Raw genomic sequence first — 230,686 nt, 5'->3', positions numbered from 1 at the left:
ATATTGCCAGAGAAAGTAATTCGGTAAACGATTCGAAAATACATTCTTTTGGCAAAAAGCAATTTCACTAGATTCGGAATCATTTTTGAACTTTTGAATGGATACCCTTACTTCAGAATTTATATGGAATCCACTTTGTGTGCGATAAAATCTCCCAGACGTTTAATAGGCAAAACCAAAATAGATTACTTTGTCTCAATTCGACGGCCTACCCAAAAAAAAGCCATAATCCGATGGCTTGGTCTCTATTTGTCTCATCCAAAATTATGTCGAATTTTTTACGATTTTTTAGCGAAAATATATTCGCCTTTAAGCCGACTGGCTTCCTATAAAGGGCATTGTGTCGAGCATAGGGAACAACCATTCTGGATTTGGGGACTGGTTATTGGAAAAACTCATACCAATGTCCTATGTAGTAAATCATAAATTTTGTCTACGGGAAATAGATTTTAGAACTGTCCAAAAGAGAAAAAAAAAGAGGCATCAATAAAAAATACGGATCAGGCCAATAGAGGGAATTTTTTCCTATATTGGCAAATAATTCACCTCTTTTAAAAAAATCCAGATCAAGTCTCTGAACTATGAAAGAGAATGAATAAAATCTCAAGTTAGTGATAAAATTTTGTAGACCAAAACAGTGCATATACACTAAATAAGCAGCACGGTTAAATTCAAGATGAAATATTCGCAAAATGAGATAAAACGAATCGGACTCTCCTGCTTGAATATCAACTTGAGAAAAACCAGTAGACTGATTACCAATTATTATGACTCGATGCTCAAGCCATGTGGACTTCGTATTACTCAATTTACGGTTCTTGCTAGTATTGCCTACGAGGAAAATCAGAGTATAACCGATCTCTCGCGAGTAACAGATATCGATAGGACAACTTTACAGAGAAGTTTGGAAATATTAAAAAGAGATGGATTGATTTTGATGGAAAAAAAAATCTCAGGCAATGTCAGCTGTCTATCTCTTACGAAAAAAGGAGAACAGCTTTTAACAAAAGGGATAGAGCTGTGGAGAAAAGCTCAAGATGGAATCACTGAACTCATGGGTAAAACTGAATTCAAGCAGGTACTTAAAATGCTGTCAGATGTTAGAAAATTACCGAACTTACAAGAAGAGAATTAGGTTCTATTTCAATCTTTAGGTTGAGCCGCGTATAAATAGTGTATATGCACTATAATTTAGGGTTGCAACTTTCTGTGAAGAGAGGAAAATTAGTTATTATGAGGTTTATCAAATGAAGAATTTATTTTTGGTTTTTTTAATTGGATTTTCGATCAGCATATCTGCCGCAGATTTCCAAGTCACGAGTCCTACAATCAGTGAAGGTGGAACACTAAACAACAAACACGTATTCGATCAGTTTGGATGCAAAGGAGAGAACCTATCTCCATCACTTAAATGGACCAATGCGCCTCTCGGAACGAAAAGCTTTGCGGTTACTGTCTTTGATCTAGATGCACCAACGGGCAGCGGATGGTGGCATTGGACACTTGTAAATATTCCAGCAAACATTACTGAATTAAAAGAAGGAGCAAACAAGAAAAATCTTCCAAAAGGCGTTGTGGAAGGAAGGACAGATTTTGGTAAACCAGGGTTTGGTGGACCCTGCCCTCCCGCAGGAGACAAGCCGCACAGATATGTCTTCACAGTTTATGCATTAAAAACTGCTAAGTTAGATATTAATTCGGATTCTTCAGGCGCCTTAGTTGGATACAATATTGGTTTTACTTCACTAGCCAAGGCTAGCATTACCATCAATTACGGTCGCGTAATCGAAAAATAAGCGAGAAGGCGCAATATATGGTGAATTTCGAGCCTGACTCACTTGCTGATTTTAATATGGAGAGTTTTCATTTCGACGGTATTACAAAAAATGTATATATTTCGGGTGAGGGTCCAGCAGTCATTGTCATGCCCGAAATGCCAGGGATTAGTCCAGATGTTCTCCGTTTTGCGAGATGGGTTAGGGAAGCTGGATTCAGTGTATTTATACCTTCCCTGTTTGGAAAGGATGGAGCTGTGCCACTAGTTCGCGAAGGAATCGTTGTTTTTAAAAAAGCTTGCGTAAGTGCTGAGTTTCGAACTCTCGCATCCAGTGAATTTAGTCCGATTGTAGACTGGTTAAGGTCCCTAGCAAAATTTGCTCATCAGAGATCAGGTGGTTTGGGTGTAGGAGCAGTAGGGATGTGTTTTACTGGAAATTTTGCTTTGTCAATGATGCTTGAACCATCGATGTTAGCGCCGGTTATGTGCCAACCTTCTCTACCTCTAGATGATCCGTCTGGAATCAATTCAAGTTTTGAAGAGTTATTAAGAATAAGAGAAAGGTTAAACAAGGAAAATTTATCTGTTCTAGGTTACAGATTTGCTGGAGATTTTCACTGTAGAGCTGAAAGATTTTGTTCCTATAAAAGGGAATTGGGTGAACATTTTATTGACAGAGTTTTACCTGACACGGCGGCAAATCCATCTCCTCCGCCATTTTTTGAAAAGGTGATAGGCTCACCACATAGTGTAGTGACTGCGCATCTCATTGACGAGGCGGGTCAACCGACAATTAAAGCAAGAGATGAAATTTTGGAATTTTTGAGATCTAGATTAAAACAGGAAAGCTGATCAGGAATTTTGGTACGAGATGAAAATTACAGATTCATATTTTACTCTGATTCCAAATTAGTAGGAAACCAAGGAGCATTCCTATGAAAAAAACAATCCCGATTGCAGTCAAGGCTGATCAAATGCCACCACGTGTCAGAGCAACAAACTACCCAGAGCCATTCGCTTCACGGATGATAGGAAGGGAAAAAATACCATTAGGTGATCTGTTCGAATTAAGTAATTTTGGAGTAAACCTAACTCGTCTTGCACCGAACGGAATGTCAGCTCTGCGTCACTCACACAGCAAACAAGATGAGTTTATCTTTGTCTTTCAAGGATCACCTACCCTAATCACCGATGAGGGTCGTACATTGCTACTACCTGGTATGTGCGCGGGATTTAAAGCCGGAAACGGAAATGGTCATCATTTAATCAACGAAACATCGGAAGATGTAATTTATTTGGAAATCGGCGATAGGACACCAGGAGATGAAGGACATTATCCAGATGATGATCTCAAAGCCATGCTAGTAGACGGGCAATGGAAGTTTGTTCATAAAGATGGTTCCCCTTATTGAGGAAATTTATGATGTATGTGTTGATTGTTCATGAGGTCGCGTCCTATCCTGCTTGGAAACGAGTATTTGATGGAGCTTATGATATAAGGAAAAGGGCTGGAGAGATCAGCTATCAGTTGCTTCATGATGACCTTGACAGTAATAAAATTGTGCATATTTCGCAATGGTCTTCCCTCGAGAAGGCTAGGAATTTTTTCGAGTCACCGGAACTTAGTGATATAAGAAAGAGCGCCGGTGTCATTGCTCCAGAATTTCATTATTTGCATCAAATCGAAGCTAGAAGTTTATAATCTTTAAATTCCATTTTGCGATTAGATCAATTAGGAATACCCGAGAATTAGGAGAATCTAATGGAGATTTTTAGAATTGATGCGAAAAAACTAACTCCAAATCAATTTCCCGAATAGAGAAAAGGCTACGAGCAGTTCGTCTTCGGGAATCAGAATATAAGGCACTCTGGCAAAAACATTTTAATAATTTTATTGCCACTTACCCCGAAGGATTCGAATCCAAAATATATTCGCCTTTAAGCCGACTGGCTTCCTATAATGGGCATTGTGTCGCACATAGGGAACAACCATTCTGGATTTGGGGACTGGTTATTGGAAAAACTCATACCAATGTCCTATGTAGTCAAGATTTTTTAGGTCACGTTCATTCTCACCGACAGTAGAAAGTTCATACTGACCACAAGAGAAAAATAAGAAAATGAAAAAGATCACATTTTTTTTCAATATCATTTGATACTCCAACTAGCAACACAAAGTTGTGTTTATCCCCAGAGGATCACATGACCCTTCTGCAAAATTTAACTCAAATCAATAATTGATTTCGCAAAGATTTATTTCTCCACTTGTAAGAGAATTTTCAAGAAAGATAACTTTCTTTAATTTACAAAAGCGATCTACAAAGTCTTGGAATGCAATCGATAGTTCAGTTTGATTTTTGACTGAGAATCGATTTGCTAGCAAAGCTCCCAGACATACCTGGAAGTCCTTTTTTTTATAATTTATTTTTCGGTCACATCGCTCACTAGGTTCAAAGCTAATTGGATAAGGTATTGCATCGTTTGGAAAGGATTCAAGACTTTTTAAAATAAAGATCCTAGAATAATCCCGATCAGCATCCCTTTGTGAAACTAAATCGCTACCCTTTAATTCTTCATTCTTAACACAGCCAATGAATAAACTTCCAAACGTATACAATAGAAGGAAGAAATTGATAATATGAAATACGATTCTTCTAAGATTCTTCATTACAGTTAATATCCACGGAGTCACCTGATTACGTTTTAGCAGACACTTTTCTAATTCATTTTAAATTCAAATTTTTCAGGACTCACATAACGTAGAAAAGGAGGAGATCTCTGTCGAATATAAAATAGCTAAATCTAATCAAAGAGGATGTTTTTTTGCGTCCTTTAGATTTTGAGAATCATTGAACTCGATTTCTCTTTTTAAGAGGGAAAAAAAGGTTCGGAAACTTCTTATTTTGTAAATTTGCATGATATGTCTCGCGTCGAGGATTGTTCTTTAATCGTGGTTACGTATTCCATTCCTCTGCTCATTTGCAAAAAAGGTGTCCGTTTTTATGCAATCAGGCGAACATACTTGGGGATAGCTATCATTATTTCAATAAACAAGTATCCGTTTAATTATTGTTTCGCATTGATCTATTCTCATCGTTATAACTGCCTTAATAAAGGTAATCATTCATCTGCCTCGTTAGTATAAAATTATTGCTAGAGGTTGACAGAAGAAAAAATAAGGAAGTGATTCTCTCTTTTTTCTTTATTGCATTTTCATATTCATTCAGAGTTACAAATTCACTTTGATAACATAAGGTTATCAAAGTGAGTTCTTGGACGAAATATTGATTCAGCGTCGTTTTTGATCCCCTTGGGCACCAGATTGTTTGGAATTGATTTCTTTTTTCGATTTCAACCCCTCTAATAAATATTTCCAAGGCATCACTTTTGTTACCCATGCCAATCCGAATAGAGAGGCAATGAGATATTTAATATTGGAAAATAAAATCGGCAAAAGAGAACCGAAACCGACAGATCCTGTTTCTGGATTGAACTTGAGATGGATCTCTTCTCCTGGGTACTTGTCTTTTCCAATCCCTCGAAGGGAATGCTCCATTCTTTCCCCGGTTGTCGGATGGGAGAAACGATAGATATATAGATATTCCTTTTCATGATCCAACTTGGTGTCTGAGTAGATTGCAGAAGATGTTTGGTAATCAGCAATGATATCGATCCCATTTTTTAATTCATAATACTCAGAAACTACAAGATACCATGGGCCTACTACCCAGATAAAATGAACTACAATAAGAAAGATCCATGCGAAAATTGAAACTGCATAGTGATACCATTTCCATTGGTTCTGTGTTTTTGCCATTTTTAGCTCCAAGTCGCGCAGATTAAAATGTTTGTAACCTTAAAAAAGTTTACAAGTATCTTAATTCGGTATCGTTTTTTTCTTTTTAAAACAATTCCTGTTAAGAGAGACTGCTTGCACTATCTGGGAATCCAATAAGCCTATAGCTGACATTAATTTTAGCCTATTCAAAAATCGCTACCGAATGAGCTCTGAATTTAGCTAGTGCGATTTGAAGGCAAAGGATAAGGAAATAATTTTTGGTTCAAGGACAGATTCGTCCTCCAAAAAGAATCCTTACCCCAATCAAAAGGTTTATGCGGTTAGCTTCAGACCTATAACTGAGCCAACCAATGTAACCAAAAAAAAGATTCTCATCACGCTTGCTGGTTCTTTAAAAAACAATATTCCAATGAAAACCGTGCCCACAGCACCAATTCCTGTCCAAATGGCATAAGCTGTGCCAATCGGAATCTTTTCTATAGATTTTTCTAGAAAATAGAAGCTAAGAGTTATGCTAATGATAAAAATTATGGAAGGCCACAGTTTAGTAAAATTGTTAGATAATTTAAGTGTTGTAGCAAATCCTATCTCAAATATTCCAGCTAACATCAAGTATATCCAACTCATATATGTTTCTTCTTTTTTGTAGGATTGCTATCTGATAGTTTTTTTACTAAGGTTTCAAGCGGACCAGATTGAAATTTTTTGGACCAAAGTAGAGAATAAATACTAAGAATGAAAAAAGCACAAATGGTATATATCCACATGAACTCTATCGATTCTGTTCCATATACACTATAGAACTCCTCTTCCGTTGGTATTCCTCGAATGAGTATGTAAAGGATGATCCCAAAATAAATATGAAACAAATAAATTGTATGGGAATACGTTCCAATTTTAGCGATGCTGTTTACTACTGTTGATGACTGATATCTATCCCCAACGGAATTCATAATGATGATGATCAAGTTTGCAAAACAGATCGACATAAAAAAGTACAAGGGGAGTGGAGGAAGTTGATTCACAGTAAAAATATTACTCTTTGCGTATGAACCATTCAATACGACAGGATTTAGAATTTTTAGAAGATCAGAATTTAAAGAGAGTAAAAATAAAACCAGTAAAAGGACTCCGGAGATCCAAAATACTTTTTTTTGATTTTGATTCTCTTCGATAAGATAAACACCAAGATACATCCCCCAAAAAAACAATCCGATCCAAGGAAAAATTGGATTCCAGCCATTGAAAAATAAACTTTTTAGGAAACCAGGAATTGTCCAAAAACCAATATAAGAATACTTCGTAAAGTTCCAATCTTTCGAAAAATCAAATAGGATAAAAAGTAAAGTGAAAACAAAAATAGAAAATAAAGAGGCGAATAGATAATGATTCTTCTTCCAATGTAAACAAAATGCTCCAATAAAAAAGAATACGCCGTAAGATCTTAGGATATCAGCCGGCCAATAAATCGAGTCAATTGTTCCTATCACAAACAATAAAAGACTTCGAATGAGTATTGTTCGACGTGAATTTAATACTAGGTCTTTATCAGTAGGATTGGACCTAGTTTTTTTTTGCAAATAGAATGAGTCCCATTCCTGCTAATATGACAAAGGTTGCCGATGCTCTTCCATTGAAGAAATTTGCAATCTCTAATAGTATCTTATTACCCTGAAAGGCCCCAAATCCAAAATGGTAATTTACTACCATCATTCCAAAGATACTGAAAACTCTTGCTAAATCTAAACCGATTAATCTATGATTCATGATTGCCTTATGAATCATACATAGTAAGGCGAAAGCAAAAACTTGATCATGAGAAAGTTTCTACATTGATCTAGATCAAACTCTTTTTTTCAGGCCTATCAAAGTCTCTAGAGTGATTCCCAAATACGAGGTAATCTGTCCAATGGGAATTTTATCTAACAGATGTGACTCTCGATGTTAGAACCACAAGAAACTTACTTTTGCGGTTTTAAAATGTAGAGAATGTAATCGATCTTCCAATTTCAGAATCTGGTATTCAAGATTTGAGAATTAAGGCATATTTGCAAACCTCGACAATATTTAAAAGATAGGATTTTTTTGGATCATACGCCCACTCTAGAATACGGGACAAAAGTTCAAATACTTCATCTGGAATTCTCGCCTGAAATTCATCTATCCTACGAATCTATTTTTTGCAAATATCCTTGATATCATATCTCGACCAAATTAGAAATTCATAATAGTTATATCACTGCCAAGGTCTCACATCCAGAATCGTATCACGTTCTCCGGGACAGATTATCTATTACTTGCACTGAGCATGTCGGAGTGAGGGAATCGAATAGGCTTAAAGGTGACTATAATTTTTATCAAAATGACATTTTAAAAGTGTTTTCCAACGGAAGTATTTATAAAGCTCATCCAGAACAATTGTCCGAAGAGCGACAAATAAAGGACTATATTTTGAATATTCCTTTAACTTTAAAAGTAAAGTATCTGGTGCAAATGAATGGAGAAAGGAAGTTAGATACTCTTTGTATTCTGCCAAGTCTCAATTATAAGGGTAAAGGATTTTTAAATATCTTTCAAAAAGAATTGTCAAAGATATTTAACTTTGAGTTAATTGGTTGAAAAATTGAATATTTTAAAGCTGATGTTGGAATTTTATGAAAAGTCTACCATATTTATTACTTGTCCTACTGGTTAATACAAACTGTATCCTCTCTTCATTATTTGATCAAAAGATAAAATCTAGTGGAAATAGTGTTTCCAGTATGATGCTTCTGGCACTTGGCGGTGTGAGTAGCAATACTAATGGCAATGTGTCAACGGCAACAGTGTCTGTATCTGGTGGTACTTTGATGTCGACTGATGGGAGTTTTTCCCTTGATATACCTGCTGGTGCACTTAGTGAAACCCGACAAATTACAGTGACAGTCGATGCCTCACCGATTGGTAGCATTCCTCAGGGATATGCAAAAGTTACGAAGATTTTAAAATTTGAACCAGAAGGACTCGTGTTTTCAAAACCAGCTACCCTAACAATTAACTACGAACAAGGTGAGATGGCTGAGGCGGGGTTGGAGGAAAGAAGTATTGCGTTCTATTATATCAAAGACGATTCCACGCTTGAAAAGATGAAAATGGTCTCTATTGATTATACTCAAAATAAAATCAGACTGGAAGTGGAGCACTTTTCCTTTGGAGTTGGATTAACTATCCAGGTTTGGCTCGTCAATAATGGCATTCTTACAAATCCAGTTCCCGTTTTAAACATTGCAAATAACGTAATCGCCGAACTTTCAAGTTTTGCTTCCGAAGGTTATGGGAGTGTTAGTGCGTATTTTCAAGCACAGTCAACCATACTCGGTCCATTTTTGAATAAATTAGTTACCTACCTCGGCTATGATCCGATCAGTGCGGCTTTTCCCAATGAAGACTTTAACGGCAATGGCATTCCAAATAGTGAAGATCCATTCGTTGCCTCGACAGGACCAGTTGTAAGTTTGGTTTCCTCTGGCTCCATATCTGTGAGTAATAATGCGGGAGCGATAAACACCACTCAGTTTGTTTGGCAGTCCACGAAATCCGGAAACTTTACTATTCGATCCGGTGCGACAAATTGTACCAATGGTATTGTTGTTACATCAGGTTCCGTTACCGCAGGTGCCAACCAAACATTTGGGCCATTGAATGCCTCGGCCATGAGTCTCGGGACCACCTCCTATCGTGTCTGTGTTATCAATGCGGGCGTTACAGGTGCCATGGTGCATTCAATTACTCGCGATGATACAATCCCAACGGTTTCTGTTAATCCAGCCTCTGGAAGTTATGGAAGTGTGCAGAATGTTGCTCTTAACTGCGGTGATACGGGAGGAGCTGGCTGTGCTGCTGTTGCTTATACCACAAATGGAAATACCCCTGTATTCTCATCCGCTTGTGCGGTTACGACTGGTTCATTGTATATAACACCGATTGCGACACCAGACTCTAGCGTCACAACGATAAAATACAAATCTTGCGACAAAGCCGGAAATGTTTCAACACTGTACAGTCAAGTGTACACAGTTGACTCTGTCCTCCCGTCCATCACAATCAACTCAGTTTCTCCAGGAACGATCATTAAAGCTGTTAATGCTGTAGTCAATTGGACTTCGGATAAATCAGGAAGTTATAGCGTTGTAATAGGATCTAGTTGTGGTTCAGGAACCCTTGCGTCAGGTTCCAATGTCAGCGGTAGTGCGACTGGTGGGGTGGCCGTCGCAACGACAATTACTGCGGGTACGCAGTTAAGTGATGGATCCAAAAAAATCAATGTCTGTGTGAACAATTTGGTCGGCAATGTGGGGACTTCCTCGACGACCCTTACTATAGACAGTGTTGCGCCAAGTCTTTCTCTAACTCCCGCTCCTGGCACATATGCGACACCACAATTAGTAACTGCTAACTGCAGTGATGTTACGACTACCTGCCAAAAAGTGGCCTATACGATTGACGGAACTGATCCTGCATTTGACGGTTCGGGATCGATAACTAACGGGAGTTTGTATTCCGGGAGTTTAACTTCGCCAAATGATGCGATTACCACATATAAGTTTATTGCAAGAGATGTAGCGGGCAATGTTTCTGGAATCAGTTCTGCAATGTACACTGTTGGTAACACGACTGTGGCACTTCCAAGCTTCTCTCCCGCGGCAGGTTTTTATAATACACCACAATATATTACGATTTCCACGACCACCAGTGGGGCGACAATCTATTTCACTACAGATGGAACAACACCAACGACAAGTTCCAATGTCTATTCAGCTCCAATACATATCTGGAGTCTGGCTGGTAAAACGGTGAAGGCCTTTGCAAAGAAAGCTGGCCTATCGGATAGTTCGGTTGCTACTTTAAGCGGGGTTTACAGTTATCCCCCTTTGAAAAGTGGTGCGGGAGCAATTGGGGGATACACATTAATCTCAGGCGAAGATGGACTAACGCAAATCGGTGTAGCGAGAAGCTATACAGGACCTACGGCACACGCGACGTATACTTCCGATTATACCACAACAGACAATGCAACAGGTCTTGTTTGGAAAACATGCACACAAGGACTCAGTGGAGCAAATTGCGGAACTGGAACAGCAGTGAGCTTAACATGGGCAAATGCAAGTAATGACACAACATCTGGGTGTTTAGCTTTAAACTCTGCCAATAGTGGAAACGGCTATGCGGGAATCAAAACATGGCGAGTACCGAGTAGACAGGAATTGGAAACCTTACCTGATTTTGGCTCATTTAATCCAGCTATAAACAGGACAGCATTTCCTGGGGACTCTGCTGCTTCTTGGACGTCAACAGCATACGCACCATTTCCTGCCGCTGTGTATTATCTCGCTTTCATTTCTGGTTCCATGCCTTACGCCAGTCAAAATACCGCCCTATCTGTGCGTTGCGTCTCTGGAAACTCGAAAATATACAATAGCAATTTTACAGATAACAATGATGGGACAGTCAAGGACAATACGACTGGGCTTGTTTGGCAGAAATGTTTTCTTGGTAGAAACAATGACGCAACTTGCTCCGATAATCCCAGTGTTTCCGATACTGCAACATGGGCAAATGCAATCACGTATTGTAATGAACTCAGTTTTTCTTCTAAGACTTGGCGGTTGCCGCAAATCAACGAGTTAAAAACAATTGTCGATACTGCAACAACTACAACACCAGTAATTGACAAAACATCTTTTCCATCTACAGGTACCCAGAGTTTTTGGTCATCTACTACAGTAAATGGTTATTCTGCTGCGTGGTACGTCAATTTTTTGGATGGATATCTTTTTAATATTGCTAAGACTGAACTCAATAGCGTCCGCTGTGTGTCGGGACCGTAGGCGAAAAATAGATACACCTTTCCCAAATCTGGTTACTTTGCCCTTATAAAACTGAACTAAATTTGGGATTTCGGGAGAGACTTGTACTTATCATTCTTTTCGAATGACAATTAAAACCAAAACTTCCTTTTGATTTATTGGTGTTGGTCCAAGAGAAATACATACCTCAGCCAGTGGTGTGAGTACAGCAAATAAATCAGGTATATCGACAGCGTTGAGAGACCCCCACATTTTCTCCCTACCTCTTGATTTGTATAAAAATATTGTTTAAAAAAACACAAGTATGCGGGTTTATTGATAAACCAAATCTCACGATGCGATATCTCCTCTTTCTTTGCCTGCTTACCTGTATCTCTTCCTGCAAATTGGATCTTGACCAGGCCTACGATACCCGAAGAGCAGAGTATTTTAGAACGCAGTTGGAGATATGCATTGTCCAACAATTTAGAAATTGTGCGATACCCGGAAATACAACCGCTCCTTCTAATTTGAGTTATGTGGGAAATCCGTTTGTGTTCACTAAAAACGTGACCATCACTCCTGTTAATCCAGTTATCAATGGTGAGGGCCTTACTTATTCCGTTAACCCTTCCTTGCCATCAGGTCTTTCTATCAATAGCGCAACAGGTCAATTGTCTGGAACTCCACTAGCCGTAGCAAACCAAACAAATTATACTGTGACTGCTTCCAATGCAAATGGCAGTACAAACTTTGACCTAACAATTACTGTAAATTTTAACCCCGCCACGGTACCTGGATTAAAGTTCTGGGTTCGTGCAGAAGACCTTGCACTTCCAAATAGTAGCAGTGTTAATAGTTGGGCTGACTTGAGCGGGACAGGAAATACAGTCATACTTGGGAATGCTCCTACCTACTTTTCTTCCGCAAACACAATCAATGGAAGGCCTGTCGTTCGATTTGTCCATAATACAAATAATCTAATCAATACTGCACCTATTGGCGTTAGTTCTTCTGATTCTGCGAGCATCTTTTTTGTCTTGAGATCCGTGACCAACAACAATCACAATGTTCTCTTCATTGGACCTCCAGCATCTGGAGGTAGGCAAATTCAAATCGTAATTACTACAGGTGTTTTAGAGATTAATAAATCGAACGCTGCTGTCGCCGCATCTGTCGCCGCAAGTTGGACAGTAGGCGTGATCAAACAAGCCGCCATTCTTCAAAATGCTTCGACAAACATCACTTTTCGGCTAAATGGAATTCAGGTCGGAAGTTTAACTCCTAATCCTGGCGCGTCCGGTTATACAGCTGGAAATTTAGGCATTGGTATCAATGGAGCCGGAATTGATCTCGCAGAACTTCTCTATTATGACAACCGGATCGCGGACAAGGATGTGATCGATATTGATTGTTATCTGGGAACCCGTTATGGGACGAGCACTTGCCCATAAATGCAGAATTTTGATATTTGGAGTCTGCTCAATAGAGAAACCCAATGGAGCACGCATAATGGTCGGGAGTTTTCTTTGGAAACAATTGGGACCTGGCCTAACAATACAAGGCGATGTCATGCTTAATCTATTTACCAAGGACAAATCTTTAGGCAATAAACATACCGCAGGAGACTTACTCGACCACCACATAGGAATTTCCTAAGAGTTTTCCTCAATCAAATCCCGATATCCTGAATCACTTTAAGTCTCCGGAACAGATTGATCATTTCTTGCACTGAGCATTTTGGAGAGAGGGAATCGAATAAGCTTATTGGTGAGATTGTTTATTTGCGAAATTCGAAAAAAATGAAGGTGTATTTCTTTTTCAGCTCCCTCTCTTTTCTGGATACCTAGAAAGAATAGATAACCTTCGAAATCATTCCGTTTATGTAAACGGGACAGGCAAGTGGATCCTTTATAGCAAACGAAGATTTGATGGCTTCGGCTCACGTCGATTTCGACGCGATACAATCAATTTTGATTTTTCTTGCAGATCAAATGAATATCCTTTAATAACCTACTGACTTTTCGTGTTTGTTGGAATCCACCTTTTGAATTTATGTTAACTTTAGGGATTGTTTCAATTGGTGCGCAATCGTTAAAAAGAATGAGTAAAAATATTGCAATCGTAAATCTCATTCTCTTTTTCGATAATCATTTTGATTTAAGATTTTTAATCAAATGTATCCGTCGGCTATTGAAATTTTGTGAGTATCCTATCGATACCTATCAGCTGCCGATCCAAAATATCTTGACGGGAATACCGAATCGATTTTCCGGTGATTGAATCTTCGACATACTCAATCTCTGATATCTTCCCAGCAGATATTTCCGCCTTTGTCTCCAAAGCTCTTTTTCGATAGTTTTCCAAAAATGGCTTACACTTGGCAGAACATGCTTTTTCTGCCTGTTGAATTACCTGAAGATTTTCCGAAAACAATACAATTCTTGAGTAATTCATAATATTGAGTAATTCAATGACTAGCGATGGCTCATTGAAGCCAATTAAACTTTTATACGCATTAAACCAGGCAGTACTTTTACTTAAGGCTACTTTCGTAAGAATCTTTGTCGTACTAGGAGTAGGTAGAAACAGACCAAGTGATTTAGCGGCAGCTTCTGCTGGATTTGGAATGTCAAATGATTGTGATGCGACTAACTTCTCTAAAATCGGCCGAGTCTGAATTAGCCCCAGTTCACCTGCTAAGGATGCACCTAAATATCGCATCGAAAGTTCTTTGTGTTTGAGAGCCCAAAGAACAGGTGGATTTTTATAAGCACGAGAAACAACTACTAAGAATTTTCCAATCGGTCCATCGCCCCGAAAACTATAGGACCAAATCGGTTCCTCAAAAGGTGCCTCGGATTCATGCTTCATATGCTCCTTACTCTTGAATTCGAAAGAAAGTAGAGGGGTTCTAGTCAATGAAAATGGTATAGTTTTTTTGCTCCCCGCAATTTGAAAAGTAATGTCTCCATCAATTTGAGTGCCAGTATAACGAGTTAGGTAATCTGTTCCGGAACCGTACAATTTGTAATTATACGGTAGTCCTTTCCCTCTCCAATCGACAGATATCTGGAAACTCGATTCGGAATTCTCTTTCAAACCAGATGCAGAGAGAATGGTTCGCAAAGCTTTTCCCAGTCCTGGATCGGGAGTTTTTTCAGGTAGTAACTTATTTTCGATCAACTGAAAAGTTGTCTGATTTTGCATTAGAATTATGAAGTCATCTGGTTCCTGAGATTGCTTTTTCATTCGAGAAGAGCAATTGATAAAAGAAATTAAGATCAGTACGTTGAAGATATTGGTTTTCGCCCGAAAGGAATGAATCATAAAAAATATACACTCTCTCACTAATTTAGATGAAATTAGAAGAATTTATTTCTACTGTCCAGATATATTTTAACCAAGTACATAGGAACTTCCTAAGAGTTTTTTCTACAACCATATCCTTTATCCAGAAATGACACCAGTTAGGTGGGACAGATTGTCTATTATGGGAATCGAATAAGCTTATCGGCGAGTATTCTTTTTGCGAAAAATCGAATCGTTTGCTTCTATTTTCCCGACTCGACTCTACTCGGAAAATCGTTCGGTTTGTTTACTCTTGCTTTACGGAATTTTGGAACCGTGACAACAAACTTATGGAGTGAAGAAAACAATCGATGCATTAGCGGGACTTTGCATAACGGATCACTCCAGATTGATTTTCTATTATCTTGGTGATTCTCACACATGTTCCTTAGAGATCCTGTGCTTAAATAGAAAGGCAATTGCGCAGATTAAAATGCCATTTAACAAAATAGCAAAGAAGAAAGTTGCCGCCGGAACGAAAGTTCCGGAAATATAGGCTGTAGCTTTGCTGTCCAAATCCAGATGGACTGTATAATTGCCTGGAGTCCATGCCACAAACGAGCTGATCGGTACAAAAACCGTATCGCCGAGTTCGTTTGCGTGATTGCCATCCTTTACTATGCCACATTTGCCAAGATCCCTTGCTTTGGCGTATCGCGCTGGCGCATATACGCAATAACGATCAGGTATCCATACGAATATTCGATTTGTATTCAACGGTTCCAGTCTGGCCGTACTCAATGCTGTAAATGTCGCCAATACTGTCGCAGCCAGAATAAGGACAAATTTTGACAATGTAAGCTCATTCAAGAAGAATTTCATTAGAGTTTTATCATCGCCAAGTTGTTGTATGCTGAATCTAAACCTTGGCTACAGGATAAATTGATCAATATAGAATTCCATTTGAAGCGATAGGCGACTACTTTTTTTTGCGAAAAATCGAAACGTCTGTTTCTATTTTCCCGACTCGACCACACTTGGAAAATCGTTCGAACCCCAGCAAACGTTTGTTTATTGAGATTATTTTGTGAAGATCTAGAATAATTTTTGGAGACGCTGGGATTCGGTCTCCGGTGCCTTCCCATCCGGGTCATGCAACCTCCGACCCGTCCCACTCGAGGCCTCAGGCATCCTGCCTTCGGCAGAAACAGCTTCACGCTTCCTATGGGTCGCAACTGTTTCTGACTCTCGTGGTCGTTCGAACCCCAGCAAACGTTTGTTTATTGAGATTCGTTTGTGAAGATTTAGGATAATTTTTGGAGACGCTGGGATTCGAACCCAGGTCCTATCGTCCTCAAATGCGGCGTCTACACGTTTATGTTGTATATAAGGTTAAGAAGGACTGGACCTACAACCGGGGGACTCCTTCCGAGCCTACTTGGTGTTCTCTGCCGCTAAAAGTAGACAATTAGCTGGCAAAGTCCTTTGAGAGGTGTCGGTTCCTTAGCCACCAAAGGAAACAGCCAGAGGAACCGTAGAGCTTAAAATTAAGCTGCTAGAGCAAATTCGTTATTTGCAGTTATTGTTTTGAAGGTTTTTAAGCAGGACCCCCACCTCTACGTGCAACCGAATCCAAGACAACGACAGTCGAAACCAATGTCGCCCCCGATTCATTAACTTAGACGATAGTTTCCGTACGGAAATAAAAGGGAAAACAAAAAAAGTATGGAATGAACTTAGTAAACTGCGATTTTTGAATAATCTCCAATGAAACCAGTGATTTGTTCCGCCCAGTCTATCTTAGTCTCTATACTTTTTCTCGTTGGCTCTTTTCATTGCAAAAAATCTGAGCTCCCATCCGAACAGGTCATGAGGGAAGGTCTCTGGGGTAAAGATAGCGAAAAACCTTTGCGTATCCTTGGATCGAAACAAATCAATTTAGATGAAGACCCGTCACTAGAAATTTTGGTTCTTAGCCAATCAGGCCAAAGTGAGGCTATCTCCGCTTATAAAAAGTTAGAAGGTGAATGGAAGTTTCTTTGGAAACAAGAGTTTAATCTCATGAGTATGGGAGAAAACCACTACGAGCTATCATCACTGAATTGGAAAAGTGGCCAGGCACCAGGAAGAGAACGCAAAAGTCTAGAAGGAGACTGTATCAAAAGGATAGTTGTATCGGAATTACCAGGAGATGGATTTAATTCAGTATTCATGGAGGTCCTTGTAGATGAGCCACCGATAGGACTTTTTTCAGTACCATTTGTATACCGCAAGGGATCCAAAGTTTTGGATGGCTTTCAATTGAAAGAGCACCCAGAACTTGTTCGTACAAAAAGAATCGACTTTGATTACAATGAAAAGGAGAAAAGCTTCCGTATCTTTCCAACAAATCCGAATTATGCGCAAGAATTTGTGTTCAACGGTTTTGAGTTTATCCCTAATGTGCCTATGCAACCAGTTCCTTCTTTAGTGTCGGTTTCCGTTGAACCAAAATTTGAACTTGGTAAAGAATCAAAAGTAATTCTCTATTTTAAAAACAGAGGCAATTTTACTTCCGTGACCTACCTTTCACTCAGCTTTCCCGAGGGAGGAAAGTTTAGATTTTCAGAAACGTCTCAAGGAGTGAAAATCTACCAAATCGGTCAAAGTGTCTACAATACGGTTTTGAGAAAGTTAGTTCCTGCAGAAAAGCCATTATTGGAAGCTACGAAAGAATCTTGGAGTACTGGTTTCAAATATGGAGTCAGTTTTTATTTTATTCCTGAATCAAAAGAAGAATTGAAGGTTTTATTGAGAACATCCTATCGTTTAAATCGTGATGTGTTTACTATTCCCAACCGAGATAGTATTTTTAAAACGGAAATAGACCAACAAGGATTTCCTTCCTATCCATTGGTGATCAAATAAATGAGTAAAGTTTTGAGTCCTGAGCTTAGAAGTGCACGTACTGAAATCGTAAGAGTTCAAATCGAACGATTTCATTTATATTACTCTGAATATTTTAACCAGAGTGAAACGATTAAAATGGCAGAATATTTTTTTGAAACGGTTTATAATTTGGAAGGCAAAGAAGAATGGGAAGCTTTAGCACTAAGCACATATGATAAAGTAAAACATATGATGAAAGAATCCAGCAGAGAAAATATCGAAAGGTTAATTTTCTTAAATCAAATCACAGACGAGCTCGATCTTCGTATGGGTCAATTACTCTTAGATAAGAACTGGAAACAAGGGACAAAGATATCCCAAGATGAATACTTTACCTTGTACCAGGAGCTTGGTTATGCTGACCAAAGAAAGAAGCAATTAGAAGTTGTGTTATTCAATCTGCGAAAGTTCTATGATCTGGCACAAAAACCAATCGCTGGATATGTGATCAAACCTGCCGCAGCTGTTGCAAAAATGTTAGGTGTATATCCTTTATTTGAAAAAGTAGAGCAAGGTTATTATGCAACCATTCCCGTTAAAAAATCCACATTTGAAGCGTTCTTTAAAGAAGTAGAAAAGAGAGAGTGGGAGTTTTTGATGAGGGCATTTCCAGAACTAAACTAAATGATCAGAAGAAGAAGATTCCCAAAATCAAGTATCGAAAGTGAAGAACTGCATAGCCAAGAGCGATGGCTTCTTACATATGCAGACATGATTACCTTATTGCTCGGATTATTTATCATTCTCTATGCCATCAGCAAAGTAGATACAAAGAGACTCTCTGAAGTTGCAAGCGACATCAAGAAAGGATTTGGACTCAATGTGTCTTCTTTAGGTCTCATCGTTGAAGGCGGTAGTGGTGTTTTAGAAGATGATCTATTGCAAGAGAAGTCAGCAATTTATAGACTCTGGGAAAGAATTGGATATTCATTGAAGGCTTTGAAAGAGAAGGCAAAACTCAAATTAGGATTAGCCGAGACAGAAGAACTCAAATTAACATTTATTACCTCTGACCTATCCAAGGGAGATATCTTAGGAGATGATCCAGACTTGCAGTTTGTTTTCCAAAAATTGGCTGAGCTTTCGCAAGGAATGGATATAGATATCATAGTGAGAGTGCAGATTCCATACGAGGCAAAAGTCGATAAATCAAACTTCCAAAATTCTTGGGATTTCCATTCCCATCGAGCATCTTTAATTGCAGAAAAGATGGTTTCGCAATATGGAATTCCGAAAGAACAGATTTCCGTCCAAGGTTTTGCCGTATTTCAAAAGTCGAATGATGGTGAAACACCAGAAAAAAAAGCAAAAGATGAAAGGATTGAAATTTTGATTCGGAAACGAGAGGCTGTTGAAAAATGAAAACCTTCACAAGATTGAACATAGTTTTGATGTTTGTCTTTGTTTTTTCCTTTGCAGATTGCAAAAAAAAAGCCGGTATAGATTCGATCGAATGGAAAGATGAATCTCTAAAGTTGACTGCGGAGATTTGTGAAAAGTATAGAAAATGTTCTGAAAAGAATTGGTCAGAGCTACCTGAAAAAACAAGAGAATTGGCAAAATCTCGATTGGACGAAGCCAATTGCCAAAAAGAATTTCGACAAAGCAATCTCTATCGCCTGGCAGGTGACGACATACCCAAGACCATGGATGCGTATCGAAATTGTCACAAAGAGATTATCAAATCCAATTGTGAAGATTTACAAGCTGGACTGGTTGATATAAATGTAGATTGTAAACTTGTGAAAAAGTTTCAAATAGACTAAACAATGTTACGTGGATTAAGACGACTCAATCGGTATGAAAAGAGAATTCTAGACCTCGTCCGATTGGGTGGTGATTTAGTAAGAATTAAACAACTGGGTTTTTCGAGTAAAACTCAGGAAGGGTTCCGATTTCCGATTCATATGTTGGAGATTGGAAAAGAGAAAGCCATTAAAAAAAATCCTGTTGGAATGGTTGCTGGTGTTCATGGTCTCGAGACAGTTGGAATTCGTATATTACTTGATTTTTTAGAGTACATTTTGTACAAAAAAAGCCCAGGATATGTTTCTGAAATCGCCAATGGCAAAATCGGCTTAGTAGTAATTCCTATCGTAAATCCTGGAGGAGTTGCTTTAAAATCTAGATCCAATCCCTCGGGCGTAGATCTAATGCGCAACTCTGGAGTGGAAGCAGAAAGCGCACCTATTCTTTTTGGAGGGCAAAATTGGACCTCGAAATTGCCCTATTACCGAGGAAAGACTTTAGAACCTGAATCAAGGGCAGTCTTTCGCTATATCAACCAATACTTCTATCATGTAAAAGATTCTATATTACCTGTGATTGATATCCATTCCGGTTTCGGGACGATCGACCATGTGTGGTGGCCGTATGCAAGAACAAAAAAGGAATGTGTAGATACAGCTCTCTTTGAAAAAATCGCAAGTTATATGGTGGAATTGCGTAGGCATAAACGGTATAAGTTTGGACCACAAAGTGAAACATATACGACGCATGGAGATCTATGGGATCGTTTTTATGACCATTTCCAAGAGAAGTTTTCCCATACAGGCTCTCGCTTTTTGCCATTTACTTTAGAAGTGGGTACCTGGTCAGATATCAAAGAAAATCCAAGCAAACTGTTTCGTAAAAGGGGGATTTTTAACCCTGCCAAAGAAAATAAATTTGAAACAATCGTTACCTATCGAGATTTCTTGCGAGACTTTTTATTCCTCTCAGGTACAAAGTTAAAGGACTGGAAGTAATTTTAGCAAAACAACTGCTAAACTAGCTCCACACAAAGGAGCAAGAATTGGAATCCAAGAATATTTCCAATTGGAGGGCCCTTTGTTTGGAATCGGCAATATAGTGTGCAATAGTCTTGGGCCTAAATCACGAGCAGGATTGATCGCATAGCCGGTAGTTCCACCCATCGATAGACCTATTGCCCAAACAAGTGCTCCTACCATTAAAACACCTAACATGCCATTAAGTGGTTCATGGTAAGCATGGAAGATCACATGTATGCCAAAGATCAACATAAGTGTTCCTAACATCTCGCTTAAGAAGTTTCCGATGGGATGGTCGATAGCTGGATCTGTGGAATGGATCGCTAAAATTAAGCCAGAGTCTTTTGTTTCTTTCCAATGCGGCAAATGGTGTAAATAAACAAGAAAGGAACCGAAAGAAGCCCCCAGTATTTGTGAAATAGAATAAGGAATCAATTTGGTAAAATCACCGTTTTGCAAGCATACCGATAGGGTGACAGCTGGATTTAAGTGTGCTCCACTGCTACCAAATGTTTTTGCTGTTAGGATTCCAAAGACAACACCCAAAGCCCAACCTGTTGTAATGGAAATCCATCCACTGGCTTTCGCTTTGGAACGTTCCAGAAGTGCACCAGCTACCACACCATTTCCAAAATAAATCAATACACAAGTACCTAAAAACTCACCAAGACAGGTTTGCCACATGCGATCATCCTTTTTCCATCTGAAATCCTATGGGACATAGAGACTGGATCGCAATCATATTCTCCTTTTTTTTCGCAGATTTTATTCTAGGATTTTCTTAACTAAGGAAAAATCTGGAAAAATAGACCATGAAACACAAGGCCCTAGAGTACCATTCACGTTTCCCTAAAGGGAAAACGAAAATTGTTCCCACAAAACCGACTGAAAATAGCGAAGATCTATCCCTCGCGTATTCTCCGGGTGTTGCCTATCCTTGCCTTGAAATTGAAAAAGAGCCTTCTTTGGTCTATGAATACACAAACAAAGGCAATTTGGTCGGCATCATCACCAATGGTACAGCGGTTCTCGGGCTTGGTAACATTGGAGCAGCAGCTGGAAAACCAGTAATGGAAGGGAAAGCAGTTCTCTTTAAAAAATTTGCTGGGATTGATGTGTTTGATATAGAAATCAATGAAACAGATCCAGAGCGCTTTATCCAAATTGTGAAATCCTTAGAACCAACTTTTGGTGGAATCAACTTAGAAGACATCCGAGCACCAGAGTGTTTTCATATCGAGAGAACTCTCGATGCCAATATGGCAATTCCCGTATTTCACGATGACCAACATGGAACTGCAATTATTTGTACGGCTGCCTTGCTCAACTCCTTAGAATTGATAGGGAAAAAGGCTGAAAATCTTAAAGTGGTGATCAATGGTGCAGGTGCTGCGGCCATTTCCATTGCTGAAATGCTCACTAGAATTGGTGTTTCGCATAATAACATTTATATGGTGGATTCGAGAGGTGTGATCAACGAGAGAAGGACTGGATTGCACGAATCTAAACTTCCCTTTGTTCGCAAAACAGATGCCAACACTCTCGAAGAAATTTTTCCGGGGACTGACCTCTTCATTGGAGTCTCAGTTGCCAATGTTGTGAGTCCGCAAATGTTAAAGACAATGGCAAAAAATCCAATTGTCTTTGCTCTTGCCAACCCAGATCCAGAGATCTCGTATGATTTGGCTGTGAGCACACGTGATGACTTGATTATGGCAACAGGTCGCAGTGACTTCCCCAACCAGGTAAACAATGTCCTTGGCTTTCCTTTCATCTTTCGCGGAGCCATGGATGTCCGAGCAAAGATAGTAAATATGGAAATGAAACTAGCAGCGGCTTACGCTCTGGCGGAACTAACGAAAGAACCTGTACCTAATGAAGTAGCAGAGGCATATGGACTCTCAAAAATTGAATTCAACAAAGAATACATCATTCCAAAGCCATTGGATGCACGAGTTCTCTACCATGTTGCGCCAGCCGTCGCAGAGGCAGCTGTAGCCACAGGTGTCGCCCAAGCGGCATACCCTGGCAGAGAAGCCTATCGTGACATTCTAGCCAATATCATGGCACACCAACGTGAAAAGCTAATCGGTGCCCATTCTTAAAAAAAATCCGTTTAACTCCTAAAAAAGTACTTTACAGAAATTGTGCATCGCACAAGATTGGATTGTGCAATGCACAATAGGTGAAAACAACCAGGAGCAAAACAATGGAAAAACAAATCATGGACATCCTTAATGCCGGAATCGGTATCTTCAATTCTGGAAAAGAAGGCTTAGACAAAGCAAAAGTTCAGTTAGAGCAAACTTACAATGAATTGGTCTCTAAAGGAGCATCTGACAATTCTGAGCAATCCGTTAAGGTCCGCCAAAGTGTTGATAAAATCCTAACAGACATTAAAGAATTCTCTAGTGTTGCTGGAAAAAATTACGAAGAAACTCGCACTAAGATTGTAGAAAACTACAATAAGATTTCTGAAGAAATCAAAGCAAGAATGCCAGAAGGAAAGATTGAGTCTGTAAAAGCAAAGATCAACGAAGTTGCTGAATCTATTAAAAAATCAGGTGCATCTAGCGCGAAAGCGTAAGCACTTGACACAAGAAAATTTTTCAAGGCTGGCTTAGACCAGCCTTTTTTATTTATACGCATTGACATTGTTATCTTTTTCACTCAGATGGAATTAGATGAAAGCATTACGGAACTTAGCATATTTTTCGATTCTTACCATACTTTGCTCATGTAAACTTGCAGATCTCAGACCGAAGGAATTAGCCCAAACCGGGATCAATCCCGACTTAAAACAAAAAGGCTTAACCATTATTACAAATCCAATTGAGCCAGCGATGAAACCAGATGATTGGAAACGCTACAAACAAATCCAATTTACATTGAAAGATGTATGGCATTCGAAAGCAGTCCGGTTTTTCACACCCATCAAAGAAAATGAACAACGAATGAAAGTGTTTTTAGATTTTGAAAAAGACTCAATGGAGATCGAGTTATTAAACGGAGTCAACAAAGGGATCTACTATGGATTGGTAAAGAAGGACGTTTACCAAATTTCGCCAGATACTGGAAAGGTGTTTACCGGCGATGATGAAGTCAGGGTTTACCTTGAATCACTTCGTTTGTATTTATTGATGGTTTGGAATCTAAAAAATTATGAGATCATTCAGTATGCTGGTGATATTCAATTATTAGGAAAAACTTATGAACGAGTCTATTTGACAAATGTTCAGGTGGATGCAAATCCAGATGTTGACCAATACCTTGCTTATTTCGAAAAGGAAACTGGTGCTTTGGAGTGGGTGGAGTTCACCTATCGAGAACTATTTTCTTGGTACAAAGGTACACTTAAGTTTGGCTATTATGAAAATTGGGAAGGAAAGCAGTTCCCGAGAAGAATATCCATCCTAGATAAATTTGATGATCCAGACTTTGTGCATGAAATTCGCATTGAGAGGATAGAGGTGCCAACAAAACCCCTTACTGAGGAAAAAGCCATCCAGGAACAGAACTGAATGGCTTTGTTTTTTAGTTTAGCGTAAATCGAATCGGAACCAAAACTTTTACAGTGATGGCCTTACCTTCCAAAATAGAAGGGGAGAAACGTTTCCTCTTGTAGGTAGCAATGGCTGCCTGTTCCAAACCAGCACCCAAAGTCTTTCCGACTGAGCGCACTCGGAGCACTTCGCCCGTATCTGCGATCACCACTTCCAAAGTGAGCGTTCCTGTGATCCCTTGTGACTTTGCTTCGTCCGTATACTCTGGCCGGACATTCGGTGTTAAGTCAACTGGTGAAGTAGCACCAGAAACAATCGGATCAGAGGCACCGGCTACACGAGGATCCTCTTTTTTCTCTTCTTTCTCTTTGTCCGTTAGGTCGAAGTCTCCATCAGTCGGTTTTGATTCCGAAACCGGCTCAGTAATCTGAACATTGTCGATGAAGGCAACTTCTTCGATAAGATCATCAAGACTATTGCTTTCAAAACTTGGAGTGTACCAAAAAAAGAGAACAAGTAACTGTATAGTAACGGAAAGTGCAAGGCCGACTTCCATTCGGTATCGGTCAATGAACCGATGCACCATCTGTCGTTTCGAGCGTCTTGGTAAAGCGATGGTATTCACACTATTTTCCTGTTAATCCACCACCCTGGGTGGTCTTGGTAACCAAAGAAACTTTTAGAGCACCAACTTCTTTCAAGAGTTCGAAGGTGTTATCGATTTCATTGTAAGTCAAATTTTGATCTGCGTGAATCAAAATCTTTAAGTCTGGATTGGTGCTGAGTTTTGCTCTGATGTTGTTGATTGCCTCGTTCATCGGCATTTGGATCGAATTGAAATAAACAGTTCGATTTGCATCAGCGCTTAGATAGAGATTTGCTATTTTTTTGTTTAATTGTTCTCCACCAGGAACATCTGGAAGATCAATAGGAAGATCTGGGTCAGAATCAAGAACAGATGTTACCATAAAGAAGACAAGAAGCAAAAAAGCAATGTCAGCCATCGAGCTAACAGGCACACTTGGTGAAACTCTTTTTCTCTTTAACATTATTGTTTCTTCCTTACGGAGATTTTTTCAAATCCTCTTAACTGAACGGCAGATAGAGCATCCAACATCTTACCATACTTTGTATCACCAGTTGTTACAATCAGAGCAAGTTTGTTCGGAAGATCAGGAATTTCCATTGCGTTCAATTCTTTTCTGAATTCTTTAAGGTCACTGAATTCTTTCGTCCCGAAAGAAGAGTTTCTCATCTTAAACTTGTCTTGTGTTACGAGAATCTCGTAGACGTTCTTTCTTAAGAAAGGTTGCGGCTCCGATTGTTTTCTCGGAAGGCTGATATTCAATCCTTCCTTAACAAAGAATACTGCCGTGACCATAAAAAATACCAAAAGTAAGAAAGCGATATCCGACATTGACGCTGCCGATATCTCTTCTAACTCCTGTTTCTTTTTTAACTTAATCATATGAGGTGCCTATTAAGCTTTTTTGCCGGCTTTTACTTTTAGGTATTCTTTATAAATTTTATTTGCTGCTTCTTCTACTTCTGAGGTGAAGAAGGAGACGCGACCTTGTAGATATTGGTAAAATGTCATTGCAGGAATGGCAACTATCAAACCAGCAGCTGTGGTAATGAGAGCTTCTTTGATACCACCAGCAACAACTTTCGCGTTTACTTGGTCAGCATTTGCGATCGCATCGAAAGCATTGATCATACCAGATACAGTTCCCAAGAAACCTACTAGAGGAGCAATCGTTGATACTGCCGCCAATACCGTAAGACCTTTTTCTAATAGAGTGATAACCTCTCCAGCTTCTCTTTCAATCCCAGATGCAAAAATTTCAGGATCATTTTGCGATACTTCCATTCCATTTTTGAGAACCTCAGTGATCCTTTGTCCTTCGTTAGCACTGAGGAATTGAGATACACCGGTTAGACCATTGGAATCGATTGCATCTTGGAGGTCCTGGTTGAATCCTTTTCGAACTAATTTTGCCGTGAAGAAGAAATAGATTCTTTCGAAGATCACTCCCAAAGCCACAAAGGAAGATAGTAGTAGGGGCCACATGGACCACCCACCAGTTTTGAATAATTTAACTAAACCAATTTCTGATTCTTTTTCAACAACAGGTGCTTCCGCTTTTTTTTCCGTTTCAAGACTAGGCGGAGGAGTATCCGTTGGCGGTGTGTCTTGTGCGCTGAGTTGAGATATGGTAAGTGCAGAAAAGAGAAGTGATAATACCAATAAAGAGTTCATTTTCTTGTATGGTAGCTTGAAGAGAAAAGTCATGGAGTTCTCCAGATCAGATTATTGTCAAAAGCTTAGAATTTTTCTGTTACAAAATGATTACAAACAGATGACAAAGCTACTATTTCCTGTGCGAAGATTCCCGAGTCTCGGACGCTTCGGCTAAGGATAAAGTTTGGATCGGATTTCTGAGATAATTTCCCTTAGTTTCGGAATCCCATCCGTAAACAGCGCAGGACCCGGCTGGAGGATGATGCTTGGGTCCATCTCAAAGATTGTATCCTTTTGGACGGCAGTGGTACTTTGCCATTCTGGGTGGTTTCTCACCCAATCCCAATCCATAGGTTTTCCACACCAGCAACCTATAATGCCATCGGGATTTGTATCTGCTACGGATTTGGCAGTAATAATTCTATCCTTTGCTGCCTTCTCCTCACCTAACTTTGGAAAGACATCCTCACCACCAGCCAATTGGATGGCTTCACTTACCCATTGTATACCTGAAATGATAGGATCGTCCCATTCTTGGAAGAAGACTTTGGGGCGCTGAGTTTGGTTTCGACTCTCCTCTTCATAGGTCTGAAGATTTATCTTCCAATCATTGATGAGTGAAGTTACTTCTTTTTCTTTACCTACAATCGTGCCGATCAGAAACATAGAATTTAGGATTTCAGCAATGGATCGTTGGTTTGTGATGAGTACATTTAAACCCAAAGAAATCAGATCCTTTGCTAAATTGGCTTGAATATCAGAAAATCCGATCACCAAATCAGGGTTTAATGATTGGATCTTTTTTAAATTTCCTTTGATAAAAGCGGAAACTTTAGGTTTCTCTTTTTTTGCTCTATCTGGCCTTACTGTGTAAGCGGATATGCCAACGATACGGTCTTCTTCACCTAAAAGATAAAGTAGCTCTGTACTCTCTTCTGTTAAACAAATGATTCTTTCTGGGAATGACAAATTAACCTTCCAAAAATTTGGTAAGAGAGGTTTGAGATGCAAAAAGCACTAGGACATCATTCTCTCTGAGAGTCATATTTCCTTTTGGAATACCCAATACTTTCTCTTGTTTAACATCCGAAGCTCTTTTATTTTCTTTTGCTTCTTGGGGGCGTTTGATTGTGATGATGTTGATCTCATAGGTATGCCGAATGTCAGCCTCTGCTATCGTTTTTCCTACGTAGCGTTTTGGAACATTTACTTCCACAACATGGTATTCTTCCGAGACTTGAAAATTAGCACGCATACTAGAATAACCCACGATCTCAGCCATAGATTTGGCGGCCTTTTCTTCCGGATTGAAAAGATTTTTGACACCTAATAGGCTTAGTACTCTTTGTTGTAATTCTGTTTGGTAACGAGCATAGATGCTGACTGCACCGCATTTTTTTAAAAGATCTGCGCAGATAACAGAAGTTTGAAAATCATCTGCAAGAGCTATCACTACAATATCCATTTCATCTATTGCTTGTGATCTCAGTGCATTTTCATCTGTTGCATCCAAACAAACTGAAACTGTTGAAAAATCTTTTACAGCATCAACCAAATCTTCTTGGAGGTCAATCGCTAGTACCTCATGACCTTCTTCAAATAGATATTTGGTAAGCATAGTACCAAAACTTCCCAAACCGATAACTGCTATCTTTTTCCGTTCCATTTCATCCTACCACAACGTACTCTACAGGATATTTATAAGCATAATTCTTTGTCTGTCTAGTAATTGCGATCAATAAGGTTAAAATACCTACTCTACCTACGAACATAACAAAGCATAAAATAATCTTACCCGATGAGGAGAGAACGGGTGTTAAGCCTCGCGTTAATCCTACAGTACCAAAAGCAGACACAACTTCAAAGCAAATGTCGACAAAAGGTGCCGATTCACAGAGCAACAGACTTAAGATAGCTGAGAATATAACAAATAATGATAAAACTATGGACGCACTAGCTCTTGCAATCGTACTTGGGGCTATGGAGCGATGAAAGATTTCTAATCTTTCCTTCCCACGTATCTGATCAACAATATTCAAAAATGAAATCGCGATTGTTGTTGTTTTGACTCCACCACCAGTCGAGATGGGAGACGCCCCAACCCACATCAGGAAAAAACTAATGAATGTTATGGGTAGGCCCATTTGTGCAATATCCAAGGTATTAAATCCAGCAGTTCTTGTTGTAATGGAATAAAAAAGCGAATGTAAGATTTGCTCACCTAGACTCTTATTCTTTAAAGTAAACTCCTGTTCCAAATAAAAATAAGATACAGCTCCGAAGCCTATCAGAGAGAGAGTACTGATCAAAACAAGTTTAGAGGTAACGGAAAATTTTTTATGGTGGTTTGATCGAAAAGAAATAAGCATATACAATTGGTTTACGACGGGAAATCCAAGTCCACCGAGTACGATTAAGAACATAATAGAGGACAAAAAGGAGACATTTGAGGAAAAATTTGGATCTGAGAAGTTAGATGGCATCAGACTAAAACCCGCATTGCAAAATGCAGATATGGAATGAAAAACGGAGTAGTAGATTTTTTCGGCGGTACCCAAGCCAGTTTCTTTGGGAAATTGCAGAAATAATAAAATTGAACCGATCAGCTCAATCCAAAAGGTTAGAAATGCGATTTGGGTTAGTAAACTTTTTACCCTTCCAATGGATTCTTCAGATAAAAGGTCTTTAATCATTAGTTTATCATTCACCGTTGATTGGCCGGCTAAGATGAATGAGAAAAAGGAAGACAATGTCATCAATCCCAATCCACCAATTTGAATCATAAGAAGGATGATGAGTTGTCCTGTTAGGGTAAACTGTTCTGATATATTGATGGTGCTCAAACCAGTTACACAGGTCGCAGATACTGCAGTAAAGATGATATCTATGCTTTTTACATTTTGGTATGAGGCCTTTGGAAAGTGTAGGAAAAGACTTCCTAAAAAAATGATGAATGCAAAAGAAGATATAAAGATAAAAGAAGGGTTTAACTTTTTTGCTTTTGAAAATTTTGAAATTCTATAAAAGTGAGCTAAGTTTGCAAAGGTAAAGAGTATCTGATTTGTAGAGAGAAAAATTAAAGTAGAGTCTGATCCTGTAACATGGTACTGATTTAAGAGATTCAGAATGTTTTCTTCAAATAAACTTTCGAGTAATATGAGAACTATAATGACAACTTGTATTTTATGTGTTTTTAAGTAATGTTTAGGATCTTCATGGCTAAATAGGAAAGACAGTATCTCATAAAAGAGAAAGTAATATACCAAAGAAGAGACAAGAAACTTGACATAAGGTATCCAATTTGTTGGATAATAAAATCCATATTCGAAAATCAAAATAAAGAAAGATACAATCCCTGAAAGAATGTAAAACGATCTACCGAATGTTTGTAAATGGTCTAGATAAAACTTTCGGATGTTTAGGCGAAGGACATCCAACTCTCGAATAAAATAGGCTATCTTTGCCTTTTTGTAGGTTTGTTTCACTCTTCTCGTTGTTTTTCTTTTTTATTTTTTCTATGCTCTTCTAATCGTTGTTGGTCGAGATATACATTCGTACCAGAAAGCCCGATGGAACCACTCAGCATAATAAAACTTCCAATGGCTGTTTTTGCTTGGAGTAGAGATGCTGCAAGAGCTGCGGAAGCACCCAAAGCAAATGGAAAGGTTAGAAAAAATATAATATAACCGCGTCTAAACTTCGTTTCCTCATAAACTGCTTCCTCATCAAACTCCTCACGAAGCTTCTTTTGTATTTCTTTTTTGTTTCTACTTCGGTTATTTTGGTTTTGGAGGGCTTGGGGGTTGATTTCCCCTGTCAGAGGGTTTATTGGTGAGCGGGTGAGAGCAGAATTCGTATACGGATTTTGTGAGCTGGTAGTTTGGGTTTGAGAGGGTAGAAGAGCACCTGCACCTGGGATGGAAGCGATGGGATCATATTTTGTGCGAACGTCCTTTGGGCTGGCCAAACTTGGTTTGCTGATACTTGGAGGCTGTTCTACATCTCGTAACACTTCCGCTTCAGGATCGTAACCAGGGAGGTTTCTGAGGTCGTAGTTGTTGGTGTCGTAGAAGCCATCCTTAGTTTGCGACATAAGTTCGCCCACGCCCATAATAGAAAACAATGAGCCAAACAAAGCCAAACTGGCAGCGAACGATTTCATAGGATAGGATCTAGGCTGATCCGCCTATGTAGATTGGTCAAGGATTTCCCTTCCAGATAAAATAGGGGAGGTGTATTGGAAGGAGAGCTTTCGAATCGCTTCCAATTCTTCCGGAAATACTCCTGCTTCGTTTGCTCTTTCATACTCTATCTTTAAATCACTATCAAATAATCCAGGATCATCCGAGCCGATGGTTACTCGCAAACCACTGTTCAGAAATCTTCGCAAAGGATGGTCTTTGATTTGCTCTAACATTCCAATGTAAAGATTTGAAGTTGGGCAACATTCGATCACGGCCTTGGTCTTGGCAATCATTGCCATCGCATAATTTTGAAAGGTTTCTAAATACTTTGTCTTTTTAGAATCCATCATAACTAAGACATGATCCGAGAAAGGCTTAGAGAGTATCTCCTTTAAAGAATCTTCTAATTCTTGCTTCGGAAAGAAATTTCCAAATTGAGCAATGGTTTCATAATTTTCAATTTCATATTTGAGTTGATCTATCCTTTCCGCAATTGATTCTACTCTTTCCTCACCTTTAAAGAAATCCGGATCTATCCCCAAAGCAAGTGCATGTCCCAGGCGATGAGCACCGTATTGGGCTGATTCTAAAACCCACCTAACGGCTGAAAAAGGAGTTTTGTCTCGAAAGCTTTCTCCCACATGATATAAAATACTCAGCGCAGTAGAAGTCTCCGCTCGATTATCCGATAAAACTTGTTGGAAAAAAGATTGTTTGTGTTTAGGAGAATGGCCTTCTTCTATATGGCAGAAATCGATACCGACTAATTTGTCTTTGATGGTCTTTTCCTTTTCCATCCAGTTTTTCATCCAATCATACTGTCTTTCGAAATTTAGGTCTCTATGTAAAGACATTGCTAAATTTGCGCGAATGGGAAAACCTTCTTTTTTGGCTACTTCTTCACCTAGAATCATTCCTTCGCAAGCGGAGATCAACTTTCTAAAAAAACTATCTCTCGGCTCATCTTTAGGAAACATTAGCCTGTATTCTACATAACTCACGTTTGATTGTGCATGAGATAGAATGACGTCACGAGAAACTTCCTTTATTTCTTTCTCATGAAATTCAATGAGTGCTATGATGAGATTGAACTTTGCTTGAAAGTGCAAAAATGGAGCTTTTTCTTTGAAATGATATAATTGTTTAAAAGAATCTATATCTTTAAAGTCCTCAAAAAAGCTCGAAGTGTAGATCCTCTTACCGTACGCTTTTTCGTAAGAATCAAGGTAGATGTGCCACCTAGGGTTTGGATTATTTTTTCCTATCCGATATAATGTTTCTGCAGGTAAACAGCCATAAAGGTGGTTGTGAAGATCGCAATACATTAAAAAATGTCCTTATAATGTTCCATAAAATAAGACGGGTCTTCCACCTCTCTCGACTCAATCAAAAGATATTAAATATGGCAATTCCAGTCTTTTTTGGGATGATCAGCTATACTGCGATTATGATTTCTGATACTGCCATGGTAGGAAAACTCGGAGAGATTCCTCTTGCCGCAACAGGATTTGGTGGGATGGTTTACTTTGCTGTATTTGCTTTTTTAATGGGTGGATCGATGGCAGTTCAGATCATCGTAGCAAGGCGGTTCGGTGAGAAAAATGAAGCGGGAGTTGGAAATACTCTAGTCAATGCTATCTATGTATCCTTTTTACTAGGATCTATTCTCTCCATTTTTGGATTTTATGCCGCTCCTACCATTATGAACGCATTAGGTGATGATCCCGCTGTGATTGAAATGTCTGGCGAATTCCTAGCCTATCGTTTCCTCGGAACTTTACTTTTTTTCTTAGGGTTTGCGATCAGAGGATTTTTTGATGGGATTGGAGTCGTGAAGGCAGGGATGTTATCCTCCATTAGTGCGGCACTTTCGAATATCTTTATGAATTGGATTCTAATTTTTGGAAATCTGGGATTTCCCGCTATGGGAGTCAAGGGAGCAGCGATCGCATCTTCCTTATCGTCGATACCAGCACTTCTCATTATGTTTTTCTTTTTCTTCCGAGAAGACATATTAGTCTTTTTTAAACATAAAGTTTGGGGACCCGATTTTATTCTCATTAAAGAGTTGTTAGTTGTTGGATTTGCTCCTGCAATTGAAGGAGCAATGACAAACCTCTCTTTTGCTGGATTCTACAAGATTGCTGGATTGATCAGTACGACCACATTGGCTGCATCTAGTGTAGTCATTTCCTGCATGAGTTTGTCCTTTATGCCTGGAGTTGCATTTGGCGTGGCTGCCACTACGATACTAGGCCAAGCCATGGGTCAGGGAAAGATACGACTAGCCTATGAGGGAACAATGAGATCTGCTACTTTTTCTGCCCTTGTTATGGGAAGTATGGGTATCGTTTTCATCGTTTTTGGAAAACCTTTGCTTGGTTTTTTTACGGATGTTCGAGCCGTCATTTCCGAAGCTTACCCGGCTCTTGTGATTGTTTCTTTCATCCAAGTAGGAGATGCCTACCATATGGTTGTTGGCTCTGCATTGCGAAGTGCTGGTCTTATGTACTGGGTGATGTTTGCCTATATCGTCATTTCTTTTTTGGTCATGTTGCCTTTGGCATATTTATTCGGGATCGTACTAAAGGGAGGATCTATCGGTATATGGATCGCTTTTTTTATCTGGATTTTGGCACTTGCTTTGTCATTTATTCGAAAATTTCGTAAGAAGGAATGGATAAACATACGACTTTAATATAGAGTCAATACATGAAGCGCAGTGAACAAGAAAGGCAGGCGATTTTAAAATTCCTAAAAACTGTAGAGCTGTTTAAAAAATTGCCTCCACAGGTGATTGGAAGGATCGCCAACAATATTGAGGAAAGACTGATCCGTAGCCACGAGGCTTTGTACTACAAAGGTGAGGCTTCAGAGCATATTTACATAATCCGGTATGGAGAAATCCTTCTTGAAGAAGTTGCCAACCAAGGTCCTGTCTACATCGGAAGTGGTCAGGTATTAGCAGAAAATTCACTCATATCAAGTTCCAATCATTCTACTTCTGCGATTGCCGTAATTGATACTCTTGTCTATGTTTTGGATGGAAAATTATTCCTGCAGTTAGCCGCGCAGGAAAAATCATTAGCTCAAAATATTATTTATATGATGGGCTCGCGAATGAGAGAGCACATGGACAAAAGTTTCACCAAAGCACAGTTCGGTGGACTCAGAAGGCTCTGTGTCCATATTCCCCTAGAACCAGAGTATGATTTTGGAAAGAAGATCGTTTCCTTTCTAAATAACTATAGTGAGAAAACCAAATCAATGTCCACGGCGATTCCCATTTCAACATTTATGGGGATGGATACGACAAAGATATCAGAATATCTAACAGACATTCGTAAAAAAACTCCTTTAGTTCATCTCTATTTTGATGAGAAAGTAACAAGAACCGATCTTTCCTTTCTGGTGGTTCAATCAGATTTTTTAGTATTTTGGGAAAAAGATCCAGAAAGATTTTTTAAAGAAAAAGAAGAGATTTTACAATTTTGGAAAGGTCGGATACGGAATTTCCAAGGCCGTGCACTTCGTTTAATGGAGGAAGGTGTTGTCAAAAGTTATATCACCTCCGAAGAGAATCTGCGGAATTTTTACCAGGAAGACACTCTTGCTCGTTTTCTTGTTTCGAACACACGTGGATTGACTTTAGGAGGAGGTGGAGCACGTGCACTTGCTCACGTTGGTCTATTAAAGGTCTTACATAGAGAAGGAATCAATTTTGATTTTATTTCTGGCGCCTCCATGGGTGCCGTGATTGCTGCTCTATATGCAAGGAAAGAGCCACCCGATAGAATCGAAGAGTTAATCAAACAGTTCTTTGGTGGACTAGAGAGCGCATTTGATCCAACTTTGCCTGTGGTTGCCTTTTTTAAAGGGAAGAGGATGAGGCGCATGTTGAAGGAAGCTTTTCGTGACCAGAGGATAGAAGAGTTACCTTTGCCATTTGCTACATCGGCTGTAGATTTACAAACAGGTAAAGAACATATCTTTGATCAAGGCCCGATCACTGAGGCACTCACGAGTGCTATGAGTTTACCAGGAGCATTTCCTCCATATAGATTGGGAGAAAAGATCTTAGTGGATGGGGGAATGATCAACAATGTGCCTGAAAGTTTGATTCGATCTAAGGGCGCAGATGTTGTATTAGGTGTAAATGTCTCTCCTTTGCAGGAGATCGTACCCGTAAAATTGTTTGAAGATAGAAATAGTACTGAAAAAGGATTCTTTCGCTATATTTGGGATACATTAAAATATCCGCCCATTCTGCAAATCATGACTCGTACGATTACGCTCGAAGGAAGGGAAATCACTCGATTGAAACGACCGAGATTGGATTTATTTGTACACTTTCATTTGGAGGAATTTCAATTGTTTGATTTTGTGCGATACCAAGAGATTATTGATAAAGGTGAGAAGGAAGCAGAACAAAACCTACCAGAAATAAAAAAACTCTTTCTTTGAAAGAGTTTACATACTTAATTTTTTTGCCCATCTAAAACTCAGGATAGCGATTCCAAAAGCAATCATAGGAATTAGAAATAACCAAGTCTCAAAGTCCTCGGCTTGGTTTGCATAGTCTATACTCGCCACAATTGTTAAGAATACTCCAAAGATAGAAAACATAATTGTGATCGAATAGAGTAAAGTTCTCATCAATTTCTGCAAAAGGGAATTGGGATCATTATTCTCGACAATGGGCTTCGGTAAAAAGCTATCATTTGGAAAGAGGATTATGTGATCTTTTTCCAAGGATGCTTTCGTATACCACCTAACTATAAATAATGGGCTCAATACAAAAACTGGAGCTAAGTAAAGCGAAACGGATTCAAATTGGAGTACAAAATCAAAACCACCGTGCAGAAAAGAGCTTATACCAACACCTACAAGAAGAGCCTTCCAGGGTGAAAGATTCTCCATTTTCTCTTTCGCAATCCAATGGCCTACAATGGCACCCCATAAAATATGACCAGGAACGGATAAAAAAGCACGCAAAACACCCACCGCAAAGCCATGGTCCAAAACATAAAAGATATTTTCGAAGGTAGCAAAGCCTCCGCCTACACAAGCACCATACACAATTCCATCAAAATGTTCGTTGAATGCATCGTTCTTGTATGAATAAAATCGAATGGCTAGGTACTTTGCTAACTCTTCTGAAAGTGCGATCACAATGAAGTTATGAATCGCAATTTCAGTTATGGACTCTGATTCTCCCATAGGAATCAATGATTCAAAAATACCAACCGGTATGACTAAAGCTGCACCCCAAAAAAAAGAACGTAAGATAACTACAATTGGTTCTTTTTGGAGATGGTCTTTTGCATAGTACCTTTGAACTACAATGAAACCTGGCAATATAGCCAGTGTTAGGAGAGCCATTGTTGTCATAAGGAAGAAAGGATCTCCTTTTTCTTGGCTTCAAATTCTTCATTGCTGATTAGGCCTTGGTCTAAAAGCCCTTTTAACTTTGCTATCCTTGCTGCTGGATCACCGCTTGCGTTTGTATTTCCTTGGGGATTTTGGTTCATCATATTGCCCATCATCTGTCCCATGTTCATTCCCATACCCATGCCCATTCCAGTGCCCAATGCACCACCACCTTGGCCTTGGTTTTCCGCGGCCGCTTGGCCAATATCAAACATCTTCTTTTGTTGGTATTTATCACCTAACATATCTATCTCAAATTTGTCAGTGATGATTTTTTGGATCCTTTGGTAATTTGGATCGGCCTGGTCAAAATTCACCGATGCAAGATTGAATTCAGTGAGTTCTAAACCATATTTGTCAAACTCTGGGGTCAGTTTCACTCTTCCAGCTGTAGAGCTTTCATCCCTAAATTTATTGATTTCAACTACTGAGGTATTGTTATTGAGAATGACCTCTGATAAAAAATCCCCAATGCTTCGAACTATATTTGGTTTTAAAAATTCATCGATTGCTTCATTGGTAGTGCGATTCCCTGCTTTAACCACATGGATTAGAAAAGACCTTGGATCTTTCACCCGAAATTTATAATCCCCAAAAGCACGGATATTCAAAACGATTTTGTACTTAGGATCTTCAAGCGGAATAGGGCTAGGAGTCCCCCATTTCATAGCAAAGATGCCTTTGTTAATGTAGAAGACTTCAGCAGTGAACGGTGTCTTTCCTCCGAAAGGAAGGTTGACCAAAGCTTCTAAGATAGGAATGTTTCCGGTCTTTAAGGTATGTGTACCTGGACCGAATGTATCTAGAGCTTTACCTTCTTTGAAAAAAATAGCTTCTAAACCTTCATCAACAACCAATTGTCCTGCGGTGCTGATCTCATCAGAGGGATATCGCCAAACGATGTCATTTGGTCCACCTTCAAATTTAATTCTATCTATTAATGCCATGCACTCTCTCCTATTTATTTTTTCAGAAAAATATTCTTTCTTTCTTCAAACTCTTTTTCTATTTTTTCAATGCTTGCAACGACATTGGAAATGGCGGATTCAGGATTTTCTGCAAACCAAGTATTTAACTTTTGGGTAATTTCAAGTTCTAAGCTACTTAATTTTTCTAATATTCCAAAATCATGGTTCAGTAATTTTTCTATTTCTTCTGCGCTGGCTTTGAATCCTGTACCAAGTCCATTTAATCCATACCCTGCCGCTGTGATCTTATTGATCACTCTTTCTAATGTTTGTAAAGCTGGGTTTGTCTTTCCAATGTTTTGGATTTGTGCCTTTGCAACAAAACCCTCTTCTAGTTTTAAGAGCGAGTCTTTTAAGGGAGTTAATTTTTTTGCAATTTCTTGCCTAACCAATGCATCTGTCTTGTCAAACTCCTGGTTTGCAAAGGCCTCTGCAAATAGACTTGCTTCTTTTAAAAATTTTCTAACAGGACCTTCCTCCGATCGGAATCGTTCCAACGTTGCATTTAACCAATTTTGATCCATTTGTATCTTCTCCTATTCCGAAGTGGGTGGTTCTATACTAGTTAAAGTGTCACAGGTAATGTAATTAAAGATAACACTTTTTTCAGCTTTGTATTCCTTTCCTGGTACGAAATGTTTCCACTTTGTTTGTTCAAATTCACAATCATGCTTTTCACCGCGGGTCTCACCACTTGATTCAATAAAATGTACGGTATATACTTCTTTTCTTTGGCCCAGTCGTTCGCAGCCTATACTTTGTCCACAGTCATTAAATGTTGGGCTAGGCCAGAAAGGCTCTGGATCAATACCATCACCGCTACTTTTACTATTTCTTTCAAAGGTCCAACGATCGACAGTGAAATAACATTTGTCATCGTATTCTGGTTCACTTCTATATTTTGTGCTACAGCTTTCACTTTCAGAATAGGTTCCATCACCGCGGTCAGAGCGAACTGTGTGACATTCTTCTCCATCTGCAACTTGACGGTAACTTCTCACTTCCGATCGTCGGCTAACACTGTATGCATCCATTGGCATAGAGTCACACCAGGAGGAATCAGAAACGGGTTTGAACCTTTCAATCTCTATCGTCCTCTCCCAATTTTGTTGGCTCACCTGCAATGAAACAACCTCAGTCCAAAGAACCCCCAATAAAAAAAATCCAATACCTCCGACGAGAGTGGAGAGTAAGGTCCACTTCACCCAAGTGGGTGTCTTTGCATGAGGTTTGATCCATTTTGAATCAGGAAAGGCAAGGTCTTGTTTCTCTTCTGCATTTTGCGATTTTTGTTGTTCAAAATCTGTTTTGGCAGCTTGGACAGAATCATTCGCCTGCCCAACAATCTGATCCGAACGCCTTGTTACTTCTTTTGCTCCATCCAAATCACCTCCACAATTTCCACAAAACTTTGCATTTGCAGAATTTGGAGTTTGGCAAAATGGGCAGACCCGATCGGCACCATAATAGATATGATCTACAACCGCTACTTTTTCCGATTCCGATGGAAAGTAACGCCTAGTGGGATCTTGTGCGGCTCCGCAATTGGGACAATGCCTATGAGTTTTTCCGAGTAGCTTTTTGGAGCCACAGAACTCACAATCCCAAAGCATCTCATAAATTTTCTCTGAAGACATCGAACGAAGTTTTATTCGATAAATTCTGAATTTTGCAAGAAAAATATTTTAATTAATAGAATTCATGTGTATGATTCTGGTCTATGTCGCGAATCCATTTCCTATTTATGACAATGATTGTTTGCATTGCATCATTCTTGTACATATACCAATCACCGACAGATGCCAAAGTTTCCGAGCATCCTATTGACCAGATCTATAAAAAATACAGTGCTATTAGCCAGCCAGTAACTGATAGTATCGCCTTGCGAAGGTTAGCTTTACATACAAAAGGTACCTTACCTTCCCTTGAGGAAGTCACTGATTTTGAAAAGGATAAATCAAATGATAAGATTCAAACTTATGCAGTCCGCTATTTGAAAGAAGCTAACTTTGCTGAATATTGGGCTATTAAGTTTACAGCATTGTTTCGAGATCGTGCTAAAGGTAGAAAACTCCAAACAGGAGCATTTTTTCGCTATATTGCAAATTCATTACATGAAAATAAACCATATCACTTATTAGTGAAAGAGATGCTAACAGCAGATGGCAATTTAGCAAACAATCCTGCCGTAGGCTTTTATTTGCGTGATGCTGCTGATCCTTTACAGATCGCTGAGTATGTTGGTCGATTATTTTATGCACAGCGGGTTGCTTGTGCGAGGTGCCATGATCATCCATATATCCAAGATTACACTCGAAGAGACTACTATGCATTGGCATCATTTTTTAGCCAAATGTATTACCGGGATGGCTCCTGGGACAAAGATAGATACAAAGGTGAAGAGATAGTTTATGTGCCACGTGAGATTGAGGAGCATTTGCCAACAGAGGATGCAAAAAAACTAAAAGATAGAAATAATGAATGGTCCAACGAGAATTGGAACCAGTGGTCTGCAGACCAACGAAAGGAATTCCAAAAGAAACATGAATTAGAACATGCCACCATCTTCTATGAACCAAAAATTGGATTGCGGTTTCCTCATTCTGATGATGCACCAGGAGGTGATTTAGTTCGAGCAAAGTTTCCAGATGGAAAGGAAGCCAAATTTAAGTTTGGCGATGACAAACGCAAGGTATTTGCGGAATGGTTAACACATCCTGAGAATTCTCGGTTCCGAAAAGTGATCATCAATAGGATTTGGACTCATTTGATGGGTTGGAGTTTTTTCACTCCTTTGGATGATTGGAATGAAGATACAAAACTACAAGGAGAAGAAATCCTAAATCATCTCGACACTTACTTCAAAAACAATGGATACCGGATCAAAGATCTGATTCTATATATTGTTACTTCAAAAGCCTATATAAGATCGGCACCAGGACAATCCAAAGATACACAGCCTATGAAGTTTTTTTATGCGCAACGATTGGATGCAGATCAGCTTTTGAATTCTTTACTCAAAGCTTCTCAAACTTTAACAATTGGCAATTTACGTGAACGCCGACTTCCGAATCTTCAGCTTGGTTCTCAAATAGATTTAAAAGGAATAGGAAACATACGATTTCCAAAAGACAATCCCTCTGAAGTTTCGAGTGCCGCAGAAGTGGAACATCCTGCACCCTACCATAATTTTCTCTCTGTTTTTGGATCCGGTCCACGAGTTGATATTGCTGATGACTTTAATGAAATCACCATAGAACAAGTATTAACACTTATGAATGGACGAGTTACTGGAAAATTGACATGGGATTTTGGTGGAAATGAGTCGTCCATTAAAAAGAAATTTGACGAAACAAAGTCTATGCTCAAGACCATTGACCATGTTTACCTTAGTCTATTGGGTAGACATCCAAGCCAAAGAGAATCCGAATACTATAAATCTAAATTTATAAAAACGGAGACTACCTATGATCGAGAATTTTTACAGGATTTGAGCTGGGCAATTATGAACAGCCAGGAGTTTTTACATGTTAATTGATTCAGATCGTTTCGACAGAAAGAAATTTCTTTTCGCAAGTTTAGCAACTCTAGGCCTACCTTACATCTTCTCCACCGATAATGGCTTATTTGCAAAAGAAGAAGAAGGGGAAAACGCAGAAGATATCAACGTTGATCCAAAAATTAAATCTGTTGTTTTTATAAATATGGAAGGAGGGATGAGCCATGTTGATACACTTGATCCAAAAGCAAATAGTGTTTTTTCAACAGTCTCTTCATCTATCAGCAATATCCAAGTACTAGAGCCATTTGTCAAAACTGCTGCTCAACTCAAACATATCGGCATCATCCGAAGCACTTGGAGTGAAGATGGTGACCATGGTTTTGGCCAGTATTTGCTCAATACGGGTTATCGTTCTACGGAGGGCATGGGTTTTCCTGACATCCCGCATATTGGCTCTGTCATTGCCTTTGCAAAAAGGAAAAAAGTACAAAAAACATATTTTCCAAGTTATGTGACAATGGGCGGACGTAGTGGACGCATAGGTAACTCTGGTTTTCTGGGTATTCCATATGCTGGGTTTCATATCGGAAATTTGGACCAGCCTGTGAACCATCTAAATCCATCCTATGGAAAGTTTAAAGAGGAGCGACTGGTGCGTAGAAAGGATATGCTTAATTTTCTAAATGAAGAGTTCGGAAAAACCAACCAATCTTCGCAAATCAAACTTTGGGCAAAAATGGTACATGCTGCGGAGGAATTTCGAAACTCGGATGAGCTATCGAGCTTTGATCTTAAAAAAGAATCTGAAGCAAATCAAATGCGATATGGGAAATCTTGGCAAGGGAAGGCATGTCTCTTAGCAAAACGTTTGGTTGAGAGAGAAACACCTTTCATACAAATTACCATAGGTGGCTGGGATACACATGGAAACAACAAAGCGCAAATTGCAAAGATCATGTCAGAGACCGATGCAGGTTTAGCGGCATTGATTGAAGACTTAGCTGTTTCTGGACTACTGAACCAAACCATCTTCTTTTTAAGTTCAGAGTTTGGCAGAACACCAGATGTTGGAAGTCGTGATGGGAGAGATCATTACCCTAAAGTGTGGACATCTTTGTTAGGCGGTGGAAATTTACCCCGAGGCTTTGTTTTAGGAGAATCTGACAAAAAAGGAGAGTCCCCTCTGAAAGGATCAAATGCGTATCACCTCAGGGATTTGATCGCAACTCTGTATCTAGCATCTGGAGTGGATGCGGAAGCTTCACTGACAAACTCTTTTGGAAGACCATTTCTTTTGGTTTCTAAGCAAGCCAAGCCTCTCGATGAACTGATGAAATGAGAATAATTTTTAGCTTCATTCCTACAATTTTCCTTTTCGAAATTGTCTCTCGGCTCATTTTGTTCCTTACAATATGAAAAAAGCGCTCATCACTGGAATCACAGGCCAAGATGGCTCCTATTTAGCCGAATTGTTGCTTGGAAAAGGCTACCAAGTTCACGGGATCGTCCGAAGAACGAGTCTTTTCAATCGTGGTCGGATTGAACACCTACACGAAGATCCAAATCTTTTCCTTCATTACGGAGATATGACAGATTCTTCTAATTTAAATCGAATTTTGGAAAAGATAGAACCAGATGAGATTTATAACCTAGCCGCACAATCACATGTTCAGGTTTCTTTTGAGGTTCCCGAGTATACGGCAGAGGTGGATGCTGTTGGAACACTCAGAATTTTAGATGCAATTAAACAAACAGGAGTCAATTCCAGATTCTACCAAGCCTCAACTTCTGAATTATATGGATTAGTCCAAGAAGTCCCACAAACTGAAAAAACACCATTCTATCCCAGGTCTCCGTACGCCGTTGCAAAGTTATATGCGTATTGGGCCGTTGTTAATTACCGTGAAGCATATCAAATTCATGCCTCCAACGGCATTCTTTTCAACCATGAATCCCCAAGACGGGGGGAAACTTTCGTCACAAGAAAGGTCACATTGGGCGTATCAGCTATCAAAGCAGGCAAACAATCTGCCCTCATCATGGGAAACATTGACTCAAAACGAGACTGGGGCTATGCTCCTGATTATGTTGAGATGATGTGGATGATGTTACAAAAAGACACGCCTGATGACTATGTTGTTGCAACCAACGAAACCCATACCGTTCGAGAATTCATTGAAGAGTCCTTTCGGATCGCTGGGCATGAGATTGTGTGGGAAGGAAAAGCGGAAGCCGAAGTAGGCAAAGACAAAAAGTCTGGCAAAGTCCTCGTCAAAATTGACCCTAAATACTACCGTCCCACAGAAGTAGAACTTTTGATTGGAAACCCTGCCAAAGCCAAACGTCAGCTAGGCTGGGAACCAAAAGTAAAATTCAAAGAATTAGTAAGGATCATGACAGAGGCTGACCTTGCGAGCCACGGCTTAAAACCGGAGGCTTAAGGTCACTCCGGTTTAAAGACCGAAAAACTGGTCTAACATCAACTTCTTAAGAGTCTCTTTTAATTTGTCCTGGATATTGATGATCTTTACGGTCATCCTTTTTTCATCTGCCTTGTTCTTAAACGATAGCAGTCGTGAGATTCCCAAAGAGCTAACAATGACTACCTTCTCCATATCGAGAAGGACTTCTGTGGCAGATTTTTCCAGAGTATTTGCCAAGGTCTCACGTAGCTCAGCCGAGTTACCGTCCAAGATTTGGTCCATAAACTTGATATGGATGGTATTGCCCTTTTCTTCGATTTGTATTTTTTCGTTCATTCTAGTTCACACAATAAGACAGGCTATTCGATAGAAAACGCAAGAAGAAATTATTTCAATTTCTTAAGTTTGTTCTCCATACTCGCCTTTTTATGGTAGAATTGGACGAGTTTTTCTAACTCTGCCATGTCGGAACATACGATTTTTCCCATGTCCAGGCGAATAAATTTGTTTTGTTTCATAATGTCTGCAATGAGTAGTTCGTCTTTCGGATCAGTAAGACCCACCATTTTAAGTAGATCCTTAGTACCTATCTCAAAGTTGTATGCCTGTTTGGGGGCAATCTTGACTCTATTTTTTTCGCTCAATGTGAGGAGTGTGTCCACAATCCTAGCTTGGGAGTCTTTTAACATAAGATTGGCTAATTGTTTGTAAGCTGTCCAAATTCGCTCGGAGAGAAGGGTAATCAAACGAGTCGCAAGTTGAGGCTGAGCCTTTACCATCCCCTCGAAGTTTGCTTTGTTAATGGCTAACAATTCCACATCTCCAGAGGCAATCGCGGACGCAGATCGAGGCTTATTATCCAAAATAGCCATCTCTCCAAAAATGTCGCCCGCTTGTAATACAGCTAACATCACTTCGTTTTGGTTAACGATTTTGGAGATTTTGACCTTTCCGGCCTGTAAAATGAACAATTCCTTTCCAGGCTCATGTTCACAAAAGATCATTTCATTGTCTTTGTAGGTACGATTGAATTTTGTATAATCGATCACCGCGCCTTGGAAAGGCTGGTTCATGGTTTGTAAGCGAAGTTTGGCCTGCGGTACAAACTGACCGCTGGGTAAGTGTTTCAAATAACTTTGGTAAGCAAAAGTCGCATGAGACATATTTTGCTGTTGGAAATAGTACTCACCGATTTTGAACAATTCGTTCGGATCTTCCTCAACGGCATTACGAAAGGAAAGTCGAGTGATGGTAGTATCGAACTGACGGAGCTTCATCGAAAAAAATCGAATGATGTTCATCGCAACCGCTGTCGACTTTTGGATGAGGGTTCCAAATTGGTCGTAGCTGACAGAGATTAAAGATACATTGGTAAGCGATGTGGCGGATTCGATTTGAGCATGTTGGCTCATGGCTGCGACAACACCAAAAAAGTCTCCCGGTCCAAGAACCTGGTTAGGATCCTCTCCGACAACTGCTGTTTCTCTTGTAATACGTACCTTCCCTTCGCGAATGATATAAAAATTATTCGCATCTTTCTTTCCCTCTACAATGATGTAGGAGTTTGCTGGGAAGGTAACCATTTGAAAAAATGACATTGTTAGCTTTTCTCTACGTAACCGTTGACTACTTTATTATCGGAGATCATAGAGGCAATATTTTCCTAAAAATTACTTATTTTTGGATTCTTTTAAAATTTCTAATTGGGAAAGTTCCAGTTCCGCTTCTTGCGCAATTTTCGACGAATAGGTATTTTTCGTTATATCCAACAGAATATTTTGTGCTTTTTCTTCCTTTCCAAGACGGATCCAAGCACGTGCTGATTCGAGATATGCATCGAGACCCTCCTCAGTATTCGGATAATCTTTGTACATTTGTAGCTCATTTTCTGCCAAAGCTAAGAGATCGCCCCTCTTTTTGTGAGTCCTAGAGAGCAATTTCCTCGCTTCCCACTCTTTTGGGTGCCGGAGGTAGAGAACCAGAAATAGCTTTAGCTCCTCTAAAGCCTTTGTATAGTTTCGATCTTCAAAGCTTTCTAGCGCTCGTTTGTAATGGAGTTCCCCTGCTTTTCTTTCCTCTTCTTTGAAAACTTGCCCTACCTTTTGGTTCGTTTGGGAAAAGAGAGCTTGGTTAGAGCAAAATAGGCTAATCGAGAATACTATGGCCAGCAACTTCATACTTATTATGTCGGTTTAAGGCTGAAAGTTCTGTAAAAGATTTAACTCCGATTTTGCCATGCGGGAAGGAATCCCATGCATATCCCAAAGTTCCATTTGCGCAAGCGAATCGATCGATTTTGCTAAATGTAAGACAATTTTCCCACTACCTTTGGATTCAGACAAGGATTGCACTTCTAATTGGATTAAATCCGAAGGAGGGATTTGGTTTAGGACACTTTTCTTTTCTCTCGGAAAGACCATCAACTTCGCCAAGTATTCTTGGTGCGAAAGAATTCCTTCATATTCGTATCTTACAATGTACGAATTTGATTCAGAATAGGGTAAAATGCTTACAATTTTGATTTTAGGTTCACTAGGTTTGGGCGAACTAACAACGGTTTCTATTTTTACCTTTGCCTGCTCAAAACTTTGGAAGGCTATCGCTATGTCCTCCCTTTCTCGAATCGAAAAATAAGATCCATTGCCCGCAAGACTTAGGGAACGCATTTCATCTTCAGATCTGGCATCCAATGAGATTCCTAAGACATGGAGTTTGAATTTTTTTCCGCGCACCTTAATGCGTTGCAAGCTTGCAATCGGGTCTCCATCACAGCTTTCGATTCCGTCTGAGATCAAAAGGATCTGGGTTTCCTCTCTCTCATTGAGTAGATGTTCTCCCACAATATCGATCGTAGAGGCAATGGGAGTAGAGCCAGCCGGTATTAAGTTTCCTAGTTTGCCCATTACGGAAAAACTACTTCCTCTACGTATCGGATGGTAAAGACGAGCGGAGTCGCAGCCAGGTATTCGGTTGCCATAGGCAACTAAGCCAACTTCAGCATCATAGGGAAGTTTACTTAGAAATCGTTGAAGTTGTTCCTTTGCCAAGGCCATACGAGAGATACCGTCTAACTTTTCGGCCATTGAACCACTCGCATCTAATATTATCACATATCTTTTATTAGGCGTATTTGGCTGGATCATCCAAATCGGCAAACAGATGAAAAGTAAAAAGATAAAATATCTGAATGGAGGAAGTGAATGGATCACACTATGAATGTCGGCCGATTCAAAAACTTACCTTAGTTTCTTGGGGGGCGGAAAAAGGGAGGAGTATTGAGATTTGGCTTCACGAGATTTGGCTCACGTTGGAAGGAGGCATAATGTCTTAGGAATCGGAGAATCAATTCACATGTGGCCCCCCAAAGCAATCCTTCATCTAGATCAAAATAGTAAGCCGTATTTTCTGGCCCACGGTTGGGGATTTGAATTTGGTAAAAGGGAGCATTCCAAAGACTTTTGATTGGAAGGAGAATCACCTTTTCTACTTCATCTCTATTATAGGAAAATTGGAAATCACCGGAATAGATCCCCAAAAAAGGAGTAATATGAAATCCTGTTCTGGTTAGCAGATGTTCATGCTTTCCTATGATTTCGATTTGAGTGCGAGAGACTCCCATCTCTTCCTCCCATTCTCTCAGGGCACAAGACAAAAGATCTGAATCTTCGGGATCCTTGACTCCACCTGGAAAAGAAATCTGTCCCGGATGAGATTTGAGGTGTTGGGAACGCTGGGTTAAGATAAATCCATGTTCGCCTTCTTGGGTATGGAAGATTGGCACAACCACAGAAGAAACGATTTCTGTTGTATTTGGCAGCTCATTCCATCCTTGGTTTAGTTCAGAGCGGATGCGTCCTAAGTCGAGATTCATCCTTCTGCTTGCTGTTTGGCTTGCTTTTTTTTTCTTTTTGCGATGAAGGCTTCTTTGGAACGAATCGGTGTGAGTTTTTGGAGAAGACTATCATAATTGGAACCACTTAAAGCGGCAATCAGGGAAGGTCCATAATTTTCAACTTTCCAGTCAGAAAAGATTTTTAAACCCCTGAGCTCTTCTACATTTTGTGGGTTTGCTTTTAGAATAGCGATGAGCTGTTTGTTAGACGGAAGTAATGAATGTTCCATCCTTCGAATCCTCATGATGCGCAGTCGCCATTTCTTAGCCAATTGGAATTTTTTATCTTCTTCTTCATTTAGATCTTCACCATGTCGTTTGGTAAGCTCGGAAGCTTCGATAGGATCATTGTATTCACTGATCAAAAGTTTATAAATCTCTGCTCCATCTTTCTTTCCAAACCATTCCATACATTTTTCTTCGTTGGGTTCTTCTTTTACAGATTGTGCGAGTTTATCATTTCCAAAGACTCGAAAGCTGGCTTTGTTTATCCGCTTTGCTTTTTCATCGCGGTAGCGCAAAAGCTCCAAGATCTTTCTCCTTTCAAGGGGAGTAAAATTTAAGATATCGGGAAACTTTGCGAGGGAAAATCCCTCTCCTTCCTTTGCCACATAGGCTTCCTGCGCTGTGAATGCAAATTCTGACTTTGCTTCGTCTAGCAGATTTCGTTTTTTCAATTCCTCTTCCATCTTCAGCCAAATCGATTCCAGATAAGCTGTATCCGAAGCCGCATACCTAAGCTGTTGTTTTTGTAGAGGTCTCGTCTCCCAATTGGATTTTTGTTCAACTTTGGAAAGAGTAACTTTGTGGTAGTATTCAACTAAGTACGATAAGGAGCTTTGTTCCATGGATAGGAGCCTAGAGCTAATCATTGTGTCCGCAACATTGACAAACTCATAGGAAAAATCTCTTTTGAGAGCTTTGATATCGTCTTGGGCCGAGTGAAAAATCTTGAGAATCTCTGGGTCAAGAAAGAGAGGCCCGAGAGATGACAAATTCGAGATCCGAAGCGGGTCGATTAGGTAGTTTTTTCCCCGAGAATTGATCTGTATAAGGCAAACACGTGGATAATATGTGTAATATCCGGAAGATTCGGTGTCAATTGACAAAACTTTTGACTGCCTGAGATTGAGCAAGGCTAGTTCTAAAGCTTTCGGCGTATCAACAAGAATATAGTTGGAATTGGTTTGCATCTAATGGTGATTTTAGAAATACTGCAATTGTCATTCTAACAATGATTCTTCAATCTGACAAACCAAAAGAAGAATGTGCCATTTTCGGCATCTACAATAGCAAGGAAGCGGCTAATTTCACGTATCTCGGATTGTACTCCATGCAACACCGTGGTCAGGAATCCAGTGGGATTGTTTCCACCGATGGAGCGCACCTCTACCGATATGCGAACATGGGTCTGGTTGCCAATATATTTACCCAACCTAAAATAAGAGAACTCATCGGCGAGGCAGCCATAGGACACAATCGTTATTCCACAACAGGTGCTAGTTTTCTCCGGAATGCGCAACCTGTGAGAGTCGAATCTCACCTAGGTCCAATCGCCCTTGCGCACAATGGAAACTTAGTCAATTCTTGGGACATCCGAAATCGATTGGAAAGAGATGGCTCCATTTTCCAAACCACTATCGATTCAGAAGTCATCGTACATTTAATGGCAAAAAGCCACAAGACAGACCTCTTAGAGGCGCTCTGTGAATCTTTATCACAGGTTAGAGGAGCCTACTCACTTTTGGTATTAACCCCTCGCTATTTGGTTGCGGTTCGTGACCCAAATGGCTTTCGCCCTTTAGTGATGGGAAAACGATCAGATGGTGCGATTGTGTTCGCTTCCGAAACTTGTGCTTTTGATATCACCGAAACCGAATATGTGCGCGATGTAGAACCGGGTGAAATGATTGTCATAGACCATACAGGTATGCGATCACTCTATCCATTTCCAAAAGCAAAACCAAGTCTTTGTATTTTTGAATACATATACTTCGCAAGACCAGACTCTTACATTTTTGAAGAGTCTGTCTATAAGGTCAGAAAATCTCTCGGTAGGCAGTTAGCGCGTGTTATGCCAGTCGAGGCAGATGTGATTATACCTGTTCCAGATTCTGCTAACATCGCAGCTTTAGGATATTCGGAAGAATCTGGGATTCCTTACCAGAGTGGTTTGATTCGTTCCCATTACATCGGTAGGACCTTTATTGAGCCGGACCAAAAGATTCGGGACTTCGGCGCAAAAATCAAATACAATGTGGTAAAAGAGGTCGTTGATGGAAAGCGCGTCGTCGTTATCGATGATTCCGTGATGCGTGGAACCACAAGCCGAAAAATTATTAAAATGATCCGTATGGCTGGCGCAAAAGAGATTCATTTTCGAGTTTCTGCTCCACCAACTGTTTCTCCTTGTTATTACGGCATTGATATTCCGACCCATAAAGAATTGATTGCAGCTACTCATTCTATTGAGGAGATCCGTAAATACCTACGTGTAGATACGCTTGCATACCTTACTTTGGATGGGATGCATGATGCCGTTGCTGGTCATAAAGGCGGTGGATTCTGTGATGCTTGTTTTACATCCAATTACCCAGTCGAATTTCAAAACCACGTAGGAAACCAAAAGTCTCTTTTCACAGAATACTCTACGGAAGAGTGATGATGGAAGAGATCGAGCTCGAAAAGACATTTGGTTTTGAAGCGGCCCATTATTTGCCGAATGTTCCAGAAGGCCATAAATGTAGAAGGATGCATGGCCACAGTTTCCGATTTTCTGTGTGTTTGAAAGGCCAAATCGATTCACATACTGGTTGGTTGATGGATTTTGCTGATCTCAAATCTGTTGTAAAACCTATCATCGAAAAAGATTTAGATCATTATGTGTTAAACGAGGTGAAGGGTTTAGAAAACCCAACGAGTGAAAAATTGGCTGTATGGCTTTGGAATCGCTTAAAACCTGAACTCCCATTACTTTACAAGATAACTGTTTTTGAAACATGTACTAGCTCATGTGTCTATTACGGTCCCAAACAGCCATGAAAGATACAAATGGCGCGGTTGTACTTTTATCAGGAGGATTGGATTCAACAACTTGTCTTTATCTAGCTGCACATGACTTCGGTTATCCGAAACAGAAAAAGCTTCCCATATTAGCACTTTCCTTTCTCTACTCACAAAAACATAAAATCGAAATAGCGAAAAGTAAATTGATCGCTGAAAAATTAGGAGTAAAGCATCTGGTCCAAAAATTGGATCCAGAGTTTTTTTTAGGAAGTTCTCTGACAGAAGAACGTTTGAAAGTTAGAAAAAATGTTCAGTTGAACCAATTGCAAAAGGACAAGGAGATTCCAAATACATATGTCCCTGGGAGAAATACTTTGTTTTTGTCTTTTGCTTTATCCTTAGCGGAAGGCCACGGATATGATTCCATTTATATTGGTGTAAATGCACTCGATTATTCCGGATATCCTGACTGTAGACCCGAGTTCATCCAAGCGTTTCAGACTGTAGCAGACTTAGGAACAAAAACGGGCGTTAGTGGAAGAAAAAAAATACAGATCAAAACTCCCTTGCTCAAACTGAACAAGAAGGAGATCGTTTTACTCGCAAATCGTTACCATGTGCCTTTCGAGTTAACTCACTCTTGCTATGATCCTGTGAAAGGAAAGCCGTGTGGAAAATGTGATTCCTGTTTGCTTCGAAAAAAAGGTTTCGAGGAAGCAGGTATCTTAGACCCTACTGCATAAGACAAATCATTGCGATTTTTATCCTCGATTCTCATTATATCACTCCTTGTACATTGTAGCCAGAAATACAATACTTACGTTGCTTCAAAACCATCAAAACCCAAGTTCTATTTAGAAAAGACAAAAGTTGGAATCGATATATACTTTCTTCGTTCCATTAGCTCGCAGATCGCAGAAGGCGAAGCAAAAACAAAATTGATCCAAAAGATAATGGATAACCATGCAAACTGGTTTGATGTTAGGCTAAGGCGATATCTCCTGGCGAACGGGGTGCACCTTGTAAACGAAAGAGAAAAAGCAGATTTGGTATTGGAAACAACTATCTTAGATATGGGGGAGGTAAGACCTAAAATATTCATCCAAGGGCTTTCGGTGGGTTTGGTTTTTGGATTTATCATAGGCGAGGCGACGGGAGAGCCAGAGGTAGGACTTGCGGTTTTTATCTGGGAAGTAATTGAAGAAATCATCATTATCTATCTGTTGAAATCATTTTTTATGATTACAACAATTGAGATGAAGGTGAGTACTCCCTCCAATGAAGTGCTGATGGAAAAGGAGTTTACCTCGTATTCAAATGAAGAATTTGAAGAGACATTGCCAGATTTTGCGAAAAAGCTTCGAGAAAATAGGGTCCGAGGGAGTTTAGAAAGCAATGCCCGAGATATTGCGGACTATTTAAAGAAGTAAACCCAAGGAAAAATTGTTTTCCAAAAAGACGAAAGATTCCATAACTACTTCAAGCCTATGGAAATATTTGTAACTGCAGTCACGATCTTCGTTTTAGCAATCTTCGTCGGATTTGAAATCATCACTAAAATTCCTCCCATCCTTCACACACCACTTATGTCGGGTTCCAACGCAATCTCTGGCATCACTCTGATCGGTGCTCTGTATGCAGCCGGGATCCAAGAAAGTAACCTCACAAAAATCTTAGGATTTTTGTCCGTGATCTTTGCAACCATAAACGTTGTGGGCGGATTTTTGGTGACGCACCGTATGCTTGGAATGTTTAAGAAAAAGGACTAAAAGCAAACATGCAACTCAGCCACTTCTTAAATCTTTCTTATCTTTTGGCCTCTGTTCTCTTCATCGTTGGATTAAAACAGTTAGGCACCCCAAAAACGGCAACCAGAGGAAACTTATTGGGAGCTATCGGGATGTTGATTGCCGTACTCGTAACCCTTCTGGACCAAAAAATCCTAAGCTATGATTGGATCATTCTCGGGATCTTGATTGGTTCTGCAATTGGTGTTGTCTTAGCCATCAAAATCCAAATGACCGCAATGCCACAACTTGTAGCTATCCTAAATGGATTTGGTGGGATCGCCTCGGTCATGGTTGCTGGTGCCGCTTTAGAACTTTCGATACCTACTTATACCTATGTCGTAAATTACCAAGAGATCATCTCCATTGTCTTCTCTGCTATCGTCGGCGGGGTGACTTTCAGTGGAAGTTTTATAGCCTTTGGTAAATTACAAGGCTTTATCACAGAGAAAGCAGTTCGTTATTCAGGAGACCAAGTTGTCAAAATCATATTCGGGCTTATCATTCTTGGTCTAGGAGTTTTCCACGTCATCAATCCAACTGATGAAGTACTCTATTGGGTACTAAGTGCAATCAGTTTGCTTTTAGGAATTTTATTGGTAATGCCTATTGGTGGAGCTGATATGCCTGTTGTGATATCACTTCTCAACTCCTATTCAGGGATAGCGGCATCTGCTACTGGTTTTGTTTTAAATAACAATGTTCTGATCATTTCTGGCTCCCTTGTTGGTGCTTCTGGAATTATTTTAACTCAAATCATGTGTAAAGCTATGAACCGTAGCTTGGCAAACGTTCTATTTGGTGGATTTGGTGCCATCGCAGAAGAGTCCAAACAAGATGGAGATTTCTATACAGGAAAAACCAAAGCAACAAGTCCTGAAGAAGTGGCAATGTTACTAGATATTGCAAGAACTGTAGTGATAGTTCCTGGGTACGGAATGGCCGTTGCACAAGCACAACATGCGGTTAGGGATTTGTATCAACTATTGACTGCGAAGGGTATTGATGTAAGCTTTGCAATCCATCCTGTCGCTGGACGTATGCCGGGTCATATGAATGTCCTTCTAGCAGAAGCAGACATTCCGTATGACCGATTAAAGGAAATGGATGAAATCAATAGTACATTTGAAAATGTTGACGTGGTGATCGTCAATGGAGCAAATGATGTTACGAATCCTTTGGCAAAGACCGATCCGAAATCACCAATTGCGGGAATGCCTATCTTAGATGTAGATAAGGCAAAAACTGTAGTGGTCATTAAACGGTCGTTAAGTCCTGGTTTTGCTGGAGTTCCTAATCCATTATTCATCGCAGACAACTGTTTGATGTTATTTGGTGATGGAAAGAAAGCAACTCAAGAGATGATCAACGCTCTCAAAGAATCGTAAATGGATTGTTAAATGAAGAAGCAGGTTTATATCGTAGACGACCACCCACTAGTTGTGGATGCTCTGCAAAATTTAATTTCTCAGTCGGAAGACTTAGATTGTATCGGGTCCTCAGACAACATAGAGAATGCATTCTTAGAAATTGAGAAACTAAAACCTGCTTTGGTCTTGGTTGATATCCAATTGAAACAGAATCAAAGTGGATTGCAACTACTCAAGAAATTGCGCACTGCTTTCCCCGAAATTGCTGTGATCATCATCAGTATGTTGACTGACGATACATTTGTAGACCGGGCATTTAAATTGGGAGCTATGGGCTATGTATTCAAAGAAGATACCACAACGCAAATAGTTGAGGCGATCCAGACAGTTTTGAAAGGTGACTATTTTGTGAGCTCTTCGCAAGCAACAAGGCTTTTAGGTCACCTATACAAAAACTCCCAAAAAGAAGAAAAGGATCCAATTGACCGACTTTCCAACCGTGAGTTGGAAGTCTTTCTAATGATAGGCGAGGGAATGCCAGTAAAAGAAATCGCAGCCAATATGGGTCTTGCACCGTCTACAATTGAAACTCTCAGATCCCGGATTAAAACAAAATTGAGTATCTCAGAAAATGAGAAGTTAATCCGAGTGGCCGTAGAGTGGAAGTATACACAAGCAAAACAAGACCAATCTGCTACTTAGTATCTCAGTTTGAAATAATGGTAGAGTAGGGTTTTCCCTTCTCTACTAGATAGTAACATTTTATAAGTGTCCGTGACATTTGAATTGTTGCGGTCTTGTTTTCTTGTAAAATGGAAAAAGTCATTTGCTTTCTCTTCCAAACCCAAGTTCAATAAAAGGTTTAGATAAAAACTCTGGTCAAATTCATCTGCAAAGGGGGAGTATGCTATGGTTCGAAACAAGGCTTCTGATTCTCTCCACTTGCGAATTTCGAAGTAGCAGCGTGCATAAATTCTCTTTTCCCGCCAGCCTAGAATTTTATCATTCTTAAGATATGATAATGCCTTTTTGGGATCACGGTCCATTTCATAAATTGCACGACCATATAGATTCGAAGCGACTTGGTTTTTTGGTTCGATTTCTAAAATAGACTCTAGTTCATTTTTTGCATTTAAAAGTTCACCTAATTCGAGATATGTTTTTGCAAGAATAATCTTTGCTTCAAGGTAGTTCGGTTTGTACTCTAAGGATTTGGATAAAGATTCAATCGCTTTATCATATTCCGCAAGAATATAATAGGATAATCCTAAATTGTAATGATAAAATGGATTGTAAGGGGAAATTTCAATCGTCTTTACCCAGACTTGTTTTGCCTGTTTCCAATTGTCTGCCTGAGCAAAAATCATTCCGAGCAAAAAGCTAGATGCCTCATGACTAGGTTCGAGTGATAGTGATTTCTGGAGAAATTCTTTAGCATCTTGCCAATCTAAACGAGAGTACATCAAAGCACCTGCTAGATAATAGTATTCTGCTTCAGTTTTAAATTCTTCAGCTTGGATTCGTTTCCATTCTTGGTCAGCAAGCGCAAATTTACCAAAGCGTAATGCATTGATGATATTTCTCCCTGTCTTTTCTAATTCGATTTTTCTTTGGATGAGAGCAATATCCTCTGTCGCTAGCGTCTCTTGTGCCGATTGAGTTTGGAAGGAGAGAATGCTTAGGAGAAGGAATGATAGTATATGTCGTAAACTTTGTTTCATAAACCTGCTAGCCATCTGATTATTTTTTCTTGGGCAGTGATTTCAATCTTTATGTTTGGATTGCGTTCATTTAGCATTTGCCTTTCGAAATTTAAATGTTCTACATTTCCAAGATAAGGGACTGCATATTGTTTAGAGAAAAAAATACCTAAACGGTCATGCACAGGGCCAATGCCATATAAAAGGGTTCTTTTTTTCAAGAAGAGTGATTCTAACATTCCTATTCCATAATAGGTTATAAAAAGAGAGGCTGAATTGAGATACTCATAAAATACACTTTTTTCAATTCTTGGATAGTACAGAATTTCAGAGGCTTTCGGTTGGGCTCCTCCTATTCGGATTATGGCTGCTTCTTTTGAGAGTGGTAAAACTCTTTCGATAACAAACTTGTCCAACAATAGAGATTGATCTTGTGCTAATGAACCAGCATAAACTAGAATATGATTATTTTGTTCCTTCATTGATTGAAAAGTATAGAGCAATGGAGAGGTATAAAATGATATTGTATCGTTTGGCATTTCTCTTAGTTCAGGGTGTGGTAAAAAGAAAACCTTTTCCACATCTGCATCTAACTTACCTAAGTGATCGATAGCCAAAGCTGGCTTTTTTGGGATATCGCACTCTCTTGCATCATATATATAAGCATCAAATTCACTCTCTTCCAAAGAATTGCAAAAGATTAAATAACCTTTCATCTGCAACTCAATTGACAAAGACTTACATCGCTCGAAATGACCTGTCCCATACGTAAGTGGATCTCCGTATGAAATATGGATTCTTTTTTGATTTGGTTTGGCTTTAGGCAAATGGAATTGTATTTGTTGTACATTTCGATTCACCCTTGTTATTTCCGGATGATCTTTGTGAAATTGAAGAACCTCGGTTGCTCCAAAAAATGGATGCGTATTTTTAAAGTGTTTCCATAAAGACCGAATGAATTGCAAATCTAAGATTTCATCAACTGTGACTCGAATTTCATTGGATATTTCTTGTTGATGAAGGGAAAGATGTGGTGGAACCAATCGATAGATTTTATTGACTTCTAAATTTTCTTTTATGTGTAGACTAACATGTTCTTGGTGGCGTTCTTCATTCCATTCTAAGTTTTGATAGCTAAGTGATTCAAAGGAAAAACATTCACAACCCATACCAAGTGGAAGTGAGTTCATGGATAGATTATAGAACCGAGTGGGTAGGTGAAAAAGAGCCTCCTTCATCAATTCAATACTCGTTAGATCAACGAAAGGGTTATCAGCAGTGAATCGAAATATATCCTTAGCATTTACAGTTTTGGCCGCTTGAATGAAACGATCTCTTACGTTTTCAAGAGATCCTTGCAAAAATGGAATCTCCTTTTCTGACAAAAAATCTGCTAAAAGTTTTTCTTCATTTGGTATCAGGAAAAAGATTCGGTTTGCGGGAAAAACTTTACTTAATCTAGAAAAAAGATGTGCGATGATAGATTCATTTGAATCCTCATCGATACTCATCAATACCTTTTGGTTTAACCGAGAAGAGCTAAGTCTTGCTTGGATAAATGCAAAAGGATCAGGCGTTGAACGTATACCACTCATCACAGTTTAAGCATGGTGCCGGTATCGATTCATGTTTTCCAATCAATGAGTTGTGAAAATGAGCATCGCCTCGTTCCCAAATTTCACCAAACGAATCATGGATTAAGTTGCCAAGCTGGTGTTTCCACTCTTGTTTACAAAGATTTACATTCCCTCTCACATCAATGGAGAGATCTCTATTTAAATGCCAACAAAATTCTCTGTGAATAGGAGTTAAATCGCTGACACGCCGCTCTTTTAGTTTATGAGCAAATGTATTGTATTTCTGAAGGATGACATTGATTTGTTGTTTTTCAAAAAAGGTAAAGTATGAATCTACTTCATCGCCTACCTCAACCATCTTTATCATTTGCACATACAAAGAATCTTTAGGAACAAGATCTTTAAGCTTTAGCAGATTGCCTAGGACAGTGTCATATAAATCTTTTCCATATAAAGATGCATAAACTTCTTTATTTAAGGTACTAAGATTCACTATAAAGGACAGCTTTTTCTTTTTCTCTTCGCTAAGAGATCCTAACCATTGGAATAATGACTCAACATTTTTATACAGAGCAGTCTCTATCATCAATTCATTCAGTTGACTTGATTCTAGGATTTCATTCGTTATCTCAAAAAGTTGAGGGTGGAGGAGTGGTTCACCATTTCCTCCCAAACAAATGCTAAAGGAAGTGTGGATGTTTTGGTTTAATTTGGAGACAATTAGTTTTGCTTCATTTACGCTTATGTGCTGGTTATCAGAGTCTTTTTCTATCAATTGCCTTGGACAAAATGTACAATTCAATTCACACCCGCGATATATTTCCCATTCGATAAACGAAGGAGCAATCCTAAATATCTTCGGATTTTCTTTGATTTTGGGAAGAATATCACGATAGGAAAGATTTTGATCTACCGATAGAAGGGACTGTATGATTTGAAAGTTCCGCTGCTGATTCACCCGAAAATCTAGTCGAAATTGTCGGAGATCAGGTGCTACAAAAAATATATCTACATCGTATTGGTTTATATTCTTTAAGAAAAAAGAATGCACATCACTAGAAACTGCCTCAGGCAAACTCGAGAGAAACTCTCTAGTAATGATAGTGGGAATGATTCCTTCCGGAAGATTCTCACTATAAGAATATTGGCTAAAGAATTTTTTATGTCGAGAAAAAGACTCCTTCATCAAATCTACATCGAGTAGGGGTGTTAGTCCTTTTAAATATAAAAAATTTACTTCATCCCAATCAGGATCATTCCATTTAGAAGGTGGCAATTTTCCGCCAATCTTTCTTAAAAACTCTAGTTCAGTCTCTACATTTTCCAACTCAAGCCGATTTAAGAATGGGAAATTGGATGATTGGAACTTGGAAAATAGATCTTTGTCAAGACCAACAATGATCTTAATATTTGGGTAACAGTGATCTATTTTTTTGATCATAATGTCCCAAAGATCTTCTGTGAGAGTTTGATAAAGGAATTTAGAGGAACTCGGATCTAAATAAACAGCCGTTAAAGAAGGCAAATAATCAGTTTTCTTCATGGCGCTTCTTGTGAGTATTTCTCTTCAGGATTGGAAATACTGTTTTCCTTAATGTAAATAGGATCGAAAATTGTGATAGAGGTGGTCTTTCTGGTATTGGCTACCCATTCTTCAAAGTGCACTTGTTCCTTGTCTCGGAACAATAATCCTTGGATTCCTTTTCGAACGGCATCCAAAGGTGTGGGTCTCATTCCTTCAACAAACACCAAACAGTATCGTTTTCTCTCATCACGAAACACCTCAGACACTTTGCCTTGTTGCACCTGTGCAAGTACGGATGCTGTCGTAGGATGCGTTTTGTACAATTCGAAGGTGGGGATCCAATTGACAAGACCACCGTTCGCACGGTTTCTGCTTTCGTTTCTTGGGCCTGATGCTACCAGTTTAAAAAAAGAAGGATCAGCCATCGATTTGCTTCGGATCTCATTTAGCTCCTGGAAAACTTTACTTTCTTCCTCGATCGAGGTGTTTGTAGGTGAGAAGATGAGTTCTCTGAATTTGTACTCAAAGCCTACCTTCGCTTTATTTTTGTTGTACCAATTTTGTACTTCTTGTTCGGAAGGTAGAGGAGGAGAGATTTTTATTTGGAGAAGTTGAGCTTTTTTGATTTGGAACGGTAATTCTTCGAGCCATAGTTCATAAGGCATATTAAACTGTTGAGAAACTGCTTTTTTGAAGTACTCCATGTCCGTAATTCCTTGGGCTTCCATACGTTTCTGGATTTCTGACTCGATACGCTTTTCATTGACCTGTATAGATTCTTCATCTGCAGCAATGTCGACAACGGCTCTATCAATCAAAAAATCTAAGATTTGAGAATGCAATGAGCCTTTCTTTCTCGTGGACGGCACGAAGCGAGATAACATTTTATATTTCTCGGCACCTTTCTCAAAATCGGATTGGGAAATAGCAATGTTTCCAACAATGGCAACAACTTGGTTTAAGGTTTCATAACCGACCAAGGGAAGATTCAAAGCTACTAACAAAAAAATGAATGAAATAGCTCGAATCTTCATAGGTTGGATGTTTAATCGATGAAAGCAGCATGAAGCGCTTTAACTGCCGCTTCCGATTCACTTTGTCTAATCACACAAGAGATTTTGATTTCTGATGTTGAAATCATCTCGATATTGATTTTATTGTCGGCTAATGCCTGGAACATTTTTGCTGCTACGCCAACGTGAGATTTCATCCCAACGCCAACTGCAGATACGATTGCGATATTTTCATCGATTTCGGCAGTTCCATTCCCGTTTGTTTTAGCATAGGCTTCGATGATTGGTTTCGCTACCGTAGTATCTTTTTTGGCAATCGTGAACGAAATGGTATTGATACCATCTCTTGGAGAAGATTGAACAATTACATCAACAATCACATCTTTATTAGCTAATTGCGTAAATAGATCAGCTGCAATGCCAGGTTTATCTTTCACATCCGCAATTGTAATCCGTACTTGGTCACCTTTCGAAGTGACACCACTAACCTTCATCTTTTCCATTATTTTTTCCTCACTCATAACAAGTGTTCCTGGCTTTTCGTGAAAGCTGGAACGAACATGAATTACAACGTTGTAATTCATCCCTAATTCAACACTTCTAGAATGCAATACACCAGCACCAAGTGACGCTAGTTCTAACATTTCTTCATATGTAATTTGTTTGTGCATCTTTGCACTTGGGATTTTTCTAGGGTCTGCTGTATATACTCCATCGACATCCGTGTAAATTTCACATTCATCTGCCCCTAAGGCAGCCGCTAGAGCCACAGCTGAAGTGTCACTTCCCCCGCGTCCCAAGGTTACAATATTTTCATCTTTGTCTATCCCTTGGAAACCTGCTACAATCACCACCTTTCCCTTGTTAAAGGCTTCATCAATGCGTGTCCGATCAATCATTTCTATCTTTGCATTTGAAAAATTTCCATCGGTCAGAATCTTTACCTGAGAACCTGTAAAGGATTGGGCAGGAACACCGATTTCATTGAGAGCAATCGCAAGGAGAGCGATGGAAACCTGTTCCCCAGTGGACAGCAGCATGTCCATTTCGCGTTTGGGCGGATTTGTGGAAATTTGCTCCGCCAAGTCTACCAGTTCATCGGTAGTATGTCCCATTGCCGAGACAACAACGGCAACCTTATTGCCTTGCTCATGGTACTTTTTGATCCGATTGGCAACATTTTTAATTTTGGTGGTATCTCCTACGGAGGTTCCACCGTATTTTTGTACAACTATTCTTCCAGACATGGTTTGTAGGGTCAGCTTGCCCTAATTGCGATTGGAATCAAGTAGAATGAATTTTTTTGCAACCGCTTCTGATTCTTTGACTCTTATTCGTCATAGGATATTTTATGGAACCTTCTACAGCTACTATTGAGCCTATTGTGAAACACAAAGCTCCCAAGCTCTTTCTCATCTTGTTTTTTTTGATCCAGGCAACTGTTCTGACCGTATTGACAGTTCCTTTTACTTGGGAACTCTTTTGGGTTGCTTTTGTATCATATTTCGTTCGTATGTTTGGAATTACTGGCGCTTACCATCGTTATTTCTCTCATTCTTCCTTCAAAACTTCTCGGGTCTTCCAGTTCGTACTTGCATGGATTGGATCGATGGCGATGCAGAAAGGAGTCCTCTGGTGGGCGGCTCATCATAGAAACCACCATAAATACTCGGATACAGACAAAGACATACACTCACCTTCAAAGAAAGGCTTTTGGTATTCTCATATGCTTTGGTTTTTACGAAACGAGTACAATGATTATGAAGCAAAATTGATTCCTGATTTTTATAAATACCCAGAGTTACGCTGGTTGGATAGAAACCATTGGGTAGCCCCCCTTAGCTATTCCATCTTTCTCTATGCAGTAGGCGGTTGGGCATGGCTGGTCTACGGCTATGCAGTGGCAACCTTTCTGTTGGGCCACGCGACTTGGACGATCAACTCACTTTCGCATGTGTATGGGTCGGTGAGATATGATTCACGAGATACCAGCAAAAATAATTTTTTCTTAGCAATTTTAACTCTGGGTGAAGGTTGGCATAACAACCACCATTACTATTGTTCGTCGGTCAACCAAGGTTTTTACTGGTACGAGGTAGACATCACTTACTATATCTTGCGTGTTCTTTCTTGGTTTGGCATTGTATGGGATTTGAAAAAACCACCAGTCAAAGTTCTCGAAGAAGGCCGACGCAGAGACTTGGCAAAGAAAATGGGAATGGAGGCAATCAAACCAAATCTTCCCAAAAAGAATACCACAAAATCCGTTGCCTTAACTTAGGTAATGTTTGCATCACAGCCCGATTCGTTTGCGGATATGGGCTGGGATCTCATTCATGCTACTGTAACGTTTCTTTTTGCCTCCCGGAAGAGACACATAGTAAAAACCATTGATCATCTCTAAAAAATAATCGTTGCCCTTTTCGCCCAAAGAACGGTTGTCCAATTCTTTAATCATTTTCTGGTAGATAGGAGGAAGTAAGTCCCAACTTGAATGGTTGGTGATGACACCTTTGTCATTTACCGTGTAACTGCCATCTTGGTGAAGGATTTTGGTTCCATTGTAATCAAATACTTCCATGACTTGTAAATTTGGTGATTTTTTGGAGGAAGTATTTCCATTGCCTATTTCTTTAGATTCAGTTTCCTTTGGCTTTCCTTTTGGTTTTGATTTCAATCGACTAACATACAACAGTAGAAGCCCAAAAAAACCTAATAAGCTGAATAAAAAAATCTCCGTTGGCGATAATGTGAATAAATATCTCAACATTAGTTCAAAATATAATTGATTCTTTTGCAACTGTCAGGAGTCGGATTGTCAGCCTGCCATGCTGTGCAACTGGTAATTTCAATGGCTTTAATGCAACGATTCAAATCTGAAATTTTGACCCTACCAAGGAAAACTGTTTTAAGAATATGGCTCTTTCCACAACTTAAATCTTTGAGAGCGTATGCCTGCACTATCTTTGCATTTGCCTCAGCCGGTTGGTAAAAAATCTCATCTTTATTTTGAGTGCAAAAGCAAAGAAAGCAAAGTAGACAAATATAAAAAGAAGGCTTCATTTCTTTAAAAGATCAATTGTCTGAGTTTCGGATATGGGATATTCTATGCTTCCTATTGGCGAATGTATAGAAATAGTTCCTTGGATCTTAACCTCAGCTTTTTCTCCTCTTAGACTAGCACTCATAAGTGCAAAAACAACAGACATGAGGTCCGCTTCGAATCCATTATTGTTTTCTGAACGAATAATAAGAGGAATCTCAAGATTAGAAAACTTTGGAACGATTCGGTTTTCCTCATTGATGATGTTACCTAAACTGATCTCGCCTTCTTTTTTCGTAAGCAATGAACTTTTCAGTTGGAATTTGTAGATTTCTACGTCTTCTTCATTCGGATTTTCTATGGATACAATAGGAATCAAGGTGATCTTTGGAATCAAGCCACCACCTTGCTCTGTTTTTAAAAAGATCTGTTTGATGATGAACTTACATCTCTTTAGATTCTCTAAATTTTTTTTGTGAGTCCAAAAGCATGAGGCTAATAGACTCCCAACCAACAGCAAACATAGAGTTTTTAAAAAGAATGAGTATTTATTTGGGAGCAAAGACCACCTTACCTTCAGTCATGTGTGCTTTGTAATATTCTAATCCTTCTTGGAACTCTTCTAGCGGATATCGTTTGTTGATCTTGGTTTGGAAAATTGTTTTTAGATATTTTTGGGCTTCTTTTGCTTGTTTTTGGAATTCTTCCAGGCCTATAGAATAGATCCAACTTGTTAGCCAATAACCTTCAATTTTTTTATTTTGGAATAAAATCATACCAGCGTTAATCGGTATATTTTGCTCAGATAGGGCACCATAACAAATTAATTTTCCGCCATAGGGAATACATTCAATTACCTTTTGAGCCGTTGTGCCAGCAACGGCATCAATTGCATAAGTAGCATTTAATTTTTTTGCTGTTTTATAGAGTTCTTTCTCGAATTGAGGGGTTTCTGAATTGATGACATACTCCGCACCTAAGGCTCGCAAGCTGTCTTCCTGCTCTTTTTTGCGGACAATGTTAATCAATGGTAATTGTTTTTCCGCACACAATCGTACGACCATCTTTCCTAAAGCACTCGCTGCTGCCGTTTGTATCATGGCGGGGTGTTTTTCCTCGAGTGCCTTGGTAACCATCGCCCATGCAGTCATAGGGTTTACAAAAAAACAACATGCTTCATCCAAAGTAATTCCCTCTACCAAAGGTAGGCAATTTTCTTCTGTGGTGAGCATGTATTCGGACCAAGAACCGTCATTGTGGCCCGATACGCAGGAAACCAACATATTTGGTTTTAAGAACCGAATCTCTTTTCCTACGGAAACAACCGTTCCACTCGCTTCAAATCCTGCCGCAACGGGGGCCTTTTTTTTGATACCATAAAGTCCCCTAATGAACATTAGGTCTGAAGGATTGATTGGCGATGCATGGATTTTAATCAAAACTTCGTTGTCCTTCGGTTCCGGCATTTCCTTTTCTCTCAGCTCAAGGATAGGGGAGGTTTCGTCGTATTTTACGATCGTTACAGCTTTCATGACCTCCCATAGTCTGCGGTAAAAACTACTTGCCAAGCTTTTCTTTGGGAGAGATGGATAAAGAGAGTTTTTCCGATGAAAAAACCTAAAAATTTAGAAATTGCAATGGGTCTTTGCTTTATTGGAACACTCCTTTTTTCGTTTTTTATGACGGTAATCAGGCAAGACTCCAAGTCCAAGGATTACCCCTATCGGCTATCTCTCTACTATTCAAGAATCGATGGACTAAAAGAGGGAACAGAGGTTCGAGTCTTGGGCGTTCCCAAAGGCTACATAGCACATATCTCGGTAAAACCAGTGATCGAAATTTCAGACCGAAGGCATTTGTCACCTAATGAGACCGATGCGATTGAACTATTGATCGCAATGAAAGAACCCATCACGTTATGGGACAATTATAAAGTGGATTTTCAGACGATAACTGTTTTCTCAAACAGAGTCATCAATATAAATCCTGGTTCTTCAGAAGGAAAGACACCATATTTCAATCCAACTTTCCGAGAAGGAGAAAAGGTCCCAGATTATTTTCCGTCAGCAAGGTATTTTGATGATTTCTTTAAGGCGGCATCACAAACAATTGAAGAGAATCGAGAAGATATCCGATCCATAACACAAAATACGAGAGAGATCAGTGACAAATTAAATGGAAAAAAAGGTACAATCCCGCGGATCATCGGATCGGACGAAATGTACCTAAGTTTAAATGAAACAGTGACTGATGCAGAGAAAATTGGCATTGAGGGCAGACGATATATGGAATCTGCTAGAAATTTGGAAACCTCGATGCCAATTCCATTCTTTGTCACACTCTCATTTTATGGACGGACGACACTTCTAGGGAGAAGGATCGGTCCGCAAAATTAGGAGATATGATTTGAAAGTTGCAATCATTCATGACTGGCTGACTGGTATGAGGGGAGGAGAAGTTGTCCTCGATGCGCTTTTGAAAGCATACCCCGAGGCTGACCTCTTTACATTATTTTATAACCCTGGCAAACTGAATGCTCGTATCGAAGAAAGAAAGATCACCACTGCCTTCACAAACTCTCTTCCAGGGAAAGAACGTTACTATCGTTATTACCTTCCTTTGTTTCCAACAGCTATCGAATCATTGGATTTAAAGGGTTATGATTTAGTTTTGAGTTCATCCCATTGTGTAGCAAAGGGAGTCATACCACATCCAACAAGTCTGCATATTAGCTATATCCACTCGCCAATGCGCTATGTTTGGGATATGTATTATGAATACTTTCCAGCAAGATCTGGATTGAAGTTCTTTCTTTTACAAACTATCAGCAATTATTTGAGAACTTGGGATGTTGCCTCTTCTCAGCGAGTTGATTTCTTTACCTGCAATTCGGATTTTGTTGGCAAACGCATCCAAAAGTACTACCGACGTGAGTACCAAGTTATCCACCCTCCTTGCTTACCCGAAGGCTTTCGCGTGCAAGACCACTCTAAACAAGATTATTATTTGATGGTTTCTGCTTTTGCTCCTTATAAACGGATTGATCTAGCGATAGAAGCTTTCCGGAAGAATGGCAAGAAATTGATTCTGATTGGAGGGGGCCAAGACGAGAAGAAAATAGCTAAAATGCTCCCTCCGAATGTGGAATGGAAAAAGGGCTTAAGCCGCACAGAGGTGATTTTCCATTACAAACACGCGCGTGCCTTTCTATTTCCAGGTATGGAGGACTTCGGCATCACCCCAGTTGAGGCCCAGGCCTACGGTACTCCTGTCGTTGCCTATGGAAAAGGCGGTGCCTTAGAAACGGTTTTGGAGGGAAAAACAGGGGTATTTTTCCAAGAACAGAGCCCAGAGGCAATCAATGAGGCCATCCGAGAATTGGATAAAATAAACTTACGCCGGCGAGATTTCCAGAGGTCAGTAGACAGATTTACCGAAGAAAAATTCATCAACGAAATTCGAAAGACAGTCGATAGACATAAGTAGAAATCTCATAGGGGGATCTCTTGGTCATCCTACATCGACTCAAAGGTGCAGAATTCGTTCTCAACGCGGATTTGATCGAAACGATCGAAGCAAATCCCGATACAGTCATCACTTTGACCAATGATAAGAAATACATTGTTCAAGAGACTGTTTCAACTGTAATGGATTTAGTTTTATCTTATAAATCAAGAATTCATAGCAACCCTAAGATCCAAATGAGTAAGGACGGAAACTGAAATGGATATAGCAACGGTAATTGGTTTAGCGCTGGGTCTTGCACTCATGTTGCTTGGGGTTGTATCTGGTGGTCTTTCATTGACAGACCTTATCGATATTCCTTCCGTTATGATTACGTTTGGTGGTGCAGCGGCAGGTACAATCATTTCCTTCCCTTGGACATCGACTACGGGAGTTGGGGCTGTCACCAAAAAGGCATTCCAAACTCCAACATTCGATTTACCCAATTTGATCACTACACTTGTGAGTTTCTCTGAAAAAGCAAGACGAGAGGGATTGTTAGCACTAGAAGATGACATCAATGAATTGCCAGAAGAGTTCTTAAAGAAAGGGATCCAATTGGTTGTCGACGGTACGGACCCAGAGCTAGTTCGAAATATTATGGAAACAGAGATTAGCAATACCGCACAAAGGCACGCTTATGGTAGGGCTTGGTGGGATGCTTACGCTGGTTTTGCGCCTGGCTTCGGTATGTTAGGAACACTGGTTGGTCTAGTGGGGATGTTAAAGAACTTAGGTGGTGGAGATGCCAGTGCGATCGGTCAAGGTATGGCAACAGCTTTGATCACAACACTCTATGGTTCCTTGGCACAGAACTTATTTGCTGCACCGATTGTTCGTAAATTGACAAGAAGATCAGAAGACGAATTGGTAATCAAACAGGTGATGGTCGAGGGAACTCTTTCGATCCAATCTGGAGATAACCCTCGTATCGTAAAAGAGAAATTAGCTAGTTTCTTAACTCCAAGTGAAAGAGCTGCTCTTAAGGATGATGGAGACTAAGAGAGACAATGGCTAAACAAAAATGTCCTGAATGCATACAAAAGGTGCCAGAGTTTATGGCGACCTATGGGGATATGGTAACATTACTCCTTTGTTTCTTCATCCTTCTTTATACGACAGGAAAAACGGACGCAAGGGAAATGCAGATCATTTTATCTGCATTTAAATCAACAACAGGATTTTTCACCGGTGGCCAAACGCTTTCTAAAGGTTCATTGGAAGAAATGGGCATGCAAATCGAATCCTTACCTTCCCAGGTTGTAGGACGTAACTTGTCCAAGTCAAAAAAGGATGCTCAAGAGGTTTTCAAACCTGAAATTGAAGCTGGGAAAGTCAAAATTTCTGAAAACGAGAGAGGTCTAGTTATCTCTCTTGTGGGAGCAGATTATTTTTATCCTGGTTCTGCGATCCTAACACCTTCGATACGAGAGACTCTTGCCAAAGCTGCAGGTTTGATCAAAGGATTGGAAAGATTTGTGCGAGTAGAAGGGCATAGTGATGATGATGCCGTAAACCCTGTCAATCGTCCAGGTCGAGAAGAACGCGAGTACATCAATAATTGGGATCTTGCTGCAGCACGAGCAGTAAATACTACCGTCTTTATGATCAATGCCGAAGAAATAGAACCAAGTTGGTTCCAGGCAGTCAGTTTTGGTTCCTATCGTCCACGTTTGGTTGAAAACGATGGAACCCCGGAAGCAAAGGCATATAATCGTAGAGTGGACATCATCATTTTAACAGAGAAGTCCACAAAACGCAAACCAGGTGAGAGTAACTATGGTCTACCTGATTCGCGTTTACCAAACACTGAAACTAATGTAGAAGGAGATAACTAGAATGGGTGACCGTGAAGTAGATGAAGAAGAAGGTGGATTAGCCGAAGGCTCGCCTGCCGCCGCGGGCATGTCTCCCATAGTCAAATGGTTGTTGTATGTGGCAGCAGCGATTTTCGGTATTATCATTGTTACCGTCATATCAATGTTTGTTGCTCAAAAAACTGCGACTAGTGTATTTAAACAACAAAAGAACATTTCTCTTGTAAAGGCTCCTCCTCCATTAGAGGTATACACTTTCCAAGAAGAATTTAGGGTAAATACATCCGACGTGGGAGAGTCTCACTTTGTGAAGTTAAAATTATCTCTGGGTTTTGAGTCTGGGCAACCTGCTCTTTCTCAGGAATTGGCAACACGGGTTGCGCAAATGCAAAATATAATCAATCTTGTGATTGCAAGAAAAACCAAAGATGAGTTAAAAAATATCACGAATCAATTGGATTTACGTGAAGAGATCAAGGCACATTTGAATCACATTCTGACAAATGGTAAGATCAAAGAGATATATTTCACAGAATTTTTAGTGAACTAGAAATGTCTGAGAAAGTTCTTGGTGTCATACCTGCACGATACGCAAGTACTCGGTTTCCAGCAAAGCCCTTGGCAAAGATTGGAAACCGAACTATGATCGAATGGACCTACATTCATACAAAAAAATCCAACCTTGTCGACAGAGTTTTGGTAGCAACAGACCACCAAAAAATCTACGATGAGGTGATATCGTTCGGTGGTGAGGCTATTCTCACGGATGAAAAGCATCCAACAGGCACTGATCGCTTAATTGAAGTCTCAGAGAAATGTCCAGACTTTGGTATCATAGTAAATATCCAGGGGGATGAACCTGGAATAGAGGCAAACTTAATTGATGGAGTGGTTGAATTAAAAAAGCGCCATCAAGATTGGGAAATGACAACTGCTGCTGTTCCATTTAGCGAACTTGAGAACCCTGAAGATCCGAATCGAGTAAAGGTTGTCTTTGATGCAAACGGAAAGGCAAACTACTTTTCTCGCTCCCCGATTCCGGCCTCATTCAAAAAAAAAGCAATCTATTACCGTCACCTGGGCATCTATTGCTACCAAAGAGAATTTCTGCTTTCGTATCACAACTTGCCAATTTCTGATTGGGAAGAATCAGAATCACTTGAGCAACTTCGTGCGTTACAAGCAGGTAAACAAATTGGAGTTTACTTAACAAAAAAAGCCAACCTGGGTGTAGACACACCACAGGATTTGGAAATCGTAATCGCAGAGTTTAAAAAGAAAGGACTGATTTCTTAAACTTTTCGCAGACTATTTGTAAGATAGTCATACAAAAACTCACCAGTTATCACTCCTGGAACTATTACTTTGTGCGCACCTGTGCTCACCAATTTTTTGGCATCTTCTGGCTCGTCAGAAGTTAAAATCACTTTTGCATTTGGAGCAAGTTTGTTCAAAGTCGCCAACAAACGAGCATTATTTGTACCTTTTAAAAAACTATCCGAGATTGTGCAGATCACAAGAGAAGCATCATGGAGTCCAATATGAGTCAAAGAATCCGGGTGTGCTAAGTCTGCGTATGCCCATCTGAATCCTTGTTCCGTGAGTTCGTCTTTAAACGCAGGATTGTAATCTGCGATGATAATTCTCTTTGCTAAAGAAGGTGTGAGATCTAGAATATAATGTACGATCGCTCTCGCAATTCGGAAATAACCCAAAATGATGATATCTCTTACTTCTCCATCTCCATGACCAGAAGCATGTCCATGTGCACCATCTGCCGATTTCTCTTCTTGGCTTTGGTCAGAAATTCCAAATTTACCCAAAATGCGCGCAAAAACGGCCGCGATTGGGTGATTGAACATAATGATATAAGTAGAAAGCACAGACGCGATAATAGTCGCAGTTAAAATAACGGCCTTTAGCTGGCCTGTTATATGGTCAAATCCTGCACCCAATGCCATAATCACTAATGAGAATTCGGAGATTTGGGCTAGGTTTAAAGAAGTTAAAATTCCATTTCTGACTCCCTTCTTCAAGCTGATGACAACTGGAGCAATTGTGATCAACCGAACAAAGAACATCAAAAAGATAATTGCAAAAGAAATGACGATCACTTCCAAACTTGGAAGAGGTACTTTCAAACCCAGTGCGACAAAGAAAAGAGTGACAAAAAAATCTCGAATCCCAATCAACTTTGAAATGACATCAGCTCCATAGGGAAATGCGGCGATGCTCATTCCTGCAACCAATGCACCCATTTCTTTGGAAAGTCCTACCTGTCCAGCGACCCCGCATGTCACAAAACACCACATAATTGAGGTTAAGAGAATCAACTCGGGGCTATTGGCACAGGCCTTATAAACTCTTGCTAAAAGATATTTGCTGAGTGTAAAACTAAGTACGAGAATCGCAAAGATTTTAGCAATGGAAGCCAAAATTTTGAGTATTTCAGGATTGTTTAGATTTGGCTGCACACCCATAAAAAGGATAGCCCAAATATCTTGGAATACGAGAACACCAACTGTAAGTTTTCCCGATAGTGTATTGATTTCTACCTTGTCCTGAAGGAGTTTAACAACGATTAGAGTGGAACTTAAAGAGAGGGCGACGGCAATATAAAGGAGATCAAATTTCTCCTTACCAATGGGCAGACCTAAGTAAGGGAAAACACTCAATATGAAGGCAACAGAAAGCGTGAACTGAAGAGAACCCAAAAGAAACATCGCCTTTCCCATCTTAGCCAATTCAGAAAGGTTGATTTCGAGCCCGATGATAAAGAGTAGTAAAATGAGTCCAATTTCTGAAATTAACTCAATGGATGCCTCATTGGTGACCAGTGAAAAACCCATCTCCTGGCCTAGTAAAGCCCCACCTATGATATAACCTAGGATCAACGGTTGTTTTAAAATCCGAGCGACGTGGCTGAGTACAGTCGCAAATACAATGCTAAGACCTATGTCGTTTAATAATGATTCTTCACCGTGCATATCTATCTCTTTCTGTGGTGATTATGGATTCCTAGGGATAGGGGGGAATTCTTTTTTTTTAAAACAAGTGATTTTAAACTCAGGGGGACTTTTCATCTTGCAATGCTTTTGCAGTTGCCGCTTGAAAATTTGCTAAAGAACTATGGTGATCGAGAAGGGCTTTGATTTCTCTGATTGCAGCTTCTGATGAAGTTTGCTCTCGTATGTTAACGAAAAGAAGATTGGAATCGCCCAAAAAGAAGCGTTCTCTCTCTAAGGTTTCCAGTTTTCTAGCTAATTCCACTTCTGACTTTGTAACGCCTACTCTTTTGTATGAGGTGATGACTTCAGAAAGTGCATCCTGTACTTCTGTGCTGATCTTATCTTTTGCAAATTGCAGTTCTTGGTCAAGTTGCGCCATCTTTGCTTCTGCCGCACCGATTTCACCACGTGGTCTGCGTGTTTGTACTGGTAAATTTAGAATCAGTGATGCTTCTAGCTCCGGTTTGGCTCGGGTAATTGATCCTGGACCAAAGTCTTGTGATGTCGCTACTACTAAATCAACCTGAGGTTTTGCCGAGTTGTAACCTAACTCTCTATCAATGGCAACCTTATTTCTTTTATGCTCATATTCTAATACTTCTGGTCGAAATAGAAAGGCTAATTTGAGTGACTCTTCCAGTGACAGATCACGAGGAGAAATGGGTTCCGGAAAACCTATGGGCAATCGATCTTGGTTGGGAAGGATCATCGTACCATCAGGTGTTCGCAAAAATAAGGAAAGGTCTATTGCTGCTTTTTGCAACTCACGCTCTGCTGTCACTAATTGGGACTCTCTTTGTAAGATCGCTCTATCGTTTTCCGTTGCCTCAACCTTGGGTAAGTCTCCTAACGCAATTCGATCTGCAACTTGTTTCTGCCGAACTTTCGCAATGGCCAAAAGATCTTTATAAACTAAATACTCCTGCCCCGCACCTACCCATTTCCAATATCTCTTTGTCGCCTCTCGGATAACTTCAATCTTTAACTTTCGGATGGACAGTTCAGCTAACTTTTGGTCAATTTCTGCTTTTTTGATATCTGCTCTATTTTTGTCGATCTCTCGGTTTCGTACAAGTGGTACGATAGCTCCTGCCCGAATCTCACCATAATCATTGGTTGCCCTTCTTAAATCATAGGATGGGAAATTTCCCCTCCCCATTCGATATCCAGCAAAGAAGGAGGTCCCACCCAGAGGAGTGGGCTTTTCAAACATTGCATCTCCCACGTTGTTTTGGTAAAAACCAAAGGGTTTCGTTGTGCCCATGGACTTAAATTGTAAATCGAATGCTCCCTGGGCAGCTAAGTACCTATATTCTGCTTCTGTTAGGATTTTTTCAGCGGCCAAAACCAGAGGATAGGATTTTTCTACAGAGCGTAAGAGTTCACTTAAAGTAAGAACGCCTGGCTGACGGTTGATAAAATCTTCTGCAAAAATATTGGGTGCATGGTTTTCAATGATCGTAATTTTCTTTCGTTGGTCACTTTCCACTTCCGCAAATACGTATGTGGCAGGTAAGAGAAAGAATGTAGAGATAAAGAATTTAAGAAAGCGTTTCATATATTATTTTGATTTTTTTTGATCTGCTTTCTCAGCATCTTCACCTTGCAAAGGTAATGTGGGAGGAAAGTCGTTGAGTTTTCTCCACAATTCGTATCCCAAACTGACACGATTTAAGAATATCCAACCTTTTACCCGGACTCCTTGACGAAGATAATTGTCCGTCGGCCAAGGTCGATCACTTTCATCGGGTACAACCAGTACGCGGAAATTTCCCGAGCCATCGTCAGTGACATCTACTAACTTTACAATACCACCAAAAGTTCCTACAGCTACTTCGGGCCAACCACTGAGTTGGAGTACTGGGTAACCTTGGAATTGCAGACGGACAGACCTTCCTTCATTCACAAGAGGGATATCGTTTCCATTCACATAGAGCTCCACGGCTTTGAGCTCGGAATCAGGGACGAGAAGTGCCACACCGTCACCTTCTTTGACCTGCTGTGTGTCTGGGTTGACAAGGATTCTCATGACAGTTCCATCTCGAGGAGCGAAGATATGTTGGTTCTGTTGCCTGGAGAGCCTAGCTTCTAATCTAGGGAGGTCTTCAAGTACGCGTGCCACTTCCGCATTGGCAGTTGCTAAAGAGGCACGTGCATCATTGATGGCAGCATCCACATCATTGCCAATTCTGCCAGTATCTGCAAACATGGCCTTCTCCTCTTTGATCGCTGCCTCCAAGTTTGCCTTGGCTCTGTCTAGTCCAGTGGCAGCCGTTGCATGTTCCAACTCGGCGAGTTCAAGATTTCGCTTTGAGGTTAGGCCCTTTTCCAATAACTGTTTTTGACGTTCCAAATTGATAGTTGCTGTTTTAAGTGCCGCCTTTGCAGCATCTACAGCTTGTTCGCTGGCAGTCACTCTATCGATTGCCATCATTCTCCTCGAATCTGCTGCCGTGTAGGCATTCGATTTTGATGACCTGAGCGCTTGGATGCGCGACCTTAGACTTTCCTCACGATCTCTCGCCGCCTCAAGCCTTAGTAACAGAGCTTCTTTTTCCTGTTTGATTCGATTGATAAATTCGGGGTCATTATCCGAGATATCAATGATAGGATCTCCTTTTTTGATTTTACTACCTTCATGGACATACCATTTTACCACGCGGCCATTGACGGGAGACTCTATCAATTGTTGGCGGTCGAGAGGCGCATAGGCAACAACTCGGCCATAGCCTGTGGTGGTTTGTTGCCAAGGTAATACAACCAAAAAGAAAATGGTAATCACAAACAAAAATAAAAGGAGATAGGCTAACGTTTGTGCAGGTTTTGCAGTCTGCACAAGTCGATAAGCAGGTAAACGTTCTAAAGAGAAAGATTTGTATCGAGTATTCATGGTTTTTATTTTCTCTTACGTACAGGTTTTGGAGTGATTGTATTGTCTTCAATACACATAAGTGTCTCCATTCGTGAAAGGACAGCTTCCGATCTCGAGGCAATCAACAAGGTCCATGGGCGTTTTGGATCCAATAAGATTTCAAAGATTGGCTCCAAATATTGCAATGGAATACCATCTAATATCCGATCGACGACCAAAAGTCTAGGTTTTGAAAGGATGGCTCTTGCAATTTGTAAAACGCTCTTCTGGATCGTATCAAAAGGATTGCCAAATGTATTGAGCTTGGTATGCAATCCATCGGGCAATGTTTCAATAAATAACCAAAAATTCATTTTTTCTAAGGTTTCTCTAATTTCAAAAAGGGAGATATCATTTCTACCGAGACAAAGATTTTCGTGGATACTACCTTCAAAGATTTCATTTCCTCTGAGTAGTACTGTATCCATAAAATTCATTTTGTAGTCGGATTCATGCAGATCTTGCTGGTCAAAAAAGATGCTACCTTTTTCTGGTACGCGAATGCCTGCGACTAAATCAAGAAATATGCTAGATATTTTTGGGTCTTCACAAGTAATTCCCGTTATGCTACGTGGTTTGAAACAATGATTAAATCCATTGATATCGATGAAGGCTTTGAGCGACGAGTATTTGATGTTTGACATCTCAATTTCCAGAGGACCTTCTTTTGGAATAAAAGGATGTGGTCCTCCTGAGGATAACGGAAGGCTTAAGACCGCGTCAATTTTGTCCACGGCTGCGATCATGTAGTAAAAGCTACTAAGCTGTTTTCCAAATTTTGCGATATCGCTGAGAACTTTGGCAATTACAAGCTCTGCGGCCACCAATTGTCCAATCGTCAATTCTCTATTGATTACAAGATAACCACCTAAGCCCAGTACGATGGCACTAGCAATTACTTGCAAACCTACTAAACCTGCGATCTGAAGTATTAGGTTCCGGAAATATTTTTCTCTAGAGTATAAATAGTCTTTTATTAAGGTATCAGCTTTTTTTGCCCCGTATTGAAGACCAAACTTTGATTGGAATATAGCTGAATGCCTTGCGATCTCTTCAATCCAAGCAGCTACTCTGTATTTTTCCTTAGAGACATATGTATAAGCAGAAACGGTCTTTTTGCCTAAGCGATAGATAAGGTAATAAAATCCAACGACCAATACAAAAAGATCAAATAGTAAAAAGATAGGATGGTAGATTCCGATAAGAACAAATCCAATAATGGTAGTCAGTAGTACGGAAAGGCCTTCCACAAGCAGAGTATTCACTGATTTTTGGATCGTCATAGTATCAAAAAATCGATTCGCTAACTCTGGTTTGTGGAGATTTTCCGTAACCTCCGCCTGGATGAGAGGGAATTTTACAGCGAATTCTGAGGCAATCCTCACAAAAACTCTGCGTTCTAAAACTTCTACGACATAGGTTTGGATGATTTGCATAGCTCCTGCAAAACCCAAAAAGAACATCACTAGAATCGTTAAAACGATGACAGGTTGTAACAATACTCCAAAAGAAACGATATTAACGAGGGAAGAGGTAGCAATCGGAATCACAAGTGATAGGATACCAATGCCTATACCGTAAATCACTACAATCCAGATATCTCTTCTTTCAAGAGAAATCAATTGGTATACAATATTCAGGACGTGCTTGAGTCGGTCAGTAGATTTGGTTTTTTCGACACTTCCTGTGAATTGGTAGAGAGGCTCACTGATAAACCAACGAAGTCCTATTCGTGTATTTTTGATCCCCAGAATTTGGCAGAGATCCTTCTCGGGAATCCACTCTTCGGTGTGGTCAATGGAAATTGTCTCAACCTTATATTTGAATGACTGGTACCCAGTAATTGAGTATGCGATGAAGTTAAGTCCATCCCTACTTTTTCTGATGAATACAAAAGGAGAGTTTGGCGTGATAAAGTTTTTGATTTGTTCTAGAGATTTGTGAGTATAGTTTAACTTTACTTGAAAATGAACGGATAACTCGATCAAAAAATCTTCAAAATTGTCTTCGGTAATGTTTGGGTAACGATACTGATAACGATTCAGTATCTCATACATAATGCTTGGTTTGAGTTTTCTTCCGTTTATGGAAGCAAAATAATTGAGTAGGTTGAGCCAAAAATTATCACCTAATTCTCTTGGGCTCTCAACTCTCGACTCTTCAAAACCGAATAATAGTCGGAGTTTTTTTAAATATACTTTTAAGAATTTCACTTGTTTCATCGGTCGCCCATTAGACTGAACTTGACTTTTTTTTGTTCCTGTTTTTCCCTTCCAATGAGGGGTTTTTTAAATGAAAAAGACAGCCATCCTATTTCTGGTTTTTTTCCTTTTTGTCTCATATCCAATGTTTGCTGATGAAAAGTGTAGATACCAATACGATCCGAACAAAACGTTACTTGAATGGACCGCATTTAAGTTTACTGAAAAGACAGGAGTAAAGGGCACATTCAAACAAATCAAGGTAAAAAAGACAAAACAAGCTAATAACATTTTGGATGCAGTCAAAGACCTTAGCTTTGAAATCTCCGCAGACTCAGTGGATTCATACAACCCAGACCGTGATATGAAAATCAAAAACTTATTCTTTGGTTCTATACAAAAATCGGGCACCATAAAAGGATCATTTCAAAAGATCTCTGGCACTGATTCGGGAAACGCTACACTCTCCTTACAATTTGGAAAAAAGTCTGCGGATTTCCCGGTTACCTTTAAGATCATAGACAACCAACTGGAAGTCTCAGGTACCATTGATGTATTGGCCCTTGGATTGGCAAATGGTTTACAAAAGTTAAACGAAGCATGTCTCGAATTACACAAAGGAAAAGACGGAGTGAGTAAACTTTGGCCTACGGTTGATGTAAAAGTAGTTTCAAAGTTTGAGCCTATTTGTAAATAGCCAGTAAGAAATCTAACAAAAGCTATATCCCATTTCAGGTTTGGAATGGGATTCCTTCTTTTTTTAATATCCTAAGAAATTCTTCTTCATTCACTAAGGTAACAGATAATTCTTTTGCCTTGTCCAGCTTTGATCCTGCACCTGGTCCATACAAAAGATGAGTCGTTTTTGACGAGATTGAGCTTACCTTTTTGCCACCATGTTTGACAATCAGATCCATTGCCTTATCACGTGGTTGGAAGTTCTCAAAGCTTCCAGTGACACACCATGATTGTCCAGCAAAGCTTTGGATTTCACTTTTTTCTTGTACATCTGCGGTAAATTTCAATCCAAACTTGATGAGTTGTTGGATTAGCTGATTTGTTTCTTTGTCTTTTGTGTGAAAGAGTAAAGCTTGTATAGTTCGGGGGCCGATGCCATGCACTTCTTTCAATTCTTCCTCTGCATTTTCTTTCTTAGAAAGTTTTACGAGTTTTTCCCAACTATCATAACCGTTTTCGATAAGAATCTCTGTTACTTTATGGCCAATTTCGTTCAAACCCAAGGAAGGTAGTGTGAATCTAAAATCTTTTTCTTTGGAGCGTTCAATGCCTGATAAAATGATTTCAGTAGACTTTTCTCCAAACCCATCTAGTTGCACCATATCTTGCCTTCTCTCCTTCAGAGAGTACAAATCGGCTATTGACCTTACCCAAGATTTTTCGTAGAAGAGAACGAGTTGTTTCTCTCCTAGTCCTTCAATATTCATTTGTTTTTTTGAACAAAAGAATACTAAGGTGTTCTTTTCCCTCTCTGGGCAGTGTCGATTTGTGCAGAAGTAGTCTACCGATTCATCAACTTTCACAAGTTTTGTTTTACAGGCCGGACATTGTTTTGGTAATTTGAATATACCTGCTTTTGGTTCTGAAATGACCTTCTCGACAGCAGGGATGATTTCTCCTCTTTTTGAGACGAGTACTTTTGCTCCAATGCCAGCGCCTAAAGTATCAATGTAGTCTTGGTTATGTAAGGTCGCATATGTGACCGTTGTACCTGCTAATTGAATGGGAGATATCTTTGCACGAGGGGTGATTTTTCCAGTACGTCCAATAGCAAAATCAATATCTTCGATTGTTGACTCTTTCATGAGTGCTTCAAATTTAAAAGCACGTGCCCATCGTGGGGAATGCGAGGTTTCTCCAAGTGATTCTCTTTTGGAAAGGTCATTTAGTTTTATGACCAGACCATCAATAGGGAAAGGCATTTTATCTTTTTTCTTACGAAAGGTTTCTACGGAAGAAATAAGATCTTTACCTTTTACAATCATAGTATCTGGTGCCAATGGAAATGAATTGGACTTTAAAAGTTCTAGAATATCTTCATGCGTGTTGAATCCTTGCCTTCCCTTTGTCAAAAATGCATCATAAACAAAAATTCTTAACGGACGTTTTGCGACTTCTTCGGGATCTTTATGTTTGATGGAGCCTGCGGATAAATTGCGAGGGTTGGCAAATTTACCACCATATTCCTCATTAAATTCTTCAAAATCAGAAAAATTCATATAGATTTCACCTCTCACAGCAAGGTTCAGAGGCTTTTTTAAAGTTAAGGGAATGCTTTTGATGGTTTTAACATTTTCCGTGACCACATCACCTATCCCACCTGTACCACGCGTAACACAGGTTTCAAGACGTCCATCTATATAGTAAAGAACCATGGAAGCACCATCAATTTTCCATTCCAACGAGTATTTTGCTTCTATATCCGTCTTATGTAACCATTCACTCAAATCATCGGTATTGTATGTATTTTCTAAGGAGAGGACAGGAATTTGGTGTTTGAATTTTGTAAACTGAGTGCTTAGATCAGAGCCAACAGAGTCTGTCGGTGAGTCTTTCAGTTTTAATTGTGGATATTCTTTTTCTAGTTTTTTGAGTTCACCCAACAATTGATCATATTCGAAATCGGTGATTGTTGGTGAATTGTCCTTATAATACCGTTCATTATGTAATTTAATTTCTTTGACTAGAAATTTGATTCTATTCTTTGCTTCTTTTTCCTTGTCCAATCAGAACACACCAGCTTGCAAGTAGTCTTCAGGATCTAATTTACCTTCTTCAGCTAGAAGTACTTCGTAGTGTAAATGAGGACCCGTTACATTTCCAGTTGCTCCAACTTCCGCAATGACCTCCCCTTGTTTCACTTCTTGACCTTGGCGAACAAAAATCCTCGAGCAATGCCCGTATAATGTTGCATAACCAAACTCATGTTGTATGACCAAGTGATATCCATATCCAACCGTGGAATAGACAACTTTGATAACCCTTCCTGGAGCTGGTGCATAAATTGGAGTTCCTGTCGCATTCGCTAGGTCCACTCCATCATGGTATTCCCAAAAACCAGATGTGGGTGATTTTCTCATACCAAAGGTAGAAGTCATATTATAAGATGTCAAAGGATTGAATAAAGGTGTTGCAGAAAGAATGGATGCACGCGTGAATAGAAAGTCATAATTTGCATCCATAAGTCTTTGGTAAGCGTTCATTCTGTACTTAAGATTTCGCAAATCGTAAATTTCAGATAGATACTTTCGACCGATGTCGAGTTGTTTGTCTTCCCTTTCTTCTCTAAGAAGTGCTTCGTTTGCCAATGACTCCAAATCATCTTCTGAATCGATTTTTAATAGCTCATCATCCTGGCCATCTATCAAGGCATACATTTCTAAGAGGTTTTCATTGAGTCGTGAATACTCCTCTCGCATTTCTTCCAATTGGCGAGAATGTGTAAGGTAAGTGTCGAAGTAGTTTCCGTAGATCTCGGAGAGTTGGTCTAGCTGAGATTGAGTATTGCCCGAGCGGAAGACAGCAAAAACAGCGATCCCTAACAAGGAAAGTGTGAGTCCTAAAAAGAAGAGAATAGTAAATACAGAAATTTGGAAGTTGAAAGAACTATCATAACCGTGAGGAATCACCATAACTGTCATTCTTTGGTGTCCTTTTTCTTTGACACGATCGATCTGTTTCTTAATATGAGGATTGTCCTGAGAAAAAACAGTCTTGAGGTTTTCGATTTTTTTCTTCATGAATAAGGCAAAATCCTACATAGCTCAGTCAATGGCTTTATTGTCCTCGGTCAAGTGGAAATCCTGGGCGAAAGCTGGCTTCTTAGCTCTTATATTCTGTCTCATTTTAATTCTTTTTGCCGATCTCCAAATCGACCGCATCTATTCAGAATCAAAACATAGTCCCAATCCAGACGAACTTCCCGATTCCTTGGTTGCCATCATCCCAGGTGCTGCCGTCCACGGCAAAATACCCTCACCCATTTTATCTGACAGATTGCAATGCGGATTGGATCTTTACCGAAAGCGGAAAGTCAAAAAAATATTATTATCTGGGGACAATGGACAATCTGACTATAATGAATTGAGACCTATGCTTGACTTCATGCTAAAAAATGAAGTAAGCCCCGAAGACATTTTTGTCGACCATGCTGGGTTTCGAACTCTAGATACATTGATTCGAGCAAAGGAAGTTTTTTTGGTTGAAGAGGCAATTTTTGTAAGCCAATCTTTTTTCTTGCCTCGTGCCGTCTATTTGGGAAAAGAATTAAACATAACTTTGCATGCCTATGAATGCAATCTAAGGTCTTATAAAAAAGAAAACTTTTATGAATGGAGAGAATTCTTTGCTAGGCAACTGGCCTATTTCGATATTATCTTTGATACACCTCCCAAATTTTTGGGGGACAAATATCCGATAATGGGAAGCGGAGTGAATACATGGAAAGGATCAATACAGTGAATCTAATGAAAACTATAGGCATAATCGTAATCTTTTGCTTCTTAGCAACTAACAGAGATTTATTTGCTTCCGAAGTCATCAAAAAGGAAGCAAAGATTTTTGTGGAACATGCGACAACTGATGTGACAGGCGTATGCAAAGAGATCAACTTTGAGAAATTTGAAATTCTCCCACAAGGGAAATCTTACAAACTTAAGAGTCCGTTTCAAATTACCATTCCGGTAACCAAAATTGATTCAGGCGACGAGGATAGAGATGAACATATCCAAGAAATTTTAGGTCATCCTGAACATGCTCTAATTTATATCAAGGTCGAATCCATCTTACCCAACGATCAAAACTATATAATTAAGGGAAAGTTAACCATTCATGGTCGTACAAAAGACTTTGAATCTATCGCAAAGGTTGAAAACAAAGAGAAAAATATCATTTCGACAATCGGTGAGTTGGAAGTCACATTTAGTGCTTACCAGTTGGAGAATCCATCTCTATTGTTTTTAAAAGCTAAAGATCAAATTAAAATAAAATATAATTTTGATATAAAAATAAAATAAAATCAGTCCTGTTTGTTCATTAATAAAATCAGCCGATTGTATTTAATGATGATCTTTTTTGTCATCTCTTCACCCTTTTTATTGATATCAGGGTGATATTTTTTTAAGAGCTCTTTAAATCGTTTCTTCACATCAATTTCTTTGGCATCATGGCTCAGATCAAAGAAGGTTAAGAGCTCTTCCAATTCAAGATTGGTTTTTGTTTTCAGTTTTTTCTTTTTTTTCTTTTCGGCTCTGACTCTTCCAAAAATTTCATAATAAGTTCTGTCTCGAAATTCTTTCGTGATGTCTCGAAAATTTAAAATCTTGGTAGGAAGAAGAGCCATCAAATAATCCCTTAAGAACTCTTCTGCTCCAAATTCAGATTGAATGTCTCTACTGTTTAAAAAATTTCTGATGGCTCTATCTACAAAAAAAGAAATCTCGAACTTATCCATTAAATAAGAATCTACTGCATCATCGAAATCGATTGTTGCTGTTGCTAGGAGCAATAAAAGTTCTTTATCGAGTTTATGATTTTCAACCGTTCTTTGGACAAGAGATTTATATGATTCACGAAGTTCATATAGAGGTCGCTCACCGAAGAAAATACCTGAGCGCAAAAAATAGGAAGACACATCGTCAAGATCAAGAGCATAGGAGAGAAAATCGATGAGATCATCGCCATCCACATCATTGAAGCCTCCATTCAGACTCATCTGTGGTTTTGTGCTTTTGAATTGGTAAATCTTTCTTAGGCATTCTTCCTTTCGAATTTCTAAGAGCTCTGCCAATCTGTCGTAGGACAAAAACCAATGCAAAGAATTGCTCTGGTTTTGTAATTCAAAAATTACATCACTTAGGAGCTGTATAGATCTTTTGGATTCTTGGCGAGCTACCATTTTTCTGGTATGTGATAGCCAATCAAAATAGCAAGGAGATTCTTTTTTGCTAGAGAATCTTCTGTATGGATTGGAAATGGAAGTATGAACCACCATATCTCGAAACATCCATCCCTTCAAGACTATGATCTATCGTCCTATCCTGGATTACGTGGCAAAAATTTTTACGAAATGGATACAGCTTTAAAGAGGGTGGTCTTTAGGTATAGCGAACACTTTCCAAAAGAACATGCAAAAGCAATGGAGGAACATCTTTCTGTTTATGGAGGTTTGGTGGGAGGCATTTTAGATGAGCTGACGGAAAGATCTCATAAAGAAGGGAAATATGGAGAGGTAGTCAAATTCGATAGGACCGGCAAAAGAATTGATTTAGTTCTGTATTCACCCGAGCAAATGGAAGCAAGACGAATCTCCTACCAGCATGGTGTGGTGAATTTAGACTTTCACAAAAATTGGCAATTTTCTTTTCCGTATATCCACCGCTATGCTCTCGCTTATCTAATGAACTTAAACGGGGAGGGAGGAGTCGCTTGTCCACTGGCAATGACAGATGGAATGATATTGGCACTCAAAAAAATTGGAACAGAGGATCAAAAAAGAAAATACTTACCAATTGTCGCAGATCCAAAAAGTGATTCTTATTTTATGGCCGGACAATATGTAACAGAACGAGTGGGTGGAAGTAATGTATCTGCTAACCGAACGATTGCAAAAAAATTACCAAATGGCAAGTGGTCACTGACCGGTGAAAAATGGTTCTGTTCAAACCCTGGTGACCTTTGGGTAACGACAGCAAAAATTGAGAATACGAATATTGTAGGACTTTTTTTAGTTCCGAGAACCAAAGAAAATGGAGAACTAAATGGCCATCACATTGTACGCAAGAAAGATATCATTGGTTCACGCGGAAAGATTACAGTCGAGATCATTTATGATGATGTCGAAGCCGAGGAGCTTGGCAGACCTACACATGGACTTGCAAACCTAATCAAATATGTAATCAAAGTATCGCGTATGCATGTTGGCCTTGGCTCATGTGGGAATGCAAGGCGTTCGGTAATGGAGGCAATTGAATATGGTAAATGGAGGACCGCGTATGGTAAAAAGGTAAAAAACTTCTCCGCTTATGCGAGAAATTTAGCGGAGATGCAAATACTGCAAACTATCAATGTATTTGTCAATTTCAGATCTATCGACCTTGTAGAAAAAGAAGATCCTTCCTCTGAAATTCTTGTGCCATTACTTAAGTACAAATCGTCCTCACAAGCTTCTATGATCACACAAAAGGCCATGCTTTGTTTAGGTGGAAATGGAATTATTGGGGATTTTTCTCCTTTGCCAAGATTACACAATGATTCGATCATCAATGAGACTTGGGAAGGGACTCATCTCATCATTTCGGAGCATGTTCTACATTCTCTACAAAAAAAGCGCAATTATGAATCTTTTTTAAATCTATTGGAGAATCTGACAAAAAAATCTAATGAGCAACCCGACCTAAAGATTCCTTATGAACAATTTACCGAAAAATTTACAGAATGGAAATCTATCTTTGTTTCAAAGTCCAAAGAATGGAGAGAAATCAATCGAATCTACATCGCAGAATTGACTTACCAATTAATTGCTCTTGCAGAAATCATAGAACAATGCGTATATGATCTAAGCCATAGCCAAGAATCGATTTACATCCTTTTTGCAAAAGGGTATGCTGAACTCATCAAATTTGGCTTGGATGGGGCAAGAGATGACAATAGTATTTTTGCTAATCAAGAGATTTTAGAAACAGTATACCATTATTAATGAGTAATCTTCTTCTTTTATTGGTCTGTTTTGTTTCTGGAATTTTGCTTAGACGTTACAATCGCATACCTTCAGATGCATCTAAAGTATTGAATGCATTCATATTGTATTTGTCCTTGCCTGCCTTGGTGTTTCATCAAATATATAAAGTCAAACTTAGTCCCGAGATTTTACTACCAGCATTGATGCCTTGGCTTGTTTTTGCATTTGCGTTCCTTTTGTTTTATTTCCTCTACTCGATTCATGTTTATTCAAAAGAAATGATGGTATGTCTTACTTTATGTTGTGGATTGGGGAATACTTCCTTCGTCGGAATTCCAATATTAGAATCTTATTTAGGTAGGGATGCACTTGCGTACGGCATTATCTGTGACCAACTTGGTACTTTTTTGGTACTTAGTTTTCCTGGAGTCATACTGATTCAGTTACAAGGAGAAAAATCTTGGACATTTCTATCCTTGTGCAAACGGATTTTCTTATTTCCGCCAGCGATAGCCTTGTTATTCGCGATTCTTTTCAAATCGCTCAGCATTCCTACTTTCATACTAAGTTCTCTCGAAAGATTAGGGGATACGCTTTCTCCCCTGGCATTGGTTTCTGTTGGGAGCATTCTTGATTTCAAATCTATCCCAGGTTTCAGGAAAATGCTAGCCTTGGGTTTGGTATTTAAACTCCTGCTATCACCTTTGCTAATTTGGATCATATACCAAAATCTTAATTTATCAAAGCTGGAATTTCAAACGATTGTTTTGGAATCAGCGATGGGACCTATGGTAACGTCCAGTATCCTTCTTATTGATCGGAAGATTTTTCCAGATCTTGCCAGTCTCTTCTTAGGTGTCGGAATCCCGATTTCATTTTTGAGTACGTATTGTATCTATTATCTTCTTTCCAAAGGTATCTTATGAGATTACGTTTTTACTTCTTATTGGTTTTGGCAATGTTGTCTTGGGGGATATCTTGGCCCTTAGCAAAAATGATTTCAGTATCTGTTCCCATTCACGTTTTGGTCTTCTGGAGATTTTTATGCACCTGGCTTTCTGTTATTCCGCTTCTCTTGGTTCTTCGCATTCCAATCATATTACCTTCAGGAAGAGATTACTTTAACGTATTAATCGGTGGAATCATCTATACACTCTATAATCAATTTTTTTTTCTAGGACTTGCCAAGGGTTTACCAGGCGCAGGTGGAGTTTTGGTAACGACTCTCAATCCTATCTTGACATTCTTTCTTGTCTCTTTGGTATTTCGAAAAGGAATTTTAAAATCACAGGCAATCGGTTTGTTTGTGGGATTGATAGGAGGATTGACGATTCTAAAGGTTTGGGAAGTTAATTTTGCCGATTTGGTACAGTCAGGCAATCTATTCTTTTTGTTTGCGTCCTTGACTTGGGCCTTTCTTTCGCTAAATAGCCAAAAAACAGGCAGTAGGATACATACACTTTCCTATAGTTTCTTTGTTTATGCGATCGGTAGTGTATTAGAGTTTTTATTTTCGTTTCGTGAACCCAGCTTTTTACATGTCTTCCAACAAAATGCCACCTTCTGGTGGATCATTGCCTACCTATCTGTCATTTCGACAACCTTTGGAACGACTGTTTATTTTTTTGCCTCAACAAAACTTGGATCAGCAACGGCTAGTTCTTTCATTTTCATTGTGCCACTATCCGCTTATCTTTCGAGTTTTTTTATTTTAGAAGAAAAGATACAGTCGCATGTTTTTATCGGTGGATCTCTTGCGGTAATTGCCGTTTATCTAATCAACCATACCAATAAAGTTTCGGATTAATATTTTTTATCCTCATCTTCAGGAATCATTGTACCATAGTAATTGATCAGAGCATCGTTTTTAGAAGTTAATATACCATTGATCTCTTCTACAAACTTTCTTTTCTCCAGAATTTTTTTGCCTTTGTGCCAGATTTCTTCTGGGTCCATGGTTAAATAATTTCCAGGATGTCTTAGGATAAAATCCTCCACCAATACCTTTGCGCTCTTTACATCTAAATGAAATTCATTTTCCATCATTAATTTAGCAACAATTTGATTTGGCAGTATTTTATGGTATGTCTTCCAAGCTTTGGTGATTCTGTATGCCAGCTCAAGTGTAGGGTCATCATTGTGTGCATACTGAGATATCGGAATCGGATCACAAAACTCAACATGTACGGAAGTCCGCTTCGAGAGAAAACCAGCCATGGAGAGATCTTCTTCGATATCACAGAATTGATTGTCTTCTGGAACACACTCATAAGACAAAGAAATAGGTACGATTAAAATTTCCGTCCCAGAACTTCTGAATGCATTTACTGCCGTTGTGAGAAGCCCTGTTTTTACAGGCACGATCCCACCTGTCCGAGACCGTGTGCCTTCCGGATATACAAGTGATGGGATGCCTTTTTCAAGCATCACTTGCGAATAAAGTGTCAAACATTCTAAATAGAGACTATTTCTAGTTCGCTCTCTGTCCACAGCATAGGCACCTAAGGACTTTAGCATCCACTCCCAAAAAGGATTGGACATTAGGTTGATGCCTGCCGCATAACGGGGGACAGGAAGTCCCAAATGAAATATTGAATAAGCAACTTCTACAGAATCTAAATGTGACCGGTGGGTCGGAGCGTATAAAACATTGTATTTTGATGAGAGTGCCTTTACATCTTCCGTCTTTCCACCAATATGTGGGATCATAGATCCCCTCGAGAATCCACCAGAAAATAAGCGGATGGGTGCAATGACTCTCAAAAGAGATTCTCTTACGGTGGGGCTATAATTATCTGCAATTTCTCTGACGTAAAAACGAATAATCTCTTTGATATAGAGTGATTCTTCATCTTTACTTGCATGTGAAAATTTTTGCCAAACCTCAATCTCGGATTGGAATTTTGACTCTTCTAGTTTTTGTTTTTTTCGGATAGCTTTTGTTAAGCGTTTTTGAATTGTTTCAATGATAGCTGTTGATTGCTTTTTGATCCTACCTAAGTTTCCTTGGACATTTAGTACACTTTTTAAAATCCTATCGACGAGGACATTTTGGAAATCAATGCCCGATGTTAAATTGAGTCCAACCTTTTTCAGAACGACAGGAGGCGGAGCTTGGGATTGTAATTTTCCACCTTTAATGTATTCGATCAAAGCTTCAGGTGGTTGTTTTCTAGTCAGAACATCAAATAGGATTCTATGTAAAGTGAAGGGAAGGCGTATCTCGTTCGCAAGTTCGATCAAGATTCCAAGCGCATAGCTACCCTCGACATTATCCTGCCATTTTTCAGCTTCCTTTTCAATAAATTGTTTTGGGGAAAAGAAGATTTCAATTCTTTCCAAAAGATTTAACTTTTCTTGCCCGCTCAACAATTCTCCAACTATTTTCCTTCCAAAATTCCGGTTTCTACTTTTACCACTCGTTGCAGTCGCAATAAAATCGGCCAGACCTGAGCGTCCCATCACAGTATCGGGTCGGGCACCATACTTCATGGCGAGATCACGTACCTCTTGAAAGCCTACCGAAAGTAATTCTCCTAAAAGGTTAGATCCATAATTGGGCAATAGAGAAACAATTCCAGATGCAATCGCCATGGGATTCTTCGCGACACCAATCAATTCCATGCCTAAAATATCATCTGTTGTACTTGTGTTCACAAGATAAGAGCCTAGAAGTTCGGCTACGTATTCTCTAGCTTCTTTATTGGAGGAACCTACATTAAAAAATGCAGTTTTTTCTTCCATAATCTCTGCGATCATCGAAGGTCCGTTTACCACGGTAATTTCAAAAGATTGTATGTTTTTTTCTTTAAGAATGTGCTCTAGATATTGGCTATAAGAGATAAAACCAAACTTCTTTCTATACTTTGAATCTAGGATGCCTTTGGTAAAAAAAGAAAATACAAAATCATTTTTTGGTGAGATGGTATCAATGAGGGCATTCAAATTGTCCATACACATTCTGGATGGTACTGCTATATGAAAGGACCAATCATCGCGACCAAATACATCTAAACTTGAGACAATTTCGATATGTTCTGGGATATCTAAGGTGATTCCCATAATTTCTGTTTGGCGACGTTTTTTTAATTGTTGTACAAACTCTTTGTCAGGTATCCAAAGTGTAACCTCATCGAAATTCTTTGCTAAAAGACTCGAAATGATCAAGCCCATAGGGCCGCTCCCGAGAACGGCCTGCTTTAAATCTAGATAAGAGATTGACATCGAATATTGTCCTTATTTGGAATCGTCTTTACCGAGGAACTTGGTTGCAAGTTCTGGGAAATATGCGCCTACCAAAATGATCAATAAACCTATCACGTTTGGAACAGAAAAAAATCGGAAAGGCGTTGCACCTCTGTCAAGACCAACATTGATCACGCAGACAAACCAACCTGCCAAGATCAAGCCAAATCCTATGATATGAAAAAACATCTTTTTTAACATTGTCAGTAATCTCCTCTATATGCTGAATAGTGAAAGTAAAATTTTCTTTCCATAGGAATCTACCACTATGCTAGGCAATCGTCAAGTCCCTATGAAAATCTCGATCTTCTTATTTCCTGTTCTGTTCATTTTACCTGCAATTTTTGGATATTATGAGCAATGGTTTTCTCTAAACAAAGTGCAATCTGTCAATTTGTCCATTGCTTTGTTGGCAACCTATCTTTGGCTGACGGAGCTGATCCCGCTCTATGTAACTGGTTTTATCATTTTATTTTTAGAATTATCTTGGTTGTTACCAGTTTGGACTGAACCAAGGCCAAAACCCATCGTTTTTCTTTCTTGTTACTTTTCTGATACCATCTTATTGTTCTTAGGTGGCTTTGTAATATCACAAGCAATCTCTCGGTATAGGTTAGACGAAAGACTCGCAAAGATCGTTCTTTCACAAAGCAGAGGTTCTTCCTTTCGTTTCTTACTTGGGATTGGCCTGGTGACTGGATTTTTATCCTTTTGGATGAATAATACCGCAACGGCGGCTATGATGTTAGGCCTTGTCATGCCCATGATGGCACGTTTTCCAGAATCTTCTAGTTTTCGAAAAGGAATTCTATTACTCGTACCCTTCTCGGCAAATTTGGGAGGGATCGCAACACCAGTAGGGACTTTACCAAATGTCATAGGTATTGGTTACCTAAAGGAGAGGGGATTGGATTTTGGTTTTTTAACTTGGATGGGTTTTGCAGTTCCTGTAGCTTTAACTTCAATCCTAATCTTAATTCTGCTCATTTATTATTTCTATGCCAAGCCAGAAAAGGATGAGACATTCAAACACTTCACGATTGCCACCGAGTCTCGCATCTTTTCCAATGCTGAGTGGTTTTCCATATCTATCATTGTGATAACCATCTTTGCCTGGATGACTTCAGACTTTCATGGTATCGCGAATGGTACCATAGCTTTGTTTCCAGTTATAGTTTTCTTTGGCACAAAACTATTGTCATTGGAAGAATTTCGTTCTCTCTCTTGGGATGTTTTAGTTTTGATGGGAGGAGGGATTGCCTTAGGTAAGGCAATGGAGGAAACTGGTCTTGCGAAACATTTCATCACATCCTTCTCGTTAAATGAACACTCTCTTATGTTTTTGTTTTTATTCTTTAGCTTTATGTCTCTAATTCTTTCTTGTTTTTTGAGCAATACCTCGGTTGCGAATTTGATGCTTCCCATCACTCTAGGCCTCCCGCAAGAATTGATCCTTCCTGCCGCTTTGGGCGCTACCATAGGAGCCTCATTGGCTATGCCCTTTCCCATTTCAACACCACCAAATGCTTTGGCTTTTGGATATGGTGGTATTAAAAGTTGGGATATGGCTAAGATTGGTGGATTGATTTCTATCGTTGCTTGGATGATCTTTGTTTGTTTAGGAGGAGGTATACTTCATATCAGCTCCATTGTGGATTTTTCCTTTTAATTGAATAAAAAAGGCTTTTCATACCTAAAAATGCAAATATCCTCATGCCCAGGTATGCGGGAAAAGTTAGCAGTAGTGATCTTCATTCTTTTTGGATTTAATCAGTGCCATAACTACTTATCTGAAGACGTACCAATCGTAACAAAACCGTTTTTAAACCAACGATTAGCCCTCTTGACAATCAAAGTTACTTCCCCGGAATCACCTAAACAAACCAATGAGCTTTCTCAACTGTATGCAAAGTATTTAATGGATACTGGATTCTTTGGAAGGGTGCTTTCCGATGGAATACGTAGTGCCAATCATATCGACATCTATACGGCAGAGGTCAATGAATATGAGCATTTTTGGATCTCATCTATCTCTTCTCTTTTTATGGTCAGCACACTTGGACTATTGCCCTCTATTTTTTCAAAAGAAAGAGTACTCATTGCAGAATTTTATGTGAATGATAGAATGGTAGGTAGAGAAAGATACCGACAAAAACACAGTACGCTTGTTGGCATTCCCTTTTTACTAATCTGGGAAACTGGTATCAAAGAAGCAAAATTAATCGAGTACAATAAAGAACGCAATTTGATCAACAATATGATCCAAGACTACAATCGATTTTTATAGGAGAAGCTATGTTATTTGTTACGCGAACCACTATCTCAATTTTAATCTTATTTTTAATCTCTTGTGTCAGTCCTCCGCCAAAGGTTGAGAAGGTGGTTGTTCCAGAAAAGAAAATTGAAAAAAAAGAAACAGTTCAGGAAGATACTCAGCCAAAGACTGAGTTGGCCTTTTTAGAATCTATCGAAGATGGAAGAAACATTCCCTCTTCAGGAAATTGGACAGCAGAACAATACAACTCTTTCAATGAGCAAACCTTCTTCTCTTACGAACCTGCAAAACAAACCATCGACTTTCAAAATTTTGACTACCCACTTTTGCATGCTGCAATCTTCTACACGGCAAGCAAAGAGAGGAGAAAGCTTGGGATGAAGGCATTTAAATATTCGAGTTTATGCGAACAAGCTGCCTTTGGCCATGCACAAGATATGGTAAAATATGATTTTTACTCTCACACTAGCAAGGTCACTGGAAAAGAAACCTTAAGAGACAGACTAGAATTGGTTGGATTGGTAAAACCGATTTCTGGTGAAAATATTATCTCGGCTTTTGCTCTGGATTACAAACCAGGTACACCTCTTTATACACCTGACCAAAATACCCATAAGAAGTTTAGTTATACTCGTAATGGTCCGCCCATCCCCAACCATACCTACATTAGTTTGGCAGATTATTTGGTTGAAACTTGGATGAATGCCCCAGCGCAGAGGCGCAATATCTTGAACCCAGATTTTTCTTATTTAGGTACAGGAGCTTACTACTACCAAGATGCAAAATTTCAAAACATTGATCGTGTAAAAGCAGTTATGGTATTCTCATCGAAGCCCTAGTTCATTGATCCTTTGGAATTCTCGATCACTGACCGGTTGAATCGAGAGCCGCATCCCCCTTTTTAAGAGGAGCATATCCTTTAGTTTGGCTTCGTTTCTAAGTGTTTCCAGGGTGAGTATCTCTTTGAATCTATGTTTGAGCTTGATTCTAACTCCAAACCACCGTGGTTTATTGGGGTCTGCTTTTTCATCATAGTACGGGCTTTTGGCATTAAACTGGTGAGGGTCAGGTTCTCCCTCCCCAACTACTTCAGCAATGCCTACGATCCCAGTTGGTTGTGTACTGCTATGGTAGAATAGAATTAAATCACCTAACTTAACTTCATCTCTTAAATAATTTCTGGCCTGGTAGTTCCTAACTCCCTCCCAGAAAGAGACTTTCTCTCTTTCTAGGTCGTCAATGGAGAAGACATCAGGCTCAGTTTTGAAGAGCCAGAATTTCATCTAGGTAAAGGCAGGTTTTGTGCTTCCCTTCGTTTTTTTGGACGAATTGCCACTCTTTTGCGAAGGGTCAGAAGATTTTTCTCCCGCAGGGTGAACGATGGCCATCAATTCGTCTGCATCGATCGTCTCTTTTGCCAGTAAAGCCTTTGCAATTGATTCGAGCTTTGCCTTGTTCTTCCGAACTAAATCCCTTCCTCTGTCAAGAGAGGATTGGACAATGCGTTTCACTTCCTGGTCAATCATAGCCGCAAATTCTTCTGAATAAGGCTTATTTGAATTTCCGTAGTCTCGTCCAACAAAAGGAGAATTTTCACCCCCACCGTAGTTGATTGTGCCTAGTTTTTCGGACATACCCCATTCACATACCATACGACGAGCGATGTTGGTCGCCTGTTGGATGTCATTGCTGGATCCATTAGACGGATCGCCAAAGATGAGTTCTTCGGCAATGAAGCCACCCATTGACATCACTATTCTATCCAAGCAATATTGTTTACGGTAAGAGTGACGGTCTTCTACAGGTAAGGATTGGGTTAGGCCAAGTGCTCTTCCTCTTGGGATGATTGTTACTTTGTGCACAGGTTCTGTATAAGGGAGCAAAGTACCCAAGAGAGCATGCCCGGCTTCATGGTAGGCAGTCATTTCTTTCTCTTTGTCAGATATGAGCATGGACTTTCGTTCTGGTCCCATCAAAACCTTATCCCTGGCTTCCTCTAACTCTTCTTGCGTTACACGCTTTTTATTTCGTCTTGCGGCAAGGAGAGCAGCCTCGTTGATCAAGTTCGCAAGATCCGCACCGGTAAATCCAGGTGTTCCCCGAGCTATGGAAGAGATAGAAATATCAGATACCATAGGAACTTTTTTTGCATGCACTTTTAGGATTTCTTCACGGCCTCTGAGATCAGGTAGGTCAACAATGACCTGTCTATCAAAACGACCTGGACGGAGGAGAGCAGGGTCCAATACATCGGCTCTGTTTGTGGCGGCCATCACGATGACACCTTCGTTCATCTCAAAGCCATCCATTTCAACTAACATTTGGTTTAGGGTTTGTTCACGTTCATCGTGACCACCGCCAAGACCTGCTCCACGCAAACGTCCTACCGCATCAATCTCATCGATAAATATGATACAAGGTGCATTCTTTTTACCTTGGTCAAACAGATCGCGAACTCGAGAGGCTCCAACGCCTACAAACATTTCGACAAAGTCTGATCCAGATATCGAGAAGAAGGGTACACCAGCTTCACCAGCAACTGCTTTCGCAAGTAGAGTCTTACCGGTTCCTGGAGGACCGACTAACAAGACTCCTTTGGGAATACGAGCGCCAATTGCTTGGAATTTTTTGGGATCTTTAAGAAATTCAATGATTTCAAGGAGCTCAACTTTTGCTTCCTCACAACCCGCCACATCATTGAAGGTGACTTTCACTTTTGGGTCTACGTTCATTTTGGCTCTAGATTTTCCAAATGTAAAGGCTTTGTTTCCCGATGCCTGGAGCTGTCGCATCATGATAAACCAAATGAAACCTAAAATGAACAGCCAAGGAAGAATGCCATAAATGACACTTAGGAATTTATTTTCTTCTGGGGACTTTGCTGTGAATGATAATCGAGATTTGCGAAGTTTTGTCACCAAATCATCGTTAATGGGAGCAATATTGGTTTTGAAGGCTTTGGGCTTGTTGTCTTTGGAATCATTTGGTATGTACCATCCTTCAATCAAATCACGGTCTATCATGATTTGTTGTTTGTTGGTGACATCCTTTCCATCTTTCGAGGTGATTCTACCGATAGGTTTTTTTCCTTCTACCGGTTCTACCATGTTTAAGAACTCAGAGTAACTGATTTCGTCCGGCTTTCCTGCGAAATCTTGACCTTTATAAAGCGTATACAGAACGACGAGTAAAATGAGTAAGAAGAGGAATACAGATTTGATGTTTTTGTTCATGAAAGCAGTCTCCTTGATTAGACTGGATCAAAGGTGATATTTCTGTATCACTTCGTCGATATCGCCCATGGAAATCGATCGAATTGCGGCTTCCGCATCGTTGATGATCTGAATCAGACTTAGATTCTCCAATGGCTCAAAATCATCACGTAAAAATTCTTCCCTTTTTTTCGGATTGAACTTCGGATTTTTGACACCGATCCGAATTCTGATGAAATTGGGGGAACGGAGGGATAAAGAGACAGATTCTACGCCAGGATGCCCATAGCTGTCTCCACCTTTTGTAACGACAATCTGCCCTAAATCCAATTGCAAATCTTCATGGATTAGAACTATGTCCTTTACTTGGATTTTCAGAAAACTGGCAATGTATAGTACGGACTCACCAGATAGGTCACTAAATGTTTGTGGTTTCAAAAGTACAACTTCATCGCCCTCGAATTCACCGCGTCCAATCAAAGATTTTTTCTTCTTTGTTTTGATCTCGATGCCAATGTTGTTCGCAATGACATCGAGGATTTTGAAACCGATGTTGGATCGATTGTTGTTGTACTTATCGCCTGGATTCCCTAGGCCGACGATCAGCTTCATGTAAAACTAATCTCTAGTTTACTTTTTAGCTGCGGCTTTTTTGGCAGCAGGTTTTTTGTCTTTTTCTGCTTCCGCCTTCTCCGCTCTTTCTGCTGCAAGAATCGCCTTAGTTTTGTTGCATGATGTTACAATCGGATCTCCATTGATCACTATGTCCCAGGACTTCGGTGTAGGAAGTTCAGATACTTTGATACTCATGCCTACATCTAAATGAGAAACATCGACACTGATCACATCTACTAAATCTTCTGGTGTGGATTTCACTTTCAATTCATGGATGAGATGCTCAAACTGTCCTCCGGCCTTAGATCCTTTAGCCACTCCAACAGTTTTAACTGCTACTGTAGTGAGGATTTTTTTGCCAGGTGTAACTTTGAAAAAGTCGATGTGACGAATCTGTCCTGTGTGAGGAAATCTTTGTACTTCTTTAACGAAGACATTTTCTTTTTTTCCATCGAGTTCGATTTCGATTAAGGTAGCTTTTCTAATTCCTGAATCGATGAGTTTTTGGATTTCTTTCTCTACAACAGATGCAGAGGTAGCTTGGCCATTGCCAATGATGTTGGCAGGCACAAGACCTGCCGTTCGCAATCGACGTGCTGGTCCTTTTCCTTTTTCTGCTCTTGGTTCAAGTTTTAATTTCAATTTTTCCATGATTATGTTCCTTATTTTATAAAAACAGACTAGAGATGGATTCTTCTTTGTGAATCCTTTCGATGGCTTTAGCAAACAGTGGAGCGATAGAGAGCGTTTTCAAGTTATTTATTTTTTTAGTCTCTGGTATCATGATCGAATTTGATAATACGATCTGTTTGAAGTTTGCTTGGTTTAATTTTTCTGGAGCCTCGCCAGAGAGGACCCCATGCGTTGCGCAGCAAAGGACGGACTTGGCACCATTTTCATATAGCGCCATTGCCGCTTTTGCAATGGTTCCGCCCGTATCAATCATATCATCTAAAAGTAAACAGTTTTTGTCTTTGATATCGCCTATCACATTCATAACGACAGACTCGTTTGCTTTTGGACGACGTTTGTCAATAATTGCTAAGGAGCCATTTACCTTCTTCCCAAAATTGCGCGCGCGCTCTGCTCCGCCAGAATCTGGCGATACAATGACGAGGTCGTCCATCTTTAGAGAATTTATGTACTCAGCAAGCACAGGTGAAAAATACAAATGATCAACGGGGATACGAAAAAAACCTTGGATCTGGTCGGCATGTAAATCCATCGTAAGCACGCGGTTAGGACCAACTGTCTCAATAAGGTCTGCGACAACGCGAGCGGAAATGGGAACCCTAGGCTCGACTTTACGGTCCTGTCTACCATACCCATAATACGGGAGCACAGCAGTGATTCTCCGCGCAGATGCGCGTCGCAGTGCATCTATGATCAGGAGTAACTCCATCAAACTATCGTTTGCTGGAAAACTTATGGATTGAACAACAAAGACATCGCGTCCTCGAACATTTTCTTCAATCTTTACAGAACTCTCCCCATCGGAAAATCTCTTAACAGAGATCGCACCCTTGGGAATTCCTAACTGATTGCAGATTTCTTCAGCGAGAGGACGATTTGCATTTCCTGAGAATACAGCAACCTCGTTGGGATTCATACTCCTACCAAACCTTTGTCTAAATAATTTTGTGCAGTTTGTAAATCTTCTGGCGAATTGATTCCATGGCTTTCTAAGGCATTAGAGAGTACCATGGCTCCAACTTTGTCACCTTCGCTTACTAAAATTTTAATTACGTCAGTGAGATAGTATTCCTTTTGCGCATTTTCATTGCCAATTTTTTTAAGCGCATGGAACAAACGTTTTGTGGTAAAACAATAGGTACCAGTATTGATTTCTTTGACTGCTTTCTCTTCCTCAGTCGCATCTTTCTGCTCAACTATCCTTACTAATGAGCCGTCCTGATTTGAACGAATGATACGACCATATCCAGTTGGATCTGTCATCTCAGCTGACAAAACTGTGGCAGAGTACTGGTTTTTGATGTGTAGAGAAAGAAGAGTTTGGAAGGAATGGGCTGAGATAAGTGGGGCATCGCCGCAGGCTACCAAAATGTAATGATCGTTTTCTTGGATGAGTGGTTCAGCTGATAGCACTGCATGCCCAGTCCCCAATTGTTCTGTTTGTTCTGCAAATTCAACACCTGGAAATGATTTTGCGATTTCTGTTACGACGTCCTTTCGGTATCCAACAACCACAATCTTTCGTTTGATATTTGCTGATTCGATATTTTTCAGGACGTGTATTAAAAGTGGGGATTGGTTCAGTACAACCGCAACCTTGGGAAGTTCACTCTTCATTCGAGTTCCTTTCCCTGCCGCTAGAATAACAGCAGTTACAGTAGGTGCAATAGTCATATAATCAATGTTTGAGAAACCTGGCTGGCCTGCTAGGATTCGAACCTAGGAAATGGCGATACCAAAAACCGCTGCCTTACCGCTTGGCTACAGGCCAGTTTCAAAATGCAAAGGACAAAAACTCAATCTCTGGAAATTGTAAAGTCATAGCTTTCAAAAGTTCAGTCTGTTCCGTTTGGCTATTGACAAGACCATACAAACAAGAGCCTGAACCTGAGAGAGAGGCATATGCCGCTCCGTTTTTGAAAAACCCATGCTTCAAATCTCTTAAACCGGGGTGGTCTACAAACGCAACTTTCTCAAATTCATTCTCGAGAAGACCGTTGAGCTGCTTCCAGGCACCGACTTGAAGATTTTTGATCACATCCTCTGCCAGAGTTTTCCATACTTTTGAGACTGGGCTTCTTTGTAAACTTTTTTGGAGCCCAGCGTACATTGCTTTTGTTGATAAACTCAAGGGAGGAATCGCCAGAACCCCATATCCATTCCCAACTTCAATAGGTTCTAAAATATCTCCGATTCCTTGCACCCAACAATGTGATTTTTGGAGGAAAAAAGGAACATCGGCTCCTATCGACTTTGCAATCGAAAGTTTATCTGCTTCCTCAAGATCTGTATAAGGAAATAGAGCCGCAAGAAAGCTACCGGCATTGGAACTCCCACCGCCAATTCCGCCTTCTGGAGGGATACGCTTTTCCAAGTGGATGGTAACTTGGATTGGTGTTTTCAAATGGGGCAGAAGACTTTGGAAGGATTTCCATAAAATATTTTTACTTAGATCCCCTCGCTCTGAGACAGCCTCGAACAGTTGGAACCTATGGCCTTTCAAAAGATTTTTTGAGACTAAGTGGAAGCGGGATTCGCCTTTTTCCTTCAGGATTCTCGCCTCAAAGGAGTCTGCAAAGTTGATTTTTAAAAATATACTGCGTATCTCATGATAGCCATCCTCCCTGCGAAAGGGAACTTCCAGTCCTAGGTTGATTTTTGCAGGTGAAATCCCCATTCCAAAAACCTATTGAGAGTTAGTCGAAACGATATCACCAAGAATTTGAATGACTCTTTGTTGTAGAGATTCAGGGGAATGGATGATGGCAGATTTTCCGTAGGAAAGGATTGTATGGACAAACCATTGTTCGTCCACTAGAGGTGAAGAAAAAAGTCGATAGGGAATCCCATGGAAAGATTTTGAACCAGATATTGGCTTTAACTCAATTCTCTGGCCTAAATGGTAAGAAGCACTTTCTGTTAACCAAAGTTGTACGAGAGTTGTTGAGGAGACCTGTTTTTGGGAAATCAGTTGTGAAAAGCGGTCTAACCAATCCTTGGCCGACTCTGGCAACTCAGTAGTTGCTTGGTTTGACAGTTCTGCTGAGAGAATACAATCCAAACGAAAAGATCTAAATTCCTTTTTTTCTAAATCAAAAGCCAACAAATAGTCATCACTTGCCTCCCAATAGATCCAAGGTTGGACAGATCGTGATTCCTTTTCTCGTTTATCCCGTTTCCAATAGCCAATGACTAAAACGGATTTTGTTTCGATGGCTTTTTTGATCAAAGCCTGTGTCGCAAGATTGGGTTCGAAGTTTCCAGTCGGTATGATGGAATCGATTTTTTTGAGGATGGACTCAGAATATTTTTTTTCATCCTCATGTGTCGTTTGGCTCAATAACTTTCGGAGTTGCAACCACTCCTCAGGATTCATGGGTATATGTTTGTCGATGGGGACAGGGAGTCGTATCTTTACTTTTTCTCCATCGTATTCCACTTCCACATAATCCAAAGGAGAATAAGGATACATCTCAATCATACAGAGCTCTCCTAGTTCATTTTTAAGAGAGCCAAGTGATTTGTGGCCAGAAATCTTCTGCAGCTCCTCCAAACTCAATCCATCGGGATGCGCTGAAAGTATCCTAATGAGATTAAGTTTGTTGGCAGCACGAAGTGTAGATGGATTCATTAAACTTCGATTAGTTGTTTGAGCTCCTTTGCGTTGGAAACACAAAGTGATAATTTTTCGATATTTAGAGCTTTTAAGTGCCCGCCAGTAAGCCTTTGGCTAACAACACTTGGGCCAAAATCGATAATACCTTGGATACTGTTGTCTTTGATGACAGGAGCAATAGCCAAATCCCAAAACAAGGGTTCAATGAGAACCATTTTAAAAAGGACATTTCTTAGATTTCCTTCTGACTGTAGGTTGTGTCCATCATAGATGCTGTAGACTGGAACTTTTAGATCTTCACCAGTATAAGGGAATGGAACGATTGAGGCATCGCCATTCTCGAAAGACGGCAATGATTCATCCATGAATGGGCAGTGGAAAGGAGCCGTTGTCTTTAAGTAGACAAACTTAAATTTCTTTTCGTCCATTTCTGCTTTCCATTTGCTTCTAAATTTTACCAAGGAAGACGGAAGAGCAGAGAGTATCATAGAATCGGGTGTATTGTATAGGGAAATATAAATTGTATCTTTTCCCTTTAATCCCAAAGATTCATTGGTTTCTTTGACTCGGCTTTCTAACTCATCTTTTGTATACCCGATCACCGCAACCATAGGCGCAGGATTTTTATCGCCATTGTCTAGGTTCGCCTGCACCAGGTCAGGTGAGATAGAAAAATCAGGATACACTTTCTGTCCATTATAGCCCAAATAAAAGACAAATCTTAGGAAATCAGCATAGGCAGTCAAAAAGTCTTTACCTTCTTTACCTAGTCCCACAAATGCACCAGCAATCACACCTTGGCTATGGCCACTGATGGCTCCAGTCGCCTGTAAAAGTTCTGAAGTGCTATATCCACTCTTTGTAAGTAGGACATAGTTTGCAATCTGGGTCATGAAAATCCCTGGAACAGAAATAGGTGCACGCGCAAGGTACTCTTCAGAAGGAGCAGCATCTGGGTTTTCTACCCATGCTTTAAAATCAAATCCTTCATTTAAAAATGGGGAGGATTTTTCTCTGGCGTAGATCTCAGATGTTGTTTGGAAGGTAACGTCAAAAAATTCTTTTAAGTTTGGATCTTGGTAGAGTTTTGCTAATTCTTTTAAATAAGGAGAGCCTTGTCCGCCAAATTGAAGAAAGAACTTTTGGGATTGAGAAAGATATGTAGATAGTAATTTTGCTGTGCTCATTTCGGATTCCTTAGACGGTTTTCAGATACATTGAAAAAACGGCCTCCTGGAACAAGGATAAATTTGTTGATCTAAAAGAGATCAGGATCCATAAAAAATGATTTTGTACTTTGTAAGATTTCCAGCAGCTGTACCAGTATTTGTATCCTTTACATTGATTTTCCATGTTCCGTCTGCGGCATAATCTAGGAAGCCATTGATTCCGAACGGATGGTTCGACAAAGCAGAACAGTTGATAGTTGGTAGTGTTTTCTTTGGTCCAGAATAGCAAAGATGGTTTTCATGGAATTCAAATTTAATCCCATCTTGAGCTTCTAGTTCCATAGTGAGCTCGCCAGGATTTGTATGATCCGAGCTGAGATAGAGTTGGATGGATTCTATTTTTGTGATTCCGGAGCCAGAGATGGAGATAGAATAAGATGTAAACGTCCCGGATGTATTGATTGCATGGGATATGTTTGCCTCTTTTGTATAAACCTTTAGGCTACTTGAGCTCCCAACAGAGGTCCATGAAGAAGCAATGTTGAGTGCCTGAGCGGCATCAACAGCACCAAATCCGAATACATTGCTAAATGTGTATGCTTTTCCTGTTGTGACCCAAGAACTATGAGAAGGATTGACTTGTTTTGCCGATTTTGCTAAAATTTTCTTTGTATCTCTCCATGTTAGGTTAGGGTATTTTTCCAAAAGCAAAGCAATGACACCGGCCACCTGAGGAGCAGCTCCAGAGGTTCCATTGAAAGAATTGTGGTATTTTTGATTGCTGAAGTTATATGAGCTCGAGACTGGAAACGCGGTGGATCCATCTCCTGGATTATATCCCCATTCTACTCCAGTACCAAAGTTGTCTGTAGTGCTCAGTGCAGTATTCACAATTCCATCTCTTCCTGTAAAAGCAGCTAACCAAAGATTGGTTCCCTTTTCTGAATAGGAAGCTCGTGTTCCGTCATTCAATATACCCGTAACTGTGATGGTTCCATAATGATTCGTATAACCATCGTAATTTGAGTTGTCAACCTCGGTTCCTACAGGTTCGCCTAAGGTCCCTGCACCATTTCCAGCAGCCCACACATAAATCGTTCCGAGCTGATTACGCCCGTTTTTGATACCGGATTCGATTGCCGAAAAGAATATGCTGGGAGCTGACTGGTAATGGCCAGATCCGTCAGTACTCCCCCAACTATTGTTAGAAATATGGATTTGTTTATTTTCACTCAAGGAGATGGTTAAATTTGTGTCTGTTGGCCTAGAAAGAAAATTAAAGGCAGTAAAACTGGAGCATGGGGCCACTCCTGTTACTCCGATGGAATTTCCTCCGCGTGCGGAGATTAATCCTGCCACTGAGGTCCCATGATTTGCAAGTTGACCACCAGTATCATTTTTTGCTAAACCGTTGGATCCAAAGAGAAAATTAACACTATCAGACCTAGCATTTGGCAAAAGGTCTTCATGATCTAAGAGAACACCATCATCCACTATACCGATGATACTACCTTTGCCTGAAAGGCCATTTTGCCAAACCGTACTCACATTTAGATCCATCCCCGCAAGGCCGGCAGACTGGCTTGCGGAGTACATAGCCTGGCCTGTGTTCCTAAGGTGCCATTGGTAGTTGAAAAAAGGATCATTCGGATTTGCTATCGCGGAACAGTCTGTAGGCGAATAAGAAAGGGCACCCGTTCCATTCAATAAGAATTGGTTTAGGATGAGGCTCGCTCGTTCTTCATCTTGGGAGGAAGACCCACATTGGAAAAGAAGAAGCAAATTGATAGCGACGAGTAGGAAAAGCCTCTGCACGAATGGTAGACCTCCGCCGCACCATACTACACAGATTCATTTTTTTTCCAGAAATTTATTACAGAATAGGGGAATGACCGAGTATTTAGGCGGCAACCCGAGAGCCTTTGGAAGATTCTTTGATCCTCTCATGGTCTCGTGCGAGGAGTTCAACGTTCTCTCGGTAGGTTTCCAGATCGATTCTACCTGAAACCAAGTCTTCGTGGAGTAAAGCGATGAGCAAATAGAACATTTTCCCTCCCAAGTCGTAATCTAGTAATGAGACATAATCTGAAAAGTACTTTTTCAGAGGATAGTCATATCGCACGACTGTCTTTTTTCCTTTCGGCCGATTTTCTCCTTCCCCTAAGCGTTTTTTACTTTCCAAAGCTGACAAAATGGAATGTCATTCCTTGGACACTTTGGGCAAGAGGTAAGGATGAAGACCACATTACAGGCGATAGATTATTTAATCCTAATCGTGTTCCTTGGCTTCATGGTGGGGATAGGATTTCTTTTGAAAAAGAAAATGTCCGGTTCCAAAGAGTTTCTCTTGGCAGGAAGACAAATCCCTGCTTGGATCACTGGCATCGCCTTTATATCAGCAAATATTTCGGCATTGGAATTGTTGGGAATGAGCGCGAGTGGAGCCGAATATGGATTTCTGACCTTTCATTTCTATTACCTGGGTGCTATACCAGGGATGATCTTTCTAGGTATCTTTATGATGCCTTTTTATTATTCCTCCAAAATACGGTCTGTTCCGGAATACTTGCGGTACCGCTTTAACCAACCTGCGCACCTTATCAACTCTATCATTACTTTGGTCTCACTGGCACTCGGGTCTGGCATTTATTTGTATTCCTTATCCTTAATATTTGAAACCATGCTTGGTTGGAACCCTCATCTTTCTATTCTCTTAAGCGCATTCATCGTACTCATCTACACTTACTTTGGCGGGCTTAGTTCTTCTATTTATACCGAGGTCATGCAATTCTTTCTGACTATTTTTGGGCTCTTCCCTCTCGTTTGGATGGGATTGATCGAAGTAGGAGGATGGGAGGGATTGTTAAGTAAGATTCCTGAATCACACAAACATATGTGGAAAGATTTACCAAATGGAGCAAATCCTTTAGGTTGGGACTTATTAGCTGTCACAGTTGGTCTGGGATTTGTTTTGTCATTCTCCTATTGGACCTGTGGTTTCACAGAAGTACAAAGAGCAATGGCCGCAAAGGATTTAGTTGCTGCCAGAAGAACACCCTTGATAGGCGCTGTATTCAAATTGTTTTTGCCTTTTTTGACCGTAATACCTGGGTTAGTCGCCTTAACTTCCTACTCAGCAGAGTTAAAGGGAGAATACAACAAAAGCTTCTTAATTTTACTAAAGGAGTTTTATCCAAATGGAATGCTGGGCTTGGGGACCACAGCTTTTCTTGCCGCTTTTATGGCAGGTATGTCTAGTTCCATCACTGCACTCAATACAATTTTTACGTATGATATTTACCAAACTTATATCAAGAAAGACTTAAAAGATACAGAATATCTTAAAATTGGAAAACTATGCACTATGTTTGCAGTCTTTTTTGCTATTTTTGCCTCTTATATTGCAATGGGTTTTGAAAATATCATGAATTACATCCAATTGCTGTTTTCCTTTTTTAATGCTCCTTTAATTTCAATTTTTCTTTTGGGGATGTTTTGGAAAAGGGCATCATCTTGGAGTGCATTTTGGGGAATGTTATTAGGAACAGGTTCGGGAATTCTACACTATGTTTTAACTTTAATAGATGTGCTGAAATATAAATCAGACATGGTGTCGAATTTTTATGGTGCAATCTATTCAGGATTTGCCTGTTTTATGGCAATGGTAATCGTAAGTTTTATCGAAAAACCTAAGTTAGATAAAGACTTAAGTGGACTTATGTATGAATCCAGGGACAAAACTCAGGATTTTTGGAATCCTCAGATTTTAGCTTGGGGTTTTGGACTACTCCTGCTTCTCTTTGGATTCAATTGGATATTTCGATAAAGTTTTATGGATCTGTCATAAAATAGTAATTGAGACTCTTTATGATTTTACTATGTTTGTTACTATATATAAAAATCCTATGAAACCAAATCATTATACTGAAATTCCACCATCCTTCGAGCTAAATCTCGAAGCATTACCAGATTATGATGTACATAAACATATTAGCGCACGAGGGATTACTTTGTTATGGCCGATTGAAATTGAGGTAGCAACAATTTTGAAAGTCTCAGCGAAGCAGATTTCAATGACAGGAGCTGTAGAGTTTATCGTAAAAGTTTTAAAAGTAAAAAAGGTAGAAAATGAAAACCTTTTTGAAATCCATGCTAACTTTTATGATACAAATGGTACAAAAGAAGACGAAGTTCTAGATTTGATTAAGAGTTTTTAGTCCGGTTGTTGGAGCAAGTCTTTCATATAAAAACTGGTCCTCTGTCATTTTTTTCTCCAGCCCTAGCCTGTTGATGATAAACTTGGTGGGTGCAAGATAACCTTTTGTTTCAAAGGAGTAACCTCCCCCCAGAGGGAGGTTCTTTTCCTCCCTCAATTCAAAATGCAAATGAGAAGAATACTTCCCACTTGCATCCCCAATCCCACCCAACCATTCGCCTTTCCGTACCATTTGTCCAGGCTCAACTTCGATTGTATAGAGATGAGCATACAGTGCCTCTACAAATTGGGTCGATTGATTGTTTTGGATTTTATAAACAACTCGAATGACTTTGCCCCAACCGCCACCATAATTAGCAATGCAACTAACGACACCATCGGCGACCGAATAGACAGGGGATCCAAAATCAGAGTCACCGCCCCCAATAAAGTTCCAATCTTCACCAAGATGTAAACGATTCCCAAATTTTTGGTTTTCCACGCCAAATTTTTGCGCGATGTAAAATGTTTCGCCTAACTTTCCACCAGCTGGAAATTCAAACTCATGAGCAATCAAATTTGGTGATTTTTGAAAGATGGGATCGGGATTGATCGTCCTTTCATAAGAAGAAGACTCGAGCCAACCAAATAAAGGGTTGTTTTTGAAAACGAAACCCTTTTGGCTCGCGCAGTCTGAAAAAGTAAAGATGAGAAGTAGAGATGCAATCTTTTTGAGTCTTCTCATTTCTTTTTTTAAGCTTTTACTAATTCCTTTTTTGGAGTACGTTTTTTTCCACGCTCCATTTCTTTGGCCATCTGATTCATGAAGATATCAAAGTCTACCTGGATCGTATGCCGAGTGGAGCTGACATATCTTTTTTTCATTTCATCTTGGTCTTCTTTGATCCAATCCAACATTTCTTCTTCAGATGGTAAATGGTAATTGCCTTTTAGGTATTGGGCAATCCATTTTCCTTGTCTTTCTGCCAAAGGCATGATGGCACCAAGAGGTTGCATTAGACCAACAAACATTAAATTGTCGATACCAGGTTTAAACATCCGATAGAACAGAGGAATGTAGTTGTTTGGGGCAGATATAAAGTCTTCATCAAAGAAAGGAAATTTTATATTATATCCGGTGCAGTAAATCAATACATCAGCATCTTCTTCTGTTCCATCTGCGAATCGAATTTTTTTGCCTTTAAGTTCTTCAATCACAGGTTTCGGAGTGATGTCCCCCCGTCCAAGTCGAACGAGCAAGTCCTGCGATATTGTCGGGTGTGCAGATCCAAATTTATGATCGGGTTTAGGTAAACCAAAGTCTTCCATCTTTCCGACCCCAAATCGGATCAATAGGTGTGCAAAGAATTGTTGGATCGAAAATGGAATCCAAGTTGGCATTACTTCAGTGAGTTTATCCAAAGGTTTTCCGAACAAATAATTCGGTATCACATAGGCACCTCTTCGTGCTGATAAGAAAACCTTATTCGCAACTCCTGGTCGAGATAATTCCACGGAGATGTCCATTGCACTATTTCCCATACCTAAAACGACAACGTTTTTGCCTTCACAGTTAACAGGAGTTTTAGGATCTACATAAGAATGGGAATGGATTACTTTGCCAGAGAATTTTCCTGGGAAAGCAGGATCAGGCCATCTCTCTGACCAATGGTGTCCATTCGCTACGACTAACACATCGTAGATTTTGCTGGCACCTTTTTCAGGTGTAACCTTCCACTTGCCATCAGGCAAACGCTCTGCTTTTTTCACCCCATTCTTAAATTGAATGTGTTTTCTTAGGCCAAAGTGGTCAACATAGGACAAAAAGTAGGCTTGGATGGGTTCATGGTTTGGATAATCTGGATAATCCTTCGGCATTGGGAAATCCCGATATTCCATGCGGTCCCGATGTGTATTGATATGTAAGGATTTGTAAATGTTACTCAAACCATTGTCATTCTTAAAGCGCCAATTTCCGCCTACATCGCTTCCTTTCTCGTAACAATCAAAAGAAATCCCATTTTCCTTCAAAGACTTGATGACCGTGATCCCTGATGATCCGGCTCCAATCACACATACATGAGGACTGCTCATTCATCCACCTCTCTCAGGAGGAAAATTCTTTCAAAAAGGAACAGCGTTTCAAGTATAATTTGTCTTTTCTGTGAAAAATAAGCAAAAAGAGAAACAATTCTTAAAAGTTAGAATATTTCTGGAAAAAAGAAAGGATTTGTTCAGGTTTCATTTTGCTTGCTTCTGAAAATTCCCCACCTTCTGTACTCACCAAAATCTTACCGGAGGAGAATGGATCCAGTATGACCACGGCAGGAATCCCTTTTGCAATTGGGTTGCCTAGGTAAGCATTTAGCTCGAGGTTTTTGTCAAATTGGCCAACATCAATTTTGAGAAATAGAAATTTAGCCTTTGTAAGTTCTGAAACCTTACGATCGTTTAACATTTGTTCGAAGGCTCGACAATCTGGGCACCAGTCTGCTCCGAAGAGTACTACCAATCTTTGGCCTTGGTTCCGAGCTTCTTCTAAAGAAGCATTAAGCAGAGACAGGGAGACACTTTCTTTGGTTTTGGAGCAGGTAGAAAACGAACAAAAGGCAAGTAGTAAAACAGCTGCTAACGCAAGAGATCTGTTTTTGTCTTTTTTGGGTGCAAAGAAGATTGAGTTGCGGATCATTTTTCAATCACTAGGTCGGGAGAGAATGGATATCCACCCTAAGCCTGGGTGGCCTTTCCGGCCGCCGAGATTAGGCTTTTACGATTTCTTTTAAGATCTCTTGTCTCTTTTTGTCTTTTTCAAATTGGGAAAGAGAGAGCCATTCTCGTTTCAATTGTTTTTCAGATACACCCTTTTGTACGGCATACTTTCCGAGTAACTTAGCAGTTTTTGAGTTCATACAGGACAGATTTTGTACCAAATCCTTCCTGTCAAACCACATCTTTCCCAATAGATTCCTTGACCCCTAGGCCCGAACAGAAAGATAGTAAGTCCAAGAATTTTCCATATGAACAGACAACTTTCTGATCGATACGAACCAGAATCTGTAGAATCCAAATGGATTCAAAAGTGGGAGGACGATAAGGTCTTTCAAAAGAATCCGAGTGGCAGAGAGACCTTTTCGATTGTCATTCCTCCCCCCAATGTAACGGGAAACCTGCACATTGGCCACGCACTTGAACATACGATCATAGACATAATCGTCCGATTGGAAAGAAAAAAGGGAAAGGATGTGGTATGGGTTCCCGGAATGGACCATGCTGGGATAGCAACCCAGATGGTTGTGGAAAAAGAGCTCCTAAAAGAAGGCAAAAAGAAAACAGATTTCACTCGCCAAGAGTTCGAGAAAAAGATTTGGGAGTGGAAAGAAAAATCTGGAGGAATGATTACTAGACAGCAACGTCTGTTAGGTGAATCTGTCGATTGGTCTCGTGAGAGATTCACTATGGATGAAGGTTTGTCAAATGCTGTAATCAAAGTCTTCAAAAAATTATACGAAGATGGGCTCATCTACCGTGGGGAAAGAATCATCAATTGGTGCCCTGTTACAAAAACTGCAATTTCTGATATTGAAGTAGAATACAAAGAAAAACAAGGGAAATTATATCATATAAAATATCCACTAACATCTGCTCTTGCCTCTGGTAAATCGATCCAAAATTTATCAAAAGAAGAGTATATAGTAGTCGCGACCACTCGACCAGAAACTATGTTTGGTGACGTGGCAGTTTGTGCTCATCCAGAGGATACAAGGTATTCTGGACTCAAGGGAAAGTTTGTAACACTGCCACTCGTAAACAAAGAAATCCCTGTATTATTTGATGCCTTCGTTGATAAGGAGTTTGGATCAGGTTTGGTAAAAATCACACCCGCTCATGATCCAAATGATTTTGAAGCGGGGAATCGTCTAGGATTGACCCCTCTTCTCATCATGAACCTAGATGGATCTCTAAATGCGAATGCTGGCAAATATGCTGGTATGGATCGATTTGAGGCACGTAAAAAGGTCGTGGAAGATCTAGAGACATTGGGTTATATAGAAAAAATTGAAAATCATACCCATAGTGTTGGCCATAACCAAAGGGGAGGAGCTGTCATTGAACCTCTGTTATCGACTCAATGGTTTGTGAAAATAAAGGCATTGGCTGAGCCAGCAATTGATGTTGTGCGATCGGGAAAGATTGTCTTCCAGCCTAAGATGTGGGAAAAAACGTACTTTGAATGGATGGAAAACATAAAGGATTGGTGCATCTCCCGTCAACTTTGGTGGGGCCATCGGATTCCAGCGTATTATGCACCAGACGGGACTATGGTCGTTGCTGAGTCTTTACAAGAAGCAATCCAACTTTTTTCTAAACAAGGAATCTCTGTAAAAGAGGAAGAGATTCGCCAAGATGAAGATGTATTGGATACCTGGTTTTCCTCTGGTTTGTGGCCGTTTACTGTTTTTGGTTGGCCTGAAAAGACAGAAGATTTAAAAAAATATTACCCAACTTCGATATTAGTCACGGGTTTTGATATTATTTTCTTTTGGGTCGCTAGGATGATCATGAGCGGATTGAAGTTTATGGGGGATGTACCTTTCAAAAAAGTGCTCATTCATGGCTTGGTTCGGGATAAAGACGGAAAGAAGTTCAGCAAATCCATGGGTAATGTAATTGATCCTTTGGATATGATGAAAAAGTACGGAACTGATTCCTTTCGATTCTTTTTGGCAGCGGTACTTCCTGAAGGAAAGGACATTCTGTTCGATGAATCTAGATTAGATGGTTACCGTTCATTTTGTAACAAAATTTGGAATTCAAGTCGGTTCATTTTCATGAATTTGCCAGAAAATTTTCAAATTAAGCCCCTCAATTTAGAACAATTAGAGGAAACGGACCTTTGGATTTTGCATGAATTTGATAAGACCCTCCAGAGCTTTGAGCGTGCCTATGCAGATTACCATTTTTTTGAGATGGCAAATCTTATTTATGATTTTATCTGGGGTTCATTTTGTGACTGGTATTTAGAGCTTTCTAAAGCTAGAGTATATGGAAATGTCTCAGAATCTTCGCAAGAGAACGCGAGACAAGTTTTGGTGAATGTTTTAACAAAGTCACTTGGGCTTCTTCATCCGTTTATGCCATTTTTAACAGAAGAAATCCATGCCATGCTAAGCCCAGATTATCTCTCTTTAACGGCGCTACCTACTGCATATGGCATCTCATTTGACCATCCATCCGTAAAGCGAATGTTAGTTGTAAAAGAGATTGTCACTAAAGTTCGCAATATGAGAGCGGAATTGGGAGTAAAGCCTGAAAAAAAATGTAAAATTATTTTGAAATTTAATGATTCAGCACTCCAAAATACAATGGAGAAGGAAATGAAATCTATTCTTCAGCTAACAAAAGCTGAGACAATAGAGTTTTTACCTGAGTATACCTTGAACAATACTGATTCTGTTGGTGCGTTTTCCTTGGGAGAAATTGTACTTCCACTGGAAGGGATATTCGATTTCGAAAAAGAGAAACAAAGATTAGAAAAGGAAAAAAAGCAAATCCAAGGTGAGATGGAGAAGTTGGAATCCAAAATCAACAACCCCGCTTTTGTGGAGAAAGCAAAACCAGAAGTAGTGGAAAAAGAAAAAGAAAAGTACGCTACCTGGAAGGAAAAATTAGAAAGTATCAATAGGGCCTTAGAAAAAATTGAAACATAAACTAAACGTTCTTCTCATTGGGAGTGGTGGGAGAGAGCACGCGATCGCTCATTCCTTGCTCCATTCAGAATCTTTATCATCATTGAAAGTATTTCCAGGAAATGCAGGATTTTCTCATGACTTGATTGAAAATCCTGAGTACATATCTACCACCGACAAACAAAAGTTCCAAACCTATCTCCAAGAAAGAAAGATTGATTTGGTTGTTGTTGGACCAGAAGATCCTTTGGTCCTGGGTATGGCAGACTGGTGTTCCGAAATTTCCATTCCTTGTTTTGGGCCGTCAGCTTACTGTGCACAGATTGAAGGCTCAAAGAATTTTGCTAAGGAGCTTATGCAACGAGCAAAGGTCCCTACGGCATCTTATTCTGCCTTCAGTGATTATACATCCGCTTGGGCCTATTGCCAAAAACAGATGTTGCCGCTTGTTGTCAAAGCAGATGGCTTAGCAGCCGGAAAGGGTGTTACTGTAGCATATAAAATAGAAGAAGTAGAACAAGCCTTAAAAGATATCTTCATAGCACAGAAATTTGGAAGTAGTGGAGAAAGAGTTGTCATTGAATCTTTTTTAGAAGGCAGTGAAGCATCTCTCTTTGTGATCACCGATGGTGAAAACTATATGTGCCTACCCGCTGCTCAAGACCACAAACGAGCGTTTGATGGAGATATTGGTCCAAACACTGGTGGTATGGGTGCTTATGCTCCAGCACCTATTGTCACTGCAGAAATTTTAAAAAAAATCGAGCATAAAATCATACAACCAGTAATTCGCGAATTTAAAAATGTTGGGCATCCCTATAAAGGTTTGTTATATGTAGGTTTGATGATTTCTGATTCAGGTGATGCAAATGTTGTGGAATTTAACTGTCGTTTTGGTGACCCAGAAACTCAGTGTGTACTACGTTTGTTAGATGAAGATCTCCTGAAACTCATGTACCAAGCTTCCACAAATTCATTGGAGACCAGAACTATTCAATTGAAACCAGGCCATAGTGCCGTTGTTGTCCTTGCTGCGGAAGGTTATCCTGATTCGCCAAAAAAAGGGATGCCTATCGAATTACCAACAAGCCGAGAACCTGTCATCGTATTTCATGCTGGAACAAAATGGGAAGGCTCTCTAATGAAATCCACTGGTGGAAGGATTTTAGGAATCACAGCCTATGCAAAACAACTAAAGGATACACTTAGCCATTGTTATGATTATCTAACGGAGCTGAAGATCCCGAGTACTTATTATCGTAAAGACATAGGTCGGAGAGCTCTTTAATGCCTTTTGCGATCTCGGGGAATGTTGCCTCTTTTGAAAGAGGGGCATTGAGAAATTTAGAAAAGAAGCTAGGTATCATTCTTTCTGATAACCAATCCCAACTCCAACAACACTTAATGTTAAGGCGAGCCTTGAATCACTTGGGTGGTTCTGTCCAAGTCCTCTCTTCTCTCAGCCGGCAGGAATTGCTTTCTTTTATCTTTGTGCTTACGCAGTTTGGAGATACCACCAGAGCTGAGACCCCGGCAGAATATCTCTTACTTGAGACCGTTCCTTTTGTGATCCAATGGAAAGCTGGGCATTATATGATCCCTTTGGAAATCTTAGAGTTTCTTTCGCATGAGAGAATTTTCAAAGAGCAAGGTTATCTCTTTGCCTTGATCCCTTCTTTGTCTATCCGAGAAAAAAAATCTTGGATACGATGGATGGGCATTGATTTTGAAAAAGGTGGAGATCGAGATTTAAATTTTGAAATTTATTTTCAATGCCGTATCCTTCAGAAACCATTTCTTGGGAAATCTCTGGTCCAGGAATCTTCTATAGACCTTGAACAAATATGGCCAAAGGGTAAGAATGAATATTTGGATTGGTTTTATAAAGGATTTAGTACATTTTACTATTCGATGGAAGAGCTATCAAAACGTGAATCCGATCCATTTTTAAAGCATATCATTGAATTGGTAAGATCTGGAAAGTTCATCCTGAAAAAACTTCCAGAGAGTTACGGTGAAGAGAGTAAATTTATTTTAGTGTCTACGGTTGAAGGAAATACACCCCAACTGCGAGAGACTATATTTCAATGGGAATCATCAAGACTTAAAAAAGACTCACTCTTCTGAGAGATTTTAGCTTTTATTTCCCGGAATCATTGTAGGATAGAGATTGGATATATGGAACGATCACAAAAAGAACTAATCAAACAAACGAATGAAATGATCCAACACTTTGAAGAGTATTGGAAACTTCATAATTTTCAGGAAGATTTTGATCGCTTACAATCCCTAGTTGAAAAAGCAAATGATCCCAAACTCTGGGACAATCCTGATTTAGCAAAGATAACTACTCAAAAACGAAACGATCTACAAGCTAAGTTAGATCCTTGGATAGAGTTAAAAAAAGAACTCAAAGAACTACCAGATCTGATTGAGCTTACTATAGAAGAGTTAGGTGAAGGTGGACTTCCATCGCTAAATGCAGATTTTGAAAGATTATTTCTAAAATACGAAGAATTACAAATGTTAGATGCTCTTTCAGGAAAAGACGATGACAAACCTGCATTCGTAAATATCCATCCTGGTGCGGGTGGTACAGAGTCTCAAGATTGGGCGGATATGCTTTTGCGCATGTATACTCGTTATTGTGAAAAAAAAGGATACCGAGCAGAATTAGTAGATTACCAGCCTGGTGAAACAGCCGGGATAAAAAACGCAACCTTATATGTCAAAGGTGATCATCCCTTTGGTTATTTGAAGTGTGAATCAGGAGTTCATCGATTAGTACGTATCTCTCCATTTGATTCCAATAAAAGAAGACATACTAGTTTCGCATCAGTTTATGTGACTCCTGAAGTTGATGATGATATAAAGATCCAGATTGAAGAGAAAGATTTACGAGTTGATGTTTACCGTTCATCTGGTGCCGGTGGACAGCACGTAAACACTACAGATTCAGCAGTGCGAATTACGCATATTCCTACAGGAATTGTAGTCTCCTGTCAGATGGAACGATCTCAGATTAAGAATAGAGATACTGCTATGAAGATGTTGAAAGCTAGACTCTATGAACTTGAAAAACAGAAAGTTGAAGAAGAGAACGAAAAAAAAGCAGGAGAGAAACGTGATATTGCCTGGGGATCACAAATCAGAAGTTATGTGTTCCATCCCTACAATCTAGTGAAAGACCATCGTTCTGAACATGAAACTGGAAATATCCACAATGTAATGGATGGCGACATCGATCCTTTTATCATCGCATTTTTAAAATACCAAACAAATGTAAAAGCAGGTGTAAAGGCATAATGTCTAGGCAGAATGATATCTCGGCAACAATCAGGAGGATACAAAAAGAAATCCGTTCCTTGCCGAACATATCTGATCGACTCAATTTTATTTTAGATGAAACCTTAACGTTATTTGGTGCAAGTACAGGAAGTATATCGATAGCCGATTCCGAGGAAAATGTTCTAACTATCGTCGCCGCCAAGGGAATGGATTGGGAAAAAAAAATAGCGGCAAAGCTGCCATTTGCGCTGGGTGTAACAGGTCACGCTGCCTCTTCTCGCGAGATTATCTATGTTCCAGATGTGAGCAAAGATCCTAGTTACATCAAACTTATAGAGTCAGTGCGCTCCGAATTGGCAATACCTTTATTAACGCGAGATACGACAATCGGTGTACTTAACCTAGAATCAGATAAGGTAAACTTCTTTGGTCCAGATGTAATCAACCAAGCCAATCTTTTTGCTTCCCAATTAACGATTGTTTTATTGGAAGAAAGGATAGCAAAGGAGGCAGTTGAAAAATCAAAAAGAGAAGAAGATCCTGTAGAAGAAATCTTTGGTTATGACCCGATGATTTTATTCTTAAAAAATAGGATCAGGCAAATTGGACCAAGTGAAACATCCGTAATGATTATTGGTGAAGAGGGAGTCGGCAAAAAGCTTGTTGCAAAGTCTCTTCATTTCATTTCTCAAAGAAGAAATTTTGCTTTCCTTACCTTAGATTGTTCGGGTTTAAATCCAGAATTATTAGAACTTGAGTTATTTGGATCTTCGACAGGTAAGGCAATCCAACCAGGAAAATTAGTCCAGGCAAACAACGGTTCAATTTATCTTTCATCCATTGGCGATCTTTCCATGCCATTGCAGATGAGACTTTTGGATTGTTTGAAAAATCGCCGTGTCAAATATCCCAATGGTGAAGAAGAGTCTTTAAATGTTCGAATCTTTACAGGATCGAAGCGTGATCTTTTAGAGGAGATCCAGAATCAAAAATTCTCTATGGACTTGTATTATAAGTTAGCAGAAGTACCTCTAAGAGTTCCTCCCCTTAGGGATCGGAGAGGCGACACTCCTTTGTTAGCGCATCATTTTTTGAATTTGTTTAACCGCCAGTATGGTAAGTACAAATCATTTACTCCCGAGGCATTGCGTACCTTATCACACTTTCCCTGGTCAGGAAATGTACGTGAATTACAAAATACAATCCAATATTCTGTCCTCGTCTCTCCCGAGTCGGAGATTCGACCTGAGTCGTTTTCCTTACAAGCATCAGAGACGGAAAATGTAATCCCACAAGCAACAAACTTCGCTAATAATCTAAGTTCTGATATTCTGAGCCCAAGTGATGATCTTTCTTTAAAGATAGCCACGGAACGATTAGAAGCAGTTTGGATTAAGGAAGCATTCCAACGTGTGAATACCCAAGAGGAGGCGGCCAAACTTCTGGGAATCAGCCGCGGTGCTCTCCAATACAAGATCAAAAACAATCAATTTCTTACTGGATACCAAGGATAAAGCCAGAGATTCCCTGAGAAAAAGGGTGGATTCACACGGACGATTGTCCGATACTTTAGTGTAGAGGGTGGACTTGTGTCTGACAGTTATTATCGTACCATCAAAGGCAAACAATTTGATCGCCAGTTATTGGAAATAGCGGAAAAAGCTTCGCAGAGATCAAAGGCACCTTTGTCCAAGAATGTTGCCAAAAATCTATTTGATACCATTGTCGATGGCAATGAGTATACAGATGTCGAGAAGCGCACAGTTAAGTACATCCGAGACAATTATAACTTCACCCCAGAAGCAGATGAATATTTAAGAACAGAAATTCGGAAATGGGCAGCGAAGATTTCTGTTCCGTCCGCTAAAAAATCCAAAAAAACATCAAAACCTTCACCCAAAAAATCCAAATCTAAAGCAAAACCAAAAGAAGAAAGTAACGACACGTCTTACTTCCATGTCTTTGATTCAAATTCAGATGATGATGTAGAACCTACTCCAGAATACAATGAATTGGTTGAGTTAAATAAATATGGCAAGAAGGAAAAATCACCATATCTTCGTTATGTTTTTTTAGGCATTGTCATATTAATCGTTATCTGTTTGTTCTTTTTGATTCGTTCTTGTAAGTCCGACACAACAAAATCATCTAATGTGACTGTTTCGGAACCTAACTCAAAGGCTATCAATCAAAATGAATCGTCTGCTAAAGCTGTAAAAAGAGAGCAACTTCTACCCCATACCGAGATCGGAAAAGGTACAGTAACATTACAATTTATAAAAAGATTGGATGCAATTCGTTATATCAATACAGCTCAAATCAAGTTTATCAAACAGTCATTGAACGTTGGTGATGGTGCAAGCAACGAGCTGGCAAATTTAGCGGAGGCGCTCAAAAAATACCCAGAGATTAAAGTACGGGTTAAGGGCCATACTTGTTTCATTGGGGAGTTGGATGAAAACAAAATCCTTTCTGAAGAACGTGCCAAACTTATCCAGGATGAACTTATAAAGCTAGGTGTAAACGCCAAACAATTGGAAGCACGTGGATTTGGTGAGACAACAAATATCGATACAAACTATACCGAACAAGGTCGAATCAAAAATCGAAGAGTTGACTTTACTGTATTATCTGTAAATGAGAAGAATTAATCTCTTTCGTTTTGGATGCGAAGAAGCGTCTTTTTTAAATGTTTACGAGTAGAGTGAATGGATTCGTACAGACCTTCATATAAAAGCACGGATTTTTTTGCAATGCCTAGCTGCGGATTTGCTCTTTCGTCAGGATTTAATTTTTCATCATAACCCTCGGTGATCGACAAAATAACTCTCTGAATTCCTAAACTCAACATTTCACTCAATCCTTTTTTGGAAGAGACAAGCTCATCTATCTCATTCATCTCTTTTATATCTTTCTGGAATCGATTGGGTTCTATTTGGTTCAATTGGATTTGTCGATAGATCATCCGAGAAACTTGGAGACCTCTCTTCACAGGAAGCAGATATTCATTTAAACTCTGTACTATGTTTAACAATTCAGAGCTTAGTAGACTGGGATTTACGTATGGTGATCCATCTTTCACCAAATTCTGCACCATATTTCGTACGTGGAGTACGCTTTGCGGATTTGAAGACTGAAATGCAGCTGCAAAACTCTCATTCGGAATTCCTCTGATTTCAGCACCAAACTTTGTTAAGTTGACCCATCTATGGTCCTTTGCTTGAGATTCGAACCACTTTTTAAAAATTAACATTTTTTCATTGGTAATATATGTTTCGCCATTAATGCCTTCTACAGTCTTTTGCGTAAGTGCAAAGAGTTGCTTGTAATTATGCATCTCACGTCTAAACTTTCGGGATTCTAAAAAATTCAATCTCTCTTCTAAAATAGCTCCCTTCGAATGAGCCCAACCCTTTGTAAAAGATAAATCTTGTCCAACTAGATATACTTTGTCCGCCTCCATAAGGGAAGCAAGGCTAGCTGCATTGGTTGAAACAGATCCACCAAACAAAACTTCTCCAATTTTTTGTTCCCCTAAATCTTCAATGATACGAATAAGTGGGAAAGGAGAAGATGTAAAAAAACCTTTTTTAGGTCCCAATTCCAAGCGTAGGCTTAGATAGGTTGAGGTTGGATCAAATACTAGAATGGCTGGCCCATCATAACTTTCTAAATACTGGCTATTTAATGCTTGTGGGTCCACGGAGTAAACGAGATCAGGATGAATATCGAAATGTTGCAAGACAGGTAAAGCAGTATCGACTGCGATGAATAAGAAGGAATCGCGATATTTTTTGATATCATCAATGGATTCGTATAGGCTTGGACCGGCTCCTGCTACTAAAATTTTAATTCCTTTTGCAATCCCAAATAACTTATGTATCGGTTGCATCTGGATACAATCATAGAGATTAAAGGAAAGATTTTTTGCCCAAATCTTTTCGAAACGTGTTAATGTGGCGAGGTTAACATCTTTTTTATGAAAATGTTGTTCTGCGATGTATCTTAATTTACCATATTCCTCAGGTTTCCAGGAAAAGCTTCCACGGTGAGGTACTAATGTAATGGGATACGCTCCTTTGCCACGAAAGGCTTCCATGATCATATCCTCATTCTCAAAATCGGCTACGATTTGTAGCTTACCAGTTTCTAAGTGGTTTGATACATCAAACAACTGTAAGGAGATTTTGAGCAATGCAAGAGAGGTTTCAAACCATATGACAAAAATATTTTCTTTTTCTAAGAGATGATTTAGAATATAACCCAAACCTGCACCTAATAAAAGGTAGATCCTTTTTTCTCCGTCAAACGGCAGTTCGTTTGCAAAACGTTTGCTTTCCAAATCTGGGTCGTGACGGCTATGTAGAAAAACTCCATCTACCTCAATGGTAATTTGCCCAGATTTTGTAGAATGTATCTTGCCAATTGGCTCGGCAGATTGAATAGAAAGTGACAAAGTTTCAGGTAACTGCGATATATTTTTGAAAAGCGTTTTTTCTGAAAAATCCATATCAGTCTTCTAGGGTCAGTTGAATGGATTCAACTTTTTGTAAAGAAGTACCAGGTGAAGGGCTTTGCCCACGAACAAAGCCTGAGCCAGTAACTTTATAAGGTTTTTCAAGATCTTTCAAAATTGAAATCGCATCTGATAAGGCAAATCCGTTTAGATTTGGCATTTGGTTCTTATCCAATTTAAACTTCTTTTCTTTTTTGATTTTTAAACTGAAAGATTGTGGCTTTTCACTTCTTTCCACAATCGGGATGATACTTTCGACGACTTCTCTAAACACAGGTGCCGCGATGCCACCACCTGTATGTGCCGCTCCTACTGGCTCATCAAACAAAATCAATCCTACATATTTTGGTTTTTCAGCGGGAAAAAAGCCCAAAAACGATGCAGTGTACAAACCTTCTTGGTATCCAGAGCCACTCTTGGCTTTTTGAGCTGTTCCAGTTTTCCCGGCAATGAAGTAATTTTCTATATAGGCTTTTTTCCCTGTACCAGAGCGTACGGCTTTACTCATTGCTTCTAAAATTTTTGAAGAGGCACCCTTTTTAATTCCAATGGCTTCTCCTTTTGGATTGAATGTATGTACAAGTTCTCCATATGCATTTGTTATGTGAGAAACAGCGGATGGTTCAAAAACAACACCACCATTCACAACCGCAGCTGCAGCAGATATCAATTGAATAGGTGTGACAGAAATTCCCTGTCCAATTGATAGAAAATAAGGCGTACTTTTTGTCCATTTTGATAGTGGAGTTAAGTACCCTCTTGCTTCATGCAGAGAAAAATTGGTTCTTTTCCCAAATTTAAATTGTTCCAAGTACTTATAAAAATTTGCTTCTGACATTTTCTGAGAAGCTTTTATAATCCCAACATTGCATGATACTTGTAAAATTTCTTCTAAATCCACTGGTCCGTGGTGGTCCGTACATCGGATGACAGTTTTTCCAACTTCAATATAACCTGGGCAGTTAAATTTTTCATGAGGAAGTATAGCACCTTCGTTCAAAAGCATCAATGCCACAAAAATTTTCATAGTCGAGCCAGGCTCATATATGTGCCGAATCGCCCAATTGGTTTGGGAATCAGGAGGATAATCTTGGAATCGATTTGGATCAAAGGAGGGAAAGGAGGACATCGCTAAGATCTTCCCTGTGTCCACATCCATGATGATGCCTATCCCATGTTTGGACTGAGTTTCTAACAAGGCCTTACTCAATGACTTTTCCAAACGATACTGAACTAAGCTATCAATACTTAGGTGAAGATTGTTTCCTTTTTGTGATTCTGAATCCGCCGTTGAGAGAAGTTCGAGATTAAAAAGAGATTCTAATCCGGAGAGCGCCCGGTCATCATCATAGCCAGTAAATCCCAAAACACTGGATGCAAGCATACCTTGAGGGTAGATACGTTTGAATTCTCTTTCCACTCGAACACCAGGTAAAGCTAGGGCTTTGATTTGATTGGCTTTTTTGATATCAATTTCTCTTTTGAGAAGGAAATAGTTACCTTTTTCTCGAATCAAGTCATAAAGCTTTTCTTGTTTCATGCCAATAATGGGAGCAAGTTCAGCAGCTGTTAATTCTAAATCATAAATATTTTTTGGATCAATACCGATGGTTGCGGATTCTTGTGATAGAGCAAGTTCTATGCCTCTTTTATCATAAATGGTACCTCTCTGTACCATTTTAGTTGATTTAACGTTTACGATGCTGTCATTGAAATAGGTAAGATAGATGACACGAAAAAATAGAACTATAAACAAGGAGATAATAAAATAAAAAATATACTTTAATCTAACTTTTGCTTCGTTCATTTTTAGAAATAAAAAATGACCTTTCCTTTGATCTTTTCAATTGGTACTAAACCAAAGGCTCTTGAATCCGTTGAATACTCCCTATTGTCACCTAACAAAAGATAATAGCCGGGTGGGATACGACCTTGTTTATTCATTGCCAAAAATGGGGAATTTTTCAAAGGAAACAACAAAGAATTTGTTGGCTCAAGAGTTTGGCTACCCAATGGAATGTAATTTTCAATTAGCATTTGGGAATCAATGACAACCCTTCCTGCTTCAATTGAATAATACTCATTTGGTAAACCAATCACACGTTTTACTACCAGATCACCTGCTTGGTCATAAAAAAGCACCAAATCAAGCTTTGCGATTTTAGGTTCTGTATAAAGCCACTCTGTTCCAAATAATTTCGCAGATAGAGCAAATCCGCCTTTCCAGACAAATACAATGGAACCATTGCTCAAGGTCGGGTACATGGAATTACCTTGAATCGAGTAAACTTGAAAAAGAAAAATGCGTACGAAAAGCAAAAACGAAAGAAAAATCAGAAGTGCTAAACTTCTGCGAAAGTAGCGCTTGGTGCGCTTTTTCCAAGTTTTTTGATCTGTTTCTTCCGCCATAACTCTTCCCGAAATAAAAATCATTCGAGATTTTAAACAACTTCTCCAATATGGATTTGTAAGTCACTCTAAACAAGAAGCCAAGTGAGTTCCTATGTCCCAAGCAAAAAGTGAATTTGAAGCATACTTTCGCTGCACAGACCAGAGTTGTGGCAAAACCTATTCATTGAACGAAGTTATTTATACATGTGAGAATGATGGGGAATTATTAACTGTCGAACACGATTTGGAGAGATTAAAAAAATATTCGCCCCAGTACTGGAAAGATCTCTTTGAAGCAAGATTTCGCTCCCAAAAATTCCCATATTCATCTGGCGTTTGGGGGAAAAGGGAATGGGTTCTCCCTGAAATAGAAGACGAAAACATTGTAACCTCTGGAGAAGGGGGCACACATTTATATTCGGCAGATCGTTGGGCGAGGGATTTGGGTTTAGGTGGCTTGTATGTGAAGCAATGTGGAATTTCGCACACAGGCTCTTTCAAAGATTTGGGAATGACTGTATTGGTAAGCCAGGTCAAACAAATGATTGCGAAAGGAGTTCCCATTCGGGCCGTCGCTTGCGCTTCAACAGGAGACACCTCGGCAGCCCTAGCATCTTACGCGGCAAAAGCGGGCATTCCAGCGCTTATCTTCCTGCCAGCAAACAAGGTTTCAACGGCGCAGCTCATCCAGCCAGTTGCCAATGGTGCCAAAGTCCTTGCTTTGGAGACAGACTTTGACGGCTGTATGCAAATCGTCAAAGAAGTCACCAAGGAAAAATCCATCTACCTTGCCAACTCAATGAATTCTCTCCGCATAGAAGGCCAAAAGACAATCTCAGTAGAAATCACACAACAGTTGGGATGGGAGGTACCAGATTGGATCGTAATCCCAGGAGGTAACCTTGGTAATGTTTCAGCTCTCGGAATGGGCTTCGAGATGATGAAGGACCTAGGCCTCATTGATCGCCTACCTCGTATTCTACTGGCGCAAGCTGCAAATGCCAGCCCATTGTATAGCTCGTATAAGACAGGTTTTTCGGAATTTAATCCCGTGGTTGCCAAAAAAACCTTAGCCTCGGCGATCCAAATCGGTGATCCCGTCTCGGTCAAAAAGGCGATCCGGGTCTTGAAGAAGTTTGACGGAGTCGTAGAAATCGCAACGGAAGAAGAGCTTTCCGATGCGGCCGCGAAAGGGGATAGGTATGGCTTGTACAATGACCCTCACACTGGGGTAGCGCTTGCTGCAATGCTAAAGTGCAAAGAACAAGGGACCATCGGGAAAGGCCAAAAAGTCGTGGTGATTTCTACCGCCAATGGCCTCAAATTTACAGAGTTTAAGGTAAACTACCATGAGGGAAAAATTATGGGGACAAATACGGAACTTGCCAATCGAATCATTCCCTGCAAGGCGGACATCGATTCGGTCCTTTCCATTTTGAAATCGTAAGAACAAAGAAATCGCTCGACAGGAGAATGTGTTCCTGTCAATTTTTTATAGTCTGTAGCAGAAGATTCAATGGAAATACAACTTTCGCCTCGATTTCTAAATGCTGTGGACAGAGCCATCGCACAGAACAAAAAAATTTCCATGATCACTTATGTGTTAGGTGATTTGGGCGAAACCAAACTCAAATACATACTCTCATCTATTCTAAAAAAAGTAAACCGTGAAGATCTCATGGAACTCATGTACACCGCTGCAAAGGAATTGATCGTCAATTCCACAAAGGCTGCTATCAAACGAATCATTTTTGATGAACTTAACTTAAACATTAACAATGCACAAGATTATGAAGCAGGTATGATCCACTTCAAAAGCAATCTAAATGAGAGAAAGTTTCCTTCCTATAAAGAAAAGATGAAGGAAGCTGGACACTATGTAAAGATTCGTTGTATCTACCAGCCGGAGCAGCTCACTCTGGAGATCCGCAATAATTTTCCGTTAATCCCAATCGAAGCCGAGAGAATCAAAGAAAAATTTTTGCACGCCAAAAAATATGACAATCTTTTCGAATTCTTTATGGAACATGGGGATAATACGGAAGGTGCTGGCATGGGCATTACGATGGTAGAAATCTTGTTGTCACAGTCAGGTTTTGACCGACGATTATTTTCTATCTTTTCTTCTGATCGTTCCAAAGAAACTGTAGCAAAGGTAGAAGTTCCTTTGGAGTCGATTTCGCTTGCCAAAACCAATCCCGAACAATTACTTTTAGATTAATGTCAGAATTGCATTCCAAATCCGATCTTTTAAAACGTCAGGCTGAGCTTCTTGGTTTGACGATGGAAGCCGTGTTTACAGATGAACAGGCAAAAGAAGTATTACAAGGAAAGATCACAGATGCCTACCTTGTAAAAATCAAAATGGATTTGGATAATAAAACAGGTATCATTTTGATTCTGGCATCTTCCATTCGTAAACATATCTTAGAAGTGTATTCTGTTTTTGGCTCTTCTACAATCTTTCGTAGGATACGTCCTTTTGCCGACTTTTTCCAGATCTCCACAGATTTAGCGGATATAGGTAAATCATCGGATGGTTACGATGCCCAAATCTCAGAATCAGTAGGACGAATTGTATACCGCTTTTTCACAAAGGAGAAGTTAGAAGAGTTTTTGCCTCTCTGGGAAAAGAAAGACCCATCTCGTCTTTCCGACCAAATTGAACCTTTGGTACTGAACGGGATGAAGGCAGGCAAAGCTAAGTTGCAGGCGGAGATTGATAAACTTTCCAGTGCGAAATTTCGTTTTGATAATCCTATGAAGGGTTCTATTAGTCCGATCGAAAAGCCACAAGAGGAAGTCGCACCGGCACCAGAACTTTCCTCCGCTCCAAAAGCCCCAACGGAGATGAGTAGCCTCGAGAGACAGATCCAATTGTTTCGGCAAAATGCCCAAAGAGAAATCCCAGTGAATACCGTGATTTCTCCCATTAGTGGTGTGGACTTTGACAATTTACTTGTGGGACAAGAAATTTTATTTCGGATCCCTCCAGACCATCCAGATGCTCTTCCCAATGCAACAGCACTAGGTGCACTTGATAAAGAAGGAAAGGTCTCTAAAGAACCGATAGTTGGTAAATTTAAGGGCATTGCGTCCGCAAAGAATGAATACCATATCTTTGCAGAGGGCCCAAACCAGATTTTATTGCACTCCATTGAGGAGAGCCCAGTTAAGGTCGCCACCCCGAAAGCGATCGCTTCCGTCGGATCAAACCAAGATAAGAGTGGTCAGGTGGCCTTACCTAAAAAGAAGCCTGCAGAACCTCAAAAAACGGGCAATCTGTACTCTTTGATCGGTGTATTTGTGGCTTTGATTTTGATCGCTTTTTTGGTTTTTATCTTAACCGCTTTTTAAAATGGTTTAGGCTACAACTAAGTTCACCAGTTTTCCTGGCACATAGATTTCTTTTTTGATTTCCTTTCCTTGTAGGAAAGGGATCACCTTTTCCACTTCTTTCGCTTTTTGGATCGCATCTTTGGATTCTATATCTTTTGAGGCTATGAATTCACCTCGCATCTTTCCATTCACTTGGACAACAATGGTAATCTCTGCATCAATGACATATTGGCTTTCCCATTTTGGAAATGGAGTGAAGGCCAAGGTTTCCTTGTGGCCTAATTTTTCCCAAAGCTCCTCGGCTAAATGTGGAGCGAAAGGAGCAATCACAAGTACAAAAGGTTCCAAGATAGACTTGGGTCTTGACTTCACTGCTGTCATTTCGTTTACAAAGATCATCATCTGAGAGACAGCAGTATTAAAAGAATAGTTCTCAATGTCTTCCTTGACTTTTTTAATCGTCTTGTGTAGAATTTTGAGTTCTGCTTCCCCGGCCGGTTTTTCTTCCACATAGAAGGATTCCTCAGGACCAGAGTGGTACAACCTCCATACTCTGTTGAGAAAGCGAAAAACTCCTTCGACGCCGTTTTTACTCCAGGGTTTTGTCATTTCAAAGGGCCCCATAAACATCTCAAATAGTCTGAGTGTATCGGCACCGTATTCACCCACAACATCGTCAGGGTTGACAACATTGCCTCGTGACTTAGACATCTTTGATTTGTCTTCACCTAGGATAAGGCCCTGGTGCACTAACTTCTGGAATGGCTCTGGGCTGGAAACATGGCCCAAATCAAAAAGAATTTTGTGCCAAAATCTGGAGTATAACAAATGTAATACGGCATGCTCTGCACCGCCGATATAAATCTGCACAGGCATCCAAGCCTTTTCCAAATCTGGATCAACCAAACGATTTGTATTTCTTGGATCAATATAACGAAGGTAATACCAACAAGAGCCAGCCCATTGCGGCATGGTATTTGTCTCTCGGCGTGCCAATTCTCCCGTCTCAGGATCCTTGTAAACCAGCCAATCAGTGGCATTGGCCAAAGGGGACTCACCTGTGCCAGAGGGCTTAAAGTCTTTTACATCTGGAAGTAGAAGTGGTAGTTCTGATTCAGAAAGTGCTTTGGGTGTACCATCCTCGAAATGTACAATTGGGATTGGCTCTCCCCAGTACCTTTGCCTAGCAAACAACCAATCCCGGAGTTTGAACTGAGTCTTTTTCTTTCCGATGCCAATGCCTTCTGCCCAATCAGCAACCTTTGCAAAAGCCTCTTTGTAATGGAATCCGTTGATATCTAATACGGAGGAAGATGAATTGATACAGACAGAATCCTTAGAGTCAAAGGCTTTTCCCTCTTCCCCTTTCCCATCAATGACAGAAAGGATGGGAAGCGCATACTTTTTTGCAAAATCGTAATCTCTCTGGTCATGTGCGGGCACTGCCATGATGGCTCCTGTTCCATAACCGTACAAAACGTAATCAGAGATATAGATTGGGATTTTTTTGCCTGGAAGGAGAGGATGGTCCGCAAAGGAGCCAGTGAATACTCCTGTTTTTTCTTTATTTAGCTCTGTCCTTTCCAATTCACTTTTTAAGGAGCATTCTTTTTGGTAAGCTTCGATTTCAGACTTTGCTTCTGGTTTTGTGATTTGTGGAACAATGGGATGTTCAGGGGAAAGGACAAGATAGGTCGCACCAAAGAGAGTGTCGGGCCGAGTTGTGTAGACAATGATTTTGGCAGACTGTTCCGAAACGGGAAACTCGAGTTCTAGGCCTTCGGATTTTCCGATCCAATTTCTTTGCATTTCGAGGGTTGAGACTGGCCATTCGCATAGTTTTAGGTCTTCCAACAACCTCTCCGCATAGGCGGTGATTCTCATCATGTATTGGCGCATCGGGCGCCTTTCGACAGTGTAGCCTTTGGAGACCCACTCCTCGACTTCCTCATTGGCAAGAACGGTTCCTAGAGCCTCGCACCAATTGACTGGTATATTGGCTTGGTAGACCAAGCGGAAGTGGGCAAGGATGTCTTCTTTGGCCTTTCGGTCTTTGGTTTTCCATTCTGATGCGGAAAAACCAAGAGATTTTGGCAATTCTATCCCTTCAAAGCCTGTAGAACCTTTGCTTTCAAAGCGTTCGATGAGTTTTGAGATAGGTTCTGCCTTTTTGCTCTCACGGTCAAAGTAAGCATTATAGATCTGTAGAAAAATCCATTGGGTCCAACGGTAGTAATCAGGGTGCGTGGTTGAGATTTCTCTTTCCCAATCGTAGGAGAGTCCAAGCATTTTGATCTGCTTTCGGAAATTGTCTATGTTGTTTTTTGTCGTGATCTTTGGGTGTATGCCCGTTGTCATCGCGTACCGTTCGGCTGGGAGCCCAAAGGCATCCCAACCCATTGGGTGAAGGACTTCGAATCCTTCCATACGTTTGAATCGGGAGATAATATCGGTAGCGGTGTATCCTTCTGGGTGGCCTACATGGAGACCTGCTCCACTCGGGTAGGGAAACATGTCTAAGCAATAGAATTTAGGGAGCTTGGAAGAAGGATCGGTTCGGAATGTATGCTGAGTTTCCCAGTAGGTTTGCCATTTTGACTCAATGTTTTGAAAGGGGTAACTCATCGACTAACGGATTTAAACGGTTCTCCTTTTACTTTCTCACAGAATCAATGATTTTTACAAGCTTTTTGAAGCTCTGGGCAAGACAAGTTTTGCAAGTCTCATTTTGGTAAAGGATGGTAAAAGTGCCACAAACCCGACACGCTTTGATTTCTTGTGAATTCAATGGGTGTTCCGTTGTCATATCAGTCTCAGTTTCGCATTCAAGCATTCTAAAATGTCCTAATTTATACAGGGCTTATCGACAGTGCTGTGCATAACTTTGAAAGATCCATTACGACTGGATCACAGGAGCACTACGATGAAGTTACTGTATATTAAAACCCCAGTCTGGGGTCAAAAAAAATTAGAGAGACAGGACAAAAAACTATCCGATTTTTTTTTAAAATTTTTTTTTGAAGTAAACATAGTCTTGGAACAAAAAAACAAAAAGAGAAAAAAGAAAAAAAGTGAAACAATTGTCAATTATCGCTTGTTATGTGAAAAAATGCGTTTTAAATGCCCATAACTTGTCACAAAATTTATGTTATGCGGTTAAATTTACTGGGGGATTAGCCTAATGTTAGAATTTTCAAAAGTCTCAAAATCATTTCCATCAACACCGGAATCGATTCATGTGCTAAAAAATGTTTCTTTTCGTGTAGAGAGTGGAGAATTTGTGGCAATCATTGGACCATCTGGTTCAGGAAAATCGACTTTGCTCGGTATGGCAGCTGGTTTAGACCAACCTGATACAGGAAACATTCATTTCGATGGCATAGATTTGACAAAGAAATCAGAAAAAGACCTAGCAAAACTGCGATCCGAAAAAATTGGTTTCATCTTTCAAAACTTTCAATTGCTTCCAGGACTGAATGCGATTGAAAATGTTGGAATTCCTTTGTACTTAAATCGTAATATAGAAGAAAGAGAAATACATGAAAGAGCGAAATCACTTCTAAAAACTGTATCAATGGACCACCGAGCAAATCATTTCCCAAAACAGCTATCAGGTGGTGAAGAGCAAAGGGTGGCTATTGCGCGCGCATTTATCAACCAGCCAAAGATTATCTTTGCAGATGAACCAACGGCAAACTTAGATTCGAAGAATAGTGCTGCGGTTTTGGATTTATTGCTTCATAGAAACAAAGCAGAGAATACCACTTTGGTGATTGTTACTCACGATCCTGCCGTGGCTAAATTGGCTGACCGAATATTGGAAATGAAAGACGGAGAATTATTCCTTCCTAAACCAAAAAAACCTAATAAAAAAGCCATGATTGCAAAGAAGAAACGAAGATGAATCGAAAACTCATTCAATTCTATCTACGCAGAGAGCTATTATTTCGACCTGAATACACGCTACTTTTATTGCTCTCGATTTCCTTAGGTATCGGTTCTGTCATTGGCATTTCCTCATATAGAGAGGCAATCCAATCCGCAATCCAAAAGGAAGCAAAGCAGTTGATGGGTGCCGATATTGCTTTACAATCTGCTCAGGAATTTACAACAGATGCCAAAGAAATGATTCAAAATGCTCTACCTGTTAATTCGGAGCAAAGTCATTCCATCCAATTTCTTTCTATGTTACTTTCAAAATCAACAGGAGAAAGTTCTCTTTCCTATATCAAAGCTTTGGAAGGGAACTACCCTTTTTATGGGGAAATGTTAACCGAACCGAAAGATGTCTTTCAAAGCCTTGGTCAGAATGAGATATTGTTGGATGAAACGTTAGGTAAGAATTTAAAGCTCAAGATAGGTGAACAAGTACAGCTTGGATCTTTGTCTCTGAAAATCAAAGCATGGATAAAAAAAGAGCCAGGAGCGGTTGGCTCTTTTGTGGGGGCTGCTCCTACTTCTATCATACGATCTTCTGCTGCAATGTCTTCAGGTTTAATCCAAAGAGGGAGTAGGATACGATACACAACGTACTTAAAGTTTCCATTGCAGGTGGATTCAAATCAATGGAAAGAAACACACTTTGAATCATTCATCAAAAATGATATCACCATTTATCACAATACAGAAGTAAACTCAGGATCCCAACAGTTTTTAAAAAATACGTTTGATTACATGTCTTTGTTGGCACTTGCAGGTTTCTTTCTTGGTGCTATTTCAGTTTATGCTTCGATACGAACAAGGATCCGCGAAAGAAAGAATGAGATTTCAATTTTGATGTGTTTAGGGGCTGAACCAAAGGTAATCTTAATTCTAGTTTTGAGTGAGATTTTAGTCATCACTAGCCTTGCCACAGCTTTTGGAATCTTATTGGGTTTTCAAATCCAAGATTGGATTCCTTCTATCACAGGATCTGAGTTTTTGTTGAGTCTTCAGCCCCAAATTTCGCTCCAATCTTTTTTTAAAAGTATTGTCTTGGGTATTTTGATTCCCGTATTGATTGCAGTTCCTCTGCTAATAGAGGCGAGTGGAACAAAACCCTTATCTGCTTTAAAAGAAGTCGATTCCAGAGAGGATACACGGTCTGAACGGAGAATCCAATTCTTATCTATCTTTGGAATCTACGTACTTTTTGTCCTAATTGCAAGCATTGAAACGAGCTCTTTTATAAAGGGATCGGTCTTTGCTGTTGTGTTAGTTTCCTTGCCTGTTTTGGTTTTTGTCCTATTGAAAGTGATTGGATTTTTCCTGAACCAATTCACAGAAAAATATCTCATCAGTAAAGAGTGGAGTCTCGTTTTCAAAAAGTTTACACGCAAATCAAGTAGCCTTCAGCTATCACTGATCGGACTTGGGAGTGCTTTGTTCATTCTCTGTCTTTCCTTTATTTTACAAGAAAGTTTATTAGAATTAAGTGGAGCAAGAGAAATAGAGCGCCGTCCTAATATCTTTCTTTTGGATATAAGAAAAGAACAAAAAGATGGGATCCAAGAGATCATAAACAGATTTCCAATTCAAAAACAAATCACAGCACCAGTGATTGGCGCTCGTTTAACAAAGGTAAATGGAGAAGGCATTAAAAAGGAAAATATGGTACGGGATGCGAGGGAGCGCACTTGGAGAGCCACTGCTCGAACTAGGGAATACTTTTTGTCATATCGAGACGCGCTTTATGATACAGAGAAAGTTACCAAAGGAAGTTGGTGGGGATCGGAAGCCAAAGATGAGATTTCAGTGGAGAGAGAATTTTCTGGATATTTGGAGGCGGATGTCGGAGACAGCTTGACCTTCAATATACAGGGAGTTGAAGTCCAAGGTAAAATTAGTAACCTAAGATCAGTCAATTGGTCTGATATGAAGCCCAATTTTGTCGTACTATTTTCTAGGGGTACCTTAGAAAGAGCCCCCTCATTTTTGATTACATCACTTTTGCTTGAATCGGGAGAGGATCGATATCAGTTGCAGAAAGCAATTGTTTCCAAATACCCAAATATTACGGTGATTGATACAGAGAAGACGATACAAGCTTTCTTGGGTATCCTAGAGAAAGTAACGCAAATGATTCGATTGATGACATTGTTGATTTTGATGAGCGCTTTTGTGTTGGTCTTAACTTCTTTATATTCAAGCCAGTTTGAGAGAAAGAAGGAGTTTTCACTACTCCGGGTGATTGGGAGTTCCAATGAATTTTTGCTAACATATTTTTTGCGTGAATCATTTTTGATTGCAAGTTTATCATTTTTCATTGGATCCGCATACTCGTTGCTTGCAAATGAAATACTCAATCGAATTGTGTTAAACTTAACATCTGTGATTCCTTGGACAGATTTGTTAGTTACATTTGTATCGGTTGTGGTTTTGAGCCTGCTACTTTACTTAACCGGCATCGGAAGGCTGTTTTTTATCCCCTCAAAACGTTTGCTTAAGGAAATTAAGTAAAAAAAAAAACCCGACCTTTTGGTCGGGTTTTTGTATTGAAAGAGATGTTCCGGGATTATTGTGCTACCGAGATAACCTCATCTTTATTGATGATGTTAACGATATGTTTGTATTCTGGAGAATCTTTTCCATACTTCAATTCAGTAGCGCGAAGTAAGTGAACGTTCTTTTTGTAACGGTATTTGAAGAGCATGTCATCCGGACCTTTTGTCTTTTTGATCATGTTTTCTTCGAAAGAGTAGCAGCTTGCAAGGTATTTGTGAGCTGGGTATTCTTTCTCATTGTCATCGATTTCAATGTAAAGCTCAAGAATTGGAATACACTGAGGAAGATTTTGTAGGTCATACTCAGCCATGATCCATGAACGATAAACATCAGATAACAATCTCTTAAATTCTGGTCTTTCTCTTAAATCAGGGTTTTTAATTTCATCTAAATGGTTGATAGCTTTTGAGAAATAATTCAACGCGTCTTGCTTCGCTTTCATTTTTTCGCGAGTGACAACACGTTCTTCTTTCGCTCTTCTATCAACTTTTTGCCAATACCATTTTTCATCTAAACGTTTCTTCTCTGCTTCTTCTTTTCTGTATTGTTCAGTCCATTCTCTATTTTTGAGGATGGTGTTAACTCCAGATTGGTAGTTTGAGAGAGCTAATCGAAATTGGTTGTTAGCAAAAGTTTTTGAAAGTTGGTGCAACTCTTGGAATGTTTTGTTATAACCCTTATAATCTGGGTTTTTCCATAACGATTCATCATCCATAACTTTCTTGCGGAGTTCTTTCTGAGGTGCAGTTAATTCTGCGTCATCGTTCTCAGGAACCAACTCACCTTTCAAAAGTTCGTCGACTTGATCTTTCGCCGCTTGGCTGTCTGCCGCTGTGTTTGCATCCTGAGCAAAAACTGCTCCTGCAAATACAAGTTGGAGAATGAGGAGATATTTGAAAATCTTCATAGTCATTTGACCCTTTGTCTCTTTCAATATTAAAGAGGAGACGGAAATCTTTCTCTTCAAAGAAAGTATCGGACGCCCGTAGGTCAATAATAACGAATTAACCCTGAAAAAAACTATTTTCTTTCAGATTTTCGCTACATGCGGCTCAACTAGGGGACATAATTATCCAAATTTACCAAAAATCTCATTCCTTGACAAGAGGGCTTCCTAAGGTACTCTGCAAATTGAGCGATGATTTTATCAGAAATCACATCCTTTCGAGATGGCAATCCACAGTGTAAAACCTGCGGTGGGGTTGGCTTTTATTTAGAGGAACAAGTGCGTGGTTCAAGGGCAGGTGCACTTTCTCTTTGCCATTGTGTGGGAATGGAATGTAATACCTGTGAGGCGAAAGGTCAGGCACCCTACCTGGTCTATGACAAAAGCCAAAATACTATGATACCTTGCGTTTGCCACAATGCAAGGTTTTCGATCAAAAAATGCGAGCGTTTGGTAGACCAAGCAAATATACCCCCTCGCTATCAATTTCAGTTTTTATCCACAATCGATTTAGGAGAATCCAACACTGACCCTGATCTCTCTTTTATTGTAGCTCACGATTGGGCCAATGAGCTTGTCCATCATTTTGAGGATCCAAAGTTTGCTAGAAAGGGTTTTTATCTCTGGGGAGGTACTGGCTCTGGTAAAACATTATTAGCCTGTGTTATATTGAACGAACTAATCTTTAGATATGGAATACGATGCAAATATGCGAAAGTCAATAAAGACTTTCTTTCCGCCATTCGAGATACCTACCAAACAGATAGTGATACCCATGGCCAGGAGAGATTCATTGAACGAGAATTGGCAAATGTAGATGTACTCGTCATTGACGATTTTGGCGTACAAAAAGAAACAGAATTTAGCAATCGAAAGTTATACGATTTGATAGATAGCAGGTATGAACAGGATAAACTCACTTTGTTAACTTCCAATCATTCTTTATCCGAATGGAAGGAGCGTGGTCAAGGTAGGATTTTCTCCCGATTGAATGAAATGACAAAGGAAATCCAATTAAAGTGTCCCGACTATCGACTGAAGCATGCTGTGGATAGAAGCTCATGAAGTATCGGGGGATTTCATTCTTATCTTTGGGTTCTAACTTGGGAGACCGGCATCATTTTTTGGACCAGGCCATTTGGGAAATCGAGTGCATGCCAGAAGTCCAGATAGTGAAAAAATCGATTCGTAAAGAAACAGCCCCTTTAGAAAATACAAACCAGCCATATTTCCTAAACCAAATCCTAAAAGTTAGAGTTTCTTCTTCTTATACATTGCCTTGTTTTCTGGAAAACTTGCTCGCGATTGAAGACAAGTTAGGTCGAAAACGAAGATCTTGGAAGGGTCCAAGAGAAATCGATATAGATATTCTAAGCTTTGAAGAAGTAGTTATGAATACTGCAATGTTAACGCTACCTCATCATTCGCTTTTTACGAGACCATTCATTCGAGAAATAGTAAACGAAATGGGAGAGCTAGATTTGTACTCACGTTTTGACGGAAGTGTCTATGAAAAATATCATTCTTCAGTTTAAAAAAAAATACGAAGCGCGCAGCCCAATTTCGGTCATTACTTGCTATGACTATAGTTTTGCTCGTTTGTTTGCTGATACAAATGTTGATTGTATATTGGTTGGAGATTCTCTAGGAAATGTAATCCAAGGGCAATCATCCACAATTCCAGTAACTCTAGATGAAATGATATACCACACAAAAGCGGTCAATAGAGGTGCTCCAGGAAAAACTGTTATAGCCGATATGCCATTTATGTCCTACCAAATATCGGTAGAAGAGGGAATGAGATCAGCAGGAAGGATAATGAAAGAGACTACTGCTGATTGCGTAAAACTAGAAGGTGATTCAGATTTGGTTTTAGAGCTCACAAGGCGACTAACGGAAGCAGGTGTTCCTGTGTTTGCTCACCTTGGCCTGACTCCTCAATCAGTACACACATTAGGTGGGCATCGTGTGCAAGGAAAAACAGAAGAATCTCAAAAAAGAATGCTGGAGAAAGCAAAACAATTGCAAGATGCTGGTGCCTTTGCTCTCGTTTTGGAGATGATTCCGGAAAGCTTAGGGAAAGAAATCACCGAATCTCTCCAAATCCCAACCATTGGAATCGGAGCAGGTCGGTTTACATCGGGGCAAGTTTTGGTTATGCAAGATTTACTCGGAATGAACGAAACATTTCGCCCAAAATTCCTGAAAACTTTTGCAAACTTATCAGAACAAATCAAAACAAGCGTGAATCTCTACCACTCCGAAGTGGAAGGGAGATCATTCCCTTCACAGGAGCATACTTTTTAGGGTCTTTTTTTCACTGCATTGGCAAGTGTTTCTAACATGGGTACTGTGCTCTCCCAAGAAACGCATGCATCTGTAATCGATTGACCGTATGTCAATGGCCTTGCATCAATTGACTGATTGCCTTCTTTTAAATGACTTTCGATCATTACACCTAAAATATATTTTGAACCAGAAGCCACTTGGCGTGCCACTTCCTCCAAAACACCAGGTTGTTTTTTGAAATCCTTTTGGCTATTTCCATGAGAACAATCGATCATCAAACGGTAAGGAAGGTTATTTTTTTCGATTTGTGCACCTAACTCATTGACTGTCGCCTCATCAAAATTCGGACCTTTGTTATGGCCCCTTAAGATGACATGCGTATCAGGATTTCCAGCAGTTTTGAAGATAGCAGAACTTCCTTGGTTTGTAACAGACAGAAAATGGTGGGAAGCACCTGCGGAACGAAGTGCATCAATTGCGATTTGGACATTGCCATCTGTGCCATTTTTAAAGCCAATAGGAGCAGATAAACCTGAAGCTAACTCTCTATGGATCTGGCTCTCTGTAGTCCTTGCGCCGATTGCTCCCCAAGATACTAGATCAGCAACATATTGCGGAGAGATCACATCCAAGAACTCTGTTCCACAAGGCACACCCATATTGTTTAAATCAAGTAAAAGTTTGCGTGCTGTAGCTAGCCCCTTATTGATATGGAATGAGCCATCCAGGTCAGGGTCATTGATTAATCCTTTCCAACCGACTGTAGTTCTAGGTTTTTCGAAATAAACCCGCATAACAATGAGTAGTTCATTTTTAAGTGAATCAATATATGGTCTGAGTTTGGAAGCATATTCCATAACCGCTTTTGTGTCATGTACAGAACATGGTCCGACTACTACCAATTGTCTTTTGGTGTCTTTGCCATGAAGTAGGTCTGAGATTTGTGCTCTCGTCTTTGTGACTAAATCTGATGCAACGTCAGATAATGGATACTCCTCTACAATGACAGAAGGAGGAATGAGGCTATGTTGTTCCAGAATGCGTAGATTGTCGGCGCGTTTCATACTACTAATACTTTTTCATTGTCGGATCAACTTGGTCAGAATAAGCAAGAATTCCGCCTGCAACATTCTTACAATCCTTGAAACCGGAGTCTTGCAGAATCCCACAAGCCATACCAGATCGTCCTCCAGAGCGGCAGTAAACGAGGATTTCATTTTCTTTTTGGTCGTTGAGTTCAGCTACTCTCATAGACAATTCCCCGACAGGGATCAATTTGTCCGTGCCTGGGATCAAGGCGATCTCTTGCTCATTTGGATTTCTTACATCCAATAGAAAGAAACTATCTTTGCCTGCCTTCCGAGCATCGAGTCTTTCTTTGAGTGTTTTTACGTTGATCTCATGGATATTCATATTTTTGCTCCTCCCATCTCTTCCAACTCTAGAGTTGCAAGCTCCCATCTAGAAGTTAGACTCGCAATCTCATTTTTAATTTCATTATAGGTATCCATTTCTAATTGGTAGCTGCGATTTTTAAAGAATTCTGGATCCTGCAAAAGTTCTTCTTTATCTTTTTTGTTTTTCTCAAGTAGAACAAGTTTGGATTCAATTTCTTCGATCTCTTTTTCCAATTTTTTGCGTTTGTTTTTACTAACTGAAGAACTTTCTTTTTTATCTACTTTTTTCTCAGTTTTTTCTGGAGCCAATTGTTGGGATTCTTCTTCTTTATGGAATTTGAGATAATCCTCAAAACTACAATTCAAATTATGAAGTTTCCCTTGAGAAAGCTGGAAGGTTCTATTGCAAAGGCCTTTTAAAAAATCAGGATCATGGCTAATAATCAGAAGTGAACCAGGATACTCGATCAAAGATTTTTTCAAAGCTTCTCGGATGACAATGTCTAGGTGATTGGTAGGTTCATCGAAAAAGAGACAGTTGGTTTGCATTTGAACAAGAAGTGCAAGTCTCAATCGGCTCTGTTCACCACCAGAGAGTAATTTCACCGACTTAAAAACACCTTCGCCAGAGAATGCAAAATGACCTAGTAATGATCTCGCCCGTTCATCATTCAAATCTGGATAGTTTTTCTGTATCGTCTCAACAAGATTAAGGGAGTCATCTAAATCATCCCCATGAGTTTGAGAGAAATAGCCCAATTTTGTTTTTGGTCCGTAGTAAACTTTGCCTTTTTTTAATTGATGTTTACCGAGCAAACAACGCATAAACGTTGACTTACCAGCACCATTTGGCCCAACCAAAGCGACTTTGTCTCCTGCAGAAATTTCAATTTCGGCATCATGGAAGATCAAATTTTCGATGCCAGTATTTCTATCAGGGTAAGCAAAACTTGCTTGTTCTAATCGAAGAACAATACTACTTGATGGAGTGAATTGAAATGAATAGTCTGGTTTTTGGTTCCAAAAAGAATCTTCTGGGTTTTCTACCTTGTCTCGTTTGTCCAAACGTTTGAGAACAGATTGTACTTGTCTTGCTTTTGTAGCCTGAGCTCGAAATCTTTCCACCCATTCCAATCGACTTTTCAGATAAGCTTCTTCTTTTTCAAACTGAACTCTTAATTTTTCTTGGATCTCATTTTTTGCTTCAAAAAATTCTTCAAGGCTTCCCTCAAATTCGAATACTCCATTTGGATTGAGCTCTACAATGGTGGATACAGTTTGGTTCAGAAATTCTGGATCATGTGTAACTAAGACAAAGGCTTGGTTTTGTGAAATTAGATAGTCAGCTAACCAATCTTTTGTTTTATCATCCAAATGATTGGTTGGTTCATCTAGAAGGAGTAAATTATGTGGATTTAAAAGTGCGATGGCCAAACCAATTCTATGATGATAACCTGGTGAAAACTCTTTCGTTTTTCTCTCGAAATCAGAGTTTGCAAATCCTAATCCGGAGAGGATTTTTTTTGCTTTGGCTTCGAGTCCATGTAACTCATGTTCATGGGCATAATCTTCTAGTTCACTTTGTTCATGTAAAATCGATTCAAATTCGGAATCACTTTCCTTAATTTGTTCAAATCTTTGTTCTATCTTCTTTCTTTTGAGAGCGTAGTCTCGGTATTCCAAATTTCCATCGAGAACCGTATCAATGACCGAAGATTCTGGATGGAAGTCTGGAATCTGTTGGAATAGAGAGAGCCGCGTACTTTTGGAACGGACAACCTCGCCGCGCTCTGGTTTCAATTTGCCTACGGCCATTTGGAATAGTGTGGTTTTCCCAGAGCCATTCGGGCCGACAAGGGCTACTCTGGCTCCAGGTTTGATGTGCCAGCTGAAGCCTTCGAATAAGGTCTTAGGACCAAAGTGTTGGTGGATTTGGATGAATTGGATCAAGGGAAATGGTGACCCAAGGCCAAAATCGGCCTATGGGTGGGGGAATTAGCCTTTCTTTTGGGCGAGTAATTCCTCTTTTCTTTCGTTCAAATGGCGGATGTATTGGCTAGAAGAGCCGTTCATCGCCTCTTGGGATTTTTTGATCGCTGCATCGATTTCGGCAATGGTCATTTTCGCGATCTTTTTGTTTTTCTTTTCTTTTTCTTCTGACATGGAAGTTTTCCCCTCTTAGGTACATCACTGAGATTTTTCCAGACTCCCGATTGCCAGGCGATCCGCAAGAGAAATATACTCCCCAATTCCAAGAAAAGAGAGGAAATGGAGAAATCTATGCCTAAGAAACAATCCAGAGCCCGCCGATTTTTTTCAATGGTATGGTCAAAAGACGTTCATGGATTGGCGTCTGAGTTGTCCTTTACATTTTTACTTACCTTATTTCCCTTGTTAGTTGTTTTTGTCAGCCTTTTGGGACTCCTACAAGATCCGAAAACGATCAATCTGATCACAGATCAGCTAGGTAGGATTTTACCTGCTCCTATTTTTTTGCCCATTGATAAGAGTATTGAAAATCTAACAAATATTAAAAATTATAAAATCCTCACACTCAGCATATTGTTTTCTATTCTTTCCAGTTTTTCCATATTTGGTGCGATCATAAAATCTCTTCGAAAGATTGTTGAGCCTGATATTCCCATCAATTTTGGGCAGTCGCTTTGGTTGAGTCTAAGGATGATGTTGGGAAGCTCCCTTCTAATATTAGTATATTTTTATATTTCATATGCACTTTTCCACATTGAAAAGTTTTTTTATAAAACGGGAAAGATATCCATCTTTCGAAAAAATCCAGAATTCTTCCTTGGAATCATTGCGATCATTTTGATTTCTAGTTTATTTTCCTTTTACTATTCTTTTTCAACGAGTAAAAGATCCTCTCTTCGAGATTGTTTACCCGGAGCATTTTTTGCTTCTATATTGTTTGTTGCATTGACTTTCGGATTTCAATACTATTTGAAACTCAAAACAGTGGGTGTAAATTATTCCTTTGCTTATTATCTATTATCCAAGATGGTAGTACTGATGTTATATGCCTATGTCAATAGTACATTCTTTTTATGGGGATTTGTTTGGAACCAAACTAGGTTAAAAAAACAGAAGCAAGTAGATTAATATAATTGAAAATCTGGTTCCAAGATTCGCGGACAAAATGAAATGATAATTCCAAAGTAATGTCTTGCGATGGCATGAAATTTCCAAACACCTGTGGAGGAGAGCAAGTGATTTGCGCTTTCTTTGGAATATCCTCTTTCTTTAAATAGGGTATCCAAATTCCAATTCTCTTCGCCAGGAATGACCTGAACTTTCAGAAAAGCATAAAATTCATTTTGGTTTGGGAGAAAACGAAATACTAAAGAGCGTCCCGCGAGAGGATTTCGTATTGTAAATGCCATCCAATTTTCGTTAGCTGATTCTTCGGATTGGAGAGAATATAACTCCCAGCCCAATTCATTTTCGGTTCCAAAAAATTCACGAAAGCTAGATTGAAATGCAATATGAAAATCGTAGGCAGAGTCTTTTGGCAAACTCATGATAGATTCTAGTTTTAAAAAAACATGGATTTATGGAAGAAAAAATTCGAAAAATTGACTTCAATGAGTTGAATGATATAAGGAAAGACTTAAGTTGTCCTAAGGAGGATTTAAATGAAGCTATTTACCATATTCCTTTTTCTACTCATTTCCATTCAGAATTGTATCATAAGCTATCGAGATTATCCCAAAACCCTGCCTTTGCCAGATAAAGAAAAAAGCAAGGATGCTACTTTTGTTTATAATCTACCAAATTTTCCTCAATTTAATTTAGGCGGTCGAGAAGCACTCAAGGCTTATTTTGACCAAAAAACTCAGTTTAAAAAAACAGTGGAAGGTGTGGACATACCAAGGAATGGTTTTCTTGTCAACGTGAAGGTTGACTATCGTAGCCCAAGCAAACCTGCCTTAGCTTTTTTAGCAGCATCTACTTTGACAGCGACGCTTTTACCAGCTTGGTCCAAACAGGATGGTTACGACATACGCTATAAATTATATAAAGATGGAAAAGAAGTGAAAGAATTCGAATATCATATTTATCGAAACTACGCACAATGGTTGCCTCTGATATTTGGAATCTGGTACAATGGAGAGACTGCAACAGAGAAGGAAGTCTTTGAAAAGGTAACAGAACAATTTTTTAAGGATGCGGCGGAGTATTTTTGAATTTGTTTGATTTTGGGATTTTTTCTGAGTCTAGTTTCGGACTCTACCCAGGCTTACTCATAGTTCTTTGTTTAGGATTTTTTGTAGGTTACCTTTCTTCCTTTCTTGGGATCGGCGGGGGGTTTATATACACTCCCTTCTTTCACACTTTTTTTCACTTATCCGCCGTACAGGCAGTAGCCGTTTCCTTGGCGCAGATGCCATTGTCTGCGCTCTCGGGATTGTTTGTCTACTTTCGCGGAGGAAAGATTCGATTTGCTCATGGTTTTTTACTCCTGATTACCTCTATACCGACTGCACTTTACATAGCTGATCGATTTGGTAAATTTGAAGATACGGAACTGGGAAAAAAAATTGTATTCGGTCTTCCCCTTTCTGAATTGGTATACCTTTTCATATTCACCTTCTTTTTGAGTGTATTAGGTATTTGGAATTTAGTATCTGCAGAGCGGAAAAAGAAAAAAAATGAAAGTACAGTATCCCATTCGGAAAGTCAAAACTCTGAGAAGGATCAAAGAACCAAAAATAGGCAAGTGCTATCCGTACGTTCAGTATCCTTGCTGCTGGCCGTAGGGATCGCCTTTGGTGCTACATCCTCCCTTTTGGGGATAGGTGGTGGATTTCTCGCAGTACCTTTGTTTGTATACTATTTTCGGATGGAACCTATAGAAGCAGTTGCCACGTCCTTTTTAGGTATTTTTTTCACTTCTATGGGAACAACAGTTTGGTATTTTTTCCAGGGCAAATTGATCATTGAGTTGGCCTTGGTCGGAACCGCTGGCGGATGGATCGGAGCCAGATTGGGATCTATGAAAGCGATCCGATCCAAACCTTATGTCATTTTGCGAGTTTTGGGTGGGATGCAGTTAATCGTAGTTACATGGTATGCGGTTTCAAAAGTATTAGGAAAATAAAATATTCTTGAAACAGGGAAGGTTCCAATCAATATATGCCCACACTAGGATGAAGGAAAGGTAAACAATGAGACCAGCAAAGATCACTTTTCCAGAAGAATTTTTAGAAAGTTCGGATGGGATTACCTTACCCAAGAAAATTTCCTGCGAAGCATGTCGTAGTGGAGCAGGATTGGATTTCGATTTTACGATGGCCTTCCAAGCAATTGTTGATTTAGATACTAAATCCATTTTCTCGCAAGAAGCACTCGTTAGAGGAAAAAACCAAGAGTCTGCCGGTTCTATTCTTTCCAAGGTCAATGACAAAAACCGATATCAATTTGACCAGGCTTGCCGTGTGAAGGCGATTGAGCTTGCGAGTCGATTGGGAATCGATTCTTTTTTGAACATCAATTTTTTACCCAATGCTGTGTATCGTCCAGAGACTTGCATACGAACAACACTCGATGCATCAAAACAATTTTCCTTTCCGCAGAGCAAAATCATTTTTGAAATCACCGAAGGGGAAGAAGTCACCAACCCAGAACATATTATTAGTATATTCAGAGAGTATAAAAATATCGGATTTTTGACAGCCATCGATGACTTCGGCGCAGGGTATTCTGGATTAAACCTTCTCTCGAAATTTTTGCCCGACTTAATCAAACTTGATATGGCTCTGATTCGAAATGTAGATCAGAACAAAAATGCTCAAATCATAATTAAGAATATTATGAATATGTGCAATGAGTTAGAGGTAAATGTGATTGCTGAGGGCATAGAAACTCAGGAAGAGTTAAATGTGCTTAGAGATAGTGGCATTCGCTATTACCAAGGTTACTTATTTGCGAAACCGAGTTGGGAAAGCTTAGCGATCGTCACATATCCCAACTAGAGCAAAATATCTTTTAGATCTCTCCGAGGAGAGCTAAACATATAATCACTTCTACCCAACCTGGCTAAAAGCTGGATTCTTTGGTTGTTCTTGAGTCCAATTTCTTTTGCGATTTGTTCGTGGAAACCTTTGCTTTCTTCGTTATCTTGAAGAGATTGGTTCATCGTATGAAAAGCGATCCCTTTGGCAGCACAAGCCAAAGAAAATCGCATAAAATCTCTTCCTGTTTCAATCCATACTTTTTGAGAATCACTTCCATTTGAAATGAAACATACGTAAGCTTTGCTTGACTCAACTTGTTTTCGAAAAGAATCCAAGGTAAGTTTTCTGGTAGAATCTGAGTGCCAAAAATCATGATCTAGGCTCATGAAGAAATTACGCACAAACCATAGTTTAAGTCCTGAAAGTGCGTTTCCCTCTAAACACAAACCGTCTCTCTTTTGGTACAATTCTGAGTCTTTTAAGCGAAACCAAATACGTGTTACTTCATTTGCTGGTATTGACTTTAATTCTCTATCAAAAGCCTCCACGATGATGGGATTTAATCGGGCAATTGCTTCTTCACCTGTTTGGAACTTTGCTGAAATGAATTGAAGTCCAGCATAAGTTTGGATTTCATTGAGTATCTCTGTATTGAGATAATCGCCAGAATAAACATCTCGATTCATCATTCTATTTTTGATAGCAAAGAATAAAAAATCATGTTTACACTCATGTTTTGCTGAGATACTAAATCTCGCTACGGGTCGTCGCAGTAAATCATCTTTGGATTTTGGAATGCCCTTTGGAAACAAATCTATATTGGCATTGTACATCAAAGAATCTGCCGTAAGATAGGCTAGTTCTAAAAATGTTCCTTGGCTATGATAGAACTGTCTCTCTTTTGGGTCAATGCTCGGAAGCAATCGATTTGGATCACCATACAATTCGAACGCATTCTCAGATATTTTTTTGATTTTCCAGGGTTGCGTATTATGTGAGTTTGGTGCCAATGTAGCAGTTAGAAGAATCAAATCGATAGGTAGAGAATATCCCAATGATTTTCCAAATCCGATTGGGTCTTCCCTGTGAGAAATGGCATCGTACTTTTCGTATGCAAACAATTTTGTAATCTCAGTAGCGGGTGAAATAAGGATTCCTGATAGAAGAGTATTTTTGATAAATTTTTTTCTGGAAAGGGGATTTATAATCATTTTAATTGTACGAATGCCTCGCTAGATACGTTTAATGAATAGGAGTCCGTTTTGAAATCAATGAAAATAGATATCGTTTCTGATGTTGTCTGTCCCTGGTGTTATGTTGGTAGGCAACATTTAGAAATGGCACTTAGCTCGATGGCTTCCCAAGTTCAAGCGGAGATTCACTGGCGGCCATTTGAGTTGGCTCCTAACATGCCGCTGGATGGCCTCCCTTACAAAGAACATTTGTCTGCAAAATTTGGATCCGAACGTGCCGTCGAGGCGGCCTGGGAACGTCTCACAGGACTCGGCAAAAAGATCAATATCAACTTTCAATTCTCCAAGATTCCAAAGGCAGTGAATACAGCCAATTTACATTCCCTCCTTTCTTTGTTTCCCGGCGAGGCTAAGCAGGATGAGATGGCTCTTCGGTTCTTCAAGGCCCACTTTGAGGACGCAAAAGATCTCAGTGATATTGAAATCGTATACCAAATCACCAAAGATCTCTTGAGCTCAAAAGAGACATTGGATCAGATTTGGAATGAGGAAACTAGGATCGCTGAAATTAGATCCGAGATATCCTTTTACCAACAAAATGGAGTTCAGGGTGTGCCGTACTACATTTTCCAAAACAAATATGCATTAAGCGGGGCGCAGCCTCCCGAAGTTTTCCAAGAGGTAATGCAAACAATTTTGAAAGAAGAGAACGAGATTCTTAAATCTTAACCTTTTGATAAATTCTTTACGATTCGAAAAAGTCTAAAATCTTGACCGATAGGTCAAGATTTTAGTTCACCTAGTAAGGTTGATAACCAATGAAAAAGCTCATACATTTTTTTGTATTTAAGCCACTTGTAGCAAATCTCACATTCGTGTTTCTCTTTTTAGCGGGAATCATTTCGATACTGTCCATGAAACAGGAGGCATTCCCCCGGGTGAACTTTAGGCAAGTCCGAGTGCTTACAATCTATCCTGGTGCGAGTCCCGTAGACGTAGAAAAAAAAGTTACGATCCCGATTGAAGAAAAATTACGTGAGGTAGAGGGACTTGATTCTGTACGATCTATTTCGCGAAATTCTGAATCCGATATCAATATCAAAATAGATTTGGAACATAACAATCCCGACCAAGTCGTGAATGATATCCGAAGAGCTGTAGACCGAGTCACGAGCTTACCATCGCAAGTGAAGGATAGACCTCTCGTAATCGAACAAAAAAGTTCCAACTTCCCCGTCTTGGAGCTTGCGATCTATGGAGCCTCTAGTGATAAGCAGCTCCAGGATACTGGTCGATTTTTGGAAGATGAATTTCGAAAAGTTTCTGGGGTATCGCGTGTTGATACATTTGGTAAGAGAAAAGAAGAATGGCGGATTCTCGTTAATCCGGAGCTTAAATCTCGTTATACGATTGGATTTATGGATGTCTTCAATGCGATTTCGAAACGAAACGTAAGTGTTCCGGCGGGTAGTTTTTTAAGGCCAAGGACAGAAGACGTACGAGTTACTGGTGAGATCAATGAAATTGAAGATTTACGTTCTATCCCAATTCGATCCAACGAAACAGGAAATGCAATTCTACTTTCTCAAATCGCAAATCTGGAACCCACGTACGAAAGACCAAGGGTTCTTGCAATTGCTGAAGGAACCGAAGCCTTTGATTTTCAGATCATCAAAAAGGATAGTGCAGACATCATCCAAACTGTAGATGCGGTTGAAAAAAGGATAGAAGAGCTAAGAAAACAATTACCTGAGAATATAAAATTCATCCAATTGAACAACGAAGGACAAAGAGCTAGAAAAAGACTCGATGTTGTGATTAACAATTCCCTACAAGGTCTTCTTCTCGTTTTTATCGTTCTTGTTGTCTTTTTTAGCTTAAGAGATTCCATCTTAACTAGTTTATCTTTGCCACTTACATTACTTGCTGCAACAATAGTCTTTCCAATCGTAGACGTGTCATTTAACCTAATTTCAATGTTAGGTGTCATTATATCCTTGGGAATGTTGGTTGATAATAGTATTATTATTTCAGAAAATATTTATAAATATAGAAGTGAGGGATGGAACGATAAGGATGCGGCGGTGCAAGGCGCTAGTGAACTTGTAGTTCCCATTATCGGTTCTTACCTGACTACTATAGCTGCCTTCTTGCCTATGGCTTTTATGACTGGTATCATGGGAAAGTTCATTTGGCAGATTCCCTTTATGGTGATTGTGTCACTCACTCTTTCATTATTTGAATCTTTCTTTTTACTTCCCGTTCGGTATTCACAATTTGCGCGAAAGACAGAAAAGCGAAGTCCAAACTCAATCAGATATAAAGTACGAACAATTCTTGAAAACGGCTTTTTATCTTTGAAAGAGGGATTTACTCGATTCATTACAAAGGTTGTCAATAATCCTTGGAAGGCTCTCTTTTCCATCCTGGGTGTTTTTATCGGATCTATATTCCTATTAAAAGTGATGAATTTTAATCTTTTCCCAAAGGAAGGAATCGATTATATTTTGGTGAAAGCTGAGTTTCCTCCCGATTATACGGCGAGAGAGACAGCAAATAAAATTAAGTACTTTGAACCTATCCTCTCCCGAATCCCAAAAGATGAGATCAAAAGTTTAATTTTAAAAATAGGGATACAACAGACAGATCCTACTGACCCTTTGACTCGTATCGGGGAACAGTTGGGAATGGCTCAAATCATTCTTGTCCCTGAAACAGAGAGAAAAAGAACCGCACAACAAATATTTGGTGAGTTGGAATCAGAACTAAAAATGTTACCAGAAGCTAATTCTGTTATGGTAGATCTCGTTGTGAATGGTCCGCCAATTGGAGCAGCGGTTACCGTTGCCATTGAAGGAAAAGATTATAAAACTCTGAAACTCATCTCCGAAGATATGCAAAGTTTCTTGAGGTCAGAACCTGGAGTTATCAATATTACGGATGATTACAAACCGGGACGATCCGAAATCCAAATTCGTGTAAAAGACCAGGCTTCTGCCATCACGGGGATTGATACGGAAGTCGCAGCCTCTTATGTTAGGACCGCGCTCGAAGGAATAGAGGCATCTAACATTAGAAAGGGGAAAGACGAAGTAAAGATCGTCATCCAAAACAGTGACCAATACCGAGATAACGTAAATGATTTAGATGATATTAAAATATCAAATAAGTTTGGTCTTTTGACTCCGATTACAGCCGTTACAACAAAAAATACCGTACAGGGTATCGAAGCACTTTACCATAACGACTACGAAAAAGCTATCACGGTATTAGCGGATGTAAATGAAGCGAAAACTTCTTCCAACCTTGTGAACCAGAAAATTTTAGATAAGTATTCCGATATTGGAAAAAAATACCCAGGCTACAAAATCAAATTCCGGGGTGAGCAAGAAGAGACTGCAAAATCAATGGCATCTTTGGCAAAAGCGGGATTCTTGGCTATGTTTGGTATTTTTGCCATCCTTGCGATTATCTTCAATAGTTTAAAAAAACCAATCCTTATCATATTGTCCATTCCTCTTGGATTGATTGGTGTCATCTTTGGATTTTTGATTTCGGGAAAGGCATTGAGCTTCTTAGCAATGATTGGTATCATTGGTTTAGCTGGTGTGATTGTAAACGCCTCAATTGTGTTAGTGGATACCATCCAAGAGATGCAAAAAAAAGGTGTGAGTCTATATGATTCGCTGATACAAGCATCTTCAGAAAGATTTCGACCCATCCTGGTCACCACTATGACCACTATGGCAGGTATGATCCCTACTGCTTATGCCATCGGTGGTTCTGACCCTCTGCTCATTCCGATGACACTTTCCCTCGCTTGGGGATTAGGCTTCGGGACATTTGGATCTTTGATCTTTATACCCGCTTGCTTTAGTGCTTACTATCGAATGAAAAAAAGAGGTCTCACCACCAATTGAGGACATCTTCGGCAAATCCTAAAAACTGATTTAGTTGTAAGGATTTGCCATTATCTAAAACAACGGTGCCCGTAAATTTACCAAACACTTGGTGTTGGATAGATTTTATCAAAAATAAATCCAATTTCGAATTTCGATCAACAATGGGAGTAAAATCTAACTTTAATCTTTGATCATTGCTTGTAAACTTCCAAGGAGCATAATAATTTTGTGTATTCATGTGAAATGTAATCTCATCTAACTTATGTACTTTGCCTTCATAAAATAAGACATTTTCTGAGACTTTACTCCTATCGCTGAAGCCATATCCTAAATTAAATCCAAATCGTTTTCCTTCTAATAATCCAGAAGCAGAGCTCCAGTACCATCTATTTTTATATGTCCAGACTCCTCTTCCCCAATCTAAGCCTCCGAAATCTGTTTCGGGATGAAATGTGTACGTTTTGTTCCCAAAAGCGAAAGCTCCTTTCGCAGATAAACAATTGATCTTGGTGTTATAATAAAATGCCTTACGATTTTCTTTCCAGGAAGTAGCGATATTCATTGATTCATGTGGACCAATAGATTCATTTAGAATAATCTCTCCATGTAATCCAGTTTCCCCGGAAAAGTGTTTCATCATAGGGGCAGAAAATCTTAATTTCCTTTCTTTGCCGTTGACTTGCATCGACAGCTTAATTTTCGAATCTTCGAAGTTTAGATTGCCTTCATAAGAATTGAGTGAGAATCCTGTAGACCCCATAGGTAAAATCGTCATGGTTTCTTCCTGAATAAAATCTCTTTTATCAAAGTCCAAAAAACAAATGGCGGCCAAACCTACATAGCCCAGGTCGGCAAGAGTGATTGTAATGCCAAATTTTTGATCGGAAGAAAGAACGGAATAATAGTCCCATTCTTTAATCCGCCATTTTCCTGCTGCAATTTGACTGCGGTTGTAAATCCAAAGTGGGCTACGAGCCCAACCGTCTTGGTTCAAAGTACCGTCCGACTGTAATAAAGGCATCTGTGTCTGAATTTCCATGAATAAATACAAATTGAGTTGAAAGGAATCTCCAGTAAATGAAGAATCAGGTTTGATTCAGCTTCATATTTAGGAAAAAAGAACCATGACTACATCGATTCAAAATGATTTCTCGTATGACTTCGATTACATTGTGATAGGATCGGGATTTGGCGGAAGTGTCTCTGCCCTGCGATTGGCACAAAAAGGTTATTCTGTTCTTGTGATAGAGTCAGGGAAAAGATGGTCTTCAACAGATTTCCCAAAAACAAACTGGTCAATTCGAAAGTACCTCTGGATGCCAAAATTAGGATTTTATGGCATACAGAGAATCAACCTCTTAAATGATTTTTTATTAGTAAGTGGATCTGGTGTCGGTGGAGGCTCTTTGGTTTATGCCTGCACACTCTATGTTCCAAAAGAAAAATTTTTCAAAAGTAATATTTATTCTCAGATGGGAGGAGAAAAGAAACTTTTACCATTTTATAAAATCGCCTCTCACATGTTAGGTGTAAATGAAAACCCTAAGCTTTGGGAGCCAGATCGTCTACTTTTAGAAACTGCAAAAACATTTGGCAAAGAAGATACCTTTCAGAAAACACCCGTAGGAATTTACTTTGGAAAAGAAAAATTAGCCAAAGATTCCAAAGATCCGTACTTTGATGGCGATGGTCCAGATAGAGATCCTTGTATCTACTGTGGTGGCTGTATGGTTGGTTGTAGACACAACTCAAAAAATACCCTAGACAAAAACTACCTATTCTTAGCTGAGAAATTAGGAACTCAAATTCTTCCAGAGACAAAAGTAACAAGCTTAGTCCCGTTAAATGAGAAAAGGGTTCCTGATCCCGAAGCAACAGGTGAGTTTGGTTACGAGATCATGACAGAAAGTACTACAGGATGGTTTGGTTTTCCTAAAAGAAGGTTCACTGCAAAAAGTGTAGTTCTAAGTGCTGGTGTCATGGGAACTGTTGGACTTTTACTCAAAATGCAAGATGAAAACAAGTTAATTCGATTATCAGATCGATTAGGTGATACAGTTCGTACAAATAGTGAGACTGTACTACCAGTTACTGTCAGTGACCCGAATGCAGATTATTCAAGAGGAATCGCGATCACTTCGTCTGTTCATCCAGATGAAAATACGCATATTGAACCAGTAAGATACAATGCAGGCTCGGATTTCTTTGGTTTGCTGGCAAGTGTGATGGTCGACGGATCTGGTTTTTTCCCAAGACCCTTAAAATTTTTAGGCACTATGCTTAGGCATCCAATTTACTTTCTCAAAGCACACAATCCATTCGGATTTGCAAAAAAATCCATAATACTTTTGGTTATGCAGACAGTAGATAATAGCGTACGTTTAGTACGAAAAAGAAGATTTATTTGGCCATTCCAGAGGACTCTAACCTCTGCACTTTCCACTGGAGAACCGACCCCAACCTACATTCCTATAGCCAATGCCTTTACTCGTAAACTTGCTGAAATCGTTGGGGGCATACCCAGAAGTTCCCTGAATGAAACTCTCCTGAGCGCTCCGGTCACCGGACATATCATGGGCGGATGCATTGTAGGAGAGAATGAGGAAAAAGGAGTGATTGACTTCGAGAATCGAGTGTATGGCTACCAAAATCTTCGGGTATGTGATGCGTCCATGTTAACTGTTAACTTAGGAGTGAATCCGAGTTTAACGATAACCGCATTGTCAGAAAGAGCGATGAGTTTTATTCCTCCTAAAGCAAAAGAGGTTAACTTTTTCCATTTTGAAACCAAGCGGGGATTTGAAAAAATTTTAGCATACCGAAAAAAATGAATTTTGTTGAAATAGCAAAATCTGGTTCCCTTGAGGATTGGAATGCACATCTGGCGACCGGAGAAGATCCCAATGAGTGGGATACGTTCGGTTCCAATGCACTCGCTTGGATATTAAAATTAGATCGGTTCGATCTTTTTGAACATGTCATAAAAAAAGGGTCTGATCCATTTGCTCCTTATCGAAACGGTGGAGCCTTTATCTTCGATCTATTTTCCTCGAATAAATCCAAATGGATCGAAACCGTTTTGGATACAAAAGAAGTTTGGGAAAAGCCGCAAAATCGTTTTGTAAGAGACAAAGAAGGAAATGGAATATTTCAGAGACTGATTCAGTTAGGTGATGAAGTATACTGGGAAAAAGCCGCGCTTCAGCTCAAACCAGAGGACTATGGTATAGTGAATGAAGAGGGAAGGAACCTCTATCTTGTCGCGGCGGCAGAAGGTCGCTTGGATTGGATAGCCAATATAGAATTAGAAGCTCTACACGATTCCAAAGATTCAGCAGGCAAAAATGTTTTACATCTCTCTGCGGAAGGTGGGTACAGTGAGCAGATTCAGAAACTCCTCTCGTTAGGTTTTCCATTGGAGGACCTAGACCATGAAGGATTCACGGCCTTATATCTTGCGGTAATTGCTGATGAGATTGAGTGCATAGAACTTTTATTATCAAATGGTGCAAATCTACTTTTGAGAAATCATTCCGGAGAAAGTATCACTCGCTTTATGGACCGCAAAAAAAGAATGCATGCCTTAAAAGTTTGGAAAAAAGAATTGTTTAAGAGATTTGCTTCAATTATGGAAGAGAATGAAACTGAAGCTAGACAAAATTACATTAATTTTCTCAGACTGGAAAAACCCTTGAGTTCGGATGAGATCGCAAAATTGAAGTTAGTGGATGAGTTGATGTGAGGCTACGGAGAATCCCCCGATAAATCGAACACCGGGGGATATAGGAAGGGAAAGCTTATTCAGACTTTTTTTTCTTTTTCTTTTTTCCTTTCTTTTCCTTTTTTTCTTTCTTTGCTTTTTTATCTTTTTTGCCTTCTTTCTTTCCTTTTTCTTTTTCAGGAGTTACAGTTTCTTTTTCTTCATTCTGCATGGTAGGCTCTTCTTCTGTTGAGTCCATGGTTTGAGCGAAAACTCCAAATGTAGTGAAGGAGAAAATCGCAAGGCAAGCTAAGAATTTTTTCATATTACGACCTCGTAGTGTTTGTGTCACAATTTGAAACTAACCATAAGATTGAGCAATAGAATTTTTTGGTATGACTGATGAATTATTTGCCGACACAGAATTTACTAAAAATCCTACCCAGTATCTCTTCATTTTCCACATGACCGTTGACTTCCCCCACTTCACGTATAGCATCATTGATTTCCTCAATGTATATTTCAGCAGGGGTTTGGTGGTCTATGTGTTGGATTGTTTGGGTGAGGTGCTCGCTGATTTTTTGAAAATGATACATCTGTCGATCTTCTAGGAGTACTAAATCTTCTTTTGATTCACTCTCTTGTAATTTTTCCTTTAGAATATGTAAAAGTACTTCTAAACCCTCCCCCGACTTACAGGAGATTTGTACAGTTTGAAACTTAGTTTCCAAAAAGTTAAAAATATCCTCTGTCCAGGTGGGGTGCCTTTGGTCGATTTTATTTGCAATCAAGATACATTCATCGCCGTCTTTGAGGGCTAACGATTCAATCATTTCGATTTTCCAAGGAAGGGAGCTATCAAGGAGCACCAAACGGAGATTTGCAGAGGCAGCCTCTCTCTCGCTCCTTTCGATTCCTAACTTTTCGATTTGATCCTCTGTTTGACGAATGCCTGCAGTATCAACAAGCCGTATTGGCATGCCGTCTAAAAAAAGTTCTTCTGCGATATAGTCTCTGGTCGTGCCTGGAACGTCACTTATAATCGATCGATCTTTTCCTATCAATCGGTTCATGAGACTTGATTTGCCTGTATTGGGAGCGCCAAATAAGACAACCGTTGATTTCAATATTAATGATTCAGCTATTTTAGAATCTAAAATGAGTTTTTCGCACAAATCTCTAACATTTTGTATGCGTTGCTTCCTTTGCTCAATACTTTCGAAGGTTAGATCTTCAGTAGAAAAATCAATTTCAGCTTCACATTCTGCCTTTAAAGAAATCAAATCACTTCTAAGTTTTGAACAAAGTTGGCTGATGCTCCCAAAAACATTCTTCTGCGCCAATTCCAACTCAAAACGTGAGCGGGACTCTATCAATCGACCAATTGCTTCTGCTTGAGAGAGACTGGATTTTCCATTTAAATAGGCACGTTTGGTGAACTCTCCTTGAACAGCGGGACGACAACCTGCAAGAAACAAGGCTTGAAGAGCATCCTTTAACAAAATAGGATTTCCATGAAAATGCAATTCGAGCAAATCTTCACCTGTATAAGAGTTAGGTGATTCAAAGTAAAGTGCTACTATTTTGTCATAGGATTTGCCCTGGACAAGAAAATCACAATAAATTGCACTTCTTTTCCGCTGAGAAAGGTAAGTCTCTGTGAGAGGGGTATTGTTTTTATATAGAAATTGAGAAGCTATGGATTTGCATTTTGGACCAGAAATCCTTAGGATTCCTATGGCTCCTGGTCCTTGTGCTGTAGAGAGTGCGGCAATTGTATCAATCAACTTCTGCTTCGTCAGCAAAATCATCGACAGGAAGACCTTTTTTAGACGGATCTTCTAGATCTTTGTATTTATGTTTGTCTTTTGCTGAAATAACTCGAACACGTTTAAAAGTTCCGTTGCCTTCTGATCTTGTAAAAACTCTTTCATCTTCTTGGATTGCCATATGGACTATCCTTCTTTCAAAAGGATTCATTGGATCTAAAAGTTTTGATTTTCCTGTTTTGATCACGGAAGCAGCTATGGATTTCGCAAGTCGAATTAGTGATAACTCTCGTTTATCACGATAGGACTCTATATCCAAAACAATCTTTCGGTTATGACGGATTTTTGAATCAACCATTAAGTTCAAAAGGAACTGCAGAGAGTCCAAAGTTGCCCCTCGCTTGCCAATGATGAGTCCAGATTCTTTACTTGTTAATTCAACGTATATCTTTCCATCAACATCACCCATTCCTACCACTTCAGCAGGTATTCCCATCTTTCTAAGAATAGTGATGATCACACCATGTATGATCTTTTCAGAAGGTATATCCTTATTGGCAACAAATGCGCGTACGACGGCAGGTTTTTTCTGAGTGATTCCAAGAAAACCTGACTTACCAGAGTCGACGACTTCAAATTTCAAATCACCAGGTTGTAGCCTCAATGTTTCGAGCGTGTATTCTTCGGCTTCTGACTTTGTTTTTCCTTCTGCTTCAAAAATATAATTATTCATGCTTATGTCCTTACGATAAAATTATTTCTTTTTCTTTTTGGGATTGTTGCGGAATCCTTTTTGGTTTGCGTTTCCACTTGTTTTGCTTTGGTTTGCAGCAGGGCTAGTCACTGTCTTGGATTCTGATTTTCCAAAACGATTTGTATAGGCTTGTTGAGCAATGGAGAGAATGTTCTGCATAGTCCAATACATTGTCACACCTGCTGGCATAGACCAGAAGAAATATAACATAATAAATGGCATCATATACATCATCATTTTCTGGTTTGGATCAGTCGATACTGTGGTCATTTTTGATTGTATCACTTGAGTAGTTACCATGATCAGCGGTAGCACATTGATACCTATGGCACCAATGAGTGCTAGTTTAGGTGTAGTAAATACAGTATCCGGTTCAGATAAATCTTTGATCCAAAGGAATGGTGAATGCCATAAATCAACAGTGTCAGAAAAGGCAGTATACAAGGCTATGAAGATTGGTATTTGAACCAACATGGGTAAACAACCCGACATTGGATTGGTTCCGTTGGTTCTATATAGTTCTATCGTCTTTTCTTGTTTTGTCTTTGGATCATCGGCATACTTTTCATTAATTGCTTTGATTTGAGGAGACAACTCTTGCATTTTCTTCATTGACTCGGCTTGTTTTTTGTTCAATGGATAGAAAGCGAGTTTGAAAAGTATTGCAAAGATAACAATCGCCCAACCATAATTGGGGATCACTAGATAGATTTTTTTGAGAATCCAAACAATTCCGTTTCGTAAAGGTGTCGTTATACCTTGATTAAACGATTTGTCTAAAGACTCACTCAATCCAGCGAACGGTGTGTCCTTTGACACTTTCGGATCTAAATTTGTATTTCGAAACGCAGTTCCATCCAGCTCTCTTACACCTACATATGCTGCGAAATTAAGTTTTACTTCTTCACCTGGCGCTAATTTCCAGTTGTCGTAAGTGAGTAAAACTCCCGTCTCATTTCCTTTTCGGTTATCTAAGAGGATTCCTCTCGGTTTGTCATTGAGTGGATCTAAAACTCCAATGAAGTAACGACTTCCAGTTCCAACGAAGTCTACAAGATCGTTTGACCCGTTTTTTGTTTCAAATCGTTCATCTTTGTTAGGGTCAGTACTTGAAAACCAAGATCCAACGTTATCCCAAAATCCTTTTGCGGACGTGCTATCAATATGATCTTTGAATGAACCATCCAAGTAGTAGTAGCGAAAGTAATGCGCCACATCTCGGTCATTGAAATCTTCTTTGTTTTTTAAAATAGGCCCTAAAGATCCGAAAGATCTTAAATAACGTTCTTTAGTTGAAGAAGCGATAGTGATTGTTTCTTTTGATGTATTCTTTAAATAAAGATTGAATGTGAAATAGTTTTCCTGTGGAAAGAATCGATACACTTTTTGTATCAAATAAGTTCCATCAATGGATGGTGCGGAAAATGTTACTGTCTTTGTCGCATCATCATAGGAGCTTGTAAAGTTTACTTGATTATAAGGAGAAAAAGGAATGGCATCTTTATCTTCAATTAAGTTAAAATCAAATCCTTTGAAACGTGAGAGTTCTACTGCTAATTCCTTTTTGCCATCAAATTCTACTTCAAACTTTGGATCTTTTGCGATGACAAAGTCTGTGCCATCTGGTTCTTTGTGGTTGCGTATATAAAATTCTGTGATCCTTCCTCCCAAACTTGAAAATTTTACAAGGAAAGAATCCGTATGAAGAGTTATTGTTTTGATATCTTCACTCTTAATCGGATTTAGAATCGAAGTTTTAAGAGGGGTTTCTTCTTTTGTTTTTTCCTGCTTTGTCTTCTCTTCTGGTGTAACAACTTTTTGGTCGGTTTTCTTAGCTGGCTGGGTTGGTTTAGGAGGAGGAAAAAGATAGTTAATACCCATCCAAATCGCCAAACTTATGAAAAGTGCTAAAAATAATCTACCTTGTCTATTTGTTGTATCATCTTGCATAATTTTATCTCTCGTTTAATGGTTTTGGTAGAGGGTCGTAACCGCCCTCGTGGTAAGGATGGCAACGACCAATCCTTAAAATGCTTAATTTTGTTGCTTGGAAAAAAGGGTACGATTTGTACGCTTCAATTGCATATTCTGAACAAGTGGGTGTAAAACGACAGGAAGCAGGTAACAGGGGAGACAACAATTTCTTGTATGTCCAAAGTACCAAGATTGCTAATCTATTCATTTCGGGAATTGGAACAAGTTTTGAAATAGGGCATATCGTTTGTCAGGTGAGCATTTGGAAAACTCAAATTGAGCAATCAGTGCGATGTCATATCCTTTTGGTATGCTATGGATATGACGACGAACCAAATCCCTTAGGATCCGTTTTGTCTTATTTCTATCAACAGCTCTCTTATGTGATTTATCAGGGCAAAAAAGAAAGAAGGAATCTTCCTTCTGGTTCTTTCTAAGGAGCATAAGGAGTGGCTTATTGCCAAACTTCTTGGGCTGACGGAATAATTCTTGGATCCTGGAACGATCGCAAAGAGTCTCCGAAGTTGGCTCCTCTTAGAACTTTCTCCCGATTTTTTCGTCGGAGACAGTTAGTTTATGACGACCTTTCTTTCTTCTACTGCTCAACACATTTCTTCCGCCAGGAGTAGCCATTCGGGCTCTGAATCCGTGAGTTCTCACGCGTTTGATTTTGCTTGGTTGGAATGTACGTTTCATGGAATACCTAATTTATATATATGATCACGGGCGAAATATACGCTTTTTAGAAGGATTTTCGCACAAGCTCCCAAGTCAAGGTAGAAATCCTAGATTTTCCTAAGCTTATGGGAAATTCCCTTGCCAAGATACTCGCTTTAAAAATTATGTCGCATTCCCTAGGCCCCGCCTTTGGGACTGTGTCCTGAGTCGATCGCTTAGCTCCAAAAACTGGGAAAGCCTGAGTAGATTGAACTCACAGGCATTTACCTTGGTAAACGAGAGTTCATTTTGTTTCAAAAAGGACTCCAAATAGAAATCTAGATTTGCCTGTTCTGTTTGAATGACGGCGTAGCTACGAAAGGCATGTTGGTCCATTGCGAGAAAGACCTTTGTCCCATAAGCGGAATAGACAAAGTCAAGTTGGTATGGTTTTCCTTCGGAAAGGGGAAAATTTGTGCTGGGGAAGGACGGCAGAAATAGGGACTCCCTCAATTCATAGTGGCCGATTTGGGCTGTGGGGAAGGTAAACAGTAGGGCGGAATGGGCAAATGCGGTAGTTTCCGGGAAAGAAAGGCTCAGGATTCCCTGGTTTCGGTCGATTTGGAACTGGCATTTCTGACCAAGGGCCTGCAATCGTTTCTCGATATCGGAGGCAATCTGAGCCAATTCCTCAAAAAAGAAGAGGGCGGATCCCAAATGCCGTACTTTTGTCTGTTTTTCCTTCGGAAAAAGTTCAATTTGGAGGGAGCCAGAATTTAGTTTTTTTCCTTCGGAATTTTGGAAGCTAAGGGTGGTAAAGGGCCGGGAATGGAGTAGGAAGGGAGGTGCCTGTTTCAATTGGTTCCAGTGTTCGGGGTACTCAAATCCTTTTTCTTGCATTGTTTGGTTCCTATTGCCTATCCGCTCAGACTGAGGACCGAAGAGCCTCATCGCAACATTTTTCTTGCCCCGAACTGGCCTAGCACCAAACTTCATTTGTGAACCAAGACAAGATTGATCCTTTAGCACCAAAATCCCCCCAAGAATCTGCCGTGGAGACCCGGCATATTGTACTGCCAGACCATGCGAACCACTATGGAACAGCCTTTGGAGGAGCGATAATGTCTTGGATCGATTTGATCGCAGTTATGGTAGCCCAGAGGCATTCTGGCAGAGAGGCAGTCACCGCAAGCATCGATCGAATCAATTTCATAACCCCAATCCTGATCGGTGACCACGTCCATCTTTTGGCTATGGTAAATTATGTTGGGAGGACATCCATGGAGGTTGGCGTTCGGGTAAACCGTGAGAATCCTTACACAGGTGAAATCACGCGAGCTACTACCGCCTATCTTTCGTTTGTTGCTTTGGATCCTAATCGAAAACCTGCTCTCGTACCTGGACTGATCCTAGAGACAGAGACTGAGAAAAGGCGATTTGAAGAAGGAAGACTGAGAGTCGAAAACGCAAGAGAGTTTTCCAAAAAAATACGCGAAGGAAGAAAATAGTTCACTTTGTACTTTAGATTCCTAATCTAGCAATGATCTCCTTTGCCTGGTTCATAAATTCTTTTTCTTCTTCTTTTGTAAATGGCCGAAAGATACCCTTCTGAAATCTGACTGCTAAGTGTGCATATTCAATACATCCAGTGATGGTGTATTCTGGTTTCGCTTTTCCTGGAAATATTTTGATATCTCCATCTTTTGGGACGACCAAAGATCTAGGCGGAATCTTTTTCCCTCCTCGTATTAAACAACCGGCAGCAATCTGACTTCCGTCCCCAATTTCCGCTTGGTCTAAAATAATAGAACCTATCCCTACCAATACACCCTTACCTACTTTGCAACCATGGATCATGACATTGTGTCCCACTAGAGTGTATTCATCGATAAAGATGGGAGAAGACGAATCGGTGTGCAAAGTTGAATTGTCTTGTATATTTACATAATCACCCAAATGGATTTGGTTCATATCAGCACGCAATACTGCACCGGGCCAAATCGAGACTGATTTTCCAAAGTCTGTCATTCCGAAAACGGTTGCTTTTGGATGGATAAATGGTTCTGAAAACTCTGGGATTTCGTTCATGGATGGAGTTCCTTTTATTCCTTTGGTCTGAGATTTTAAAAAAAGGGGAACCCTTTTATCTCTTTCGGGTACATATAGCAAAGGAGATTTCATGAGTGAATTCCAATCCCGAACTGGGATGTTTCTTTTGACATTCTGCACTTACCTTCAATTACATGCAGACCCTCCACCAGGACCGCCACCGGGTCCTCCACCAGGTCCTGTCGATATTATCTTTCCGATGCACGACCCAGAGGGAAAGGAATTCGAATCTTTGAGTGAGAGTTTAAAGTTAACAAAAGAACAACAAGAGAAGACCAAAGCACTCATCACAAAACGAGAAAAAGCCATCAAAGAAAAAATGGACCGCCTTCCCAATCTCCATGAAGAGTTGCGTCTATTTTTAGAATCTGATAAAGTGGAACTTTCGAACGTTCGGTCCAAATTGCAGGAAATTAGCAATTTGCAATTGGACTTACGGATGATCCAAATCCAAGGCAGGTTAGATTTCGAATCTTTATTAACCGCCTCACAAAAAGAAAATTTTCGTAGTCTCACGAAAAAGAAATTGGATGATTGGAAATCCAAACGAGGACAACACTTTGATAAACACGGATGTGTTGAACCTAAAAAATGAACGACCAAGAGTTAGCACGAACGATTGAGGAAACAAAGGAAACAGTCTTACGTGCGATACATAAAAATTTACCTGCAGACTTGTTTGCCTTGGTAGAAGATGTCTTTCAGGAAACATATCTAAGACTCTATTTGCATTTTAGCGAGAAAGAAGTCATCTTGGGAGAAGGTCTTCACAAATGGCTTTATGTAGTTGCTAGAAACGAATGTAGACGAGCTTGGCGGGACAATAGAAAAGCGGGGGGGCTTCCGTTTACGGGGGACTTAGAAAATATTGAGTCCCCGTTTACTTATGTGGGAGAAGAAATCAACCGAGAAGAAAAAGATGCGATTTGGATCCGTGAGCGAGTCAATGAACTTCCTGAACCATTCCGCCAAACAACGATTTTTCGGCTGGCAGGCTTAAAGGTACAATCCATCGCGGAAAAATTGGGAGTTTCTACTGGAACAGTCAAATCACGACTGGCAAGGGGTAGAGAAATGCTTGCCAAACTGATTAACAAAAATAAGAAAGAAAGGGAACTGGATCTATGAAAATGGATTTTGAAGAAAAACTTAAGGAAACCATCGAACTCCTGAAAAAGGACGAGACTTTGGCAAAGAGAACTTCCCGAGCAGTTCTAATAAAGGCGCAATCTTATAGCAAACCTAGCTCAAATCGAGGGGTGGTTTGGTTGGTGGCGGCTGCTTTGATCGCTCTCGCGGTTCTCTTTACAACAAACTCAGTGTTTTCTCCGAAAGAAGAGATCACAATCACTGAAGAAAATCAAGAGAACATGATAGAAACAAGTTATCCAGAGTTTGAAGAAGATATTTGGAAAGAGACGGATACACTCATACTCACAACATTTGGCTCAAAATGAACCGATCTCACAACCAACAATTGTGATATCATCTTGGTGGGTATTAAACTTCGTAAAAAAATTTAGCTCTTGGATGAGAGATTCTATGCTCTTGTCCAAGTCCAAGCGCTGGTGTTCAGATAACCACTCGTACACTCTGTCCTCACCAAAAATCTCCCGATCAGCATTGAACTGTTCAAATACTCCATCTGTAAATAGGTACACTCTATCCCCTTCTTGGATATAATACTCTAATGACCTGTATTCGGCATGGTCTTTCATTCCGATGATTTTCCCAGTTCTTGGGAGAAGTTTTGTCTCTCCTGACCGAATGAATAGTTGTTCTGGATGTCCGGCGGAGGCAAATAATAGTTTACCTTTCGAAAATTCAATATCACAAACAGCGCAAGAAAATACGGCATGGACGTTTTTGTATTTATTGATAAAAATTTGGTTTAGATGGAAAATTAAATCATTTGGGTGGTCATAGATCATTTTGAGAGATTCATATTCAGCTTTGATTGCCATGGTTATTAAGGCCGCCTGTATACCATGGCCCGTTGCATCAGCTACAAAAATTCGATAGTGGTCTGGACTTACCTGAGTTAGATCATAAAAATCTCCACCCACCTCGGTCATGGATTGATAAAAGGTTTTGAGTTGAATCCTAGGATCCACAGCTCTGATCTCTGAAAAGAATGTTTGTTGGATTTTTTTGGCAGTAGATAAATCCTTTTTGATAGTAAAGAGTGATTCATCCAATATCCGAGTTCGTTCTAAAACTTTTTCTTCCAAGTGGCTCAATGCTTCTGCTTGTGCAAGAGTCTTTTCTTCTTTCAATTGGTTGATTTTTTTTGCGAGGGCTAATGATAAGATACCCGCTTCTAAAGTGGATCCAATTTGATTGGAGTAAATTGTAACTAAATTGGCAGGCAAGGATCCATTTTGCATTAATGCATAAAGCAAGATCCCCAGAAGTAACACGGACCAACCTAAAATGAAAAGTTTTGCTTTTTTGTTGCCTTTTAGGTAATTTACAATTGCCGCAAGAAAGACACTAAGGACGAATACCTGGGCCAAAAAGTTACTGATCCGAACTGTCCAATTCAAAGGAAAGAAAAGAATGCTCACAAAAAAGTAAATGATCGTGCCTGCAACAAGAAGCAGGAGAGTGGTATGGGTTTTTTTGTTGAGTGTTTTTAAATTGAGTGATTGGTCAGCAAACAACCAACCAAAAATAGCAGAACCACAAAGAAATACAGTTCCAATACGATTGTGAATTTCTGGAGTATGGTAGGTAAAGAATCGATTTAAAATACCATTTAAATAAATCTGCAAAAGCAAATTGAAAAGAATAGCGCCACAGTATAGAATGTACGCAGTATCTTTTAGTATAAAATATATAAAAAGATTGTACAATATCATAATTGCAATCGTTCCATAAAAAAATCCTAAAATAAGATTTTCGAAACTTTCTTTTTGGAAAAATGCATCTTTTGCAAAAAATTTTGGAGTTATGCTTATATGAGAAGAAGAACGTATGGATACAAAGAATGTTTTTTCTTCGTTTGGCTTCCATGGAATTGAAAAACTTATATTTCTTGAGTCAACCTCCCAATTGGAATGTGGGATCAAATCACCGCCCGTTTTGATCGGTATGAAACTATCGGCCTGGTAAATCTTTACATCATCCAGTTGTGGATTGCCTAAGTCGAAGATCACAGTATCAGAGTTTGTTTTGTTAGTTGCTTTGATACAAAACCAAATAGGATTTTTATGAAATCCTAAACTAGTCGAGTTTTTTAGAATTGTTTTTTGATTGAAGTCATTGAGATTTGGAAATGGTGAGTTTTCACTTCCAATTTCTATCTCTTTATCCGTATAACTCAATACAGATGGTAAAAAACTATTTTCCTTGACGGCTTTTTGAACAGGTGTCTGCGCACAATTGGTCAAAAAAAGAGATAGCATCCCAAGTGATAATAAAGTGCGCATGAGCGTCCTTTACTTTGTAGTAAAAGTTAAAATTGTCAAAAACTATTTAGCGCAATTGGTATCCAGATTGTTTGGCGAGGTTTACCAATGTGTCGGACAATTCTTTGAATCGATCTTGGCTAAAGGATTTTTCATACGACATAAGTTTGAAACGATAGGTCACTGATTTTTTTCCTTCGCCTATTTGGTTGCTTCGAAAGATTGTTTGGACAAATCCTTCTTCCATTTCTTGTATCTTTAGAGCTGAAACCGATTTCAAAAAAGGATCAGTAGGTTCACTTTCGTCCATTAGGAGGGAAAGGTCTAGCTGCCCTTGCGGAAATTGGGATGGTGCTCTAAAATGTGAAATCCTTCCCTCATCTTCCCAAACATTCACGAGACTGAGTAGGTCGATCTTTCCTATGTAAGCTCTTCGTCTGAGATCATATTCATCGACTAACCGAGTGTGTAGGATACCAAATTCACAGAGAGTATTTCCTTTGTATCTGTACTCGAGTGCTCCATTCGGGTGGAGGTAGGTTTTTTCCGTTTTTTCCCATGTGCCTTGTAAAAGATTTAAACCAAGAAATAACTCATGCAATCTCTGCCTAAGAGCAACAAACTCTGATTCGATGGAAAGCAGATCGTTTGGTTTGGCTTGGCTAAGGGAAATAAATGCTATCCATCTACTTTCCTCTGCCAGTGAATTTCCCTTTTGTAATTTATGGTATGTACGTCCCAACTCAAAAAGATCAACAGTTTCGAAGCGGTCTTGGTTGCTAACCGCTTGTCGGATCAATCCTGGAAACAAACTCATCCGTAACACAGAATGAGTTTCTGGCATTTCATTGGAAATGGCCAAAAGATGTTCAGCAGTTTCGCCTTCAATGAGTGATTCTTTAGGAGATGAAAATGAATAGTTATAAACTTCAGAGAAATTGAGTTGTGTTGAGAATAAAAATTTAATCTTTCTCTCTAACTCTCGTAAAGGGTTACGAATCGGTGTTTCCACGGCTAAGGAAAGAGGTTTTGTTGCGATGGATGCATAGCCAATCGTCCTTCCTATTTCTTCAACCAAATCTTCCTGGATCGTCACATCATAATTGTGTCTGTAGTAAGGTACTTTGGCAGTGAATACATCTTGGTCTTTGAAATTCACTTCAAATCCAAGTTTGTTTAAGATTTCCGATATTTCTGTTTTGTTCAGTGCCTTTCCTATTTTGCTATCTAGGAAGGAAAGACTACTTTCTATGATGACAGACTTCTCAGACGAATGGTTGAATCCTTGTGGAGTTAAACAAACCAATTGTGGGTTGCCATTTTCTTTCAAAAGGGAAATAGCCCTTCGGATAACCGGTAGACATGTGTTTGGATCTAAACCTTTTTCATACCGAACAGATGACTCTGATCGAATTCCAGTCTTTCGAATGGACTTTCGTATATCTTCCCGTTTAAAAATAGCCGATTCCAATACCAAATCAATAGTTTCATTGATTACGGCAGAACCAGATCCACCCATGACTCCCGCAATGGCTACGGGCTCGCCAGAATTTCGAATGAGTAAAATTTCAGGAGTTAATAAAGGATTTGTTTCATCTAACAATGGAAAGGTTTCAGAATTTTTTGCAAATTCTACACTGAATTGAGTTCCTTTTAGTCGATGGCGATCGAAGAAATGGGTAGGTTGTCCAACTTCCAGTAAAATATAATTGGAAACATCTACAATATTATTGATAGAACGGATTCCACATTTGCTTAAACGAGATTTGATTTTTTGACTGGATTGACTAACTTTTACATTCGTTATTGAAACGGCAAAATAAGCATGGGCATTTTGATTGGAAAGGACTTCGATGCCACCCGAGCCGCCTGTAAACGTCTCCTGAATCTCCAGAGGATTGAATCGTAATTTGAGATTTAGTTGAGAAGCAAGCTCCCGCGCAAATCCAAAATGAGACCATAGATCTGGTCGGTGGGTGATGGATTTGTTGTCGATGGTTAAAATGATATCTTCCCAATCATATAAGCTGCGTATGCTGATGCCCAAAGTAGTATGGTTAGGATAGATGAGAACTCCCGAAGATTCGGTTGCCAATCCTAATTCTTTTTCGGAACAGTACATGCCTTGCGAAAGTACTCCTCTGAGTTCTGAGGAGAGGATCTCCTTCCCCTCTAATTTCGTACCAGGCAATGCCAAGGGAACGATGTCCCCTACATTAATATTTGTGGCGGCAGTTACAATCTGGTAATTTTGTTTTCCATCTGTACATTGAGTGATGGATAGTTTCTCAGCATTTGGATGTTTGTTTGAAGATAAAATTTTTACAGTAATGACGCTCGTTAAATGAGCTTGGTAATCAGTCACTTCGTCGATTTCACATATAGAAGTGTTGATCTTTTCGATGACCGAGGGAAAGGGAATGCTGTCGAGAGGAATAAAGTCTTTGATCCAATTGATTGAAAGCTTCAATTTTTTACCTTTAGTGTAAAAAATTGGAAAAATGCAAGGGGGTCAATCTGAAATTCCTAACTTTTGTTTTAGAAATTGGAGGCATTCATCGGCAGGCAAGGGACGCGAAAAGTAGAATCCTTGGATGCTATGGATGCCTGAAGCGATGAGCAGCTGAACTTGTTCTACTGTCTCTGCTCCTTCCGCGACGACATTCATTCCTAAGTTTTTTGCAAGATTCGATACTGCATGTACGATTGTGTCCGAGTCTTTGTCTGTTGTGATTTCGGAAATAAAGGATCGATCTATCTTAAGGCAAGAGATAGGAAATTTGCGGAGGTAACCAAGAGAACTATAGCCAGTTCCAAAATCATCAATGGCAATGCTAACTCCCAATTGACGGATCTGGTTTAAGGTGTGAACTGCGAGTTCTGCATTCTCCATAAGAGAACTTTCCGTAATTTCAATTTCCAAGAGTTTTGGGTCTATCTTAGATTCGGATAGATTTTTTTGTATCAAATAGATCAATTTTTCATGCTTGAACTGTTTTGTTGAAATATTCACAGCCATGGAAATATTTTTGATGCCTTTGTGAAACCAGTCATTTAATGTTTGGATCGCTTGCTGCAATACCCACTCACCAATCGGCAGGATCATACCGGTTTCTTCCGCGATGGGAATGAAAACATCTGGTGGAACGTTGCCACGGGACGGGAGATTCCATCGGATAAGTGCTTCGACACCTACAGGAAGATGCGATCGGATATCAATCTTCGGTTGAAAGACGAGGCTGAATTGGTTTTCTGCAAGTGCCATTCGTAGTTTGTTTTCTAGGTCCATTCGTTCAACCACGAATCTTTGCAACTCCTCCTTAAAGAAAACATAACAACTTTTACCTTGTTGTTTTGCTAAGTGGAGAGCACTGTCCGCATTTTTGATTAGTGTGGAAGGATCCTTTCCGTCATTGGGATAGATGGCAATGCCGATCGAAACATTCACAAATATATTCTCATTCTCTAGATAAAAAGGATGTTTCATTGCATCCAATATACTCTCAGCTATGACTGCAGCTTCCTTCTCGTCGTTTAGATCAGGAAGAGCTATCGTAAATTCATCTCCTCCTTGTCTTGACATCAAATCATAATTTCGAATGCTCTCTCTTATCCGGTAGGCAACCAATTTAAGTATACGGTCACCAAAATCATGTCCTCTTGATTCATTAAAAAATTTGAAATTATCTAAATCCAAAACTAAAATGCCAACCATGTTTCCATGCCGTCGTGCTTCTTCAAAGATTGGAGATAATTTGTCGATGAGAGAGTTTCGATTGGGTAAATTGGTTAGTTGGTCAAAAAATGCCATGTAGGCAATTTTTTCTTCGGCCGCCTTTCTTTTTGTAATGTCAACAAATGCAACTGCAAGACCAAAACCATCAATAGGAATAGGTGTCGCAAGTATCTCAAACCAGAGGATGGAATTTTTTTTGATTAAACCCAATTCCATGTCTCGAATGATTTCTCTTTTTTTAAGGGCTTTCATCAAACTTGATTTTCTAGGATACACTTTGTTTCCATTTGGTTGGATGAGAGTATATCTTCTTAAGTTGAGAGAGCGATTGAGTGCTTCTCCATCTTTTATATCAAAGTAAGTTCTTGCGGTTTTATTTGTTTCAATGATTCTGCCTTTTTCATCCGTAATGGCGATACCCATTGGGATATTGTCAAAGATAGATTTGTATTTCTGCTGTTGTAACATAAACTCATACGAGATATCTCTCTGAATGGTAATGTCGCGGTCAATCGCCAGTATTAATTTTTGGTCCACAAAAGGAAGAGCTAGCCACATCAATAGCACTTCTTCCCCATTTTTGGTCAACATTCTAGTTTCAAAGCTTGTAATGGCCTTACGAAGTTTTAGATCATTTAATGCTTCAGAAACAATCTCTCGATTTTCTTCTGGGAGAAACTCGGTAAGGGACTTACCTAATATTTCAATTTCAGAATATTCTACTAAGCGAGAGAATTTTTTGGTAACGGAAATAAACTTTCCATCCCAATCAAAGACTTGAAAGGTATCTGGAAATTGTTCGACAAGTGTCGAAGATGGTTTTAAAGTTTCGCCAAAAGAATCATCATTCCGCATCTATCAATTTGCCTAAAAAGTAAACAGCCTCGATCGACCCCGGAAATTCAAATCCTTCAAAGGGAGACCAGCCTGACTTACTTTTTATCATTCTTTTTTCAAATATAAAGGGTTTTTTTAAATTAAGTATAGAAAAATTTGCCGCATAACCTTCATTAATGACTCCAAACCCCTTCCCAAACTTTTTGGGAAGATAGGGTTTTACGAAATCCCCAGGATTTTTCGAGCAAATCTTTGCAATTGTCGTCAAGGGCACTTTGAGAGTTGAAATCATATATGTTACGAAGAGCGAATATGTATCTAATTGAGAGATTCCGCTTGTACCTTTTTGCTTTTCTTCAATGCTGTGAGGCGCGTGGTCAGTTGCCAAAAAGTCCACATATCCGTCCAGGACACCCTGCAACATAGCTTCACGGTCTTCTCTTCCCCGTAAAGGAGGGTTCATTTGGAACCAAAGTCTATTTTCTGGCGTCAACATATCGGTATCAAACATCAAATGGGTTGGTGTGACTTCGCAGCTTACAGAAACTCCCCTTTTCTTTGCTGCGATGATCTTTTGCAGGCCCTCTTTTGTGGAATAGTGGCAGAGTTTCCCTTTTAGTTCATACTTTTCGATGAGCATTAGTGCAAAGTCTGTGGCCAAGGTCTCAGCTTGTACGGGACGTCTTTCTTCATGTGTCGGTTTGTTTTTGTTGGCTACCAAAACCTCTGGATCTTCACAATGGAAAGAAACATCTTGGCCTCGGTATCTTTGGATCACTTGTTCCAATGCCTCATTGCTTTCAAAAAATAACTCACCAATGGAAGGTCCCATAAAAACTTTGTACGGGACTTTTGTAGATAAGGGTTGGGTTTCTGGACCTATGCCTGCATAGAGTGTGATGTGGATGGGAGATTTGTGTGTGAGTGCGACTTTCTCTGCATAGGAACTATCATTGATTGGTGGAATTGGATTGTTTGGCATATCCGCTACATGAACCACACCACCGTTGATAGCGGCCTTACCTGCAGAGACAAAGTCTTCTTTGTAACAATGTTTCCCTGAGACATCTTCTCGAGCATGGATGTGAATATCGCCAAAACCTGGAAAGATCACACAATCTTCTGAATATCGTTTTGCTTGTGGATCGATTCCTTCGATAACTTTTGTAATATAACCAGTGCTAGGATCAAACTCAATCGTACCTTCATAAACGGATTCATGAGTTGCTATGCGACCTGCGATTCTTTCTAACATCTGAGCCTCCTAATTTTCAGGGAAGAGGGAAATTTCTTTTCCATGAAAATTCAAAGGCTATAAAATTCAGTCGGAAATTCTAAATTCCGACTTTTTCTATGAATTTATTTTCTAATTTGCCTAATCCCTCCCCATCCATCTCCACCATGTCTCCATCCTTTAAAAAACGGTTTCTTTGCTTCTTTAGAGCAAGTTTGAGTTTACTATTTCTCTCAATCCCTAAAAAATCGAAAAAACGAATCCAAATTCGCGAAGTTTGCATCGCTACACCACCGGGAGTTCCCATAATCACCATATCATTTTTTTCTAGTTTTCTATCTGGATACTGCTTGTGGATGAATCGAAGCATTTCTTTTGGGGTGTAAATCATATTGGACACCAATTCATTTTGCCTCTCCTCGCCATTCACGAAAGTTTTCAATCTGAGGTTAGGAAGTAAGTTGGGTTTCCATTCTTTAGGAATCCAAATCTGATCCGATACAGGTAAAAATTTAGGAAAACTCTTAGAAAGCCCCCAAAAGGCAATGCGGTTTTTTTGTCCTTCCCCGAAGATCGCTAAGGATCTAGCTGAGACATCATTTGCGAGAAAGAAAGCGATCTTGGGAGAGTAAAGATCCGACTGAAGCGACTCTATTTGAACATCTTCTAACAATACAAAACCGAGTTCCACCTCGTAATCTAAGAGTGGTGAGAAATTGTTGATAGCATGGATTGTCTCTGCTTGCACACTGGGGTCAAACGCGACCAAAGATTGGACTAAGTCTTGGTTTGTGGGAATCGGAATCTCGGCTTTGTTTTCTGCTAAACTTTGCAACTCCTTTTCAAAGATTGGTGGTGGTATCTCGGGATCATACTCACTTGCTGTTTCCTCAATGTGTTTTGCATAAACGAGTCCGAGGCCGTATATTCGCTTGGGACTAGGATACCAATCCACCAATTTCCCTTCCGATAATTCCACCAAATCAAAATTAGCTGGTTTGGGAGGGTTGTCAATAGGCCTCATAAGACTAAAAAGTCCTAAAGCGATACATAGTAGTGAAATAGAAATAATTGCCGGAATGAACATTTTTTGTTTCCTTTGCTTAGTTTTTTGAATGGCATCTTCCCATATTGCGTTACCCTCCATTAGCCTTTGGATGCATTCGGAGAAAAATTCTCCTCTTGTCATTGAAGTGTTTCTATCCTCTTGAACAGCATACACATGTCCATCAGGTCTTACCAAAACACATCCATATTTGGGAATAGAGAGATCTTGCATCGGACTATCTATATTGGGTACTTTATGTACTGTTAGTGGAATTCCCATTAACAGCATTTCAGATTTCAAAATTTGATTGGATTCATTGTCACCAAAGACAAAAGCTTGTATGGACTCGGAATCTAGATAGCTATGACTGGATCTGTCCCCAATAAAAAAGTGAGGAAATCTCCTTCCAACCAAGCCTTGGGTTTGCTTGGCATAAGAGTACGTAATGTCCAAATTGAGTCGATCGAAATGAGGGATTTGAGCTTGGATTGCATTTTTTATTTTGGCCTTTTTACGAGAATCTTTCAAAGAACTTTCGATTTTGCGGTTTGCCCAATAGGCAATCTGATCCATGAATGCCTGTTTTCGCTTATGGTTGAAACAGACTAAAAGGATCTTTGCATGAATCAATCTTTTGAGATATATTCCAAGTGAGAGCGAAATCCCCAATGCTTTTGGAATGGAAAGTAATCGTTTCCAATTTTTAACGCTTTCCAGAGCATTTTTTCTAACGACTGGCTTTCGTTCTAACTCATACGTAGACAATAATGACGTGGATACATTTCGATGTAGAACAAATTTTAATTTCCAAGAGAGATTGCAGGCATCAATGACTCCGGAGTTTAATCCCAGGCCACCTGTCGGTGGAAATCGGTGAGCTGCATCACCTAACAAAAAAATCCGATTTTTAAAAAAGGTTTTAGCAATTTGTGCACTCATTTGCCAATGTTTTATGGAAGAAATGGAAAATTGATAGTCGTCTGGTTTTTCTATAATTGTTCGCAGTGTCTTTTGAAAAAAAGCTTTATCATAGTTTTCTAATCTATCCCACGACAGATCAATCGGGTGGTGGTATACCCATCTTTTTTTTGGGTGATGTGCGATGAGGACACCAGGAAATCGAGCATCGAAGATCCAATTGAGTTTAGCGGGAATCTGTAAATCATTGCTTAAGTCATCTGTGAAAAAGACATTTACAACATCTTGTAGTTTTTTTGGCCCCAACATTTCTATGGAAAGGTGGTTCCTAACGGCCGAATTTGCGCCATCGCAAGCAATTAGGTACTGCGAACGAATTTGAAACAGCTCTTGTGTTTTTAAATCCTTCACACAACTGACAATGCCATCGCTATCTTCTTCCGAAGATATCCACTCCATGTTTAACGCGAGAGTAGATGATTTTTTTTGACTCAGATGGGAGCGTAGTATGGTCTCTAACTCAGTTTGCGAAATGTTAAGGTACGGAGGCGAAATAGAGTAGGTTCCTTCGTATTTTTTCCCGATCGATGGTTCTTGGAGATCAATGGAGCCGAAAGGGGATCGGATCGTTTTACAGAATGTAATCTTTGAAGCGGTTTCCTGATCGCTTGCTTCCTTTACTAATTCCTTTAAGGAGACACCCAAGGAATGTATAATTTCCAATGTTCTCCCACTTATCTCGTGCGCCTTGGGATGTTTTTGTATTTCATTTGTTCGTTCGAGGATAATATTTTGGATACCATATTTCGTTAGTGCCAAAGACATAACCATGCCAGTAGGGCCTGCACCGATGATTAGAATTTCAGTCTCTTTCATTTTTTAGTACCTGTTTGTGAAGTGGGTAAAGTTTGCAGCAATCTGAGGTTGAATAGTAATAACAAACTCAAGGCACCAAAAACAATGATGTTTTCGTTTATTTCAAATACCGCAAGGTGAATCTTTGCATCGAATATATCAGCGTTATACGAATCTCCTAAAATTACAGAGTTCCAAAATGCAAGGGCATTTAAACACTGTAGTGTCCAGAGAAACATCAATCCTTCTTTTGCAATTTGTTTTTCGATCCAAAGTTTGTAGATAGAATACAGTCCTATGCCTGCCCATAAAGAGATATTCCACATCAAGTGGAATCTTGCATGTCCTACCCATTCTGGATTTAATAGATGTGAAGAGTTTGTATCTCGAAAGATGGGCCCGAAGAATTCAAGGGCACCCACAGTAAGTGTTGCTTTCAAAAAAAGAAATTTGGTATTGCTAGACATTTTTTGCTCCTAACATAGAAGCATAGCGAATCATTCAGAATCTGCGACTTTGCTTGCGAGAGTAGACTAAAAAAGAAAACGTATTTTAACTGGAATGGTGCGAATTTCGAAATTCAGTGGGAGTTTGGCCGGTTGTCTTCTTAAATGCTTTATTGAATGCGGCTTTCGATTGAAATCCAGCTTCCAAACCTATATTTAAAACATTTTTAAACTTCGCCTCTGGTTGTACCAATAATTGTTTGGCTCGTTCAATTCTATATTGGTTGATCCATTGGAAAAAGTTCTGCGAAAATTCTATATTGATCGTCATAGAAAGGTGGTGTTGTGGGATTTGGAGCCGATCTGCCAAGCTCTGAATGGATATTTCTTCCTCCAAAAAAGCTTCCTCTTCACTCATAAATGTTTCTAATTTGTTTTTAATTTTTTGTCTTTGGTCCGTAGTGAGAGCCTGTTTTTGGTATTTGGAAGGAGACACCTCCTGGGAAAGCAATGCGGTAGCTTCGATACGTTTTGTATCTTCCAAATGAATCCCCATAAGATTTGGTTTTCGGATCACGTAAAAGAGAGCTAAATATACCAAGATCAATTGAACCAAACCTTCTACAGGAGAGACAGGAACCAAAACTATAGAAAAAAGTCCGAGGATAAGGAGTACCAAATATAAAATCACACAAGTGCTGATCAGTCCAATGAAACTACGAAGCCAGATTAATCTCTCGAGTTCATCATTTCCCAATTGAAAGACTGATTCCTCGGCGTACAATTTGATCAAACGAAAGGATAAAAAACAAAAATAAGAAGTATAAATATTAGCAAAAATTAATATAATAGAGGAAGACTTACCCACGATTCCAGTTTGCAAAATGATACTTTCTAAATTCTTAAACTCCTCGTATCTAAAAAACAAAAATAAAAAAGCACAAAAGACAATTCCGATTGGAACCGCATACACCTGAGATTCCTTTTTTTGTGCTTCTTGGAAGAAGAGAGTGGATCTCGTATAAAAAAATAAAATTGGCCCAATCGAATACAAACTTGGAAAGACAAATATAGGTAAGTAGATAGCAGATACAGCTTTGATACTAACAGAAAATCGGAGTAAAAAGATAAATGAAAAGATCAGGATTAATGCGGCAAGATAGCCAGAAGGTTTGGATTGTTTTCTGGAATAAAAAAGCGAAAGGGAAAGAAAGAAGGAAATACTTAGGCTAACGAGAGAAAGATTTGCGGTAATGATTTGGTATTCATTCATAACGTCTTAATATCTCTAGGATTTCATTTCCAAACCTTTGGACTTTAGCAGGTCCGACTCCTTTTGTCATTTCTAATTCTTCTAAATTTCTTGGTTTACGCTCCGCAATCCGTTTTAGAACTGGATTTTGAAAGACCATAAACTTTTTCCATTTCAATTGTCTGGACTTTCTGTCCCTATAATTTACGAGTTCTTTTAAAATTTGGCTATTGATAGTAGGTACTTTTTGTATTTTCTTTGGCTCTCTCTGTTTGCCATCTAATCCTAACTTTCCTGAACTTCGTTTGATTGGTCCAGATTGCCCTAGGAATAACTTTGGGTATTTGATTCCCGAAATGAGCACATGTTTTTTTTCGATCCAATCTTCTAATACAGCCAAGATAGCTTCTTCTGGCACCTGTTTGAGTTTTCCATGTAAAGGATTTCTCTCCAATCGATAACGTAAGATATCTTTTGACATTTTGCCGCTGAGAGCTTTTGCGATCATATTCTTACCGTAGGTTGCAGGGTATAACTTTAAAAATTCTCTGATGAAGTTCAACTCATGCTCATCAAATTGATAACTTCGCTTTTCTTCTTTTTTACGAAGTTTAACTTCTTCCTTTTTTAAGTAGGATTCTCTACTTACCGAACTTTCTGTACATATATCACAGATTCCGCAAGTCTGGATTTTTTCTCCAAAATAATCGCAAAGCTGAATCTGCCGGCAAATTGGTTTTGTTGCATAATCCTTTATGTGTTTGAGAAGACTATCTCCACCTTTATAATTTGCCTCTTTAGATATCATAAATGCCTGTGTAGCCACATCGGCATTCTTAAAAAACATGACACAATCAGATGGTTGCCCATCTCTTCCTGCTCGACCTGCCTCTTGGTAATAAGCTTCCAAAGATGCCGGGACTTGGAAATGTACCACCAAACGTACGTCTGGTTGGTCCATGCCCATACCAAATGCATTTGTGGCAACGAGGATGGGAACTTTGCCTGCTGTATATGCATTTTGAGTTCTCTCTCGGATTCCCTCTGTCCTACCTGCATGGTATTTGCCTACTGAAAATCCGTGATCTTGTAACAGCTCGTACACTTCGTCCGCTTTCTTTCTTGTAGCACAATAGACGATTGCCCGTCCCGGACTTTTTTTGGTTTCTCTCCATCCCTGTAAAAGATCTAGAAGTCGATCCACCTTTTCCCTTTCGTTTTGTGGGAATTCAACACGAAACCGAAGATTGGGACGGTAAAAGGAGGAAATAACAGTATTCGCGGATCCCATTCCCAAGGCAGCCTGAATATCAAAACGTACTTTTTCTGTTGCGGTAGCCGTTAATGCCACCAATGGAAACTGCGGATGTGGGTGCCTTTCTCGTAGAAGATGGATTTGGCGGTATTCGGGACGAAAGTCATGCCCCCATTGGGAAACACAGTGCGCTTCGTCCACAACTAGATAGGAAACTGGTAACTCTTTCCATATCCGCAGAAATCCGTTGGATAAGGCTCTTTCCGGAGAAACCAATAATACTTTGATTTCTGCTCTGGCTGCTTCAGATAAAACCTTCATCTGTTCGAGTTCATCCAAAGTGGAATTGCAATAGGCGGCCGGAATTCCCCATTTTTGTAAACTTTCTGCTTGGTCTTTCATTAAGGCAATTAATGGAGAGATAACGACTGTTACTTTATCTTTTGTGAGTACAGCAGGAAGTTGGTAAATCAGAGATTTGCCTGCACCAGTAGGAAGAATGGCTAATGTATCTCTCCCCGCCAAAATAGATTTGATGGCCATCTCCTGGCCGGGACGGAATTGCGAGTATCCAAAATATTGTTTCAGAGAGCTGTGAAGGTCCAATCGATTCCATCAGATGGAAAAAAGGAAGGCGGTCAATGATAACTTACATCCCTATTTTTCGGTTTTACAAAGTAAGGTTTCCCAGAAAGCTAAGAAAACCACATGCTTTTTAATACCTTCGTTTTTTTGGTTTTTTTTCTCCTGGTATACGGGATTTTTCTTATCCTTGGTATGTGGGCTAAGGATAAGCCTTGGGCACTTAGGTTGCAAAATCTGTGGCTTCTGGCAGCATCCTACTTTTTTTACGGATGGTGGGAGTGGTTTTTTTTAAGCCTTATCATCATCAGTACTTTTATAGACTATTTTTGTGCAATTGGTATAGAAAAAAGCCAATCCCAATCTCGTAGAAGACTCTTTCTAGGTATTTCCATCTTCGGAAACTTAGGTATGTTATTCACAATGAAGTACTTTGACTTCTTTGTTGATAGTTTTTTGTTTTCATTCAATAAGATTATACTTTCGTTAGGTGGTGAGGCGCTTTCACCAGGCTCAGTATTCACAATTTCCAACATCATTTTACCTGTTGGTATCAGTTTTTATACCTTTCAAACAATGTCCTATACGATTGATGTTTATAAAGGCCAGATGAAGGCAGAGCATGATTTTTTTGATTTTGCTCTTTTTGTGAATTACTTCCCACAATTGGTGGCAGGTCCGATAGAACGAGCCTCCGATCTCCTCCCTCAGTTGAAAAAACCTAAATTTCCTAGTTTGGACTCTGTTCGGCTCGCCTTCTGGGACATCCTTCTCGGTTACTTTATGAAGGTGTATGTGGCCGACAACTTGGCTATCTATATAGACCAAGTCTTCTTGGGTGGCAAAAGCCTCTATCTGGCAAACCCTGAGATTATCTTAAACGTAGATGGAAGCCAAATCTTTGTAGCCTGTTTGGGCTTACTCATGCAGGTATATTGTGATTTTGCAGGCTACTCGTTCATTGCACTCGGAACATCACGTTTATTAGGTGTGAATTTAACCGTAAACTTTGAAACTCCAGAGTTTTCTAGAAACCCGATCGAATTTTGGAATCGATGGCATGTTACCTTAAATCGATGGTTTCGAGATTATATCTACTTTGCCTTAGGTGGAAGCAAATTTGGAAAGTTAAAACAGCTAAGAAATTTATTTTTGATCTTTGTTGTGTCTGGTTTTTGGCATGGGGCCAATTGGACCTTTGTCACATGGGGGACAATGCAAGGTGTTTATACTGTCATCTATTTAGCATTTCTTGCCCCAAAGGAAAAACAGGAAACAAATCCATCGCCATCCTTTTCCTGGAAGACTCTATTTACGGGCACCGCTTCGAGACTTCTCATTTACGTTTTGGTTTCTGTTAGTGGAGTTGCCTTCCGGAGTTATGATGCGAGTATGATGGGGATTTACTTTCAAAAAGTACTTTTTGTATGGGATTGGCAGATACAGCCAGGCAATGGGATCAAACAAGCTTCTCTTTTGTTAGAAGAGATGGTAAAGATCACATTACCTCTGTTCATTCTAGATGGGATCACATATTTCAAAAAGGATCGCTATTGGTTTTATCAAAACCATTACATAGTCCAAGGATTAATCTTCTCTCTCCTCTTTTTTCTTATCATAGTGAAAGGTATTTTCGGGAAGGAGGTGATTTACTTTGCTTTCTAAATTTAAGGGTATTCTCCTTGTTTTTGTCCTTTTTTCGATTCTAGAAATTGTTGTAAGGATAGTTGACACACATTACCTCGAACAACCTGAGATTTTCTTTGTTAACTTAAAAAAACAATACGTTGAGTCGGGTAGGGGTGATGCGGATATTCTCATCATTGGTGATTCGAGGTCCATGGCACTTGCAGGCTATCAGAAACAAAATGATTCTGAGTACAGCGTGTACAACCATAGCCTACCTGCGATGGGACCAAAGTATTATAGATTCTTCATAGAAAAGTACCTACGATCAGGTAACAAAAAACCCAAAATGGTTCTTTTCGCTGCCTCTCCGAAATTGTACTCTGCAGGTTATGGGGCTCCTCTTTACGACCCTACTGGAAAACATGTTTCACAAAACGAAAGTTTATCGGAATATATCCAGAGGAGATGGAATGAAGGCTGGGAAAAAAATCTTTTTCGGTCAAAAGAAAGCGAAAAAATCATCCAATACAGTGGCAAACAAGATAATTTCGACCAGATTTTATGGGAATTTTTTGGGCATAGATACCTGCATCAGTTTAGCATATCGGAACTTTGGGAACAGTATGACGGAGTAGAAAGGATTTTTATCATTTCCAAAGCAATCCCACTGTTATACGAAACCTATAGATTCCATGGTGCTATTCGAAATGCCTTAAGTTTGGAAAACTGGAAACTATCAAAAGACTATACCGATCGATCAAAGTTTTGTGAGGCATGTGCCAACATAGAAGCAGGGATCTGCCTACCTTCACACTCCCAACGAGAAGACAATCATATCATTGAAGATCAGATCACAAGGCATCATGGCAAATACAATATCTCCAATCGTGTCAAACCTGAACTAGTCCAGTTTGCAAGAGCGAAATATAAAGAAGAGATGAAATTGGAAACCTACTCTAAGGACCCAGCTACCTGGGAACCGGTCAATTTCCAAGTTATGGAAGACTTGATTCAATTTAGCAAAGAGCAAGGCATACATTTTGGTTTTGTCTATTTGCCATGGATTGACCAAAAAGAAAGGGCACCAGAAGTACAAGCACGCAAACAAAAGCTCCTAGAATTCTTTCGCTCCCACCCTGATTCTGGATTATTCTTTTTTCCAAGCTCAGAATATCCCATTGATCTGTTTGTTGATTTGATCCACTACGACTGCCGTGGAGAAACAAGAGTCAATCAGGAATTCCAAAAGAATGTACTGCCCCAAGTATTTTCTTTTTTGAAAAAACATCAAAATTCAAATTGATTTTCTTTTCTGATCCTCGAAGATTTAAGTTCAAATTTTACATGAGAGGAAAGTTCTACATGTTTGTATTCCACAGATCCCTCCTTCTTGCGCTTGTCTGTTACTTGTTTTCTTTTTCCCTATCCGCCCAAGATCGATATGGTTTATTTATTGGCACAAATTACAAAGGCAACACGGCAAAAATCCCCGAGCTCAATCTCTGTGAAGCTGATGCAAATTTTTTGAAAGAAAAAATGCAAAAAAATGGGAACTTCAAGGAAATGAAAGTTCTGCTTGGTTCTATGGTGACTCGAGACAATGTAAAGAATGCCATCAAACAGATCGGTTCCAAGGCTGGCAAAAACGATTCCGTCTTTATCTACTTCTCCGGCCACGGAATGTACATGAAAGATGCCAAAGCAAAGAATGGAATGCGCAATTATCTGATTTGTTTTGATAGGCCCCATATCTCTGATGAAGAGCTAAACGAATTTTTATCTGATATCAAAAGCCCAAAAACAGTTATGGTAATGGACTGTTGCTATTCCGGCGGGATAGCAAAAAAAGGAAAGAACACTCGTGGTGCGGCCGAAGTACCCATTGCCCAAGGCAATGACGGAGTTGTTTTGCAGAATGCAGATGATTACTTTTTCCAAGACAAAGCCATCATCTCTTCCTCTGACGATGACCAAACGTCTATTGAAGTTGGAGGTTCTATTAACCATGGAATCTTCACGTACAATCTCGGGAATTCCTTTGAAAAAGCGGACCTAAACAATGATAAGGTGGTCACCGCTCTCGAAGCCTTTTTTGTCGCCAAAGAGGAAACGGTGAAGATGGCAAAAAAGTTTAATCATGAACAAACCCCGCAAATCTCGGGCAATGCTGCGGGTATTTTATTGGTAGGCTCCCCAAAACCCCAAGAACCTCCACAGCCTCCTGCAAACACTGTGATCAACCAACCTGTGAATGTAACACCTACACCCAACAATCCTACTGTGGTTCCCGTCATTCCGAATAACACTGATGCGGTTGTGGTCACTACTCCCACGGAGGAGCCACAAACTGTGGTTGAAAACACAAGTACCGTTGTCATTCCTCCCATAGTAAACGTAGAACCGCCAGCGCCGCCTTCGATCACAACCGGTGATTTGCTCATCAAAACCTCTATCATCAAAGACAAATCCTATGCAGGTTCTACGAATAAATCTCCATACGACTTATTGAATAAACAAGGCAAGTTGAAGTCTTCGATCCCGGAAGACCAGATCAGAAAGATCAAAGTCTTAGTCGATGGCGAGGAATACGTATCCGTCATCTCGACGGAAAAATCTTCCATTTGGGGGGCAACGACTCGGATGGGCAAACTCATCCCAGGTGAAGTTTACCAAATCAAGATCGATAAACTTCCTGCAGGTGTGCACCAGATTGAAGTTCGGGCTGACAATTACCCCGTGTTCAAAACGGCTGCCGCAGTCATTGCCAAGCAGACAACCACTGTAGATATCAACGAATCTATGGATGGATTTGGAGCGATCCAGGGACGGGTTTTCTACAAAACTCTAGACAACCCGATCGAAAAACACCAAATCTACATGCCAACCATTGTTTCCACAAACCAAATCACAAAGGTCACGACAGATAAAGACGGTTACTTTTGGTTTACCAATTTAAAACCGGGCAAGTATGAAATCAGAGCCAGTTTTATGGAAGATTTGAAATTGGAGAACGCGGAAATTATTGTAAAATCAGGTGAAGTAACGAAGGTAGAGATCATCCTAAATAAAAAGATGAGCTACTCGAAGACCAAATACTAAGACCCACCGCCTACAATTAGAAGGAGCCTTCTCTCAATATTTGGGGAAAGGCTTTTTTTATGTCCCAAATGATTAAAATTAATCAAGAATTGCTAAATATTTTGCATTTTTTTCTAAATTCAGTCGGATTTAGCGCATTTGGTTCTGTTTTTTTGTTTTTTTGGATTGAAATTAATCCATGCCATTGTCTAATCTAAGCATAAACAAAGAGGGGATCTCAAAAGGTTCCCAAACTCTAGAGAGGAGTCAAAACCATGAAACTAACAAAAAAAATCGCGATCGGGTTCTTAGGCCTAGGATTGAGCACTGCCAATCTGTATGCCCTTGATACAAATGAAAGATTCGAGCTTTTGGAATCTGCTGTAATTGAACAAGCTTCCACCCCAGCTCAAAAATCGGCTGTATCTGAGTACCTTGCTAGCGTGGCAAAAGAAAAATTGGAACTGGCACAAACGCTCCGTGAAAGAGCTCAAGTGGCTCATGGTGGAAAAGCAATTTCCCAAACCAATGAGAAACAAGAGCTTTTGAGAAGGGCAGCTGCTCTTGAGGCAGAGGCAGCAAAATACAAAAAAGTCTCTATGGACGTTACAAAAGGAGCTAGCCAAGTCGCTAGCAACTAATCGTTCCTACCTACACGATTCGAGAAAGGTCAGACGTATGTCTGGCCTTTTTTTATTTCTGCTTGCATTCCCAAACAAAAGCCTTCTCTCTTAACTAGCCTTCCAAAGAGACATAATCAATATATGGTTGACACTAGTGAGGAAAACCAAGAAAAAAGACCAAACCATCGGATGCTTGTGCCTTTGGTTCTTTTGGTGTCTGGTTTGGTTGCAGCAATGGCCCTTTTTCATTGGGCAAAACGACCTAAACCGATCCAAAAACTCGTGTTTGAGGGACTTATAGTTTTAACATCGCAGGATTTGATGGAATACTTAGAAATCCCATCGGATCCGCTAGATCCCAACAAACTTTCTTGGGAAAAATGGGAGCAAAAGTTAAACTCTCATCCTCGGATACAAAAAGCACGAGTAAATCGCAATAGTGATGGAAGATTAATCATTACTTTGCAGGAGAGAGTTGCGGAGTTCATCGTGCACGTAGGGGATATGTTATACGAAGTAGACGATCAAAATATGATACTATCTGAGAATCATGTTTTGGATCCTTATTTGCTCACAATATCCGGAAATTTCCCCATCTCATCAAATCAAATCCAAGGTACACAATTTAATGATATAGCATCTGTATTACGGTCTGCTTTGGTTGCTTATCCCGCATTAAAAACAAGAATCTCTGAAATTCAAATTGAGGATGATGGAGACTACATAATTTTTCTGAAATCTCCAAATCCTATCAAAGTATTGATTGGAAATACATTTAATCTTTACAACGTCCGAAAATTATATGCGGCACTTGCCTATTTAGAAACGGAAGAGATTAAAGCCAATGAAATCGATCTACGGGGAGAAGACGCTGTCTATCATTGATATGGATGATGCGCCAATTATTACAGCCCTTGATTTAGGTTCTTCATTGATCAAAGTAGTCATAGGACGACTCCTCAGTGATTATGAGATTGAAATCATTGGGACAGGGATCTACCCGTCTTCTGGAGTCAAAAATGGTTCTATCGTAAATATCGAGACCACTACCAAGTCCATAGTTGAAGCATTTGGTGATGCTGAATTAATGGCTGGACAAGAGGTGTCTGCCGTCGTTGTAAATGTATCTGGTAAATCACTGCATGGCTTCAATGAACGAGGTATCATCGCTGTCACCAACAAAGAACGTATCGTAACAGAATATGATATCATTCGAGTTGTGGAGGCAGCACAATCTGTTCACGTACCCAACGACCAAGAAGTCATTCATGTTCTCACAAAAGAATTTAAAGTCGATGACCAGATCAACATCAAAGATCCTATTGGAATGACTGGTGTACGTTTGGAAGCTGAAGTACATATTGTAAGTTGTGGGACAACCGCCCTCACCAATATAGATCGATGTATAGAACAAGCAGGATTAGTCCAACTAGATCGCGTTATGTCATCCTTAGCCTCTTCTGAAGCAGTCCTCACCAGTGGAGAAAAAGATTTAGGTACAGCAGTTATTGATATTGGTTCGGGAGTTGCAGATATCATTGTCTATGTGGATGGAGGAATTGCATTTTCTTCTGTCGTACCATTCGGTGGATTTCATATCACGAGTGATCTATCGATAGGATTGAAAACAACCATAGAATCAGCTGAAATTTTAAAGAAGCGGTATGGACATACCCAAATTGATGCCATTGATCCTACAGAAAAGGTAGAAATACCCGCAATTTCTGGAAGACAGGCCCGCACTATATTTCGTTCAGAACTAGTTGAGATTATGGAACCTCGTGTCCGTGAGATTTTAGAAATGATAGATGCTGAACTTGTAAGATCGGGATTTAAATCAGCATTAGCTGGTGGCGTGATCCTTACTGGTGGTACTTCTCTTTTGCAGGGAATCGATAGACTTGCAGAAGAAATATTTCGGCTGTCAGTCGGAAGAGCCAAACCTGCAGGATTGACAGGACTCGTGGAGAAGATATCTACACCTGAGTATTCAACTGCAGTCGGACTGATAAAATACGCGTCGCGTTTGCAGAATCTGGAACAGAAAAACATACGTGCTGGATCCGAGCAAGATGGATGGATGAAAAAAATAAAACGTTGGATGGAAAATAATCTTTAAGGAAAGTTTATGCTGTATCTAGAAGAAGAAAAGACAAGTCCAGCAATCATCAAAGTAGTTGGGATTGGCGGTGGCGGAATGAATGCCGTTACTCGAATGGTAAATTCCCAAATGAAAGGCGTTGACTTTCTTGTGATGAATACCGATGAACAAGTTTTATTAAAAACACCAGTCGAAAATAAAATTCAATTAGGAAATAAAGTCACACGAGGAAGAGGAGCAGGTGGAGATCCGGACTTAGGCCAGAAGGCTGCCATAGAAGATAAGGATAGGATTGCTGCGGCCTTAAAAGATGCAGATATGGTTTTCATCACTGCTGGTATGGGTGGGGGTACGGGAACTGGTGCGGCACCGATCGTTGCGGCAATAGCCAAGGAGTTGAAATGTTTAGTTGTTGGAGTTGTTACAGTTCCTTTTTCGTTTGAAGGAAAGAGGAGAGCTGATTTAGCAAGCCAAGGTATTGAACAACTTCGAGCAAATGTGGACACTCTGATCACAATCAGAAATGATTCTATTTTTCAAGTTGTTGATAAGAATACCGCAATTGACCAGGCATTCCGTGTTATCGATGATATTTTGTTAAATGGCGTGAAAGGGATTAGCGATATCGTAAATCATCCTGGTATCATCAATGTTGATTTTGCCGATGTGAAAACGATCATGAAAGATACTGGTGATGCTATCCTTGGCGTCGGGGAAGGGATGGGTGAAACCAGAGTATCCGATGCCGTCGAACAAGCGATCAACAACACTCTCTTAGAAGACTCTTCCATTCAAGGTGCTAAGTCCTTATTGATCAATGTGACTGGTGGGAGCGACCTTACCATTCACGAGTGGAATGAAGTTTCCCAAATCATTACTGCGCAGGCAGATCCTGATGCAAACATCATCATTGGCTTAAATGAAGATAAAAATCTGAATGAGATGATCCGTGTAACCGTGATCGCTACTGGATTCCAAAAGAAACAAATGCAACGTTTGCCAAAAGAACCGCGTGTCGTTGGCGGAGAGGAAATTGGTTCCAGTTTGCACTCCTTTATGAAAAAGCAAGAGGAGCCCAACCGTTCTCAACTCAGATCTGAAGCACAGAATATTGCAGATTCCGCAAGGCAGCTAAGATCTAATGCCAGAAATCTGGCCTCCCAAAAGCAAAATGGAAATTCGGGATACCAATCTTATGGTGAGGATTACGATATCCCCACCTTTCTCCGAAAGAAGACAGATTCTTAATTTTTGTAAGATCGTACTGGTAGAAAGAGAGGCTTTCCTTCTTCTACGAGTATGGTTCTGGGCAGGTTACTTGTGATACCCGTTCCTTCATCTAGTTTCAAACTGTACTCTCCTGGTTCAAGAAAGAGGCGTTTGATTTGAAAATTTGAAGGAATGGTCCGCCAACAACGTAGATCTGGTCCAATGACTTGGGCAGTCGCAAGCCCTGCCGCCGCCCCTGCCGCCAATCTGATAAGGCCACTCAAGAGATCATTTTTATTTTTGTCACCTAAGCCTGATTCTATGGCCTTCGCCGCTGCCTCCGAGGCAATCACAGCAGCGACAACCTTTACGGCAAGCGAGGTAACGTTTTTCGTAATTAAAGCTTTGTAGTTATCATTGAAATTTTTTATGGCGGTGTCAGAGTAATTGTTCATAATATCGAAGGCCCCAACATCCACTCCGTTCACATAAAAATGCCTTCTCTGCGATCCTTCCCAATCTCTTTCTTTGTAGATTGGAATAGGATTTTCCGCAGTACTCAATGTAGCTAATACACCCGCGACAGAAACACCTGCTCCTTCTGAGCGAGCTGCGATCTCTATAGCTCCTCGGAGTGCGGCTGCGAAGTATTCATCTTCCAGCAATTTTCCCCTGGATTCCTTAATTGCAGATTTACCAGCCTCATGGATGATAACCACCTCTGTAAGTCTTTCATTTCGAAAATCGACTTTCTGCATCGAATGGTTGTATGCCTGCACTAGGCCAGATCCTTTGGCATACTTTCCCATGTCTCGGCCATCATTTTCTTTTGCAGCTAACACAAAACGATCTGAAACCAGAGTTTGGTTGGAACCAATGAGGGATTCCATATTTTTGAATTGTACTCTTGCATCATTGAATTTGCCAAGTTTTTCTGAAACATATGCATCTAACAAACGTGCTGCGTTGTTTTGGCGGTATTCTGCAGATGTAAATTTCATTTCTTTGAGTTCGAAATCCAATCTACGGAAGTATATCTTCGCATTTTCCAATTCACCCATGGAGAGGAAGTTAAGCGCGATGAAAAACTTTATCATCACTCTCTCGAAGTCTTCACCCGTATAGTTGGATTCATTGTCGGAAAGTAAAAAGGCGAGTCCTTCTTTTGTGAGACTAGTTCTAATGTTGTCAGATAACTCTTCTGCTTCCTTGAAAACTTTGTTGGAAGTTTGAAAATCACCTTTGGAATGAAAGATCATTCCAGCTTCCATTAAGAAGAGAAGTCTATCTTTGGTACTCGAATCCTCGTACAAGGCTCGTATGGAAGGAATCGCAGAGTCATAATTTTGGGCGTAATAGCTATTCTCAGTCGATTGTATGATCTCGTTGTAGTCCGTGGCACAACCCGAGACCAAAAGTAAAAGGAAAGAGAATCCGAGGATTGCTTTAGAAGCCAAAGAAACCTCTGACTTACCAGCCAACGCCACGGTTTCCACGAACTGCTTGTTTTCGATAGGAAACTTTTTCTGACCAGACAGCAATCGTAGTTTCTACTTCGACTAACTCGATATTGATGGACTGTTCAACGATCTTTTCTCCATCGGAAGTAAACATGTTTTCGTTGATTTCGCAACGAACAAAGTAATTAGGTGATTTCAATTTTCCAATGGAAAGTTTATTGGATGTTAGCCCAGATAAACTGAATTGGATTTCACTTAAGGACTGTTCGCGGGTTTTGGTACGAACTGTATAAATTTTGTTTTTGATGAGTTTAGAAACAAAGGCATTGTCAAAAAGCTCGGTCTGGATTTGCTCTGATGTATCATTGCGAGTTGGGTAATGAGCCACAAAGACACCTGCATCTTGCGGATTTTCTTTAAAATAGACCCCAATTTGGTCTGCTAATTTTTCTGCTGCTCTTACCAATTCTTGGCTTGTGAGGCCACCGGAATCTGCGACAAAATCTGTTGTGTCATCCAATCTCTTTGGTCCGCTTGCACAGGCAAAGACGACCGCAACTAAGGTAAGGATCAATAAAACTCGCTTCATGGTACCACTCTTATGAATCAGGAATAATCACCTATACTTGTACGAAAAAAAAATCCATTGTCAATTCCAAAAAAGCCCTTGTTCTTCCTTCTCCCATTGCTTTTCAATGAACTCCTGTTTTTGTGCCTCGGTCATTAGAGAAAGCTCTCTGGCATAGATAAGCTTTACAAGTTTGCGGTGAAACTCTGCACTTTCCCAGGATTGGATTTCGATTGGATTTTCTTTGTACATTTCCTTGCGTTTTTTTTGGAAAGCTTTCCTTCGCTCTTGGCTATACGTTTGCGGATTTTTGAGAACAAAGTCCTCTGCAAAGTACAAAAATGACTGCAGGACTACGGTTGGGTGGTCTTCAAAGAGTAGGCTTTTGACGACGGGAAAGTAGTGCTCTCGTAGATCCTCTCGTTTTTGCCATTTTTCCCAATCGGTACGAGATTGGTCTCTCTCCAATGCCTCCCAATCTTCCAAATAATGGGAGTAGTTGATATGCAGAAGAAAGAGCACATCCCCCCTTTCATCTGGATAAAAAGAGCGGATGTAGGAAAGGGCCTTTTCTCGATTTCCATACCATTCATACCTTTGTTTGGATTGGAGCTCGTCTAAATAGGTACGCAGAGGTTGTGGATAAGACTCGCTTTTCAATTGGGAAGCCTGGCTTTGGATCAGTCCCCAGAGCTTTTGGGTTTCTTCGCTGGCAGTTGGATGGCTTGCCTCACCAGGCTTAGGCTTTCGAAAAAGGAAATAGACAACGAAAAGAGAGCTAAATAATAGTAGAAGAAGAGTTATAATGAGAATCGTACGTTTCGTCATATTTGTTTCTTTATTCTTGCAATTTGCATGTACGTCAAAAAAGAAAAATGACGTAGATGAGAATCTTCTGAATTTCCTCCTCACACAAAGATCAGGTGTCGATGGTGCTTGCCAAAAATTCTTGGTGAGCGAATCAAATTGTGTATCAGCCCCCGACAATTCGGTTGCAGTTTGCCCATCACTAATCTCTACCTTAAAATCCAAAATTGATCCAAGTTCCAAGGCTACAGATTCAGTGGCGGAACTTTATTTTAATTGTTTTGCAGAGATCAATGTTGTATACAACCAAGCAATCAATTGTTCCAAATCTTCCTTTGCATCCACAAATGATTACCGAAGAGCCCAACGTGGCTTATCCTCAGGAAGCTCACAAAATGCTGTCTCTGCATGGAAATTGCAGTATAACAATTGTGCGTCGGTGGAAAATGGCATCCCACCAGCAAATTCTGGATTAAGAGAAGCTGGCACAAAACTTTCTGCTGATCCATTTTTATAACACAGAGGAAAACCATGTCACTTGTTACCCAAGAAGAGCTCATCAAAAAACTAAAACCTGTTTACCTAGACCATGAAATTGATGGTCGCATCCTTCCTCTCACCGAAGAAATCAACCGACTTAAAAAAGAAAAAAATGCTGTGATTCTAGGTCACAATTATATGACACCAGATGTCTTTTGGGGTGTATCCGATATTATTGGCGACTCGCTCTACCTTTCCAAAATGGCAAAGGAAACCAAAGCCGATATCATTTTGTTCAACGGTGTGCATTTTATGGCGGAGACTGCTAAAATTCTTTCTCCGCAAAAAAAGGTGCTCATTGCAGATTTAAAAGCGGGGTGTTCACTTGCGGAATCCATCACGAGAGAAGATGTTCGCAAATTAAAAGCAGAATACCCGGGAGTTCCTGTTGTAACCTACGTAAATTGCTCAGCCGAGGTCAAAGCGGAAACCGATGTCTGTTGTACCTCTGCAAATGCCGTGCAGATTGTAAACGCAATTGATTCGGATACCATTATCTTTCTTCCAGATGAGTATTTGGCTGGCAATGTCCAGAAGGAGACCAACAAGAAGCTGATTACACATCCAGGTCGCTGTATGGTGCACGAAATGTACACTCCTGAAGATATTCGATCAACAAAGAGGCTATTTAATAATGATGTGACTGTGATTACTCATCCTGAGTGCCATGAAGATGTGGTGGCAGAGGCAGACTTTTCTGGGTCAACATCGCAGATGGTAGACTTCATTCAAAAATCTAAAACTAATAAGATAATGTTAGTAACAGAGTGTTCTATGGGAGACAATCTGCGTTCTCAATTCCCTGAAAAGGAATTTGTATCTACTTGCCAGACCTGTCCACATATGAAAAGGATCACTCTAGAAAAAGTAAGAGATGCACTTCTTGAAGAAAAATTTGAAATCTTTCTGGAAGAAGAAGTCATTTTAAGTGCACAAAAATCCGTAAATCGGATGTTAGAATTAAGTTTCAAAAAGTAGGATATATGTTTCGAGTTGGAAATGGAATCGATTTTCACAGGCTTATCAATGAGCCATTTCGTCCGTTGATGTTAGCTGGTGTAGAGGTAAAATCAGATTTCGCTTTTTTGGGTCATAGCGATGCAGATGTGATCTTACATGCAGTCGCGGATGCAATATTGGGTGCGGCAGGTTTAGGTGATATTGGACAACACTTCCCAGACACAGATCCTATTCATAAAAATATGCAATCTAGTCTGATTGTACACAAAGCTCTTTCTTTGGCCGCGGAAAAAGGATGGAAGCTTGTCAATGTGGATTGCACTTATGTTGGTGACCATCCAAAGATCAATCCCATTCGCAAAGAACTCCAGCAATCTCTTGCAAACATCGTATCCTTGCCACTAGAAGACGTTTCCATTAAGGCAACAACCTCGGAGGGAATGGGAGCCCTTGGTCGCTCAGAGGGTGTTTTGGTGATGGCGACTATCTTATTGGAAAAGTAATCTAACGATTGTTTGGAGCGCCGAGAATAGAAGCTGCCCAAGTTTCTATCTTGGATTTGTTTTTGCTAGGGGAAAAACTCGCACATACAAGTCGAGACACTAGATCTGGTTTGCAGAAACTTTTGATTTCGATTTTTGTTTTAGGCTCGGCTTCTTTATGCACCAAAGTCAGCTCTACAGACTGATGGTGTGGGTAGCCAGTCAATACCCATTTTGCCACTGACTTCTCGTCAGTTTCTATGATTTTGATTTCTACTTCCTCGCCTTCATGGATTGTAGAAAAACTCTCCCCAACTTTTGGGATTTTATAGATTTTTACCTGGTATTCTTGTAAGGAAATTCGCAGCTGGTCCTCCCATTTGAGTGGGCTTTCTACTTCTTGGGTGATTGTATGAAGATCGGATTGATAGAGTACCAAACCAAAAGACAAAGCAAAAAGAAGACCGAGCCGAATATACCAAATCATTTCTTCCATTGAAAAATCTATTGCCTAAGGATCGATTGAAATTTAATTTTAGCCGATACCATGACTATGACTTTTGGACGAGAATTATCCTCACGTAGGACCTCTGGATTGATCCGAGCCTATGCCCAAGAAAACAAAATCGGTCTGACTTCGAACCTTTTCCCAGATATTTTGGAGGACGAGATCTTCTCTAAAATGATGCGAGACCCAAATTTTTGGATTTCGCAAGAACTGGAAGAAAAGATTATCTTTGCGATCAGCCAGAGTTTGGATATCTCTGGTATTCTCTACCACCTAGGCACCGAAAGTCTCATTACCAATGCATATGATTTACTTCCGATGGATAACTCAAAGGTTACCTTAGAAGAGTTGATCCACCGCATTCCTATTCTAATCAATCGATTGACCAGAACCGTCAGTCTTAACGTTGAAATTCTAAACTCCAAATTGGCCGTCTTTCAATTCGAATACTTACACCGGTACACAGAAAAATGGTATGATGCGATTTTTTTCCAAGGTATGTTAAACGGCTTAGCTGTTTTGTTTGAGCTAAAAGAATTCAACATTCAAATGACCAAAACGAAGTTATATGGTATCCACGTAACTCATAAAGATTTGGGCCCTGATATCCAATTTGGTGCTGATACAAATGAGTATCATTTCCAATGGAAGGATGAACCGTATCAACTCTCACGATCTACACTCAATAAGGATGATCTCTCCAATCGACACAAAGTCATGATGGTATCTAAAGGAGAAGATACATCCGAAGAACTGTCTTTCGTCGATGTTGGAGAGGTGGTTAAGAAGTCGAGAGAGTTGGCCATTGAAAACCGAGACTTAGAAGCTGCGGTTGAGATTTTAAAATCATTTAAGTATGAGTTAGAAAAAAAACAATTATCGATAGCAAAAGATCTTAAACTTGCCAAAAACATTCAAAAAGGTCTTATCCCACAAATCATTCCTGATTGGAAAGGGATTCAATTTTGGGCTGCCTACAGTCCTATGCAGGAAGTAAGTGGCGATTATTATGATTATTTTCCTTTCCAATCGGATCGATTGGGCATTGTTGTTTGTGATGTATCTGGACACGGTGTACCTGCTGCATTTATCACAGCCCTATCAAAGATGCTATTCACAAATTATAAATATGCAAAACCTTCTGAATCATTCAAACATATCAATCGAGATTTGTTGGATTTAGTCAAACAACAAGGTTACACTACTTGTGTGTATGCACTTATAGAAAGAGACTATCGCATTGTATATTCCATCGCAGGACATCCACGTCCAATTTTGTTTCGTCATAAAACAGGTAAGGCAGAAATCCAAGAAGGTGAGGGAACTTTTTTAGGAATGTTTCCTGATGGAGGGGACACCTATCGAGACCATAGTTTGCAATTGGAGCCAGGCGATAAACTTTTCCTCTACACGGATGGGATAACGGAAGCTGAAAATGATAGAGGAGAATCCTTTGGAGAAGAGCGATTGATAAGTCTAATAGAAAAGACAAAAGATCTGAGTATCCAAGATAGCATAGAATCAATTATAAATGTCCATAAAGAATTTACAATGGGAACAGATCCTATGGACGACATTACTTTGTTAGGTTTCCAGTTGTCACCTAGATTACCTGAATTCAATCATCATAAAGAATTAGCAGACAAACATTATAAACGAAAAAATTTCAAAGATGCTTGTGATGAGTATAAAAAAGCCCATGAAATATTGCCACGGGAGTTGATAACACAATTGGCATATGGTAAGGCATTGGCAAACGCGGGAAAGTATGATGAGGCCATTCTTCTATTAGAAACATACAATAGATTTAAAACAAATAATTATCTTTCACATGCAGTTTTGGGATTTTGTTATTATAAGGTTTCCCAATTTGAGAAAGCGGAATTGGAATGGAAAAAAGCACATTCTCTCAATGATGATAACCTTTCGATTTTGTTTAATTTGGCTAAGGTATATGAAAAATTGGGACAGAGAGCCAAATTGAAAGAAATGACAGATCGTATGAAACGAATTGAAGCGAGTTTTAGGCATATTCTCCCTTTGGAAAAAAAATGGGAATCTATGTTAGATGAATAGAGTCCTTTCGTTTTTTGTATCCATTGCTTTTTGTCTTTCCTTTTCCTTTCCTAAGGATCATAGTTTTCATTCCGATGCCATGATAGAGTGGGTTTATTTTGTAGGGCATATCGAGTCAGACAAAAACAAAACGTTCGGTTATGAACTTTCCTTTTTCAAAGTCTCAATTCCGGAATCTATGGTGGATGCAAAAGTGATGTTGTTTCCTGTACACTTTGCACTTTCCGACCCTTCTAGTCAAAAACATCTGAGCTTTCAGACCAAAAATCGAAACATTGGCGGAATGGCTTCCTTTGATGATAAGATGATAGTATCAGGTGAATATTCACTAAAGATTCTTTCTGATTCAGAATTTGAAATTTTGGCATTCCCAAAAGGCTCCCAATCATCACTCAGTTTGAAACTGAAGGCTAGCAAAGACAAACTTGTACATGGAGAGAAGGGAAAATCGAGAAAGTCCAGAAGGAATCCAGAAATCTTTTCTTATTATTATAGTTATCCATTTTTGGAAACAAAAGGAACTTTGGTTTGGGAAGGAACCCGTCATGACATTACCAAAGGTAAATCCTGGATGGACCATGAATGGACAGAAAAATTCAAAGGCCAGTCAGCATTTGCATCTCAAGAATCTTCTTGGGATTGGATGTGTCTGATGACGGATGATGGTGATGAGTTTGTCGCATTTGCATTTGCAGAAAATAAAGAATTATCCAAAGAAAACACTGCCATTCTTCGGACTAAACAGAAAGAGCAAAGGCAATACTATGATAACAAAGACATTTCATTGGAGGTTGTCCCCTCTGGAAAATGGATTAGCCCCAAAAGTCGAATCGAGTATCCCTTAGAATGGAAGGTAAAGTTTAAAGATGGTGACTTTTTGGTAAAGCCAGTATTCTCAGAACAAGAGTTTGATGGACGGCAAAGTACGGGAATGATCTATTGGGAAGGTATGGTGATTGCAGAGGGACAGATTTTTGGAAAAAAGAAAAAAGCAATCGGATACCTTGAGTTAAAAGGATACAAAGCCTCTAAACGTTGGTGGGAGTTGTAAGCATGTGGAAATACTTCTTAAAAAGACTTTTGCTTATCATTCCAACTCTTATCGGTATTACCTTTGTAGTATTTTTGATTTCCCACTTAGCACCAGGTGGCCCACTTGATAGTGAAATTGCGAAAATAAAAGGAGCGGCTAACCAGACTGGCGCCTCTACTAAACAAATTTCCCAAGAAGAGATAGAGTTAATCAAAAAACGTCTACATCTAGATAAACCCATTCCTATAGCGTATCTTTACTGGCTAAAACAAATCCTAACCTTTGACCTAGGTGAATCTAGGCTACATTCTCGAAAAGTCACGGAGTTGATTTATGAAAAACTCCCAGTCTCCTTAATTTTTGGGCTTTCAGGCTTTTTTTTAACCTACTTTATTTGTATTCCTTTGGGGATTCGAAAGGCTTTAAAGGATGGTAGCCTATTTGATTTTCTAAGTAGTTTCTTTATATTTTTCACATATTCCTTGCCAGTATTTGCTTTCGCAATGTTGCTTTTATACCTTTTCGCTTCCGGCGAAGTATTTTCAATCTTTCCATTGGGTCATGAAGTATCTGATTATTATGAGGATCTGAGTACATGGGGTAAATTCGTTGATAGAATGAACCACATGTTTCTACCTGTTCTTTGTTATGTGATTGGTTCCTTTGCTATTTTGACCTTATTAATGAAAAATAGTCTACTCGACCAAATTGCAAAAGAATATGTTCGAACAGCCGTCAGCAAAGGTTTGTCATTTTCCGATGCCATATACCGCCATGCACTCAGAAACTCTTTAATTCCGATTGCAACTGGATTTGGAAGCAATCTTACATTGATATTTTCAGGATCTTTGTTTATCGAGTTAGTATTCAACATAGATGGAATGGGTTTGCTTAGTTTTGAAGCAGTAAGAGAACGGGATACCGACCTAATGATGGGTCTTTTGTTGGCTCAAAGTTTGTTAGGGCTTTTGGGAAAAATAATATCAGATTTATGTTATGTGGCGATTGATCCTAGGATAGAATTTGAATGAAAATCTTTAACAATCCTGCAAACGTTAGAAAATGGAATAAATTTAAAGCGAATAAAAAGGCATACTACTCATTGCTAATTCTCTTTTATTCATATTTTTTATCGTTATTTTCTCCAATCATTATAAACAATAAGCCAATTTTGATGATTGTAGATAATCGTGTGTCCTTTCCCATTTTTTTCTTTTATCCAGCATCGGATTTCGGACTTGAGGAAGCAACAGAGCCTAACTATAAAAAGTTGGTTAAAAATCCACTGTTTATTCAAAAAAATCCATTCTATTTATTTCCACCCATACCCTATGGGGTGAACGAGGATAATTTGGATAGTTTAGAGGAGGGTATGAGCCCTCCCACCAAACCAGATGCAAAACATTGGTTTGGGACGGATGATCGGGGTAGGGATGTGTTCACTCGGATCATTTATGGGTATCGGCTAGCTATGACATTTAGCATCATCCTCGTGATACTTGAATTGTTTCTAGCTTCCGTTATTGGAGGTATACAAGGATATTTTGTTGGTAAAGTGGATTTGGTTTTACAAAGGCTGATTGAAATATTATCAGCGATCCCATTTTTATATCTCATTTTGATCATGGGCGCATTTTTTGGAAGAAGTTTTTCCGTGCTTCTTATCACCTATGGAGTGTTAAGCTGGATTGGTCTGAGTTATTACATGCGAGGTGAGTTTTTGAAATTAAGGACACTTGCATTTACTGATGCTGCAAGATCGATGGGGGCATCTTCATTTTCGATTCTATTCAAACATTTACTTCCAAATGCCCTTACCCCATTAGTGACATTTTTACCATTCATTTTGATCTCAGCAATTTCAATCCTGTCAGCCTTGGACTTTTTAGGTTACGGGATACCTGCACCCAATCCTTCTTGGGGAGAGCTGATTGGACAAGGTAGGGAGCGTTTAACCGCATGGTGGCTAATCACCTTTCCTTCGACAGCTCTGTTTTTGACAATTTTACTTGCTGCTTTTGTCGGTGAAGGCCTTCGAGATGCATTTGATCCAAAAGAAAAGGTACTCTACAGATGACCGTAGCAAATGAAAATAATTTATTGGATGTACGCGATCTTTCGGTAAGTTTGCACACCGAACATGGTACTGTCGGTATCATTGAAGGTATTTCATTTGCTATCCAGAAGGGAGAAATCTTTGCGTTAGTTGGAGAGTCGGGCTGTGGAAAATCGATTAGCTCTCTTTCATTGACAAGACTACTACCAGCCAATACCGCTGAGTACCCCAAAGGTGAGGTGCTTTTTTTGGGAAAAGACTTACTTAAATTGCCGGAAGGAGAATTGAGAAAGATTCGAGGAAAGGAAATCGCTTATATCTTTCAAGAACCATTCTCCGCTTTAAATCCTTTGCATAAGATAGGTGCCCAATTAACAGAAGGTTTCTTGTATCATGGATTGGGCAATGAAAGACAAGCCCTAGATAAAGCTGAATATCTTCTCACAAAAGTGGGGATTACCGATGTTAAACAAAGATTGAATCAATACCCCAATCAATTTTCAGGAGGGATGTTACAAAGGGTATCCATTGCAATGGCATTGATGTGCGATCCTAAACTTTTGGTAGCAGACGAACCAACATCAGCTATAGACGTAACCATTCAGCTTCAGTTGATAGAGCTACTTTTGGAGCTAAAAAGAGAGATAGGTATGTCCATTCTATTTATTTCTCATGATATTGGGTTGGTTTCACATGTGGCGGATAGAATCGGTGTGATGTATGCTGGTAAACTCGTAGAATTTGGGAAAACGGATGATGTGATTGACCATACTTTGCATCCCTATGCTAAAGCATTGATTGAAGCTTATCCTTCGAGCAATTCATTTGGGAAACGTTTGCTTACGATAGATGGGATTGTACCTAGTCCGAAGGATTACCCAGAGGGTTGCCATTTCTTTGATCGATGTCGAGTCAGGATGGACATTTGTAAAAGGCAAGATCCACCTTTTCGAACATTTAGCACCTCACATATCGTTCAGTGCCATCTAGAGGATTTGTAAATGTTAAAAGTAAAAAATCTTTCCGTATCTTATCAAAACTCAAATCTTTTCTCTTTTCAATCGACAGAACTCAAAGCCGTAGAATCTGTCTCCTTTGAGATACCTGCACGTCATATCCTAGGCTTGGTTGGTGAGTCAGGTTGTGGCAAATCAACAATTGGTAGAGCTATCCTCCAACTTCAGAAGATAAAATCGGGAGAAATCTTGTACCAAGAGCAAGACCTTTCTTCTTTAAACAAGAAAGAAAAGCTGGCGATCCGAAAGAAGATCCAAGTGGTTTTCCAAGATCCCTATTCTTCACTCAATCCACGTTTGACAATTGAGGAGATCATTACCGAAGGTTTAAACGTTCACCATAGGTCTATGTCAGCTTCCGAAAAAAAAGAGAGAGCTGCTTATGCGCTCCAAAAAGTAAATTTGCCAGCAGAGATTCTTTCACGGTATCCACATGAGTTTTCTGGCGGCCAGAGGCAAAGGATTGCTATCGCTCGAGCATTGATCCTCGGTCCAGAACTAGTCGTTTGTGATGAAGCAGTTAGTGCTCTGGATATCTCGACCCAAGCGCAAGTAATCAATAATTTATTGGACTTAAGAGATGAATTGGGGATATCAATCCTTTTCATTTCCCATGATTTGAATATCGTTAAGCATATTTCCGATAACATTGCCGTTATGTATTTAGGAAAAATTGTTGAAATGGGAAGCAAACAACAAATTTCCGAAAACCCTGCACACCCTTATACAAAGGCACTCTTTTCTGCGAGTTTTGACATCAAACAAAGAACCAAGTTTCCGAAGGCACTCGTAGGAGAAATACCCAGTCTCACACAGAAACCATCGGGATGCTATTTCCAAACGCGCTGTCCAAACGTCCAAAACCAATGCAAAACGATCGCTCCTGAAGAAAAAAAACTTTCTGATGGAAGAATGGTCTCTTGCCATTTTCCAATTCATAGATCAGAATAGAACTCATGCGTCGTTCTTTCCGTGAAACACTAAAGTCTTACATTGGAAAGGCATTTCTTGGCTCTATTGTTATCTTTTCCACATCATCTTTTTTCCTTCTGTATCCTTTGGTCTCCGACCCTGACTATTATAAAAATCTTATCCTTGAGCAAGTCCAAAGCAAAACAGGATTTGTTTTTGATTACAACGATTTTGAACCTCGCGTATTTCCATATCCTGGTATCGCCTTATCTCAAGTAAAGGTGAGTAAAGAAAAGGAAACCTTTATCACATTGGAAGAACTTACAATCCATGTGTATTTTGGTGTTTTTATAGGAAAGAAACTAGAGATAAGAGATGTCATTTTAAGTTCTGGTTCCATCAACCTACAAAGAGAAAAAGATGAATCCTTTCCTCAATTTACAAGTAAGCTAACCAAGGAAACCGTCTCCGCAAACACAATACAGAACGCTGAAGAGACGGATGAAGATTTGTTATTTGGTTCGGTATTTAAAGATTTTCCTAGAATTTTTAAATTAAGAAATGTAAGGATTCAATTTACGGACAAATTGTACGATCGTAAGCTCATTTTTTACAATTATGAAACAAACATAGATTTAGATGAAACAGAGAGCCAAATAGGGCTTTACTACTATGGAAAGTTGAATGAGCAACCATTTCAGATAAATTTACTTGCTCAGTTCTTGGGGGGCAAATTAACGTTTGACGATCTACGCTTTGAAGGAAATGTTCATTTTGATGATTTTTCAGGAGTGAATCTCTATGACATCTCAGTAATATTTCCATATTTAGACCTTCAATATGCCAAATTAGATGCAATTGTTCCCATTTACAAACGGGATACTCATACCGTATCTGCAGACTTCCAAGGCGCTCACCTAACAAATCTTGCAAGGAAAGGATATCGGCCTTTTGGTGATGCTTTCATCAATGTGCTCATCTCTTACGATGACTTAACAACAAAATTATCTTTTGAGCGCATCTTTTTGGAATGGAAGGGTCGAGCAAAGATATTTGGTTCTGGTTTTGTGACATTTGATAAACCTCCATTATCTCCCACCATTCAGTTCGAAGGTAGATCAGAATATATTGATGCTGATACTGTGATCAATGTCATTCGACTCTTTTTAGATCCAGATTTGGAAAAATCAATTTTAACTCGGGATATGCCAGATACAGCGTATAAAGATAGAATGAATGTCAATTTACATTTCAATTTGAGTCGTGCCAATCTCCGAGGGGTTTTTGCAGACCATTTGAATTTCCATTTGCAATACCAAAAAAGCCAAATGTCGATTAAAAAACTCCATTTAGATTTGTATGGAGGAGTATTGGATGCCAAAGGAAGTTTTGTGTGGGGCTCACAACCTCATCTGGATCTCACAGGAACTGCGGAAAAAATTTCCCTAGAAAAATTGCTTAGCCATCAATTTGGAAATGCTCCCATAAATGGCACTCTCGAATCAAATTTTCAATTGAATGCTCTTGGAGATTCGGAGGAGGAGATCATTCGATCATTGAAGATTGATGGAAAATTTGAAGCAAATGATGGTGAACTTTTGAGTTATACAAACATTCTTAAGCCAATCAGTTCGATCGGCAGTTTGATCTCTTTGAAAAAGATAGATTTCACTCGATCCACACCGTACAAAAAAATTACCATGAACTTAAAGTATTCCGATAGAAAATTTCAGTTTGATAATTTCCTATTGCAAGCGGACGGATTGTCCGGTAAGGGTGCTGGATCGATTGATTTAGATAAAAAGATCGATATGAAATTTACCATCGCTTTGCCAGGAATTACGGGCAGAGTTCTAAAGCTGCCTATTATTTACAAGGGAACCTACGCTGTTAATTCCCCATACATTGATCCCATTTGGTTAGGGTCTATCTACGCGGGAACGATTTTACTGGCAGGGCCAGCAGGTGCGACAGTTGGTGGGATTGCAGGCTCTGCTCTTTCAGAATACGTAGACAAAGCAGTCAGCAATGTGACGGAGACAGTTCAAAATGGATGGAACCAATTTCGTTCTAGTATTTCTGGATTTTTCAATGAACCAAAAAACACGGAGAATGAGAAACGTTAGCTCAATTTGGAAATGGGAATCCCTTCTTTTTGGAGGATCCTAAGTGCATTTGTAGATTGAGAAATTCCCAAACGAATCTGGTAATCAAATTTCATTTCTCCATTCTCTTCCAATTCTGTAAAATGAAATAGCTTTGCATCCTGTAGGGAAGCCAAATCAAGATCATGGGTTGTGACAAAGACAATAGCTCCTTTCTTTCTCAGGAGTAGTAGAATTTCTTCTGTTGCGATTTTTCTTTCTTTAGAATTGGTTCCTTTTAAGATTTCATCAAAGAATAGTATCGGTACTAGATTTTGGTCATCCTTGGCATTTAGAATGCTCGCGAGTCGTCTTACTTCCGAATAGAAAAAGGAGATTCCATCTTCTAAAGAATCTTGAGAGCGAATCAAAGTATGTATTTTTACAGCTGGGAGTTGCACATTTTTTCCAGAACAAGGCGCACCAATTCCAGCTAACATTAAATTAACGGCAATGGTTCTTAGGTAAGTCGTTTTTCCTGACATATTGGAACCAGTAATGATCACAAGATCAGATTGTTGAATGGAATGCACTGGATTTATCACTCTCATAGAAAATGGAATAAGAGGATGGACAATTGAATCTGCAGACAGTTGAGCCGATGAATTCCAAATGGGAAATTCGTACTCAGGATTAAGGTAGGCAAATTGTGCGGCTGGTAAATTGGATTCCAACTCTATCCATTGGTTTCTCATTTCGGACCAGTGTTGGGCATTCTCATCATACCATTTTTGGAATCTACGAATCTTCCAAAAATCCCAAAGAAAGATAACATTCAATAAAAAATGAGGAAGGATTGAGACAATCCACTCTTTATCATTCTTCAATTGTGTAAGTTCAACACACATACGTTTGGTTTTTTGTCTCGCTTTTGGAAACATTCGGATCCATGCATAGGATACATTGGAGGCAATACTACCTATTCGTTCTATTTCGTTCCAATATCCTAAACTTTCCTTTCGATGGCGAAGGAATATCATCGCATTCACAAAGAGAAGTAGTGGGACAAAGGGAAGAGAAAAGATAGAAGACAAGAGTAGATAAATAGGAGTAAAAACACCTAACACAGGAAAGAAGTAGCGCATCCAAGGGTGTTTTTTCCAAAAGGATTCTTTGGCATCCAAAGGTCCCAAATCCAATTTTGAATTTTCTTCACCTGGGATGATGGATTTTCGTAAGATCTGAAATAAAAAGCGACCATCGCCAAGGTATGACTTTACCTTCTTTTGGAGTAGGTTTCCCTCGAAAGGTTCGATCTGTAAGAGTTTTTTCAGAAATCGATCAAAGCCTTGGGAGGAGATGGTCACATCCAAAAAAGGCACGAGACCCGTTTTCTTGCATAGGTCAAGGTCTACACTTAAAGGGTGATTACGGATTTCTTCCGGGTACTCCCAAACCTCTCTTCCACCCAAAGCCTTCAGCTCCAATCGTTTTCTGGCTAATTCGCGTTTGACGAATTGATGGGTAAGTTTGATTTGATTGGCAAATTGCTTTTTCTTTCGGTACAATTTGACTAAAACAATGAAGAGACCCAGAGGGAGAAGGAGAGTGGAATATAGATACCATTCAAACTTCAAAAAATAAAAGACGGAAAATTGGCTAGGGAGCCAAAAAAAAGCAAAGAGGCGGATGAGAGACAGGGTTTGTAGAGATTTTAACTTTCGGGAACGTAAGGAATCAATCTTTTTTGAATAGGCAGAGAGAAACTGTTCGGGTCTGTCAATATGAGTAGGGGCGTTCGTAATTTTCGTCTTCTCTCCTTGAAATTTCTGTATCTAGAACACGAATTAGACTCCCGAAATCATGTAATCTCCATTTATCGATCAATTTCCCCTTCTCACGTCCGGAAAACTTATCCAAATAAATAGTGCCAAATAAATCCTCACCGTATTCATATGCAACGAACCTTCCGCTTCGTTTTCCAGTAGAATTTACCATTCGAATCGTCATAAAACAGTACCAAAAAAATCGCAAAAAAAAAAAGTACAAGCGATTTTTTTTACTTCAGGTTTTTCTTTTTCCAGCGATAAGAGTATTGGGAGTAGGATTCACTGTCATGGATGACGGTAGCCTACAAAGATATACCACCCACCAACCAGAAGGCACGGAGGCTGACATGGAATTTTACGAAGATCTCGATACGGAACTTAAGAGTTCCTTTCTAAACAAAGACCGTTTTTTCTCAAACGTACAAGACGAGTCTCTTTTCCCCCAACTCGGGTTGCGAGCAAGGAATTTGCTAGACCAAAAGCAGATGGGCAAACTCACCGAAATCAGAAAACGACATCTCAAAAAAGCACACCAACAATCCAATTTCACCTGGGATTGATTTAAAATTCTCTTGACCATCGGGAAGAGTGGGCTAGTCTAAAGTCCGCTTTTTCAGATGGAGAGATATGGCAAATAACCTAGCAGAAGTATACAAAGAATCAGCGGAGAAATTCGGTCCGCGCCCAGCATTTTTCTATAAAAATGCCGCTAAAAATTACGAGCCCCTAACGTATTCCCAACTCTACCAAGATGGCCTAGCCTTAGCAGAAGCCCTTATCGACATGGGTGTAAAGGCGAGAGAAAATGTAGCTGTTCTTGCTGACAACAGGGTGGAGTGGATCATCTCAGATTGTGCTGTGATCCTTGCAGGTGCGGCAAATGTTCCTCGAGGTTCAGATATCACGGATTCAGAGATCGTATACATCCTGAGCCACTCTGGCGCAAAAGTTGTATTCATAGAAAACGACAAGGTCTATGAAAAATACAAAGCCAACAAAAGCCAGATCAAAGGTGTAAAAACGATTATCATCATGGACAAAGAGTCCAAATTGAAATCAGGTTCTGGTATCGAAAAGTTCCATGACCTTTTAGAGCATGGACGTAAGCTGAGAGCGAAAGGCAAAAAAGAAACAGAAAAGCGTATCAGTGATATCAAACCGGACGATCTGTACACATTGATTTATACATCTGGAACAACCGGTATGCCGAAAGGGGTGATGCTCATGCACTCCAATATGATCCACCAGATGCATTATGTTGTGCCAAGAGTTGCAAAGGTCAGCCCTGATGATAGAATGCTTTCCATCCTCCCGATCTGGCATATCTTTGAAAGAGTCGTTGAATACTTTGCCATCATAAACGGCGGTTCAACATACTACACAAAGGTCACAGAGTTACGCAATGATATCCAAAAAGCAAGACCAACCTTTATGGCTTCTGCTCCTCGCGTCTGGGAAAGTATCTATAATGGTATCTACACACGGATCAATGACCCTAAACAAACTCCGCCAGTGCGAAAGGCTCTATTCAATATAGCCTATTTCTTTTCAAAGCATTACCATGCCTCGATCCGATTCCTGCGAGGCTGGGAAGTAGACTATGAAGGCAGAAACATTTTCCAATCTCTTGGTTTAGGCGTTTTGGCTCTCTTAAAACTGCTACTCACTGCTCCCTTCGTGGTTACCTTAATCGCTGGTGGTTTGGGGATTTACTTGGCAGAGCAAGGATCCTCCTTATCTACCTTAGCCTATGTAATTTCTGGTTTGGGTGTATTATTCAACAGCTACACACTTGATAAAGTTGTCCTCTCAAAGATCCGCCAAGCAACGGGAGGCCATTTACGTGCGACTCTCTCAGGTGGTGGCGCTTTACAAAAGCACGTGGATGCTTTCTTTATGGACATTGGCATTACGGTTTTGGAAGGATACGGTATGACAGAAACAGGCCCAGTCATTTCTGCTAGAACCTTTGACCGTCCAATTATGGGTTCTGTAGGCGATATCGTCCCGCTTTCTGAAGTACAAATCCGTGATGACGCTGGCCATGTGCTCTGTCATATCGATGACAAAAAGAACATTCTCTCCGGTAAGATGGGTGTCAAAGGTGTTGTTCATATCAAGGGGCCGCAAGTGATGAAAGGGTATTATAAAAATCCTGAAACCACTGCCAAAACAATCGTTAACGATTGGATGAACACAGGCGACATCGGAATGATCAATTTTAAGAAAACTCTCACACTGACGGGTCGTGCGAAAGACACTATCGTATTATTAGGTGGCGAAAACGTAGAGCCAGTTCCAATTGAGAATAAAATTGATGAATCACCATTTATACGTCAATCTATGGTAGTTGGCCAGGATCAAAAGGTACTTGGTGCGATCGTTGTTCCTGATTTTGATGCGCTCAGTGCTTGGGCGGCTGACAATGGCATCTCGGAAAAAAATCCTGACAAGTTGATTGCAAATGCAAAGGTAATAGACTTCTACAAAAAAGAGGTCCGAAATTACAATAGTGTCAAAACTGGTTTTAAAAACTTCGAACAAGTACAGTATGTGCTACTGGTAACAAAACCTTTTGAAGTCGGTGATGAGTTGACAAACCTGATGAAGATGAAGCGCCATGTTATCACCGAAAAGTACAAAGACCGTATTCTGGATCTTTATAAAAATAGCTAATGTCAGATTTTTTAGAGATCTTTCATGGGGACCGCATCTTGGAAATCAAGATGCAGTCAAATGAAAAAAACACGTTTAGTTACGAAACTTTCCAGGCATTTGAATCGCTACTTTTGAAGCACGGAGAGAACCAAAACTTGCGGGTGATGCTATTTACATCCGCACAAAGCCAATTCTTTTCCAATGGCATTGAACCGACATTGATGTACGGAAAATCTGAATCGGAAGTCCGAGCTGCAGTCACCTTACTCATACGTTGTGCCAACGTTTACTTTAATTTTCCAGTGCCGACCATCGCAGTTCTCAATGGACATTGTATGGCAGCAGGTGCTGTCTTTGCCTTGTATTCTGACTATCGATTTATGGCCGATAAAGGAGCTAGGATTGGTTTTTCAGAGGCTATCGTTGGACTCAATTTCCCTTCCGCACCAACGATGATCTTACGTGATTTAGTCGGTACGACGAACACAAGGGATTTGCTTTTTTTCGGAAAACAGTTAAAGGGAGCCGAGGCAAAGGAAATTGGTTTAATCGATGAAGTATACCCCGCAGAAACTCTGTTTGGTGAAGGTATGAAATTAGCTGAAAAGTTATCAAAACTCACCTACAATTCGGCAAGGGGAATGAAGACTGCCCAGAGGAGTTACTATCGGACTGCGATGCATACAGTTACCGAAGAAGATATCGAACTCTTTGTACGGACTATACTTTCACGAGATGGCCAGGAAGGTTTTCTATCTCTCATTGAAAAACGCAGACCAAACTTTGTTACCTAGGTGGGGCGATGCGGGATTCATTAAGATCCTGCACAAGTATGTAGCATAAATTGGTTGATTCTTCTTCGGAAAAGTCTCCGCAATCGTAAGGACTACATTCATTTAAAATTCTATTGACCCTCTTCTCCTGATCCATGCACTGGATTTAGCTATAAAACAAGAACATTGTTTTATTCTATAGGAGTGGAAAGTGGCGGAACCCAACCATTATTATAATGCAAACGATCTAGGAAGATTTTCCGAAATAGGTCGAACCAATAAAGACTTAGCCGACAAATTTTTTTCTTATTACAATGCAGCTATGGGTCCGGGTGCCCTTTCAGAAAGAGAGAAAGCTCTGATCGCTCTTGCCGTATCGCATGCCTTAAAATGTCCCTATTGCATTGATGCTTACACGACAACATGCTTACAAAAAGGTGCAGATGAAGCTCAGATGAATGAAGCTGTTCACGTAGCAGCTGCTATGGCAGCAGGTATAAGTTTAGTCCATAGCCTACAAATGAACAATAAATTGGATGAACTCAGCCTTTAAATAATGTTAGTAAAAGAACAATTATCTGTACTGGAATCCTTCCCTCACTCGTTTGAAAAACGTGTTTGGCAAGAAGGCCAAACCATAACTGGTTTGAGCGTCGCGACTTTTCAAATGAATATTGGAAAATGGTGTAACCAGGCATGCAAACATTGCCATGTAGATGCTTCTCCCATCCGAACAGAATTGATGAGTTTAGAAACAATTGATTTGTGTTTGGAAATCATTCGCAAACATCCGAATATTCAAATTGTGGATATTACAGGTGGTGCGCCAGAAGGAAATCCACATTTTCGCTACTTAGTAACTGAGCTTAGCAAATTAAATGTTGAAATCATTGATCGCTGTAATCTTACGATTTTGCTTGAATCAGGTTATGAAGATTTAGCAGAATTTCTTGCGGAAAAAAAAGTCAGCATCTATTCTTCACTCCCATTTTATAGCAAATCATTTACCGACAAACAAAGAGGTGATGGGGTATTTGAAAAATCTATCCAAGCTATGAAATTGCTCAATAGGTTTGGCTATGGAAAGGATCTGCCTTTTCATTTGGTCTACAATCCTGTGGGTCTTTTCCTAAGTGGTGACCAAAATTCTTTGGAAAAGGAATTTAAAGAGCATTTATCTACAGAGTATGGTGTTTTCTTTCACAATCTATTCGCAATTAACAACTTACCAATCAATCGTTTCCTAGCAGCCTTGGTGAAAAATGGCAAATATTTACAGTATATGGAAACACTATCACAGGCATTTAATCCGAACACTTTGAACGGTCTGATGTGTCGTCATCAAATATCTGTAGGTTATGATGGTACTGTTTATGATTGTGATTTCAATCAGATGTTGGAATTGCCAAGCCGGCCTGTGAAAACTATCAAAGATTTTGATTGGGATCTGTTTTTAAATCGCGAGATAAGGCTTGCAAACCACTGCTATGGCTGCACCGCAGGAGCTGGATCTAGTTGTGGAGGAGCCTTAGCTTAGATATAGTCCGATCACTAAATCTAAGCGTGGGTTTTTGGATTTGGTTTAGTCTTCGGCAAAGAGGTTGTTGAGAGAATCCACAAGAGTCTCCACTTCAACTCCGTACCCCATGCATACTTGCTCTATGGTTTCCACCTCATTGATGGAACAGTGGGAGCATCCACCCAAATGGTAGCTCGAAAAAACGAGACCCGCTTCAGGGTGCAAGGCGATCGCTTCGCCAACCGTCATTTCTTTAAAAAAGCGTGGTTTTGTAACTTCGGACATCTCAATTCACCTCGGAAGGAAATTAACTATACAAATAATAGACGGAAGACTTATTCGTCAATGGAATGTTTCTGGAAGAATCTGGTAATTTTTATATCCGAATTGAGGGTAGATTTGAGTCAGCACACTTTTTGTATGATTATTTCCCTGACGGATCGGATGAACCCATCCACGGCCACTCCTGGAAAGTAGAGGTTTTTCTGACTGGGGATGGTAGCCTTCGGAAAGATAGCATAAGTTACGACTTCCTGACCGCCAAAACGCGTCTCCAAGAGCTTGTCCACAGCATAGACCACATCTTGATCAATGAGCACAAAGATTTCCAAGGGGTAAATCCTACCTCGGAAAATGTGGCAAGATGGTTTTATGCGGGCCTAAAAGGGGAAGTCATAAAGACAGGAGGCAAAATCCTCCGCATTGTCATTTATGAAGGTCCAGAAAACTTAGCTTTTTTTGAACCAAGAGATTAATCCTTTGGTTGGCAAAGGTCTATCAACTTTTCCCAAAGTTTAGATTGAGGCTGGCCTGGTTTTCTCTTTCCAAAGCACTGTAGTATCAATTCTCCGTTTTCTGAAAACAGCTCTAAAGAAGAGACGGTTCCGTCTAGTGTCGGTTTGTTGACGAACCAAATGTGAGATACAAAATCTTTTCTTAGATGGAGATTGAAGTCTTTGTCCAAAATATTGAACCATGGACCTCTTTCTTCGAGTGTCTCTACCAAACCTGTATGGATTTGAATAACACCCTTGCTACCTACAAAAACCATAATTTCCAATCCTTCCTTCACACACAGTTTCAATAGTGATTCAAATTGTTTCCACTCCCAAGGGGAGGTGAATCTTCCGTTTGCGATTTCTAAGGCATCCATCCTTTCCACATTGAACTCATTCAAGAGAGTAAAAAAATCATGAGTGTCCTTTAAATTCGACCATGACTCTAAAAATCGAACTCTAGTGCTTTTGTCCAATTGTGGTTTTACCGGACTCTGTTCCTTTATCTTTGGCTCTAGATTCAATTGACTAATTCCATCTAACTTTTGTAAATCGTTCTTTAATCGCAAAAAAGATGCAAGGTCACTTTCTTCTGTGGCGTACAATTTAAAGACTGCTTCTCCCGAGCCGTCGAAAAACTGAACGCTATATAAAATTCTTTCCTCTGAAGTATCTTCTACAAAGAAACCATAACGCCATTGGTTCAGAAATATACGTAGGTCAATCTCTGGTCCTGTTACGAGACCCATCTTTCCATGAACGGATACATGTTCAAAAGAACCTTTTCTCTCATGAACACAAAAATCATTTCGCGTTAATGCCATTACTCTTCCCAAGGACGGGCATTTGATTAAAAACTCGGTCCAATTTTCTTTCAAAGGACTGACGCCAGTCCCAATTCGAGTTGCTAGAAGTTCTAGTTCGCTGACCCCTAAACTTGCGGCAGCGTCACGAATTCTTACATTGGGAGCTTCTTTTTTTAACTTTTGCCAAGATTCAGCAAGGGCTGTATTCATACCTTTTTTCCTTGTGTAAATTTGTGGGAATAATATAAGCCTGATTTTCACTTTGAATGATTTTCAAAGGTAAGTCATAGACTTCACTCAAAAGTGTCTCATCCAAACAAGAGAGAACCTCGTCTGATCTAACTATATATCCATTCTTTAATAAACTAATGCGGTCTGCATATTGGAATGCTAAATTTAAGTCATGCAATATTAAAAAGACACCATAGCCTTTATCGGCCATATGTTTTGATAATTCCAATGTTTTGACTTGATTTGGCAGATCCATATTGGAAATCGGTTCATCTAAAAAGATAAATTTATTTTGATCATCCCAAACTTGGGCCAATACTCTAGCATATTGGTTTCTTTGTTTCTCGCCTCCCGAAAGGCTAGAGTAGGCCCTGGATCTCATGTGCAGTAAGTCCGTGATTGCAAGGGTTTCTAAAACTATTTGTTTGGTTGTTTCTCTTTGGTTCGGAAAAGGATATCTTCCCAATTCTACAATCTCTTCGACACTAAAAGGAAAGTTGAGATCAAATTCTTGAGTCATAACAGAGCGCATACGAGATAAATCAAGTTTGCGGTATTTCTTTAAATCAGTCCTATTGAATAGAATTTTACCTTCGGTGAGCGGAATGTCACCACATAACAATTTAAATAGACTAGTCTTCCCCGCACCATTTTTTCCCAGTAGTACATGTACTTCTCCTAGTTTAATTTCTAAATGAATATTTTTTAGGATTTTTTTATTTCGAATTGAATATGATACATTTTGTACTTCTATCATTTAAATCTGACCTCTCTTGATTTTTAACATATAGATAAAAAATGGAGAGCCTAATAAAGCTGTGATGATTCCCACAGGGACTTCGCTTGGAACTAAAATTGTCCTACCAAATGTATCCCCCAATGCGAGGAAAAAACCACCCAATAGATAAGAGGCAGGTAATAAAAAATGATGGTCTTGGCCAATGAGCAAACGGATGAAATGAGGGATAACCAATCCAACAAATCCAATGCTACCTGCCAATGATACTGATGCCCCCACTGTTAAAGACACAAGAAAGATAGACACTACTTTGAGTGTTTCCGTAGAGACTCCCAGGTGTTCTGCCTGGTTCTCTCCTAAGCAATAAACATTTAAAGGCTTTGCGATGAAGTAGCTCATTGCGATCGGAAGGATTAAAAAAAATGAAAAGAGTTGAATTTGATTCCAATTTGCTCCCGATACCGAACCCAAATTCCAATAAGATAGGGCGCGGATCTGGGAATCATTTGCTATGTAGTTTAAAAATCCAAGTCCTGAATAACATATCGCATTTACAGCTATACCAATAAGCAATAGGTCAAAAATCTCCGTTTTCCCATTTCTCTTTGCAGTTCTGAAAATCAAATAACAAGTGCTCATTCCTCCTAAAAAAGAGAAGCCAATATTAAACCAAATGGGATCATATTCCTTGAAAAAGTTACTAAAAACGATTCCTATGCCTGCAAACAGAGCGGAACCAGCGGTAATCCCCATCAATCCTGGATCCACGATTGGATTACGAAAGAGTCCTTGGATGACAGCACCTGACCAAGCCAAGGAGCCTCCTAATAAAACTGCTAAGAGAATTCTGGGGAGGCGGATATGGAAAAAAACTTGTTCTTCCATATCACTTAGCCCAGTCCAAATTCTGATTGGGTCAATCTTTATAGCACCAAACAAAGAAAAGATGGGTATACTTACCAAAACCAATCCAAACAGAAACAAAATCAAAAACAGGGGTTTTTTTAATCTAAGGATTTCCATTTTTCAGCTAACACTTTTAAAGCGGTCGGAAGTCTTGGACCAAAGCCAAGGAGCATTAGATCATCCATTATGATGTAATTTTTCTCTTTTCCAGCTCTTGTGAGTTTGATCCCACTGATGTCCCAGAGAGAATCGAGATTTCCGAATAACGAAGCCGTATGGGAACCTAAAAGGATGATATCAGGATTGGCGGAGACCAATGCTTCCGTACTTAAGATTTTATAATCAGAAAAACCATCCACGGCATTCTTTGCTCCCGATAAACTTATCATCGCATCTGCAGCTGTATCCTTCCCGGATACGTACAATTGGTTCGGTCCTCTCGCATAGAGGAAGAGCACTTTGATCGGCCTGGAAAGAACTGGTCTCTGGAAGGAAGAGAGGTTCTTTTGTAATTCCTTAAGCAAAGCCTCTGCCTGCTTTTCCGTTTGGGTCCATCTGGCTACATACCGAATCTTCCTTTCCGCTTCCTCCATTTGGAAATTCTCAGTCCAAATGCCCATCTGGACTGTGGTAGCCTTGATTTGTGCTATGGTGGATGGAGGACCGGCTGCATCGGTCGCTAAGACCAAATCTGGCTCTAAAGACAGGATGCCTTCCGCAGACAGAGTCCGCATATAGCCTATCCTTTGGATTTTTGCCGTTGTTTCTGGAAAGGTTGAGGAAGTGTCGACAGCCACTACCTTTGGGCCCAATCCTAAGGAAAATAGGATTTCTGTAAAGGCTCCATTCAAAGAGATGATCCTTTCTGGCCTTTTTCCTTCGGAAAAAAGCGAAATATTCAGGAAAAGTAGGGAAACCAAAGCAAATTTTATGAACATTTGCCCGTTTTGGCAGTTAGATAAGATTTTGTCAATACATATTGAGAATGAGTCTCGATATTATTATTGACGAGAAAGAAGGTTCTTTTTAGTTGATTCTTATTCTCAATTAGAGGTAACTTATGGATACTAAGAAGATACACTTCGTACTTGCTATCTTCCTTTTCGGAATGGCTTCGTTTTACTGCAGGACGGAGGGAAATGAGACAAACGAGACTGGTCTTGCCCTTCTCGCCCTTGTTGATGCCCAGACAAAAGCAGCGGCCGCTGCAGAAGCTGCCGCGAGGAATTGTGAGACAAATTTAGAAACATATGCTTCGGGAACTTATGCGAGCCTTTGCAGTCCGAGCGCAGGGGCAGGACGATTCTTTCGAGTAGAAGGCTTAAAGACCACAGGAGATAATGGATATCTATACCTTTTTTTAGGCTACACTAGCCAACCAAGCTCAGTCACTCCAAACTCCGTTGGCCAGTACCAGTTTGTGGTAGGAAAATCTGTCTCCAATGCGAATCCATTTGCCTGGTTTAGAAATGTTGAATATGGCAATTACCAAGCTGGACAAACGGCGAGCGGAGCAAATCCGAGTATCTCATTCAGTTCTGAAAAAGAACTCTGTGTGAATTTCTCAGGAACAACTGCGGCGCCGAAGGTTAATTTATGGATAACGGATGTTAATGGAGCCAATTGCCAAAACACTAGCACCTTAACCGAAACAAACGCGATCATAAACTATATAGGTTGGAGCAATACTTCCAATACCATCTCCACGAGTTCTAGCACAAACTTCTTTCGTTTTAGTAGCACTTCATTGTTAAGCGCAAAGAAAATCGCAATTTCATCGCAAAGTATTTTTTAAATTTTAGGGAGGGATATGAAATTTCCCTCCCAATGAAGTAAGGGAAATCAAATGTTCGTTCAGAAAACTTTTTTATTTTTTCCTTTTTTTGTCATCAGCATCATACACTGTGCAGATTCAAAAAAATCTTCTGGAGCAGATGCAGCATTGCTACTATTGCAACCTTCTGTATCCTCGTCTTCAAATGCAAGTGGTGGAATTAGCGTTGAAACTACTTATGATGGAAATTTTTTTACAACTACGGCAAACGCCTCTTCTTCGAGTGAATGGGTGTATGTAAGTCTTAAGTCAGGTGGAAAAAAAGCAAGTTCAGATATCCAGTGGGATATTAGATTCAAACGATTTGTCATAGGGACCAATAGTGGAACATCGGGTACTGGTTCAGGTGGTTCTTGTAGCACAAATTCGACAGAGATTGGATCAACTAGTATCAACCAATCATCTTGTACACTTGTCAGTGACTCTCAACAAACACAGACAGGCGATGGTGGATTTGGAAATGCCTCTGAAAGTGCAAGTCCATCCCTCTTTACCTGGTACAATTATGATAGCAATACTCATATCTTGAGTAGTAAGAGACTTGTGTATGTCCTTAGAGGGAGTGATGGCACTTTCTATAAACTTCAAATGTTGGATTATTATAGTTCTGCGGGAACAAGCGGCTATATGAAATTTATTTGGAAAGGGCTATAAAAATTGATGAGGATAACTTTTCTCATCTACCTCTGGATAAATCTCTTTCTATCTTTGGAGCTCTTTTCAGAAAATACAGAAGATAAATCTGATTCTAAGGAAAATACAATCACGGTGACAGCCACCCGTAGAAAAGGATTGTTGAAAGATGCAACGATTACAACAGAAGTGATCAATCGAAAAGATATCGATGCAATGGGAGCAAAAGATATTTCAGAAACCTTGGGCAATATCCCAGGTATAGAGGTGCGTCCTGCGCAGTCTGGAGAACGTGGTAGTACGGTTCGATTACAAGGACTGGCTGCACAGAATGTACTCATACTTGTGGATGGGCAGAGAACAACGGGAAGGTTTAGTGGGTCCATTGATCTCACACGCTTTAAGGTTGATGATATCGAACGGATTGAAATCGTAAAAGGTGCGTCTTCTGCAATCTATGGTTCAGATGCAATCGCTGGTGTAATCAACATCATCACTAAAGAGTCAAAATCACCGTTTTCTGCTGAGTTCAGATCGCTAGCGGGGACAGGTAGTAAACTCTACTATGGCCCATACCTTGAATACAGAAATTCTGCTTCATTAGGGATTCGTAGAGAATCCGTGGGAACCTATTTTACCGTTGGTTGGCATAGAGGGGAGGGATATGATTTAACACGCGATGCAACAGAGGGCCCGAGAAATGGTAGAATTGCCTCCTTGTCTCCGACGTACAATCCGTACATAAATGGAACTTCTTTTGTATCTTCCTATTTATATTCGACTCGTCTTCCTTCCTACACACCTCCATTGGAATCAACTTCTGGTGGAGCATTTAACGATTTGAATGTCTCAAATAAATCCACTTGGCAGGTTAGCCAAAATTTACTACTAACCAGTACGGTATACTATCGTTATCTTCAACAAATGGCTGTGGATGCTAGTTTACCAAAAACAATTTATGACAGGAGTAACCAAACACATGACTTTATGGCTGCACTAAATGCCGATTGGAACCTAAACCAGAAGCTAAGTCTCCATACAAATGTAAACCACTCTAAATTTTTGGATTTATTTCGTAATGACCAAAGAAAGTCTGATGAGCTCGATACCCAACAAAGAACCAATAACTCTGTATCGGAAGTACGGAATCGTTTCGATTATCAATTTTCGGAATCTCATGTTACTTCCGTCGGACTTGAGTATTTGTATGATTCTATTTCCTCAGCTCGCATTGCACCCGATTGTAAACGAGAGTTTCCCAATTTGTGTGCCGAAGATTTTGTTCCTGATATTTCAAAATCCCAATCAATCAATGGAAATGCATTTCGTTTTCGTACTGCTTTTTTTATCCAAGATGAATGGAAGATTTCTGATAAACCTAGAGTACAAGTTGTCCCAGGAATACGTTATGATCGAGATTCGATATATGGAGGCCAATGGCTACCTAAATTGGCACTCAGGTATGATATAACAGATAGATTAAGGCTAAGATTGGCGAATGGTTTAGGTTACCGTGCTCCTAGTTTCCAAGATTTGTATTTTAATTTTTTGAATCCCGGTGTTGGATATCGAGTGGCTGGAAATCCTAATTTACAACCAGAACTCTCTCGAAGTTATAATCTCGGTTTGGAATGGGATTTAACAAAAAATATTTGGCTAAGTTCAAATCTATTCCACAACAATGTTGATAATCTGATTGGATTTAGAACCAATCCTCTGCGCGATCGTTCTGGTCTTTTGGTTTACCAAACATCCAACTACCAAAAAGCAATGACAGCTGGGATAGAATCATCTATCCAATTTAGACTGACAGAAGCTGTAAATGTTGGTGTTGGTTACACGTATACTCATACCAAAGACGAGTTAACTAATTTACCTTTGGAAGGTAGAGGTCCTCATCGCTGGAATATGAACATTCGCTACGAGGATAAATCCTCTGGATTAAGTTTGTCTGCTTTTGCGATTCACTTTGGTAAACAAGCGTTTTACTGCGTTAAAAATCCTTTTTGGTGTGATCCTGTACTATCAAATGATTTGAGTGCAATCAGTTCGTATCTAACACAAATTTCGCAAACCTTCATCACCTCTTCTTTACAATCCATACCGAATGCGGTATCAGAAGAGTGTGCAAAGAAGAACGAAAGTTTTTGTACCACTGAGTCCACGTATGGCTATCGAATGGTAAATCCTTATACCAATCTGAATCTAAGAATTTCGAAACGTTTCTTAGGTCATTTTGAATGGTTTCTGGGCGTAGACAATGCTTTGGACCAATGGGACTTGACCTACAACCCTCAAAAACCTAGATTTTTCTATTTTGGTCTGGATGGACGCATTTAGATTGCAGAAGACATCTCCTGGGGAAAGGAAGAATAAACGTTTACAAAAGAAGTTTCGACCTTAGTATTTTCTGAATGAAATGGACAATCTTATTCTTTAGTCTTTTCTCTTTGGCAGTTTCTGCACAAAGCCAAAACGGAATCGGCACACCTGGTTCAGGAGTCGGAGATGCGGGCAATGGGATCGGTTCTCCTGGGACGTCTATCGGTGATCCAGGCAATGGAATCGGTGGCCCTGCAACCGTGATTCCAGGTGAGCCAGGTGGAAACCAAGGCAATGACCAGGATAGGCGGAGAGAGGAGGGGCGTGGCGGACGAGACCATGGCGATAGACCAGGTGGAGGGCCCCACCACCAACATGGCCCAGGCGGGAGAGGACCTAGGGGGCGTTAGGCGGCTTTGCGCCCGCTCTTGTAAGTAGGGCGACCACTTGCGAATGCCCTTCTTGCATAGCCTCAGTCATTGCAGTCCCACCAAATTGGTCTTGCAGATGTACATTTGCTTTGTAAGACAAAAGTATTTCCACCACCTTCACATGGCCATTGCTTGCAGCATACATAAGTGCTGAAGCGCCAAGTCGATCTTGCCAGTCAATGTTTGCACGGTTTTTTAAAAGTAAATCACATACATCCGGAAATCCATTGAATGCAGCCCATATAAGAGCCGTTTTATGGTCATCGTTTTTTAAATTTGGATCGGCTTTTGCAGACAGAAGTTGATTAACAATAGATACATACCCATTCCGAGAAGCGTATATTAATGCAGTGCTTCCATCCTTTGCTCGCATATTTGGATTTGTATTGGATTGGAGCAAACGAACAACTGTCTCCTCATTACCAAAAATAGCTGCCGAAAACAAAGGATGGGTTTGGTCTTCCATTTGCTCTGTGCTAGAATAAGATTCCGTTTTCACAGTGCCGGCGTTGGAGCGTGCGTTTTTAACTTTGGTAAGACAAGCTGGGAAGAGAAGGCAAAGGAAGATCGGGAATGACAGATAAAGAAATTTTATCATGGATTGGGGCTACCGCCTTTCTTCCTTTTTATTCTTTTAGCTCGAATTCCGCCAATAAAAATCAGCCTCAGTTGTTTCAGAGTCTTGATTTTAATGCGTCGAAGTTCTTTTTCATCATTTTTTTCCGCATCAAGATACTCATTGGACATGTTGAATGCATTGGAAACAATCATTTCGGATACAAATTCAATATCTGAAAAGGGAATGGATTTTGGCATGCGCATATCGGCGGCTAACTCAGAAGCGATGAAGCTCATTTCAATTCGGATCGCCTTTCGTATCCTTTTGTTACCGCCAGTTTTTTCCCGTGAGAGAAATCGAAAGAGAAGTCTGTTTTTGTTTACATAACCGAAGAATAGATCTAGAGATCCGCGCAAAGCCGCACGGTAGGCACCACTTTTCCTAGCATCTCGTAGGATAATCCGAAGCTTTCCGCCCATATCATCAACCACGGCAAGGCCCAATTCTTCCATATTTTTGAAATGGCGGTAAAAGGCTGCGGGAACAATCCCTGCCTCTCCAGCCACCTCACGAAGGCTCAGCTCGCCTAGGCCTTTTTCCTCCCCCATCAGCTCCAAAGCCGCTTGGATAAGGGTAGTCCGAGTCTTTAGTTTTTGTAAATAGCGTTGGTTGAGCTTCATTGATCTAAGTAAACGATTGTTCACTTTTTTTTCCTGACAAGGAGAAAAAGAGAGAAAAGCAGATTGACATATTTAACGCTGTATGTTAATTCTGTGAACAAGTGTTTACCAAAAAAGAGGCGAAAAATGAAAACCTTTCCATTTATCTACAACCAACCCAAAGACTTTTTAAACTCCCTGCAGTGGAAAGACTGGGCAGATTTCCTTTTAGGGGAAATAAACCCTTTATTTTCCTTTACCGAGACCAAAGCTAAGGTCATTGATATCCGAGAAGAGACTGCAGATTCGAGAACATTTGTTCTCCGAACCAATCGAAACTGGAAGGGAATCCAGGCAGGCCAGCACTTTCCTGTGAGTGTTGAGATTGCGGGACGAAAGGTTACTCGCTTTTATTCCCTTTCCGGCCTATCCAAAGAGAAGAGAACTCTGCAGATCACTGTGAAAAAGCAGGCAGGTGGCCTTGTCTCCCATTACCTAAACGAAAGAACTCAGGTGGGTGACATCCTTGGCTTGGGTGCCGCACAAGGGGATTTTGTCCTACCAAAAACCTTGCCGAATTCCATTTTGTTCTTAGCTGGCGGTAGCGGCATCACTCCGGTCCATTCCCTTCTCCAGGACTTAAAGGAACGTAACTTCCAAGGAAAGGCGAAACTCCTCTATTTCTCTCGCCATGACAAAGACATCATCCTACAGGATTCTTTAGATCTTCTTGAAAAGGAAAACTCCTGGTTAGAGATCAAACATGTGCTTACAGACATAAAATCTGAAGAATATGATTTTGGTTTTTTGTCCAAAAAGATGTTAGAGGATTTTGCACCCAACTGGAAAGAAAGTTTGGTTTACCTGTGTGGACCAGCCCCATTGCAAAATTCCGCAAAGCAATTGCTAGCTGGTGCAGAAATTAAATCGGAACTCTTTTTATTACCCAACCAAAGGGTATCTGCATTTTCATCCAATGGGCCCAAAGAAGTTTCATTACTTCTTTCTCACAAAACTGTGCAGATCAAAGGTGAAAAATCCATTTTAGAAGAACTAGAAGAAATTGGAATTTTTGCACCTAGCGGTTGTAGAATGGGGATTTGCCATACATGTGTTTGTAAAAAGAAAAGCGGCGCAGTGTCACATATGGTAAAAGAGGAAGCATCTGGCGAAGGTGAAGAAAATATACAAATATGTGTTAGTCGAGCAGTAGAAAATTTAGAGTTAGAGCTTTAATACGAAATAAGGAAATAGGTGAAAATTATGAAAACTTTAAGCAGAAAATTAAGTTCAGAAGAAATCCAATCTTTTGGAAATGAATTGGAAGAAATGAGAAAGGAAATTCTTTCCAAAGTTGGTCAAGAAGATGCGGATCATATCAAACGAGTTTATAAAGTATACCGATATACTGAAGCTCTTGGCCGTGGTCTTCTTCATTTTAGTTTTGATCCAATTACTTTCGTGTTGGGAACATCATTACTCACGATTTCTAAAATTTTAAATAATATGGAAATCGGGCACAATGTAATGCACGGACAATATGATTGGATGAATGATAAACGATTCAATTCTCGAACTTTTGAGTGGGATATCGTTTCTGACTCTTCACAGTGGAAGTTTTATCATAATTACATGCACCATACATATACGAATGTGATTGGTAAAGACCATGATTATGGATATAACTTCACTCGATTGACCGAAGAGCAAAAATGGAAACCAACATATTTGGGTCAAGTTTTTGCCAATATGTTTCTAGCATTTAATTTTCAGTGGGGAGTTGGAGCGCATGGTCCTCGGGTTGAGTATATGGAGAAACCAAAAAAGCAGAGAACAAAACGTACTTACAAAGAGTATCGTGATGTTTTCTTTAAGAAAATTGAACTCCAATTGGTAAAAGATTATATCTTTTTCCCAGCCTTAGCTGGACTTAATTTTCCAAAAGTGTTTCTTGGCAATTTACTAGCCAATATGTTCAGAAACCTCTGGACATACTCCGTTATCTTCTGCGGTCACTTCACTGAAAACACCGAGACCTTCTCCACCGAGGAGTTGAAAAACGAGACAAAAGCAGATTGGTATTTGAGACAGTTGAAAGGTAGCTCTAATCTAAAAGGCGGAAAGCTGTTCTACGTAATGACGGGTCACCTTAGCCACCAAATAGAGCACCATATGTTCCCAGATATTCCTGCCAAGAGATACCAAGAGATTGCGCCAAGGTTACAGGAGATTTGCAAACGATATGGCCAACACTATAACAGTGCAGGTTTCATCAAACAGTTCGCTTCTGTATGGAAACGAATCTTTGCTTACTCTTTTCCTGATAAAATCGCGACAAAGATTATGGAACCAAGAAATGCAAAAGCTCGCAAACGTTTAGATGCACTTAGCGTCCAGACCATCACCATTGAAGACAAGGAACTCACTGCAGTTTCCTAAACAATGCCAGGCCGAGGGGATCTCTCTCGGCTTTTTTCTCGACACCTTTTTGATCCTCTCTATACGATGATCTGGTCTCATGAGTTCCCAAGTCCATGTGCTTTTGATAGAAGATGAACCAGGCATCCGAGAGGTAATCGGAATTGCCCTGCAGAAAGAAGAGATTCTTGTAACTCCTTGTGAAACTGGACGAGAGGGAATCCAAAGTCTTACACCTCAGATTCAGCTTGTAATTTTAGATATCGGCTTACCAGACACAAATGGATTTGATGTATTAAAGGAAATTCGTACAAAATCGAGTGTCCCTGTAATCCTTCTCACTGCTCGCGAAGAAGAAATCGATAAGGTATTGGGTCTTGAGCTAGGTGCGGATGATTACATCGTAAAACCATTTAGCCCACGTGAGTTGGTTGCAAGGATTAGAGCAATCCTTCGGAGGATACAGAAACCGATCGCCAATGATTCGCCCTTCAGAATTGATTTGGAACGCAAAGTCATCCATTACTTTGGAGCGCAACTTTTCCTTTCTCCGTATGAATATAAAACCTTAAGTTTATTTTTGAAGTATCCTGGCCGGATATTCACTCGTGAAGAAATAATGGACAGCGTCTGGACAGAGCCAGAGGATAGTTTTGATAGAGCTGTAGATACCGTGATCAAAAATATCCGTGCAAGGTGCAAAGAAATCAAAGCAGAGAAAGACCCAATTGAAACTAGACGTGGTTTAGGCTATGGAGTAAAACAAGAAATATGAACCTATGGTTTAAAATCATTTTTGGTTTTTTTTTGTCCTAATCGGTGGGTTTTATTATTTAATTGATCAGATAGAAGAATCCATTCGGCCGCGTTATATGGAAACGGTGGAAGAATCTTTAAATGACACGGCTCATTTCCTTTCCGCACAGATAGAATCCAAAATCCCCTCTCAAAATCCTTTTGATTTGAAAAGTATTTGCGAGACACTTCTACGGCCCAGTATCCAAAATTTAAGACAACACCAATTTGAAGCAAAGATTTACGGTGTTACCAAAAAAGAGTCAGACATTCAGATATATATTACAGACAATCAAGGTATTGTGATATTTGACTCAGAAAAGTATAGAGAGGGTCTCGACTATTCAAAGTTTAATGACGTTTATCTGACCTTAAAGGGAAAGTATGGAGCAAGATCTAGCAAAATCCGAGAGGATATTGAGGAAGGCGCTCTATTTGTGGCCGCACCTATCAAGGGTAAATATGGAATTTTAGGAGTCGTCACAGTCATCAAACCCAAACTAAGTGTTGTACCTTTTATCAGTTTGGCGCGAGAAAAATTTTGGCGGATCAGCTTAATTGTGGGCATGTCTATAGCGATTGTTTTTTCACTTCTTGCCTTTGTTTTGTTTCGGCCAATTTCCAAACTTTCCCTTTACGTACAAAGTTTACGGAAAAAGGAAAGGATTCCCTTCCCAAAAATAGGGATTTCGGAATTAGAATCTTTGGGACAAGAAATCAATCTTTTGATCCAGGAGTTGGAGGGGAAACGTTACATAGAAAATTATGTTCGTACCTTAACACATGAAATCAAAAGTCCTCTCTCTTCTTTAATAGCCGCAGGAGAATTGATCGATGCTTCTGATGAAAAGAATAATCGATTGAAAGCCAACATCCAAAATGAAGCAAATCGTATCAAAGAGATGATCGAAAGGTTATTGGAACTTTCAACCTTAGAAGGAAAGTCCAACCTAGACCTCGAGAGTATAGAGCTATCGCAAACCATTCATTCCATCGCAGATGAACTGGAAATGGAACTAAGTATCAAAAAGATCAGCTTAGTTCTTAGTCTTAAAAATGTCTATATAAAGGGAAATCGAGAGTATCTCAAGATTGCGATTAGAAATTTACTTAGAAATAGCCTACAATTTGCAAATGAGGGAGATACAATCTCCATTCGCATTGAGGATACTCCTGAAATCATTCTTAGCGTGGAAGATGAAGGTCAATGGATTCCCGAATATGCATTGGAAAAAGTTACGGAACGATTTTATTCCTTACCAAGGCCTGATACAAAATTAAAAAGTACTGGTTTGGGATTGAATTTAGTGAAAGAGATTTGTCTTCTGCATTCGGCAAGATTTGAAATTAAAAATCGCAAAACTCCGGGTGTGTCTGCGAAGATTTTTTTTGCAAAAACATAAATCCTCACACAATCCTCACAATCTGCACATCATATCCTCATCCAAGTCCTAGATACTAAAATACTTAGGAGATGTTTATGAACAAATACCAAAATTCAATCAATTTGAAAGTTTTGATTCTAGCAGGAATGGCTTTCGTATTTATCATACCCCTTGTGATGATCGCCTCGCTCATCGAAGAAAGGAGTCTGGCAAGAAATTTAGCAACAGAAGAGATGAGTGATAAATGGGCAAAATCGCAAACGATATTAGGACCGATGATTGAGATTCCGTATAATATCAGAATTCCAAAACCAGATGCCATTGCAAAAAAGGATAAATGGGATTATGTAACCCACTATGCCTATTTCCTTCCAGAGGAATTGAGTTTTGATACAGATCTAAAAACAGAATTGAGAAAACGAAGTATCTATGAGGTTCCACTTTACCGCGCAAGGATGCAAATCCAAGGTAAGTTTCCAATCATTCGGGATGATTCCTTTCCAAAGGAGACAACTTACATCTATTATGAAAATGCTAGGTTGATCGTTAGTTTTTCTGATGCAAAAGGATTGGGAAATGAAATCCAACTCTCGGTAAATGGAAAAAAGAATTCCGTGAACCCAGGCACTCATTCTCAACTCTTTCCAAATGGATTTCATACTTCCTACTCTGTAGAAAGTTTAGAAGTCGAGTCCAAATTTCAAATTAACTTCGATTTGTTGGGTTCATCACTCATTGAATTTGTACCAATTGGAAAGATTACCAAAGCAAAAATGACAGCAGATTGGAAGGATCCATCGTTTCGAGGAAACCAATTGCCAAAAGACCGAAATATTAGTGAGGAAGGTTTTACTGCGATTTGGGAGAGCAATTACTATGCACGATCTTTTCCGCAGACATTTTCAAGCATGGATTTCGACCAGACAATGGTCTCCTCGAGTTCCTTCGGGGTTGAACTCATCCAAGCAGTTGACTATTACCATAAATTAGACCGAGCTACTAAATATGGGATTTTGATCATTGTGATTAGTTTTGCTTTATTCTTTCTCTTTGAAGTGTTTGGAAAAGTATCCCTCCACCCAATTCAATATATTTTAATTGGATCAGCAATGATAGTCTTTTACACTTTGACACTTTCTTTGTCAGAGCACATAGGATTTTTGCTGGCTTATAGTATTGCCTCAGTGATTACTTCCTTGCTGATCGCATACTACACGATTAGTATTTTGAAGGGTAAAAAACAAGGAATCATCGTCGGTATCTATTACCTACTACTTTACCTATTCATTTACATAATTCTTTCTTCAGAAGAGTATGCCCTTTTACTCGGATCATTCGCACTTTTCCTTGTCTTGGCCGCTACTATGCACCTAACGAGAAAGATAGACTGGTACGATTACAATCGATTGGAACATTAATCTCAATCAATGGGGACGACTAGATTGAAAATAGTCGTCTCTTTTCAGTTCATGCACCAAGCAGAGATCATCATTAAATTTTCTTTCTCCGATCGGCTTAAATCCTATCCTCTGGTAAAACCGAATGGCATCCACATTGCTTACAAGCGGATCGATCAAAACCGTATGAACAGCAGGATTTGAAAAGCAAAGTTCAATCGCATACTTCATCATCTTGGTTCCAAGTCCCCGATTGAGATACTCTACTTCGCCAATCCATATGTCAATGGCTCTAAAATTTTCTCCGATGTCTCCCCAATAATGACTCTCTTCCTCTTTAGGGTCAATCACTTGGATAAATCCGATTGGTGTATGGTCGTACGTCACCATGATTTGTTCTCTCCATGGTGGTTCGTTTGCTAACTCAATTTCCCAATTCCAATTGTCGTTGGGATCTGAGGCAATCACGTGCTCCTCGTCATCCCAACGGAGTAGGATTTCTAAATCTTCTATGGTAGATTTTCTAAACTGTAGCCGCGAGTATTCTTTCATGGACGGATTCTCTGATTCTAATTCCATTTCCTGATAAGATGGCGAGAGAATCGATGTGGAACTTCTGACAATTCAATTCCCGTTTGGCTTTTCTCTCTCCCGAAGACTTTGCTTTCGCTCTTTCCATGAGTGATCCAACCACCAAACGAGCTGCAGATTCCACAACTTCAAAGGAGAACTCTTCTCTCACCTCAGAGTCGGAGATAGATTTGTATGCTTCAACAAGGCTTTCGAATTCCTCGCGTACTTTGTTTAAGAGATCTGAAACTTCGATACCTAAAATGATCTGATCTAAATATTGGCGGAAAATACCCGTTTTTGACATTCCAGATGTAATGCCACCAATCGCCGCATTTACTTGGATTTGAGTTGTTCCATCATAAATGTTTGTTATACGGGCATCTCGATATAATCTTGATAAATCGTAATCCTCTGTATAACCAGCACCTCCAAAAACTTGAAGTGCATCATATACTAGGTCATTGCACATCTCCGAATTATAATATTTTGATATGGGAGTAAGTGTATTTGCGACTTTTTCCCAAAATTTTGCATCGGATAACTCTTGGCTATCAGCATCGGGGGTGGTCCAGTAATATTTATCTACTGAATAAGCAGCCTCGACCATTAAACAGCGCATGCCCTCAATTTCTCGTTCCATGCGATCCAACATTCTTTTCACTGCAGGAATCTCGGCAATAGGCTTACCAAATTGAATTCGTTCTTGGGCATATTTTTTTGCTTCTTCCCATGCAGCTGTTGCAATACCAGTTCCTTGCGAAGATACACTGAGTCTTGCGCCATTGAGCATTCCCATTACGTACTTTACCAAACCATAGCCTTCACGGCCGACAAGATGTGCTTTTGCATGATCATACACCACCTCACAAGTCGCAGATGCTTTGATCCCTAATTTTTTTTCAATCCCTTGTATGCTATAATTTTGGCTCTCCACTATGAAAAAAGAAAGTCCTCTCGCTCCGCTCTCTTGCGTTCCCGTTCTTGCTAATGTAAGTGTCAGTGCAGGATCACCATTGATACCACAGGCAACTGTCTGAAACCGCTTTGTACCTGTCACAAACCATTGATCACCAACTTGTACTGCTTTGGTGGTAACATTTGGTAAATCAGAACCGAAGTCTGGCTCCGACAGTCCCATTGTGACACAGTATTTGTTTTCTATAATCTTAGGGATCCACTCATTTTGCATTTCTTCACTGGCACATCTTTCTAGGATTGAAGCCAATCCCATACTACCAACTGCAATCGTAATGGAGCTATCTGATCTATACATAAGTTCTGCAATCATAGCCTTGATCACATTTGGTACACCAAGTCCACCAAACTTTCGTTTGAATCCAGCAGGACCAAGCCCAGCCTCGTGGTATTTTTGGATTACGTCCACCATGGCTTGTGGGTGAGTCACCTGTCCATCTTGAAAATGAAGTCCTTCCCAATCCACATCCTGCGCTACTTGAGAAACATACATACCTGAAATTTCACCGCATGATTTCAAAATTTCTTCATAGTAACTGATCGCTTCGTCTATGTTATTTGGCGCCATTTCAAGTCTTGGTTCTCCAGTCTTTGCATACTCTTGTGCATCTGCAAAATTCCGCTCATAGACAGGTACGATTTCATTCCAATTGATAAGATGATAAAAATGCTCTTTTATATCTTCGTTAGTTGTAAAGTAGTTGGATTGAATCATGGGTAGGTCTCCTCAGTTTTTCAAATGTAAAACAATTCAAAGAGAATAGCGATAAAAAATTCAGAAATGGTTTTTATTTTTAGTGAACCAATCGGTCTACTTTTTCGTTTTTGGTCATTTTTTTTTCCAAATAAAAACTCAATTCTGGAGGAAAGACTCGGTTTTTTCCAATTGTATATAATGGCATGCAATCCAATGTTTGAGAAAGTTGTATTGTGACAGGAGAAATATGAAAAAACTAATCACATTTGCGGTATTACTTTTTGTATATGAGTGTTCTTCAACACCTTCCGTAAATCTTTCCATCAAAGATTCCATTGAAGGTAAATCGATAGAGTACAAATTGGATGGAAAAACCTACGAAGGATTTTTGGCCGTCGATAAGTCTATCACTGGTAAAAGACCAGGGATTCTTGTGATCCATGAATGGTGGGGATTGAATGATTATCCTAAGCAAAGAGCAAAACAATTAGCCGATCTCGGTTATGTTGCCTTCGCAATGGATGTCTATGGAAAAGGAATTGTTGCGGAAGATCATAATGAAGCAGGAAAACTTTCGGGAGCCAATAGTGATCCCAAGGTTCTTTTGAAAAAAATCAATGAAGCTTTAAAAATTCTAAAAGCCGATCCAAATGTTGATCCTACAAAAATTGGTGCCATAGGTTATTGTTTTGGTGGCAAAGCAGTCATAGAATTAGCATTAGATGGACAAGAGTTGAAAGGTGGAGTTGTCTCCTTCCATGGGATTTTAAGCAGCAAAAATCTAGTAGCAGGTGCAAAAAAAGTAAAAACAAAGATGTTAATCCATCATGGCGCTGCTGATACGTTCACGCCAAAAGATGCGGTCGATCTCTTTGTGAAAACATTAAATGATGCAAAGGCTCCTTTACAATTTGTGGTTCACCCTGGTGCAGACCATGGATTTACCGTACCATCTGCAAGTAGCAGAAACATTCCAGGATTAAGTTATAACAAAAAAGCTGACTACGCCTCTTTTGAAAGTATGAAGGCGTTTTTTGCAGAAAACTTTAAATAAGTTTCGGTTTTGTGGTGAGGTTTTTTCTTCACCACAAGTATTCCTACTTGCATCATGAGAATTTTTTCTTTCCATTGATCGCATGAAACCTTCCCAAGTCCTTTGGAATCCCCAAAATCAATCCAACCAGATGATGGACATTCAAAAATCCATAGAAGCAAAGGAAAAGATAAGCTTTGCTTCATATGAAGCATTTCATACCTGGTCAGTAGATCATATAGAATTATTTTGGAAGTATTTTGCTGACTTTGCTCAGGTTAGATGGCGAAAAAAAGGAACAGAAGTTCTTTCGCATTCTAATACATTTTGGAATCACCAATGGTTTCCCGGTAGCCAAATCAACTTTGCAGAGAATTTACTGGAACGAGGAAATAGCCAATCGGTAGCCATTCATTTTAGACGAGAGGATGGCGTAAGTCAGAGTCTTACCTATGCAGAACTGAAACAAATGGTAATGAACGTCTCTTCTCTTTTCAAACAGTTAGGAGTACAAAAAGGAGATAGAGTCTGTGGTCTTGTACCTAACTCTCCTATTGCAACGATTGCAATGCTTGCTGCAACTTCTTTAGGTGCAGTTTGGTCGAGTGCATCTCCTGATTTCGGAGCCAAAGGTATTTTGGATCGATTTGAACAGATTGAACCAAAAGTGATGATTACAATCGATGAGTATCTCTTTAAAGGAAAGAGAATCTCTATATTGGACAAAGTTGTCGAGGTATCCCAAAGGCTTTCTTCTAGAGGCAAAAATTATAAAGCAACGATCATCAGTTCCTTTTTAGGAGAACGGATTGATGTAAATGGGATCGCTTTACCCTTGTTATGGGAGGAGATTCCACAATCATCGGATGCATTGGCTTACGAACCCATCTATTTTTCGGATCCTGTGTATATTATGTTTTCATCCGGGACGACTGGCCTGCCAAAATGCATTGTACAGGGACCAGGAGTCTTACTCAATCAAATGAAAGAATTAATGTTGCATTGCGACATAAAGTCTCGTGATCGATTCTTTTATTATACTACATGTGGATGGATGATGTGGAATTGGTCGCAAGCAGTTCTGTCTCTGGGTGCCACATTGTACCAGTTTGATGGAAATCCATTCCACGAAACTTGGCGAGATCTTTGGGCTTGGTTAGACCAAGAACAGGTGAACATTTTTGGAACGAGTGCTAAGTATCTTTCCGTCTTAGAAGGAGAAAAGGCAAAGCCAAAGTCAGAATTTTCTCTTTCCTCTTTGCGCCTTTTATTGTCCACTGGGAGCCCCTTGTTTGCTTCCGGTTTTCGATATGTATATGATTCGATCAAAGCAGATTTACACCTAGCCTCGATTTCTGGTGGTACTGACTTAAATGGTTGTTTTGTGTTGGGAAATCCAAATTTGGCCGTGTATGAAGGAGAGATACAATGCGCTGGACTTGCCATGGATGTACAAATTTATTCAGAATCTGGCGAGGCGATATCCTCGGAGAAGGGAGAACTCGTTTGTAGACGACCTTTTCCGAGTATGCCACTCTACTTCTGGAATGATCCCGATTCATCCAAGTACAAACAAGCTTACTTTGATCGATTTACAAACATTTGGTGCCATGGAGACTTCGCGGAAAAAACAAACCAAGGTGGTTATATCATATACGGTCGGTCGGATGCTACCTTGAACCCAGGTGGTGTGCGGATAGGAACTGCTGATATTTATTCAGTTTTGGAAACCATCCCAGAAGTTAAGGATTCTGTTATCATCGGGCAAGATTGGAATGACGATGTAAGAGTTGTTTTATTCGTGAAGTTGGTGCATCCAAACATCTTGGATGAGGCTCTCAAAAGAAAGATACAAACTTTGATCAGAGACCAAACCTCACCCAGGCATGTCCCTCAAATCATTTTAGAAGTTCCAGATGTACCGTATACCATTAATGGCAAAAAAGTTGAGTTAGCTGTAAAACAAATCGTACAAGGCATAGAAGTGAAAAATAGAAACGCATTGGCAAATCCGGAATGTTTAGTTCACTTCGCCAATCGTTTGGAGCTACAGAAATAGCTCTTTGTTAAAAATGCGATGCATCCTAAACAATTTTTATTTTGGTAAGAAGAGTGGTTTTTCAGTGATCCTTTCAAACTCTTTGGCATACTGGTTATGGTTAGTTTTGAACAACTTATCCCACCAATTGAAATAGAGTCCATAATTGCACTGGAAATAGCGATGGTGCATATTGTGGTGGGTTGTTGTGTTGTTCCAGTTAGTGAGAGGATTGCGGACAAAACCTTTTGGGTACAACTCTATAGACAGATGTCCTAGCACATTCAAGAAAGTCATAAACAACAGAAAGATAAAAATTGCTAGGCCATGGACTGGCATGATGAGCACTACCAAAGGTACAATGCCTGCTTCAATGACCGCCTCATAGGGATGGAAGGCAAAGGCAGCCCAAGGAGAAGGGTTGGTAGACCTGTGGTGGACTTCGTGAACATATCGATAGATGGAGCGATGGTGCATCAAACGGTGTGTGAGATAAAAATATGCATCGTGGATCACAATCATCGCTATGATTGAAAAAAGAAAATACGGCCATCCAAAGTCTGAAATATTTTTATAAATCTTTGTGTAACCAGCACTCTTTGCCCAAAAAATTCCCACACCGACCAGACCAAAAATTACCATTGTGGAAAGAGAGAATTTGATTTCTGTTCTGATTTTCTGGAATTCTGGAAGTTTTGCTTGGATGATGCGATGAGAGATCCTCTCCCGCAATTTCTTCCAAAAAACACCATAGGCAATGCCTGCAAAGAGGAAGTATCTAAGAGTGACAACTGTCGTGCCCATTAGAAAAATGCCGAGGGATTTAAGAAAAAAATCTTGGTCCATGATTGATTATACCATGTATCAGAAAATAAAATGTAAAATCATTTTTTTACGGTACTCCGATTGGACTTGACGTTTTCTTCGCAACCAAGATTCTCTTGAGGTCATGTTACAAGTCCTAACCAATTGGTTTTCACCAGCAAAGCCAATCCCTGAAAAATCTAAAGAAGCCATAGACCGAGACTATCCTGGGTTTCGATTCCGTGTACTAGAGTCTACCTTCTTAGGTTATACTACATATTATTTGGTGCGCAATAACTTCTCCCCAGTATCAAAGGAGTTAGGAGAGGCCTTAAGTTACACAAAACAAGACATAGGCGATATATTAGCTGTAACTGCACTTACCTATGGGATTGGAAAATTCCTAATGGGTGCTCTTTCTGATAAATCAGACCCGCGAAAGTTTATGTCTGTTGGTTTAGGAATTACTGCCGTCTTAAACTTTGCATTCGGTTTTGCAGACTCCTATTGGCTTCATATTTTTTTATGGGGATTGAATGGACTTGTGCAAGGGATGGGTTGGCCACCTTGTGGTAGGTCCCTTGGCCATTGGTATTCGGTGAGTGAACGAGGAAAGGTATTCGCATTTTGGAATATCGCTCACAACGTAGGGGGTGGTTTGGTGGGAGTCATTGCCTCCCATTCCGCAGCCAACTTTGGCTGGCAATATGCATTTTTTGTTCCCGGATTGATCGCTCTATTTGGTTCGGTTTATTTGTTTTTTCGATTGGTAGACACTCCTCAATCTGTAGGTTTACCTCCTATCGAAGCATATAACAATGATTATCCCAAAAATCACCAATCAGGTCATGAAGGCAAACATGAACAAGAACTTAGCTTTCGACAACTAATCATTGCAAATGTTCTCTTAAACAAATTCATTTGGCTTTTTTCTGCGATCAATTTTTTTGTCTATATCATTCGCTATAGTTTAATTGATTGGGGGCCTACATATCTCAAAGAAGTAAAGGGAGCCAACATCACAGATGGAGGATATTCCACTTTGATTTTGGAGTTTGGAGGTATCGGAAGTACTCTTCTTATGGGTTGGATATCGGATAAGGCGGGGGGTAGAAGGGGGATGGTGAGTTTAATCTGCATATTACCCATTTTGTTTGCATTTTTAGGAATCATATACAATCCACCAGGCCGAATTTGGCTGGATTTTACTTTGTTTGGACTCATAGGATTATTCATATATCCACCAGTCATGTTGTTAGGTGTAGCTGGATTAGATTTTACTTCAAAAAAAGCGGTTGGCACTGCAGCAGGTTTTATCGGTTTGTTTGGCTCCCTCGGTAGAACTGCACAGGGCAAAGGATTGGGTTATTTAGTAGAGCATTATTCTTGGAATGTTGGTTTATCTGCAATCGTTGTCTGTACATTAATTGCCATTGCTTTGTTGGCCTTCACCTGGAACTTAAAACCAAGAGCATAATTTGTTTGGAATGCCATTGTCAAAAGTGAAGCAAAATATACCGATCAAAACCAATATCTTCTGGAAATTATACCAAGAAGATCCTCTCCTAAAGCCTAGATTCCCTTCGCCAATCCTTGCAGATCCGAGTTTTCTGTTTCCGGAGACTACACTGGATCACAAGTGGCATTTGGTTGCGCATGATATTTTTGGGATTTTACATTATCATTCAGAAAACGGAATTGAGTGGTCAAAACCAAAACGGCTGTTATTCCATGGTATGCGTCCTTTTTTGTTTCAGGAACGTAGTACGTACTATCTGTATTTTGAGAAATACAAGCCATTTCATGTTTTAATGTCATGGTTCCCATTTCGAAAGTGGGAATCTGAGATTATGGTTATGACAAGCAAAGACTTAAAACATTGGGATACTCCCAAAACACTTTTGAAACCATCAAAACCATTTCATTCGGATTCCAAATGGGGTAATTCTGTGAGTAATCCATGTTTGGTGAAGGTCTCTGATGAAAAGTATCGATTGTACTATTCCTCTTCTTTGGCTTATGTGACTGATTGTGGATTTTGTGAGCCCAAACATATCTCTGTGGCAGAATCGGAAAACCCTCTTGGTCCGTTTCGAATATTTTCGCAACCTATCTTCTCTCCGATGGAATCTGACATGTTTTGTAATGTAGCGGCAGGCTCAATAAAAGTCCTCCAATGGAGGGATCGATTCTTTGGATTTCAGAACGGTATTTATTGGAATGAGGAAGAAAAAAAATCTGGGTCTGCCATCCTTTTTTTACAGAGTGAAGATGGTCTAAATTGGGAGAGAATCAATTCTATTCCAATCCTTGGACCGAATGGACGAGGTTGGAAAGGTAGTCATATCTATGCCTGTGATGTGAAGTTTTCGGAAGCAGAGAAACTATTTATCCTATATTTTAATGCCAGAGATAAAGCGCATTGGACCCAAGGAAAAGAAGCAATCGGCTTGTTTGTCGGAAAAGTAGAGGAGATTTTTAAAACAAACCAAACAAGGCCCAAAGCAAAGGCAAAGCCTAAGGCAAAGAAAAAAATGAAAGGCAAACGCAAATGAATCGAATAGTATTGAAAGGCCATGCAAAAGATTTGGGAGACCATTTTATCATCAAACGTGTATTACCTGCCATGGAAAAAAGGAGCATCGGCCCTTTTGTTTTTTTGGATCACTTCGGACCTAAAAAAATGGAACTTGGCAATGAGATGGTCGTAAGATCTCACCCACACATTGGATTGGCAACGATTACATTTCTCTATAATGGGCTCATCCACCACCGCGACAGCTTAGGATTTTCACAGTTGATTCGGCCCTATGAAACCAACTGGATGGTTGCGGGCAAAGGAATAGCTCATAGTGAACGTTCCGAAAGAGACCCCAATAGTGATCTTCTGGAGGGTTTACAAACTTGGATTGCTTTACCAAAGGACAAAGAAGATATAGAGCCTAGTTTCCAACACATTGGCAAGGCGGAAATTCCGAAACTCGAAGATGAGAAGAGCACCATATATGTCTTAGGTGGGGAATTTCAAAACATGACCTCAACCGCAGTTACCCACAGCGAGCTTATCTATGTAGACATTCAAATAAAAATAGAGTCCTCCTCTTACTCTTGGTCCATCAATCCTTCCTATGAGTCTGGCATCTATGTTTCTAAAGGTAAGATCCAAGTCGGTGACCGCATAATACAGGAAGGTGAGTTGGTCTACTTCGAGGTAGGAGAGACAATTTCCTTTCAAAGTTTAGAGCCAAGCAGATTGATGTTGTTAGGTGGCAGACCTCTGGCTGAACGTAGACACATTTGGTGGAATTTTGTATCTACTGATCAAGAAAAGATAGAACGAGCAAAAGAACTTTGGGCAAAGGATCTCTTTCCAAAAGTTCCTGATGAAGTGGATCGTATCCCTTTACCAGAACATTAATCCCAGTTCACAAAGTCAGTTCCTGAGCCCATAAAGGCAAGTTCTGTCTTTGGCTCAGTCAGTAGGATTTCCTCGTTCTCAAATGCCTTTGCCGTGATCAAAAAGGTATCTCCTGCTTGGAATCTTTCCCCTGTATCGACTTTTATGAGAGCACCTGATTTCACATAAACTATGCCAAAACTAACTGGGTTTGAGAGAGGACGCAAGCAAAGGAACTGTGCCTGCGGAAATTCCCAAGATTCCAGTCTAAACTTATCGTTTGATGTAAAGACTGATCGTTTCCATGGAGAGAAAGAGATGAGTTTTGCTATTTGCTTTTCAGAAGAATCCGACTGGGAAAAATTCAAAACATCGAGAGCCTTTTTTAAATGCAAAGACCTTGGTTTGCCATCATCACCTAATCTTCCATAGTCGTAAACTCTGTAGGTTGAGTCGGAGGATTGTTGTACTTCCAATAACAAAACACCTGCTCCGATGGCATGGATGGTGCCTGGTTCCAATAGAAAAACATCTCCAGCTTTTACCTTCCATCGACGGAGGGGTTCCTCTCCATTGTTTTGCAGTACTAAAGACTCATACTCATTTCGTTCTAGAGTCCTAGAAAAACCAACCACCAATTCTGCACCAGGCTCAGCCGATAGTACCATCCAACATTCTTTTTTGCCCGATGAACTAGGATCGTAAGTCTCTGCGTAGGCATCATCTGGGTGAACTTGAACAGAAAGTTTATCATTTGCATCAATGATTTTGACAAGGAGTGGAAAAGGTTTGTCGATAAAAGTAGCGCCTAACACCTCTTTAGGAAACTGTTTATACAATGCATTGAACGAGATCGAATCTGCGTTGGAGATACGAGACTGGTCATCGCCATAATCAGAAAGTTCCCAAGACTCTCCAATTTTGCCCGCAGGAATGTTCCGTTTGAGGCTTGCCTGTAAGCGCCTGCCTCCCCAAATCTTTTCCTTATAAATGGGTATAAATCTGAGTAGAGATGGGAATGAGCTCATGGTTTCCGTTATCGCCTTTTTTATTTAGACTGCAAGGGATAATTTGGAGGTCACATGGAGTTTGACACGTAAAATTTTTTTCTTAAAGTGTGTGTAAGAATCAGGCCTAAATTTTGAGAGATCAAACTCATAAATTCTTTGGTTTTGAATCGTGCTAGGAGGGAATTCAACTGTCAGATTACGCGAGCTTTTATAGCTGCCGGCTCCGTCGCAACCTGGGCAATGTGGGTCTCCGCCCATACAAGTTTGGCATACGATCCGTACGGTTAAAGGGATTTGAGCAATGATGGTTCTCATTGATTCGTTTTTCTTTATCTTTATCAATATATCGTAATTGATACCGGTAATTTTTTTACGGTCTCGATTTCGAAACCCCTTCCTCATTAAACCTTTTCTGGCCAATTCCAAAATTCCGTTGCCAAGTTGTATCCGAGAAGGTGGAAGAATAAACGGTTTTTGTTTGCTTAATTCATTTTGTATGAATTGAATGGCTTTGGATTTTTTAAAGGCCTCATCATATTCTTTTCTCAGCTCAGTAGATAAGGTTTTGTAAGCGGTTAATAAAAATTTGAACTGGTTCTCTGAACCAGTTCCTTTTACATCGGGGTGGTAGATCTTTGCGAGTCTGCGAAAGTTGGATCGAATCTCTTCCGCAGTTGCACCAAATGGGAGTTCTAATGCTTCGTAGTAATCAGGTATTTTTGGAGTGTTACCAAACATACCTAATTAAGGTTCTTGGAAATCCCCTCCAAAGGTAACTTCTAGAATTGAATCATCAACCTCTCTAGCCTCCAGTTTTCCCTTTGACATAATGTATCTATCAATTGCTCTTAATACTTCGATTTGTCTATCTCGGTATACGGTTGCTAAGCGCAATCTTTCCCAGGGACTTTGGATTTTTTCGAACTCATATGTTCTTGTAACGTCTTCATAAATAGTAACAGTTCGTACGGACAATACAAGACCTTTTAGTCCACCAGCTGTTGCCGAGTTTTTGAGATCTCGATAAGTTGTAACTGGTTCTTTGTTTTTTGTTGTAAGCGATTTTCTTGACCAAAAGCTTAACTCATCCAAAGAGAAGCCACCGCCTTCGGCACCACCGCCACCTTTCAATTTCATGACAAAACGAGTGTGGAGCACATAACTTGGTTCATGAGGCAATTTGATTTCGCGTGCATAGCTCACCTGCCCATACCTAGAGTCCTTAATGCTTTTTTCAAAATTGAGAAATTTCAATTTTTCATTGATCTGAGCATTGTATTTATCAATATCTTTTGCCAACTCGTCTATCCGTGCTTTTTGAGCTGGGTTATAAGGAATGATAGCTATGCTACCATCGGCATTCAATCGGAAGGGGTCTGCCTGGCTGACATTTTTATTTTCATCATCGGCAGCATATACACAAACCGAGCTAATGATACATAGGAATAGAGTGATGAGTGCTCGCATAATTTCTCCCAGAAATTTGATCTCTATATCTATTTTCGACTTTTGAAGTGAAATCATTAATTTCATTAAAAATAAGGTTGAATAAAAATAAAGAAATCAAAAGCTGTAGGTGAACCCTTCCTATGGAAATCACCCTGAAAAAAAGTTCAGATGCTCACGTTGTCAGCATATCTGGTAGTTTAGACATCTATACTTCCTTAGATTTTAAGAACTTTTTAGAGACAAATATACCACAATCAGGCTCTGAACCTTTGCATGTTGTGGTGAATTTGGAAAAGTTGAATTACATTGACTCCTCTGGCATTGGTATGCTCATCAAGCAGCTGAATTATGTCCAAGAACTGAAGGGAAAGTTTTCGATCGCGAACATGAAGCCTGCCATTGAGAAGGTTTTTAAAGTTGCAGGCCTCACGAGTTATTTCCAAACCATCAACGAAGAAGAATTCCGTTCAAAATACGTAAGTTAATCTGAGTTCGGCTTCTATCGATTCCTGTTTTTGACCAGACAAGCATCCCAAATCCCCCAAAACCTTCCAACTTCGTTTTGGCTTGGGATAAGTTCTATCTCCAAACGACTGCCGATAAAATCTTGTGAGTCTACTTCGATCTCAACAGGATTTTGAAATTCCTTGGACTTTCCCCAGAAGATTTCCTTTCGAACCTTTCCTTTCAGTAGTATGGCCAATCTACGGTTTTGCGCATGTGCCTGCTTCAGAGGGATAAATTTGGTCAGATCTAAGTAGAGGTACAAAGCACCACCCGTATAGTTTTCTTTTTCGAGAAAGAAACGTAGACCAGTTTCTGGAACCATTCTAGCAACTTGGTTTTCCAAAGAATAGAAATTGGAATCAGGTTCGAGTTCATAGGACTGGTACAAAGCCCAGGTGCGGAGTTCAGGGTAGGTAGCGATGTCTTCAGGTAGCAAACCCTCTTCCCAGGCAAAGTCGATCGCTGAACCTATTTTTTTTGGTGCTTCCCATGTTTCCGCTAGCAAGAGGGAGGAGAAAAAGATTGCCGAGATGAGGACTGACTTTACTTTCAAAGGAAACACCTGTCCTAAATGTCGGTCAAAAAGAAACTGAGCCTTGAAAATTATCAATTCACTCTCCGAACTAAGCAATGATTTTCCAATGGGATCCTCGCTCACCTTGGGGAACTTTGATGGCATTCACTTGGGACACCAGTCTCTCTTACAGAGAACAGTAACAGAAGCCAAAGCTAGGCAAATTCCTTCCGTTGTCGTGACATACTTTCCCAATCCAGCCGTAGTTCTTGGCAAGCGTGAAAACTTCAAATACCTCAGCTCACAATCGATCAAAACCCAATTAATCGAATCCTTTCAAATCGACTATCTGATCGAATTACCATTCACTGAATCTCTTTCTAAGATGAGTGCGGAAGCATTCTTAGAGGATATCATCATCGGTCAATTGCATGCTAAGTACATTGTCATCGGATACAATCATTTCTTTGGAAGCAATCGTAGAGGTGACTACCAACTTCTAAAGGATAACGCAAATAAGTATTCATACGATGTCGAACTCCAAGAAGCGGTTTCCTTAGAAGGAGAAAAAATTTCCAGCTCTTACATTCGGAAAAAGATAGAATCAGGAGATCTTAGAACGGCAAACGAGCTATTGGGTAGGACCTTTTTTTTAGAAGGTCGGATCATGGAAGGACAGAAAAGAGGAAGAACCATTCAATACCCAACTGCCAATTTAGAAATTCCTACTGATGTGATTTTACCTGCCATTGGTGTGTATGCTTGTTATACGCATGTCCAAGGAAAGAAATTTCCATCGATGGTAAACGTTGGCCTAAATCCAACTTTTGATGGCCAAACAATCCATATTGAATCGCATATATTTGATTTTTCGGGAGATATTTACGGCGAAACTATGCAGATTCATTTTGTGGAGAAAATTAGAGACGAAAAAAAGTTTGATGGAATCGATGCATTGCGAGGCCAACTTGCTCTGGATGAAAAAAATTCCAGAGAAATACTAAGTAGATCGAATTAAGTGGTAGTATCTTCCAGCTCGTTTGATTTTTCCTAAAATCATTTTATGTGAGCTAGTTTTTTCTAATAAGGACTCTATCGTTTTATGGGAGACCGCCCAATCTTCTAAAAGTTCATCGAAATAAAATGCTTCCATCTTCTGCTCTGCATTGGTAATCAATAGTACGTTCTTCTTTTGCTTTGATTTGTCTTGGTCATCGATTGCAAA

Annotated in this window: 222 protein-coding genes, 1 tRNA gene, 1 other RNA gene and 2 pseudogenes (1 of these 226 running past the window's edge); 113 read left to right on the top strand and 113 right to left on the bottom strand. The window is 39.7% G+C overall.

The genetic code is table 11. From position 1 onward, the window contains the following. Positions 1–676 precede the first annotated feature (676 nt). The 5 genes from DI060_RS13985 to DI060_RS19330 all read left to right on the top strand — a co-directional run bounded on the left by DI060_RS13985 (position 677) and on the right by DI060_RS19330 (position 3,479). Positions 677–1,135 (top strand): MarR family winged helix-turn-helix transcriptional regulator, encoded by a 459-nt coding sequence (locus DI060_RS13985; RefSeq protein ID WP_108977583.1) that lies wholly within the window; start codon positions 677–679, stop codon positions 1,133–1,135. A gap of 112 nt (positions 1,136–1,247) precedes the next feature. Further along, on the top strand, positions 1,248–1,796 hold the full coding sequence (locus DI060_RS13980; protein WP_108977582.1) for a YbhB/YbcL family Raf kinase inhibitor-like protein: 549 nt from the start codon (positions 1,248–1,250) through the stop codon (positions 1,794–1,796). 17 nt (positions 1,797–1,813) lie between these two features. Next, positions 1,814–2,629 (top strand): dienelactone hydrolase family protein, encoded by an 816-nt coding sequence (locus DI060_RS13975; RefSeq protein WP_108977581.1) that lies wholly within the window; start codon positions 1,814–1,816, stop codon positions 2,627–2,629. Between the two features lie 83 nt (positions 2,630–2,712). Beyond that, positions 2,713–3,189 (top strand): cupin domain-containing protein, encoded by a 477-nt coding sequence (locus DI060_RS13970; RefSeq protein WP_209452051.1) that lies wholly within the window; start codon positions 2,713–2,715, stop codon positions 3,187–3,189. Positions 3,190–3,197: 8 nt separating this feature from the next. Further along, positions 3,198–3,479: an antibiotic biosynthesis monooxygenase gene (locus DI060_RS19330; RefSeq protein WP_108977579.1), complete on the top strand. Its 282-nt coding sequence runs from the start codon at positions 3,198–3,200 to the stop codon at positions 3,477–3,479. 309 nt (positions 3,480–3,788) lie between these two features. Here the strand turns inward: DI060_RS19330 and DI060_RS19005 are convergent, their stop codons facing one another. From DI060_RS19005 to DI060_RS13940, 6 genes are all read right to left on the bottom strand, one after another. Next, on the bottom strand, positions 3,789–3,929 hold the full coding sequence (locus tag DI060_RS19005; RefSeq protein WP_167837012.1) for a hypothetical protein: 141 nt from the start codon (positions 3,927–3,929) through the stop codon (positions 3,789–3,791). A 78-nt stretch (positions 3,930–4,007) separates the two neighbouring features. Then, on the bottom strand, positions 4,008–4,445 hold the full coding sequence (locus DI060_RS13960) for a hypothetical protein (protein ID WP_108977578.1): 438 nt from the start codon (positions 4,443–4,445) through the stop codon (positions 4,008–4,010). Positions 4,446–5,066: 621 nt separating this feature from the next. Further along, positions 5,067–5,594: a hypothetical protein gene (locus tag DI060_RS13955; RefSeq protein WP_108977577.1), complete on the bottom strand. Its 528-nt coding sequence runs from the start codon at positions 5,592–5,594 to the stop codon at positions 5,067–5,069. 294 nt (positions 5,595–5,888) lie between these two features. Next, complete coding sequence (locus DI060_RS13950) at positions 5,889–6,203, bottom strand: DMT family transporter (protein ID WP_108977576.1); 315 nt, start codon at positions 6,201–6,203, stop codon at positions 5,889–5,891. Beyond that, complete coding sequence (locus tag DI060_RS13945) at positions 6,200–7,156, bottom strand: DUF418 domain-containing protein (protein ID WP_108977575.1); 957 nt, start codon at positions 7,154–7,156, stop codon at positions 6,200–6,202. Before DI060_RS13945 ends, DI060_RS13950 begins: the two co-directional genes overlap by 4 nt. Then, positions 7,140–7,343, bottom strand: a complete 204-nt coding sequence (locus tag DI060_RS13940; RefSeq protein WP_108977574.1) for a hypothetical protein — start codon at positions 7,341–7,343, stop codon at positions 7,140–7,142. Before DI060_RS13940 ends, DI060_RS13945 begins: the two co-directional genes overlap by 17 nt. Before the next feature lie 549 nt (positions 7,344–7,892). Here DI060_RS13940 and DI060_RS13935 point away from each other — a divergent pair. From DI060_RS13935 to DI060_RS18995, 4 genes are all read left to right on the top strand, one after another. Then, the gene (locus DI060_RS13935) at positions 7,893–8,195 is read left to right on the top strand and encodes a hypothetical protein (protein WP_108977573.1); all 303 of its coding nucleotides are present in this window, start codon (positions 7,893–7,895) and stop codon (positions 8,193–8,195) included. A gap of 35 nt (positions 8,196–8,230) precedes the next feature. After that, the gene (locus DI060_RS13930) at positions 8,231–11,443 is read left to right on the top strand and encodes an Lcl domain-containing protein (RefSeq protein ID WP_108977572.1); all 3,213 of its coding nucleotides are present in this window, start codon (positions 8,231–8,233) and stop codon (positions 11,441–11,443) included. A gap of 263 nt (positions 11,444–11,706) precedes the next feature. Beyond that, entirely contained in the window at positions 11,707–12,855 is a 1,149-nt protein-coding gene (locus DI060_RS13925) for an Ig domain-containing protein (protein WP_135355058.1), read from the top strand. Positions 12,856–12,913: 58 nt separating this feature from the next. Continuing rightward, positions 12,914–13,060, top strand: coding sequence for a hypothetical protein (locus DI060_RS18995; protein ID WP_167837010.1), 147 nt, complete (start codon positions 12,914–12,916; stop codon positions 13,058–13,060). A 531-nt stretch (positions 13,061–13,591) separates the two neighbouring features. Here the strand turns inward: DI060_RS18995 and DI060_RS13910 are convergent. From DI060_RS13910 to ssrA, 3 genes are all read right to left on the bottom strand, one after another. Beyond that, complete coding sequence (locus DI060_RS13910) at positions 13,592–14,611, bottom strand: hypothetical protein (protein ID WP_135355057.1); 1,020 nt, start codon at positions 14,609–14,611, stop codon at positions 13,592–13,594. 516 nt (positions 14,612–15,127) lie between these two features. Then, complete coding sequence (locus DI060_RS13905; protein ID WP_108977567.1) at positions 15,128–15,574, bottom strand: hypothetical protein; 447 nt, start codon at positions 15,572–15,574, stop codon at positions 15,128–15,130. A gap of 432 nt (positions 15,575–16,006) precedes the next feature. After that, positions 16,007–16,359: a transfer-messenger RNA gene (gene ssrA, locus DI060_RS13895) on the bottom strand. 100 nt (positions 16,360–16,459) lie between these two features. Between ssrA and DI060_RS13890 the strand changes: the two genes are divergently transcribed. Genes DI060_RS13890 through DI060_RS13870 form a run of 5 tightly spaced genes read left to right on the top strand, consistent with a single transcriptional unit; the run spans position 16,460 to position 20,367 of the window. After that, positions 16,460–17,599, top strand: a complete 1,140-nt coding sequence (locus tag DI060_RS13890) for an LIC13341 family surface-exposed protein (RefSeq protein WP_108977565.1) — start codon at positions 16,460–16,462, stop codon at positions 17,597–17,599. Further along, positions 17,600–18,244, top strand: coding sequence for an FFLEELY motif protein (locus DI060_RS13885; RefSeq protein WP_108977564.1), 645 nt, complete (start codon positions 17,600–17,602; stop codon positions 18,242–18,244). Beyond that, positions 18,245–18,982, top strand: coding sequence for an OmpA/MotB family protein (locus tag DI060_RS13880; protein WP_108977563.1), 738 nt, complete (start codon positions 18,245–18,247; stop codon positions 18,980–18,982). It abuts the gene before it with no gap. Next, positions 18,979–19,386 carry an LA_2478/LA_2722/LA_4182 family protein gene (locus tag DI060_RS13875; protein ID WP_108977562.1) on the top strand — a complete coding sequence of 136 codons (408 nt, stop codon included), beginning with the start codon at positions 18,979–18,981 and terminating at the stop codon, positions 19,384–19,386. The genes DI060_RS13880 and DI060_RS13875 overlap by 4 nt, the downstream gene beginning before the upstream one ends. Before the next feature lie 3 nt (positions 19,387–19,389). Then, entirely contained in the window at positions 19,390–20,367 is a 978-nt protein-coding gene (locus DI060_RS13870; RefSeq protein WP_108977561.1) for a M14 family zinc carboxypeptidase, read from the top strand. Here DI060_RS13870 and DI060_RS13865 read toward each other — a convergent pair. After that, positions 20,350–21,075 carry an MIP/aquaporin family protein gene (locus DI060_RS13865; RefSeq protein ID WP_108977560.1) on the bottom strand — a complete coding sequence of 242 codons (726 nt, stop codon included), beginning with the start codon at positions 21,073–21,075 and terminating at the stop codon, positions 20,350–20,352. The genes DI060_RS13870 and DI060_RS13865 overlap by 18 nt on opposite strands. A gap of 128 nt (positions 21,076–21,203) precedes the next feature. Here DI060_RS13865 and DI060_RS13860 point away from each other — a divergent pair, with 128 nt between their 5' ends. The 3 genes from DI060_RS13860 to DI060_RS13850 all read left to right on the top strand — a co-directional run bounded on the left by DI060_RS13860 (position 21,204) and on the right by DI060_RS13850 (position 23,912). Beyond that, positions 21,204–22,496 carry a malic enzyme-like NAD(P)-binding protein gene (locus DI060_RS13860; RefSeq protein WP_108977559.1) on the top strand — a complete coding sequence of 431 codons (1,293 nt, stop codon included), beginning with the start codon at positions 21,204–21,206 and terminating at the stop codon, positions 22,494–22,496. Between the two features lie 104 nt (positions 22,497–22,600). Next, the gene (locus tag DI060_RS13855) at positions 22,601–22,978 is read left to right on the top strand and encodes a phasin-related domain-containing protein (RefSeq protein ID WP_108977558.1); all 378 of its coding nucleotides are present in this window, start codon (positions 22,601–22,603) and stop codon (positions 22,976–22,978) included. Positions 22,979–23,075: 97 nt separating this feature from the next. After that, positions 23,076–23,912, top strand: coding sequence for an LBF_0142 family lipoprotein (locus tag DI060_RS13850; RefSeq protein ID WP_108977557.1), 837 nt, complete (start codon positions 23,076–23,078; stop codon positions 23,910–23,912). Between the two features lie 13 nt (positions 23,913–23,925). On the opposite strand, the gene DI060_RS13845 is transcribed toward DI060_RS13850, so the two are convergent. The 9 genes from DI060_RS13845 to DI060_RS13805 form a co-directional block, all read right to left on the bottom strand. After that, positions 23,926–24,480: an energy transducer TonB gene (locus tag DI060_RS13845; protein WP_108978136.1), complete on the bottom strand. Its 555-nt coding sequence runs from the start codon at positions 24,478–24,480 to the stop codon at positions 23,926–23,928. Between the two features lie 40 nt (positions 24,481–24,520). Then, positions 24,521–24,946 carry an ExbD/TolR family protein gene (locus DI060_RS13840; RefSeq protein WP_108977556.1) on the bottom strand — a complete coding sequence of 142 codons (426 nt, stop codon included), beginning with the start codon at positions 24,944–24,946 and terminating at the stop codon, positions 24,521–24,523. Further along, on the bottom strand, positions 24,943–25,362 hold the full coding sequence (locus DI060_RS13835; protein ID WP_108977555.1) for an ExbD/TolR family protein: 420 nt from the start codon (positions 25,360–25,362) through the stop codon (positions 24,943–24,945). Before DI060_RS13835 ends, DI060_RS13840 begins: the two co-directional genes overlap by 4 nt. 12 nt (positions 25,363–25,374) lie before the next feature. Then, positions 25,375–26,187 carry a MotA/TolQ/ExbB proton channel family protein gene (locus tag DI060_RS13830; RefSeq protein WP_108977554.1) on the bottom strand — a complete coding sequence of 271 codons (813 nt, stop codon included), beginning with the start codon at positions 26,185–26,187 and terminating at the stop codon, positions 25,375–25,377. A 120-nt stretch (positions 26,188–26,307) separates the two neighbouring features. Then, the gene (locus DI060_RS13825; RefSeq protein WP_108977553.1) at positions 26,308–27,105 is read right to left on the bottom strand and encodes a cobalamin-binding protein; all 798 of its coding nucleotides are present in this window, start codon (positions 27,103–27,105) and stop codon (positions 26,308–26,310) included. 1 nt (position 27,106) lies between these two features. Then, the gene (locus DI060_RS13820) at positions 27,107–27,802 is read right to left on the bottom strand and encodes a potassium channel family protein (RefSeq protein WP_108977552.1); all 696 of its coding nucleotides are present in this window, start codon (positions 27,800–27,802) and stop codon (positions 27,107–27,109) included. Between the two features lies 1 nt (position 27,803). Further along, on the bottom strand, positions 27,804–29,621 hold the full coding sequence (locus DI060_RS13815) for a TrkH family potassium uptake protein (protein WP_244594414.1): 1,818 nt from the start codon (positions 29,619–29,621) through the stop codon (positions 27,804–27,806). Continuing rightward, a complete protein-coding gene (locus tag DI060_RS13810) occupies positions 29,618–30,298 on the bottom strand; it encodes a hypothetical protein (protein ID WP_209452049.1) in 681 nt (226 codons plus the stop codon). The genes DI060_RS13815 and DI060_RS13810 overlap by 4 nt, the downstream gene beginning before the upstream one ends. A gap of 24 nt (positions 30,299–30,322) precedes the next feature. Further along, the gene (locus DI060_RS13805) at positions 30,323–31,429 is read right to left on the bottom strand and encodes an amidohydrolase family protein (protein WP_244594413.1); all 1,107 of its coding nucleotides are present in this window, start codon (positions 31,427–31,429) and stop codon (positions 30,323–30,325) included. Positions 31,430–31,722: 293 nt separating this feature from the next. Between DI060_RS13805 and DI060_RS13800 the strand changes: the two genes are divergently transcribed. Further along, a complete protein-coding gene (locus DI060_RS13800; protein ID WP_244594412.1) occupies positions 31,723–33,018 on the top strand; it encodes an MATE family efflux transporter in 1,296 nt (431 codons plus the stop codon). Positions 33,019–33,032: 14 nt separating this feature from the next. Then, positions 33,033–34,784 carry a patatin-like phospholipase family protein gene (locus tag DI060_RS13795; protein WP_108977549.1) on the top strand — a complete coding sequence of 584 codons (1,752 nt, stop codon included), beginning with the start codon at positions 33,033–33,035 and terminating at the stop codon, positions 34,782–34,784. Positions 34,785–34,790: 6 nt separating this feature from the next. Here DI060_RS13795 and DI060_RS13790 read toward each other — a convergent pair whose 3' ends face one another. The 4 genes from DI060_RS13790 to DI060_RS13775 are packed head-to-tail and all read right to left on the bottom strand — an operon-like array spanning position 34,791 to position 38,355. After that, positions 34,791–35,711 (bottom strand): PrsW family intramembrane metalloprotease, encoded by a 921-nt coding sequence (locus DI060_RS13790; RefSeq protein WP_108977548.1) that lies wholly within the window; start codon positions 35,709–35,711, stop codon positions 34,791–34,793. After that, the gene (locus DI060_RS13785) at positions 35,708–36,697 is read right to left on the bottom strand and encodes an SPFH domain-containing protein (protein WP_108977547.1); all 990 of its coding nucleotides are present in this window, start codon (positions 36,695–36,697) and stop codon (positions 35,708–35,710) included. Before DI060_RS13785 ends, DI060_RS13790 begins: the two co-directional genes overlap by 4 nt. 14 nt (positions 36,698–36,711) lie before the next feature. After that, a complete protein-coding gene (locus DI060_RS13780; RefSeq protein WP_108977546.1) occupies positions 36,712–37,242 on the bottom strand; it encodes an LIMLP_15305 family protein in 531 nt (176 codons plus the stop codon). 12 nt (positions 37,243–37,254) lie between these two features. Then, complete coding sequence (locus tag DI060_RS13775) at positions 37,255–38,355, bottom strand: zinc ribbon domain-containing protein (protein ID WP_108977545.1); 1,101 nt, start codon at positions 38,353–38,355, stop codon at positions 37,255–37,257. Between the two features lie 83 nt (positions 38,356–38,438). On the opposite strand from DI060_RS13775, the gene DI060_RS13770 reads away from it, so the two are divergent. The 3 genes from DI060_RS13770 (at position 38,439) to gmd (ending at position 42,661) form a co-directional block, all read left to right on the top strand. After that, positions 38,439–40,256: a DUF1553 domain-containing protein gene (locus DI060_RS13770; protein ID WP_108977544.1), complete on the top strand. Its 1,818-nt coding sequence runs from the start codon at positions 38,439–38,441 to the stop codon at positions 40,254–40,256. Next, entirely contained in the window at positions 40,246–41,559 is a 1,314-nt protein-coding gene (locus tag DI060_RS13765; RefSeq protein ID WP_108977543.1) for a DUF1501 domain-containing protein, read from the top strand. Before DI060_RS13770 ends, DI060_RS13765 begins: the two co-directional genes overlap by 11 nt. A 73-nt stretch (positions 41,560–41,632) precedes the next feature. Further along, positions 41,633–42,661: a GDP-mannose 4,6-dehydratase gene (gene gmd / locus DI060_RS13760; RefSeq protein ID WP_108977542.1), complete on the top strand. Its 1,029-nt coding sequence runs from the start codon at positions 41,633–41,635 to the stop codon at positions 42,659–42,661. Positions 42,662–42,673: 12 nt separating this feature from the next. On the opposite strand, the gene DI060_RS13755 is transcribed toward gmd, so the two are convergent. The 6 genes from DI060_RS13755 to DI060_RS13730 all read right to left on the bottom strand — a co-directional run bounded on the left by DI060_RS13755 (position 42,674) and on the right by DI060_RS13730 (position 47,728). Then, a complete protein-coding gene (locus DI060_RS13755; RefSeq protein ID WP_108977541.1) occupies positions 42,674–42,979 on the bottom strand; it encodes an STAS domain-containing protein in 306 nt (101 codons plus the stop codon). 50 nt (positions 42,980–43,029) lie between these two features. Next, a complete protein-coding gene (locus DI060_RS13750; protein ID WP_108977540.1) occupies positions 43,030–44,241 on the bottom strand; it encodes a Crp/Fnr family transcriptional regulator in 1,212 nt (403 codons plus the stop codon). A gap of 72 nt (positions 44,242–44,313) precedes the next feature. Next, complete coding sequence (locus tag DI060_RS13745; RefSeq protein WP_244594411.1) at positions 44,314–44,820, bottom strand: tetratricopeptide repeat protein; 507 nt, start codon at positions 44,818–44,820, stop codon at positions 44,314–44,316. Between the two features lie 15 nt (positions 44,821–44,835). Further along, on the bottom strand, positions 44,836–45,753 hold the full coding sequence (locus DI060_RS13740) for a vWA domain-containing protein (protein ID WP_209452048.1): 918 nt from the start codon (positions 45,751–45,753) through the stop codon (positions 44,836–44,838). 131 nt (positions 45,754–45,884) lie between these two features. Continuing rightward, on the bottom strand, positions 45,885–46,514 hold the full coding sequence (locus DI060_RS13735; RefSeq protein WP_108977538.1) for an NUDIX hydrolase: 630 nt from the start codon (positions 46,512–46,514) through the stop codon (positions 45,885–45,887). Next, positions 46,511–47,728 (bottom strand): ribonuclease D, encoded by a 1,218-nt coding sequence (locus DI060_RS13730; RefSeq protein ID WP_108977537.1) that lies wholly within the window; start codon positions 47,726–47,728, stop codon positions 46,511–46,513. The genes DI060_RS13735 and DI060_RS13730 overlap by 4 nt, the downstream gene beginning before the upstream one ends. 41 nt (positions 47,729–47,769) lie before the next feature. On the opposite strand from DI060_RS13730, the gene purF reads away from it, so the two are divergent. Genes purF through DI060_RS13695 form a run of 7 tightly spaced genes read left to right on the top strand, consistent with a single transcriptional unit; the run spans position 47,770 to position 53,400 of the window. Continuing rightward, positions 47,770–49,197 (top strand): amidophosphoribosyltransferase, encoded by a 1,428-nt coding sequence (gene purF, locus DI060_RS13725; RefSeq protein ID WP_108977536.1) that lies wholly within the window; start codon positions 47,770–47,772, stop codon positions 49,195–49,197. A gap of 2 nt (positions 49,198–49,199) precedes the next feature. Continuing rightward, entirely contained in the window at positions 49,200–49,577 is a 378-nt protein-coding gene (gene queD / locus DI060_RS13720; RefSeq protein ID WP_108978132.1) for a 6-carboxytetrahydropterin synthase QueD, read from the top strand. Next, positions 49,574–50,284, top strand: coding sequence for a 7-cyano-7-deazaguanine synthase QueC (queC, locus tag DI060_RS13715; RefSeq protein WP_244594410.1), 711 nt, complete (start codon positions 49,574–49,576; stop codon positions 50,282–50,284). Before queD ends, queC begins: the two co-directional genes overlap by 4 nt. Before the next feature lie 9 nt (positions 50,285–50,293). Continuing rightward, the gene (locus tag DI060_RS13710; RefSeq protein ID WP_108977534.1) at positions 50,294–50,971 is read left to right on the top strand and encodes a hypothetical protein; all 678 of its coding nucleotides are present in this window, start codon (positions 50,294–50,296) and stop codon (positions 50,969–50,971) included. Positions 50,972–51,028: 57 nt separating this feature from the next. Continuing rightward, a complete protein-coding gene (locus DI060_RS13705) occupies positions 51,029–51,310 on the top strand; it encodes an NAD(P) transhydrogenase subunit alpha part 2 (protein ID WP_108977533.1) in 282 nt (93 codons plus the stop codon). 8 nt (positions 51,311–51,318) lie between these two features. Further along, on the top strand, positions 51,319–52,716 hold the full coding sequence (locus tag DI060_RS13700) for an NAD(P)(+) transhydrogenase (Re/Si-specific) subunit beta (RefSeq protein WP_108977532.1): 1,398 nt from the start codon (positions 51,319–51,321) through the stop codon (positions 52,714–52,716). 12 nt (positions 52,717–52,728) lie between these two features. Then, positions 52,729–53,400, top strand: coding sequence for a response regulator transcription factor (locus DI060_RS13695; RefSeq protein WP_108977531.1), 672 nt, complete (start codon positions 52,729–52,731; stop codon positions 53,398–53,400). Here the strand turns inward: DI060_RS13695 and DI060_RS13690 are convergent. Genes DI060_RS13690 through DI060_RS13670 form a run of 5 tightly spaced genes read right to left on the bottom strand, consistent with a single transcriptional unit; the run spans position 53,397 to position 59,760 of the window. Further along, entirely contained in the window at positions 53,397–54,419 is a 1,023-nt protein-coding gene (locus tag DI060_RS13690) for a tetratricopeptide repeat protein (protein WP_108977530.1), read from the bottom strand. The two genes, DI060_RS13695 and DI060_RS13690, sit on opposite strands and share 4 nt — an antisense overlap. Next, on the bottom strand, positions 54,416–55,993 hold the full coding sequence (locus DI060_RS13685) for a cytidylyltransferase domain-containing protein (RefSeq protein ID WP_135355056.1): 1,578 nt from the start codon (positions 55,991–55,993) through the stop codon (positions 54,416–54,418). The genes DI060_RS13690 and DI060_RS13685 overlap by 4 nt, the downstream gene beginning before the upstream one ends. Continuing rightward, complete coding sequence (locus tag DI060_RS13680; protein WP_108977528.1) at positions 55,968–57,518, bottom strand: spiro-SPASM protein; 1,551 nt, start codon at positions 57,516–57,518, stop codon at positions 55,968–55,970. The genes DI060_RS13685 and DI060_RS13680 overlap by 26 nt, the downstream gene beginning before the upstream one ends. Next, the gene (locus DI060_RS13675) at positions 57,515–58,534 is read right to left on the bottom strand and encodes a putative peptidyl-prolyl cis-trans isomerase (protein WP_108977527.1); all 1,020 of its coding nucleotides are present in this window, start codon (positions 58,532–58,534) and stop codon (positions 57,515–57,517) included. Before DI060_RS13675 ends, DI060_RS13680 begins: the two co-directional genes overlap by 4 nt. 11 nt (positions 58,535–58,545) lie before the next feature. Then, positions 58,546–59,760, bottom strand: a complete 1,215-nt coding sequence (locus DI060_RS13670) for an aspartate kinase (protein WP_108977526.1) — start codon at positions 59,758–59,760, stop codon at positions 58,546–58,548. A gap of 104 nt (positions 59,761–59,864) precedes the next feature. On the opposite strand from DI060_RS13670, the gene DI060_RS13665 reads away from it, so the two are divergent. Next, entirely contained in the window at positions 59,865–60,794 is a 930-nt protein-coding gene (locus tag DI060_RS13665; protein WP_108977525.1) for an acyl-CoA desaturase, read from the top strand. Between the two features lie 12 nt (positions 60,795–60,806). Here DI060_RS13665 and DI060_RS13660 read toward each other — a convergent pair whose 3' ends face one another. The 4 genes from DI060_RS13660 to DI060_RS13645 are packed head-to-tail and all read right to left on the bottom strand — an operon-like array spanning position 60,807 to position 63,088. After that, complete coding sequence (locus DI060_RS13660; protein ID WP_108977524.1) at positions 60,807–61,283, bottom strand: hypothetical protein; 477 nt, start codon at positions 61,281–61,283, stop codon at positions 60,807–60,809. Continuing rightward, entirely contained in the window at positions 61,283–61,576 is a 294-nt protein-coding gene (locus DI060_RS13655; RefSeq protein WP_108977523.1) for an LIC13255 family lipoprotein, read from the bottom strand. Before DI060_RS13655 ends, DI060_RS13660 begins: the two co-directional genes overlap by 1 nt. Beyond that, a complete protein-coding gene (locus DI060_RS13650) occupies positions 61,573–62,118 on the bottom strand; it encodes a hypothetical protein (RefSeq protein WP_108977522.1) in 546 nt (181 codons plus the stop codon). Before DI060_RS13650 ends, DI060_RS13655 begins: the two co-directional genes overlap by 4 nt. Next, a complete protein-coding gene (locus tag DI060_RS13645) occupies positions 62,105–63,088 on the bottom strand; it encodes a zinc-binding dehydrogenase (RefSeq protein WP_108977521.1) in 984 nt (327 codons plus the stop codon). The genes DI060_RS13650 and DI060_RS13645 overlap by 14 nt, the downstream gene beginning before the upstream one ends. Before the next feature lie 75 nt (positions 63,089–63,163). Between DI060_RS13645 and DI060_RS13640 the strand changes: the two genes are divergently transcribed. From DI060_RS13640 to kdsB, 7 genes are read left to right on the top strand one after another with little or no spacing between them, the layout of a single operon-like run. Then, positions 63,164–63,952, top strand: a complete 789-nt coding sequence (locus DI060_RS13640; protein ID WP_108977520.1) for an MlaD family protein — start codon at positions 63,164–63,166, stop codon at positions 63,950–63,952. Between the two features lie 10 nt (positions 63,953–63,962). Next, positions 63,963–65,042 carry a glycosyltransferase gene (locus DI060_RS13635; protein ID WP_167837008.1) on the top strand — a complete coding sequence of 360 codons (1,080 nt, stop codon included), beginning with the start codon at positions 63,963–63,965 and terminating at the stop codon, positions 65,040–65,042. Positions 65,043–65,062: 20 nt separating this feature from the next. Further along, on the top strand, positions 65,063–65,278 hold the full coding sequence (locus DI060_RS13630; protein ID WP_108977519.1) for a flagellar FlbD family protein: 216 nt from the start codon (positions 65,063–65,065) through the stop codon (positions 65,276–65,278). Between the two features lies 1 nt (position 65,279). Beyond that, positions 65,280–66,062 (top strand): motility protein A, encoded by a 783-nt coding sequence (locus DI060_RS13625; RefSeq protein ID WP_108977518.1) that lies wholly within the window; start codon positions 65,280–65,282, stop codon positions 66,060–66,062. 8 nt (positions 66,063–66,070) lie between these two features. Beyond that, positions 66,071–66,898, top strand: coding sequence for a flagellar motor protein MotB (gene motB, locus DI060_RS13620; RefSeq protein ID WP_108977517.1), 828 nt, complete (start codon positions 66,071–66,073; stop codon positions 66,896–66,898). A gap of 1 nt (position 66,899) precedes the next feature. After that, on the top strand, positions 66,900–67,427 hold the full coding sequence (locus tag DI060_RS13615; RefSeq protein ID WP_108977516.1) for a flagellar basal body-associated FliL family protein: 528 nt from the start codon (positions 66,900–66,902) through the stop codon (positions 67,425–67,427). Positions 67,428–67,429: 2 nt separating this feature from the next. Continuing rightward, a complete protein-coding gene (gene kdsB / locus DI060_RS13610; protein ID WP_108977515.1) occupies positions 67,430–68,173 on the top strand; it encodes a 3-deoxy-manno-octulosonate cytidylyltransferase in 744 nt (247 codons plus the stop codon). Here the strand turns inward: kdsB and DI060_RS13605 are convergent. From DI060_RS13605 to DI060_RS13590, 4 genes are all read right to left on the bottom strand, one after another. Continuing rightward, positions 68,170–69,864, bottom strand: a complete 1,695-nt coding sequence (locus tag DI060_RS13605; RefSeq protein ID WP_108977514.1) for a cation:proton antiporter — start codon at positions 69,862–69,864, stop codon at positions 68,170–68,172. The genes kdsB and DI060_RS13605 overlap by 4 nt on opposite strands. 79 nt (positions 69,865–69,943) lie before the next feature. Beyond that, the gene (locus tag DI060_RS13600) at positions 69,944–71,443 is read right to left on the bottom strand and encodes a TolC family protein (protein ID WP_108977513.1); all 1,500 of its coding nucleotides are present in this window, start codon (positions 71,441–71,443) and stop codon (positions 69,944–69,946) included. Between the two features lie 3 nt (positions 71,444–71,446). After that, positions 71,447–72,775 carry an HlyD family secretion protein gene (locus DI060_RS13595; RefSeq protein ID WP_108977512.1) on the bottom strand — a complete coding sequence of 443 codons (1,329 nt, stop codon included), beginning with the start codon at positions 72,773–72,775 and terminating at the stop codon, positions 71,447–71,449. Positions 72,776–72,780: 5 nt separating this feature from the next. Beyond that, positions 72,781–75,018 (bottom strand): ATP-binding cassette domain-containing protein, encoded by a 2,238-nt coding sequence (locus DI060_RS13590; RefSeq protein WP_108977511.1) that lies wholly within the window; start codon positions 75,016–75,018, stop codon positions 72,781–72,783. Between the two features lie 70 nt (positions 75,019–75,088). On the opposite strand from DI060_RS13590, the gene DI060_RS13585 reads away from it, so the two are divergent. Continuing rightward, positions 75,089–75,694: a YceI family protein gene (locus tag DI060_RS13585; RefSeq protein ID WP_108977510.1), complete on the top strand. Its 606-nt coding sequence runs from the start codon at positions 75,089–75,091 to the stop codon at positions 75,692–75,694. 34 nt (positions 75,695–75,728) lie between these two features. Here DI060_RS13585 and ligA read toward each other — a convergent pair whose 3' ends face one another. Both ligA and DI060_RS13575 read right to left on the bottom strand, forming a co-directional pair. Then, entirely contained in the window at positions 75,729–77,741 is a 2,013-nt protein-coding gene (ligA, locus tag DI060_RS13580) for an NAD-dependent DNA ligase LigA (protein WP_108977509.1), read from the bottom strand. Continuing rightward, on the bottom strand, positions 77,742–78,755 hold the full coding sequence (locus DI060_RS13575; protein WP_108977508.1) for a M23 family metallopeptidase: 1,014 nt from the start codon (positions 78,753–78,755) through the stop codon (positions 77,742–77,744). On the opposite strand from DI060_RS13575, the gene DI060_RS13570 reads away from it, so the two are divergent. After that, a complete protein-coding gene (locus DI060_RS13570; protein ID WP_108977507.1) occupies positions 78,754–79,476 on the top strand; it encodes a SanA/YdcF family protein in 723 nt (240 codons plus the stop codon). The two genes, DI060_RS13575 and DI060_RS13570, sit on opposite strands and share 2 nt — an antisense overlap. Continuing rightward, positions 79,455–80,030 (top strand): YceI family protein, encoded by a 576-nt coding sequence (locus DI060_RS13565; protein WP_244594409.1) that lies wholly within the window; start codon positions 79,455–79,457, stop codon positions 80,028–80,030. Before DI060_RS13570 ends, DI060_RS13565 begins: the two co-directional genes overlap by 22 nt. A gap of 2 nt (positions 80,031–80,032) precedes the next feature. Here the strand turns inward: DI060_RS13565 and DI060_RS13560 are convergent, their stop codons facing one another. Beyond that, a complete protein-coding gene (locus tag DI060_RS13560; protein ID WP_108978129.1) occupies positions 80,033–80,911 on the bottom strand; it encodes a molecular chaperone DnaJ in 879 nt (292 codons plus the stop codon). Between the two features lie 84 nt (positions 80,912–80,995). On the opposite strand from DI060_RS13560, the gene DI060_RS13555 reads away from it, so the two are divergent. From DI060_RS13555 to DI060_RS13545, 3 genes are read left to right on the top strand one after another with little or no spacing between them, the layout of a single operon-like run. Further along, positions 80,996–82,711 carry an acyl-CoA dehydrogenase family protein gene (locus tag DI060_RS13555; protein ID WP_108977506.1) on the top strand — a complete coding sequence of 572 codons (1,716 nt, stop codon included), beginning with the start codon at positions 80,996–80,998 and terminating at the stop codon, positions 82,709–82,711. Then, a complete protein-coding gene (locus tag DI060_RS13550; protein WP_108977505.1) occupies positions 82,711–83,619 on the top strand; it encodes an AEC family transporter in 909 nt (302 codons plus the stop codon). The genes DI060_RS13555 and DI060_RS13550 overlap by 1 nt, the downstream gene beginning before the upstream one ends. Beyond that, entirely contained in the window at positions 83,616–84,500 is an 885-nt protein-coding gene (locus tag DI060_RS13545) for a DMT family transporter (RefSeq protein ID WP_108977504.1), read from the top strand. Before DI060_RS13550 ends, DI060_RS13545 begins: the two co-directional genes overlap by 4 nt. Here DI060_RS13545 and DI060_RS13540 read toward each other — a convergent pair. Next, complete coding sequence (locus tag DI060_RS13540) at positions 84,497–86,917, bottom strand: 1-acyl-sn-glycerol-3-phosphate acyltransferase (RefSeq protein ID WP_108977503.1); 2,421 nt, start codon at positions 86,915–86,917, stop codon at positions 84,497–84,499. The genes DI060_RS13545 and DI060_RS13540 overlap by 4 nt on opposite strands. A 12-nt stretch (positions 86,918–86,929) precedes the next feature. Next, positions 86,930–87,139: a hypothetical protein gene (locus DI060_RS13535; protein ID WP_108977502.1), complete on the bottom strand. Its 210-nt coding sequence runs from the start codon at positions 87,137–87,139 to the stop codon at positions 86,930–86,932. A 91-nt stretch (positions 87,140–87,230) separates the two neighbouring features. On the opposite strand from DI060_RS13535, the gene DI060_RS13530 reads away from it, so the two are divergent. The 3 genes from DI060_RS13530 to DI060_RS13520 are packed head-to-tail and all read left to right on the top strand — an operon-like array spanning position 87,231 to position 90,052. Further along, the gene (locus DI060_RS13530) at positions 87,231–88,607 is read left to right on the top strand and encodes an SLC13 family permease (RefSeq protein ID WP_108978128.1); all 1,377 of its coding nucleotides are present in this window, start codon (positions 87,231–87,233) and stop codon (positions 88,605–88,607) included. Positions 88,608–88,637: 30 nt separating this feature from the next. Beyond that, complete coding sequence (locus tag DI060_RS13525; RefSeq protein ID WP_244594407.1) at positions 88,638–89,225, top strand: hypothetical protein; 588 nt, start codon at positions 88,638–88,640, stop codon at positions 89,223–89,225. A gap of 8 nt (positions 89,226–89,233) precedes the next feature. Then, a complete protein-coding gene (locus DI060_RS13520) occupies positions 89,234–90,052 on the top strand; it encodes a CAP domain-containing protein (protein WP_108977500.1) in 819 nt (272 codons plus the stop codon). On the opposite strand, the gene DI060_RS13515 is transcribed toward DI060_RS13520, so the two are convergent. The 12 genes from DI060_RS13515 to DI060_RS13460 all read right to left on the bottom strand — a co-directional run bounded on the left by DI060_RS13515 (position 90,038) and on the right by DI060_RS13460 (position 100,709). Then, positions 90,038–90,496: an EVE domain-containing protein gene (locus DI060_RS13515; protein WP_108977499.1), complete on the bottom strand. Its 459-nt coding sequence runs from the start codon at positions 90,494–90,496 to the stop codon at positions 90,038–90,040. The two genes, DI060_RS13520 and DI060_RS13515, sit on opposite strands and share 15 nt — an antisense overlap. Further along, positions 90,497–92,446, bottom strand: a complete 1,950-nt coding sequence (gene ftsH, locus DI060_RS13510) for an ATP-dependent zinc metalloprotease FtsH (RefSeq protein ID WP_108977497.1) — start codon at positions 92,444–92,446, stop codon at positions 90,497–90,499. It lies immediately after the preceding gene. Positions 92,447–92,473: 27 nt separating this feature from the next. Continuing rightward, on the bottom strand, positions 92,474–93,037 hold the full coding sequence (gene pth / locus DI060_RS13505) for an aminoacyl-tRNA hydrolase (RefSeq protein WP_108977495.1): 564 nt from the start codon (positions 93,035–93,037) through the stop codon (positions 92,474–92,476). An 18-nt stretch (positions 93,038–93,055) separates the two neighbouring features. Further along, on the bottom strand, positions 93,056–93,691 hold the full coding sequence (locus DI060_RS13500; RefSeq protein ID WP_108977494.1) for a 50S ribosomal protein L25/general stress protein Ctc: 636 nt from the start codon (positions 93,689–93,691) through the stop codon (positions 93,056–93,058). Positions 93,692–93,707: 16 nt separating this feature from the next. Beyond that, complete coding sequence (locus tag DI060_RS13495; protein ID WP_108977492.1) at positions 93,708–94,649, bottom strand: ribose-phosphate diphosphokinase; 942 nt, start codon at positions 94,647–94,649, stop codon at positions 93,708–93,710. Continuing rightward, positions 94,646–95,401, bottom strand: coding sequence for a sugar phosphate nucleotidyltransferase (locus tag DI060_RS13490; protein ID WP_439956933.1), 756 nt, complete (start codon positions 95,399–95,401; stop codon positions 94,646–94,648). The genes DI060_RS13495 and DI060_RS13490 overlap by 4 nt, the downstream gene beginning before the upstream one ends. Positions 95,402–95,428: 27 nt before the next feature. After that, a tRNA-Gln gene (locus tag DI060_RS13485) sits at positions 95,429–95,504 on the bottom strand. A gap of 3 nt (positions 95,505–95,507) precedes the next feature. Next, entirely contained in the window at positions 95,508–96,410 is a 903-nt protein-coding gene (locus DI060_RS13480) for a 4-(cytidine 5'-diphospho)-2-C-methyl-D-erythritol kinase (protein ID WP_108977488.1), read from the bottom strand. Between the two features lie 9 nt (positions 96,411–96,419). Continuing rightward, the gene (locus DI060_RS13475; protein WP_108977486.1) at positions 96,420–97,364 is read right to left on the bottom strand and encodes a WYL domain-containing protein; all 945 of its coding nucleotides are present in this window, start codon (positions 97,362–97,364) and stop codon (positions 96,420–96,422) included. Further along, the gene (locus DI060_RS13470) at positions 97,364–98,536 is read right to left on the bottom strand and encodes an ACP S-malonyltransferase (protein ID WP_108977484.1); all 1,173 of its coding nucleotides are present in this window, start codon (positions 98,534–98,536) and stop codon (positions 97,364–97,366) included. The genes DI060_RS13475 and DI060_RS13470 overlap by 1 nt, the downstream gene beginning before the upstream one ends. An 81-nt stretch (positions 98,537–98,617) precedes the next feature. Continuing rightward, entirely contained in the window at positions 98,618–100,333 is a 1,716-nt protein-coding gene (locus DI060_RS13465) for a S8 family serine peptidase (protein ID WP_108977482.1), read from the bottom strand. Positions 100,334–100,418: 85 nt separating this feature from the next. Beyond that, a complete protein-coding gene (locus DI060_RS13460) occupies positions 100,419–100,709 on the bottom strand; it encodes a hypothetical protein (protein ID WP_108977480.1) in 291 nt (96 codons plus the stop codon). Between the two features lie 42 nt (positions 100,710–100,751). On the opposite strand from DI060_RS13460, the gene DI060_RS13455 reads away from it, so the two are divergent. Next, positions 100,752–102,344 (top strand): sodium:solute symporter family protein, encoded by a 1,593-nt coding sequence (locus DI060_RS13455; RefSeq protein WP_108977478.1) that lies wholly within the window; start codon positions 100,752–100,754, stop codon positions 102,342–102,344. A 79-nt stretch (positions 102,345–102,423) separates the two neighbouring features. Then, positions 102,424–102,735 (top strand): hypothetical protein, encoded by a 312-nt coding sequence (locus DI060_RS13450; protein ID WP_108977476.1) that lies wholly within the window; start codon positions 102,424–102,426, stop codon positions 102,733–102,735. Here DI060_RS13450 and DI060_RS13445 read toward each other — a convergent pair. From DI060_RS13445 to DI060_RS18990, 4 genes and pseudogenes are all read right to left on the bottom strand, one after another. Next, complete coding sequence (locus DI060_RS13445) at positions 102,712–103,458, bottom strand: M23 family metallopeptidase (protein WP_108977474.1); 747 nt, start codon at positions 103,456–103,458, stop codon at positions 102,712–102,714. The genes DI060_RS13450 and DI060_RS13445 overlap by 24 nt on opposite strands. Positions 103,459–103,487: 29 nt before the next feature. After that, positions 103,488–104,807, bottom strand: a pseudogene (locus DI060_RS13440) (flavin-containing monooxygenase); the annotation flags it as partial. Positions 104,808–104,907: 100 nt separating this feature from the next. Next, positions 104,908–105,402, bottom strand: a complete 495-nt coding sequence (locus tag DI060_RS13435; protein WP_108977470.1) for a thioredoxin family protein — start codon at positions 105,400–105,402, stop codon at positions 104,908–104,910. Between the two features lie 70 nt (positions 105,403–105,472). Further along, positions 105,473–105,622, bottom strand: a complete 150-nt coding sequence (locus tag DI060_RS18990) for a hypothetical protein (protein WP_167837007.1) — start codon at positions 105,620–105,622, stop codon at positions 105,473–105,475. Positions 105,623–105,730: 108 nt separating this feature from the next. On the opposite strand from DI060_RS18990, the gene DI060_RS13425 reads away from it, so the two are divergent. The 6 genes from DI060_RS13425 to DI060_RS13400 all read left to right on the top strand — a co-directional run bounded on the left by DI060_RS13425 (position 105,731) and on the right by DI060_RS13400 (position 114,339). Continuing rightward, on the top strand, positions 105,731–108,421 hold the full coding sequence (locus tag DI060_RS13425) for a valine--tRNA ligase (RefSeq protein WP_108977465.1): 2,691 nt from the start codon (positions 105,731–105,733) through the stop codon (positions 108,419–108,421). Beyond that, positions 108,411–109,688: a phosphoribosylamine--glycine ligase gene (purD, locus tag DI060_RS13420; protein ID WP_108977463.1), complete on the top strand. Its 1,278-nt coding sequence runs from the start codon at positions 108,411–108,413 to the stop codon at positions 109,686–109,688. The genes DI060_RS13425 and purD overlap by 11 nt, the downstream gene beginning before the upstream one ends. Then, entirely contained in the window at positions 109,688–110,527 is an 840-nt protein-coding gene (locus tag DI060_RS13415; protein ID WP_108977461.1) for a hypothetical protein, read from the top strand. Before purD ends, DI060_RS13415 begins: the two co-directional genes overlap by 1 nt. 51 nt (positions 110,528–110,578) lie before the next feature. Next, entirely contained in the window at positions 110,579–111,706 is a 1,128-nt protein-coding gene (gene prfB / locus DI060_RS13410; RefSeq protein ID WP_108977460.1) for a peptide chain release factor 2, read from the top strand. Next, positions 111,706–113,202, top strand: coding sequence for a sigma 54-interacting transcriptional regulator (locus DI060_RS13405; protein ID WP_108977458.1), 1,497 nt, complete (start codon positions 111,706–111,708; stop codon positions 113,200–113,202). Before prfB ends, DI060_RS13405 begins: the two co-directional genes overlap by 1 nt. 75 nt (positions 113,203–113,277) lie before the next feature. After that, entirely contained in the window at positions 113,278–114,339 is a 1,062-nt protein-coding gene (locus tag DI060_RS13400; protein WP_108977456.1) for an OmpA family protein, read from the top strand. Here the strand turns inward: DI060_RS13400 and DI060_RS13395 are convergent. From DI060_RS13395 to lepB, 3 genes are read right to left on the bottom strand one after another with little or no spacing between them, the layout of a single operon-like run. Continuing rightward, positions 114,336–116,198, bottom strand: coding sequence for a motility associated factor glycosyltransferase family protein (locus tag DI060_RS13395; RefSeq protein WP_108977454.1), 1,863 nt, complete (start codon positions 116,196–116,198; stop codon positions 114,336–114,338). The two genes, DI060_RS13400 and DI060_RS13395, sit on opposite strands and share 4 nt — an antisense overlap. A gap of 1 nt (position 116,199) precedes the next feature. Beyond that, positions 116,200–118,011 carry a penicillin-binding protein gene (locus DI060_RS13390; RefSeq protein ID WP_108977451.1) on the bottom strand — a complete coding sequence of 604 codons (1,812 nt, stop codon included), beginning with the start codon at positions 118,009–118,011 and terminating at the stop codon, positions 116,200–116,202. A gap of 2 nt (positions 118,012–118,013) precedes the next feature. Next, positions 118,014–118,613: a signal peptidase I gene (lepB, locus tag DI060_RS13385; protein WP_108978127.1), complete on the bottom strand. Its 600-nt coding sequence runs from the start codon at positions 118,611–118,613 to the stop codon at positions 118,014–118,016. 94 nt (positions 118,614–118,707) lie between these two features. On the opposite strand from lepB, the gene thrC reads away from it, so the two are divergent. The 3 genes from thrC to DI060_RS13370 all read left to right on the top strand — a co-directional run bounded on the left by thrC (position 118,708) and on the right by DI060_RS13370 (position 121,952). Continuing rightward, a complete protein-coding gene (gene thrC / locus DI060_RS13380) occupies positions 118,708–120,042 on the top strand; it encodes a threonine synthase (protein ID WP_108977449.1) in 1,335 nt (444 codons plus the stop codon). Between the two features lie 69 nt (positions 120,043–120,111). Further along, complete coding sequence (locus tag DI060_RS13375) at positions 120,112–120,816, top strand: hypothetical protein (RefSeq protein WP_244594405.1); 705 nt, start codon at positions 120,112–120,114, stop codon at positions 120,814–120,816. Continuing rightward, positions 120,816–121,952 (top strand): LIC10486 family protein, encoded by a 1,137-nt coding sequence (locus DI060_RS13370; protein WP_108977447.1) that lies wholly within the window; start codon positions 120,816–120,818, stop codon positions 121,950–121,952. The genes DI060_RS13375 and DI060_RS13370 overlap by 1 nt, the downstream gene beginning before the upstream one ends. A gap of 6 nt (positions 121,953–121,958) precedes the next feature. Here the strand turns inward: DI060_RS13370 and leuS are convergent, their stop codons facing one another. Next, entirely contained in the window at positions 121,959–124,559 is a 2,601-nt protein-coding gene (gene leuS / locus DI060_RS13365; RefSeq protein ID WP_108977445.1) for a leucine--tRNA ligase, read from the bottom strand. A 556-nt stretch (positions 124,560–125,115) separates the two neighbouring features. Between leuS and DI060_RS13355 the strand changes: the two genes are divergently transcribed. Beyond that, the gene (locus tag DI060_RS13355) at positions 125,116–125,838 is read left to right on the top strand and encodes an ABC transporter ATP-binding protein (protein ID WP_108977441.1); all 723 of its coding nucleotides are present in this window, start codon (positions 125,116–125,118) and stop codon (positions 125,836–125,838) included. After that, a complete protein-coding gene (locus tag DI060_RS13350) occupies positions 125,835–128,372 on the top strand; it encodes an ABC transporter permease (protein ID WP_108977439.1) in 2,538 nt (845 codons plus the stop codon). Before DI060_RS13355 ends, DI060_RS13350 begins: the two co-directional genes overlap by 4 nt. A 55-nt stretch (positions 128,373–128,427) precedes the next feature. On the opposite strand, the gene fcpA is transcribed toward DI060_RS13350, so the two are convergent. Next, on the bottom strand, positions 128,428–129,324 hold the full coding sequence (gene fcpA / locus DI060_RS13345) for a flagellar coiling protein FcpA (RefSeq protein ID WP_108977437.1): 897 nt from the start codon (positions 129,322–129,324) through the stop codon (positions 128,428–128,430). 231 nt (positions 129,325–129,555) lie between these two features. On the opposite strand from fcpA, the gene DI060_RS13340 reads away from it, so the two are divergent. Genes DI060_RS13340 through panB form a run of 3 tightly spaced genes read left to right on the top strand, consistent with a single transcriptional unit; the run spans position 129,556 to position 131,670 of the window. Continuing rightward, the gene (locus DI060_RS13340; protein ID WP_167837006.1) at positions 129,556–130,428 is read left to right on the top strand and encodes an ATP-binding protein; all 873 of its coding nucleotides are present in this window, start codon (positions 129,556–129,558) and stop codon (positions 130,426–130,428) included. After that, positions 130,425–130,898 carry a 2-amino-4-hydroxy-6-hydroxymethyldihydropteridine diphosphokinase gene (gene folK / locus DI060_RS13335; RefSeq protein WP_108977435.1) on the top strand — a complete coding sequence of 158 codons (474 nt, stop codon included), beginning with the start codon at positions 130,425–130,427 and terminating at the stop codon, positions 130,896–130,898. Before DI060_RS13340 ends, folK begins: the two co-directional genes overlap by 4 nt. Next, positions 130,873–131,670, top strand: coding sequence for a 3-methyl-2-oxobutanoate hydroxymethyltransferase (gene panB / locus DI060_RS13330; protein WP_108977433.1), 798 nt, complete (start codon positions 130,873–130,875; stop codon positions 131,668–131,670). The genes folK and panB overlap by 26 nt, the downstream gene beginning before the upstream one ends. Here the strand turns inward: panB and DI060_RS13325 are convergent. From DI060_RS13325 to DI060_RS13310, 4 genes are read right to left on the bottom strand one after another with little or no spacing between them, the layout of a single operon-like run. Further along, on the bottom strand, positions 131,667–132,716 hold the full coding sequence (locus tag DI060_RS13325) for a 3-deoxy-7-phosphoheptulonate synthase (RefSeq protein ID WP_108977431.1): 1,050 nt from the start codon (positions 132,714–132,716) through the stop codon (positions 131,667–131,669). The genes panB and DI060_RS13325 overlap by 4 nt on opposite strands. Before the next feature lie 4 nt (positions 132,717–132,720). Beyond that, positions 132,721–133,050, bottom strand: coding sequence for a rhodanese-like domain-containing protein (locus DI060_RS13320; RefSeq protein WP_108978124.1), 330 nt, complete (start codon positions 133,048–133,050; stop codon positions 132,721–132,723). Positions 133,051–133,061: 11 nt separating this feature from the next. Continuing rightward, positions 133,062–134,999, bottom strand: coding sequence for an ABC-F family ATP-binding cassette domain-containing protein (locus DI060_RS13315; protein WP_108977429.1), 1,938 nt, complete (start codon positions 134,997–134,999; stop codon positions 133,062–133,064). 45 nt (positions 135,000–135,044) lie between these two features. Beyond that, positions 135,045–135,212 (bottom strand): hypothetical protein, encoded by a 168-nt coding sequence (locus tag DI060_RS13310; protein ID WP_108977427.1) that lies wholly within the window; start codon positions 135,210–135,212, stop codon positions 135,045–135,047. Between the two features lie 117 nt (positions 135,213–135,329). On the opposite strand from DI060_RS13310, the gene DI060_RS13305 reads away from it, so the two are divergent. Continuing rightward, positions 135,330–136,166: a YihY/virulence factor BrkB family protein gene (locus DI060_RS13305; protein WP_108978123.1), complete on the top strand. Its 837-nt coding sequence runs from the start codon at positions 135,330–135,332 to the stop codon at positions 136,164–136,166. Here DI060_RS13305 and DI060_RS13300 read toward each other — a convergent pair. Then, on the bottom strand, positions 136,163–136,585 hold the full coding sequence (locus tag DI060_RS13300; RefSeq protein ID WP_108977425.1) for a hypothetical protein: 423 nt from the start codon (positions 136,583–136,585) through the stop codon (positions 136,163–136,165). The two genes, DI060_RS13305 and DI060_RS13300, sit on opposite strands and share 4 nt — an antisense overlap. A 114-nt stretch (positions 136,586–136,699) precedes the next feature. Between DI060_RS13300 and DI060_RS13295 the strand changes: the two genes are divergently transcribed. The 3 genes from DI060_RS13295 to DI060_RS13285 all read left to right on the top strand — a co-directional run bounded on the left by DI060_RS13295 (position 136,700) and on the right by DI060_RS13285 (position 139,039). Further along, a complete protein-coding gene (locus DI060_RS13295) occupies positions 136,700–137,251 on the top strand; it encodes an LIC12231 family lipoprotein (protein WP_108977423.1) in 552 nt (183 codons plus the stop codon). Then, entirely contained in the window at positions 137,248–138,165 is a 918-nt protein-coding gene (locus tag DI060_RS13290; protein ID WP_244594404.1) for a sulfite exporter TauE/SafE family protein, read from the top strand. Before DI060_RS13295 ends, DI060_RS13290 begins: the two co-directional genes overlap by 4 nt. Positions 138,166–138,232: 67 nt before the next feature. Beyond that, the gene (locus tag DI060_RS13285) at positions 138,233–139,039 is read left to right on the top strand and encodes an EAL domain-containing protein (RefSeq protein WP_209452047.1); all 807 of its coding nucleotides are present in this window, start codon (positions 138,233–138,235) and stop codon (positions 139,037–139,039) included. Here the strand turns inward: DI060_RS13285 and DI060_RS13280 are convergent. Beyond that, positions 139,036–140,232, bottom strand: coding sequence for an Acg family FMN-binding oxidoreductase (locus tag DI060_RS13280; RefSeq protein WP_108977421.1), 1,197 nt, complete (start codon positions 140,230–140,232; stop codon positions 139,036–139,038). The two genes, DI060_RS13285 and DI060_RS13280, sit on opposite strands and share 4 nt — an antisense overlap. A 60-nt stretch (positions 140,233–140,292) precedes the next feature. Between DI060_RS13280 and DI060_RS13275 the strand changes: the two genes are divergently transcribed. Together DI060_RS13275 and DI060_RS13270 are read left to right on the top strand one after the other, a co-directional pair. Next, positions 140,293–140,943 carry a DsbA family oxidoreductase gene (locus tag DI060_RS13275; RefSeq protein WP_108977419.1) on the top strand — a complete coding sequence of 217 codons (651 nt, stop codon included), beginning with the start codon at positions 140,293–140,295 and terminating at the stop codon, positions 140,941–140,943. 89 nt (positions 140,944–141,032) lie between these two features. Then, on the top strand, positions 141,033–144,134 hold the full coding sequence (locus tag DI060_RS13270) for an efflux RND transporter permease subunit (protein WP_108977417.1): 3,102 nt from the start codon (positions 141,033–141,035) through the stop codon (positions 144,132–144,134). On the opposite strand, the gene DI060_RS13265 is transcribed toward DI060_RS13270, so the two are convergent. After that, positions 144,121–145,137, bottom strand: a complete 1,017-nt coding sequence (locus DI060_RS13265; RefSeq protein WP_244594403.1) for a DUF2804 domain-containing protein — start codon at positions 145,135–145,137, stop codon at positions 144,121–144,123. The two genes, DI060_RS13270 and DI060_RS13265, sit on opposite strands and share 14 nt — an antisense overlap. A 103-nt stretch (positions 145,138–145,240) precedes the next feature. Between DI060_RS13265 and DI060_RS13260 the strand changes: the two genes are divergently transcribed. Both DI060_RS13260 and DI060_RS13255 read left to right on the top strand, forming a co-directional pair. Next, a complete protein-coding gene (locus DI060_RS13260) occupies positions 145,241–146,947 on the top strand; it encodes a GMC oxidoreductase (protein WP_108977413.1) in 1,707 nt (568 codons plus the stop codon). Then, positions 146,944–147,858 (top strand): ankyrin repeat domain-containing protein, encoded by a 915-nt coding sequence (locus tag DI060_RS13255; RefSeq protein ID WP_108977411.1) that lies wholly within the window; start codon positions 146,944–146,946, stop codon positions 147,856–147,858. The genes DI060_RS13260 and DI060_RS13255 overlap by 4 nt, the downstream gene beginning before the upstream one ends. A gap of 55 nt (positions 147,859–147,913) precedes the next feature. Here the strand turns inward: DI060_RS13255 and DI060_RS13250 are convergent, their stop codons facing one another. The 8 genes from DI060_RS13250 to DI060_RS13215 all read right to left on the bottom strand — a co-directional run bounded on the left by DI060_RS13250 (position 147,914) and on the right by DI060_RS13215 (position 153,999). Then, positions 147,914–148,141: a hypothetical protein gene (locus tag DI060_RS13250; RefSeq protein WP_108977409.1), complete on the bottom strand. Its 228-nt coding sequence runs from the start codon at positions 148,139–148,141 to the stop codon at positions 147,914–147,916. Between the two features lie 82 nt (positions 148,142–148,223). After that, complete coding sequence (mnmE, locus tag DI060_RS13245; protein ID WP_108978119.1) at positions 148,224–149,603, bottom strand: tRNA uridine-5-carboxymethylaminomethyl(34) synthesis GTPase MnmE; 1,380 nt, start codon at positions 149,601–149,603, stop codon at positions 148,224–148,226. After that, on the bottom strand, positions 149,596–150,318 hold the full coding sequence (gene jag, locus DI060_RS13240; protein WP_108977407.1) for an RNA-binding cell elongation regulator Jag/EloR: 723 nt from the start codon (positions 150,316–150,318) through the stop codon (positions 149,596–149,598). Before jag ends, mnmE begins: the two co-directional genes overlap by 8 nt. Positions 150,319–150,339: 21 nt before the next feature. Next, positions 150,340–152,289 (bottom strand): membrane protein insertase YidC, encoded by a 1,950-nt coding sequence (yidC, locus tag DI060_RS13235; RefSeq protein WP_244594402.1) that lies wholly within the window; start codon positions 152,287–152,289, stop codon positions 150,340–150,342. 4 nt (positions 152,290–152,293) lie between these two features. Continuing rightward, positions 152,294–152,521, bottom strand: coding sequence for a membrane protein insertion efficiency factor YidD (yidD, locus tag DI060_RS13230; RefSeq protein ID WP_108977405.1), 228 nt, complete (start codon positions 152,519–152,521; stop codon positions 152,294–152,296). Continuing rightward, positions 152,518–152,808: a ribonuclease P protein component gene (gene rnpA / locus DI060_RS13225; RefSeq protein WP_108977402.1), complete on the bottom strand. Its 291-nt coding sequence runs from the start codon at positions 152,806–152,808 to the stop codon at positions 152,518–152,520. Before rnpA ends, yidD begins: the two co-directional genes overlap by 4 nt. Positions 152,809–152,847: 39 nt before the next feature. Next, positions 152,848–153,009: a 50S ribosomal protein L34 gene (rpmH, locus tag DI060_RS13220; RefSeq protein WP_108977400.1), complete on the bottom strand. Its 162-nt coding sequence runs from the start codon at positions 153,007–153,009 to the stop codon at positions 152,848–152,850. A 144-nt stretch (positions 153,010–153,153) separates the two neighbouring features. Further along, positions 153,154–153,999, bottom strand: coding sequence for a hypothetical protein (locus DI060_RS13215; protein ID WP_209452046.1), 846 nt, complete (start codon positions 153,997–153,999; stop codon positions 153,154–153,156). Between DI060_RS13215 and DI060_RS13210 the strand changes: the two genes are divergently transcribed. Continuing rightward, on the top strand, positions 153,984–154,478 hold the full coding sequence (locus DI060_RS13210; protein WP_108978118.1) for an acyl-CoA thioesterase: 495 nt from the start codon (positions 153,984–153,986) through the stop codon (positions 154,476–154,478). The genes DI060_RS13215 and DI060_RS13210 overlap by 16 nt on opposite strands. A gap of 13 nt (positions 154,479–154,491) precedes the next feature. Here the strand turns inward: DI060_RS13210 and DI060_RS13205 are convergent, their stop codons facing one another. After that, positions 154,492–155,058, bottom strand: coding sequence for a gamma carbonic anhydrase family protein (locus DI060_RS13205; RefSeq protein WP_108978117.1), 567 nt, complete (start codon positions 155,056–155,058; stop codon positions 154,492–154,494). A 91-nt stretch (positions 155,059–155,149) separates the two neighbouring features. Here DI060_RS13205 and DI060_RS13200 point away from each other — a divergent pair, with 91 nt between their 5' ends. Genes DI060_RS13200 through DI060_RS13190 form a run of 3 tightly spaced genes read left to right on the top strand, consistent with a single transcriptional unit; the run spans position 155,150 to position 156,536 of the window. Next, on the top strand, positions 155,150–155,674 hold the full coding sequence (locus DI060_RS13200; protein ID WP_108977396.1) for a Spy/CpxP family protein refolding chaperone: 525 nt from the start codon (positions 155,150–155,152) through the stop codon (positions 155,672–155,674). Continuing rightward, positions 155,671–156,207 (top strand): RNA polymerase sigma factor, encoded by a 537-nt coding sequence (locus DI060_RS13195; RefSeq protein WP_108977394.1) that lies wholly within the window; start codon positions 155,671–155,673, stop codon positions 156,205–156,207. Before DI060_RS13200 ends, DI060_RS13195 begins: the two co-directional genes overlap by 4 nt. Before the next feature lie 2 nt (positions 156,208–156,209). Next, positions 156,210–156,536, top strand: a complete 327-nt coding sequence (locus DI060_RS13190) for a hypothetical protein (RefSeq protein WP_135355055.1) — start codon at positions 156,210–156,212, stop codon at positions 156,534–156,536. Here the strand turns inward: DI060_RS13190 and DI060_RS13185 are convergent. The 8 genes from DI060_RS13185 to DI060_RS13150 form a co-directional block, all read right to left on the bottom strand. Beyond that, positions 156,528–158,510: a 7TM diverse intracellular signaling domain-containing protein gene (locus DI060_RS13185; protein WP_108977389.1), complete on the bottom strand. Its 1,983-nt coding sequence runs from the start codon at positions 158,508–158,510 to the stop codon at positions 156,528–156,530. The genes DI060_RS13190 and DI060_RS13185 overlap by 9 nt on opposite strands. A 46-nt stretch (positions 158,511–158,556) precedes the next feature. Then, positions 158,557–160,959, bottom strand: coding sequence for a phenylalanine--tRNA ligase subunit beta (gene pheT / locus DI060_RS13180; RefSeq protein WP_108977387.1), 2,403 nt, complete (start codon positions 160,957–160,959; stop codon positions 158,557–158,559). Between the two features lie 42 nt (positions 160,960–161,001). Further along, complete coding sequence (locus tag DI060_RS13175) at positions 161,002–163,080, bottom strand: putative bifunctional diguanylate cyclase/phosphodiesterase (protein WP_108977385.1); 2,079 nt, start codon at positions 163,078–163,080, stop codon at positions 161,002–161,004. After that, positions 163,070–164,317, bottom strand: coding sequence for an amidohydrolase family protein (locus tag DI060_RS13170; protein WP_108977383.1), 1,248 nt, complete (start codon positions 164,315–164,317; stop codon positions 163,070–163,072). The genes DI060_RS13175 and DI060_RS13170 overlap by 11 nt, the downstream gene beginning before the upstream one ends. A 79-nt stretch (positions 164,318–164,396) precedes the next feature. After that, the gene (locus tag DI060_RS13165; RefSeq protein ID WP_108977381.1) at positions 164,397–167,138 is read right to left on the bottom strand and encodes an FAD-dependent monooxygenase; all 2,742 of its coding nucleotides are present in this window, start codon (positions 167,136–167,138) and stop codon (positions 164,397–164,399) included. Further along, positions 167,135–167,584 carry a hypothetical protein gene (locus tag DI060_RS13160; protein WP_108977379.1) on the bottom strand — a complete coding sequence of 150 codons (450 nt, stop codon included), beginning with the start codon at positions 167,582–167,584 and terminating at the stop codon, positions 167,135–167,137. Before DI060_RS13160 ends, DI060_RS13165 begins: the two co-directional genes overlap by 4 nt. A gap of 85 nt (positions 167,585–167,669) precedes the next feature. Further along, the gene (locus DI060_RS13155; protein WP_108977377.1) at positions 167,670–168,836 is read right to left on the bottom strand and encodes a helix-turn-helix domain-containing protein; all 1,167 of its coding nucleotides are present in this window, start codon (positions 168,834–168,836) and stop codon (positions 167,670–167,672) included. Then, the gene (locus DI060_RS13150) at positions 168,829–170,613 is read right to left on the bottom strand and encodes a RecQ family ATP-dependent DNA helicase (protein WP_244594401.1); all 1,785 of its coding nucleotides are present in this window, start codon (positions 170,611–170,613) and stop codon (positions 168,829–168,831) included. The genes DI060_RS13155 and DI060_RS13150 overlap by 8 nt, the downstream gene beginning before the upstream one ends. Before the next feature lie 165 nt (positions 170,614–170,778). Here DI060_RS13150 and DI060_RS13145 point away from each other — a divergent pair, with 165 nt between their 5' ends. The 7 genes from DI060_RS13145 to ftsZ all read left to right on the top strand — a co-directional run bounded on the left by DI060_RS13145 (position 170,779) and on the right by ftsZ (position 179,331). Beyond that, positions 170,779–172,317: an MBOAT family O-acyltransferase gene (locus DI060_RS13145; protein WP_108977373.1), complete on the top strand. Its 1,539-nt coding sequence runs from the start codon at positions 170,779–170,781 to the stop codon at positions 172,315–172,317. Then, positions 172,307–173,584 (top strand): DUF1574 domain-containing protein, encoded by a 1,278-nt coding sequence (locus DI060_RS13140; protein WP_108977371.1) that lies wholly within the window; start codon positions 172,307–172,309, stop codon positions 173,582–173,584. The genes DI060_RS13145 and DI060_RS13140 overlap by 11 nt, the downstream gene beginning before the upstream one ends. 59 nt (positions 173,585–173,643) lie before the next feature. Beyond that, the gene (locus DI060_RS13135; protein ID WP_108978116.1) at positions 173,644–175,380 is read left to right on the top strand and encodes a caspase family protein; all 1,737 of its coding nucleotides are present in this window, start codon (positions 173,644–173,646) and stop codon (positions 175,378–175,380) included. Positions 175,381–175,634: 254 nt separating this feature from the next. Next, positions 175,635–176,000 (top strand): LIC_10421 family protein, encoded by a 366-nt coding sequence (locus DI060_RS13130; RefSeq protein WP_108977369.1) that lies wholly within the window; start codon positions 175,635–175,637, stop codon positions 175,998–176,000. A 123-nt stretch (positions 176,001–176,123) separates the two neighbouring features. Further along, entirely contained in the window at positions 176,124–176,867 is a 744-nt protein-coding gene (locus tag DI060_RS13125; protein ID WP_108977367.1) for a cell division protein FtsQ/DivIB, read from the top strand. A gap of 1 nt (position 176,868) precedes the next feature. Then, positions 176,869–178,101 carry a cell division protein FtsA gene (ftsA, locus tag DI060_RS13120; protein WP_167837040.1) on the top strand — a complete coding sequence of 411 codons (1,233 nt, stop codon included), beginning with the start codon at positions 176,869–176,871 and terminating at the stop codon, positions 178,099–178,101. A 9-nt stretch (positions 178,102–178,110) separates the two neighbouring features. Continuing rightward, positions 178,111–179,331: a cell division protein FtsZ gene (ftsZ, locus tag DI060_RS13115; RefSeq protein WP_108977365.1), complete on the top strand. Its 1,221-nt coding sequence runs from the start codon at positions 178,111–178,113 to the stop codon at positions 179,329–179,331. Here ftsZ and DI060_RS13110 read toward each other — a convergent pair. The 3 genes from DI060_RS13110 to DI060_RS13100 are packed head-to-tail and all read right to left on the bottom strand — an operon-like array spanning position 179,328 to position 182,148. After that, positions 179,328–180,788, bottom strand: a complete 1,461-nt coding sequence (locus DI060_RS13110; protein ID WP_244594400.1) for a COG3014 family protein — start codon at positions 180,786–180,788, stop codon at positions 179,328–179,330. The genes ftsZ and DI060_RS13110 overlap by 4 nt on opposite strands. After that, positions 180,763–181,341, bottom strand: a complete 579-nt coding sequence (locus tag DI060_RS13105) for a penicillin-binding protein activator LpoB (protein ID WP_108977363.1) — start codon at positions 181,339–181,341, stop codon at positions 180,763–180,765. Before DI060_RS13105 ends, DI060_RS13110 begins: the two co-directional genes overlap by 26 nt. A gap of 60 nt (positions 181,342–181,401) precedes the next feature. Further along, entirely contained in the window at positions 181,402–182,148 is a 747-nt protein-coding gene (locus tag DI060_RS13100; protein ID WP_108977361.1) for a hypothetical protein, read from the bottom strand. On the opposite strand from DI060_RS13100, the gene DI060_RS13095 reads away from it, so the two are divergent. From DI060_RS13095 to ispF, 3 genes are read left to right on the top strand one after another with little or no spacing between them, the layout of a single operon-like run. Further along, positions 182,126–182,644 carry a hypothetical protein gene (locus DI060_RS13095; protein ID WP_108977359.1) on the top strand — a complete coding sequence of 173 codons (519 nt, stop codon included), beginning with the start codon at positions 182,126–182,128 and terminating at the stop codon, positions 182,642–182,644. The two genes, DI060_RS13100 and DI060_RS13095, sit on opposite strands and share 23 nt — an antisense overlap. A 14-nt stretch (positions 182,645–182,658) precedes the next feature. Beyond that, entirely contained in the window at positions 182,659–183,645 is a 987-nt protein-coding gene (nadA, locus tag DI060_RS13090; RefSeq protein ID WP_108977357.1) for a quinolinate synthase NadA, read from the top strand. Positions 183,646–183,650: 5 nt separating this feature from the next. Further along, on the top strand, positions 183,651–184,130 hold the full coding sequence (gene ispF / locus DI060_RS13085) for a 2-C-methyl-D-erythritol 2,4-cyclodiphosphate synthase (RefSeq protein ID WP_108977355.1): 480 nt from the start codon (positions 183,651–183,653) through the stop codon (positions 184,128–184,130). A gap of 1 nt (position 184,131) precedes the next feature. Here the strand turns inward: ispF and DI060_RS13080 are convergent, their stop codons facing one another. Beyond that, the gene (locus DI060_RS13080) at positions 184,132–184,596 is read right to left on the bottom strand and encodes a hypothetical protein (RefSeq protein WP_135355054.1); all 465 of its coding nucleotides are present in this window, start codon (positions 184,594–184,596) and stop codon (positions 184,132–184,134) included. A gap of 60 nt (positions 184,597–184,656) precedes the next feature. On the opposite strand from DI060_RS13080, the gene DI060_RS13075 reads away from it, so the two are divergent. From DI060_RS13075 to DI060_RS13045, 7 genes are read left to right on the top strand one after another with little or no spacing between them, the layout of a single operon-like run. Continuing rightward, positions 184,657–186,693, top strand: a complete 2,037-nt coding sequence (locus DI060_RS13075; RefSeq protein WP_244594399.1) for a PP2C family protein-serine/threonine phosphatase — start codon at positions 184,657–184,659, stop codon at positions 186,691–186,693. Further along, positions 186,686–187,744, top strand: a complete 1,059-nt coding sequence (locus tag DI060_RS13070) for a carotenoid 1,2-hydratase (RefSeq protein WP_108977349.1) — start codon at positions 186,686–186,688, stop codon at positions 187,742–187,744. The genes DI060_RS13075 and DI060_RS13070 overlap by 8 nt, the downstream gene beginning before the upstream one ends. Positions 187,745–187,746: 2 nt before the next feature. Then, entirely contained in the window at positions 187,747–188,757 is a 1,011-nt protein-coding gene (locus tag DI060_RS13065) for an ABC transporter permease subunit (RefSeq protein ID WP_108977347.1), read from the top strand. 2 nt (positions 188,758–188,759) lie between these two features. Beyond that, the gene (locus DI060_RS13060) at positions 188,760–189,803 is read left to right on the top strand and encodes an ABC transporter permease subunit (protein ID WP_439956931.1); all 1,044 of its coding nucleotides are present in this window, start codon (positions 188,760–188,762) and stop codon (positions 189,801–189,803) included. After that, the gene (locus DI060_RS13055; RefSeq protein ID WP_108977343.1) at positions 189,800–190,783 is read left to right on the top strand and encodes an ABC transporter ATP-binding protein; all 984 of its coding nucleotides are present in this window, start codon (positions 189,800–189,802) and stop codon (positions 190,781–190,783) included. The genes DI060_RS13060 and DI060_RS13055 overlap by 4 nt, the downstream gene beginning before the upstream one ends. Then, entirely contained in the window at positions 190,784–191,749 is a 966-nt protein-coding gene (locus DI060_RS13050; protein WP_108977341.1) for an ABC transporter ATP-binding protein, read from the top strand. It abuts the gene before it with no gap. 5 nt (positions 191,750–191,754) lie between these two features. Then, positions 191,755–193,836, top strand: coding sequence for an AsmA family protein (locus tag DI060_RS13045; RefSeq protein ID WP_108977339.1), 2,082 nt, complete (start codon positions 191,755–191,757; stop codon positions 193,834–193,836). Here the strand turns inward: DI060_RS13045 and DI060_RS13040 are convergent. Then, positions 193,833–195,431, bottom strand: a complete 1,599-nt coding sequence (locus DI060_RS13040; RefSeq protein WP_244594398.1) for a MutS-related protein — start codon at positions 195,429–195,431, stop codon at positions 193,833–193,835. The two genes, DI060_RS13045 and DI060_RS13040, sit on opposite strands and share 4 nt — an antisense overlap. A gap of 142 nt (positions 195,432–195,573) precedes the next feature. Then, positions 195,574–195,804, bottom strand: coding sequence for a hypothetical protein (locus tag DI060_RS13035; RefSeq protein ID WP_108978112.1), 231 nt, complete (start codon positions 195,802–195,804; stop codon positions 195,574–195,576). Here DI060_RS13035 and DI060_RS19195 point away from each other — a divergent pair. From DI060_RS19195 to arsS, 5 genes are all read left to right on the top strand, one after another. Further along, complete coding sequence (locus DI060_RS19195; protein ID WP_244594480.1) at positions 195,722–196,183, top strand: hypothetical protein; 462 nt, start codon at positions 195,722–195,724, stop codon at positions 196,181–196,183. The two genes, DI060_RS13035 and DI060_RS19195, sit on opposite strands and share 83 nt — an antisense overlap. Positions 196,184–196,250: 67 nt before the next feature. Next, positions 196,251–198,299 carry an AMP-dependent synthetase/ligase gene (locus DI060_RS13025; RefSeq protein WP_108977337.1) on the top strand — a complete coding sequence of 683 codons (2,049 nt, stop codon included), beginning with the start codon at positions 196,251–196,253 and terminating at the stop codon, positions 198,297–198,299. Beyond that, positions 198,299–199,075, top strand: coding sequence for an enoyl-CoA hydratase/isomerase family protein (locus tag DI060_RS13020; RefSeq protein ID WP_108977335.1), 777 nt, complete (start codon positions 198,299–198,301; stop codon positions 199,073–199,075). The genes DI060_RS13025 and DI060_RS13020 overlap by 1 nt, the downstream gene beginning before the upstream one ends. Positions 199,076–199,265: 190 nt before the next feature. Further along, positions 199,266–199,607, top strand: a complete 342-nt coding sequence (locus DI060_RS13015; protein WP_108977333.1) for an arsenosugar biosynthesis-associated peroxidase-like protein — start codon at positions 199,266–199,268, stop codon at positions 199,605–199,607. Positions 199,608–199,610: 3 nt separating this feature from the next. Further along, positions 199,611–200,591, top strand: a complete 981-nt coding sequence (arsS, locus tag DI060_RS13010; protein WP_108977331.1) for an arsenosugar biosynthesis radical SAM (seleno)protein ArsS — start codon at positions 199,611–199,613, stop codon at positions 200,589–200,591. Between the two features lie 45 nt (positions 200,592–200,636). On the opposite strand, the gene DI060_RS13005 is transcribed toward arsS, so the two are convergent. Then, positions 200,637–200,858, bottom strand: a complete 222-nt coding sequence (locus DI060_RS13005; protein ID WP_108977329.1) for a DUF1858 domain-containing protein — start codon at positions 200,856–200,858, stop codon at positions 200,637–200,639. Between the two features lie 65 nt (positions 200,859–200,923). Between DI060_RS13005 and DI060_RS13000 the strand changes: the two genes are divergently transcribed. Then, positions 200,924–201,328, top strand: a complete 405-nt coding sequence (locus DI060_RS13000; protein WP_108977327.1) for a 6-pyruvoyl trahydropterin synthase family protein — start codon at positions 200,924–200,926, stop codon at positions 201,326–201,328. Here DI060_RS13000 and DI060_RS12995 read toward each other — a convergent pair. Genes DI060_RS12995 through DI060_RS12980 form a run of 4 tightly spaced genes read right to left on the bottom strand, consistent with a single transcriptional unit; the run spans position 201,325 to position 204,969 of the window. Continuing rightward, complete coding sequence (locus DI060_RS12995; protein ID WP_108977325.1) at positions 201,325–202,365, bottom strand: hemin-degrading factor; 1,041 nt, start codon at positions 202,363–202,365, stop codon at positions 201,325–201,327. The two genes, DI060_RS13000 and DI060_RS12995, sit on opposite strands and share 4 nt — an antisense overlap. Beyond that, positions 202,346–203,143 carry a heme ABC transporter ATP-binding protein gene (locus DI060_RS12990; RefSeq protein WP_108977323.1) on the bottom strand — a complete coding sequence of 266 codons (798 nt, stop codon included), beginning with the start codon at positions 203,141–203,143 and terminating at the stop codon, positions 202,346–202,348. Before DI060_RS12990 ends, DI060_RS12995 begins: the two co-directional genes overlap by 20 nt. Further along, on the bottom strand, positions 203,144–204,148 hold the full coding sequence (locus DI060_RS12985) for a FecCD family ABC transporter permease (RefSeq protein ID WP_108977321.1): 1,005 nt from the start codon (positions 204,146–204,148) through the stop codon (positions 203,144–203,146). It abuts the gene before it with no gap. Next, entirely contained in the window at positions 204,130–204,969 is an 840-nt protein-coding gene (locus DI060_RS12980; RefSeq protein ID WP_108977319.1) for a heme/hemin ABC transporter substrate-binding protein, read from the bottom strand. The genes DI060_RS12985 and DI060_RS12980 overlap by 19 nt, the downstream gene beginning before the upstream one ends. Before the next feature lie 122 nt (positions 204,970–205,091). Here DI060_RS12980 and DI060_RS12975 point away from each other — a divergent pair, with 122 nt between their 5' ends. From DI060_RS12975 to DI060_RS12960, 4 genes are all read left to right on the top strand, one after another. Beyond that, complete coding sequence (locus tag DI060_RS12975; protein WP_108977317.1) at positions 205,092–205,826, top strand: hypothetical protein; 735 nt, start codon at positions 205,092–205,094, stop codon at positions 205,824–205,826. A gap of 51 nt (positions 205,827–205,877) precedes the next feature. After that, positions 205,878–206,519 carry an HmuY family protein gene (locus DI060_RS12970; protein WP_108977315.1) on the top strand — a complete coding sequence of 214 codons (642 nt, stop codon included), beginning with the start codon at positions 205,878–205,880 and terminating at the stop codon, positions 206,517–206,519. A 6-nt stretch (positions 206,520–206,525) separates the two neighbouring features. Continuing rightward, positions 206,526–208,838, top strand: a complete 2,313-nt coding sequence (locus DI060_RS12965; RefSeq protein ID WP_108977313.1) for a TonB-dependent receptor plug domain-containing protein — start codon at positions 206,526–206,528, stop codon at positions 208,836–208,838. Between the two features lie 74 nt (positions 208,839–208,912). Continuing rightward, positions 208,913–209,230, top strand: coding sequence for a hypothetical protein (locus tag DI060_RS12960; RefSeq protein ID WP_108977311.1), 318 nt, complete (start codon positions 208,913–208,915; stop codon positions 209,228–209,230). On the opposite strand, the gene DI060_RS12955 is transcribed toward DI060_RS12960, so the two are convergent. Both DI060_RS12955 and fabR read right to left on the bottom strand, forming a co-directional pair. Next, positions 209,217–209,849: an ankyrin repeat domain-containing protein gene (locus tag DI060_RS12955; RefSeq protein ID WP_108977309.1), complete on the bottom strand. Its 633-nt coding sequence runs from the start codon at positions 209,847–209,849 to the stop codon at positions 209,217–209,219. The two genes, DI060_RS12960 and DI060_RS12955, sit on opposite strands and share 14 nt — an antisense overlap. Then, complete coding sequence (gene fabR / locus DI060_RS12950; RefSeq protein WP_244594397.1) at positions 209,846–210,514, bottom strand: HTH-type transcriptional repressor FabR; 669 nt, start codon at positions 210,512–210,514, stop codon at positions 209,846–209,848. The genes DI060_RS12955 and fabR overlap by 4 nt, the downstream gene beginning before the upstream one ends. 102 nt (positions 210,515–210,616) lie before the next feature. Between fabR and DI060_RS12945 the strand changes: the two genes are divergently transcribed. From DI060_RS12945 to creD, 5 genes and pseudogenes are all read left to right on the top strand, one after another. After that, positions 210,617–211,705, top strand: a complete 1,089-nt coding sequence (locus DI060_RS12945; RefSeq protein WP_108977305.1) for a flavin reductase family protein — start codon at positions 210,617–210,619, stop codon at positions 211,703–211,705. Positions 211,706–211,732: 27 nt separating this feature from the next. Further along, entirely contained in the window at positions 211,733–212,908 is a 1,176-nt protein-coding gene (locus DI060_RS12940; RefSeq protein WP_108977303.1) for a fatty acid desaturase family protein, read from the top strand. 79 nt (positions 212,909–212,987) lie between these two features. After that, positions 212,988–213,662, top strand: coding sequence for a response regulator (locus DI060_RS12935; RefSeq protein ID WP_108977301.1), 675 nt, complete (start codon positions 212,988–212,990; stop codon positions 213,660–213,662). 31 nt (positions 213,663–213,693) lie between these two features. After that, positions 213,694–215,085 (top strand): annotated as a pseudogene (creC, locus tag DI060_RS12930) (two-component system sensor histidine kinase CreC); the annotation flags it as partial. Between the two features lie 77 nt (positions 215,086–215,162). Then, positions 215,163–216,485: a cell envelope integrity protein CreD gene (gene creD, locus DI060_RS12925; RefSeq protein WP_108977299.1), complete on the top strand. Its 1,323-nt coding sequence runs from the start codon at positions 215,163–215,165 to the stop codon at positions 216,483–216,485. A gap of 6 nt (positions 216,486–216,491) precedes the next feature. On the opposite strand, the gene DI060_RS12920 is transcribed toward creD, so the two are convergent. Both DI060_RS12920 and DI060_RS12915 read right to left on the bottom strand, forming a co-directional pair. After that, entirely contained in the window at positions 216,492–217,016 is a 525-nt protein-coding gene (locus DI060_RS12920) for a GNAT family N-acetyltransferase (RefSeq protein WP_108977297.1), read from the bottom strand. Further along, positions 216,988–218,727, bottom strand: coding sequence for an acyl-CoA dehydrogenase family protein (locus DI060_RS12915; RefSeq protein WP_108977295.1), 1,740 nt, complete (start codon positions 218,725–218,727; stop codon positions 216,988–216,990). Before DI060_RS12915 ends, DI060_RS12920 begins: the two co-directional genes overlap by 29 nt. A 229-nt stretch (positions 218,728–218,956) precedes the next feature. On the opposite strand from DI060_RS12915, the gene DI060_RS12910 reads away from it, so the two are divergent. Further along, the gene (locus tag DI060_RS12910; RefSeq protein WP_108977293.1) at positions 218,957–219,763 is read left to right on the top strand and encodes a dienelactone hydrolase family protein; all 807 of its coding nucleotides are present in this window, start codon (positions 218,957–218,959) and stop codon (positions 219,761–219,763) included. An 82-nt stretch (positions 219,764–219,845) separates the two neighbouring features. Continuing rightward, positions 219,846–221,801: an acetoacetate--CoA ligase gene (locus DI060_RS12905; protein ID WP_108977291.1), complete on the top strand. Its 1,956-nt coding sequence runs from the start codon at positions 219,846–219,848 to the stop codon at positions 221,799–221,801. Positions 221,802–221,837: 36 nt separating this feature from the next. Here the strand turns inward: DI060_RS12905 and DI060_RS12900 are convergent, their stop codons facing one another. Then, the gene (locus DI060_RS12900; RefSeq protein ID WP_108977289.1) at positions 221,838–222,626 is read right to left on the bottom strand and encodes a sterol desaturase family protein; all 789 of its coding nucleotides are present in this window, start codon (positions 222,624–222,626) and stop codon (positions 221,838–221,840) included. A gap of 103 nt (positions 222,627–222,729) precedes the next feature. Here DI060_RS12900 and DI060_RS12895 point away from each other — a divergent pair, with 103 nt between their 5' ends. The 3 genes from DI060_RS12895 to DI060_RS12885 are packed head-to-tail and all read left to right on the top strand — an operon-like array spanning position 222,730 to position 226,002. Beyond that, on the top strand, positions 222,730–224,061 hold the full coding sequence (locus DI060_RS12895) for an MFS transporter (RefSeq protein ID WP_108977286.1): 1,332 nt from the start codon (positions 222,730–222,732) through the stop codon (positions 224,059–224,061). 10 nt (positions 224,062–224,071) lie between these two features. Beyond that, a complete protein-coding gene (locus tag DI060_RS12890) occupies positions 224,072–225,139 on the top strand; it encodes a glycoside hydrolase family protein (protein WP_108978110.1) in 1,068 nt (355 codons plus the stop codon). After that, positions 225,136–226,002, top strand: a complete 867-nt coding sequence (locus DI060_RS12885; RefSeq protein WP_108977283.1) for a pirin family protein — start codon at positions 225,136–225,138, stop codon at positions 226,000–226,002. The genes DI060_RS12890 and DI060_RS12885 overlap by 4 nt, the downstream gene beginning before the upstream one ends. On the opposite strand, the gene DI060_RS12880 is transcribed toward DI060_RS12885, so the two are convergent. Genes DI060_RS12880 through DI060_RS12870 form a run of 3 tightly spaced genes read right to left on the bottom strand, consistent with a single transcriptional unit; the run spans position 225,999 to position 228,458 of the window. Continuing rightward, positions 225,999–227,009: a type I phosphomannose isomerase catalytic subunit gene (locus DI060_RS12880; RefSeq protein ID WP_108977281.1), complete on the bottom strand. Its 1,011-nt coding sequence runs from the start codon at positions 227,007–227,009 to the stop codon at positions 225,999–226,001. The two genes, DI060_RS12885 and DI060_RS12880, sit on opposite strands and share 4 nt — an antisense overlap. A gap of 24 nt (positions 227,010–227,033) precedes the next feature. Beyond that, positions 227,034–227,729 (bottom strand): J domain-containing protein, encoded by a 696-nt coding sequence (locus tag DI060_RS12875; RefSeq protein WP_108977279.1) that lies wholly within the window; start codon positions 227,727–227,729, stop codon positions 227,034–227,036. 6 nt (positions 227,730–227,735) lie between these two features. Then, complete coding sequence (locus DI060_RS12870; protein ID WP_108978109.1) at positions 227,736–228,458, bottom strand: LIC_12936 family protein; 723 nt, start codon at positions 228,456–228,458, stop codon at positions 227,736–227,738. Between the two features lie 122 nt (positions 228,459–228,580). Here DI060_RS12870 and DI060_RS12865 point away from each other — a divergent pair, with 122 nt between their 5' ends. Beyond that, complete coding sequence (locus DI060_RS12865) at positions 228,581–228,925, top strand: STAS domain-containing protein (RefSeq protein ID WP_108977277.1); 345 nt, start codon at positions 228,581–228,583, stop codon at positions 228,923–228,925. A gap of 14 nt (positions 228,926–228,939) precedes the next feature. On the opposite strand, the gene DI060_RS12860 is transcribed toward DI060_RS12865, so the two are convergent. Continuing rightward, positions 228,940–229,557 (bottom strand): LIC10729 family protein, encoded by a 618-nt coding sequence (locus DI060_RS12860; RefSeq protein ID WP_244594396.1) that lies wholly within the window; start codon positions 229,555–229,557, stop codon positions 228,940–228,942. Here DI060_RS12860 and DI060_RS12855 point away from each other — a divergent pair. Beyond that, positions 229,544–230,479 carry a bifunctional riboflavin kinase/FAD synthetase gene (locus DI060_RS12855; protein WP_108977275.1) on the top strand — a complete coding sequence of 312 codons (936 nt, stop codon included), beginning with the start codon at positions 229,544–229,546 and terminating at the stop codon, positions 230,477–230,479. The genes DI060_RS12860 and DI060_RS12855 overlap by 14 nt on opposite strands. Here the strand turns inward: DI060_RS12855 and DI060_RS12850 are convergent. Next, on the bottom strand, positions 230,462–230,686 hold the end of the coding sequence (locus DI060_RS12850) for a hypothetical protein (RefSeq protein ID WP_108977272.1). Its footprint extends 546 nt past the window's final position; only the last 225 of its 771 coding nucleotides appear in the window; the start codon falls outside the window, past its right edge — the gene reads right to left on this strand; it ends in the stop codon at positions 230,462–230,464. The genes DI060_RS12855 and DI060_RS12850 overlap by 18 nt on opposite strands.

The organism is Leptospira ryugenii, assembly GCF_003114855.1.
GTDB classification, from domain to species: Bacteria; Spirochaetota; Leptospiria; order Leptospirales; family Leptospiraceae; genus Leptospira_A; species Leptospira_A ryugenii.
This window is presented reverse-complemented; position numbering and strand designations above follow the sequence as displayed.

Excerpts from the sequence above, each read along its gene's own strand:
- DI060_RS13985 (WP_108977583.1), top strand. The coding sequence starts at position 677 with ATGAAATATTCGCAAAATGAGATAAAACGAATCGGACTCTCCTGCTTG.
- DI060_RS13980 (WP_108977582.1), top strand. The coding sequence starts at position 1,248 with ATGAAGAATTTATTTTTGGTTTTTTTAATTGGATTTTCGATCAGCATA.
- DI060_RS13975 (WP_108977581.1), top strand. The coding sequence starts at position 1,814 with ATGGTGAATTTCGAGCCTGACTCACTTGCTGATTTTAATATGGAGAGT.
- DI060_RS13970 (WP_209452051.1), top strand. The coding sequence starts at position 2,713 with ATGAAAAAAACAATCCCGATTGCAGTCAAGGCTGATCAAATGCCACCA.
- DI060_RS19330 (WP_108977579.1), top strand. The coding sequence starts at position 3,198 with ATGATGTATGTGTTGATTGTTCATGAGGTCGCGTCCTATCCTGCTTGG.
- DI060_RS19005 (WP_167837012.1), bottom strand. The coding sequence starts at position 3,929 with ATGATATTGAAAAAAAATGTGATCTTTTTCATTTTCTTATTTTTCTCT.
- DI060_RS13960 (WP_108977578.1), bottom strand. The coding sequence starts at position 4,445 with ATGAAGAATCTTAGAAGAATCGTATTTCATATTATCAATTTCTTCCTT.
- DI060_RS13955 (WP_108977577.1), bottom strand. The coding sequence starts at position 5,594 with ATGGCAAAAACACAGAACCAATGGAAATGGTATCACTATGCAGTTTCA.
- DI060_RS13950 (WP_108977576.1), bottom strand. The coding sequence starts at position 6,203 with ATGAGTTGGATATACTTGATGTTAGCTGGAATATTTGAGATAGGATTT.
- DI060_RS13940 (WP_108977574.1), bottom strand. The coding sequence starts at position 7,343 with ATGAATCATAGATTAATCGGTTTAGATTTAGCAAGAGTTTTCAGTATC.
- DI060_RS13930 (WP_108977572.1), top strand. The coding sequence starts at position 8,231 with ATGAAAAGTCTACCATATTTATTACTTGTCCTACTGGTTAATACAAAC.
- DI060_RS18995 (WP_167837010.1), top strand. The coding sequence starts at position 12,914 with ATGGTCGGGAGTTTTCTTTGGAAACAATTGGGACCTGGCCTAACAATA.
- DI060_RS13910 (WP_135355057.1), bottom strand. The coding sequence starts at position 14,611 with ATGCAAAATCAGACAACTTTTCAGTTGATCGAAAATAAGTTACTACCT.
- DI060_RS13905 (WP_108977567.1), bottom strand. The coding sequence starts at position 15,574 with ATGAAATTCTTCTTGAATGAGCTTACATTGTCAAAATTTGTCCTTATT.
- DI060_RS13890 (WP_108977565.1), top strand. The coding sequence starts at position 16,460 with ATGAAACCAGTGATTTGTTCCGCCCAGTCTATCTTAGTCTCTATACTT.
- DI060_RS13885 (WP_108977564.1), top strand. The coding sequence starts at position 17,600 with ATGAGTAAAGTTTTGAGTCCTGAGCTTAGAAGTGCACGTACTGAAATC.
- DI060_RS13880 (WP_108977563.1), top strand. The coding sequence starts at position 18,245 with ATGATCAGAAGAAGAAGATTCCCAAAATCAAGTATCGAAAGTGAAGAA.
- DI060_RS13875 (WP_108977562.1), top strand. The coding sequence starts at position 18,979 with ATGAAAACCTTCACAAGATTGAACATAGTTTTGATGTTTGTCTTTGTT.
- DI060_RS13870 (WP_108977561.1), top strand. The coding sequence starts at position 19,390 with ATGTTACGTGGATTAAGACGACTCAATCGGTATGAAAAGAGAATTCTA.
- DI060_RS13865 (WP_108977560.1), bottom strand. The coding sequence starts at position 21,075 with ATGTGGCAAACCTGTCTTGGTGAGTTTTTAGGTACTTGTGTATTGATT.
- DI060_RS13860 (WP_108977559.1), top strand. The coding sequence starts at position 21,204 with ATGAAACACAAGGCCCTAGAGTACCATTCACGTTTCCCTAAAGGGAAA.
- DI060_RS13855 (WP_108977558.1), top strand. The coding sequence starts at position 22,601 with ATGGAAAAACAAATCATGGACATCCTTAATGCCGGAATCGGTATCTTC.
- DI060_RS13850 (WP_108977557.1), top strand. The coding sequence starts at position 23,076 with ATGAAAGCATTACGGAACTTAGCATATTTTTCGATTCTTACCATACTT.
- DI060_RS13845 (WP_108978136.1), bottom strand. The coding sequence starts at position 24,480 with ATGGTGCATCGGTTCATTGACCGATACCGAATGGAAGTCGGCCTTGCA.
- DI060_RS13835 (WP_108977555.1), bottom strand. The coding sequence starts at position 25,362 with ATGATTAAGTTAAAAAAGAAACAGGAGTTAGAAGAGATATCGGCAGCG.
- DI060_RS13830 (WP_108977554.1), bottom strand. The coding sequence starts at position 26,187 with ATGACTTTTCTCTTCAAGCTACCATACAAGAAAATGAACTCTTTATTG.
- DI060_RS13820 (WP_108977552.1), bottom strand. The coding sequence starts at position 27,802 with ATGGAACGGAAAAAGATAGCAGTTATCGGTTTGGGAAGTTTTGGTACT.
- DI060_RS13810 (WP_209452049.1), bottom strand. The coding sequence starts at position 30,298 with ATGAAATCGTTCGCTGCCAGTTTGGCTTTGTTTGGCTCATTGTTTTCT.
- DI060_RS13800 (WP_244594412.1), top strand. The coding sequence starts at position 31,723 with ATGGCAATTCCAGTCTTTTTTGGGATGATCAGCTATACTGCGATTATG.
- DI060_RS13795 (WP_108977549.1), top strand. The coding sequence starts at position 33,033 with ATGAAGCGCAGTGAACAAGAAAGGCAGGCGATTTTAAAATTCCTAAAA.
- DI060_RS13790 (WP_108977548.1), bottom strand. The coding sequence starts at position 35,711 with ATGACAACAATGGCTCTCCTAACACTGGCTATATTGCCAGGTTTCATT.
- DI060_RS13785 (WP_108977547.1), bottom strand. The coding sequence starts at position 36,697 with ATGGCATTAATAGATAGAATTAAATTTGAAGGTGGACCAAATGACATC.
- DI060_RS13780 (WP_108977546.1), bottom strand. The coding sequence starts at position 37,242 with ATGGATCAAAATTGGTTAAATGCAACGTTGGAACGATTCCGATCGGAG.
- DI060_RS13775 (WP_108977545.1), bottom strand. The coding sequence starts at position 38,355 with ATGTCTTCAGAGAAAATTTATGAGATGCTTTGGGATTGTGAGTTCTGT.
- DI060_RS13770 (WP_108977544.1), top strand. The coding sequence starts at position 38,439 with ATGTCGCGAATCCATTTCCTATTTATGACAATGATTGTTTGCATTGCA.
- DI060_RS13765 (WP_108977543.1), top strand. The coding sequence starts at position 40,246 with ATGTTAATTGATTCAGATCGTTTCGACAGAAAGAAATTTCTTTTCGCA.
- gmd (WP_108977542.1), top strand. The coding sequence starts at position 41,633 with ATGAAAAAAGCGCTCATCACTGGAATCACAGGCCAAGATGGCTCCTAT.
- DI060_RS13755 (WP_108977541.1), bottom strand. The coding sequence starts at position 42,979 with ATGAACGAAAAAATACAAATCGAAGAAAAGGGCAATACCATCCATATC.
- DI060_RS13750 (WP_108977540.1), bottom strand. The coding sequence starts at position 44,241 with ATGTCATTTTTTCAAATGGTTACCTTCCCAGCAAACTCCTACATCATT.
- DI060_RS13745 (WP_244594411.1), bottom strand. The coding sequence starts at position 44,820 with ATGAAGTTGCTGGCCATAGTATTCTCGATTAGCCTATTTTGCTCTAAC.
- DI060_RS13735 (WP_108977538.1), bottom strand. The coding sequence starts at position 46,514 with ATGAATCTCGACTTAGGACGCATCCGCTCTGAACTAAACCAAGGATGG.
- DI060_RS13730 (WP_108977537.1), bottom strand. The coding sequence starts at position 47,728 with ATGCAAACCAATTCCAACTATATTCTTGTTGATACGCCGAAAGCTTTA.
- purF (WP_108977536.1), top strand. The coding sequence starts at position 47,770 with ATGATTCTTCAATCTGACAAACCAAAAGAAGAATGTGCCATTTTCGGC.
- queD (WP_108978132.1), top strand. The coding sequence starts at position 49,200 with ATGGAAGAGATCGAGCTCGAAAAGACATTTGGTTTTGAAGCGGCCCAT.
- queC (WP_244594410.1), top strand. The coding sequence starts at position 49,574 with ATGAAAGATACAAATGGCGCGGTTGTACTTTTATCAGGAGGATTGGAT.
- DI060_RS13705 (WP_108977533.1), top strand. The coding sequence starts at position 51,029 with ATGGAAATATTTGTAACTGCAGTCACGATCTTCGTTTTAGCAATCTTC.
- DI060_RS13700 (WP_108977532.1), top strand. The coding sequence starts at position 51,319 with ATGCAACTCAGCCACTTCTTAAATCTTTCTTATCTTTTGGCCTCTGTT.
- DI060_RS13695 (WP_108977531.1), top strand. The coding sequence starts at position 52,729 with ATGAAGAAGCAGGTTTATATCGTAGACGACCACCCACTAGTTGTGGAT.
- DI060_RS13690 (WP_108977530.1), bottom strand. The coding sequence starts at position 54,419 with ATGAAACAAAGTTTACGACATATACTATCATTCCTTCTCCTAAGCATT.
- DI060_RS13685 (WP_135355056.1), bottom strand. The coding sequence starts at position 55,993 with ATGAGTGGTATACGTTCAACGCCTGATCCTTTTGCATTTATCCAAGCA.
- DI060_RS13680 (WP_108977528.1), bottom strand. The coding sequence starts at position 57,518 with ATGAAGAAAACTGATTATTTGCCTTCTTTAACGGCTGTTTATTTAGAT.
- DI060_RS13675 (WP_108977527.1), bottom strand. The coding sequence starts at position 58,534 with ATGAAGATTCGAGCTATTTCATTCATTTTTTTGTTAGTAGCTTTGAAT.
- DI060_RS13670 (WP_108977526.1), bottom strand. The coding sequence starts at position 59,760 with ATGTCTGGAAGAATAGTTGTACAAAAATACGGTGGAACCTCCGTAGGA.
- DI060_RS13665 (WP_108977525.1), top strand. The coding sequence starts at position 59,865 with ATGGAACCTTCTACAGCTACTATTGAGCCTATTGTGAAACACAAAGCT.
- DI060_RS13660 (WP_108977524.1), bottom strand. The coding sequence starts at position 61,283 with ATGTTGAGATATTTATTCACATTATCGCCAACGGAGATTTTTTTATTC.
- DI060_RS13655 (WP_108977523.1), bottom strand. The coding sequence starts at position 61,576 with ATGAAGCCTTCTTTTTATATTTGTCTACTTTGCTTTCTTTGCTTTTGC.
- DI060_RS13645 (WP_108977521.1), bottom strand. The coding sequence starts at position 63,088 with ATGAAAGCTGTAACGATCGTAAAATACGACGAAACCTCCCCTATCCTT.
- DI060_RS13640 (WP_108977520.1), top strand. The coding sequence starts at position 63,164 with ATGAAAAAACCTAAAAATTTAGAAATTGCAATGGGTCTTTGCTTTATT.
- DI060_RS13625 (WP_108977518.1), top strand. The coding sequence starts at position 65,280 with ATGGATATAGCAACGGTAATTGGTTTAGCGCTGGGTCTTGCACTCATG.
- motB (WP_108977517.1), top strand. The coding sequence starts at position 66,071 with ATGGCTAAACAAAAATGTCCTGAATGCATACAAAAGGTGCCAGAGTTT.
- DI060_RS13615 (WP_108977516.1), top strand. The coding sequence starts at position 66,900 with ATGGGTGACCGTGAAGTAGATGAAGAAGAAGGTGGATTAGCCGAAGGC.
- kdsB (WP_108977515.1), top strand. The coding sequence starts at position 67,430 with ATGTCTGAGAAAGTTCTTGGTGTCATACCTGCACGATACGCAAGTACT.
- DI060_RS13605 (WP_108977514.1), bottom strand. The coding sequence starts at position 69,864 with ATGCACGGTGAAGAATCATTATTAAACGACATAGGTCTTAGCATTGTA.
- DI060_RS13600 (WP_108977513.1), bottom strand. The coding sequence starts at position 71,443 with ATGAAACGCTTTCTTAAATTCTTTATCTCTACATTCTTTCTCTTACCT.
- DI060_RS13595 (WP_108977512.1), bottom strand. The coding sequence starts at position 72,775 with ATGAATACTCGATACAAATCTTTCTCTTTAGAACGTTTACCTGCTTAT.
- DI060_RS13590 (WP_108977511.1), bottom strand. The coding sequence starts at position 75,018 with ATGAAACAAGTGAAATTCTTAAAAGTATATTTAAAAAAACTCCGACTA.
- DI060_RS13585 (WP_108977510.1), top strand. The coding sequence starts at position 75,089 with ATGAAAAAGACAGCCATCCTATTTCTGGTTTTTTTCCTTTTTGTCTCA.
- DI060_RS13570 (WP_108977507.1), top strand. The coding sequence starts at position 78,754 with ATGAATAAGGCAAAATCCTACATAGCTCAGTCAATGGCTTTATTGTCC.
- DI060_RS13575 (WP_108977508.1), bottom strand. The coding sequence starts at position 78,755 with ATGAAGAAAAAAATCGAAAACCTCAAGACTGTTTTTTCTCAGGACAAT.
- DI060_RS13565 (WP_244594409.1), top strand. The coding sequence starts at position 79,455 with ATGGAAAGGATCAATACAGTGAATCTAATGAAAACTATAGGCATAATC.
- DI060_RS13560 (WP_108978129.1), bottom strand. The coding sequence starts at position 80,911 with ATGGTAGCTCGCCAAGAATCCAAAAGATCTATACAGCTCCTAAGTGAT.
- DI060_RS13555 (WP_108977506.1), top strand. The coding sequence starts at position 80,996 with ATGAACCACCATATCTCGAAACATCCATCCCTTCAAGACTATGATCTA.
- DI060_RS13550 (WP_108977505.1), top strand. The coding sequence starts at position 82,711 with ATGAGTAATCTTCTTCTTTTATTGGTCTGTTTTGTTTCTGGAATTTTG.
- DI060_RS13545 (WP_108977504.1), top strand. The coding sequence starts at position 83,616 with ATGAGATTACGTTTTTACTTCTTATTGGTTTTGGCAATGTTGTCTTGG.
- DI060_RS13540 (WP_108977503.1), bottom strand. The coding sequence starts at position 86,917 with ATGTCAATCTCTTATCTAGATTTAAAGCAGGCCGTTCTCGGGAGCGGC.
- DI060_RS13535 (WP_108977502.1), bottom strand. The coding sequence starts at position 87,139 with ATGTTAAAAAAGATGTTTTTTCATATCATAGGATTTGGCTTGATCTTG.
- DI060_RS13530 (WP_108978128.1), top strand. The coding sequence starts at position 87,231 with ATGAAAATCTCGATCTTCTTATTTCCTGTTCTGTTCATTTTACCTGCA.
- DI060_RS13525 (WP_244594407.1), top strand. The coding sequence starts at position 88,638 with ATGCAAATATCCTCATGCCCAGGTATGCGGGAAAAGTTAGCAGTAGTG.
- DI060_RS13520 (WP_108977500.1), top strand. The coding sequence starts at position 89,234 with ATGTTATTTGTTACGCGAACCACTATCTCAATTTTAATCTTATTTTTA.
- DI060_RS13515 (WP_108977499.1), bottom strand. The coding sequence starts at position 90,496 with ATGAAATTCTGGCTCTTCAAAACTGAGCCTGATGTCTTCTCCATTGAC.
- ftsH (WP_108977497.1), bottom strand. The coding sequence starts at position 92,446 with ATGAACAAAAACATCAAATCTGTATTCCTCTTCTTACTCATTTTACTC.
- pth (WP_108977495.1), bottom strand. The coding sequence starts at position 93,037 with ATGAAGCTGATCGTCGGCCTAGGGAATCCAGGCGATAAGTACAACAAC.
- DI060_RS13500 (WP_108977494.1), bottom strand. The coding sequence starts at position 93,691 with ATGGAAAAATTGAAATTAAAACTTGAACCAAGAGCAGAAAAAGGAAAA.
- DI060_RS13495 (WP_108977492.1), bottom strand. The coding sequence starts at position 94,649 with ATGAATCCCAACGAGGTTGCTGTATTCTCAGGAAATGCAAATCGTCCT.
- DI060_RS13480 (WP_108977488.1), bottom strand. The coding sequence starts at position 96,410 with ATGGGGATTTCACCTGCAAAAATCAACCTAGGACTGGAAGTTCCCTTT.
- DI060_RS13475 (WP_108977486.1), bottom strand. The coding sequence starts at position 97,364 with ATGAATCCATCTACACTTCGTGCTGCCAACAAACTTAATCTCATTAGG.
- DI060_RS13470 (WP_108977484.1), bottom strand. The coding sequence starts at position 98,536 with ATGAGCACAGCAAAATTACTATCTACATATCTTTCTCAATCCCAAAAG.
- DI060_RS13455 (WP_108977478.1), top strand. The coding sequence starts at position 100,752 with ATGAAGACCACATTACAGGCGATAGATTATTTAATCCTAATCGTGTTC.
- DI060_RS13450 (WP_108977476.1), top strand. The coding sequence starts at position 102,424 with ATGAAACCAAATCATTATACTGAAATTCCACCATCCTTCGAGCTAAAT.
- DI060_RS13445 (WP_108977474.1), bottom strand. The coding sequence starts at position 103,458 with ATGAGAAGACTCAAAAAGATTGCATCTCTACTTCTCATCTTTACTTTT.
- DI060_RS13435 (WP_108977470.1), bottom strand. The coding sequence starts at position 105,402 with ATGATCCGCAACTCAATCTTCTTTGCACCCAAAAAAGACAAAAACAGA.
- DI060_RS18990 (WP_167837007.1), bottom strand. The coding sequence starts at position 105,622 with ATGAACTCAAAAACTGCTAAGTTACTCGGAAAGTATGCCGTACAAAAG.
- DI060_RS13425 (WP_108977465.1), top strand. The coding sequence starts at position 105,731 with ATGAACAGACAACTTTCTGATCGATACGAACCAGAATCTGTAGAATCC.
- DI060_RS13415 (WP_108977461.1), top strand. The coding sequence starts at position 109,688 with ATGCCTTTTGCGATCTCGGGGAATGTTGCCTCTTTTGAAAGAGGGGCA.
- prfB (WP_108977460.1), top strand. The coding sequence starts at position 110,579 with ATGGAACGATCACAAAAAGAACTAATCAAACAAACGAATGAAATGATC.
- DI060_RS13405 (WP_108977458.1), top strand. The coding sequence starts at position 111,706 with ATGTCTAGGCAGAATGATATCTCGGCAACAATCAGGAGGATACAAAAA.
- DI060_RS13395 (WP_108977454.1), bottom strand. The coding sequence starts at position 116,198 with ATGGATTTTTCAGAAAAAACGCTTTTCAAAAATATATCGCAGTTACCT.
- DI060_RS13390 (WP_108977451.1), bottom strand. The coding sequence starts at position 118,011 with ATGAACGAAGCAAAAGTTAGATTAAAGTATATTTTTTATTTTATTATC.
- lepB (WP_108978127.1), bottom strand. The coding sequence starts at position 118,613 with ATGGCGGAAGAAACAGATCAAAAAACTTGGAAAAAGCGCACCAAGCGC.
- thrC (WP_108977449.1), top strand. The coding sequence starts at position 118,708 with ATGTCCCAAGCAAAAAGTGAATTTGAAGCATACTTTCGCTGCACAGAC.
- DI060_RS13375 (WP_244594405.1), top strand. The coding sequence starts at position 120,112 with ATGGAAATACAACTTTCGCCTCGATTTCTAAATGCTGTGGACAGAGCC.
- DI060_RS13370 (WP_108977447.1), top strand. The coding sequence starts at position 120,816 with ATGTCAGAATTGCATTCCAAATCCGATCTTTTAAAACGTCAGGCTGAG.
- leuS (WP_108977445.1), bottom strand. The coding sequence starts at position 124,559 with ATGAGTTACCCCTTTCAAAACATTGAGTCAAAATGGCAAACCTACTGG.
- DI060_RS13355 (WP_108977441.1), top strand. The coding sequence starts at position 125,116 with ATGTTAGAATTTTCAAAAGTCTCAAAATCATTTCCATCAACACCGGAA.
- DI060_RS13350 (WP_108977439.1), top strand. The coding sequence starts at position 125,835 with ATGAATCGAAAACTCATTCAATTCTATCTACGCAGAGAGCTATTATTT.
- fcpA (WP_108977437.1), bottom strand. The coding sequence starts at position 129,324 with ATGAAGATTTTCAAATATCTCCTCATTCTCCAACTTGTATTTGCAGGA.
- DI060_RS13340 (WP_167837006.1), top strand. The coding sequence starts at position 129,556 with ATGATTTTATCAGAAATCACATCCTTTCGAGATGGCAATCCACAGTGT.
- folK (WP_108977435.1), top strand. The coding sequence starts at position 130,425 with ATGAAGTATCGGGGGATTTCATTCTTATCTTTGGGTTCTAACTTGGGA.
- panB (WP_108977433.1), top strand. The coding sequence starts at position 130,873 with ATGAAAAATATCATTCTTCAGTTTAAAAAAAAATACGAAGCGCGCAGC.
- DI060_RS13325 (WP_108977431.1), bottom strand. The coding sequence starts at position 132,716 with ATGAAACGCGCCGACAATCTACGCATTCTGGAACAACATAGCCTCATT.
- DI060_RS13310 (WP_108977427.1), bottom strand. The coding sequence starts at position 135,212 with ATGTCAGAAGAAAAAGAAAAGAAAAACAAAAAGATCGCGAAAATGACC.
- DI060_RS13305 (WP_108978123.1), top strand. The coding sequence starts at position 135,330 with ATGCCTAAGAAACAATCCAGAGCCCGCCGATTTTTTTCAATGGTATGG.
- DI060_RS13300 (WP_108977425.1), bottom strand. The coding sequence starts at position 136,585 with ATGAGTTTGCCAAAAGACTCTGCCTACGATTTTCATATTGCATTTCAA.
- DI060_RS13295 (WP_108977423.1), top strand. The coding sequence starts at position 136,700 with ATGAAGCTATTTACCATATTCCTTTTTCTACTCATTTCCATTCAGAAT.
- DI060_RS13285 (WP_209452047.1), top strand. The coding sequence starts at position 138,233 with ATGAGACCAGCAAAGATCACTTTTCCAGAAGAATTTTTAGAAAGTTCG.
- DI060_RS13280 (WP_108977421.1), bottom strand. The coding sequence starts at position 140,232 with ATGATTATAAATCCCCTTTCCAGAAAAAAATTTATCAAAAATACTCTT.
- DI060_RS13275 (WP_108977419.1), top strand. The coding sequence starts at position 140,293 with ATGAAAATAGATATCGTTTCTGATGTTGTCTGTCCCTGGTGTTATGTT.
- DI060_RS13270 (WP_108977417.1), top strand. The coding sequence starts at position 141,033 with ATGAAAAAGCTCATACATTTTTTTGTATTTAAGCCACTTGTAGCAAAT.
- DI060_RS13265 (WP_244594403.1), bottom strand. The coding sequence starts at position 145,137 with ATGCCTTTATTACAGTCGGACGGTACTTTGAACCAAGACGGTTGGGCT.
- DI060_RS13260 (WP_108977413.1), top strand. The coding sequence starts at position 145,241 with ATGACTACATCGATTCAAAATGATTTCTCGTATGACTTCGATTACATT.
- DI060_RS13255 (WP_108977411.1), top strand. The coding sequence starts at position 146,944 with ATGAATTTTGTTGAAATAGCAAAATCTGGTTCCCTTGAGGATTGGAAT.
- DI060_RS13250 (WP_108977409.1), bottom strand. The coding sequence starts at position 148,141 with ATGAAAAAATTCTTAGCTTGCCTTGCGATTTTCTCCTTCACTACATTT.
- jag (WP_108977407.1), bottom strand. The coding sequence starts at position 150,318 with ATGAATAATTATATTTTTGAAGCAGAAGGAAAAACAAAGTCAGAAGCC.
- yidC (WP_244594402.1), bottom strand. The coding sequence starts at position 152,289 with ATGCAAGATGATACAACAAATAGACAAGGTAGATTATTTTTAGCACTT.
- yidD (WP_108977405.1), bottom strand. The coding sequence starts at position 152,521 with ATGAATAGATTAGCAATCTTGGTACTTTGGACATACAAGAAATTGTTG.
- rpmH (WP_108977400.1), bottom strand. The coding sequence starts at position 153,009 with ATGAAACGTACATTCCAACCAAGCAAAATCAAACGCGTGAGAACTCAC.
- DI060_RS13205 (WP_108978117.1), bottom strand. The coding sequence starts at position 155,058 with ATGAACGAAATCCCAGAGTTTTCAGAACCATTTATCCATCCAAAAGCA.
- DI060_RS13200 (WP_108977396.1), top strand. The coding sequence starts at position 155,150 with ATGAGTGAATTCCAATCCCGAACTGGGATGTTTCTTTTGACATTCTGC.
- DI060_RS13195 (WP_108977394.1), top strand. The coding sequence starts at position 155,671 with ATGAACGACCAAGAGTTAGCACGAACGATTGAGGAAACAAAGGAAACA.
- DI060_RS13190 (WP_135355055.1), top strand. The coding sequence starts at position 156,210 with ATGGATTTTGAAGAAAAACTTAAGGAAACCATCGAACTCCTGAAAAAG.
- DI060_RS13185 (WP_108977389.1), bottom strand. The coding sequence starts at position 158,510 with ATGCGCACTTTATTATCACTTGGGATGCTATCTCTTTTTTTGACCAAT.
- DI060_RS13175 (WP_108977385.1), bottom strand. The coding sequence starts at position 163,080 with ATGCGGAATGATGATTCTTTTGGCGAAACTTTAAAACCATCTTCGACA.
- DI060_RS13170 (WP_108977383.1), bottom strand. The coding sequence starts at position 164,317 with ATGTTAGAAAGAATCGCAGGTCGCATAGCAACTCATGAATCCGTTTAT.
- DI060_RS13165 (WP_108977381.1), bottom strand. The coding sequence starts at position 167,138 with ATGAAAGAGACTGAAATTCTAATCATCGGTGCAGGCCCTACTGGCATG.
- DI060_RS13160 (WP_108977379.1), bottom strand. The coding sequence starts at position 167,584 with ATGTCTAGCAATACCAAATTTCTTTTTTTGAAAGCAACACTTACTGTG.
- DI060_RS13155 (WP_108977377.1), bottom strand. The coding sequence starts at position 168,836 with ATGAATGAATACCAAATCATTACCGCAAATCTTTCTCTCGTTAGCCTA.
- DI060_RS13150 (WP_244594401.1), bottom strand. The coding sequence starts at position 170,613 with ATGGCCATCAAATCTATTTTGGCGGGGAGAGATACATTAGCCATTCTT.
- DI060_RS13145 (WP_108977373.1), top strand. The coding sequence starts at position 170,779 with ATGCTTTTTAATACCTTCGTTTTTTTGGTTTTTTTTCTCCTGGTATAC.
- DI060_RS13135 (WP_108978116.1), top strand. The coding sequence starts at position 173,644 with ATGTTTGTATTCCACAGATCCCTCCTTCTTGCGCTTGTCTGTTACTTG.
- DI060_RS13130 (WP_108977369.1), top strand. The coding sequence starts at position 175,635 with ATGAAACTAACAAAAAAAATCGCGATCGGGTTCTTAGGCCTAGGATTG.
- DI060_RS13125 (WP_108977367.1), top strand. The coding sequence starts at position 176,124 with ATGGTTGACACTAGTGAGGAAAACCAAGAAAAAAGACCAAACCATCGG.
- ftsA (WP_167837040.1), top strand. The coding sequence starts at position 176,869 with ATGGATGATGCGCCAATTATTACAGCCCTTGATTTAGGTTCTTCATTG.
- ftsZ (WP_108977365.1), top strand. The coding sequence starts at position 178,111 with ATGCTGTATCTAGAAGAAGAAAAGACAAGTCCAGCAATCATCAAAGTA.
- DI060_RS13105 (WP_108977363.1), bottom strand. The coding sequence starts at position 181,341 with ATGAAGCGAGTTTTATTGATCCTTACCTTAGTTGCGGTCGTCTTTGCC.
- DI060_RS13095 (WP_108977359.1), top strand. The coding sequence starts at position 182,126 with ATGAGAATCGTACGTTTCGTCATATTTGTTTCTTTATTCTTGCAATTT.
- DI060_RS13100 (WP_108977361.1), bottom strand. The coding sequence starts at position 182,148 with ATGACGAAACGTACGATTCTCATTATAACTCTTCTTCTACTATTATTT.
- nadA (WP_108977357.1), top strand. The coding sequence starts at position 182,659 with ATGTCACTTGTTACCCAAGAAGAGCTCATCAAAAAACTAAAACCTGTT.
- ispF (WP_108977355.1), top strand. The coding sequence starts at position 183,651 with ATGTTTCGAGTTGGAAATGGAATCGATTTTCACAGGCTTATCAATGAG.
- DI060_RS13080 (WP_135355054.1), bottom strand. The coding sequence starts at position 184,596 with ATGATTTGGTATATTCGGCTCGGTCTTCTTTTTGCTTTGTCTTTTGGT.
- DI060_RS13075 (WP_244594399.1), top strand. The coding sequence starts at position 184,657 with ATGACTATGACTTTTGGACGAGAATTATCCTCACGTAGGACCTCTGGA.
- DI060_RS13070 (WP_108977349.1), top strand. The coding sequence starts at position 186,686 with ATGAATAGAGTCCTTTCGTTTTTTGTATCCATTGCTTTTTGTCTTTCC.
- DI060_RS13065 (WP_108977347.1), top strand. The coding sequence starts at position 187,747 with ATGTGGAAATACTTCTTAAAAAGACTTTTGCTTATCATTCCAACTCTT.
- DI060_RS13055 (WP_108977343.1), top strand. The coding sequence starts at position 189,800 with ATGACCGTAGCAAATGAAAATAATTTATTGGATGTACGCGATCTTTCG.
- DI060_RS13050 (WP_108977341.1), top strand. The coding sequence starts at position 190,784 with ATGTTAAAAGTAAAAAATCTTTCCGTATCTTATCAAAACTCAAATCTT.
- DI060_RS13045 (WP_108977339.1), top strand. The coding sequence starts at position 191,755 with ATGCGTCGTTCTTTCCGTGAAACACTAAAGTCTTACATTGGAAAGGCA.
- DI060_RS13035 (WP_108978112.1), bottom strand. The coding sequence starts at position 195,804 with ATGACGATTCGAATGGTAAATTCTACTGGAAAACGAAGCGGAAGGTTC.
- DI060_RS13025 (WP_108977337.1), top strand. The coding sequence starts at position 196,251 with ATGGCAAATAACCTAGCAGAAGTATACAAAGAATCAGCGGAGAAATTC.
- DI060_RS13020 (WP_108977335.1), top strand. The coding sequence starts at position 198,299 with ATGTCAGATTTTTTAGAGATCTTTCATGGGGACCGCATCTTGGAAATC.
- arsS (WP_108977331.1), top strand. The coding sequence starts at position 199,611 with ATGTTAGTAAAAGAACAATTATCTGTACTGGAATCCTTCCCTCACTCG.
- DI060_RS13005 (WP_108977329.1), bottom strand. The coding sequence starts at position 200,858 with ATGTCCGAAGTTACAAAACCACGCTTTTTTAAAGAAATGACGGTTGGC.
- DI060_RS13000 (WP_108977327.1), top strand. The coding sequence starts at position 200,924 with ATGTTTCTGGAAGAATCTGGTAATTTTTATATCCGAATTGAGGGTAGA.
- DI060_RS12995 (WP_108977325.1), bottom strand. The coding sequence starts at position 202,365 with ATGAATACAGCCCTTGCTGAATCTTGGCAAAAGTTAAAAAAAGAAGCT.
- DI060_RS12990 (WP_108977323.1), bottom strand. The coding sequence starts at position 203,143 with ATGATAGAAGTACAAAATGTATCATATTCAATTCGAAATAAAAAAATC.
- DI060_RS12985 (WP_108977321.1), bottom strand. The coding sequence starts at position 204,148 with ATGGAAATCCTTAGATTAAAAAAACCCCTGTTTTTGATTTTGTTTCTG.
- DI060_RS12980 (WP_108977319.1), bottom strand. The coding sequence starts at position 204,969 with ATGTTCATAAAATTTGCTTTGGTTTCCCTACTTTTCCTGAATATTTCG.
- DI060_RS12975 (WP_108977317.1), top strand. The coding sequence starts at position 205,092 with ATGGATACTAAGAAGATACACTTCGTACTTGCTATCTTCCTTTTCGGA.
- DI060_RS12970 (WP_108977315.1), top strand. The coding sequence starts at position 205,878 with ATGTTCGTTCAGAAAACTTTTTTATTTTTTCCTTTTTTTGTCATCAGC.
- DI060_RS12965 (WP_108977313.1), top strand. The coding sequence starts at position 206,526 with ATGAGGATAACTTTTCTCATCTACCTCTGGATAAATCTCTTTCTATCT.
- DI060_RS12960 (WP_108977311.1), top strand. The coding sequence starts at position 208,913 with ATGAAATGGACAATCTTATTCTTTAGTCTTTTCTCTTTGGCAGTTTCT.
- DI060_RS12955 (WP_108977309.1), bottom strand. The coding sequence starts at position 209,849 with ATGATAAAATTTCTTTATCTGTCATTCCCGATCTTCCTTTGCCTTCTC.
- DI060_RS12945 (WP_108977305.1), top strand. The coding sequence starts at position 210,617 with ATGAAAACCTTTCCATTTATCTACAACCAACCCAAAGACTTTTTAAAC.
- DI060_RS12940 (WP_108977303.1), top strand. The coding sequence starts at position 211,733 with ATGAAAACTTTAAGCAGAAAATTAAGTTCAGAAGAAATCCAATCTTTT.
- DI060_RS12935 (WP_108977301.1), top strand. The coding sequence starts at position 212,988 with ATGAGTTCCCAAGTCCATGTGCTTTTGATAGAAGATGAACCAGGCATC.
- creD (WP_108977299.1), top strand. The coding sequence starts at position 215,163 with ATGAACAAATACCAAAATTCAATCAATTTGAAAGTTTTGATTCTAGCA.
- DI060_RS12920 (WP_108977297.1), bottom strand. The coding sequence starts at position 217,016 with ATGAAAGAATACTCGCGGCTACAGTTTAGAAAATCTACCATAGAAGAT.
- DI060_RS12915 (WP_108977295.1), bottom strand. The coding sequence starts at position 218,727 with ATGATTCAATCCAACTACTTTACAACTAACGAAGATATAAAAGAGCAT.
- DI060_RS12910 (WP_108977293.1), top strand. The coding sequence starts at position 218,957 with ATGAAAAAACTAATCACATTTGCGGTATTACTTTTTGTATATGAGTGT.
- DI060_RS12905 (WP_108977291.1), top strand. The coding sequence starts at position 219,846 with ATGAAACCTTCCCAAGTCCTTTGGAATCCCCAAAATCAATCCAACCAG.
- DI060_RS12900 (WP_108977289.1), bottom strand. The coding sequence starts at position 222,626 with ATGGACCAAGATTTTTTTCTTAAATCCCTCGGCATTTTTCTAATGGGC.
- DI060_RS12895 (WP_108977286.1), top strand. The coding sequence starts at position 222,730 with ATGTTACAAGTCCTAACCAATTGGTTTTCACCAGCAAAGCCAATCCCT.
- DI060_RS12890 (WP_108978110.1), top strand. The coding sequence starts at position 224,072 with ATGCCATTGTCAAAAGTGAAGCAAAATATACCGATCAAAACCAATATC.
- DI060_RS12885 (WP_108977283.1), top strand. The coding sequence starts at position 225,136 with ATGAATCGAATAGTATTGAAAGGCCATGCAAAAGATTTGGGAGACCAT.
- DI060_RS12880 (WP_108977281.1), bottom strand. The coding sequence starts at position 227,009 with ATGAGCTCATTCCCATCTCTACTCAGATTTATACCCATTTATAAGGAA.
- DI060_RS12875 (WP_108977279.1), bottom strand. The coding sequence starts at position 227,729 with ATGTTTGGTAACACTCCAAAAATACCTGATTACTACGAAGCATTAGAA.
- DI060_RS12870 (WP_108978109.1), bottom strand. The coding sequence starts at position 228,458 with ATGCGAGCACTCATCACTCTATTCCTATGTATCATTAGCTCGGTTTGT.
- DI060_RS12865 (WP_108977277.1), top strand. The coding sequence starts at position 228,581 with ATGGAAATCACCCTGAAAAAAAGTTCAGATGCTCACGTTGTCAGCATA.